General features: G+C 72.3%; 195 protein-coding genes, 1 tRNA gene, 6 pseudogenes and 1 riboswitch (2 of these 203 cut by a window edge). Of the genes and pseudogenes, 125 read left to right on the forward strand and 77 right to left on the reverse strand.

Features of this window, described 5'->3' with window-relative positions; translation table 11 throughout:
• Positions 1-614, forward strand: the 3' portion of a protein-coding gene (gene dnaE / locus ACFZBB_RS20750; RefSeq protein WP_391124290.1) for a DNA polymerase III subunit alpha. Its footprint begins 2,941 nt before the window's first position; only the last 614 of its 3,555 coding nucleotides appear in the window; its start codon lies beyond the left edge, outside the window; the stop codon is at positions 612-614.
• Positions 615-730: 116 nt separating this feature from the next.
• On the opposite strand, the gene ACFZBB_RS20755 is transcribed toward dnaE, so the two are convergent.
• The gene (locus ACFZBB_RS20755; protein WP_391124292.1) at positions 731-907 is read right to left on the reverse strand and encodes a hypothetical protein; all 177 of its coding nucleotides are present in this window, start codon (positions 905-907) and stop codon (positions 731-733) included.
• 226 nt (positions 908-1,133) lie between these two features.
• Between ACFZBB_RS20755 and ACFZBB_RS20760 the strand changes: the two genes are divergently transcribed.
• From ACFZBB_RS20760 to ACFZBB_RS20775, 4 genes are all read left to right on the forward strand, one after another.
• Entirely contained in the window at positions 1,134-2,384 is a 1,251-nt protein-coding gene (locus ACFZBB_RS20760) for an NYN domain-containing protein (protein WP_391124294.1), read from the forward strand.
• A gap of 108 nt (positions 2,385-2,492) precedes the next feature.
• A complete protein-coding gene (locus ACFZBB_RS20765; RefSeq protein WP_391124297.1) occupies positions 2,493-3,575 on the forward strand; it encodes an ATP-binding cassette domain-containing protein in 1,083 nt (360 codons plus the stop codon).
• Positions 3,576-3,753: 178 nt separating this feature from the next.
• Positions 3,754-4,575: an ABC transporter permease gene (locus tag ACFZBB_RS20770; RefSeq protein WP_391124300.1), complete on the forward strand. Its 822-nt coding sequence runs from the start codon at positions 3,754-3,756 to the stop codon at positions 4,573-4,575.
• 34 nt (positions 4,576-4,609) lie between these two features.
• Positions 4,610-5,257, forward strand: coding sequence for a hypothetical protein (locus tag ACFZBB_RS20775; protein ID WP_391124303.1), 648 nt, complete (start codon positions 4,610-4,612; stop codon positions 5,255-5,257).
• Between the two features lie 36 nt (positions 5,258-5,293).
• On the opposite strand, the gene ybaK is transcribed toward ACFZBB_RS20775, so the two are convergent.
• The 3 genes from ybaK to ACFZBB_RS20790 all read right to left on the reverse strand — a co-directional run bounded on the left by ybaK (position 5,294) and on the right by ACFZBB_RS20790 (position 8,263).
• Positions 5,294-5,815, reverse strand: a complete 522-nt coding sequence (gene ybaK / locus ACFZBB_RS20780; protein ID WP_391124307.1) for a Cys-tRNA(Pro) deacylase — start codon at positions 5,813-5,815, stop codon at positions 5,294-5,296.
• A 20-nt stretch (positions 5,816-5,835) separates the two neighbouring features.
• Entirely contained in the window at positions 5,836-6,594 is a 759-nt protein-coding gene (locus ACFZBB_RS20785; RefSeq protein WP_355334061.1) for an LON peptidase substrate-binding domain-containing protein, read from the reverse strand.
• A gap of 163 nt (positions 6,595-6,757) precedes the next feature.
• Positions 6,758-8,263, reverse strand: coding sequence for an oxidoreductase (locus tag ACFZBB_RS20790; RefSeq protein WP_391124721.1), 1,506 nt, complete (start codon positions 8,261-8,263; stop codon positions 6,758-6,760).
• 186 nt (positions 8,264-8,449) lie between these two features.
• Here ACFZBB_RS20790 and hisD point away from each other — a divergent pair, with 186 nt between their 5' ends.
• From hisD to hisF, 8 genes are all read left to right on the forward strand, one after another.
• A complete protein-coding gene (gene hisD, locus ACFZBB_RS20795; protein WP_391043996.1) occupies positions 8,450-9,763 on the forward strand; it encodes a histidinol dehydrogenase in 1,314 nt (437 codons plus the stop codon).
• A complete protein-coding gene (locus tag ACFZBB_RS20800; protein WP_391124311.1) occupies positions 9,748-10,905 on the forward strand; it encodes a histidinol-phosphate transaminase in 1,158 nt (385 codons plus the stop codon). The genes hisD and ACFZBB_RS20800 overlap by 16 nt, the downstream gene beginning before the upstream one ends.
• The gene (hisB, locus tag ACFZBB_RS20805; protein WP_355334053.1) at positions 10,902-11,495 is read left to right on the forward strand and encodes an imidazoleglycerol-phosphate dehydratase HisB; all 594 of its coding nucleotides are present in this window, start codon (positions 10,902-10,904) and stop codon (positions 11,493-11,495) included. Before ACFZBB_RS20800 ends, hisB begins: the two co-directional genes overlap by 4 nt.
• Positions 11,492-11,644, forward strand: a complete 153-nt coding sequence (locus tag ACFZBB_RS20810) for a hypothetical protein (RefSeq protein WP_188280531.1) — start codon at positions 11,492-11,494, stop codon at positions 11,642-11,644. Before hisB ends, ACFZBB_RS20810 begins: the two co-directional genes overlap by 4 nt.
• Positions 11,645-11,658: 14 nt before the next feature.
• The gene (gene hisH / locus ACFZBB_RS20815) at positions 11,659-12,306 is read left to right on the forward strand and encodes an imidazole glycerol phosphate synthase subunit HisH (protein ID WP_391044002.1); all 648 of its coding nucleotides are present in this window, start codon (positions 11,659-11,661) and stop codon (positions 12,304-12,306) included.
• A gap of 110 nt (positions 12,307-12,416) precedes the next feature.
• Positions 12,417-13,142, forward strand: coding sequence for a bifunctional 1-(5-phosphoribosyl)-5-((5-phosphoribosylamino)methylideneamino)imidazole-4-carboxamide isomerase/phosphoribosylanthranilate isomerase PriA (gene priA / locus ACFZBB_RS20820; RefSeq protein ID WP_391044004.1), 726 nt, complete (start codon positions 12,417-12,419; stop codon positions 13,140-13,142).
• Complete coding sequence (locus ACFZBB_RS20825; protein WP_391124314.1) at positions 13,139-13,543, forward strand: Rid family hydrolase; 405 nt, start codon at positions 13,139-13,141, stop codon at positions 13,541-13,543. Before priA ends, ACFZBB_RS20825 begins: the two co-directional genes overlap by 4 nt.
• Positions 13,540-14,295, forward strand: a complete 756-nt coding sequence (gene hisF, locus ACFZBB_RS20830; protein ID WP_355334040.1) for an imidazole glycerol phosphate synthase subunit HisF — start codon at positions 13,540-13,542, stop codon at positions 14,293-14,295. The genes ACFZBB_RS20825 and hisF overlap by 4 nt, the downstream gene beginning before the upstream one ends.
• A gap of 59 nt (positions 14,296-14,354) precedes the next feature.
• Here the strand turns inward: hisF and ACFZBB_RS20835 are convergent, their stop codons facing one another.
• Positions 14,355-14,957, reverse strand: coding sequence for a class I SAM-dependent methyltransferase (locus ACFZBB_RS20835; RefSeq protein ID WP_391124317.1), 603 nt, complete (start codon positions 14,955-14,957; stop codon positions 14,355-14,357).
• Between the two features lie 109 nt (positions 14,958-15,066).
• Here ACFZBB_RS20835 and ACFZBB_RS20840 point away from each other — a divergent pair, with 109 nt between their 5' ends.
• From ACFZBB_RS20840 to ACFZBB_RS20850, 3 genes are all read left to right on the forward strand, one after another.
• Complete coding sequence (locus tag ACFZBB_RS20840; protein WP_391124320.1) at positions 15,067-15,675, forward strand: helix-turn-helix domain-containing protein; 609 nt, start codon at positions 15,067-15,069, stop codon at positions 15,673-15,675.
• A 61-nt stretch (positions 15,676-15,736) separates the two neighbouring features.
• The gene (locus ACFZBB_RS20845; protein WP_391124323.1) at positions 15,737-17,062 is read left to right on the forward strand and encodes an MFS transporter; all 1,326 of its coding nucleotides are present in this window, start codon (positions 15,737-15,739) and stop codon (positions 17,060-17,062) included.
• Between the two features lie 122 nt (positions 17,063-17,184).
• Positions 17,185-17,679 (forward strand): FBP domain-containing protein, encoded by a 495-nt coding sequence (locus ACFZBB_RS20850; RefSeq protein ID WP_391124326.1) that lies wholly within the window; start codon positions 17,185-17,187, stop codon positions 17,677-17,679.
• Between the two features lie 252 nt (positions 17,680-17,931).
• Here ACFZBB_RS20850 and ACFZBB_RS20855 read toward each other — a convergent pair whose 3' ends face one another.
• Positions 17,932-18,894 (reverse strand): zinc-binding dehydrogenase, encoded by a 963-nt coding sequence (locus ACFZBB_RS20855; protein ID WP_391124328.1) that lies wholly within the window; start codon positions 18,892-18,894, stop codon positions 17,932-17,934.
• 90 nt (positions 18,895-18,984) lie between these two features.
• Between ACFZBB_RS20855 and ACFZBB_RS20860 the strand changes: the two genes are divergently transcribed.
• Positions 18,985-19,467, forward strand: coding sequence for a MarR family transcriptional regulator (locus tag ACFZBB_RS20860; protein WP_391124331.1), 483 nt, complete (start codon positions 18,985-18,987; stop codon positions 19,465-19,467).
• A 70-nt stretch (positions 19,468-19,537) separates the two neighbouring features.
• Here the strand turns inward: ACFZBB_RS20860 and ACFZBB_RS20865 are convergent, their stop codons facing one another.
• Both ACFZBB_RS20865 and ACFZBB_RS20870 read right to left on the reverse strand, forming a co-directional pair.
• Positions 19,538-20,170, reverse strand: coding sequence for a TIGR03085 family metal-binding protein (locus ACFZBB_RS20865; RefSeq protein WP_355334023.1), 633 nt, complete (start codon positions 20,168-20,170; stop codon positions 19,538-19,540).
• A 65-nt stretch (positions 20,171-20,235) separates the two neighbouring features.
• The gene (locus ACFZBB_RS20870; RefSeq protein WP_355334020.1) at positions 20,236-21,180 is read right to left on the reverse strand and encodes a hypothetical protein; all 945 of its coding nucleotides are present in this window, start codon (positions 21,178-21,180) and stop codon (positions 20,236-20,238) included.
• 117 nt (positions 21,181-21,297) lie between these two features.
• Between ACFZBB_RS20870 and hisI the strand changes: the two genes are divergently transcribed.
• Entirely contained in the window at positions 21,298-21,711 is a 414-nt protein-coding gene (gene hisI / locus ACFZBB_RS20875; protein WP_391124335.1) for a phosphoribosyl-AMP cyclohydrolase, read from the forward strand.
• Between the two features lie 9 nt (positions 21,712-21,720).
• Positions 21,721-23,244, forward strand: coding sequence for an anthranilate synthase component I (locus ACFZBB_RS20880; RefSeq protein WP_355334017.1), 1,524 nt, complete (start codon positions 21,721-21,723; stop codon positions 23,242-23,244).
• Between the two features lie 113 nt (positions 23,245-23,357).
• Here the strand turns inward: ACFZBB_RS20880 and ACFZBB_RS20885 are convergent, their stop codons facing one another.
• Positions 23,358-24,584 (reverse strand): peptidase S8, encoded by a 1,227-nt coding sequence (locus tag ACFZBB_RS20885; RefSeq protein ID WP_391124724.1) that lies wholly within the window; start codon positions 24,582-24,584, stop codon positions 23,358-23,360.
• 541 nt (positions 24,585-25,125) lie between these two features.
• Here ACFZBB_RS20885 and ACFZBB_RS20890 point away from each other — a divergent pair.
• The 12 genes from ACFZBB_RS20890 (at position 25,126) to ACFZBB_RS20945 (ending at position 39,939) form a co-directional block, all read left to right on the forward strand.
• Positions 25,126-25,725, forward strand: a complete 600-nt coding sequence (locus ACFZBB_RS20890; protein WP_391124727.1) for a TIGR02234 family membrane protein — start codon at positions 25,126-25,128, stop codon at positions 25,723-25,725.
• 128 nt (positions 25,726-25,853) lie between these two features.
• On the forward strand, positions 25,854-26,153 hold the full coding sequence (locus ACFZBB_RS20895; protein WP_355334011.1) for an HGxxPAAW family protein: 300 nt from the start codon (positions 25,854-25,856) through the stop codon (positions 26,151-26,153).
• Between the two features lie 87 nt (positions 26,154-26,240).
• The gene (locus ACFZBB_RS20900) at positions 26,241-26,714 is read left to right on the forward strand and encodes a DUF2752 domain-containing protein (protein ID WP_391124338.1); all 474 of its coding nucleotides are present in this window, start codon (positions 26,241-26,243) and stop codon (positions 26,712-26,714) included.
• 160 nt (positions 26,715-26,874) lie between these two features.
• Positions 26,875-27,681, forward strand: a complete 807-nt coding sequence (gene trpC, locus ACFZBB_RS20905; RefSeq protein WP_355334006.1) for an indole-3-glycerol phosphate synthase TrpC — start codon at positions 26,875-26,877, stop codon at positions 27,679-27,681.
• Positions 27,682-28,210: 529 nt separating this feature from the next.
• Positions 28,211-28,354: a tryptophan biosynthesis modulator TrpM gene (gene trpM / locus ACFZBB_RS20910; protein WP_391044025.1), complete on the forward strand. Its 144-nt coding sequence runs from the start codon at positions 28,211-28,213 to the stop codon at positions 28,352-28,354.
• Positions 28,355-28,445: 91 nt separating this feature from the next.
• Positions 28,446-29,717 (forward strand): tryptophan synthase subunit beta, encoded by a 1,272-nt coding sequence (trpB, locus tag ACFZBB_RS20915; protein WP_355334003.1) that lies wholly within the window; start codon positions 28,446-28,448, stop codon positions 29,715-29,717.
• On the forward strand, positions 29,714-30,535 hold the full coding sequence (gene trpA, locus ACFZBB_RS20920) for a tryptophan synthase subunit alpha (RefSeq protein ID WP_391124341.1): 822 nt from the start codon (positions 29,714-29,716) through the stop codon (positions 30,533-30,535). Before trpB ends, trpA begins: the two co-directional genes overlap by 4 nt.
• Before the next feature lie 128 nt (positions 30,536-30,663).
• Positions 30,664-31,473 (forward strand): thioredoxin domain-containing protein, encoded by an 810-nt coding sequence (locus ACFZBB_RS20925; RefSeq protein WP_391124344.1) that lies wholly within the window; start codon positions 30,664-30,666, stop codon positions 31,471-31,473.
• Positions 31,474-31,628: 155 nt separating this feature from the next.
• Positions 31,629-32,588 carry a prolipoprotein diacylglyceryl transferase gene (gene lgt / locus ACFZBB_RS20930; protein ID WP_391124348.1) on the forward strand — a complete coding sequence of 320 codons (960 nt, stop codon included), beginning with the start codon at positions 31,629-31,631 and terminating at the stop codon, positions 32,586-32,588.
• Positions 32,589-32,765: 177 nt separating this feature from the next.
• On the forward strand, positions 32,766-33,497 hold the full coding sequence (locus ACFZBB_RS20935; protein WP_391124351.1) for a VIT1/CCC1 transporter family protein: 732 nt from the start codon (positions 32,766-32,768) through the stop codon (positions 33,495-33,497).
• Positions 33,498-33,917: 420 nt separating this feature from the next.
• On the forward strand, positions 33,918-38,483 hold the full coding sequence (gene gltB / locus ACFZBB_RS20940; RefSeq protein WP_391124353.1) for a glutamate synthase large subunit: 4,566 nt from the start codon (positions 33,918-33,920) through the stop codon (positions 38,481-38,483).
• Complete coding sequence (locus ACFZBB_RS20945) at positions 38,476-39,939, forward strand: glutamate synthase small subunit (RefSeq protein ID WP_391124355.1); 1,464 nt, start codon at positions 38,476-38,478, stop codon at positions 39,937-39,939. Before gltB ends, ACFZBB_RS20945 begins: the two co-directional genes overlap by 8 nt.
• 186 nt (positions 39,940-40,125) lie before the next feature.
• Here the strand turns inward: ACFZBB_RS20945 and ACFZBB_RS20950 are convergent, their stop codons facing one another.
• Positions 40,126-41,055, reverse strand: coding sequence for a hypothetical protein (locus ACFZBB_RS20950; RefSeq protein WP_391124358.1), 930 nt, complete (start codon positions 41,053-41,055; stop codon positions 40,126-40,128).
• 139 nt (positions 41,056-41,194) lie between these two features.
• On the opposite strand from ACFZBB_RS20950, the gene pepN reads away from it, so the two are divergent.
• From pepN to ACFZBB_RS20965, 3 genes and pseudogenes are all read left to right on the forward strand, one after another.
• The gene (pepN, locus tag ACFZBB_RS20955) at positions 41,195-43,711 is read left to right on the forward strand and encodes an aminopeptidase N (protein ID WP_391124360.1); all 2,517 of its coding nucleotides are present in this window, start codon (positions 41,195-41,197) and stop codon (positions 43,709-43,711) included.
• A 501-nt stretch (positions 43,712-44,212) separates the two neighbouring features.
• Positions 44,213-45,580, forward strand: a pseudogene (locus tag ACFZBB_RS20960) (pyridoxal phosphate-dependent decarboxylase family protein); the annotation flags it as partial.
• Positions 45,581-45,876: 296 nt separating this feature from the next.
• Entirely contained in the window at positions 45,877-47,421 is a 1,545-nt protein-coding gene (locus ACFZBB_RS20965) for a SidA/IucD/PvdA family monooxygenase (RefSeq protein ID WP_391124363.1), read from the forward strand.
• On the opposite strand, the gene ACFZBB_RS20970 is transcribed toward ACFZBB_RS20965, so the two are convergent.
• Positions 47,390-49,219, reverse strand: coding sequence for a 5'-nucleotidase C-terminal domain-containing protein (locus ACFZBB_RS20970; protein ID WP_391124366.1), 1,830 nt, complete (start codon positions 49,217-49,219; stop codon positions 47,390-47,392). The two genes, ACFZBB_RS20965 and ACFZBB_RS20970, sit on opposite strands and share 32 nt — an antisense overlap.
• A 307-nt stretch (positions 49,220-49,526) precedes the next feature.
• Here ACFZBB_RS20970 and pyk point away from each other — a divergent pair, with 307 nt between their 5' ends.
• The 6 genes from pyk to ACFZBB_RS21000 all read left to right on the forward strand — a co-directional run bounded on the left by pyk (position 49,527) and on the right by ACFZBB_RS21000 (position 57,285).
• Positions 49,527-50,963, forward strand: a complete 1,437-nt coding sequence (gene pyk / locus ACFZBB_RS20975; protein ID WP_391124369.1) for a pyruvate kinase — start codon at positions 49,527-49,529, stop codon at positions 50,961-50,963.
• Between the two features lie 522 nt (positions 50,964-51,485).
• Complete coding sequence (locus ACFZBB_RS20980; RefSeq protein WP_391124372.1) at positions 51,486-52,733, forward strand: ABC transporter substrate-binding protein; 1,248 nt, start codon at positions 51,486-51,488, stop codon at positions 52,731-52,733.
• A gap of 113 nt (positions 52,734-52,846) precedes the next feature.
• On the forward strand, positions 52,847-53,776 hold the full coding sequence (locus ACFZBB_RS20985; protein ID WP_355333968.1) for a branched-chain amino acid ABC transporter permease: 930 nt from the start codon (positions 52,847-52,849) through the stop codon (positions 53,774-53,776).
• A gap of 5 nt (positions 53,777-53,781) precedes the next feature.
• Positions 53,782-55,671 carry a branched-chain amino acid ABC transporter permease gene (locus ACFZBB_RS20990; protein ID WP_391124375.1) on the forward strand — a complete coding sequence of 630 codons (1,890 nt, stop codon included), beginning with the start codon at positions 53,782-53,784 and terminating at the stop codon, positions 55,669-55,671.
• A gap of 7 nt (positions 55,672-55,678) precedes the next feature.
• Positions 55,679-56,572 carry an ATP-binding cassette domain-containing protein gene (locus ACFZBB_RS20995; RefSeq protein ID WP_391124378.1) on the forward strand — a complete coding sequence of 298 codons (894 nt, stop codon included), beginning with the start codon at positions 55,679-55,681 and terminating at the stop codon, positions 56,570-56,572.
• Positions 56,569-57,285: an ABC transporter ATP-binding protein gene (locus tag ACFZBB_RS21000; RefSeq protein ID WP_188282943.1), complete on the forward strand. Its 717-nt coding sequence runs from the start codon at positions 56,569-56,571 to the stop codon at positions 57,283-57,285. The genes ACFZBB_RS20995 and ACFZBB_RS21000 overlap by 4 nt, the downstream gene beginning before the upstream one ends.
• Before the next feature lie 87 nt (positions 57,286-57,372).
• On the opposite strand, the gene ACFZBB_RS21005 is transcribed toward ACFZBB_RS21000, so the two are convergent.
• Entirely contained in the window at positions 57,373-58,014 is a 642-nt protein-coding gene (locus tag ACFZBB_RS21005; protein WP_188282942.1) for an ANTAR domain-containing response regulator, read from the reverse strand.
• A 91-nt stretch (positions 58,015-58,105) separates the two neighbouring features.
• On the opposite strand from ACFZBB_RS21005, the gene ACFZBB_RS21010 reads away from it, so the two are divergent.
• Positions 58,106-58,188, forward strand: a tRNA-Leu gene (locus ACFZBB_RS21010).
• Positions 58,189-58,212: 24 nt separating this feature from the next.
• On the opposite strand, the gene ACFZBB_RS21015 is transcribed toward ACFZBB_RS21010, so the two are convergent.
• On the reverse strand, positions 58,213-58,698 hold the full coding sequence (locus ACFZBB_RS21015; RefSeq protein WP_391124382.1) for a hotdog fold thioesterase: 486 nt from the start codon (positions 58,696-58,698) through the stop codon (positions 58,213-58,215).
• A 68-nt stretch (positions 58,699-58,766) separates the two neighbouring features.
• On the reverse strand, positions 58,767-61,088 hold the full coding sequence (locus tag ACFZBB_RS21020) for an FdhF/YdeP family oxidoreductase (protein WP_391124385.1): 2,322 nt from the start codon (positions 61,086-61,088) through the stop codon (positions 58,767-58,769).
• A 168-nt stretch (positions 61,089-61,256) separates the two neighbouring features.
• On the opposite strand from ACFZBB_RS21020, the gene polA reads away from it, so the two are divergent.
• From polA to ACFZBB_RS21040, 4 genes are all read left to right on the forward strand, one after another.
• Positions 61,257-63,974, forward strand: a complete 2,718-nt coding sequence (polA, locus tag ACFZBB_RS21025; protein WP_391124388.1) for a DNA polymerase I — start codon at positions 61,257-61,259, stop codon at positions 63,972-63,974.
• A gap of 229 nt (positions 63,975-64,203) precedes the next feature.
• Positions 64,204-65,466, forward strand: coding sequence for a lytic murein transglycosylase (locus ACFZBB_RS21030; RefSeq protein WP_391124391.1), 1,263 nt, complete (start codon positions 64,204-64,206; stop codon positions 65,464-65,466).
• Between the two features lie 211 nt (positions 65,467-65,677).
• Complete coding sequence (locus ACFZBB_RS21035) at positions 65,678-65,812, forward strand: SPW_0924 family protein (RefSeq protein WP_188282936.1); 135 nt, start codon at positions 65,678-65,680, stop codon at positions 65,810-65,812.
• A 31-nt stretch (positions 65,813-65,843) separates the two neighbouring features.
• Positions 65,844-66,869, forward strand: a complete 1,026-nt coding sequence (locus ACFZBB_RS21040; RefSeq protein WP_391124394.1) for a porin PorA family protein — start codon at positions 65,844-65,846, stop codon at positions 66,867-66,869.
• A 144-nt stretch (positions 66,870-67,013) separates the two neighbouring features.
• Here the strand turns inward: ACFZBB_RS21040 and hrpB are convergent, their stop codons facing one another.
• Positions 67,014-69,611, reverse strand: a complete 2,598-nt coding sequence (gene hrpB, locus ACFZBB_RS21045; protein WP_391124729.1) for an ATP-dependent helicase HrpB — start codon at positions 69,609-69,611, stop codon at positions 67,014-67,016.
• Positions 69,612-69,676: 65 nt separating this feature from the next.
• Positions 69,677-70,549, reverse strand: a complete 873-nt coding sequence (locus tag ACFZBB_RS21050) for a methyltransferase domain-containing protein (RefSeq protein WP_391124397.1) — start codon at positions 70,547-70,549, stop codon at positions 69,677-69,679.
• 283 nt (positions 70,550-70,832) lie between these two features.
• On the opposite strand from ACFZBB_RS21050, the gene rpsA reads away from it, so the two are divergent.
• Complete coding sequence (rpsA, locus tag ACFZBB_RS21055; RefSeq protein ID WP_188283396.1) at positions 70,833-72,338, forward strand: 30S ribosomal protein S1; 1,506 nt, start codon at positions 70,833-70,835, stop codon at positions 72,336-72,338.
• A 110-nt stretch (positions 72,339-72,448) separates the two neighbouring features.
• Here rpsA and ACFZBB_RS21060 read toward each other — a convergent pair whose 3' ends face one another.
• Positions 72,449-73,444: a right-handed parallel beta-helix repeat-containing protein gene (locus tag ACFZBB_RS21060; protein ID WP_391124400.1), complete on the reverse strand. Its 996-nt coding sequence runs from the start codon at positions 73,442-73,444 to the stop codon at positions 72,449-72,451.
• Positions 73,445-73,626: 182 nt separating this feature from the next.
• On the opposite strand from ACFZBB_RS21060, the gene ACFZBB_RS21065 reads away from it, so the two are divergent.
• The 4 genes from ACFZBB_RS21065 (at position 73,627) to ACFZBB_RS21080 (ending at position 77,054) form a co-directional block, all read left to right on the forward strand.
• Positions 73,627-74,556 carry a PAC2 family protein gene (locus ACFZBB_RS21065; protein WP_188283398.1) on the forward strand — a complete coding sequence of 310 codons (930 nt, stop codon included), beginning with the start codon at positions 73,627-73,629 and terminating at the stop codon, positions 74,554-74,556.
• 464 nt (positions 74,557-75,020) lie between these two features.
• Entirely contained in the window at positions 75,021-75,629 is a 609-nt protein-coding gene (gene coaE, locus ACFZBB_RS21070) for a dephospho-CoA kinase (RefSeq protein ID WP_391124404.1), read from the forward strand.
• 91 nt (positions 75,630-75,720) lie between these two features.
• A complete protein-coding gene (locus ACFZBB_RS21075; RefSeq protein ID WP_188283400.1) occupies positions 75,721-76,089 on the forward strand; it encodes a tetratricopeptide repeat protein in 369 nt (122 codons plus the stop codon).
• A 5-nt stretch (positions 76,090-76,094) separates the two neighbouring features.
• Positions 76,095-77,054: an SPFH domain-containing protein gene (locus ACFZBB_RS21080; RefSeq protein ID WP_391124407.1), complete on the forward strand. Its 960-nt coding sequence runs from the start codon at positions 76,095-76,097 to the stop codon at positions 77,052-77,054.
• Between the two features lie 91 nt (positions 77,055-77,145).
• On the opposite strand, the gene ACFZBB_RS21085 is transcribed toward ACFZBB_RS21080, so the two are convergent.
• Complete coding sequence (locus ACFZBB_RS21085) at positions 77,146-79,515, reverse strand: alpha-L-fucosidase (RefSeq protein ID WP_391124410.1); 2,370 nt, start codon at positions 79,513-79,515, stop codon at positions 77,146-77,148.
• 217 nt (positions 79,516-79,732) lie between these two features.
• Positions 79,733-80,236, reverse strand: coding sequence for a methylated-DNA--[protein]-cysteine S-methyltransferase (locus ACFZBB_RS21090; RefSeq protein ID WP_391124732.1), 504 nt, complete (start codon positions 80,234-80,236; stop codon positions 79,733-79,735).
• Positions 80,237-80,447: 211 nt separating this feature from the next.
• On the opposite strand from ACFZBB_RS21090, the gene uvrB reads away from it, so the two are divergent.
• The 6 genes from uvrB to ACFZBB_RS21120 all read left to right on the forward strand — a co-directional run bounded on the left by uvrB (position 80,448) and on the right by ACFZBB_RS21120 (position 88,392).
• Complete coding sequence (gene uvrB / locus ACFZBB_RS21095) at positions 80,448-82,544, forward strand: excinuclease ABC subunit UvrB (RefSeq protein ID WP_391124414.1); 2,097 nt, start codon at positions 80,448-80,450, stop codon at positions 82,542-82,544.
• A 121-nt stretch (positions 82,545-82,665) separates the two neighbouring features.
• Positions 82,666-83,244 (forward strand): TerD family protein, encoded by a 579-nt coding sequence (locus ACFZBB_RS21100; RefSeq protein WP_355333929.1) that lies wholly within the window; start codon positions 82,666-82,668, stop codon positions 83,242-83,244.
• An 81-nt stretch (positions 83,245-83,325) separates the two neighbouring features.
• Positions 83,326-85,248, forward strand: a complete 1,923-nt coding sequence (locus ACFZBB_RS21105; RefSeq protein WP_391124417.1) for a TerD family protein — start codon at positions 83,326-83,328, stop codon at positions 85,246-85,248.
• A gap of 202 nt (positions 85,249-85,450) precedes the next feature.
• Positions 85,451-86,449 carry a TerC/Alx family metal homeostasis membrane protein gene (locus ACFZBB_RS21110; protein ID WP_391124419.1) on the forward strand — a complete coding sequence of 333 codons (999 nt, stop codon included), beginning with the start codon at positions 85,451-85,453 and terminating at the stop codon, positions 86,447-86,449.
• 138 nt (positions 86,450-86,587) lie between these two features.
• Positions 86,588-87,610 (forward strand): cytochrome c oxidase assembly protein, encoded by a 1,023-nt coding sequence (locus ACFZBB_RS21115; RefSeq protein ID WP_391124735.1) that lies wholly within the window; start codon positions 86,588-86,590, stop codon positions 87,608-87,610.
• A gap of 101 nt (positions 87,611-87,711) precedes the next feature.
• Complete coding sequence (locus ACFZBB_RS21120; protein WP_391124421.1) at positions 87,712-88,392, forward strand: DUF3761 domain-containing protein; 681 nt, start codon at positions 87,712-87,714, stop codon at positions 88,390-88,392.
• Positions 88,393-88,503: 111 nt separating this feature from the next.
• Here ACFZBB_RS21120 and ACFZBB_RS21125 read toward each other — a convergent pair whose 3' ends face one another.
• Entirely contained in the window at positions 88,504-89,160 is a 657-nt protein-coding gene (locus ACFZBB_RS21125; protein ID WP_391044077.1) for an MBL fold metallo-hydrolase, read from the reverse strand.
• Positions 89,161-89,186: 26 nt separating this feature from the next.
• Positions 89,187-89,915, reverse strand: coding sequence for a maleylpyruvate isomerase family mycothiol-dependent enzyme (locus tag ACFZBB_RS21130; protein WP_391124424.1), 729 nt, complete (start codon positions 89,913-89,915; stop codon positions 89,187-89,189).
• A gap of 214 nt (positions 89,916-90,129) precedes the next feature.
• On the opposite strand from ACFZBB_RS21130, the gene uvrA reads away from it, so the two are divergent.
• From uvrA to ACFZBB_RS21185, 11 genes are all read left to right on the forward strand, one after another.
• Positions 90,130-93,120 (forward strand): excinuclease ABC subunit UvrA, encoded by a 2,991-nt coding sequence (uvrA, locus tag ACFZBB_RS21135; RefSeq protein WP_391124427.1) that lies wholly within the window; start codon positions 90,130-90,132, stop codon positions 93,118-93,120.
• A gap of 179 nt (positions 93,121-93,299) precedes the next feature.
• Entirely contained in the window at positions 93,300-93,722 is a 423-nt protein-coding gene (locus ACFZBB_RS21140) for a Rieske 2Fe-2S domain-containing protein (RefSeq protein WP_391124430.1), read from the forward strand.
• Between the two features lie 112 nt (positions 93,723-93,834).
• Positions 93,835-95,928, forward strand: a complete 2,094-nt coding sequence (gene uvrC, locus ACFZBB_RS21145; protein ID WP_391124433.1) for an excinuclease ABC subunit UvrC — start codon at positions 93,835-93,837, stop codon at positions 95,926-95,928.
• Entirely contained in the window at positions 95,925-96,851 is a 927-nt protein-coding gene (gene rapZ / locus ACFZBB_RS21150; protein ID WP_391124435.1) for an RNase adapter RapZ, read from the forward strand. The genes uvrC and rapZ overlap by 4 nt, the downstream gene beginning before the upstream one ends.
• A 2-nt stretch (positions 96,852-96,853) precedes the next feature.
• The gene (gene yvcK, locus ACFZBB_RS21155; protein WP_355333903.1) at positions 96,854-97,858 is read left to right on the forward strand and encodes a uridine diphosphate-N-acetylglucosamine-binding protein YvcK; all 1,005 of its coding nucleotides are present in this window, start codon (positions 96,854-96,856) and stop codon (positions 97,856-97,858) included.
• Positions 97,849-98,826 carry a DNA-binding protein WhiA gene (whiA, locus tag ACFZBB_RS21160; RefSeq protein ID WP_188284204.1) on the forward strand — a complete coding sequence of 326 codons (978 nt, stop codon included), beginning with the start codon at positions 97,849-97,851 and terminating at the stop codon, positions 98,824-98,826. The genes yvcK and whiA overlap by 10 nt, the downstream gene beginning before the upstream one ends.
• A 171-nt stretch (positions 98,827-98,997) precedes the next feature.
• Positions 98,998-100,002: a type I glyceraldehyde-3-phosphate dehydrogenase gene (gene gap / locus ACFZBB_RS21165; RefSeq protein WP_391124438.1), complete on the forward strand. Its 1,005-nt coding sequence runs from the start codon at positions 98,998-99,000 to the stop codon at positions 100,000-100,002.
• 143 nt (positions 100,003-100,145) lie between these two features.
• Positions 100,146-101,369, forward strand: coding sequence for a phosphoglycerate kinase (locus tag ACFZBB_RS21170; RefSeq protein WP_391124441.1), 1,224 nt, complete (start codon positions 100,146-100,148; stop codon positions 101,367-101,369).
• A gap of 4 nt (positions 101,370-101,373) precedes the next feature.
• Entirely contained in the window at positions 101,374-102,159 is a 786-nt protein-coding gene (tpiA, locus tag ACFZBB_RS21175; protein WP_391044090.1) for a triose-phosphate isomerase, read from the forward strand.
• A gap of 154 nt (positions 102,160-102,313) precedes the next feature.
• Positions 102,314-102,550: a preprotein translocase subunit SecG gene (gene secG, locus ACFZBB_RS21180; RefSeq protein WP_355333892.1), complete on the forward strand. Its 237-nt coding sequence runs from the start codon at positions 102,314-102,316 to the stop codon at positions 102,548-102,550.
• A gap of 170 nt (positions 102,551-102,720) precedes the next feature.
• Complete coding sequence (locus ACFZBB_RS21185; protein WP_073497103.1) at positions 102,721-103,056, forward strand: RNA polymerase-binding protein RbpA; 336 nt, start codon at positions 102,721-102,723, stop codon at positions 103,054-103,056.
• A gap of 108 nt (positions 103,057-103,164) precedes the next feature.
• On the opposite strand, the gene ACFZBB_RS21190 is transcribed toward ACFZBB_RS21185, so the two are convergent.
• Positions 103,165-104,031, reverse strand: coding sequence for a MurR/RpiR family transcriptional regulator (locus ACFZBB_RS21190; protein ID WP_188284199.1), 867 nt, complete (start codon positions 104,029-104,031; stop codon positions 103,165-103,167).
• A 70-nt stretch (positions 104,032-104,101) separates the two neighbouring features.
• Between ACFZBB_RS21190 and ACFZBB_RS21195 the strand changes: the two genes are divergently transcribed.
• The 5 genes from ACFZBB_RS21195 (at position 104,102) to pgi (ending at position 108,323) form a co-directional block, all read left to right on the forward strand.
• The gene (locus tag ACFZBB_RS21195) at positions 104,102-105,139 is read left to right on the forward strand and encodes a BadF/BadG/BcrA/BcrD ATPase family protein (RefSeq protein ID WP_391124444.1); all 1,038 of its coding nucleotides are present in this window, start codon (positions 104,102-104,104) and stop codon (positions 105,137-105,139) included.
• A 212-nt stretch (positions 105,140-105,351) separates the two neighbouring features.
• Entirely contained in the window at positions 105,352-106,116 is a 765-nt protein-coding gene (locus tag ACFZBB_RS21200) for a sugar isomerase domain-containing protein (protein ID WP_391124447.1), read from the forward strand.
• Between the two features lie 19 nt (positions 106,117-106,135).
• Positions 106,136-106,348 (forward strand): hypothetical protein, encoded by a 213-nt coding sequence (locus ACFZBB_RS21205; protein WP_391124450.1) that lies wholly within the window; start codon positions 106,136-106,138, stop codon positions 106,346-106,348.
• Entirely contained in the window at positions 106,348-106,494 is a 147-nt protein-coding gene (locus ACFZBB_RS21210; protein WP_391124453.1) for a hypothetical protein, read from the forward strand. Before ACFZBB_RS21205 ends, ACFZBB_RS21210 begins: the two co-directional genes overlap by 1 nt.
• Before the next feature lie 170 nt (positions 106,495-106,664).
• Positions 106,665-108,323 carry a glucose-6-phosphate isomerase gene (gene pgi, locus ACFZBB_RS21215; protein ID WP_355333880.1) on the forward strand — a complete coding sequence of 553 codons (1,659 nt, stop codon included), beginning with the start codon at positions 106,665-106,667 and terminating at the stop codon, positions 108,321-108,323.
• Positions 108,324-108,407: 84 nt separating this feature from the next.
• Here pgi and pgl read toward each other — a convergent pair whose 3' ends face one another.
• The 5 genes from pgl to tkt are packed head-to-tail and all read right to left on the reverse strand — an operon-like array spanning position 108,408 to position 115,013.
• Positions 108,408-109,187, reverse strand: a complete 780-nt coding sequence (gene pgl / locus ACFZBB_RS21220) for a 6-phosphogluconolactonase (RefSeq protein WP_391124456.1) — start codon at positions 109,185-109,187, stop codon at positions 108,408-108,410.
• A complete protein-coding gene (gene opcA, locus ACFZBB_RS21225) occupies positions 109,184-110,221 on the reverse strand; it encodes a glucose-6-phosphate dehydrogenase assembly protein OpcA (RefSeq protein ID WP_391124460.1) in 1,038 nt (345 codons plus the stop codon). The genes pgl and opcA overlap by 4 nt, the downstream gene beginning before the upstream one ends.
• Positions 110,218-111,747, reverse strand: coding sequence for a glucose-6-phosphate dehydrogenase (zwf, locus tag ACFZBB_RS21230; protein WP_355334683.1), 1,530 nt, complete (start codon positions 111,745-111,747; stop codon positions 110,218-110,220). The genes opcA and zwf overlap by 4 nt, the downstream gene beginning before the upstream one ends.
• 10 nt (positions 111,748-111,757) lie before the next feature.
• A complete protein-coding gene (gene tal / locus ACFZBB_RS21235; RefSeq protein ID WP_391124463.1) occupies positions 111,758-112,876 on the reverse strand; it encodes a transaldolase in 1,119 nt (372 codons plus the stop codon).
• Between the two features lie 34 nt (positions 112,877-112,910).
• Positions 112,911-115,013, reverse strand: coding sequence for a transketolase (gene tkt / locus ACFZBB_RS21240; protein ID WP_391124466.1), 2,103 nt, complete (start codon positions 115,011-115,013; stop codon positions 112,911-112,913).
• Between the two features lie 312 nt (positions 115,014-115,325).
• Here tkt and ACFZBB_RS21245 point away from each other — a divergent pair, with 312 nt between their 5' ends.
• The 3 genes from ACFZBB_RS21245 to ACFZBB_RS21255 all read left to right on the forward strand — a co-directional run bounded on the left by ACFZBB_RS21245 (position 115,326) and on the right by ACFZBB_RS21255 (position 117,878).
• On the forward strand, positions 115,326-116,273 hold the full coding sequence (locus tag ACFZBB_RS21245; RefSeq protein ID WP_391124738.1) for a heme o synthase: 948 nt from the start codon (positions 115,326-115,328) through the stop codon (positions 116,271-116,273).
• A gap of 52 nt (positions 116,274-116,325) precedes the next feature.
• Positions 116,326-116,664: a hypothetical protein gene (locus tag ACFZBB_RS21250; RefSeq protein WP_355333869.1), complete on the forward strand. Its 339-nt coding sequence runs from the start codon at positions 116,326-116,328 to the stop codon at positions 116,662-116,664.
• 86 nt (positions 116,665-116,750) lie between these two features.
• Positions 116,751-117,878 carry an amidohydrolase gene (locus ACFZBB_RS21255; RefSeq protein ID WP_391124469.1) on the forward strand — a complete coding sequence of 376 codons (1,128 nt, stop codon included), beginning with the start codon at positions 116,751-116,753 and terminating at the stop codon, positions 117,876-117,878.
• On the opposite strand, the gene ACFZBB_RS21260 is transcribed toward ACFZBB_RS21255, so the two are convergent.
• Positions 117,855-118,850, reverse strand: a complete 996-nt coding sequence (locus tag ACFZBB_RS21260) for a COX15/CtaA family protein (protein WP_391124472.1) — start codon at positions 118,848-118,850, stop codon at positions 117,855-117,857. The genes ACFZBB_RS21255 and ACFZBB_RS21260 overlap by 24 nt on opposite strands.
• 145 nt (positions 118,851-118,995) lie before the next feature.
• Here ACFZBB_RS21260 and ACFZBB_RS21265 point away from each other — a divergent pair, with 145 nt between their 5' ends.
• Positions 118,996-120,306, forward strand: a complete 1,311-nt coding sequence (locus ACFZBB_RS21265; protein WP_391124475.1) for a glycosyl hydrolase family 28-related protein — start codon at positions 118,996-118,998, stop codon at positions 120,304-120,306.
• 6 nt (positions 120,307-120,312) lie between these two features.
• Here the strand turns inward: ACFZBB_RS21265 and ACFZBB_RS21270 are convergent, their stop codons facing one another.
• Positions 120,313-121,104: an ABC transporter permease gene (locus ACFZBB_RS21270; protein ID WP_391124478.1), complete on the reverse strand. Its 792-nt coding sequence runs from the start codon at positions 121,102-121,104 to the stop codon at positions 120,313-120,315.
• A 31-nt stretch (positions 121,105-121,135) separates the two neighbouring features.
• Positions 121,136-122,062, reverse strand: a complete 927-nt coding sequence (locus ACFZBB_RS21275; RefSeq protein WP_355333858.1) for an ABC transporter ATP-binding protein — start codon at positions 122,060-122,062, stop codon at positions 121,136-121,138.
• 199 nt (positions 122,063-122,261) lie between these two features.
• Here ACFZBB_RS21275 and ACFZBB_RS21280 point away from each other — a divergent pair, with 199 nt between their 5' ends.
• The 10 genes from ACFZBB_RS21280 (at position 122,262) to dapD (ending at position 132,017) form a co-directional block, all read left to right on the forward strand.
• Complete coding sequence (locus ACFZBB_RS21280) at positions 122,262-123,086, forward strand: metalloregulator ArsR/SmtB family transcription factor (protein WP_355333855.1); 825 nt, start codon at positions 122,262-122,264, stop codon at positions 123,084-123,086.
• A complete protein-coding gene (gene sufB, locus ACFZBB_RS21285) occupies positions 123,083-124,504 on the forward strand; it encodes a Fe-S cluster assembly protein SufB (protein ID WP_355333852.1) in 1,422 nt (473 codons plus the stop codon). Before ACFZBB_RS21280 ends, sufB begins: the two co-directional genes overlap by 4 nt.
• Before the next feature lie 70 nt (positions 124,505-124,574).
• The gene (sufD, locus tag ACFZBB_RS21290; protein ID WP_355333849.1) at positions 124,575-125,741 is read left to right on the forward strand and encodes a Fe-S cluster assembly protein SufD; all 1,167 of its coding nucleotides are present in this window, start codon (positions 124,575-124,577) and stop codon (positions 125,739-125,741) included.
• Positions 125,741-126,079 carry a Rieske 2Fe-2S domain-containing protein gene (locus ACFZBB_RS21295; protein WP_391124481.1) on the forward strand — a complete coding sequence of 113 codons (339 nt, stop codon included), beginning with the start codon at positions 125,741-125,743 and terminating at the stop codon, positions 126,077-126,079. Before sufD ends, ACFZBB_RS21295 begins: the two co-directional genes overlap by 1 nt.
• A 7-nt stretch (positions 126,080-126,086) precedes the next feature.
• Complete coding sequence (gene sufC, locus ACFZBB_RS21300; RefSeq protein ID WP_355333844.1) at positions 126,087-126,881, forward strand: Fe-S cluster assembly ATPase SufC; 795 nt, start codon at positions 126,087-126,089, stop codon at positions 126,879-126,881.
• Between the two features lie 23 nt (positions 126,882-126,904).
• Complete coding sequence (locus ACFZBB_RS21305) at positions 126,905-128,155, forward strand: SufS family cysteine desulfurase (RefSeq protein ID WP_391124741.1); 1,251 nt, start codon at positions 126,905-126,907, stop codon at positions 128,153-128,155.
• A gap of 10 nt (positions 128,156-128,165) precedes the next feature.
• Entirely contained in the window at positions 128,166-128,648 is a 483-nt protein-coding gene (gene sufU / locus ACFZBB_RS21310) for a Fe-S cluster assembly sulfur transfer protein SufU (protein WP_391124485.1), read from the forward strand.
• A complete protein-coding gene (locus ACFZBB_RS21315) occupies positions 128,645-128,986 on the forward strand; it encodes an iron-sulfur cluster assembly protein (RefSeq protein WP_391124489.1) in 342 nt (113 codons plus the stop codon). The genes sufU and ACFZBB_RS21315 overlap by 4 nt, the downstream gene beginning before the upstream one ends.
• Before the next feature lie 163 nt (positions 128,987-129,149).
• Positions 129,150-130,928: a DUF2264 domain-containing protein gene (locus ACFZBB_RS21320; protein WP_391124492.1), complete on the forward strand. Its 1,779-nt coding sequence runs from the start codon at positions 129,150-129,152 to the stop codon at positions 130,926-130,928.
• Positions 130,929-131,036: 108 nt separating this feature from the next.
• Positions 131,037-132,017 (forward strand): 2,3,4,5-tetrahydropyridine-2,6-dicarboxylate N-succinyltransferase, encoded by a 981-nt coding sequence (gene dapD / locus ACFZBB_RS21325; protein WP_391124495.1) that lies wholly within the window; start codon positions 131,037-131,039, stop codon positions 132,015-132,017.
• A gap of 22 nt (positions 132,018-132,039) precedes the next feature.
• On the opposite strand, the gene ACFZBB_RS21330 is transcribed toward dapD, so the two are convergent.
• Both ACFZBB_RS21330 and ACFZBB_RS21335 read right to left on the reverse strand, forming a co-directional pair.
• On the reverse strand, positions 132,040-133,005 hold the full coding sequence (locus tag ACFZBB_RS21330) for an NAD-dependent epimerase/dehydratase family protein (protein ID WP_391124498.1): 966 nt from the start codon (positions 133,003-133,005) through the stop codon (positions 132,040-132,042).
• 223 nt (positions 133,006-133,228) lie between these two features.
• Positions 133,229-133,843, reverse strand: coding sequence for an MSMEG_1061 family FMN-dependent PPOX-type flavoprotein (locus ACFZBB_RS21335; RefSeq protein WP_391124501.1), 615 nt, complete (start codon positions 133,841-133,843; stop codon positions 133,229-133,231).
• Between the two features lie 207 nt (positions 133,844-134,050).
• Between ACFZBB_RS21335 and ACFZBB_RS21340 the strand changes: the two genes are divergently transcribed.
• Together ACFZBB_RS21340 and ACFZBB_RS21345 are read left to right on the forward strand one after the other, a co-directional pair.
• Positions 134,051-134,515 (forward strand): DoxX family protein, encoded by a 465-nt coding sequence (locus tag ACFZBB_RS21340; protein WP_391124504.1) that lies wholly within the window; start codon positions 134,051-134,053, stop codon positions 134,513-134,515.
• A 215-nt stretch (positions 134,516-134,730) separates the two neighbouring features.
• Positions 134,731-136,134: an aminotransferase class V-fold PLP-dependent enzyme gene (locus tag ACFZBB_RS21345; protein ID WP_391124507.1), complete on the forward strand. Its 1,404-nt coding sequence runs from the start codon at positions 134,731-134,733 to the stop codon at positions 136,132-136,134.
• On the opposite strand, the gene ACFZBB_RS21350 is transcribed toward ACFZBB_RS21345, so the two are convergent.
• Positions 136,112-137,785: an ATP-binding cassette domain-containing protein gene (locus ACFZBB_RS21350; RefSeq protein ID WP_391124510.1), complete on the reverse strand. Its 1,674-nt coding sequence runs from the start codon at positions 137,783-137,785 to the stop codon at positions 136,112-136,114. The genes ACFZBB_RS21345 and ACFZBB_RS21350 overlap by 23 nt on opposite strands.
• A 118-nt stretch (positions 137,786-137,903) precedes the next feature.
• Here ACFZBB_RS21350 and ACFZBB_RS21355 point away from each other — a divergent pair, with 118 nt between their 5' ends.
• The 3 genes and pseudogenes from ACFZBB_RS21355 to ACFZBB_RS21365 form a co-directional block, all read left to right on the forward strand.
• Positions 137,904-139,397 carry a carboxylesterase family protein gene (locus ACFZBB_RS21355; RefSeq protein WP_391124513.1) on the forward strand — a complete coding sequence of 498 codons (1,494 nt, stop codon included), beginning with the start codon at positions 137,904-137,906 and terminating at the stop codon, positions 139,395-139,397.
• Between the two features lie 304 nt (positions 139,398-139,701).
• A complete protein-coding gene (locus tag ACFZBB_RS21360; protein WP_391124516.1) occupies positions 139,702-141,240 on the forward strand; it encodes a hypothetical protein in 1,539 nt (512 codons plus the stop codon).
• A gap of 156 nt (positions 141,241-141,396) precedes the next feature.
• Positions 141,397-141,729 (forward strand): annotated as a pseudogene (locus tag ACFZBB_RS21365) (Tat pathway signal sequence domain protein); the annotation flags it as partial.
• 137 nt (positions 141,730-141,866) lie between these two features.
• Here ACFZBB_RS21365 and ACFZBB_RS21370 read toward each other — a convergent pair.
• Positions 141,867-142,511 carry a DUF1524 domain-containing protein gene (locus ACFZBB_RS21370; protein ID WP_391124519.1) on the reverse strand — a complete coding sequence of 215 codons (645 nt, stop codon included), beginning with the start codon at positions 142,509-142,511 and terminating at the stop codon, positions 141,867-141,869.
• 330 nt (positions 142,512-142,841) lie between these two features.
• On the opposite strand from ACFZBB_RS21370, the gene ACFZBB_RS21375 reads away from it, so the two are divergent.
• On the forward strand, positions 142,842-143,258 hold the full coding sequence (locus ACFZBB_RS21375) for a CBS domain-containing protein (protein ID WP_391124524.1): 417 nt from the start codon (positions 142,842-142,844) through the stop codon (positions 143,256-143,258).
• 177 nt (positions 143,259-143,435) lie between these two features.
• Here the strand turns inward: ACFZBB_RS21375 and ACFZBB_RS21380 are convergent, their stop codons facing one another.
• The gene (locus ACFZBB_RS21380) at positions 143,436-144,665 is read right to left on the reverse strand and encodes a TerD family protein (protein WP_391124527.1); all 1,230 of its coding nucleotides are present in this window, start codon (positions 144,663-144,665) and stop codon (positions 143,436-143,438) included.
• A 179-nt stretch (positions 144,666-144,844) separates the two neighbouring features.
• Positions 144,845-145,603 carry an alpha/beta fold hydrolase gene (locus tag ACFZBB_RS21385; protein ID WP_391124530.1) on the reverse strand — a complete coding sequence of 253 codons (759 nt, stop codon included), beginning with the start codon at positions 145,601-145,603 and terminating at the stop codon, positions 144,845-144,847.
• 367 nt (positions 145,604-145,970) lie between these two features.
• Between ACFZBB_RS21385 and ACFZBB_RS21390 the strand changes: the two genes are divergently transcribed.
• The 3 genes from ACFZBB_RS21390 (at position 145,971) to ACFZBB_RS21400 (ending at position 149,679) form a co-directional block, all read left to right on the forward strand.
• Positions 145,971-147,173, forward strand: a complete 1,203-nt coding sequence (locus tag ACFZBB_RS21390) for a SpoIIE family protein phosphatase (protein ID WP_391124744.1) — start codon at positions 145,971-145,973, stop codon at positions 147,171-147,173.
• Between the two features lie 284 nt (positions 147,174-147,457).
• The gene (locus tag ACFZBB_RS21395; RefSeq protein ID WP_391124533.1) at positions 147,458-149,242 is read left to right on the forward strand and encodes an ATP-binding protein; all 1,785 of its coding nucleotides are present in this window, start codon (positions 147,458-147,460) and stop codon (positions 149,240-149,242) included.
• Positions 149,239-149,679 (forward strand): response regulator, encoded by a 441-nt coding sequence (locus tag ACFZBB_RS21400; protein WP_391124536.1) that lies wholly within the window; start codon positions 149,239-149,241, stop codon positions 149,677-149,679. The genes ACFZBB_RS21395 and ACFZBB_RS21400 overlap by 4 nt, the downstream gene beginning before the upstream one ends.
• A 79-nt stretch (positions 149,680-149,758) precedes the next feature.
• Here ACFZBB_RS21400 and ACFZBB_RS21405 read toward each other — a convergent pair whose 3' ends face one another.
• Positions 149,759-150,589 carry an NAD-dependent epimerase/dehydratase family protein gene (locus ACFZBB_RS21405; protein WP_391124539.1) on the reverse strand — a complete coding sequence of 277 codons (831 nt, stop codon included), beginning with the start codon at positions 150,587-150,589 and terminating at the stop codon, positions 149,759-149,761.
• A 249-nt stretch (positions 150,590-150,838) separates the two neighbouring features.
• On the opposite strand from ACFZBB_RS21405, the gene ACFZBB_RS21410 reads away from it, so the two are divergent.
• A complete protein-coding gene (locus ACFZBB_RS21410) occupies positions 150,839-151,771 on the forward strand; it encodes a 5-dehydro-4-deoxyglucarate dehydratase (protein WP_391124542.1) in 933 nt (310 codons plus the stop codon).
• A 22-nt stretch (positions 151,772-151,793) separates the two neighbouring features.
• Positions 151,794-153,032 carry a hypothetical protein gene (locus ACFZBB_RS21415; protein ID WP_391124747.1) on the forward strand — a complete coding sequence of 413 codons (1,239 nt, stop codon included), beginning with the start codon at positions 151,794-151,796 and terminating at the stop codon, positions 153,030-153,032.
• A gap of 246 nt (positions 153,033-153,278) precedes the next feature.
• Here ACFZBB_RS21415 and ACFZBB_RS21420 read toward each other — a convergent pair whose 3' ends face one another.
• From ACFZBB_RS21420 to ACFZBB_RS21435, 4 genes and pseudogenes are all read right to left on the reverse strand, one after another.
• Positions 153,279-154,208: a hypothetical protein gene (locus tag ACFZBB_RS21420; protein WP_391124544.1), complete on the reverse strand. Its 930-nt coding sequence runs from the start codon at positions 154,206-154,208 to the stop codon at positions 153,279-153,281.
• A gap of 236 nt (positions 154,209-154,444) precedes the next feature.
• Positions 154,445-154,951 (reverse strand): annotated as a pseudogene (locus tag ACFZBB_RS21425) (SigE family RNA polymerase sigma factor); the annotation flags it as partial.
• Between the two features lie 140 nt (positions 154,952-155,091).
• The gene (locus tag ACFZBB_RS21430; protein ID WP_391124547.1) at positions 155,092-155,859 is read right to left on the reverse strand and encodes a methyltransferase domain-containing protein; all 768 of its coding nucleotides are present in this window, start codon (positions 155,857-155,859) and stop codon (positions 155,092-155,094) included.
• 33 nt (positions 155,860-155,892) lie between these two features.
• A complete protein-coding gene (locus ACFZBB_RS21435; protein ID WP_355333788.1) occupies positions 155,893-156,663 on the reverse strand; it encodes an IclR family transcriptional regulator in 771 nt (256 codons plus the stop codon).
• Between the two features lie 274 nt (positions 156,664-156,937).
• Between ACFZBB_RS21435 and ACFZBB_RS21440 the strand changes: the two genes are divergently transcribed.
• Entirely contained in the window at positions 156,938-158,470 is a 1,533-nt protein-coding gene (locus ACFZBB_RS21440) for an aldehyde dehydrogenase family protein (RefSeq protein WP_391124550.1), read from the forward strand.
• Positions 158,471-158,556: 86 nt separating this feature from the next.
• On the opposite strand, the gene ACFZBB_RS21445 is transcribed toward ACFZBB_RS21440, so the two are convergent.
• Together ACFZBB_RS21445 and ACFZBB_RS21450 are read right to left on the reverse strand one after the other, a co-directional pair.
• Complete coding sequence (locus ACFZBB_RS21445; protein WP_391124749.1) at positions 158,557-158,937, reverse strand: DUF488 family protein; 381 nt, start codon at positions 158,935-158,937, stop codon at positions 158,557-158,559.
• Between the two features lie 125 nt (positions 158,938-159,062).
• Entirely contained in the window at positions 159,063-160,553 is a 1,491-nt protein-coding gene (locus ACFZBB_RS21450) for an MFS transporter (RefSeq protein ID WP_391124553.1), read from the reverse strand.
• A 70-nt stretch (positions 160,554-160,623) separates the two neighbouring features.
• On the opposite strand from ACFZBB_RS21450, the gene ACFZBB_RS21455 reads away from it, so the two are divergent.
• The 4 genes from ACFZBB_RS21455 to ACFZBB_RS21470 all read left to right on the forward strand — a co-directional run bounded on the left by ACFZBB_RS21455 (position 160,624) and on the right by ACFZBB_RS21470 (position 167,719).
• On the forward strand, positions 160,624-161,595 hold the full coding sequence (locus ACFZBB_RS21455; RefSeq protein WP_391124555.1) for a DJ-1/PfpI family protein: 972 nt from the start codon (positions 160,624-160,626) through the stop codon (positions 161,593-161,595).
• A gap of 121 nt (positions 161,596-161,716) precedes the next feature.
• Positions 161,717-162,805, forward strand: a complete 1,089-nt coding sequence (locus ACFZBB_RS21460) for an amidohydrolase family protein (RefSeq protein WP_391124558.1) — start codon at positions 161,717-161,719, stop codon at positions 162,803-162,805.
• A gap of 474 nt (positions 162,806-163,279) precedes the next feature.
• Positions 163,280-164,455: an SCO1860 family LAETG-anchored protein gene (locus ACFZBB_RS21465; RefSeq protein WP_391124561.1), complete on the forward strand. Its 1,176-nt coding sequence runs from the start codon at positions 163,280-163,282 to the stop codon at positions 164,453-164,455.
• A 135-nt stretch (positions 164,456-164,590) separates the two neighbouring features.
• Positions 164,591-167,719, forward strand: coding sequence for an ABC transporter substrate-binding protein (locus ACFZBB_RS21470; protein ID WP_391124564.1), 3,129 nt, complete (start codon positions 164,591-164,593; stop codon positions 167,717-167,719).
• A gap of 29 nt (positions 167,720-167,748) precedes the next feature.
• On the opposite strand, the gene cobC is transcribed toward ACFZBB_RS21470, so the two are convergent.
• The 16 genes and pseudogenes from cobC to ACFZBB_RS21550 form a co-directional block, all read right to left on the reverse strand.
• Positions 167,749-168,894, reverse strand: a complete 1,146-nt coding sequence (gene cobC, locus ACFZBB_RS21475; RefSeq protein WP_391124567.1) for an Rv2231c family pyridoxal phosphate-dependent protein CobC — start codon at positions 168,892-168,894, stop codon at positions 167,749-167,751.
• Positions 168,878-169,774 (reverse strand): CbiX/SirB N-terminal domain-containing protein, encoded by an 897-nt coding sequence (locus ACFZBB_RS21480; RefSeq protein WP_391124570.1) that lies wholly within the window; start codon positions 169,772-169,774, stop codon positions 168,878-168,880. The genes cobC and ACFZBB_RS21480 overlap by 17 nt, the downstream gene beginning before the upstream one ends.
• Positions 169,771-170,406 carry a precorrin-8X methylmutase gene (locus ACFZBB_RS21485; protein ID WP_391124573.1) on the reverse strand — a complete coding sequence of 212 codons (636 nt, stop codon included), beginning with the start codon at positions 170,404-170,406 and terminating at the stop codon, positions 169,771-169,773. Before ACFZBB_RS21485 ends, ACFZBB_RS21480 begins: the two co-directional genes overlap by 4 nt.
• Before the next feature lie 64 nt (positions 170,407-170,470).
• Positions 170,471-171,664: pseudogene (gene cobJ / locus ACFZBB_RS21490) on the reverse strand (precorrin-3B C(17)-methyltransferase); the annotation flags it as partial.
• A 738-nt stretch (positions 171,665-172,402) separates the two neighbouring features.
• Positions 172,403-172,789, reverse strand: a pseudogene (locus ACFZBB_RS21495) (hypothetical protein); the annotation flags it as partial.
• The gene (cbiE, locus tag ACFZBB_RS21500) at positions 172,747-173,991 is read right to left on the reverse strand and encodes a precorrin-6y C5,15-methyltransferase (decarboxylating) subunit CbiE (protein ID WP_391124752.1); all 1,245 of its coding nucleotides are present in this window, start codon (positions 173,989-173,991) and stop codon (positions 172,747-172,749) included. The pseudogene ACFZBB_RS21495 and the gene cbiE, both read right to left, overlap by 43 nt.
• Before the next feature lie 4 nt (positions 173,992-173,995).
• On the reverse strand, positions 173,996-174,895 hold the full coding sequence (gene cobM, locus ACFZBB_RS21505; RefSeq protein WP_391124576.1) for a precorrin-4 C(11)-methyltransferase: 900 nt from the start codon (positions 174,893-174,895) through the stop codon (positions 173,996-173,998).
• Entirely contained in the window at positions 174,892-175,635 is a 744-nt protein-coding gene (cobI, locus tag ACFZBB_RS21510; protein ID WP_391124578.1) for a precorrin-2 C(20)-methyltransferase, read from the reverse strand. The genes cobM and cobI overlap by 4 nt, the downstream gene beginning before the upstream one ends.
• A complete protein-coding gene (locus tag ACFZBB_RS21515) occupies positions 175,632-177,200 on the reverse strand; it encodes a cobyrinate a,c-diamide synthase (RefSeq protein ID WP_391124581.1) in 1,569 nt (522 codons plus the stop codon). The genes cobI and ACFZBB_RS21515 overlap by 4 nt, the downstream gene beginning before the upstream one ends.
• A complete protein-coding gene (gene cobO, locus ACFZBB_RS21520; protein ID WP_355333755.1) occupies positions 177,194-177,790 on the reverse strand; it encodes a cob(I)yrinic acid a,c-diamide adenosyltransferase in 597 nt (198 codons plus the stop codon). The genes ACFZBB_RS21515 and cobO overlap by 7 nt, the downstream gene beginning before the upstream one ends.
• On the reverse strand, positions 177,790-179,901 hold the full coding sequence (locus tag ACFZBB_RS21525) for a putative cobaltochelatase (RefSeq protein WP_391124584.1): 2,112 nt from the start codon (positions 179,899-179,901) through the stop codon (positions 177,790-177,792). Before ACFZBB_RS21525 ends, cobO begins: the two co-directional genes overlap by 1 nt.
• Positions 179,902-180,358: 457 nt before the next feature.
• Positions 180,359-184,036: a cobaltochelatase subunit CobN gene (gene cobN, locus ACFZBB_RS21530; RefSeq protein ID WP_391124587.1), complete on the reverse strand. Its 3,678-nt coding sequence runs from the start codon at positions 184,034-184,036 to the stop codon at positions 180,359-180,361.
• A 134-nt stretch (positions 184,037-184,170) separates the two neighbouring features.
• Positions 184,171-185,715 carry a cobyric acid synthase gene (locus ACFZBB_RS21535; protein WP_391124590.1) on the reverse strand — a complete coding sequence of 515 codons (1,545 nt, stop codon included), beginning with the start codon at positions 185,713-185,715 and terminating at the stop codon, positions 184,171-184,173.
• Positions 185,712-186,797: a cobalamin biosynthesis protein gene (locus ACFZBB_RS21540; RefSeq protein ID WP_391124593.1), complete on the reverse strand. Its 1,086-nt coding sequence runs from the start codon at positions 186,795-186,797 to the stop codon at positions 185,712-185,714. The genes ACFZBB_RS21535 and ACFZBB_RS21540 overlap by 4 nt, the downstream gene beginning before the upstream one ends.
• A 159-nt stretch (positions 186,798-186,956) precedes the next feature.
• A riboswitch (cobalamin riboswitch) is annotated at positions 186,957-187,086 on the reverse strand.
• 115 nt (positions 187,087-187,201) lie between these two features.
• Positions 187,202-187,471: a hypothetical protein gene (locus tag ACFZBB_RS21545; protein WP_391124596.1), complete on the reverse strand. Its 270-nt coding sequence runs from the start codon at positions 187,469-187,471 to the stop codon at positions 187,202-187,204.
• A gap of 54 nt (positions 187,472-187,525) precedes the next feature.
• Entirely contained in the window at positions 187,526-188,776 is a 1,251-nt protein-coding gene (locus ACFZBB_RS21550) for an inorganic phosphate transporter (RefSeq protein ID WP_391124599.1), read from the reverse strand.
• A 196-nt stretch (positions 188,777-188,972) separates the two neighbouring features.
• Here ACFZBB_RS21550 and ACFZBB_RS21555 point away from each other — a divergent pair, with 196 nt between their 5' ends.
• The 3 genes from ACFZBB_RS21555 (at position 188,973) to ACFZBB_RS21565 (ending at position 192,512) form a co-directional block, all read left to right on the forward strand.
• Positions 188,973-189,635 carry a class II aldolase/adducin family protein gene (locus ACFZBB_RS21555; RefSeq protein WP_391124602.1) on the forward strand — a complete coding sequence of 221 codons (663 nt, stop codon included), beginning with the start codon at positions 188,973-188,975 and terminating at the stop codon, positions 189,633-189,635.
• 214 nt (positions 189,636-189,849) lie between these two features.
• Complete coding sequence (locus ACFZBB_RS21560) at positions 189,850-190,965, forward strand: prolyl oligopeptidase family serine peptidase (protein WP_391124604.1); 1,116 nt, start codon at positions 189,850-189,852, stop codon at positions 190,963-190,965.
• 167 nt (positions 190,966-191,132) lie between these two features.
• Positions 191,133-192,512, forward strand: a complete 1,380-nt coding sequence (locus tag ACFZBB_RS21565; protein WP_391124607.1) for a hypothetical protein — start codon at positions 191,133-191,135, stop codon at positions 192,510-192,512.
• 62 nt (positions 192,513-192,574) lie between these two features.
• On the opposite strand, the pseudogene ACFZBB_RS21570 reads toward ACFZBB_RS21565, so the two are convergent.
• Positions 192,575-193,467 (reverse strand): annotated as a pseudogene (locus tag ACFZBB_RS21570) (neutral zinc metallopeptidase).
• A 231-nt stretch (positions 193,468-193,698) separates the two neighbouring features.
• Here ACFZBB_RS21570 and ACFZBB_RS21575 point away from each other — a divergent pair.
• The 3 genes from ACFZBB_RS21575 to ACFZBB_RS21585 all read left to right on the forward strand — a co-directional run bounded on the left by ACFZBB_RS21575 (position 193,699) and on the right by ACFZBB_RS21585 (position 196,821).
• Complete coding sequence (locus ACFZBB_RS21575; protein ID WP_355333726.1) at positions 193,699-195,297, forward strand: ABC-F family ATP-binding cassette domain-containing protein; 1,599 nt, start codon at positions 193,699-193,701, stop codon at positions 195,295-195,297.
• Between the two features lie 419 nt (positions 195,298-195,716).
• Positions 195,717-195,938 carry a helix-turn-helix domain-containing protein gene (locus tag ACFZBB_RS21580; protein ID WP_188281871.1) on the forward strand — a complete coding sequence of 74 codons (222 nt, stop codon included), beginning with the start codon at positions 195,717-195,719 and terminating at the stop codon, positions 195,936-195,938.
• Between the two features lie 91 nt (positions 195,939-196,029).
• Complete coding sequence (locus tag ACFZBB_RS21585; RefSeq protein WP_355333722.1) at positions 196,030-196,821, forward strand: enoyl-CoA hydratase/isomerase family protein; 792 nt, start codon at positions 196,030-196,032, stop codon at positions 196,819-196,821.
• Positions 196,822-196,862: 41 nt separating this feature from the next.
• Here the strand turns inward: ACFZBB_RS21585 and ACFZBB_RS21590 are convergent, their stop codons facing one another.
• Positions 196,863-197,630 (reverse strand): nucleopolyhedrovirus P10 family protein, encoded by a 768-nt coding sequence (locus ACFZBB_RS21590; protein ID WP_391124755.1) that lies wholly within the window; start codon positions 197,628-197,630, stop codon positions 196,863-196,865.
• 140 nt (positions 197,631-197,770) lie between these two features.
• Here ACFZBB_RS21590 and ACFZBB_RS21595 point away from each other — a divergent pair, with 140 nt between their 5' ends.
• The 5 genes from ACFZBB_RS21595 (at position 197,771) to amaP (ending at position 200,565) form a co-directional block, all read left to right on the forward strand.
• On the forward strand, positions 197,771-198,268 hold the full coding sequence (locus ACFZBB_RS21595; protein ID WP_355333717.1) for an Asp23/Gls24 family envelope stress response protein: 498 nt from the start codon (positions 197,771-197,773) through the stop codon (positions 198,266-198,268).
• A 59-nt stretch (positions 198,269-198,327) separates the two neighbouring features.
• Positions 198,328-198,528, forward strand: a complete 201-nt coding sequence (locus ACFZBB_RS21600; RefSeq protein ID WP_188281874.1) for a hypothetical protein — start codon at positions 198,328-198,330, stop codon at positions 198,526-198,528.
• Positions 198,528-198,899, forward strand: coding sequence for an Asp23/Gls24 family envelope stress response protein (locus ACFZBB_RS21605; protein WP_391124611.1), 372 nt, complete (start codon positions 198,528-198,530; stop codon positions 198,897-198,899). Before ACFZBB_RS21600 ends, ACFZBB_RS21605 begins: the two co-directional genes overlap by 1 nt.
• A gap of 269 nt (positions 198,900-199,168) precedes the next feature.
• A complete protein-coding gene (locus tag ACFZBB_RS21610) occupies positions 199,169-199,960 on the forward strand; it encodes a DUF6286 domain-containing protein (protein ID WP_391124758.1) in 792 nt (263 codons plus the stop codon).
• A gap of 8 nt (positions 199,961-199,968) precedes the next feature.
• Positions 199,969-200,565, forward strand: a complete 597-nt coding sequence (gene amaP, locus ACFZBB_RS21615; RefSeq protein WP_391124614.1) for an alkaline shock response membrane anchor protein AmaP — start codon at positions 199,969-199,971, stop codon at positions 200,563-200,565.
• 66 nt (positions 200,566-200,631) lie between these two features.
• On the opposite strand, the gene ACFZBB_RS21620 is transcribed toward amaP, so the two are convergent.
• The 5 genes from ACFZBB_RS21620 to ACFZBB_RS21640 all read right to left on the reverse strand — a co-directional run bounded on the left by ACFZBB_RS21620 (position 200,632) and on the right by ACFZBB_RS21640 (position 205,607).
• Entirely contained in the window at positions 200,632-201,393 is a 762-nt protein-coding gene (locus tag ACFZBB_RS21620) for an SDR family oxidoreductase (protein ID WP_391124617.1), read from the reverse strand.
• A 2-nt stretch (positions 201,394-201,395) separates the two neighbouring features.
• Positions 201,396-203,186 (reverse strand): glycoside hydrolase family 15 protein, encoded by a 1,791-nt coding sequence (locus ACFZBB_RS21625; RefSeq protein ID WP_391124619.1) that lies wholly within the window; start codon positions 203,184-203,186, stop codon positions 201,396-201,398.
• 91 nt (positions 203,187-203,277) lie between these two features.
• Positions 203,278-204,126, reverse strand: a complete 849-nt coding sequence (locus tag ACFZBB_RS21630) for an SURF1 family cytochrome oxidase biogenesis protein (RefSeq protein WP_391124622.1) — start codon at positions 204,124-204,126, stop codon at positions 203,278-203,280.
• Between the two features lie 97 nt (positions 204,127-204,223).
• Complete coding sequence (locus ACFZBB_RS21635; RefSeq protein ID WP_188281880.1) at positions 204,224-204,469, reverse strand: hypothetical protein; 246 nt, start codon at positions 204,467-204,469, stop codon at positions 204,224-204,226.
• Between the two features lie 130 nt (positions 204,470-204,599).
• Entirely contained in the window at positions 204,600-205,607 is a 1,008-nt protein-coding gene (locus tag ACFZBB_RS21640) for a DEDDh family exonuclease (protein ID WP_391044202.1), read from the reverse strand.
• 107 nt (positions 205,608-205,714) lie between these two features.
• Here ACFZBB_RS21640 and ACFZBB_RS21645 point away from each other — a divergent pair, with 107 nt between their 5' ends.
• Both ACFZBB_RS21645 and ACFZBB_RS21650 read left to right on the forward strand, forming a co-directional pair.
• A complete protein-coding gene (locus tag ACFZBB_RS21645) occupies positions 205,715-206,608 on the forward strand; it encodes a sterol desaturase family protein (RefSeq protein ID WP_391124624.1) in 894 nt (297 codons plus the stop codon).
• A gap of 70 nt (positions 206,609-206,678) precedes the next feature.
• On the forward strand, positions 206,679-207,734 hold the full coding sequence (locus ACFZBB_RS21650; protein ID WP_391124627.1) for a zinc-binding dehydrogenase: 1,056 nt from the start codon (positions 206,679-206,681) through the stop codon (positions 207,732-207,734).
• Between the two features lie 51 nt (positions 207,735-207,785).
• Here ACFZBB_RS21650 and ACFZBB_RS21655 read toward each other — a convergent pair whose 3' ends face one another.
• Both ACFZBB_RS21655 and ACFZBB_RS21660 read right to left on the reverse strand, forming a co-directional pair.
• Positions 207,786-209,345, reverse strand: coding sequence for a S8 family serine peptidase (locus tag ACFZBB_RS21655; protein ID WP_391124630.1), 1,560 nt, complete (start codon positions 209,343-209,345; stop codon positions 207,786-207,788).
• A gap of 143 nt (positions 209,346-209,488) precedes the next feature.
• Complete coding sequence (locus ACFZBB_RS21660; protein WP_391124632.1) at positions 209,489-209,725, reverse strand: hypothetical protein; 237 nt, start codon at positions 209,723-209,725, stop codon at positions 209,489-209,491.
• 401 nt (positions 209,726-210,126) lie between these two features.
• Between ACFZBB_RS21660 and moaA the strand changes: the two genes are divergently transcribed.
• Entirely contained in the window at positions 210,127-211,116 is a 990-nt protein-coding gene (moaA, locus tag ACFZBB_RS21665) for a GTP 3',8-cyclase MoaA (protein ID WP_391124635.1), read from the forward strand.
• Between the two features lie 68 nt (positions 211,117-211,184).
• Here moaA and ACFZBB_RS21670 read toward each other — a convergent pair whose 3' ends face one another.
• Together ACFZBB_RS21670 and ACFZBB_RS21675 are read right to left on the reverse strand one after the other, a co-directional pair.
• Positions 211,185-211,430, reverse strand: coding sequence for a hypothetical protein (locus tag ACFZBB_RS21670; protein ID WP_391044209.1), 246 nt, complete (start codon positions 211,428-211,430; stop codon positions 211,185-211,187).
• 146 nt (positions 211,431-211,576) lie between these two features.
• Positions 211,577-211,957 carry a DUF3099 domain-containing protein gene (locus ACFZBB_RS21675; RefSeq protein WP_391124638.1) on the reverse strand — a complete coding sequence of 127 codons (381 nt, stop codon included), beginning with the start codon at positions 211,955-211,957 and terminating at the stop codon, positions 211,577-211,579.
• 239 nt (positions 211,958-212,196) lie between these two features.
• On the opposite strand from ACFZBB_RS21675, the gene ACFZBB_RS21680 reads away from it, so the two are divergent.
• Positions 212,197-212,481 (forward strand): GlsB/YeaQ/YmgE family stress response membrane protein, encoded by a 285-nt coding sequence (locus tag ACFZBB_RS21680; RefSeq protein ID WP_355333683.1) that lies wholly within the window; start codon positions 212,197-212,199, stop codon positions 212,479-212,481.
• Positions 212,482-212,501: 20 nt separating this feature from the next.
• Here ACFZBB_RS21680 and ACFZBB_RS21685 read toward each other — a convergent pair whose 3' ends face one another.
• Genes ACFZBB_RS21685 through ACFZBB_RS21695 form a run of 3 tightly spaced genes read right to left on the reverse strand, consistent with a single transcriptional unit; the run spans position 212,502 to position 215,985 of the window.
• A complete protein-coding gene (locus ACFZBB_RS21685; protein ID WP_391124641.1) occupies positions 212,502-213,059 on the reverse strand; it encodes an RNA 2'-phosphotransferase in 558 nt (185 codons plus the stop codon).
• Between the two features lie 5 nt (positions 213,060-213,064).
• On the reverse strand, positions 213,065-214,459 hold the full coding sequence (locus ACFZBB_RS21690; protein WP_391124644.1) for a metallopeptidase TldD-related protein: 1,395 nt from the start codon (positions 214,457-214,459) through the stop codon (positions 213,065-213,067).
• Positions 214,456-215,985 carry a TldD/PmbA family protein gene (locus ACFZBB_RS21695; RefSeq protein WP_355333678.1) on the reverse strand — a complete coding sequence of 510 codons (1,530 nt, stop codon included), beginning with the start codon at positions 215,983-215,985 and terminating at the stop codon, positions 214,456-214,458. Before ACFZBB_RS21695 ends, ACFZBB_RS21690 begins: the two co-directional genes overlap by 4 nt.
• A gap of 235 nt (positions 215,986-216,220) precedes the next feature.
• Here ACFZBB_RS21695 and ACFZBB_RS21700 point away from each other — a divergent pair, with 235 nt between their 5' ends.
• From ACFZBB_RS21700 to fabI, 3 genes are all read left to right on the forward strand, one after another.
• Positions 216,221-217,132: a lytic polysaccharide monooxygenase gene (locus tag ACFZBB_RS21700; protein WP_391124647.1), complete on the forward strand. Its 912-nt coding sequence runs from the start codon at positions 216,221-216,223 to the stop codon at positions 217,130-217,132.
• A 121-nt stretch (positions 217,133-217,253) separates the two neighbouring features.
• Positions 217,254-217,973: a 3-oxoacyl-[acyl-carrier-protein] reductase gene (gene fabG / locus ACFZBB_RS21705; RefSeq protein WP_188281889.1), complete on the forward strand. Its 720-nt coding sequence runs from the start codon at positions 217,254-217,256 to the stop codon at positions 217,971-217,973.
• 4 nt (positions 217,974-217,977) lie between these two features.
• The gene (fabI, locus tag ACFZBB_RS21710; protein WP_391124650.1) at positions 217,978-218,769 is read left to right on the forward strand and encodes an enoyl-ACP reductase FabI; all 792 of its coding nucleotides are present in this window, start codon (positions 217,978-217,980) and stop codon (positions 218,767-218,769) included.
• Positions 218,770-218,924: 155 nt separating this feature from the next.
• On the opposite strand, the gene ACFZBB_RS21715 is transcribed toward fabI, so the two are convergent.
• Positions 218,925-219,608 carry an FCD domain-containing protein gene (locus ACFZBB_RS21715; RefSeq protein ID WP_391124653.1) on the reverse strand — a complete coding sequence of 228 codons (684 nt, stop codon included), beginning with the start codon at positions 219,606-219,608 and terminating at the stop codon, positions 218,925-218,927.
• A gap of 22 nt (positions 219,609-219,630) precedes the next feature.
• On the opposite strand from ACFZBB_RS21715, the gene ACFZBB_RS21720 reads away from it, so the two are divergent.
• The 4 genes from ACFZBB_RS21720 (at position 219,631) to ACFZBB_RS21735 (ending at position 222,418) form a co-directional block, all read left to right on the forward strand.
• On the forward strand, positions 219,631-221,091 hold the full coding sequence (locus ACFZBB_RS21720) for a CynX/NimT family MFS transporter (protein WP_391124656.1): 1,461 nt from the start codon (positions 219,631-219,633) through the stop codon (positions 221,089-221,091).
• Positions 221,092-221,133: 42 nt separating this feature from the next.
• Complete coding sequence (locus tag ACFZBB_RS21725; RefSeq protein ID WP_262928365.1) at positions 221,134-221,256, forward strand: SGM_5486 family transporter-associated protein; 123 nt, start codon at positions 221,134-221,136, stop codon at positions 221,254-221,256.
• A gap of 191 nt (positions 221,257-221,447) precedes the next feature.
• Positions 221,448-221,762, forward strand: coding sequence for a hypothetical protein (locus ACFZBB_RS21730; RefSeq protein ID WP_391124659.1), 315 nt, complete (start codon positions 221,448-221,450; stop codon positions 221,760-221,762).
• Positions 221,763-221,902: 140 nt separating this feature from the next.
• The gene (locus ACFZBB_RS21735; RefSeq protein ID WP_391124661.1) at positions 221,903-222,418 is read left to right on the forward strand and encodes a histidine phosphatase family protein; all 516 of its coding nucleotides are present in this window, start codon (positions 221,903-221,905) and stop codon (positions 222,416-222,418) included.
• Between the two features lie 117 nt (positions 222,419-222,535).
• Here the strand turns inward: ACFZBB_RS21735 and serB are convergent, their stop codons facing one another.
• Together serB and ACFZBB_RS21745 are read right to left on the reverse strand one after the other, a co-directional pair.
• The gene (serB, locus tag ACFZBB_RS21740; protein ID WP_355333662.1) at positions 222,536-223,780 is read right to left on the reverse strand and encodes a phosphoserine phosphatase SerB; all 1,245 of its coding nucleotides are present in this window, start codon (positions 223,778-223,780) and stop codon (positions 222,536-222,538) included.
• Between the two features lie 539 nt (positions 223,781-224,319).
• Positions 224,320-226,173, reverse strand: coding sequence for a streptophobe family protein (locus tag ACFZBB_RS21745; protein WP_391124664.1), 1,854 nt, complete (start codon positions 226,171-226,173; stop codon positions 224,320-224,322).
• A 199-nt stretch (positions 226,174-226,372) separates the two neighbouring features.
• Between ACFZBB_RS21745 and ACFZBB_RS21750 the strand changes: the two genes are divergently transcribed.
• Positions 226,373-229,057 (forward strand): FHA domain-containing protein, encoded by a 2,685-nt coding sequence (locus tag ACFZBB_RS21750; protein ID WP_391124667.1) that lies wholly within the window; start codon positions 226,373-226,375, stop codon positions 229,055-229,057.
• 99 nt (positions 229,058-229,156) lie between these two features.
• Here ACFZBB_RS21750 and ACFZBB_RS21755 read toward each other — a convergent pair whose 3' ends face one another.
• Positions 229,157-229,433: the end of a lytic transglycosylase gene (locus tag ACFZBB_RS21755; protein WP_391124670.1), read on the reverse strand. 560 nt of this gene lie beyond the right edge of the window; only the last 277 of its 837 coding nucleotides appear in the window; its start codon lies beyond the right edge, outside the window; it ends in the stop codon at positions 229,157-229,159.

Consider the following 229,433-nt stretch of genomic DNA (forward strand, 5'->3'; position numbering starts at 1 on the left):
TGCTCGGCCTCTACGTCTCCGACCATCCGCTCTTCGGCATCGAGCACATCCTCAACGACAAGACGGACGCCGCGATCGCCGCGCTGGCCGGTGACTACTCCGACGGGGCGATCGTCACCATCGGCGGCATCATCTCCGGGCTCCAGCGGAAGATGACCAAGCAGGGCAACGCGTGGGCGATCGCCACCGTCGAGGACCTGGCGGGCTCGGTCGACTGCATGTTCTTCCCCGCCACCTACCAACTGGTCTCGACCCAACTCGTCGAGGACGCCGTGGTCTTCGTCAAGGGGCGGCTCGACAAGCGGGAGGACATCCCGCGGCTGGTGGCGATGGAGCTGATGGTCCCCGACCTGTCGGACGTGGGCACCAACGCGCCGGTGATGATCTCCATCCCGACGGTCAAGGTGACCCCGCCGCTGGTGGCCAGGCTCGGCGAAGTGCTCTCCAGTCACAAGGGCAACACCGAGGTACGGGTGAAGCTCCAGGGCGCGCGCACGACCACGGTGCTGCGGCTCGACCGGCACCGGGTGACCGCGGACCCCTCGCTCTTCGGCGACCTCAAGGCCCTGTTGGGCCCCGCGTGCCTGGGCGCCGCGCAGCAGCAGGCGGGCTGATCACCGAAGCGGGGGCGCGTTGACCGCCGGAGCGCGGCCCGCACGAGCCCGGCGCGCGTGATGTGAGTGCGGGGGCACCCCTGGTGGAGGGGTGCCCCCGCGACCACGCGGTGGGACTAGTTGTGGCCGAACTTCTGCTTGTTCTGCTTGTGCGAGAAGTCCTGCGCGGGCGCCATCTCCTGCTGGTCCTCGTCCATCGGGCGCTGCGTGCGCTCCCGCTCCTCGGTGGCGGCGGCGCCGCGCTGCTGGTTCTGGTTCTCGCGCTGACGGTTCTGGTTCTTGTTCTTAGCCACGATCGTCTCTCCTAGTGGGGGATGTCGGCCGTTGGCCTGGTGGCCCATCGGCCGCCATCAGATTTGCACGGGAGTACGAAGCGCGCATTTCGGGCAGTTGACGGAGTGGGGCGATCGGAAAAGTGACCGCCGCCACGCCGATGATCGGGTTCGAGGTCATAACCCCCGAGCATTCGGGCAGACTCGGGGGAAATCCGTGCCGGGGGGCGACCGGAAGAGGTGCAACATGGACCGCTGCGTCGTCCTGGTGGACGCAGGCTACCTACTGGGCGCTGCGGCGAGTCTGTTGGCGGGTGAACCCTCCCGGTCCCGGATCACCGTTGATCATGCCGCCGTCGTCGCTGGCCTGCGCGAACGTGCCGAGTTGGAGACCGGTCAGCCACTGCTGCGGATCTACTGGTTCGATGGCGCACCCGACCGGGTTCCGCAACCGGAACACCGTCGGCTGCGGGTGATGCCCCGAGTGACCGTACGACTGGGCGCGCTCACCCGGACGGACGGCCGGTGGGCGCAGAAGGGCGTGGACGCCGCCATGCACGCCGAGCTGTCGGAGCTGGCCCGTAACCGCGCGTGCTCCGACGTCGTCCTGGTGACCGGTGACGGCGATCTGCTGCCCGGCATGATGTCCGCCAAGGAGCACGGCGTCGCGGTCCACCTGTGGGCCGTCCAGGCCGCCGACGGGGACTACAACCAGTCGGAAGACCTCGTCGCGGAGGCCGACGAGCGGCGCGTGCTGGACCGCCAGTGGATCACCGCGGCGATCAGGGCCCGCGAGATCCCCGGCGTCTGTCCGCCGCCCGGCCCGCGCCCGGAGATCGCCGCGATCCTCTCCGCGCCGCTGCCCGAGTCGGCCTCGGGTGGCGAGCGGCTGGCGCCCCCGGAGGAGCGGCCGGGCAAGAACGGCACCGCGCCGGAACCGGCGGCGGCCGAGGGCACACCGCCGGGCAAGGTTGCCCCTCCGGAGCCCGCCGGTCCCACCGTGCCCACCCCGAAGGATCTCGCCGGTCTCGGCCGCAGCCACGCCGCCCCCGCGCCGCCGCCGGCTCAGCCCGCCCCCAGCGCCACCCTGCGCTGGTCGTCGGACAAGGGCTGGACCGACCGCGGCGCGGGCGCCGACCTGCCCGACACCAGCGGCCTGCCCACCCTCGCCCAGCTCACCTCCGCCGAACAGCGCTGGGCGGACCGCGAGGCCGACATCACGGCGGTCAGCGGCGACCCTTTCGAGGTCGGCCAGGTCTTCGCCCGCCGCTGGATCGCCCGCCTCACCGACGCCTCCCAGCTCCAGCAGCTCTCCACCCACTACCCCCGCGTCCCGCACCGCATAGACGGTGAGCTGCTGCGATACGCCGCCCGCTTCGGCCTGCTCGCCCACAAGGACGACCAGATCGACGAGCACGACCGGTACGCGATCAGGGCCGGATTCTGGCGCGAGGTCGACGCCCACGCGGTCGCCGAGCACGCACCCGCGGGGGAGTGAGCGGCCGGGCCCGCGCCCTCCCGCGCCTCGGGCGGGTCCGAGGGGAAAGCGGGTGAACCGGGCCCCCCTTGCGCCGGATGCCCCGTGCGGCGCGTACTCTCGATCCTCGTGAGTACGGGCACGGAGGAGACGGCGCCCCCAGCGGTCGCCACAGCCCGCGACACGGTGTGCACCGTGCGCGGTCTGGTCAGAACGTACCCGGCCGGTTCCGCGGCCAGGGGTCGAGGGCTGCGCCGCCGCCGTACCGCCGCCGACCAGGCACCCCAGACCGCCGCCGCGCCCAGGCCCGGTGTCGTACGGGCCAACGACGGCATCGACCTCGACATCGGCCGCGGCGAACTCTTCGGCATCCTCGGCCCCAACGGCGCGGGCAAGACCACCCTGGTCCGCCAGCTCACCGGCCTGCTGCGGCCCGACGCCGGATCGATCGACCTGCTCGGCCACGACCTCGTACGCCACCCGGACCGGGCCTCCCGGCTGGTCGGCTACCTCGGCCAGGAGTCGTCCGCGCTGGACGAGCTGACCGTCGCGCTCGCCGCCGAGACCACCGGACGGCTGCGCGGCCTGGACGCGCGCGCCGCCCGCGCCGAACGCGACGCCGTCCTGGACGAACTCGAACTCGGCCCGATCGCGGGACGCCCCATCAAGCGCCTCTCCGGCGGCCAGCGGCGGCTGGCCTGCTTCGCCGCCGTCCTGGTCGGCCAGCGGCCCGTCTTGGTCCTCGACGAGCCCACCACCGGCATGGACCCGGTCGCCCGGCGCGCGGTGTGGGCCGCGGTCGGCCGCCGCAGGATCGAGCACGGCGCGACCGTGCTGCTGGTCACCCACAACGTCATCGAGGCGGAGAACGTCCTGGACCGGGTCGCCGTGCTCGACCACGGCAAGGTCATCGCCTGCGACACCCCCACGGGCCTGCGGTCGCTGGTCGCCGACGAGGTCAGGCTCGACCTCGTGTGGCGCGACGAGCCGCCGATGTCGCTGCCCGCCATCGCCGCCCTGCACCCGCTCGCCGACATCTCGGGCCGCCGCTGGACGCTGCGGCTGCCCCAGGAGCGAGCCCGCGCCGCCGTCGCCGAGGTCACCGGGGGACCGGCCTTCGCCGCCCTGGACGACTTCACCCTGGCGATGCCCAGCCTGGAGGACGTCTACCTCGCGCTCGGCGGCAGGGGAGAGGGCCTGGTGAAGTCATGAGACGGGTCCCGCCGCGGTCCGCGCCGCACCGACCGGCGGTCGCGCCGTACGCACCCGCCCTCGGGCCGTACGCACCCGCCCTCCGGTCGTACGCACCCGCCCTCCGGCCGTACGACCCCGTGCCTTCGCCGTACGACACGGCCCCGCCGTGTTCCGCACCGACGCGTGGAGCCTGCGTATGAGCGTGCTCACCCAAACCGTTCCCGCGCCCCGGGGCGTCGCCGCGCAGCAGTCCGGCGCCGCGCCGCTCGCGCCGCGGGCCCGGCTGTGGCCCGCCTTCGGCGCGGTCTACCGCGCGCAGCTCTCGCGGGCCCGGGTGGCCCGGATACCGCTGCTGTTCGTCGCCACCTTCCAGTCCGTCGGGATCATGGTGATGATGCGCGGAGTGGTCGACGGCGGGGACGGGGAGGCGGCGCGCTCGGTCGTCGCGGGCTCCAGCGTCCTGGTGGTCGCCTTCGTCGCCCTCAATCTGCTCGCGCAGTACTTCGGACAGCTCAGGGCGTCCGGCGGACTCGACCACTACGCGACGCTGCCGGTGCCGCCGGCCGCCGTTGTCCTCGGCGCGGCGGGCGCGTACGCGTCCTTCACCGTGCCCGGCACCCTCGTGACGGCCGTGACCGGCTGCGTCCTGTTCCATCTGCCGCTGGCCAATCTGTGGATCCTCGCCGTCGTGATCCCGCTGGCCGGGGCCGCGCTCTCCGGCCTCGGCGCGGCCCTCGGGCTGCTCGCGCCGCGGCAGGAGATCGCCACGCTCTTCGGCCAGTTGGGCATGTCGGCTGCGCTGCTGCTCGGCGTGCTGCCCGCCTCGCACATGCCCGCGCCGATCTCCTGGGCGCGCGATCTGCTGCCCTCCACGTACGGCGTCGAGGCGTTCGCCCGCACCTTCGGCGGGCATCCGCACTGGGCCGCGGTCGTCGGCGACCTGGCCGTGTGCGCGGCCGTCGGCGTCGGCTCGCTGGCCGTCGCCACCTGGGCCTACCGCAGGGCGGCCTGCCGATGAAGCGACGGACAGGCAGACCTGGCACGATGGGCGGGTGACCGCACCCCTGACGCCGCACGACCAGCCGCCGCCGTTCCCGCCGTACCCGGGCGCAGGCCCCGGTGGAGGCGACGGCAAGGGGGACCGGCCCTCACCGGTCGCCGAGTTGGGCCGCGCCGCGCTCGTCGCGGTCGCCGTCACGGTGTGCGGGGTGTTCCTCGGGCTGCTGTGGGCGTGGCTGTCACCGCGCGTCCCGCTGATCTCGGACGGCAAGTACATCTACCTCAAGGACACCGAGGGCGAAGAGGCGATCGGCGGCGACGGCACCTTCGTGCTGATCGCGCTGTGCCTGGGCGCGCTGACCGCCCTCGGCGTCTTCCTCTGGTACCGCCGGGGCGGCGTCGCCGTGGTCCTGGGCCTCGCGGTCGGCGGCGTCCTCGCCTCCATCGTCGGCTGGCGGCTGGGCATCGTCCTCGGACCGACCGTCCACATCAAGGCACACGCCAAGGAGGTCGGCCCGAACGTCGTCTTCGACGGGCCGCTGAAGCTGCGCGCCAAGAGCGCGCTGGTCGCCTGGTCGGCGGCGGCGATGCTGGTGCACGCGGGCCTGACCTCGCTCTTCGGGCCGCGCGACCCGCAGCCGGTGTACGTGGCGCCGCAGCCGTGGGGCGCGCCGCCGCCTCCGCCGCCCCCGGCGCAGTGACGCTCGCACGCTCCGGTTGAGGTCGAGACTTCCGGCTCAGATACGGGAGATCCGGGCCGTCACGGCTGAGGTGAGCGCCACCAGGTCGGCGGGGGACAGCTCCAGCTCCAGGCCGCGCTTGCCCGCGGAGACGAAGACCGTGGGGAAGCCGAGCGCCGAGGCGTCCAGGGCCGTGGGCAGGCGCTTGCGCTGGCCCAGCGGGGAGATCCCGCCGAGCACGTAACCGGTGCTGCGCTCTGCGTCGGCCGGCGCCGCCATCGTGGCGCGCTTGCCGCCCACCGCCGCGGCCAGCGCCTTGAGGTCGAGCGAGCCCGCGACCGGGACGACCGCCACGGTCAGAGCGCCGTCCACCTCCGCGACCAGCGTCTTGAAGACCCTGCCCCGGACCTCGTCGGGGGGAACCCCGAGCGCCGCGCCCAGCGCCGCCGCGGCCTCGGCGCCGTAGGAGAGTTCGGACGCCGGGTCGTGCGCGTAGGCGTGCACGGTGAACGGCAGGCCCGCCTTCTCCAGGGCGACCGTGGCCGGGGTGCCTCCGGCCGTACGCGCCTTCTTCGCCATTGCCGACCCCCTGATACGCGCTAGTTGGCGCTGATCGCCTGGTGGGTGAGTTCCACCGCGGGCAGTGACGGCAGCTTGTCGATCACCGCGCTCTCGCGGCGCAGCAGCCGCAGTTCGGCTGTCAGCCGGGCGGCCGTGTCCGCCGCCTCCAGCAGCTCCTGCTTCACCGAGGTCTCCACGACCACCGCCGCCGCGACGAGATACGACAGCACCGTGGCGTCGTCGGGGAACTCCTGCCCCGGCGCCAGCGTCCGCTCCCGCGCCCCGGCCAGCCGCTTCTGATACGTGCCGAACACCCGTGAGACCTCGGAGGCCAGCGCTCCCGCGCCCGCGCCGGGCTCGTCCGGCAGCTCCTCGTACTCGGCCGTCAGATAGGGCCCGCTCGCGTCCACCGACAGCAGCTTGAACCGGATCAGACCCGTGGCCACCAGTTCGTACCCGCCGTCGTCGCGCTCCGCGATGCCCGCCGCGTCCGCGATGCACCCGTAGCCGTACAGCGCCGCCTCCGGGTCCTCGCCGAGACCGGCGGCCGGACCCGTGTCCCCGCCGTCCTGGCCCGTCGGAGCGACCTCCTGGCCGTTCTTGATCGCCACCACGCCGAAACGCCGCGGCGCGTTCTCGGGCAGCGCCAGCAGATCACCCACGAGCGCGCGGTACCGCTCCTCGAAGACGTTCAGCGGCAGCACCAGGCCGGGAAAGAGCGCCGTACTGAGCGGGAAGAGCGGAAGACGATCGGTCACAGTGAGCAAGGGTACGGGCAGTACGCCCGCCTTAGGCATCCGCTGCACCCCTCGGGGCCGCGGCGGGCCCCGAAACGCCGCCGATCGGTTGAGCGGGGGTGACGCACCTCATGGCTGCCGCCCGGCTCTCCCGCACACGGCGCCCGCCCGGCCCTGACGGCTGTCGTCCGGCTCGACCGCGGCTGAGGGCAGTCGCCCGCGCTCAACCGCGGCTGAGCATGCGGGAGGCGCCCGCGGCGACCGTGGTGGCGAGGGTCCAGCCGAGCAGGGTGAGCAGGGAGGCCACCCACTGGCTGACGCCGACCTCCCGCCACGCGTTGTCCTGGCCGAGATCGATCACCGGCAGGAGCAGGTCAAGGGCGTAGAGCGCGGGGCTCCAATGCGGCCGGTAGTCGTTCCCCGCCGGGGGCGGCGTCTTGTGGAGGGCGAAGTACAGCGCGCCCAGCGCCCACAGCACCGCCATCCACACCGCCGCCCGGCCGGGCCGGTAGCCGTATCCGACCGTCACGTCCTGGAGCCACCCCCACACCCGCCCGGCCGGCGGCAGCGACTCGCGGCGGCGCCGCTGCTTGGCCAGCAGCACCTCGCGGGCGTGCGCGTCCTCGCCGCCCGCCCGCAGCGCGGCGGCCAGCCGCTCGTACGGGCCGGGACTGTATTCCGGCGTCGCCGCGTTCAGCCACGCGACGCGCTCGCGCAGCGGGAAGGCGGTGCGCGGGGTCAGCGCCTCGTACGAGAAGTCCGTCAGATCGACCTGTCCCGGCCCCGGCCAGCTCTGCGGCGCGTCGGTCAGCCGTCCCACCCGCGCGCCGGCCAACGACACCGTCCCGCTGGGCGGCGTCCCCAAGGTGATCCGCAACTCGGGCGTCTGCAAGCGCCGTAGCGAGAGCTGCTGCCCTTCCCCCAGCCGGAACCGCGCCCGGTCGATCACCACGGCGTTGCCCACCCGGGCGTCGTCCAGCCGCACCCCGCCCTCCGCGCTGAACTCCCTGCGGGCCGTGCCGGACGGCTCGCCGCCGCCCGCGGGGTCCGTCCCGCCGGGAGCCGCGCTCGTGTCGGGCGAGCGGTTCGCGGGCCAACTGGTGGTGAGGTAGACGGTGTGCTCGACCGTGGTCCGGGCGGCGTTGAGCGCGTCGCGGCCGTACGGATTGCGCAGGGTGGCGCCGCGCAGGTTGAGACGGCCGCCGACGCGGGCGCTGCGGAGGCTGAACTCGCCGCGCAGGTCCAGGAGTTCGGCGTCCAGGTCCTGGCCGACGGTGAGACCGTCGGCGGCGATGGCGCGGCCGTGGCGGTCGCGGCGGACGGTGAGCTGGTTGAGCAGGAGGTCGGTGCCGATCCGGGCGTCGGTCAGGCGGATGCCGCCGGTCACGACGCACTGCGGCAGATGCAGGTCACCGGTGATCTGGAGCCGGGCGGCCTCCAGCCGCGGGAGGTGGCAGCGCACCAGCCGGACACTGCCCGCCCGGCACTCCGGCAGCAGCACCTGGTCCTCGAAGCGGCAGTCGTCGAACTGCACGTAGGGGGCGACGGTGCCGCCCGCCAGCGACAGACGGCCGGTGATCCGCAGGCCCGCCAGCTTGAGCGCCGCCACCCGCCCCGGCTCCGGCGGCGGCCCGTCCAGCAGCAGCTGCGCGACGGCGTCGGCCCGTACCGAGGGCGTCCCCTCGGCCCCCGCCCCGAAGGTCGCACCGAGCCGGAAGGCCCGCCACATCCCCTGCTCCACAGCCGTCCAGTCGCCCGGCGGCCCCTCACCACGACGCTCGCTCACCCTTCCCCCTCCCACGACCCGCCGCCACGCTAGGGCATGCCCGCGACAGCGGCGGGCCCGCCCCGGGCGGCGTATCACGGAGTGGAACCGCGGAACGTCCCCCATGCCCGGGTCTCTACACTTGGCAGGGTGATCTCCCGAATCGATCTGCGCGGTGCCGCCTTCCCCGAGGGCGGGATCGACCGCGACCTGCTGCCCCGAGCCGAGTTCGACGTGGAGGCGGCGCTGAACACCGTGCGGCCGATCTGCGAGGACGTGCGCCATCGCGGCACGGCGGCGGTCATCGAGTACGGAGAGCGGTTCGACGGCGTCAGGGTCGACCGGCTGCGGGTGCCCGAGCGGGCGCTGAGCGACGCGCTGGCCGCGCTCGACCCGGCCGTGCGCGCCGCGCTGGAGGAGTCGATCCGCCGCGCCCGCCTGGTCCACCGCGAGCAGCGCCGCCAAGACGTCACCACACGGGTCGTACCCGGCGGGACCGTCACCGAGAAGTGGCTGCCCGTCCAGCGCGTGGGCCTCTACGTGCCCGGCGGCCTCGCCGTCTACCCGTCGTCCGTCGTGATGAACGTCGTGCCCGCGCAGGAGGCCGGGGTCGAGGGCATCGCGGTGGCCTCTCCGCCGCAGAAGGACTTCGGCGGCTCCCCGCACCCCACCATCCTCGCCGCCTGCGCCCTGCTCGGCGTGACCGAGGTGTACGCCACCGGCGGCGCTCAGGCCGTCGCGATGTTCGCGTACGGCACCGACGAGTGCCGCCCGGTCAACCTCGTCACCGGCCCCGGCAACATCTACGTGGCCGCCGCCAAGCGCCTGCTCAAGGGCCGGATCGGCATCGACGCCGAGGCCGGCCCCACCGAGATCGCGATCCTCGCCGACGCCGCCGCCGACCCCGGCTACGTCGCCGCCGACCTGATCAGCCAGGCCGAGCACGACCCGCTCGCCGCCGCCGTCCTGGTCACCACCTCGCCCGAGTTGGCCGACGCGGTCGACAAGGAGCTGGAGGCCCAGGTCGAGGCCACCCGGCACACCCAGCGGATCACCGCCTCGCTCACCGGCCGCCAGTCGGCGACCGTGCTGGTCGACACCCTCGACCAGGGCCTGGAGGTGGTGGACGCCTACGCCGCCGAGCACCTGGAGATCCAGACCGAGGACGCCGCCGCCGTCGCGGCCCGCGTGCGCAACGCGGGCGCGATCTTCGTCGGCCCGCACGCCCCGGTCTCGCTCGGCGACTACTGCGCGGGCTCCAACCACGTCCTGCCCACCGGCGGCTGCGCCTGCCACTCCTCGGGCCTGTCCGTGCAGTCCTTCCTGCGCGGCATCCACGTCGTGGACTACACGCGCGACGCGCTCGCCGAGGTCGCCCACCACGTGGTGACGCTCGCCGAGGCCGAGGACCTGCCCGCACACGGCGCCGCGGTCAAGGCCCGCTTCGGATGGGACCTCCCGTGACCGGCATCGACGACCTGCCCATCCGCGACGAACTGCGCGGCCAGTCCCCGTACGGCGCGCCCCAGCTCGACGTGCCGGTGCGGCTGAACACCAACGAGAACCCGTATCCGCTGCCCGACGCGCTGGTCGCCCGGATCGCCGAGCGCGTCACCGAGGCCGCCCGGCAGCTCAACCGCTACCCGGACCGGGACGCCGTCGAGCTGCGCACCGAGCTGGCCGCGTATCTGTCCAGGACCGCGGGCCACCGCGTGAGCAGCGACCAGGTGTGGGCGGCCAACGGCTCCAACGAGGTCATCCAGCAGCTCCTTCAGACCTTCGGCGGCCCCGGCAGGACCGCGATCGGCTTCGAGCCGTCGTACTCGATGCACGCGCTGATCTCGCGCGGCACCGGCACCGGCTGGATCTCCGGGCCGCGCGACGCGGATTTCCGGATCGACGTGGACGCGGCGGTCCGCGAGATCCACCGCCGCCGCCCCGACGTGGTGTTCGTCTGCTCGCCCAACAATCCGACCGGTACGGCCGTGGACGCCGCGACCGTACTGGCGCTGTACGAGGCCGCGCAGGCCGCCAAGCCGTCGATGGTGGTGGTGGACGAGGCGTACGGCGAGTTCTCGCACCGCCCGTCGCTGCTGCCGCTGATCGAGGGCCGCCCGCACCTGGTGCTGACCCGCACCATGTCCAAGGCGTTCGGCGCCGCCGGGCTGCGGCTCGGCTATCTGGCGGCCGACCCCGCCGTGGTGGACGCGGTGCAGCTCGTCCGGCTGCCGTACCACCTGTCCTCGGTCACCCAGGCGACCGCGCTGGCCGCCCTGGAGCACACCGACACACTGCTCGGCTACGTCCAGCAGCTCAAGGACGAACGGGACCGGCTCGTCGCCGAGTTGACGGCGATCGGCTGCGCGGTCACCGAGTCCGACGCCAACTTCGTGCAGTTCGGCCGCTTCGCCGACAGCCACGCCGCCTGGCGGGCGATCCTCGACCACGGGGTCCTCGTCCGGGACAACGGCGTCCCCGGCTGGCTGCGGGTCTCCGCGGGCACCCCGGCGGAGAACGACGCGTTCCTCGACGCCGTCAGGACCGTGGTCAAGGAACACAGCGACCAGCAGCACATCAGGCACCACCGTACGGAGGAGTCCGCATGACCCGCGTGGGCCGCGTGGAGCGCAGCACCAAGGAGACGTCCGTCGTCGTCGAGATCGACCTGGACGGTACGGGACAGGTGGCCGTCTCCACCGGTGTGGGCTTCTACGACCACATGCTCGACCAGCTCGGCAGGCACGGCCTGTTCGACCTGTCGGTGAAGACCGAGGGCGACCTGCACATCGACACGCACCACACGATCGAGGACACCGCGCTCGCGCTCGGTGCCGCGTTCAAGCAGGCGCTCGGCGACAAGGTCGGCATCTACCGCTTCGGCAACTGCACGGTCCCGCTGGACGAATCCCTCGCCCAGGTGACCGTCGACCTGTCAGGGCGCCCCTACCTGGTGCACACCGAGCCGGAGAACATGGCGCCGATGATCGGCTCCTACGACACCACGATGACCCGGCACATCCTGGAGTCCTTCGTCGCCCAGGCGCAGATCGCGCTGCACGTCCACGTGCCGTACGGGCGCAACGCGCACCACATCGTGGAGTGCCAGTTCAAGGCGCTCGCCCGGGCGCTGCGCTACGCCAGCGAGCGCGACCCGCGCGCCGCCGGAATCCTGCCGTCGACCAAGGGCGCGCTATGAACACGTACTCGACCCTCTTCATCCTGCTCGGGCTCTTCCTCGCCGGAGGCGTCTACTCCTTCTGGCAGCAGAAGCAGTCCAAGAGCATGATCGCGGTCCTGGCCATCGGCTCCGTGATGGCGCTGGCGGCCGGGCTGCTCCAGCTCTAGCGGGAGGAGCCGACATGACTGGACTGAGGCACAAGAGCGTGGTCGTCCTCGACTACGGCTTCGGCAACGTCCGTTCGGCCGAGCGGGCGCTCGCGCGCGCCGGGGCCGAGGTGGAGATCACCGCCGACTTCGACCGGGCGATGAACGCCGACGGGCTGCTGGTGCCCGGCGTCGGCGCCTTCGCCGCCTGCATGGCGGGGCTGAAGGGCGTACGCGGCGACTGGATCGTCGGCCGCAGGCTGGCCGGCGGACGGCCGGTCATGGGCATCTGCGTCGGCATGCAGATCCTCTTCGCCCGCGGCATCGAGCACGGCGTGGAGACCGAAGGGCTCGACGAGTGGCCCGGCACGGTCGAGCCGCTGAAGGCGCCCGTCGTCCCGCACATGGGCTGGAACACCGTACGGCCGCCCGCCGACTCACGGCAGTTCGCGGGCCTGGACACCGACGCCCGCTTCTACTTCGTGCACTCCTACGCGGTGCGCGAGTGGGAATTCGACACGCACAACGCGGCGATCCGCGCGCCGAAGGTCACCTGGGCCACACACGGCGAGCCGTTCGTGGCCGCGGTGGAGAACGGCGCGCTGTGGGCCACCCAGTTCCACCCGGAGAAATCCGGCGACGCGGGCGCCCAGTTGCTCACCAACTGGCTGGACACCCTCTAACGCGGTCTCACGCGTCGACCGCTCGACCCGCTGGACCCTCTCACACGCCGCCCGGCCCCCTTCCACCGTCCGCTTCCACCTCCTCCCTTCTACGACGTAGGACGCACCCGATGAACAGGCTCGAACTCCTCCCCGCCGTCGACGTCCGGGACGGCCAGGCCGTACGCCTCGTGCACGGCGAGTCCGGATCCGAGACGTCCTACGGCGACCCGCACGCCGCCGCGCTGGCCTGGCAGGCGGCGGGCGCGGAGTGGCTGCACCTGGTGGACCTCGACGCGGCCTTCGGCACCGGCGACAACCGGGCGCAGATCGCCGAGGTGGCCCGTTCGATGGACATCAAGGTCGAGCTGTCCGGCGGCATCCGCGACGACGACACGCTCGCCGCCGCGCTGGCCACCGGCTGCACCCGCGTCAACCTCGGCACGGCCGCGCTGGAGACCCCGGAGTGGGTCGCCAAGGTCATCGCCGAGCACGGCGACCGGATCGCGGTCGGCCTCGACGTACGCGGCACCACGCTGCGCGGCCGGGGCTGGACCCGCGACGGCGGCGACCTCTACGAGACGCTGGCCCGGCTGGACTCCGAGGGCTGCGCGCGGTACGTCGTCACCGACATCGCCAAGGACGGTACGCTCCAGGGCCCCAACCTGGAACTGCTCGCCGGGGTCTGCGCGGCCACCGACCGGCCGGTCGTCGCGTCCGGCGGCGTCTCGTCCCTCGACGACCTGCGCGCCATCGCGACTCTCGTGCCGCGGGGTGTCGAAGGCGCGATTGTCGGAAAGGCGCTCTACGCCAAGGCGTTCACCTTGGAAGAAGCCCTGGAGGCGGTATCACGATGACGGAGACCCCCGCAGTACGGCGCGACCAGTCCGAAAGCCCGCTGGAGGAGACCATCGGTTTCGCCCGCGCCGTCGCGGCGGGGGACATGGTCCTGGTGTCCGGCACGATGCCCCTCGTCGACGGCGAGGTGCGCGGCGAGGGCAGCCCGTACGAACAGGCCCTGCTCGCCTTCGGGAACGCGCTGGCGGCGATCGAGCCCTTCGGCCTCGGGCCCGACAGCGTGATCCGCACCCGCATGTACATGAGCCACGCCAGGGACGCCGACGACGTCGGGCGCGCCCACCGGGAGCTGTTCGGGGCCGTGCGGCCCGCCGCCACCATGGTCGTGGTGGCCGGTTTCATGGACTCCCGTGTCCTGGTCGAGGTGGAGATCGAAGCCTACCGAGGAGCCGGCAGATGACCCTCGCGGTCCGTGTCATCCCCTGCCTCGACGTGGACAACGGCCGCGTCGTGAAGGGCGTCAACTTCCGGAATCTGCGGGACGCGGGCGACCCGGTGGAGATGGCCAAGCTCTACGACGCCGAGGGCGCCGACGAGTTGACCTTCCTGGACATCACCGCGTCCTCCGGCGACCGGGAGACCACGTACGACGTCGTCCGCCGTACGGCCGAGCAGGTCTTCATCCCGCTCACGGTGGGCGGCGGTGTGCGGACGGTCACGGACGTGGACCTGCTGCTGCGCGCGGGCGCCGACAAGGTGGGCGTCAACACGGCGGCCATCGCCAGGCCCGAGCTGATCCGGGAGATCGCCGAGCGGTTCGGCCGGCAGGTGCTGGTGCTGTCGGTGGACGCGCGGCGCACCCCCTCGGGTTCCTTCGAGGTCACCACGCACGGCGGGCGGCGCGGCACCGGCATCGACGCGGTGGAGTGGGCGCAGCGCGCGGCCGAGCTGGGCGCGGGCGAGATCCTGCTCAACTCGATGGACGCGGACGGCACCAAGGACGGCTACGACACGGAGATGATCGCGGCCGTCCGCAAGCTGGTGACGGTCCCGGTGATCGCCTCCGGCGGCGCGGGCCGCCTCGCCGACTTCGCGCCCGCGGTGGCGGCGGGCGCCGACGCCGTACTGGCCGCGTCCGTCTTCCACTTCGGAGACCTGCGGATCGGCGAGGTCAAGACGGCGCTGCGGGAGGCCGGGCACCCGGTGCGCTGAGCGGCGGGGTTTCCGTCGGCCGGCGCTCTCCATGTGCGGCGGCTGCGCTTTTTGACGGCTCAGTCCTGGCGGCGGGTGCAGACCAGCGCCGCGAGGTCCGGCGCGAGCGGTATCTCCACCGAGCGCAGCGCCGGGTGCTCCAGCCAGTGCAGCCTGGCCAGATCCGGGCTGCCCTCGTGCAGCGGCGGCCACCGCGCGGCGGGCGTGAAGTCGTCCACGACGAGGACGCCGCCGGGCCGCAGCAGCTCCACGGGATCGGCCGCCTCGTCCCCCTTCCCCTGGCCGCCGCCGTCGAGGACCAGCAGGTCGAAGGGGCCGTGCGCGGCGATGTCCTTCCAGTCGCCGCATTCGACGGTGACCTGCGGCGCGAGTTCCGAGAACAACCAGGCGGCCGTTTCGGCGCGCCCCGGATCGCGCTCGACGCTCACCGCGGTGGCGTCGTCCCGCATGCCCGTGACCAGCCAACCGAGCCCTACTCCAAGTCCCGTACCGGTCTCGCCGATACGGGTGGCGCCCGCGGCGAGCGCGCGCAGCAGGCGGCCCTGCTCGGGGCGGCAGGAGTAGGGGAAGCCGAGGTGCTGTGCGGTGCGGGCGGCGCGTTCGACCAGCGGGGGCAGGTCGCCGGGGCCGCGGAGGTGCGCGCGGGTGCCGTCGAGTGACATGCCCGACATCCTGCCGGGGGCGCCCGGTCCACTGCCGGTGAACAGATGAGAAAGAGAAGTTGCGCAAATTAAATTGCGCAACTTCTCTTTCCTAACTAGGCTGGTGGTCGTGCCAGAAAATGACGACGCCCCCCGGCCCCAGGCCCAGCGCATCACCGACCTCGACGCGCTGAAGGTCTTCACCCACCCGCTGCGCATCCAGCTCTACCGCCACCTGGTCACCTCGGGTGCCGCCACCGCCTCCCACCTGGCCGACCAGGTGGACGAGGCGGTGTCCCTGGTCAGCTACCACCTGCGCAAGCTCGCCGCCCACGGCTTCATCGTCGAGGCCCCCGAGAAGAGCACCGACGGCCGCGAGCGCTGGTGGAAGGTCTCCGCCGAACGCGGCTTCTCCTTCCGCAGTGGGGACTTCACGGACCGGCCCGAGGGCGTCGCCGTCGTCAACGAGGTCACCAGGCAGCTCCTGGCCAGCCGTTACGAGCGGTACGAGCGCTACCTGGCCCAGCAGGCCGCCTGGGCGGGCAAGTGGACCGACGCCTCCTTCAGCTCCGAGTACATGCCACGGCTCAGCGCCGCCGAACTCCACGAGATGGACGAGGAGATCACCGCGCTCATGCGCCGCTGGATCGACCGCGGCAAGGCGGCGGTCGAGGCGGGCGACACCGAGGGGCGGGAACTCGTGGCCGTGCAGATGTACGGATTCCCGTTCCGGGAGTGACCGCGGAAGGCCCCTGAGACCGCGCCCGACCCTACGTCGAGACCAGAGGAGGGCCGCCACCATGACGGCGACCGCGATATCCGCAACACCGCACGGCAGGCCCGCGCACAAGGACGGGAACGCCCTGCGCTGGCTGATCGCGTACACCGCGTCCATGCTCGGCGACTCCGTCTACTTCCTCGCCCTCGGCTTCGCCGCCGCCAAGGTGGCGCCGCCGACGCAGGTGGGCCTGGTGATGGCGGTCGGCGCGGTGCCGCGCGCGGTGCTGATGCTCGGCGGGGGAGTGATCGCCGACCGGTTCGGGCCGCGCAAGGTGGTGATCGGCGGCGACGCGGTGCGCTGCGCGCTGATCCTCGGCGCCGCGGCGACGCTGGCGCTCTCCTCGCCCGGCCTGTGGCTGCTGGTCGTGGTCTCGCTGCTCTTCGGCGTCGTGGACGCGCTGTTCATGCCGGCCGTGGGCGCGCTGCCGCCGCGGATCGTCGCCGCCGACCAGCTCACCCGGTTGCAGGGCATGCGGTCCCTCACCATCCGCTTCGGCACCATCGTCGGACCGCCGGTCGGCGGCCTCGCGATGGGGCTCGGCGGCGCACCGGCCGCCTTCGCCCTGGCGGGCGCGCTCTTCGCGGTCTCCGTACCGCTGCTGATCGCCACCCGCATGAGCCCGCTGCCCGAGGCGCCCGCCGGGAGCGACGGGCCCGAGGAGGGCGCGAGCGCCTGGCGGGATCTGCTCGACGGACTGCGGTACGTCCGCCGCCACCGGCTCGTCGGCCCGCTGGTCCTGTCCGCCGCCATCTGCGAACTGGGCCTGGTCGGCCCGTTGAACGTCGGCATGATCCTGCTCGCCCAGCACCGCGGCTGGGGCTCGTCCGGCTACGGCTGGATCATCGCGGGCTTCGGCGCGGGCGCCGGGTGCAGCGCGCTGCTGCTGACCGTACGGGGCCGCCTGCCGCGGGCCGGGGCCGTCCAGATCGGCGCCCTCTTCGCGGGCGCCGCGGGCGTCGGCCTGATCGGCGTGGCGCCCTCGCTGGCCCTCGCGGTCGCCGTCGCCGCGCTGAGCGGCCTGTTCTGCGGCATCTGCGGCAGCCTCGCGTACGCCCTCACCCAGTCGGCAGCCGACCCCGGCTACCTCGGCCGCGTGACCTCGGTGATGAGCCTCAGCAGCTTCGGCCTCGCCCCCTTGGCCTACCCGCTCTTCGGCGCCGCCGTCGCCGCCTGGGGCCCGGCCCCCGTCTTCCTCACCAGCGCCGTCCTCACCATGACCGGAGGCGTTGTCGGCCTCGCCACCCCCGCGATCCGCACCGCGGAACTTCCCCGCAGGAAGCCGGCCCCGCGCCCGGCGGCGGACGTGACGGCTGCCGCCGAGCCGGTGGCCGCGGGTCGGGACTGACGCCCGCTGAGCCGGTGGCCGCGGGTCGGGACTGACGCCCGCTGAGCCGGTGGCCGCGGGCCGGGACTGACGCCGAGAAAATGCTGTGACGTGCCCGGGGGCCTCCTGTTAGCTTCGCGCTCATGGACCCGCTCGGTGATGCGCAGATTCGCGGCTCGTTCGTCAATTGCTCCAAGGGGGAGGCGAAGCGGATCAGCCTGCCCAGGGATCTGGGCGACCTGCTGTGGAGCGACCTGGACTTCCTGGGCTGGCGCGACCCCGGCGCCCGCGACCGCGCCTATCTGGTGCGGCCCGGCGACGAGCCCGTGGGCATCGTCCTGCGGATCGCACCCGGCGCCCGGCGCAATCTGATGCGCAGCAGCCTCTGCTCCCTCTGCCTCACCGGCCACTCCGGCGGCGGCGTCGACCTCCTGGCCGCCCCCCTCGCCGGCGCCGCCGGCCGCCAGGGCAACACCGTCGCCCTCTACATGTGCGCCGACCTCGCCTGTTCCCTCTACGTCCGAGGCAAAAAGAGCTCCGCCCTGGTCAAACGGCTCGAGGAGACCCTCACCCTCGACGAACAGATCGCCCGCACCCTCCGCAACCTCGACGCCTTCCTCGCCAAGGTCGTCGCCTAGCCGAACGAACGGCGGTGCGCCGATCTTTTGCTTTGAGGGGCACGCCCCCTGTGCCCTCCCCTTGCGCGGGAGGTTGCCTACCAGGGGTGTTGGGGGTGCCTCTCGGCCGAAGGCTGGGGGAGGAACTGCGCGCTCAGGCACGGCGGTGGTGCGGCTTTGAGAACCCGCCCCATCGGGGCAGATGCTGTTGTTATCGGGCTGAAAGCCCGGTGGTGGCTGAGCGCGCGTCCTCCCCGGCCTGAAGAAGCCGGGTCACGCGGTCGGCGCGAGGACGAGCCGGCGGCCCGGCTCGACGGGAGCCGTCCAGGCGCGCTCGACCTCGGAGAGGGAAACGGCGTCGGCCGCGACGGAGAAGACCCCGGCCGTGAGCTGAGCGACCAGCGAAGGAAGTTCGGCGACGATGCCCGCGGCGGTGAGGGAGCCCTGGCCACTGCCCATGACGCGGAGATTGGCGGCGCGCAGGACGAAGGACGGCAGGGTGATGTCGGGTCCGGCCGTGGAGCCGATCTGGATCCAGTCGAGGGCGGCGGCGCGGTCGGTGCGGCGGGTGAGCAGCGCGGGGAGGGCCCGCTCGGTCGGCGAGCCCCAGGTGTAGTCGATCACGACGTCCACGTCCGCCGCGGCCTCGCCGAGCCGGTCGGCGGCCTCCTCGGGGTCGCCCGCGAGGGAGACCACGTCCGTGGCGCCGAGGCCGCCGAGCAGGGCGAGCCGGTCGGCGTCCCGCCCGGCGGCCACGACTCGCTCGGCGCCGAGGTGCCGGGCGATCTGTACGGCCATCTGTCCGGCGTTCCCCGTCGCGCCGAGCACCAGCACGCTCTGGCCCGCCCGGAAGGAGATCCGGCGGCGCAGCGCGACCCACGAGGACATGGCGGGGTTCATCGCCGCCGCGACGATCACCGGGTCGGCGTCCGCGGGCAGCGGTACGGCGCGCCGCAGGTCGACCAGCGCCCGCTCGGCCATGGTGCCGGGCACGTCGTCGTCGGCCACGAAGTACACCGAGCTGCCGTCGGGCAGCCGCCCGACACCGTCCACGCCGGGGATCAGCGGCAGCCGCCCGTCACTGGTGTAGTGCGTGCCGTTGGCGCCGGAGCGGACCCGCGGGTGCAGTCCGGCGGCGAGCACGTCCACCAGGACGTGCCCCTCGTCGGCCTTCGGGGTCTCGAACTCCTCGTAGCGCGGCGGCTGGTCGAACGAGCGGACGACGGCGGCGTGCATGACGGCTCCTCGGAGGCGGGTACGCAGGATTAGTACGTGACACCAACCAAATTAATTGGTGCCACGTACTAAATCAAGTACGATGAGGCCATGCCACACGACGCCGCCCCCGCCGCACCGTCCGCCCGAGCGCACGACGAACCGCCCGCGCACGCGGCTGACCTGGGAATCGTCGACGCTCTGGCGCAGCTCTCGTTCCTCGTGCAGAACGCGCTGGGGAAGGTCGCGGCCGAGCTGGGCCTGTCGGTCATCCAGCTGCGCCTGCTGGGCGTGCTCAGGGACCGGGAGCCGGGCATGCGGGAACTCGCCCGCCATCTGGAGCTGGACAAATCCAGCATCACCGGCCTGGTCGACCGGGCCGAGCGCCGCGGTCTGGTCCGCCGCACCCCCGCGCCGCACGACGGCCGCGCCGTACAGGTGTCACTGACCGACGAAGGGCGGGCGGCGGCCCGGGCGCTGGAGGCCGACGCCGATCGGCGGATCCGGGCGCTCGCGGCCGACCTCACCGACGAGCAGTGCGCCGCCCTGTCCCTGCTGGCGAGCGCTGTGGTGTCCGGCAACAGCGCCCTGTGAGAAGCCCAGGGTCGACGGGGCCGAGGCTCTATCGCCCGCCCAAGCGGCGGACGCGCTGCCGCCTACCGCGTCACAGCCCGAGCTTCGCCGCGTACAGCCGCGCCACCGCGTCCTTGTCGCCGTCCACCTCGACCTCGGCGGCGTCCTGGCGGCCGAAGACGAAGATCGTCAGCTCGGACGGCTCACCAGTCACGGTCACCACGGGAGAGCCCTTGCGGGCGACGGCGGTCTGGCCGTTCGGACGGCGCAGCACCAGGCCGACCGGGGAGCGGCGGCCCGCGAGCCGGGCGGCACGCTCCAGCCGCGCCCACAGCGTGTCGGCGAAGACGGGGTCGATGGCACGCGGCGTCCAGTCGGGCGTGGCACGCCTGACGTCCTCGGCGTGGACGTAGAACTCGACGGTGTTGGAGGCCTCGTCCACCTGCTTGATGGTGAAGGGCGACATCCGCGGCGGGCCGGTCCTGATGAGCTGGATCAGCTCTTCGTACGGCTTTCGCGCGTACTCCTTGCGGACCCGTTCCGCGCGGTCCTTGAGCTGCGGGATGACAAGCCCCGCCGCCGCGTCACCGCGCCGTTCGCGTACCACGACGTGCGCGGCCAGGTCGCGGGTGGACCAGCCCTCGCACAGCGTCGGGCCGTCGGGTCCTGACTGCTCCAGCAGATCGGCGAGGAGCAGACGTTCGCGCTGGGCATGTGTCGACATGACCCCAGATTAACGGCCTCTTGGCCGATACGTCCGCTCCCCGCCCCTGCCGCCCCCGTGAGGCGTCAGCCCAGCGGAGCGTAGAGCTTCTTGCTGTTGGTGCCGTTGTTGAGCGTGAGCGAGCAGGTCACCGTCTTGCGGCCCTGGAGCTCGTAGGTGGTCAGCTTCGGGAAGAGCGCGTACGGGTAGTACAGCCGCCCGTCCGCGGGGAGGTGCTTCTTGGCGTCGGCCGTGCACAGCTCCAGCGCCTTCGACTGGATCTCCGAGTCGGTGCTGAAGGTGCCGGACAGCGTCTCGTTGGCGACGACCTGGCCGTCGTGCGCGGAGCTGCACGACTTGGTGGTCACCGTGTCGACGGTCGGCGTGAGGGTCGGCGCGTCGAAGCACTTGCCCGGCGAGAGCACCACGTACGGCACGACCTTCTCGGTCGGGGTGATGCTCGGGAAATCGGTGAACGGGTCGTCGGTCGGGGTGTCGAAGGTCGGGGTGTCCGACGGCAGCGTGAAGCTGGGCGTCGGCTCCGTGAAGGACGGCATGGACGGCAGTCCTGACGGCAGACCGCTGATCGACGGCGTCGGCTTCGCGTCGTTCTTGCTGTCACTGCCGCCGGAGACGGCGACCGCGGTGCCGATACCGCCGATCACCACGACCGCGGCTATCGCGATCAGCACATTGCGCTTGGTGTTGTTCGGCGGCGGCGGGGGCGGCGGGTAGCCGCCGGGGCCCTGCGGGTAGCCGTAGCCACCGGGCGGAGCCGGCGGTCCGGGCGGCCCCGGCTGGCCGTAGCCGCCCTGCTGACCGTAGCCCTGCTGGCCGTATGGACCTGGCGCGGCCTGCGTCGGCTCCTGCGGATAACCGTAGTTCTGACCGCCGCCTTGTTGCGGATAGCCATAGCCACCGTCAGCGGGCGGCGGGGGAGGAGGGGGGCCGAAGCCCTGCGGTGGCCCGAAACCGCCTCCTTGATCCGGAGGCGGCGGCGGTCCTTCTTGCGGCGGTGGTGGAAAACCCATGCAGGCAGGATGCCCCATACGGGTGACATGAGCGAGCGACAACCGGATGGTGGTCAACTCACTTGCCCTCTTTGCCGGTTATTGACACTTTTCGAGTTCTTGATATTCGGCGGCAGAATGGTCACCATGCCCGCCACCGCACTCGACCCAGCAGTCGCCGCCCGCCTCAAGCGCACGGCCGACGGACTCGTACCCGCCATCGCCCAGCAATACGACACCGGTGAAGTGCTGATGCTGGGGTGGATGGACGACGAGGCCCTGCACCGCACCCTCACCACCGGCCGCTGCACCTACTGGAGCCGCAGCCGCCAGGAGTACTGGGTCAAGGGCGACACCTCGGGCCACGTCCAGCACGTCAAGTCCGTCGCGCTGGACTGCGACGGCGACACCCTGCTGGTGAAGGTCGACCAGGTCGGCGCCGCCTGCCACACCGGCGACCGCACGTGTTTCGACGCCGACGTGCTGCCGCTCGGCCAGCCGGTCCGCGCTGCGCCGTACCGGCCGCTCCCGGCGCCCGGCCGTGACCACTAATCTCGGCTCATGGACCTTGAGACCTTCCGCAAGCTGGCGGTCGACCGCCGGGTGATTCCCGTGACGCGCAGGCTGCTCGCCGACGGCGACACTCCGGTCGGGCTGTACCGCAAGCTCGCGGGGGAGCGGACGGGAACGTTCCTGCTGGAGTCGGCGGACGGAGGCACCTCCCAGGCCGAAGGCTCCGGGGGAGACCGGACGTGGTCGCGCTACTCCTTCGTCGGCGTACGGTCGGCCGCCACGCTCACCGCGCGCGACGGCCAGGCGCACTGGCTCGGCACGCCGCCGGTCGGCGTCCCGGTCGACGGCGACCCGCTGGAGGCGCTGCGCGTCACCGTCGACGCCCTGCACACCCCGCGCGACCTGGCGGCGGGGATGCCGCCCTTCACCGGCGGCATGGTCGGCTACCTCGGCTACGACATCGTGCGCCGCCTGGAGCGGATCGGCGAGCGGACCCGCGACGACCTGCGGCTGCCGGAACTGACCATGCTGCTCACCTCCGACCTCGCCGTCCTCGACCACTGGGACGGCACGGTCCTGCTGATCGCCAACGCGATCAACCACAACGACCGCGACACCGGGGTGGACGAGGCCCACGCGGACGCCGTCGCCCGCCTCGACGCCATGCAGGCCGACCTGGCCAAGCCGGTCGAATACGTCCCCGTCGAGCTGCCGCCGTCGGAACTGCCGGAGTACACCGCCCTGTGGGGCGGCGCCGCCTATCAGCGCGCGGTCGACGACATCAAGGAACGTATCCGCGCGGGTGAGGCCTTCCAGGTCGTCCCCTCGCAGCGCTTCGAGACCCCGTGCACGGCCAGCGCGCTCGACGTCTACCGCGTCCTGCGGGCCACCAACCCCAGCCCGTACATGTACCTCTTCCGCTTCCCCGGCGGCGAGGGCGGCGATTTCGACGTCGTCGGCTCCAGCCCCGAGGCCCTGGTCAAGGTCGAGGACGGCCGCGCCATGGTCCACCCGATCGCGGGCACCCGCCCGCGCGGCGCCACCCCGCGACAGGACACCGCGCTGGCCGAGGAACTGCTGGCCGACCCCAAGGAACGCGCCGAGCACCTGATGCTGGTCGACCTCGGCCGCAACGACCTGGGCCGCGTCTGCGAACCCGGCAGCGTCGAGGTCGTCGACTTCATGTCCGTCGAGCGCTACTCCCACGTCATGCACATCGTCTCGACCGTCACCGGCCAGGTCGCCGAGGGCCGTACCGCCTTCGACGTGCTCACCGCCTGCTTCCCCGCGGGCACCCTCTCCGGCGCCCCCAAGCCGCGCGCCATGCAGATCATCGAGGAGCTGGAGCCGTCCCGGCGCGGTCTGTACGGCGGCTGCGTCGGTTACCTCGACTTCGCCGGTGACTCCGACACCGCCATCGCCATCCGTACGGCGCTGCTCCGCGACGGCACCGCCTACGTCCAGGCCGGGGCCGGTGTCGTCGCCGACAGCGATCCGGTGGCCGAGGACACCGAGTGCCGCAACAAGGCCGCCGCCGTCCTGCGCGCGGTGGCCACGGCCAACCGCCTGTGACGGTCGGCTTCCGAAGGCGGTCGGCCGGTCTTCGAGGGGCGTGAGCGACGAGCCACGACGTGCGCGCACGTCGTGGCTCGTCGCGCGGTTCCTCGCGCGCTTAGGGGGCGCAGTCAGCCCGCGAAGGCCGCCGTGCCGTTCGGCGTGCCGAGGCCCGTCGGGCCGTCGAAGCCGCTCACGCCGGTGCACAGGTACGAGCCGCCGCACGAGCCGTTCGAGCCGCTGGCCACGTCGTTGAGCGCGTCGGAGTGCGCGTAGGGGAACGAGGCGGGGTAGGACCCGGCCGAGGGCGCCCCGGCGAGGGCGTAGACGGCCGCGATCAGCGGCGACGAGGCGCTGGTGCCGCCGAAGACCTCCCAGCCGGTGTCCGAGCTGTACGTGTCGTAGACGGCGACGCCCGTCGCGGGGTCGGCGACCGCCGAGACGTCGGCGATGGTGCGCTTGCCGCAGTCGGCGTCGGTCTGCCAGGACGGTTTGGCGTCGTAGGAGGAGCAGCCGGAGCCGGTGCCCGTCCAGACGGACTCGGTCCAGCCACGGCTGGAGGAGTCGCTGGTGAGCGAGGTGCCGCCGACGGCGGTGACGTACTGGGAGGCGGCCGGGTACTCGGCGCCGTAGCCGCTGTCACCGGCGCTGACGGTGATGGCGACACCGGGGTGGTCGAAGTACGAGCTGTCGTACGACGGGTCCGAGGAGGACTCGCCGCCGCCGTAGCTGTTGGAGACGTATTTCGCGCCCAGCGACACCGCGGTGTTGACGGACTCGCCCAGGTTGGTCATCGAGGAGTCGTCGGCCTCGACCAGGAGGATGTGGCAGTCGGGGCAGGCGGCGCTGACCATGTCGAGGTCGAGCGATATCTCCTCGGCCCAGCCCGCGTCGGCGCTCGGCAGCGAAGAGGCGCTGCCGGACTGGCCGACCTTCGAGAAGCAGCCGTTGTCGGTGGTGCAGGCGGGCAGGCCGTACGTGGAGCGGTAAGTGGCCAGATCCGCTTCGGCGTTGGGGTCGTCGTACGCGTCGACGATCGCCACGGTCGCGCCGGACCCGCCGGAGGAGGGCAGGGCGTACGCGCTCTGGAGATCGGCCGGGCCGAAGCCGGAGGGGGCCGCGGCCGGGTTCACCGAACCGGTGGACTTCTTGAGCGTGTTGACGCCCTGGGTGACCTTGAGCGCCTTGCACGCCATCACGTCCGGATGGGTGCTGACGGCGCAGGAGCGCGCGGTGCTGACGCCGTGCGCGGCGGGGGAGGCACCGGCGTACGGCGCCAGGGCCAGCCCTGACAGGGCCAGTCCGGCGGCGGCGGTGACCGCGAGCGCGGTGCGGCGGGCAGTGGGTGTGAGGGTGATCGAACGCAACTATTGCCTCCTGTGGGGGTGAACCGGGGGCTTGTGGGATGCGTGACAGGTGGTGCCATTGGTGCGAGTTGACATCAGTGGGACGGCCGAGAACGTATGGTGACGAGCGCACGCCAACAAGGAGGGGGCTGGAAGCTATACCTCCGCTTTACTTGTGACGTAAGGGAGTTGGGCAAGGCATTGCCTGGTGCTGACCTCCCGACAGGTGTGAAATTGAGTCGTCCCGGTGTGGTGTGCGATGGCCGTTCCGTACCGCTTCGGGGCCATTCGGGACCGATCGCCACGGCGTGTTTTCAGCCGCGCGCCGCGACCCCCGATCCGGCCGCCCGGTGCCCCCGCCGGACGGGCCGCCGCGCCGACAGGCGATAGTGGTGGGGTGAGTGCCGTCCCTCAGCCCCGCGCTGACCAAGCCGTCGAGACCGAAGCCGCGACCGACCGCGAGACCGAGGTCGAGCCCGACCGGGCGACCGAAGCCGGGCCTGAGCGCGGTACCGGCCCCGGTGCCGCGCCCTCGGCCGCGCGGCGCACCGCCATGCGCGTCCTCGCCGTCGCGCTCGCGTGCGGCGTGATCGGCGCCAGCGTCGTGCTGCTCGCGGCGGGCAAGACCTGGGCGCGCGGCACCGTCGCCTTCGGCCAGGGCACCCTCCCGGTGCACGCCACCGGCAGCCAGGCCACCGCGCTGCCCGGCGCGCTGGCCCTGGTCGGCCTGGCCGCGCTCGTCGCCGTCTTCGCCGTACGCCGGATCGGCCGCTACGTCGTCTCCGGGCTGCTCACGCTCTCCGGCCTCGGCGTGGTCGTCGTCGTGCTCGCCCGCCGCGCGGCCACCGGCGCCCTCAACGAACGGGCCGCCGCCGCGTCCGGCCTCACCCGCGCCACCGCGGGCCACACGAGCACCACCGGCTGGCCGCTGGTCGCCGTCGCCGGCGGCGTCCTGCTGCTCCTCGCGGGCCTGCTCGCACTGCGCTACGGCCACGCCTGGCCCGCGATGTCCAGCCGCTACGACCGGCCGGGCAGCCGCCCCTCGCTGCGCGGCAGGGCCGCCGCCGCGCCCGCGCCGATCGACCCCGACCGGGCCGAGGACCTGTGGAAGGCGCTGGACCGGGGCGAGGACCCCACGCAGGCCCCCGGCTGACCGGTCCCGCGCGTACCGTGCCCGCCCGTTCCACCCCCGTGCACGGCAACCCCGGAACACGCGCAACAATGGAAGACGAAGTCGGCGGCGAAAGGACGCCGCCGACCGAGAGGATTCAGGGAGCACTCATGGCGGTCCATCACGACCACGGCCACACCCCCGCCGCGTGGACCGGCTCGATCATCTCGTTCATCGGCTTCTGTGCCGGAGGCGTGTTCATGGTCGCCGCCCAGCCGGTCCCCTTCTGGGCGAGCATGGGCGTCATCCTGCTCGGCCCCGTCGTCGGCGGTGCGATGAAGCTCATGGGCCTGGGCAGCAAGGAGTCACCCGAGGTACGGGTCGCCCGCGCCCACGCCGCGCAGGAGGTCCGCACCCCGGAGGGGACGACGCACACGGAGTCGCCCGCTGAGGCGCCCGCCAGCGCCTGACCCCACCGGTCCCGCCCGCCGGGCGCAGCCGCCGACCTCCGGGTCCGCGCGCTGCGCCTTCGTGCGTCCGGGGGCAGAATCGGCGATGTGATTCACGACACAGCAGGTCGGGCCGCAGGCCGGACCCCCGCGGCGGCGCGCGGTACGGCTCCCGGAGCGGCCCTCGGCGCCGCCTCGCGCGCCGCCGTACCGCTCGCCCTCCTCGGCGTGGTGGCGGGCGCCTTCGCGTACGTCGGCGCCGTCGACCCCAACACGCCCGGCCACTACCCGGCCTGCCCGCTGCTGCACTACACCGGGATCTACTGCCCCGGCTGCGGCGGCCTGCGCAGCGCCTACGCCGTCGCCCACGGCCACCTCGGCACGGCGCTGGGCTGCAACGCGCTCGCGGTGGCCGGATACGTCGTCTTCGCCGTCGTGTGGGCCGTCTGGTTCACCCGCAGGCTGCGCGGCAGACCGTTCGAACCCGTGCTGCGCCCGGCGTACGGGAAGGCGCTCCTCGCCCTGGCGCTGGTCTTCACCGTTGTCCGGAACCTGCCGTTCGGCGCGGCGCTGATCCCGTGACCCGCCCGCCTTCCGGGGCATGTTTGTCCAGGTGGTGGGACCGCGAATCCCCGGATGCGGGCACTGCGCCCGGCGCCCGATACCATCGGAGTGTCGGTGGTTCCCACCATTGGCTTGATCATTTCGCTGTACGAACCCGGTCCGGAAGGGGAGCTCTCGCGTGAGTGTGCTCGACGAGATCATCGACGGAGTCCGCGCTGACCTCGCCGAGCGGCAGGCCCGCGTCACCCTCGACGAACTCAAGGAGCGGGCCACCAAGGCGCGTGACGCCAAGGACGGGGTGGCCGCTCTGCGCGGCGACAGCGTCAAGGTGATCTGCGAGGTCAAGCGGTCCAGCCCCTCCAAGGGCGCGCTGGCCGCCATCGCCGACCCCGCGGGGCTCGCCGCCGACTACGAGGCGGGCGGCGCCGCCGTCATCAGCGTCCTCACCGAGGAGCGGAAGTTCGGCGGCTCTCTCGCCGACCTCGAAGCGGTCCGCGCCAAGGTCGACATCCCGGTCCTGCGCAAGGACTTCATCGTCACCGCGTACCAGCTCTGGGAGGCCCGCGCCTACGGTGCCGACCTCGCCCTGCTGATCGTCTCCGCGCTCGACCAGGACGCCCTCGTCTCGCTCGTCGAGCGCGCCCAGTCGATCGGCCTCACCCCGATCGTCGAGGTGCACGACGAGGAGGAGGTCGAGCGGGCGGTGGACGCCGGGGCGAAGATCATCGGGGTCAACGCGCGTAATCTCAAGACCCTTGAGGTCGACCGCGGGAACTTCGCCCGTGTCGCGCCCGAGATTCCCGACCACATCGTGAAGATCGCCGAGTCCGGGGTCCGTGGTCCCCACGACCTGATCGCCTACGCCAATGACGGCGCCGACGCCGTGCTCGTCGGCGAGTCGCTCGTCACCGGCAAGGATCCGCGTGCCGCGGTCGCCGATCTCGTGGCTGCCGGCGCCCACCCCGCCCTCCGCTTCGGCCGCTAACCCCCTCCGGGGGAGGGTCCCTTAGGCACGACGGTGCCCCGTCAGGGCGCGCGGCCCGCGCTTTGCGGGGCGGTTCTTTGCGAGGGACGTGCCCCGTTAGGGGGCGCGGGGGACTGCGCGCTCAGCCGCGATGCTTCCGTAGGTCACCGCCCGCCCCGGCGGGGTAGTTCGGTGGTGTCCGGACCCCCGGCCGGTGGTGGGTTGCTCGCGCAGTTCCTCGCGCCCCTGACGGGGCGACCGTCTTTCGTCCGGGCGGTGAGCCGATCTTTGAGGGGCGCGGGGGACTGCGCGCTCAGCCGCGATGCTTCCGTAGGTCACCGCCCGCCCCGGTGGGGTAGTTCGGTGGTGTCCGGACCCCCGGCCGGTGGTGGGTTGCTCGCGCAGTTCCTCGCGCCCCGGAAAAAACAAGGCCCCGCGCGAAGGCGCCGCGCGGGACCGCGCCCTCAAAGCAAGGCCCTGTGTTGGCCGAACGCACCCGGGGGCCGGGCACTGGGAGGGGGGACCTGCCCGGAGGGCTAGACTCGGGCGCATGTCCCTTGCCGCGCGTCTCGCCCCCGGTTGCCGCCCACGCGGCTGCCGCGCGCCGGCGCGCAAGGTGCTGGGGCGCCGGGTGCGGTATGTGATCGGGTGCGAGCCCGGCCAGGTGAACGGCAGGCGATGGCGCCGCGGCTGAGCCGCGAGCAGAGCCACGTACGCACGACGCGGACACGCGTACGCGTCCCCCCTTTCACCCGCGCCTGACGGCGCACAGCCAGGGATACCCCATGTCAGAAACGCACGACTTCTTCCATCCGGATCCGGACGGATCCGTCCCCACCCCCGCGGGCTACTTCGGCGCGTTCGGCGGCAAGTTCATCCCGGAGGCGCTGGTCGCCGCCGTGGACGAGGTGGCCGTCGAGTACGAGAAGGCGAAGACCGACCCCGCCTTCGCGGCCGAGCTGAACGACCTGATGGCCAACTACGCGGGCCGCCCGAGCGCCCTCACGGAGGTCCCCCGGTTCGCCGAGCAGGCGGGCGGGGCGCGGGTCTTCCTCAAGCGGGAGGACCTGAACCACACCGGCTCGCACAAGATCAACAACGTGCTGGGCCAGACGCTGCTGACCAAGCGGATGGGCAAGACCCGCGTGATCGCGGAGACCGGCGCGGGCCAGCACGGCGTCGCCACCGCGACCGCCTGCGCGCTGTTCGGCCTCGACTGCACGATCTACATGGGCGAGATCGACACCCAGCGCCAGGCGCTCAACGTCGCGCGGATGCGGATGCTCGGCGCCGAGGTGGTCTCGGTGACCTCCGGCAGCCGGACGCTGAAGGACGCCATCAACGAGGCGTTCCGCGACTGGGTCGCCAACGTGGACCGCACGCACTACCTGTTCGGCACGGTCGCGGGACCGCACCCCTTCCCCGCGCTGGTCCGCGACTTCCACCGGGTGATCGGCGTCGAGGCGCGCCGCCAGCTCCTGGAGCGCACCGGCCGGCTGCCGGACGCGGCCGTCGCCTGCGTCGGCGGCGGCTCCAACGCCATGGGCCTCTTCCACGCCTTCCTGCCCGACACCGGGGTCCGGCTGGTCGGCTGCGAGCCCGCGGGCCACGGCGTGGCCACCGGGGAGCACGCGGCCACCCTCACCGAGGGCGAGCCGGGCATCCTGCACGGCTCGCGCTCCTACGTCCTCCAGGACGACGAGGGCCAGATCACCGAGCCGTACTCGATCTCGGCGGGCCTGGACTACCCCGGCGTCGGCCCCGAGCACTCGTACCTCAAGGACATCGGCCGCGCCGAATACCGCGCGGTCACCGACGACGAGGCGATGCAGGCCCTGCGGCTGCTGTCCCGTACCGAGGGCATCATCCCCGCCATCGAGAGCGCGCACGCCCTGGCCGGGGCCCTGGAGATCGGCCGCGAGCTGGGCCCCGAGGGCCTGGTGCTGGTGAACCTCTCCGGCCGCGGCGACAAGGACATGGACACGGCGGCCCGCTACTTCGGGCTGTACGACGCGACCGCCGAGGTCGACGAGGACAACGAGGTGGCGGTCAAGTGAGCGGGAACGTAGAGCTGTTGGACCGGGCACTGGCCGACGCCAAGGCCGAGGGGCGGGCGGCGCTCGTGGCGTATCTGCCCGCCGGTTTCCCGACCGTGGACGGCGGGATCGAGGCCGTGAAGGCGGCCTTCGAGGGCGGCGCGGACATCGTCGAGGTCGGGCTGCCGCACAGCGACCCGGTGCTGGACGGGCCGGTCATCCAGACCGCCGACGACATCGCGCTCAACAAGAACCACGTGCGGATCGCCGACGTGCTGCGCACCGTACGCGAGGCGCACCAGGCCACCGGCAAGCCGGTGCTGGTCATGACGTACTGGAACCCGGTGGACCGCTACGGCGCCGAGCGGTTCGCGACCGAGCTGGCCGAGGCGGGCGGCGCGGGCTGCATCCTGCCCGACCTGCCGGTCGAGGAGTCCGAGGGATGGCGGAAGGCGGCCGAGCAGCAGGGCCTGGCCACCGTCTTCGTCGTCGCCCCTTCCAGCCGTGACGAGCGGCTGGCGAAGATCACCGCGGCGGGCAGCGGCTTCGTCTACGCGGCCTCCCTGATGGGTGTCACCGGCACGCGGGAGAGCGTCGGCGAGCAGGCGTCCGACCTCGTCCGCCGCACCCGCGCCACCACGAACCTGCCGGTCTGCGTGGGCCTGGGCGTGTCGAACGCGGTGCAGGCCGCCGAGGTCGCGGCCTTCGCCGACGGTGTGATCGTCGGATCGGCCTTCGTCAAGCGCATCCTCGACGCGGACGGCGACCTGCCCGCGGCCCTCACTGCCGTACGGGAACTGGCGGCGGAACTGGCCGCGGGCGTCCGCAAGCGCGGCTGACGGCACCGGCCGCGACCGTACGAAAGGAACCGGCCGCGCCCCGTACGACCGGCCCCGGCGTAACACGATGGGGCGAATCGCGGTGCGGGAAGGCGCTGAAGTGCCCTCCCGCACCGTTGGTCAGGGATGTGAGCCAGAAGAACCGAGACGGAAAGCGCAGCGCCCGCGAGGCCCTGTACGAACAGCGTGAAAAAGAGAAGGCCAGCGCCCGACGCAGGCGCACCATGGTGGTCGCGGGCGCGGTGGTCGCCGTGCTGGCCATCGCCGCCGTGATCGGGGTGGTGGTCGCCGACCACAAGGACAGCGGCGGCGGCTCCACCCCGGCCGCCGCGCCCAAGGGCGCCATCGGCAAGGACAATCTCGTCATCCCCGTCGGCGCCGCCGACGCGCCCTCGGTGCTGACGATCTACGAGGACTTCCGCTGCCCGGCGTGCGACGCCTTCGAGAAGTCGTTCACCCCGACCATCCACAGCCTTGAGGACAGCGGGCAGATCCGCACCGAATACCACCTGGTGACGCTCATCGACGGCAATCTCGGCGGCTCCGGCTCGCTGAACGCCGCCAATGCCGCCGCCTGCGCCCAGGACGCGGGCAAATTCCGCGCCTACCACGATGTGCTGTACGACAATCAGCCGGAGGAGCAGAGCGACACCTTCTCCGACAAGAACCACCTGCTCGACCTGGCGGGCAAGGTCAGCGGTCTGAAGACGCCGACCTTCACCGCGTGCGTCAACGGCGGCACCCACAACAGCTGGGTGAAGGCGTCCAACAGCGCCTTCGGGAAGTCCGGCTACAACTCCACGCCGACGATCCTGCTCAACGGCAAGAGCGTCTACGGGAGCGGCAGCAATCTCACGCCCGACTCGCTGAAGCAGATGGTCACGGACGCCAACAAGGGCAAAAAGGCGGGTGCGGTGACCACCGCTCCGGCCTCCTGAGAGGCCCGCTGAGGGGCCTGCCGAGGCTTGATTCCGGGACTTTCGGCGTCCGCGGGGATTCCCCCGGAGGGGCCGGAGGAGTCCCGGCCGTTATCCATACGTAGCCGGGCGGGTTGCCGCACTTCCCGCCCGGCAAGGTAGCGTCGGTCATTGCCATGGAACTCGCATTCATCCCCAGCCCGTCGCACGGAGTCGTCCACCTCGGACCCATTCCGCTGCGCGGCTACGCGTTCTGCATCATCATCGGTGTCTTCGTAGCCGTATGGCTCGGCGGCAAGCGCTGGATCGCCCGCGGCGGCCGGGCGGGCACGGTCGCGGACATCGCCGTGTGGGCGGTGCCCTTCGGCCTGGTCGGCGGCCGGCTGTACCACGTGATCACCGATTACGAGCTGTACTTCACCAGCGGCAAGGACTGGGTCGACGCCTTCAAGATCTGGCAGGGCGGCCTGGGGATCTGGGGTGCCATCGCCTTCGGCGCGCTCGGCGCCTGGATCGCCTGCCGCCGCCGGGGGATCGCGCTGCCGGTCTACGCCGACGCCATCGCGCCGGGCATCGCCTTCGCACAGGCGATCGGCCGTTGGGGCAACTGGTTCAACCAGGAGCTGTACGGCGGCCCGACCACGCTGCCCTGGGGCCTGAAGATCGACCCCGCGCACCGGCCGGAGAGCACGCCGGACATCGCCACGTACCACCCGACGTTCCTGTACGAGTCCCTGTGGTGCGTCGGCGTCGCCCTGCTGGTCATCTGGGCCGACCGCCGCTTCAAGCTCGGCCACGGGCGGGCCTTCGCCCTCTACGTCGCCGCGTACACGGTGGGCCGCGCCTGGGTCGAGCACATGCGCGTGGACTACGCCCACCACATCCTCGGCATGCGGCTCAACGACTGGACCGCGATCGTCGTCTTCATCGGCGCCGTCGTGTACCTCGTCGTCGTCGGCCGCAAGCGGCCCGGCCGCGAGGAGAACATCGAGCCTCTCGCCCCCGGTGAGGGCCCCGACGACGCCTCGCCGTCGTCGTCCGACCCGGACGCGGACGACGCGATCGACTCCTCCTCCGCCGAGGACGAGGCTTCCGTCGGTTCCGTCGACCCGAAGCGAGCCTCCGAGGCGCTCTGACCTCGCGCCCCTGAGAAGCGCGTCACGCGTAGTGGCGGCGTACCCTCTTCGGGAGGAGAAAGGGCAGGTCAGGGCAGGCTTTCCTTGCTGGCGGCGAGTTGCATTCGAGCGTACGGTCGAATGCGACTGGTGGTCGTGCGGCCTCGCGGGAGGCTGCCTGGGGAGGGGTGGGGACGGATGTCAACGGCTGTCGAGGAGACGACGGCGGCGCCGTATCACGTACCGCACCACTCGCACCGTGATGTGAGCGGTGGCTGGCTGCGCCCGGCGGTGTTCGGGGCGATGGACGGCCTGGTGTCGAACCTGGCGCTGATGACGGGAGTGGCGGGCGGCGACGTCTCGTCGCGGACCATCGTGGTGACCGGGCTCGCGGGCCTGGCGGCGGGCGCCTTCTCGATGGCGGCGGGGGAGTACACGTCGGTGGCCTCCCAGCGGGAGCTGGTCGAGGCCGAGCTGGAGATCGAGCGGATCGAGCTGCGCCGCCACCCGGAGGCGGAGCTGCGGGAACTGGCCGAGCTGTACGTGTCGCGCGGTGTGGAGCCGAAGCTCGCCCGCGAGGTGGCCAGGCAGCTCTCCGTCGACCCGGAGCGGGCGCTGGAGATTCACGCCCGCGAGGAACTGGGCGTGGACCCGACCGACCTGCCGTCGCCGCTGGTCGCGGCGGCCTCCTCCTTCGTCGCCTTCGCGCTGGGCGCCCTGCTGCCCGTACTGCCGTATCTGCTGGGCGGCCACTCGCTGTGGCCCGCGGCCGTCCTCGCGCTGGCCGGGCTCTTCGGCTGTGGTGCGGCCGTGGCCCGGGTGACCGCGCGTTCCTGGTGGTACAGCGGGGTTCGGCAGCTGCTGTTGGGCGCGGCGGCCGGCGGGGTTACCTTCGTATTGGGCGCGCTCATCGGCACAGCGGTCGGCTGACCACTCCGAACGGTCTGAACGGCCGACCGGTGCGGTCGGCCCACTGGTCCGATCGGGTGATCGGCGATGTGCCGTGCGCCCGCTCCACCGGACTCGGGAAACCCACAGGAAACCAGCGGCCACAAGCCTCATGTTTCCCCGTCGTTTCAGTAGCCGTCGCACGGGGCATTACCCGGTGGCGCACCGGCAGAAAGCGGCCCGGTAGCGCGCTGGACCCGGCCGGAAAACCTCCGACACGGCGCTGGCCTGATCTGTTCGTTCCACCACCCATCATGTCCACATGCTGGAACTGAGTATCCGCTTCTCGAACACTCGTCCATCATGTAACCTGCACGAAATCGCAGAGGGCCAACGTCGTCCCTGTTGCGCATGCCTGGGAACAGGCAATGCATACAAGCCAAAGACGACGACGGGAGAGCCATGCGTTCGCGTTCCGCGTTCATGGACGGGCGCCCCGCCCCGCAGGGGATGTACGACCCCCGCAACGAGCACGACGCCTGTGGCGTCGGTTTCGTGGCCACCCTCACCGGCGAGGCGAGCCATGGGCTCGTGGAGCAGGCGCTGACCGTTCTGCGCAATCTGGAGCACCGTGGTGCCACCGGCGCCGAGCCCGACTCGGGTGACGGCGCGGGCATCCTCCTCCAGATCCCGGACGCCTTCCTGCGCGAGGCCGCCGGCTTCGCGCTGCCCGACCAGGGCCACTACGCGGTCGGCCTCGCCTTCCTCCCGGTCGAGACCGAGGACCGCGCCAAGGCCGTCGACGCCATCGAGCGGATCGCCGCAGAAGAGGGCCTGACCGTACTCGGTTGGCGCGAGGTCCCGGTCGCCCCCGAGCTGCTGGGCACCACCTCCCGCTCGACCATGCCGTACTTCTCGCAGCTCTTCGTCGCCGACAGCACCGGTGCCGCCTCCGGCATCGACCTCGACCGGCCCGCCTTCGTCCTGCGCAAGCGCGCCGAGCGCGAGGCCGACGTGTACTTCCCGTCGCTGTCCGCACGGACGATCGTGTACAAGGGCATGCTGACCACGGGGCAGCTCGAACCGTTCTTCCCCGACCTGTCCGACCCGCGGTTCGCCACCGCCATCGCGCTGGTCCACTCGCGCTTCTCCACCAACACCTTCCCGAGCTGGCCGCTCGCCCACCCGTACCGCTTCGTCGCGCACAACGGTGAGATCAACACCGTCAAGGGCAACAGGAACTGGATGCGGGCCCGCGAGTCGCAGCTCGCCAGCGACCTCTTCGGCCCGGCGGGCGGCGGCCAGGGCGGCGACCTGGAGCGGATCTTCCCGATCTGTACGCCCGGCGCCTCCGACACCGCGTCCTTCGACGAGGTGCTGGAACTGCTGCACCTCGGCGGCCGGTCGCTGCCGCACAGCGTGCTGATGATGATCCCCGAGGCGTGGGAGAACCACGAGTCGATGGACCCGGCGCGGCACGCCTTCTACCAGTACCACTCCACGCTGATGGAGCCCTGGGACGGCCCGGCCTGCGTCACCTTCACCGACGGCTCCGTCGTCGGCGCGGTCCTGGACCGCAACGGACTGCGCCCCGGCCGCTACTGGGTCACCGACGACGGCCTGGTCGTGCTCGCCTCCGAGTCCGGCGTCCTGGACATCGCCCCGGAGAAGGTGATCCGCAAGGGCCGCCTCCAGCCCGGCCGGATGTTCCTGGTCGACACCGTCCAGCACCGGATCGTCGAGGACGACGAGATCAAGGCGGGCATCGCCGCGGAGAACCCGTACGCCGACTGGCTGGAAGCCGGGCTGATCAACCTCTCCGACCTGCCCGAGCGCGAGCACATCGTGCACACCCACGCCTCGGTCACCCGCCGCCAGCAGACCTTCGGCTACACCGAGGAAGAGCTGCGGATCATCCTCGCGCCGATGGCCAGGACCGGCGGCGAACCGCTCGGCTCGATGGGCACCGACTCGCCGATCGCGGCGCTCTCCGAGCGCCCCCGGCTGCTCTTCGACTACTTCACCCAGCTCTTCGCGCAGGTCACCAACCCGCCGCTGGACGCCATCCGCGAGGAACTGGTCACCTCGCTGATCTCCACCATCGGCCCGTCGGGCAACCTGCTGGAGCCCAGCCCGGCCTCCTGTCGCAACATCACCCTGCCGTTCCCGGTGATCGACAACGACGAGCTGGCCAAGCTCATCCACGTCAACGCCGACGGCGACCTGCCCGGGCTCAAGGGCGCCACCCTGTCCGGCCTCTACCGGGTCACCGGCGGCGGCCAGGCGCTGGCCTCCCGGCTCGCCGAGATCTGCGCCGAGGCCGACGCCGCCATAGAGGACGGCGCCCGCCTGATCGTGCTCTCCGACCGGCACTCCGACGCCGAGCACGCGCCGATCCCGTCGCTGCTGCTCACCTCCGCCGTGCACCACCACCTGATCCGCACCAAGCAGCGCACCCAAGTCGGCCTCCTCGTCGAGGCGGGCGACGTGCGCGAGGTGCACCACGTGGCGCTGCTCATCGGCTACGGCGCCGCGGCCGTCAACCCCTACCTGGCCATGGAGTCCGTGGAGGACCTGGTCAGGGCGGGCACCTTCCTGCCCGGTGTCGAGGTCGAGACCGCGCTGAAGAACCTGATCAAGGCGCTCGGCAAGGGCGTGCTGAAGGTCATGTCCAAGATGGGCATCTCCACCGTCGCCTCCTACCGCGGCGCGCAGGTCTTCGAGGCGGTCGGCCTGGAGTCCGACTTCGTCGACAGCTACTTCCACGGCACCGACACCAAGATCGGCGGCGCGGGCATCGACGTCGTCGCGCAGGAGGTCGCCGCCCGGCACGCCAAGGCGTACCCGCTGTCCGGCATCGCCGCCGCGCACCGCAGGCTCGACATCGGCGGCGAGTACCAGTGGCGCCGCGAGGGCGAACCGCACCTGTTCGACCCCGACACCGTCTTCCGGCTCCAGCACGCCACCCGCACCCGGCGCTACGACATCTTCAAGCAGTACACGCAGCGGGTGAACGAGCAGTCCGAGCGGCTGATGACGCTGCGCGGCCTGTTCGGGCTGAAGAACGACCGCGGCCCGGTCCCGATCGACGAGGTCGAGCCGGTCTCCGAGATCGTCAAGCGCTTCTCCACCGGCGCCATGTCGTACGGCTCGATCTCGCGCGAGGCGCACGAGACGCTGGCCATCGCCATGAACCAGCTCGGCGGCAAGTCCAACACCGGTGAGGGCGGCGAGGACGCCGACCGGCTGTACGACCCGGCCCGGCGCAGCGCCATCAAGCAGGTCGCCTCCGGCCGCTTCGGCGTGACGTCGGAGTACCTGGTCAACGCCGACGACATCCAGATCAAGATGGCCCAGGGCGCCAAGCCCGGCGAGGGCGGTCAGCTCCCCGGCCACAAGGTCTACCCGTGGATCGCCGGCACCCGGCACTCCACCGCGGGCGTCGGCCTGATCTCCCCGCCGCCGCACCACGACATCTACTCCATCGAGGACCTCGCCCAGCTCATCCACGACCTGAAGAACGCCAATCCCAAGGCGCGCGTTCACGTCAAGCTGGTCTCCGAGGTCGGCGTCGGCACCGTCGCGGCCGGTGTGTCCAAGGCCCACGCGGACGTCGTCCTGATCTCGGGACACGACGGCGGTACGGGCGCCTCGCCGCTCACCTCGCTCAAGCACGCGGGCGGCCCCTGGGAGCTGGGCCTGGCCGAGACCCAGCAGACGCTGCTGCTCAACGGCTTGCGGGACCGCATCGTCGTGCAGACCGACGGCCAGCTCAAGACCGGCCGGGACGTCGTCATCGCCGCGCTGCTCGGGGCCGAGGAGTTCGGCTTCGCGACCGCGCCGCTGGTGGTCTCCGGCTGCGTCATGATGCGCGTCTGCCACCTCGACACCTGTCCGGTCGGCGTCGCCACCCAGAACCCGGTGCTGCGCGACCGCTTCACCGGCAAGCCCGAATTCGTCGTGAACTTCTTCGAGTTCATCGCGGAGGAGGTCCGCGAGATCCTCGCCGAGCTGGGCTTCCGCTCCATCGAGGAAGCCGTCGGCCACGCCGAGCTGATCGACGCCGACCACGCCGTGGAGCACTGGAAGGCGCAGGGCCTCGACCTCGCCCCGCTGCTGTACGTGCCGGAGCTGCCCGAGGGCGCGGTGCTGCACCGTACCGTCGAGCAGGACCACGGCCTGGACCGCGCCCTGGACAACGAGCTGATCCGGCTCGCCGCCGAGGCGCTGGAGTCCGGCGCCCCGGTCCGCGCGCAGGTGCCGATCCGCAACGTCAACCGCACGGTCGGCACCATGCTCGGCCACGAGGTGACCAAGAAGTACGGCGGCGCGGGCCTGCCCGACGACACCATCGACGTCACCTTCACCGGCTCCGCCGGCCAGTCCTTCGGCGCGTTCCTGCCCCGGGGCGTCACCCTGCGGCTCGAAGGCGACGCCAACGACTACGTCGGCAAGGGCCTGTCCGGCGGCCGGGTCATCGTCCGCCCCGACCGCGGCGCCGACCACCTCGCCGAGTACTCCACCATCGCGGGCAACACCATCGCGTACGGCGCGACCAGCGGCGAGCTGTTCCTGCGCGGCCGTACCGGCGAGCGGTTCTGCGTCCGCAACTCCGGCGCGACCGTCGTCTCCGAAGGCGTCGGCGACCACGGCTGCGAGTACATGACCGGCGGCCGGGCCGTCGTCCTCGGCGCCACCGGGCGCAACTTCGCGGCCGGTATGTCCGGCGGCATCGCCTACGTCCTCGACCTCGACCCCGGCGCCGTCAACTTCGGGATGGTCGGCGTCGAGTCGCTGGACGCGGGCGACATCACGTGGCTGCACGATGTCGTGCGCCGCCACTTCGAGGAGACCGGCTCCACCGTCGCCGAGCGGCTGCTCGCCGACTGGGGCGGCGCCCTCACCCGCTTCGGCAAGGTCATGCCGAGGGACTACAAGGCAGTGCTCGCCGCCAAGAACGCCGCCGAGCAGGCCGGACTCTCCGAGTCCGAGACCACCGCGAAGATGATGGAGGCGGCAAATGGCTGACCCCAAGGGCTTCCTCACCACCCCGCGTGAGACCGCTCCGACCCGCCCGGTCGAGGAGCGCAGGCAGGACTGGAAAGAGGTCTACGTCCCCGGCGGCCTGCTGCCGATCATCAGCAAGCAGGCCGGACGCTGCATGGACTGCGGCATCCCGTTCTGTCACAACGGCTGTCCGCTGGGGAATCTGATCCCCGAGTGGAACGACTACGCCTACCGCGAGGACTGGACCGAGGCCAGCGAGCGGCTGCACGCCACCAACAACTTCCCGGAGTTCACCGGGCGGCTGTGCCCCGCGCCGTGCGAGTCGGCCTGCGTGCTGGGCATCAACCAGCCCGCCGTCACCATCAAGAACGTCGAAGTCACCATCATCGACAAGGCGTGGGACAACGGCGACGTCACCCCGCAGCCGCCGGACCGGCTGTCCGGCAAGACCGTCGCGGTGATCGGCTCGGGCCCCGCGGGCCTGGCCGCCGCCCAGCAGCTCACCCGCGCCGGGCACACCGTCGCGGTCTACGAGCGCGCCGACCGGATCGGCGGACTGCTGCGCTACGGCATCCCCGAGTTCAAGATGGAGAAGCGGCACATCAACCGGCGCATCGAGCAGATGCGCGCCGAGGGCACCAAATTCCGCACCGGAGTGCAGATCGGCGTCGACCTCGACGCGGCCAAGCTCGCCAAGCGGTACGACGCGGTGGTCATCGCGGCCGGCGCCACCGTCTCCCGCGACCTGCCCGCACCCGGCCGTGAGCTGGGCGGCATCCACTTCGCGATGGAGTACCTGCCGCTGGCCAACAAGGTGCAGGAGGGCGACTTCGTCTCCCCGCCGATCACCGCGCAGGGCAAGCACGTCGTCGTCATCGGCGGCGGCGACACCGGCGCGGACTGCGTCGGCACCGCCCACCGGCAGGGCGCGGCCTCGGTCACGCAGCTCGAGATCATGCCGCGGCCGTCCGACGACCGGCCCGCAGGCCAGCCGTGGCCGACGATGCCCGCCGTCTACAAGGTGACCTCGGCGCACGAGGAGGGCGGCGAGCGGGTCTACGCCGTCAACACCATGAAGTTCGAGGGCGACGAGAACGGCAACGTCAAGGCGCTGCACCTGGTCGAGGTGGCCTTCGAGGACGGGAAGTTCGTCCCGCAGGAGGGCACCGAGCGGGTCATCCCCGCCGAGCTGGTCACCCTCGCGATGGGCTTCACCGGCACCGACCAGTCCAACGGCCTGGTCGACCAGCTCGGTCTCGCGCTGGACGCCCGCGGCAACATCGCCCGCGACGCCTCGTACGCGACCAACGTCGACGGTGTCTTCGTCGCCGGTGACGCCGGGCGCGGCCAGTCGCTCATCGTCTGGGCCATCGCCGAGGGCCGCTCCGCCGCGAAGGCCGTCGACTCCTACCTCACCGGTCTGGCCTCGGCCCTGCACGCCCCCATCCGCCCGACCGACCGGCCCCTCATGGTCTGACGTCGCGTCCGGACGGTCCCGACTGTCCCACCCCGCTCCGCACAATGGCGTGCGGAGCGCGCAACACCGCAGCGCCCGCCACTCCCCGACCAAGGAGGCGGGCGTTGTGCTTTTCCCCTCGCGGGGGGCGGTGCCGCGTTCTTTGGGCCACGAACCCGCCGTGCGAACAGCGCGCCCCCGGCAGGGTCACGTGTCGACGTCCAGCTCCGTCTTGCACAGGGCGCACCGGGCGCGCAGGCGCCCCCGGCAGGGGACGCGGATGCGCTGGAAGCAGGTGGGGCACGGGAAGGAGACCCGTACCGTGCCGGAGGGCGCGGCCTCGAACGTGTAGTCCGGGCCGGACGCCAGCGCGCGGCGGTCCTTGGCGTACCGGCGGCGGGCCGCCCAGCCCGACGCGGCCAGGGGAGCGCGGCGCCCGTCCTGCTGGGCGCGGGCCAGCCCCGCGCGGTACGCGTCGCGGGCCTGGGCGCTGCGGAACCACGGCTCGATGTCGTCGCCGAAGGCCGCCGCGCGCATGGCCAGCACGTAGCCGAACTCCTCCGGCGTGAGATAGCCGAGCTTGTACGCCGACATCATCAGCCGCTCGCCGCGGATGGCGGCCTCCTCGCGGTACGCGTCCAGCAGCAGCCAGCCCGCGCCCAGATACGCGGTGGCGGTGTCGGTCAGAATCTCGTTGTCCCGGGTGCCGGGGAACTCCAGACCGAGCCGGTGCAGGTAGACGTGCATGACCTCGTGGGCGAGCGCCGCCCCGACATCGCGCCGGTCGGTCCTGAACCGCGAGTGCAGCTCGATGAAGTACTCGGGCCCCGCGGCCAGCTCCACATTGCCCGCGTGCACCATGTCGCGGAAGCTCACGACCATCCGGGCGTCCGGCAGCCGGAAGTGCTGCACCATGACGCGGGCCACCCGCTGCGCGCCCAGATACAGCTCCTCGTCCGCGGGGAAGTCCACCAGTTCGGGATGGACGCTGGTGGCGAATCTGGCCACCCCGTCGCCCGACAGCCGCCGGTAGAGCGCGGTGAGCGCGGACCGCACCGTGTCGATGTGCGGGAAACCGTGCACGATGGCCCCGCCACCGGCCGTCGACGACGCGCCGGGTCCAGCCTGCTCGGCCATGAACACCTCCCCGTACCCACCGAGCCTACGCGTCGGCCCGCGCCGTTGTCGCCGCCATCGGCGGCCTCGGCGTCCCGCGACGGCGGCCTCGCGGGGGTACCAGGTGACGGAGCCGCCGACGTGCGGCAGCATGTGCGACATGCCTGCTCTGACCCGCGCCGAGGCCGAGACCCGCGCCAGCGATCTGACCGTCCGCCACTACGCGATCGACCTCGATCTCACCCGAGGGGAGGACGTCTTCGGCTCGACCTCGGTGATCACCTTCACCGCCGACCGCGCATGCGACACCTTCGCGGAACTCAAGCCCGCCGCATTGCGCCGCGTCGTGCTCGACGGCACGGAACTCGACCCGGCCACGCTGGACGACAACCGCCTCCCGCTGCCCGGCCTCGCCGCCGGGGACCACGAACTGCGGGTCGAGGCCGACATGCGGTACTCGCACACCGGCGAGGGCATGCACCGCTTCACCGACCCCGCCGACGGGGAGACGTACGTCTACACCCAGCTCTTCATGGAGGACGTGCAGCGCGTCGCCGCCGCCTTCGACCAGCCGGACCTCAAGGCCGTGTTCGAGGTCACGGTGACCGCGCCGCCGCAGTGGACGGTCCTCGGCAACGCGCTCTCCACCCGTACCGGCGAGACGCCCGCGGGCGACGGGCGCTGGACGATGGCCGCGACCCCGCCGATCTCGACGTATCTGCTCGCCGTCGCCGCCGGACCCTGGCACTCGGTACGCACCGAGCACGCCGGGCTGCCCTTCGGTCTGCACTGCCGCCGCTCGCTCGCCCCGCACCTGGACCGGGACGCCGACGAACTGTTCGACATCACCCGCCGCTGCTTCGACCGCTACCACGAGCTGTTCGCGGAGCCGTACCCCTTCGACTCCTACGACCAGGCGTTCGTCCCCGAGTTCAACGCGGGCGCGATGGAGAACCCCGGACTGGTCACCTTCCGGGACGAGTTCGTCTTCCGCTCGGCCTTCACGCCCACCGAGGCGCAGTTCCGGGCCGTCGTCATCGCGCACGAGATGGCGCACATGTGGTTCGGCGACCTGGTGACGCTGCGCTGGTGGGACGACATCTGGCTGAACGAGTCCTTCGCCGAGTACATGGGCTTCCAAGTCCTGTCGGAGGCCACCGACTTCACCGGCACCTGGACCGACTTCGCGGTCGCCCGCAAGGCGTGGGGCACCGACGCCGACCAGCGGCCCTCCACCCACCCCGTGGCCCCCGACCCCGAGGCCGTCCCCGACACCGCCTCCGCGCTCAACAACTTCGACGGCATCTCGTACGCCAAGGGCGCCTCCGCGCTGCGCCAACTCGTCGCCTGGCTCGGCCAGGAGGACTTCCTCGCCGGGATCAACGAGCACTTCGCCCGGCACCGCTTCGGCAACGCCAACCTCGCCGACTTCATCGACTCGCTGGCCGGCGCCACCGAACGCGACGTGCCCGGCTGGGCCGCCGCCTGGCTGCGCACCAGCGGCGTCGACACGCTCACGCCCGCCACCGTGGCCACCTCCGACAGCGGCTGGCGGCTGGAGATCAGCCACAGCGGAGACCGGCCGCACCGGATCGCCGTCGGACTGTACGACCGGGCCGCCGACGACCCCGCGCGGCTCGTACCGCGCGACCGGCTCACCGTCGACATCGACGCGACCGCCGCGGTCAGCGCGCACGAACTGCCCGGCACCAGGCCCGATGTGGTGCTGCTCAACGACGGCGACCTCTCCTTCGCCAAGGTCCGCTTCGACGAACACACCTGGGAGACGCTGGAGGAGACGCTCAGCGGGCTGCCCGAACCGCTCAGCCGGGCCGTCACCTGGTGCGCGGCCCGCGATCTCGTACGCGACGCGAAGATCGCCCCGCGCGACTATCTGGCCCTGGTCGCACGGCAGTTGCCCGCCGAGACCGACCCGGCGCTGGTCGAGGCCGTCCTCACCTTCGCGCGTACGCAGGTCGCCGACCGCTACCTCGACCCGGCGCTGCGCCCCGACGCCCTCGGCAAGCTCGCCGCCACCAGCCGGGCGCTGCTCGCCGACGGCGGCCCCGGGGTCCGGCTCACCGCCACCCGCACCCTCATCGACAGCGCCGTCACCGCGGGCGAGGCGGCCGTACTGCGAGAGTGGTACGACGACGGCAAGATTCCCGGCGCGGCGGATCTCGACGCCGAGCTGCGCTGGAAGGCGCTGCTGCGGCTCGCCGTCCTCGGGCACGCCACCGCCGCCGACATCGACGCCGAGCTGGCGCGCGACCCCAGCGGCACCGGCCGTGAGGGCGCCGCCCGCTGCCGGGCCGCCCTGCCGGACGAGGCGGCCAAGGAGGCCGCCTGGGCGTCGATGTTCCATGACGACACCCTGTCCAACTACCTCTTCGCGGCCACCGCCCAGGGCTTCTGGCACCCCGAACAGGACGCCCTGCTCAGCCCGTTCGTCCCGCGCTTCTACCCCGACGCCATCGCCGTCACCGGCCGTCGCGGCGCGGCCATCGCCGAGGCCATCAGCCGCTACGGCTTCCCCTCGGAGGTCGTCACCGAATCCGCCCTCGAACTCGGCCGCACCGCCCTCTGCGACCCCACCCTCATCCCCGCCCTCCGCCGCGCCCTCACCGACCGCCTCGACGACCTCTCCCGCGCCGCGCGCATCAGGTCCACCTGGTAGGCCCAGCCCCCTGAGACGGTTCCTTTACCGGCTCCGGTGGGCCGGTCTTCTCAGGGGCGCGGGGAACTGCGCGGCCTCGCGCGCCTGGGTGGTTGCTTTGCCGTGGCCGGTGGGCCGGTCTTTTCAGGGGCGCGGGGAAGTGCGCGGCCTCGCGCGCCTGGGCGGTTGCTTTGCCGGGTGCGGTGGGCCGGTCTTTTCAGGGGCGCGGGGAACTGCGCGCTCAGCCCGCGCGGTGGCGCGGGTGAAGGACCGGCCCCAGTGGGGCAGTTGCTGTGTGTTTTCGGGCTCACAGCCCGGTGGGGGCTGGTCGCGCCCACGCGGCGGCAGCCGCAGATCAAGCACAGCCCCGCGCCCCTAAAAGCAGGCCCTGCGCAAGGTGGACGCGGGGGGCGCCCCTGAGAGCAACGCCCTGCGCAGGGCGAGCGTACGGGGGCGATACCCGTTGGCGTCCGGCGTCGTTGAGTACGGAGAGGTACCGGCGACGACAGGCGGCAACGACTCATGGCGAAGCCACAACTGGCCGGGGGCCGCCAAGGACCCGCAGAACTCGGGCCGTTGCTCGAAACGGCCCGCGCGGCCCTCGCGGAAGGCGCGGCGAACCGCGGCGGCCCCCTGCCCAGCGGCGGCCCTGCCGCGGTGGCGGCGCGGCTGGCTCAGACGGGCCCGCCGCTGCCCCGCACCGGCACCGGAGCGGAAGAAGCCCTGCGCACGCTGGTGCGCGCCGTCGCGGAGGGCGCCGCCGACCCGGCGGAACCGGGCTGCGTCGCGCATCTGCACTGCCCGCCCCTGGCCATGGCCGCGGCGGCGGACTTCGCCGCGTCCGTACTGAACCCGTCCATGGACTCCTGGGACCAGGCCCCCGCCGCCACGGCGTTGGAGGCCCGCGTCACGGCGGCACTCGCGGCCCTGGTGTACCCCGGCCACGACGCTCCCGACGCGCTGGTCACGACCGGCGGCACGGAGTCGAACCAACTCGCGCTGCTGCTGGCCAGGGAGCGGGCGGCACGTGCGGGCCGCCGGCCGGTGCAGGTGGTGTGCGGGTCGAACGCGCACCACAGCGTGGCCCGCGCGACCTGGCTGCTCGGCCTGCCCCGCCCGGTGGTGCTCGCCACACCCGGCGGCGTACTGGACCCGGCGGCCGTGGAATCCGTACTGCGCGGACTGGCGCCGCATGTGCTGCTGGTCGCGACCGCGGGCACCACGGACACCGGTGCGATCGACGCGCTGCCCGCGCTGGCAGCCGCCGCCGCCCGGCACGACGCCGAGATGCACGTGGACGCCGCGTACGGCGGCCCGTTGCTGTTCAGCGACCGCGAAGCGGCCAAGCTCGCGGGCCTCGACCGGGCCGTCTCGGTCACCGTCGACCTGCACAAGCTCGGCTGGCAGCCGGTCGCCGCGGGCCTGCTGGTCGTACCCGACGCCGCCGCGCTGCGCCCGCTCGACCACCGCGCCGACTATCTGAACGCGGCCGACGACACCGAGGCCGGACTGCCCGACCTGCTGGGCCGTTCGCTGCGCACCAGCCGCCGCCCCGACGTCCTGAAGATCGCTGTCACCCTGCGGGCGCTCGGCCGCGAGGGGATGGGGCACCTGGTCGACGCCGTCTGCGCGTCGGCCCGTGAGCTGGCGGAGCGGATCGAACGCCATCCGGAGCTGACGCTGTACGCGCACCCCGCCATCAGCACCGTGCTGTTCCGGCCGCGCGGCGCCACCGACGAGGCGATCGCCGCGCTGCGCCGCCGCCTGCTGTACGACGGCCGGGCCGTGCTGGGCCGCGCCCACGTCGGCGGGCGGCTGTGGCTCAAGGCGACGCTGCTCAACCCGTACCTCACCGCGGCCGACCTCGACGCGCTCGTCGCCCTGGCCGCCGAGCCCACGGAGCCCTCTGAGCCCACGGAGCCTGCTGAGCCCACGGCGCCCGCTGAGCCCACGGAGCCTGCTGAGCCCACGGAGCCTGCTGAGCCCACGGAGCCTGCTGAGCCCACGGAGCCTGCTGAGCCCACGGAGCCTGCTGAGCCCACAGCGCCTGCTGAGCCCACGGAGCCTGCTGAGCCCACGGAGCCTGCTGAGCCCGCTGAGCCCACGGAGTCCGCCGAGCCCACGGCACCCGAGGCCCGCTTGCCGCACCCGACACCTCCCCTGACCACGGAAGGCACCACCCCCCGATGACGCCCTCGCACGACGACGCCTCGCACGAGGCCCGAGGAACGGCGCGACCAGCCGACGCCACGGCGCCCGCGCCGGTCCCCCACCCGACGACGGTTCCCGCACAGGCACAAGGACCCGACCGCGCCCCGGCCCCCGCCGCGCCCCCCGCCGAATCGCAGCCGCCCCCCTTCGACCTGCTCGGCATCGGCATCGGCCCGTTCAACCTCTCGCTCGCCGCCCTCGCCGACAGCGTGCCCGACCTCACCGCCGCCTTCTACGACCAGCGGTCCTCCTTCCAGTGGCACCCCGGTCTGCTGATCGACGGCGCCACCCTCCAAGTCCCCTTCCTGGCCGACCTGGTGACCCTCGCGGACCCCGCGAGCCGCTGGTCCTTCCTGAGCTGGCTCAAGACCCGCGAGCGGCTGTTCCCCTTCTACTTCGCCGAGCGCTTCCATGTGCACCGCGCCGAATACGACGCCTACTGCCGGTGGGCCGCCGAGGGGCTGCCCAGTACGCACTTCGGGCAGCAGGTCGACGCCGTGCGCTGGAACGCGGAGCGCGGCCACTTCGAGGTCGACCACACGCACCTGGACGAGCACGGCGAGGCCGAGGCGCTGGGCCGCACGTACGCCCGGCACCTGGTGGTGGGGATCGGCACGGCCCCTTACGTGCCGGAGCCGCTGCGCCCGCTCGCGCAGGCGCCGACCGTACCCGTCGTGCACTCCGCGGACTACGTCAAGCAGCGCGAACGGCTGCTGGGCGCCGAGCACATCACCGTCGTCGGCTCCGGACAGTCCGGCGCCGAGATCTTCCTCGACCTGCTGCGGGCGCGTCCCGCCGGCCGGGAGCGGCTGACGTGGCTGGCGCGTACGCCCGCCTTCGCGCCGATGGAGTACAGCAAGCTGGGCCTCGAACACTTCACCCCGGACTACACGCGGTACTTCCACGGTCTGCCCGAGCCGGTGCGCGACCGACTGGTGCCGCGGCAGTGGCAGTTGCACAAGGGCATCGACGACGCCACGATCACCGCGATCCACGACGAGCTGTACCGCCGTACGCTCGACGGCGGCTGGCCGGACGCGGTGCTGACGCCCGGCGTCACCGTGCGGACCGCGGGCCGGATCGGCACCCAGAGCATCGAACTGCACCTGGAACACGTCGAACAGGGCACCCGTACCCGGCTGATGACCGACGCGGTGGTGCTGGCGACCGGCTACCGGGAGCGCCCGCTCGACCAGTTGCTCGCGCCGCTCGACCCGTACCTGAAGCGGGACTCCGCGAACCGCCCGCGGATCGACGCGCGGCACCGCCTGGAGCTGGACCGGGCGGTCACGGGCCGGATCTACGTGCAGAACGCGGAGCGGCACAGCCACGGGATCGGCGCGCCCGACCTGGGCCTGGCGGCCTGGCGCTCCGCGGTCATCCTCAACGACCTGACCGGCCTCCTGACCGGCGCGGAGCACTACCCGCTGCCGGCCAGGACGGCCTTCACCACCTTCGGCCTCGACGGCGCCGCCGCCAGCGACGTTCCTACGCGAACAGCGGCACTCCGGCGCGGGTGAGGCGCCACTCGTCGCCGCCGAACGTCGTCGGGTCGATCGTGCCGTGCGCCTGCACCCAGGCGATGATCGTGTTGCGGATCTCGTCCGAGTTGGACCACACCGACTGGGCGGTGGCCACGTGCGGGTAGTTGCTGCCGCCGCCGGAGCGGTAGTTGTTGACCGCGAGCACGAACCGCGCGGCCGGGTCGACCGGCGCGCCGCCGTGCGTGAGGTTGACGATCCGGGAGCCGACCGGCTGCGCGATGTCGATGTCGTACGACACGCCGCTGAGGATGTCGTAGCTGTAGTCGGGGGTGTTGTTGGCGTTGGTGAGCTTGGTGACGTCGACCGGGGCGTCGGGGGCGGTCTGCACGTAGTACGCCGCCGACCACTCCAGGTAGTCCTTGACCTGGGCGCCGGTGAGCAGCTTGGCGTCCAGGGTGTTCTCGTAGACGTACAGCCCCGCCACGTCGCGCAGCGAGACCTGCCCCGCCGGGATCGCGGCGGTGCGGGAGAACGGCGACGCCTCGGAGAGCACCGGCAGGTCGGCGTACGCGGTACCGGCGAGCGCCGCCTTCACCGTGTCGGCCTGCACCAGGTTGAGGAAGTCGATGATCGGCGTGTCCTTGTACGTGGACTCGGCCGCGGACATCGTCGCGGTGCAGGTGCCGATGATCTGGTTGACGTACGCGACGACCTTGTTGTGCTCGTCGCGCACCAGCTTGGCGACGACCGGGTCCTCGGCGACGGTGTTGGCGTTGCGCACCTCGGCCTTGACGGAGGCGACCTCCCACCGGCCGCGGCTGAACTCCAGGTCGATGTCGAAGACGCTCAGCCGCATGCCCCACATCAGGGGCTCGGACAGCACGACGGTCTTGCCGGTCTTCTCGTTGACGACCAGCGTCTGCGGGCGCTCGACGTGGGTGTGGCCGACCAGGATCGCGTCGATGCCGGGCACCTGCTGGGCCACCAGCGAGGAGGCGTTCTCCGGGTACGGGATCGCGTCGCCGTACGAGGTGCTGCCGTCCAGGCCGGAGTGGTCGGTGCAGATCACCACGTCGCAGCCGAGGGCGCGGAGCTTGGGCACGTAGATCTTCGCCTGCTCGACCAGGCCGGGGAAGGCCATCTTGCCCTGCACGTTGGCCTTGTCCCAGATGGCGATGCCGGGGTTGGTCAGGCCGAGGATGCCGACCTTGACCGGGGGGCCGCCCTGGACGCGGATCTCCTTGACCAGGTAGGGCGGGAAGGCGGGCTTGAGGGTCTTGGCGTCCACCGCGTTGGCGGCGAGCAGCGGGAAGTCGCACTGGTCCTGGAAGGCGCGCAGCAGCGGGATGCCGTAGTTGAACTCGTGGTTGCCGAGCGCCGCAGCGTCGTACTTCATGTGGTTCATGGCCAGCGCCATCGGGTGCTTGGGACCGCGGCGGGCGCCGGTGATCGGCTCGACCCGCGCGTAGTAGTACGAGAGCTGCGTGCCCTGGATGATGTCGCCCGCGTCGATCAGCAGCGTGCGGTCGTGGCCCTTCTCGGCGCGGGCGTGCGCGACGAGGGTGGAGACCTTGGCGAGGCCGATGTCGTTGTGGGTCGCGTCGTCGTACTCGGCGTTCGTGAAGTAGTCCCAGTTCAGGGCGTGTCCGTGCAGGTCGGTGGTGCCCAGCACCCGCAGGCTGAACGTCTTGGGCTTCCCGTGGCCGTGCCCGTGGCGCCGGTCGGCGGCCTCCGCGGGGCTCGCCCCCACGACCGCCCCGGCGGTGCCCGCGAGCGCCACGCCCGCCCCCGTGGCGGCCGAGCGGTTGATGAAGTCCCTGCGGTTGAGCGCCATCTGTCGTCTCCTCGTTCCCGTCTGCTCCCGGTGCGGGAACAACGCGCGTAGATTCTGCACCGCCCGCCCCACCCGGCGACACCCCCCACACGTAACCGGAAGATGTCCCGCGAGTGACACGCACGGTGTGCCCGACGCGCGATTCCGGGCGCGTAAGACGTGCTCAGCGGGTGCGGGGGTGACAGGAGTGCTCATCGGAGCGGGGGACCGCACACTTCGACACTTGTCAACAAGCGTTAATCCAGACGTCGTTGGGCAGTTGCCGTGAGCGTGTTCCCTACCAATGAGTAGGTCATACTCTCGACACATGCGCCGAGCCAAAATTGTCTGCACACTGGGCCCCGCCACCGACTCCTACGACCAGATCAAAGCACTGATCGAGGCCGGAATGGACGTGGCACGACTGAATCTGAGCCATGGAGCGTACGCGGAGCACGAGGACCGCTACCGACGAGTTCGCAAAGCCGCGGACGAGACCGGTCGCAGCGTGGGCATCATGGTTGACCTTCAGGGCCCGAAGATCAGGCTCGGACGTTTCGCCGAAGGACCTGTACTACTCGAACGCGGCGACGAGTTCACGATCACCGTGGACGACATCGAGGGCGACCAGCAGATCTGCGGGACGACGTACAAGGGACTGTCCGCGGACGTCGCCCGCGGCGAGCGCATCCTGGTGGACGACGGGCGCGTCACCCTGGAGGTCACCGACGTCGAGGGACCGCGGGTGCACACCATGGTCATCGAGGGCGGGATGGTCTCCGACAACAAGGGGCTGAATCTCCCCGGTGTCGCCGTGTCGGTGCCCGCGCTGTCCGACAAGGACATCAGGGACCTGCGCTGGGGCCTGCGGATCGGCGCCGACATCATCGCGCTGTCCTTCGTCCGCACCGGCCGGGACGTCGAGGACGTGCTGCGGATCATGGCCGAGGAGGGCCGCCGGGTTCCGGTGATCGCCAAGGTCGAGAAGCCGCAGGCGGTCGACGCCCTCGAAGGGATCGTCGACGCGTTCGACGGGATCATGGTCGCGCGCGGCGACCTCGGCGTCGAGATGCCGCTCGAAGCCGTCCCGATGGTGCAGAAGCGCGCGATCAAGCTCGCCAAGCGCAACGCGAAGCCGGTCATCGTCGCCACCCAGATGCTCGACTCGATGATCGACAACTCCCGCCCCACCCGCGCCGAGGCCAGCGACGTCGCCAACGCCGTGATGGACGGCACCGACGCGGTGATGCTCTCCGGTGAGACCAGCGTCGGCAAGTATCCGATCGAGACCGTCAAGACGATGTCGCGGATCGTGTCCGCGGCCGAGGACGCGGTGCTCGCCACCGGGCTGCCGCCGCTCACCGACCTGAACAAGCCCCGTACCCAGGGCGGCGCCGTGGCCCGCGCCGCCGCCGAGATGGGCGACTTCCTCGGCGCCCGCTTCCTGGTCGCCTTCACCCAGTCCGGCGACACCGTCCGCCGGCTGTCCCGCTACCGCTCGCCGATCCCCCTGCTCGCCTTCACCCCTGAGCCGGCGACCCGCTCGCAGCTGAATCTGACCTGGGGAGTGGAGACCTTCCTCGGCCCGATGGTGCAGACCACCGACGAGATGGTCCAACAGGTGGACGAGCAGCTGCTGCGGATCGGCCGCTGCAAGAAGGGCGACATCGTGGTGATCACGGCCGGTTCGCCCCCCGGCATGCCGGGCACCACCAACATGGTCCGGGTCCACCGCATCGGCGAGGACGATTCGCCGAAATCCTGACCCGTACGGCACGGATTCACCCGCCGCGCACATCACGCCCCGTTCGGCATTCGCCGGGCGGGGCGTCGTCGTCGGCCGTCTTTGCCGCCGATTTCGGCAGCGGCAATGGCGGGACCTTTGGCCGGCGAATCGAAAAACTTAACGCTATGTAACGCGAACGCAATACGGAATCAGGGCAGTACTCCGACAGGTGCTTAGCCTCTGAATCTCCTGACATTCCTGCCGCGGCCACCTCGCCTCCCGACCGCCCCCAAGTCCCCTACCCTTGGCCGGAAGTGCGCGTTCTCATCATGCGGACGTCGGAGCAAAGCACCCAAATCCCTCCGCCAACCTCAGCAGAACCTCAAGAGTTTCCTTCCGGCATAACAAGACAGTCACACTCTTCCCTTCACCTCTGCCTGACTCAGCTCCACGCGCCTAGAGTCACGGCCAGTCACCGCGCCTCCGGATTTGTCAGTTCGGGTTCCAGCGCGCGACTCGGCGTCTCATCAGAGACGGCCGCGCCAGGGGAAAGGACTGATCGTGCGACACCGTTCCTTGCTTGTACTGACCGCCGTACTCACCACTGGAGCCCTCACACTCACCGCCTGCGGATCGCGGAGCGACGACAAGAAGGGCGGCGGGGACAGCAACGGCGCCGCCAAGACGACCGTTGTCATCGGTGTCGACGCTCCGCTTACCGGGCAGAACTCGGCCACCGGCCTCGGCATCCAGTACGGCGTGCAGATCGCTGTCGACGACGCCAACAAGAACAACCTCGTCCCCGGGGTGACCTTCAAGATCAAGGCCCTGGACGACAAGGCGCTGCCCGCCACCGGCCAGCAGAACGCCACGGCCCTGGTCGCGGACAGCAGCGTGATCGCCGCCGTCGGCCCGCTGAACTCCGGGGTCGCCCAGTCCATGCAGCAGGTGTTCACCACCGCGAACATGGTCGAGATCTCGCCGTCCAACACCAACCCCACCCTGACCCAGGGCAAGGACTGGAACACCGGCACCAAGGTCCGGCCGTTCAAGACCTACTTCCGTACCGCCACCACCGACGCCCTCCAGGGCGGCTTCGCGGCGGACTACGCCTACAACACGCTGAAGAAGACCAACGCCTTCGTGGTGGACGACAAGCAGACCTACGGCGCGGGTCTCGCGGGCATCTTCAAGGACAAGTTCGGGTCCCTCGGCGGCAAGATCGCCGGCACCGACCACGTCAACACCGGTGACAACGACTTCTCCACGCTCGTCACCAAGATCAAGAACGCCAAGGCCGACATGGTCTACTACGGCGGCCAGTACGACGAGTCGGAGCAGCTCACCAAGCAGCTCAAGGCGGCCGGCGTGAAGATCCCGCTCATGGGCGGCGACGGCATGTTCTCCGACACCTACATCAAGACCGCGGGTGCGGCCTCGGAGGGCGACCTCGCCACCTCCGTCGGCGTCCCGGTCACCACGCTCCCGGCGGCCAAGGACTTCATCGCCACGTACAAGGCGAAGAACTACCCCGGTGACTACGGCACCTACGGCGGCTACTCGTACGACGCCGCCACCGCGATCATCAAGGGCGTCAAGGCCGTCATGGACGCCAACGGCGGCAAGCTCCCCGCCATGGCCGACGCCCGCTCCAAGCTCGTCGACGCCGTCCAGAAGAGCGACTTCGACGGCATCGCCGGTCACGTCTCCTTCGACCAGTACGGCGACACCACCAACAAGCAGCTCACCGTCTACCAGGTCAAGAGTGGCAAGTGGGAGGCCGTGAAGAGCGGCACCTACAACGGCTGACCGACTCCGTAGCACCCAGGGCCGCGCGGCTGGTCACCACCGACCGCGCGGCCCCCCGCTTACCCCCCCGGCGTACCTTCCCCCTGCTCCCTCAGTGACATGGAGGCCATGCGGTGCACACCCTGCCGCAACAGCTGGCCAACGGGCTGTTCATCGGCTCGATGTACGGGCTCATCGCCATCGGCTACACGATGGTGTACGGCATCGTCCAGCTCATCAACTTCGCCCACGGCGAGATCTACATGACCGGAGCCTTCGGCGCGCTCGCGGTCTGGACGAATCTCCCCGACAGCACGTCCATTTGGCTCGCACTGCCCCTGATGCTGCTCGGCGGCGCCATCGTGTCCGTGCTCATCGCCGTGGCCGCGGAGCGATTCGCGTACCGGCCACTGCGCGGCGCACCACGGCTGGCACCGCTGATCACCGCCATCGGCCTCTCCCTCGCACTTCAGCAGGCGATCTTCCTCTGGTACCCGGGCGCCGACAACGCCAAGAGTTTCCCGCAACTGCCCGGCGGCCCCTTCCACGTGGGATCGATCAACATCCAGAGCGGTGACATCTTCCTGGTCTCCGCCGCCGTGATCTGCATGGTCGGCCTCGCCGCCTTCGTCCGCACCAGCCGCACCGGTCGCGCCATGCAGGCCACCGCGCAGGACTCGGACACCGCCCAGCTCATGGGCATCGACACCAACCGCATCATCGTCATCGCCTTCGCCATCGGCGGCTTCTTCGCCGCCGTCGCCGGACTCGCCTCCGGCCTCAAGTACGGCCAGGTCAAGTACGACATCGGCTTCCAGGCCGGACTCAAGGCGTTCACCGCGGCCGTCCTCGGCGGCATCGGCAACATCTACGGCGCCATGCTCGGTGGCCTCGTCCTCGGCATCGCCGAGTCCTGCGCCTCCGCCTACATCTCCAACATCCCCGGCATGCAGCAGCTCGGCGGCGGAAGCTGGGCGAACGTCTGGGCCTTCGTGCTCCTCATCGTCGTCCTGCTCGTCCGGCCGCAAGGTCTGCTCGGCGAGCGCGTCGCGGACAGGGCGTGACACCGATGACCGACATCCCCGTAAGCGCCGCGGAGTCCATCGCCGTCGACACCGCGAAACCGGCCGGACGCAGGGTCGCCCCCTTCGTACCGCTGCCGCGGACCGCCGCCCAGGCGGTCACCCTCGTCGGTGCCGTGGCGACCATCGCCTCCACCTTCATGTCCTGGACGTACACCACCGAGTTCCCCGGCGACCTCACCGTCTCCGGCTACCCCGGCGGTCTCCAGGTCCTCACCCTGGTCGGCGCCATCGTCACCGGCCTGTTCGCGCTCGGCGCCTTCGGCCTCAAGGGCCTGCGCTGGCTCACCCCCAACCGCTCCAACAACCCGGTGCTGCTGCTCGCCATCGGCACCCTGGGCACCACCTGGTACACGGTGATCGCCATCGCCGAGAAGCTCGGCGGCCTGGCCAACCTCGACCCCGGCGGCTTCGTCGCCGCGATCGGCAGCCTGGTCCTGGTGATCGGCGCCCTCGCACTGCCGATCCACCGGCACCCGCGGGAGACCCACGACACCGAGTACTTCGAACTCGGCCGCTTCTCCACGGTCGGCGCGGTCGTCGGCACGTACAAGTGGCTGCGCGAACTGCGCCCCAACCACAGCGATCTCCCGGTCGCCGACCCGACGAAGCTGCCCGGCTGGGTCCAGCGGCTGATCATCACCGTGGCCGCCGCGATCGGCCTCGAGGTCTTCACCTACGGCCTCGCCACCGGCTACACCGAGATCTTCCTCGGCTTCCTGATCGTCGTGGTCTTCACCATCTGGGCGCTGAGCGCGGCCGGTCTGCTCCGGCAGTTCTCCGGACTCACCGCCGCCCACCGCTCGTTCGCCAACACGATGGGCTTCCTGGCCGCGCTGGCCTACCCCTTCGCGCAGAACGACGAGCACTACGCCAACCTCGGCGTCAACATCCTGATCTTCGGCACCGTCGCCCTCGGCCTCAACATCGTCGTCGGCCTCACCGGCCTGCTCGACCTCGGTTACGTCGCCTTCCTCGGCGTCGGCGCATACGCCGCCGCCCTGGTCTCCGGCTCGCCGTTCTCGATCTGGTCCGGCGTCCAGTTCCCGTTCTGGGCCGCCGCCCTCACCGGCATGGCCGCCTCACTGGTCTTCGGCGTCCTCATCGGCGCCCCCACCCTGCGGCTGCGCGGCGACTACCTGGCCATCGTCACGCTCGGCTTCGGTGAGATCTTCCGCATCGTCGTCAACAGCCTCGACGGCGTATCGGGCCCGAAGGTCACCAACGGCCCCAACGGCATCTCGCAGATCCCCGACCTGTCGATCTTCGGGTACAACCTCGGCGTCTCGCACGACATCGGCTCCGTCACCCTCGGCCGGTTCGCCAACTACTACCTGCTGATGCTGCTGATCACGGTCATCGTGGTGCTGATCTTCACCCGCGCCGCCGACTCCCGGATCGGCCGTGCCTGGGTCGCCATCCGCGAGGACGAGACCGCGGCCACCGCCATGGGCATCAACGGCTTCCGGGTCAAGCTGATCGCCTTCGCACTCGGCGCCTCGCTCGCCGGACTCGCGGGCACCGTCAGCGCCCACGTCACGTACAACGTGGTGCCCAACCCGTACCAGTTCGCGGGCGCCGCCCCGCCCAACTCGGCCTTCCTGCTCGCCGCCGTCGTCCTCGGCGGCATGGGTACGGTCAGCGGCCCGATCCTCGGCGCGGCGCTGCTCTACCTGCTCCCCGAGAAGCTCGGCTTCCTGGAGCGGTACGAACTCTTCGCGTTCGGCCTCGCCCTGATCCTGATCATGCGCTTCCGGCCCGAGGGCATCATCCCCAACCGGCGCCGCCAGCTCGAATTCCACCAGGACGAAGTGCTCATCCCCGAGCAACGCCCGCTCGGCGACGACACCGTCCCGGCCAGCCCGGCAGGGGCGTGAGAGACATATGACCATCATCAGCCAAGAGCAGCCGACCCCGGCAGCGGCCTCCGACGGCGGCCCGCTGCTCCAGGCCAGCGGCGTCGTCATGCGGTTCGGCGGCCTCACCGCCGTCCGCAACGTCGACCTCACCGTCAACAGCGGTGAGATCGTCGGACTGATCGGCCCCAACGGCGCCGGGAAGACCACCTTCTTCAACTGCCTCACCGGCCTGTACGTCCCCACCGAGGGCAAGGTCAGCTACCGAGGAGAGGTGCTGCCGCCCAAGCCGCACCTGGTCACCCAGGCCGGACTCGCCCGCACCTTCCAGAACATCCGGCTCTTCTCCAACATGACCGTGCTGGAGAACGTGCTGGTCGGCAGGCACACCAGGACCCGCGAGGGACTGCTGTCCGCCCTCATCCGCGGCCCCGGCTACCACAAGGCCGAAGCCCGGTCGCGGGCGCGGGCCATGGAGATCCTGGAGTTCATCGGCCTGGCCGACAAGGCCGACCACCTCTCGCGCAACCTCCCCTACGGCGAGCAGCGCAAGCTGGAGATCGCCCGCGCGCTGGCCAGCGAGCCCGGCCTGCTGCTGCTGGACGAGCCCACGGCCGGTATGAACCCGCAGGAGACCAGGGCCACCGAGGAGTTGGTCTTCGCCATCCGCGACCAGGGAATCGCCGTCCTGGTCATCGAGCACGACATGCGGTTCATCTTCAACCTGTGCGACCGCGTCGCCGTCCTCGTCCAGGGCGAGAAACTGGTCGAGGGCACCTCCGACGTGGTCCAGCAGGACGAACGGGTCATCGCGGCCTACCTCGGTGAACCCTTCGAAGGCGCGCCCACCGGTGAGGGCGACGCCGCAGTGGAAGCGGCCGCGGCCGAAGCCGGGGCCGAGGAGCAGGAGAACGACCGATGACCGCACTGCTCGAAGTCGAGGACCTCCGGGTCGCCTACGGCAAGATCGAGGCCGTCAAGGGCATCTCGTTCACCGTCGAGGCGGGCCAGATCGTCACCCTGATCGGCACCAACGGCGCGGGCAAGACCACCACGCTGCGCACCCTCAGCGGTCTGCTCAAGCCGATCGGCGGCCGGGTCAGCTTCGACGGCAAGGTGCTCACCCGCGTCCCGGCGCACCGGATCGTCGCCCTGGGCCTGGCGCACTCCCCGGAGGGCCGGCACATCTTCCCCCGGCTCACCATCGAGCAGAATCTCCAGCTCGGCGCCTTCCTCCGCAAGGACACGGCGGCCATCGCCAAGGACATCCAGCGCGCCTACGACCTCTTCCCGATCCTCGGGGAGCGCCGCAGGCAGGCCGCGGGCACGCTGTCCGGCGGCGAGCAGCAGATGCTCGCCATGGGCCGCGCGCTGATGTCGCAGCCCAAGCTGCTCATGCTCGACGAGCCCTCGATGGGTCTGTCGCCGATCATGATGCAGAAGATCATGACGACCATCGTGGAGCTGAAGGCCCAGGGCACCACGATCCTGCTGGTCGAGCAGAACGCGCAGGCCGCGCTCTCGCTCGCCGACCAGGCCCATGTGATGGAGATCGGCACGATCAAGCTCTCCGGCACCGGCCAGGACCTGCTGCACGACGACGGCGTCCGCAAGACGTACCTCGGCGAGGACTGAGGCTCGCCCGACCGAGCCCGGACCACGGCGCAGGGCCCGCACCCCGACCGGGGTGCGGGCCCTGCGCCATGTCTCGTCCGCGGGTGCCTACTTCTCGGAGACCTCTTCGATCACGGCCTGCGCGACCGCCTGCATCGACATCCGGCGGTCCATCGACGTCTTCTGGATCCAGCGGAAGGCGGCGGGCTCGGTCAGTCCGTACTTGGTCTGGAGGACGCTCTTGGCCCGGTCGACCAGCTTGCGGGTCTCCAGCCGCAGCGACAGGTCGGCGATCTCCGCCTCCAGCGCCTTCAGCTCCTGGAACCGGCTCACCGCCATCTCGATCGCGGGCACCAGATCGCTCTTGCTGAACGGCTTCACCAGATACGCCATCGCGCCCGCGTCCCTGGCCCGCTCCACCAGCTCGCGCTGCGAGAACGCGGTCAGCATCAGCACCGGCGCGATCTTCTCCGCGGCGATCCGCTCGGCCGCCGAGATCCCGTCGAGCACCGGCATCTTCACGTCCAGGATCACCAGATCGGGACGCTGCTCCTCGGCGAGCTTCACCGCGGTCTCGCCGTCCCCGGCCTCCCCGACGACGGAGTAGCCCTCCTCCTCCAGCATCTCCTTGAGGTCGAGGCGGATCAGCGCCTCGTCCTCGGCGATGACGACGCGGGTCGTCAGGGGAGGGACGTGGGACTTCGACTGCTCGTCGTCGAGCGGGGCGGCGGACTCGTCGGGCGCGCTCACGGTGCTCCTCGTATCAGGCGGGGTACTGCACACCTGAGCCTACCTAGCTGCGACGGCGCGCACCTACACGGTACGCTGTGCACGCGACCTGGCCGGGTTGGCGGAATGGCATACGCGGATGTCTCAAACACATCTGTCCGAAAGGGCGTGCGGGTTCGAATCCCGCACCCGGCACCTCTGAAATCCCCCCGTATCCCCTCAGTTCGCCGGGGGAGCGGTCGTGCCCGTGGGAGTCGCCGGGCGCAGCATGCAGGTCAGCCGGGCCGTACAGACCCGCTTGTCCGCCTCGTCCGTGATGACGATCTCATAGGTCGCCGAGGAGCGGCCCCGGTGGACCGGGGTCGCGGTGCCGGTGACGAGACCGGAGCGCAGACCGCGGTGGTGGGTGGCGTTGAGGTCCACGCCCACGGCCATCTTGCCGGGACCGCCGTGCAGCATCGCGCCGACCGAGCCGAGGGTCTCGGCGAGCACCGCGGACGCGCCGCCGTGCAGCAGCCCCATCGGCTGGGTGTTGCCCTCGACGGGCATCGTGCCGACCACCTTCTCCGGCGCCGCCTCCAGGATCTGGATGCCCATCCGCTCACCCAGGTGACCGCCGGAGAACAGACCCCTCAGATCGACGCCGAGCCCGGCGTACTGCTCCAGGATCTCCGGCGGGAAGTAGGTGGTGGTCCGCTCGCCCATGGGGTGGTGCTCCGATCGTCCTCGTCCGGCCTGATCCGGTGTGCCCGTACGCGTTTTCCGTGTACTGATCAGTTTTCTACCGGACGGCCCGCGTCGGCCGTGCGGCGGGGGGCGTCCGCCGCGGTCCGCTCCAGCCGGATGACCACCGACTTCGAGGCGGGGGTGTTGCTGGTGTCTGCGGTGTGGTCGAGGGGGACGAGCACATTGGTCTCCGGGTAGTACGCCGCCGCGCACCCGCGCGGGGTCGGGTAGTGCACGACCCGGAAGCCCTCCGCGCGCCGCTCCGTGCCGTCCTTCCACTCGCCGACCAGGTCGGTGTAGTCGCCGTCGGCCAGACCGTTGGCCGCGGCGTCCTCGGGGTGCAGCAGGACGACGCGACGGCCGTTCTTGATGCCGCGGTAGCGGTCGTCCAGACCGTAGATGGTGGTGTTGTACTGGTCGTGCGAGCGCAGCGTCTGGAGCAGCAGCCGCCCCTCGGGCACCGCCGGGTACTCGACGGCCGCCGCCGTGAAGTTGGCCTTGCCCGTCGCCGTGGGGAAGGTGCGGCTGTCGCGCGGGGCGTGCGGCAGGGTGAAGCCGCCCGGGCGCCGCACCTTGGCGTTGAAGTCCGCGAAGCCGGGGACGACCCGCGAGATACGGTCGCGGATCGCGTCGTAGTCCCGCTCGAAGTCCGCCCACGGCACCACGCTGCGGTCGCCGAAGACGGCGCGGGCCAGCCGGGTCACGATCGCGGGCTCCGACAGCAGATGCGGCGAGGCCGGGTCCAGGCCGCCGCGCGAGGCGTGCACCATGCCCATCGAGTCCTCGACGGTGACGAACTGCGGGCCGCCCGCCTGCCGGTCCTCCTCGGTACGGCCCAGCGTCGGCAGGATCAGCGCGCGGGCGCCGGTGACGGCGTGCGAACGGTTCAGCTTGGTCGACACATGGACGGTCAGCCGCGCCTTGCGCATCGCGGCCTCCGTGACGTCGGTGTCGGGGGACGCGGCGACGAAGTTGCCGCCCATCGCGAAGAACACCTTCGCCGTGCCGTCGCGCAGCGCCCGGATCGCGCGCACCACGTCGAAGCCGTGCTCGCGCGGCGGCGCGAAGCCGAACTCCTTCTCCAGCGCGTCCAGGAACGCCGCCGGGGGCCGTTCGAAGATGCCCATCGTCCGGTCGCCCTGCACATTGCTGTGCCCGCGCACCGGGCAGACCCCGGCGCCGGGGCGGCCGATGTTGCCGCCCAGCAGCAGGAAGTTGACCACCTCGCGGATGGTCGGCACCGCGTGCTTGTGCTGGGTCAGGCCCATCGCCCAGCACACCACGACGCTCTTGGCGTCCAGCACCAGGGCGAGCAGCTTGTCGATCTCGGCCCGCGCCAGACCGGTGGCGCGCTCCACCTCGTCCCAGTCCGTGGCGAGCGCGGCGGCCTCGTACGCCGCGAAGCCGTGGGTGTGCTCCGCGATGAAGTCCCGGTCCAGCGCGCCGGCCTCGATCAGCAGCCGGCCCAGCGCGCGGAACAGCGCCTGGTCGCCGCCGAGCCTGATCTGGAGGAACAGATCGGTCAGTACGGTGCCGGAACCGGCGAGCCCCGAGGCGTTCTGCGGATTCCTGAACCGCTCGAGACCAGCCTCCGGAAGCGGGTTGACCGACACGATCGTCGCCCCGCCCTGCTTGGCCTTCTCCAGCGCGGACAGCATCCGAGGGTGGTTGGTGCCCGGATTCTGCCCGGCGACGATGATCAGGTCCGACCGGTACAGATCCTCCAGCAGCACACTGCCCTTGCCGACGCCCAGCGTCTCGGTCAGCGCGGAACCCGACGACTCGTGGCACATGTTGGAGCAGTCCGGCAGATTGTTGGTGCCCAGCTCGCGGGCGAAGAGCTGGAAGAGGAACGCCGCCTCGTTGCTGGTGCGGCCCGAGGTGTAGAAGACGGCCTCGTCCGGGGTGTCCAGGGCGGTCAGTTCGTCCGCGACGATCGAGAAGGCCCGCTCCCACGGCACCGCCTCGTAGTGGTCGGCGCCCTCCGCCAGATACATCGGCTGCGTGATCCGACCCTGCTGGCCCAGCCAGTAGCCGCTGCGCCGCGCGAGGTCGGAGACCGGGTGCGCGGCGAAGAAGTCCGGGGTCACCCGGCGCAGCGTCGCCTCCTCGGCGACCGCCTTCGCGCCGTTCTCGCAGAATTCGGCGACATGCCGGTGGTCCGGCTCGGGCCAGGCGCAGCCCGGACAGTCGAAGCCGTCCTTCTGGTTGACCTTCAGCAGCGTCAACGTGGCCCGCCGCACCCCCATCTGCTGCCCGGCCATCTTGACCGTGTGCCCGATGGCGGGCAGCCCCGCCGCACTGTGCTTGGGCGCGGAGACCTGCGGAGCGTCCTGGACGGGGTCACCTGAAGGGGGCTTCTTTGCCATACGTCCTTTGTACCGCCTTTGCGCGGCGGGGGAGCCGGGGGGCGGCGCCCGCGTTGATCGGCCCGCCAAGCTGTCCGCCCCCGTTGCCCACCCCGCCGCCCCCCCGCACGGCGTGCCCCCGGCGGGAGGCGTCCTTCGTTGTCGTACCCGCGTGGGAGGATCGGAGACGTGGCAGACAACGCATCCGCATCGAAGACGACCGACCGCCCCCGCCTGCTGCTGCTGGACGGGCACTCGCTGGCGTACCGGGCGTTCTACGCGCTGCCCGTGGAGAACTTCAACACCGCCACGGGCCAGCCGACGAACGCGATCTACGGCTTCACGTCCATGCTGGCGAACACGCTGCGTGACGAGCGGCCGACGCACCTGGCCGTCGCCTTCGACGTCTCCCGCAAGACCTGGCGGTTCGACGAGTTCCCCGAGTACAAGGCGAACCGCTCGAAGACGCCGGACGAGTTCCGCAGCCAGGTCGAGCTGATCGGCGAGCTGCTGGACGCGATGGGCGTCAGCCGCTTCGCGGTCGAGGGCTTCGAGGCGGACGACGTGATCGCCACGCTCGCCACCCAGGCGGAAGCGCTCGGTTACGAGGTGCTGATCGTCACCGGCGACCGGGACTCGTTCCAGTTGGTCACCGAGAACGTGACGGTGCTCTACCCCACCAAGGGCGTCTCCGAGCTGACCCGCTACACCCCGGAGAAGGTCGAGGAGAAGTACGGCCTGACGCCCCAGCAGTACCCGGACTTCGCGGCGCTGCGCGGCGACCCGTCGGACAATCTGCCCGGCATCCCCGGCGTCGGCGAGAAGACGGCGGCCAAGTGGATCACGCAGTTCGGGTCCTTCGCCGACCTGGTCGAGCGGGCCGACGAGGTCAAGGGCAAGGCCGGTGAGAATCTGCGGGCGCACCTGGACGCGGTGAAGCTCAACCGGCGGCTGACCGAGATGGTGCGCGACGTGAGCCTGCCGTCGGGCCCCGAGGGCCTGGCCAGGGAGCCGTACGACAGGACGGCCCTGGTCGGCGTGCTGGACGTGCTGGAATTCCGCAACTCCAACTTCCGGGAGCGGCTGTTCGCCGTCGATCCCGGCGCCGAGCAGGAAGAGGCGACGATCGCCGAGGGCGTCGCCGTGGAGGGCACCGTGCTCGCCGCGGGCGACCTGCCCGGCTGGCTCGACGAGCACGGCGGCGGGCCGCTCGGCCTGGCCAGCGTCGACACCTGGGCGCTGGGCAGCGGCAGCGTCACGCAAATCGCGCTCGCCTCACCGGAGGTGGCCGCCTGGTTCGACCCCGCAGAGCTGGACGAGGCGGACGAGAAGGCCTTCGCCGCCTGGATCGCCGACCCCGCCCGCCCCAAGGTGCTGCACAACGCGAAGAACGTCGAACGGGTCTTCGCCGAGCACGGCTGGAGCGTCGCCGGGGTGACGATGTGCACGGCCCTGGCCGCGTATCTCATCAAGCCCGGCCGCCGCTCCTTCGCGCTCGACGTGCTGTCGGTGGAGTACCTGGGCCGCGAGCTGGCCCCGGCCGACGCCGCGGGCGGACAGCTCGCCTTCGGCGAGGAGGGCGAGGACGAGGGCGCCGCCGCGGCCGACGCGCTGATGGTGCAGGCCCGTACCGTCCTCGACCTCGCCGAGGTCTTCGGTGAGCGACTGCCCGAGGTCGGCGCCACCGAGCTGCTGCACGAGGTCGAACTGCCCACCTCGGCGCTGCTGGCCCGGATGGAACGCTCCGGGATCGCCGCCGACCGGGCCCATCTCGAAGGCCTGGAACAGCAGTTCGCCGCGGCCGTGCAGCACGCGGTCGGCGAGGCGCACGCCTCGGTCGGCCACGAGTTCAACCTCGGCTCGCCCAAGCAGCTCCAGGAAGTCCTCTTCGGCGAGCTGGGCCTGCCCAAGACCAAGAAGACCAAGACCGGTTACACCACGGACGCCGACGCGCTGGCCTGGCTGGCCGCGCAGACCGAGCACGAACTGCCGGTCATCATGCTGCGCCACCGGGAGCAGGCCAAGCTCCGGGTCACCGTCGAGGGCCTGGTCAAGACGATCGCCCCGGACGGACGCATCCACACCACCTTCAGCCAGACCGTCGCGGCCACCGGACGCCTGTCGTCCACCGACCCCAACTTGCAGAATGTGCCGGTCCGCACCGACGAGGGCCGGGCCATCCGCCGCGGCTTCGTCGTCGGCGAGGGCTACGAATCCCTGCTGACCGCCGACTACAGCCAGATCGAACTGCGCGTGATGGCCCACCTGTCGGAGGACGAGGGACTGATCGCCGCCTTCGCCTCCGGCGAGGATCTGCACACCACCGTCGGCTCCCAGGTCTTCGGCGTCGCACGGGACGCGGTGGACGCCGAGATGCGCCGCAAGATCAAGGCGATGTCGTACGGGCTGGCGTACGGCCTGTCCGCCTTCGGCCTGTCCCAGCAGCTCAACATCGAGGCCGCGGAGGCGCGCGGGCTGATGGAGACGTACTTCGAGCGGTTCGGCGGCGTGCGGGACTATCTGCACCGGGTGGTCGAGGAGGCCAGGAACACCGGCTACACCGAGACGCTGCTCGGCCGCCGCCGCTACCTGCCCGACCTCAACAGCGACAACCGGCAGCGCCGTGAGATGGCCGAGCGGATGGCGCTCAACGCGCCGATCCAGGGCTCGGCTGCCGACATCGTGAAGATCGCGATGCTCAAGGTCGACCAGGCGCTCACCGACGAGAAGCTGGAGTCGCGGATACTGCTCCAGGTGCACGACGAAATCGTGCTGGAGGTCGCGCCCGGCGAGCGGAAGAAGGTCGAGACGCTGGTGCGCCGCGAGATGGCGGGGGCGTATCCGCTGCGCGCCGCGCTGGACGTGTCGGTCGGCGACGGCCCCGACTGGGAGTCGGCCGCGCACTGACCCCACCCCGCCGCCCGGGCGGCCGCGCGAGTCTGTGACCGGGCTGTGTGAACGAGTCGCGACCCCTCGGTGAAAGGTCCGCCGAGGGGCCGGAAACCTCGGCGGATTGCCGGGATTTGCCCCGGATCGCGTTCTCTCCGACTGTGGTCGGGGGGCTGAAGTTGCCGTAGGGTCAATCGAGTTGTGGCGCGGCCACGCGCCCATCTCGCACCTGGGGAGGACCGCGGACATGTCAGCGCGGCGGTACGGCCGAAGGCTACGCAGGGGAGCGGCGGGTACGGCGGTCGCCGCCGCCGCGATGGCGGCGTTGGGCGCCTCGCAGGCGCCGGGACTCATCCCGGTGGCGCACGCCGCGGCGCGGCAGACGACCACCGTGGCCCCGCCGCCCGGCCCCGCGATCGACGGCGGTTCGCCGTACATCACCGATGTGCCGCCGCTGAACACCCCGACGGACCTCACGAATCCGACCGCCACGCCCTCGGGCGGCCCGGTCGTCACCCCGCTGCCGTCCGGCGGCTCGCTCCCCGCGACCGTCCTGGACGCCTACCGGCGCGCCGAGGCGAGCGTCGCCGCGAGCAACCCCGGCTGCCACCTGCCGTGGCAACTGCTCGCCGCCATCGGCCAGGTGGAGTCCGGCCAGGCCCGCGGCGGCGCCGTGGACGCCAAGGGGACGACGTACACCCCGATCCTCGGCCCGGTGCTCGACGGCAACGGCTTCGCGAACATCAGCGACACCGACGGCGGACGCTACGACGGCGACCCGGTCCACGACCGCGCGGTCGGCCCGATGCAGTTCATCCCCTCGACGTGGGCGAACTGGGGCGCGGACGGCAACGGCGACGGGGTCGCCGACCCCAACAACGTGTACGACGCCGCGCTGGCCGCCGCCCACTACCTGTGCGCCGACGGCCGCGACCTGGCCGTACCGCAGGACATGGACCGCGCGATCCTCGGCTACAACCACTCGCAGGCCTACCTCGACCTGGTGAAGTCCTGGTACGAGCACTTCCGGCAGGGCGACGCGGTCTCCGTGCCCGACCGCCCGGGCACACCGGGCGCGGGCGCGCCGCCGTTCGCCAACACCCCGCAGCCGTCGACCAGTCCGTCCGCGTCGGCCCCCGGCGGCACACCGTCGCCCTCGCCGTCCGGCACCCACCCGAGCGGCGGCATGGTCCCGCCGACCGCAGGCACCCCGTCGACCGGCCCCAGCAAGACCCCGCCGCCGTCGTCGCCGACCGGCACCCCCACGGGAACACCGACCGGCACGCCGACGGACACCCCGACGACCCCCGGCTGCCCGACGCAGTCCCCTTCGCCCTCGCCGACCGACGGCGCGAGCTCCAGCCCGACCGCGACGCCGACTCCCACGGACACCCCCGGCACGCCCGACCCCTGCGCCACCGACACCCCGACGCCGACGGACACCCCCACCCCCAGTGGTGAGGCGACCGCCAGCGCGGCCACCGGCGCCGCCGTCACCGCGAAGCCGTAACCCGCGAAGCCGTAACCCGCGACGCGGTTTTCCCCGACGCGGCACCCCCGGCGCCCCGCGCGCCGGCAACACTCCCACGCACCGGGGACGTTCAGGCGAAAGCCTCACGAACGTCCCCGGTGAAACGTGTTCTCATCTCACCTCCCGGTTGCTACGGTGCCCCGGCCCCGGCCGACGACCGCGTCGGCCCGTGCCCGAGGGAGGTCAGGCCATGCGCGCTCTCGCCGCAGCGGCGATCGGACTCGCCGCCGCCCTCGCCCTGGTCTTCACCGTCACCGCGATCGGCGCGCCCGCGGGTCACACCTCGCCGAAACCCCTGCTGACCACGGTCCCCAGCCACCCCTGAGCCGGTCACCCCTGAGCCGTCTGGAGCCGCGATGCGCCGCAAGTCCAGCCTGGTGCTGCTCGCCCTCGCCGTCTTCTTCGCGACCCTGGCGCCCATGCTGCGCTGGTACGCCTACCCGCGGCTGGCCAAAGTGCCGCCGAGCGAGTACCAGGTCGCCGTCCTTGAGGCGAAGAACGCCACCCTCGTCGACTACTCCAGCCTCACCGCCAAGAAGGTCTCCAAGGTCAGCATCGTGCAGACCCTCAAGGGCAATGTGACGGCGGCCCGGCAGGTCAAGGCCGAGACCGGCAAGGACGTCGTGGTCTGGGACGCGCTCTCCTACGTCGCGGGCCCGGACGGCAAGATGGTCTCGGAGATCCCCGAGCGGTACGTCTTCGACGCGCACACCCAGGAACCGGTGCACACCGCGAGCGAGTCGGTCGACGGCGACCCGGTCACCCGGCAGGGCATCGAGTTCAAGTTCCCCTTCCTGACCCAGAAGCGCGACTACTACTACTTCGACGCGCAGAGCCGCACCTCCGCGCCGATCCACTACGCGGGCACCCAGCGCTTCCACGGCCTGAAGGTCTACTACTTCGAGCAGACCGTGCCCTGGCAGCGGGTCCCGCTGCCCAAGAAACTGCCCGAGATCGCGCCCGGCGCTCCCGCGCTCACCCCCGAGACGGTCAAGGCCACCGGCATCCAGCGCTGGTACACCACCAAGCGGATGTTCTGGGTCGACCCGACGACCGGCGCGCCCGTCAACGGCGAGGAGGTCCACACCGAGGAGCTGCGCTTCCCCGCCTCGACCGGCAAAGCACCGGTCACCGCCTTCGCGGGCGACGTGAGGATGCGGCCCGACTACATCGACTCCATCGTCCATCTGGTCAAGACCCAACGGCAGTTGGTGCTGCTGCTCACCAGCTACCTGCCGTGGGGCTTCGGCGGTCTCGCCGCCGCGCTGCTGGCGCTGTCCCTGCTGCTCGAAGCGCGCGGACGGCGGCCCGCCGACCCGGTGGGCGGCCGGGAGTCCGACCCCGACCGCGCCCCCGACCACCCGGACCCCGTACCGGTCTGACCGACGGCCCGGGCCCCGTACGGTCCGGGCGGTGCCGGGACCTCGCACCGGCCGGCCTGTCCCGGGCCCCGTACGGTCCGGGCGGTGCCCGGGACCTCGCACCGGCCGGCCTGTCCCGGGCCTCGTACGGTCCGGGCGGTCGGCCTACGCGCGGCGGCTGTTGTTCGTCCGCTTGGTCGGCTCGGCCGTCGCCGGGTCCTCGGGCCAGGGGTGGCGCGGGTAGCGGCCCCGTAGCTCGGCGCGCACCGCGCGGTAGCCGTCACGCCAGAACGACGCGAGGTCCGCGGTCACCGCCGCGGGCCGCCCCGCGGGCGACAGCAGATGCACCAGCAGCGGCACCCCGGCGATCTCGGGCGTCGCCCGCAGCCCGAACAACTCCTGGAGCTTCACGGCCAGTACGGGCTGGTCGCCGCCGTAGTCGATCCGGATCCGCGAACCGCTCGGCACCTCGAACCGCTCCGGGGCCAGCTCGCCGAACCGGGCGGCCTCGCCCGTGGCCCACGGCAGCAGCCGGGGCAGCGCGCCGCCCGCCGAGATCCGCTCCAGATCCGCCCGCCGCCCGGCCCGCGCCAGCTCGGGTCCCAGCCACTCCTCGGCCCGCTCCACCAGCGCCCGCTCCGAGACGTCCGGCCAGTTCCCGCCCAACTCCCGGTGCAGGAAGGCCAGCCGCTGCCGTACCTCACGGGCCTCCCGCGACCAGTGCAGCAAACCGGTGCCCTCGCGCCGCAGCCCGTCGAGCAGCGCGTCCCGCACCGCGTCCCGGTCCGGCCGGCGCAGCGGCGCCGCCGACAGCTCCAGCGCGCCCAGCCGCTCCACCCGGCGCGCCACCACGTCCCCGCCGCGCCAGGCCACCTCCTCGTACGACTCCAGCAGCCCGGCCGCCGCCGCCCGCGCGGTGCCCTCGTCGATCACCGCGGCCACCCGCACCCGCGCGTCCGTCCGCCCGACGCCCCGGTCCGCCACGGCCACCGCCACCCACTCCGCCCCGCCCACGCCCCCGCCGACCTCCGCTCCGGTCCCGGACGCCATCACGTATCCGTCCCCGCCCCGCCGCCGTGCGACCCGCTCGGGAAACGCCAGGGCGACGACGAGCCCGGCCGCCGCGTCGTCCGACAGGCCCCCGCCCGCGGCGCGGCTCGCGGGGGACGGGCGCGCCGAGGAGCGCGGGACGGAGGCGTCCGTCGCGCCGCCCTCCGTGGCACGCGCAGGCGGGCTCCCTTCCGTCACCGTGCCGCGCAGCCGGTCGGCCTCCGCGCGCCAGCGCGCCGCGTACGGGTCGCCGCCCCGGCGGGCGGTGTGCCAGGCGGCGGTGAGGTCGGAGCCGTAGGAGTGGGGGAGTTCTTCGCTGAGGAGCGCGGTGACCTCGGCGGCGCGGCGGGCGCCGAGCACGGGCGCGGAGTCGAGGAGGGCGCGTGCGAGCCGGGGGTGCAGCCCGAGCCGGGCCAGCCGGCGGCCCCGGTCCAGGGCGCGGCCCGAGGCGTCGACGGCGCCGAGGCCGCGCAGCGTGTCGCGGGCCGCGGCCATCGCGCCCTGCGGCGGGGCGTCCAGCAGGGCGAGCCCTGAGGCGTCCGGATCGCCCCAGCAGGCGGCCTGCAGCGCGAAGGCCGTGAGGTCGGCGAGCGCGATCTCGGGGGAGGGGTGCCGGGGCCTGCGGGCGTCCTCGGCCAGCGGCCAGCAGCGGTAGACGGTGCCGGGACCCTCGCGCCCGGCGCGCCCGGCGCGCTGGTCGGAGGCGGCCCGCGACACCCGTACGGTGACCAGCGCGCCGAGCCCCCGCGCGTGGTCCATCCGCGGCTCGCGGGCCAGCCCGCTGTCCACCACGACCCGCACGCCCGGCACGGTCAGACTGGACTCGGCCACGGAGGTCGCGAGCAGCACGCGCCGCCGCTCACCGGGCGCGAGCGCCGCGTCCTGGACGGCGGCCGGGGCGCGGCCGTGCACCTGGAGCACCTCGACGCCGCCGCCCGCGCCGCCGGAATCCGTGAGGTCCCCGAGCAGACCCGCGACCCGCGCGATCTCCCCGACGCCCGGCAGGAAGCACAGCACGTCCCCGTCGCGCTCCCGCAGCGCCCGCCGCACCACCGTCGCCACATGGTCGAGCAGCGCCCGGTCCACCCGGCCCCCGGCGTGCGTCGCCCGTACGGGACCGGGCGGCGGCGCCCACTCCACGGCCACCGGGTGCAGCACCCCGCCCGCCTCGACCACGGGCGCGGGCGGCCCGTCGGCCCCGCCCAGCAGCGCCGCCCACGCGGCCGTGTCCGTCGTCGCGGACGCCGCGACCAGCCGCAACTCCGGCCGCAGCAGGGCCCGTACGTCCAGGAGGAACGCCATGGACGTGTCGGCGTCCAGATGCCGCTCGTGGCACTCGTCGAGCATCACCGTGCTCACGCCCGGCAGTTCCTGGTCGCGCTGGAGCCGTTGCAGCAGCACACCGGTGGTGACCACCTCGACCGCCGTGCGGGCCGAGACCCGCCGCTCGCCGCGGACCGTGAAACCGACGGTCTCGCCGACCCGCTCCCCGAGCAGCCAGGCCATCCGCCGGGCCGCCGCCCGCGCCGCCATCCGCCGCGGCTCCGCGACCAGCACCCGCCCGCCGAACGCGTCGGCGATCAGCAGCGGGACCAGCGTGGTCTTGCCGGTGCCGGGCGGCGCGGCCAGGACGGCGCAGCCCGGCGACCGCAGCGCGGCCAGCAGCTCCGGTACGACGGAGGCCACCGGCAGCGCGCGCCCCTCGGCCCGGATCGCGTACGCGCCCGCGCTCCCGCCGACTTCCCCGCCGGCCGCCCGACCGTCCTGTCCGCCGGCCTTCACTCCGCCGCGCACACGAAGATCGCCGTGCCCGGCAGCAGCCGGCCGCGCAGCGGGGACCAGCCGCCCCACTCCTGGTCGTTCCACTCCGGCCACTCGGGCTCGACGAGGTCGACCAGCCGCAGGCCCGCCGCCGCGATCTCGCGGACGCGGTCGCCCAGGGTGCGGTGGTGCTCGACGTACACGGCGATGCCCTGGTCGTCCTCCTCCACGTACGGCGTGCGGTCGAAATAGGAGGCGACGGCTGTCAGGCCCTCGGGCCCCGGCTCGTCGGGGAAGGCCCAGCGCACCGGGTGGGTGACCGAGAAGACCCAGCGCCCGCCCGGCCGCAGCACCCGCCGCACCTCCCGTTGGACGCGCGCGGTGTCGGCGATGAAGGGGAGCGCGCCGTACGCGGAGACCGCCAGGTCGAACGAGCCGTCGGCGAAGGGCAGGGCGCCCGCGTCGGCCTGGACCAGGGGCACCGGCGGCGCGCCGCCGGCCGAGGACTCGTCGTCGATCCGCCGCGCGTGCTGGAGCTGCCGGAAGGAGAGGTCGAGGGCGACCGGCCGGGCGCCCTGGGCGGCCAGCCAGCGCGAGCACTGGGCGGCGCCCGCGCCGATCTCCAGCACGTCCTTGTCCTTCAGGGCCGCCGTCGGGCCGAGCAGCCCCGCGTCCGCCTCGTCCAGACCCTCCGGGCCCCAGACGAAGCGGGCGTCGCCCAGGAAGTCGCCGTGCTCCACCTGGTAGTCGTCCGCGTTGCGGTCCCACCACCGGCGGTTGGCCCAGCCGCTCTCCGTGCCCGCCGCGCTACGGCGGGTGGCCTCCGGTTCCTCGTGTGCCTCTCGGGGCGCTTCCCGGCGTACGTCCCGGGGATCGGGTCCTTGGATCATCGCGGCAGTCGTCGTACTCTCTGAGAAGACCTGGCACTGGGTGACTTGTGCCGGTTCGGTCCGTTACGCGCCCGGTGGGCTCTTCGTGCGTTGACCGTGCCCGGCTGCCCCCGTATGCTACAAGTTGCGCTGCGAGCCTGCGCGCCTCAGACAGAGCAGGCTGCGCTCGGAATCTGTTGCATACCCCTCGGCCCCACGGCTGTCCGGAATTCGGCAGGAGCGAAAAGGGCTTACGGCGTAGCAGTACCTACGACTTACTGTCCGTACCGGAGTCCTTTCCCTAATGACGAGCAGCACCGAGGCCCCTCGCACCACCCCGCAGGTGGCGGTCAACGACATCGGCAACGAGGAAGCCTTCCTCGCCGCGATCGACGAGACGATCAAGTACTTCAACGACGGCGACATCGTCGACGGCGTCATCGTGAAGGTCGACCGGGACGAGGTCCTGCTCGACATCGGTTACAAGACCGAAGGTGTCATCCCCTCCCGCGAACTCTCCATCAAGCACGACGTCGACCCCAACGAGGTCGTCGCCGTGGGCGATGAGATCGAGGCCCTTGTTCTCCAGAAGGAGGACAAGGAAGGCCGCCTGATCCTCTCGAAGAAGCGCGCTCAGTACGAGCGTGCCTGGGGCACCATCGAGAAGATCAAGGAAGAGGACGGCATCGTCACCGGCACCGTCATCGAGGTCGTCAAGGGTGGTCTCATCCTCGACATCGGCCTCCGTGGCTTCCTGCCGGCGTCGCTCGTCGAGATGCGCCGCGTGCGCGACCTCCAGCCCTACGTGGGCAAGGAGCTCGAAGCCAAGATCATCGAGCTGGACAAGAACCGCAACAACGTGGTCCTGTCCCGCCGTGCCTGGCTGGAGCAGACGCAGAGCGAGGTCCGCCAGACCTTCCTCACCACCCTTCAGAAGGGTCAGGTGCGGTCCGGCGTCGTCTCCTCGATCGTCAACTTCGGTGCGTTCGTGGACCTCGGCGGCGTCGATGGTCTCGTGCACGTCTCCGAGCTGTCCTGGAAGCACATCGACCACCCGTCCGAGGTCGTCGAGGTCGGTCAGGAAGTCACCGTCGAGGTTCTCGACGTGGACATGGACCGCGAGCGTGTCTCCCTGTCGCTGAAGGCGACGCAGGAAGACCCGTGGCAGCAGTTCGCCCGGACCCACCAGATCGGGCAGGTCGTCCCCGGCAAGGTCACCAAGCTCGTCCCGTTCGGCGCGTTCGTCCGCGTCGACGAGGGCATCGAGGGCCTGGTGCACATCTCCGAGCTGGCCGAGCGCCACGTGGAGATCCCGGAGCAGGTCGTCCAGGTCAACGACGAGATCTTCGTCAAGGTCATCGACATCGACCTCGAGCGTCGCCGCATCTCGCTGTCGCTCAAGCAGGCCAACGAGTCCTTCGGCGCCGACCCGGCCTCGGTCGAGTTCGACCCGACGCTCTACGGCATGGCCGCGTCGTACGACGACCAGGGCAACTACATCTACCCCGAGGGCTTCGACCCCGAGACCAACGACTGGCTCGAGGGGTACGACAAGCAGCGCGAGGAGTGGGAGGGCCAGTACGCCACGGCCCAGACCCGCTTCGAGCAGCACCAGGCGCAGGTCATCAAGTCCCGCGAGGCCGACGAGCAGGCCGCGGCCGAGGCCGGTTCCGCCGCCCCCGCCGCGACCGGTGGCCCGGGCGTCTCCGGTGGCTCGTACTCCTCGGAGTCCGACGACACCTCCGGTGCCCTCGCCTCCGACGAGGCCCTCGCCGCCCTCCGCGAGAAGCTCGCGGGCGGCCAGAGCTGATCGCTCGCCGCTAGGCCCAGTCACAGCACCGCGGTCCCGCACCCCTCAGGGGGTGCGGGACCGCGGTGTTTTCACGGTGACCCGTGAGGGCCCCGGGCGGCGCGGGGGGACTACGGGGTCACGGGGATGTTGGTCAGGGCCTTGCCGCCGGTGAGTTTGTTGGTGGCGTAGACGGTGGTGGGGCAGTCGGCGGAGTAGTTGGTGACGTAGATCGCCGTCTGCGTGGCGCCGGTGGCGCCGGTGAGGTCGGAGGTGTTGTCGCGGAAGACGGTGCCGCAGCCCCAGCCGGGCTGCTGGGTGTGGGTCTGGTAGCCGTCGTTGAGGGTGTGGGTGCCGGTGTTGCCGGTGATGGTGTAGCCGTTGCCTTTGACGTCGACCCAGGAGTCGTCGTAGTTGGTCATGCTGAGGCCGCTGCCGTCGAAGGTGTTGCCGGAGACCAGACCGCCGGTGGTGCCTTCCTTGAGGTCGATGTTCTCGGCGCCGACGTTGGGGCCGATGACGTTGTTGAGGATCTGCACCCGGTCGCTCTTGTCGGTCAGGGTGTTGGCGGTGCCGACGTAGACGCCCTCGCCGTATCCCGGCCGCTGGAGCCCGGTGTCGTAGATCCGCGAGTTCTTGATCACGCCGTCCGTGCTGGAGGTACGGAAGTGCACGCCCTCCATCTGGAGCCCGTGCACAGTCACCGAGTCGATGACGACATGTGCGGCGGCGTCGGTGACGATGCCCTTCTGGCCGCCGGTGACGCTGACCCCCTTGACGGTCCAGTAGCTCGCGCCGTTCAGATAGAGGCCGTAGCCGCCGGAGGAGGTGAGCACGGCGTTCGAGGAGCCGGTGAGCGTGATCCGGTCGGCGGCCGTGCCGGACACGGTGACCTTGAAGTTGCCGGTGTACGTGCCGTCGGCGAGATGGATCGTCTGGCCGGGGGCGGCTGCGGTCAGCGCCGCCTTCAGCTCCTTGGCCGTGGTCACCTCGACGGTGGCTGCCGCGGCGGCCGTCGACGTACCGGCCGTTGTCGCCCCGGCCGGCGTCGCGTACGAGAGCAGCCCGGCGAGCAGTGCCGCGACGGGCAGGGCCACCGGCAGGGTCAGAAGCGTGTGGGGTCGCATCCGCGTCCTTCCATCGTTCCAAGTATGTGAATCTTGGTCGCCCATGTGAACACATGGATGTAACGAGAGAAGGTAGGGCCCACCCGACGGACCGTCAAGACGTCCGGGTTCCGGGCGGACGCGTGGGAATGGCCGGGCGGGTACGTTCGTTGAGGGGGGAGAGAGCGAGGAGGACGATCATCGTGCTGGATCCGCAAGGGCTGTACGAATACGTGCCGGGCGGGGCCGAGGCCGTCGACGCAGCGGTCGGAGACGCAGGTCCCGTACTGCTGTACCACTTCGAGGGGTACATGGACGCCGGGGACACCGGCGAGCAGATCAGCGAGCAGTTGCTGGACCGCCTGGACAACCAGCTCGTGGCGCGCTTCGACGCCGACCGGCTGGTCGACTACCGCGCCCGCCGTCCGCTGATGACCTTCGAGCGCGACCACTGGACCTCCTACGAGGCACCGGAGATCGACCTCTATCTGGTGCGGGACACCACCGGCACCCCCTTCCTGCTGCTCACCGGCTCCGAGCCGGACGTGGAGTGGGAACGGTTCGCGACCGCCGTGCTCCAGGTCATCGAACGCCTGGGCGTACGCCTCGCCATCAACTTCCACGGCATCCCGATGGGCGTGCCGCACACCCGGCCCGTCGGTCTCACGCCGCACGGCAACCGGGTCGACCTCATGCCCGGCCACCGCGCCTGGTTCGAGGAGGCCCAGGTCCCCGGCAGCGCCGCCTCCCTCATCGAGCTGCGGCTCGCCGAGGCCGGCCGTGACGTGCTCGGCGTCGCCGCGCACGTCCCGCACTACCTCGCGCGTTCGCCCTACCCGGACGCCGCCCTCGCCGTCCTGGAGACGATCACCGCCGCCACCGGCCTGGTCCTCCCCGAGATCGCCCACGCCTTGCGCAACGAGGCGCACACCGTCCGCGTCGAGATCGACCGCCAGGTCGCCGAAGGCGACGGCGAACTCGTCTCCGTCGTCCGCGGCCTCGAGTCCCAGTACGACGCCGTCGCCGGTTCCCAGTCCCGCGAGAGTCTCATCGCCGAGGCCGTCGAGCTTCCTTCCGCCGACGATCTCGCCGCCGAGTTCGAACGCTTCCTCGCCGACCGCGAGGACGACTAGCGCCTGCGGCGCGCTCACGAAAGAGGGTTCGCGTCCCCGGGGCGCGGGCCCTCTTCCGCTTCCCCTCCGGAAGGGCCCGCACCCCCTGCCCGCGCTTGCACAGGGCTTGCGCCCCGCAGGGGCGCGGGGAAGGTGCGCCGCGCTCGTGCAGGGCCTGTTTTTTTACGGGCGCGGCCCCTGGACGGCTTTTTTACGGGCGCGGCCCCTGGACGGTTCCTTGCGCAGGGCCTGCTTTTTAGGCGCGCGGGGAACTGCGCGGCCAGCCCCCACCGGGCTGTCAGCCCGAAAACAACAGCATCTGCCCCGCTGGGGCCGGTTTTTCCGCCGCGCCGCCGCGACGGCTGGTCGCGCAGTTCCCCGCGCCCCTGGGAGGCACCCCTTTGTGCAGGGTGAGCGGAACGGGGGCCGCGCCCCCGAAGAGGGCGGGTCTGGGCGGAGGGGCGGGGGGTCCGTAAGCTGGCGGCATGCTGAACGTCGGGCTGACCGGTGGAATCGGGTCAGGAAAGAGCTCCGTGGCGAAACTGCTGGTGGCACACGGCGCGATCCTGGTGGACGCGGACCGCATCGCCCGCGAGGTGGTGGAACCCGGCACGGAGGGCCTCGCGGCGGTGGCGGCCGAGTTCGGCCCGGAGGTGCTGGCGGCGGACGGGACACTGGACCGCCCGAAACTCGGCGCGATCGTCTTCGCGGACGAGGCCCGGCGCCAGGCGCTGAACGCGATCGTGCACCCGCTGGTCGGCCGCAGGTCGGAGGAGCTGCGGGCGGCGGCGGCCCCGGACGACATCGTCGTCAACGACGTACCGCTGCTGGCGGAGAACGACCTGGCCCCGTTCTACGACTTCGTGATCGTCGTGGACGCGGCCCCGGCCACGCAGATCGAGCGCCTGGTACGGACACGCGGGATGACCGAGGACGAGGCGCGCGCGCGGATGGCCGCGCAGGCCGGCCGCGAGGAGCGCACCGCCGTCGCGGATCTGGTGATCGACAACGACGGACTGCTGGAGGAGTTGGAGCCGCAGGTCCGCGCGGCGTGGCAGCGGCTGCGGGAGCTGGCGGCGGCCGGGACGGCGTAGTCGCCCGGGGAATGCGGTTGCCGACGACGACGTTGGGTATGTCAGACCAGACGATCAGTCGTCACCCGTGCCCGAATTCAGGGAGGCGGCCTTGCACGAGCGGACCCCAGAGACGCACGTCATCGACTTCCGCGCCGCGGAGCAACTGCTGGAGGCGCGTGACCCGCGCGGCGCCGTACAACTCCTCGACCCGGTGATCTCGGCCCACCCGGAGAACACCGCGGCCCGCCTGCTGCGCGCCCGCGCGTTCTTCGCCGCGGCCCAACTGCGCCCGGCGGAGCTGGAGTTCCAGATAGTGCTGGAGCGCGAGCCGGACAACGCCTTCGCGCACTTCGCGCTGGCCCGTACGCTGCAACGCGCGAACCGCGCCGACGAGGCCCAGCGCCATTTCCGGCTCGCCGCCGCACTCGACCCCCGGCCGGACTATCTGGCCGCCGCCCGTTTCGACGACGCCGGCTGACGGCCGTGGAAGTCGTCGTGGTGCTGCTGATCATCATCGCGGTGGTCGCCCTGATCGGCGTGTCCAGCAGTCTGAGGGTGGTCAAGCAGTACGAGCGCGGGGTGATCTACCGCTTCGGCCGGGTCAACCGGCTCCCCAAGGAGCCGGGCCCGCGCATGCTGGTGCCGTTCGTGGACAAGATGACCAAGGTCAACATGCAGGTCGTCACCATGCCGGTGCCGTCCCAGGACGGCATCACCCGCGACAACGTGTCGGTACGGGTCGACGCGGTGCTCTACTTCCGGGTCATCGACCCGATCCGGGCCACCGTGGACGTGCAGAACTACCAGTTCGCGATGTTGCAGGTGGCGCAGACCTCGCTGCGCTCCATCATCGGCAAGAGCGAACTCGACGATCTGCTGTCCGGCCGCGAGCGCCTGCACGAGGGGCTGGAGTTGATGCTGTCCACGCCCGCCACCGGCTGGGGCGTCCACATCGACCGCGTCGAGATCAAGGACGTGGCGCTGCCGGAGTCCATGAAGCGGTCGATGGCCCGGCAGGCGGAGGCGGACCGGGAGCGGCGGGCCCGGATCATCACCGCCGACGGTGAGTTGCAGGCGTCCCAGAAGCTCTCCGAGGCGGCCAGGACCATGGACGCCAACCCGTCCGCCCTCCAACTGCGCCTCCTCCAGACGGTGGTGGAGGTCGCGGCGGAGAAGAACTCGACCCTGGTGATGCCCTTCCCCGTCGAGATGCTGCGCTTCTTCGACCGGGCCGCGAACACCGGCGCGAATTCCGGTGCGAACACCGGCGGCGGCCAGGACGCTAAGCCGGTCGAGAAGACGGCGGCGCCCGCGGCGACGGACGAACTGACGGCCGCGGAACCGCGGTCCGCCGTCGAGGCCGCGGCCGAGGAGCCGCCCGCGATCGACCGGAAGCCGCCGGGCCCGATCCAGATCCCGGACCCGCGCACGTCCGAGGAGTAAGCGGCGAAGCCCTAGCAGCAGACCAGAGCAGAGCGGGAGCGGGACGGGAGCGGGCGGGTCACTCCGCCCGCTCCCGCGCGTCAGCCCCGCGTCAGCGCGCCCAGTCGATCTTGAACACCCACGCGTACCGCCCCTTCGCCCGCGCCGCCGCGGGCACCCGTACGGTCAGCGTGCCACCGTCGAACTCCCAGTCCAGCGGCCGGTCGTGGCCGAGCATCGTCACCCGGTCGCCCTTGCGGATCGGCACCGGAGCGGCCACCACCAGCGTGCTGCCCGGTTCGACGAGCGAGGAGACGTAGAACGCCTTGCCCTGCTTGACGCTGAACCGCAGGTCGCCGAGGTGCGCCATCGGCGCCCAGTACGTCGTGCCGTACACCGACTCGCCGTTGACCTTCAGCCAGGCGCCGGTCTCGCGCAGCCGCCGCTCCATGATCGCCGGGATCGTGCCGTCGGCCTTGGGTCCGATGTCCAGCAGGAAGTTGCCGTTCTTGCTGACGATGTCCACCAGGCTCCGCACCACCTCCTCCGCCGTCATGTAACGGTCGTCGGGGGTGGCGCTGTTGTAGCCGTAGCTGTGCGGGTCGAGGCCGCGGCTGGCCTCCCACTTGGCCACCACCGTGGAGTTGTACGTGGTGTACTCCGGCGTCGTGAAGTCGTGCGGGGCGATGCCCGAGCGGTCGTTGACCGTGACGTCCTTGGGACGGCCGCGGTTCTTGGCGTTGTTGAAGTACTCGGCCAGTACGTGCTCGCTGTCGTTGTCCCCGCCGATGTCGCACCAGATGACGTCCGGGTCGTAGCCGTGGATCAACTCCCGCATCTGCGGCGCCTGGTAGTCCTTCACGAAGTCCTTGCCCGCGGTGTAGCCGGTGTACGGCACGGGCTCCAGCGTGTACGGATTGCGCGGCGCGTGCCCCATCCACGGGTTGTCGGGGTTGAACCACTCCGGCATCGAGAAGTACAGCCCGTTGTGGAGCTCCGGCGTGTACCGGCGGGAGGCCGCGAAGAGGTCGCCGACCAGGTCGCGGTGCGGGCCCATCCGTACCGCGTTGCGGTCGGAGACCTTGGTGTCCCACAGCGCGAAGCCCTCGTGGTGCTTGGAGGTCAGCACGTAGTACTCGGCGCCCGCGTCGCGGAACAGCTCCACCCAGGACCTCGGGTCGAAGCGGCTCGCGGTGAACATCGGGATGAAGTCGTCGTACGCGAAATCCTCGCCGTAGGTCTGCGCGTGGTGGGCGTGGACGGGGTCGTTGACGCCTTGCAGCGAATTCCAGTACCACTCGGCGTACGAGCCGCCGACCGGTGACCAGGCGGGCACCGAGTAGACGCCCCAGTGGATGAAGATGCCGAATTTGGCGTCGTTGAACCAGTACGGCGCCTGGTGGGTGGTGAGCGAGGCGTCGGTGGGCTGGTAGTCGGGGGTGCCGAGGACGAGCGGGGTGCTGCGGGCGGAGGCGGTGCCACCGCGGCCCGAGACGCGGACGGTCCCGGTGGCGGCCGTGCCCGGCGCGGTGCCCGCGGTGTTGCGGATGCCGATCCGCAGCCGGGCCTGCTCGCCGGGGCCCAGCAGCGGTATCGCGGCCGGGGCCACCGTACGGGCGCCCGGCGCGGTGACGTCCACGGTCACCGCGTCGGAGGCGGCGATCCACGCGGTGCCCGCGTTGAGTACGGTCGCCTCGACGCTCTGGGTGCCGCGCGGCCCGGTCAGCGAGTTGGTGGAGGCGGCCGAGCGCAGCAGCAACGCCCGCCCGGTGGCGACCGGTTGGAGCGACAGCGCGAAGACGTGCAGCGCCGACGTGCCCTCCCGCGCGGGGCCCGTGGTGGGCAGGGTGACGGCGACGGCCTCGCGGGCCGGGTCGGTCCACAGGTCGCTGATGCCCATGGCGACCGGGTGCCGGTCGGTGCCGCCGGGGGAGTAGCGGAAGGACGTCGTCAACTCCCCGCCGCCCGCGTACCAGTCGGAGCCGCCGAGCGAGGCGCTGGACGTACTGCCGTCGGCGTAGTGCACGGTCGCGGTGCCCGAGGTGGCGCCGTAGCTGCACGAGACGAGGAAGGCGGCGGACAGGTAGCGACCCGTCGGCAAGTCGACGCGCTGCCCGTTGGCGACGATGTTGTTCTTCGCCCCGGCGGCGGAGGACGGGAAGAGGAAGTCCACTCCTCCGATGACTACCGGTCCTGCGGGAAGTTCCTCGCCGGGGAAGGAGTAGCCGGACCCGTCGAAGTCCCCGCCGCGCGCGGCTGCGGTGTCGATGCCGTCATTGTCGTACCAGGCGTCGAGGGGGACCGGTACGACATCGGGGACGGGGCTCCACGCGTCCGGGGCGTGGGCCGAAGTATGCGTGGGATTGCTGGTGTCGGCGGTGTCGGCCGCCGCGCTTCCGGTGAAGATCGCAGTGCTGCCCACGGCGGCCCCGGCTGCCATCCCGAGCACCCGGCGTCGTGGGAACCCCTGCATTGGGGACATGCGCCCTCCTTGTGTCCTGTGTGGAGCGGCTCATTCCGGATGAGAAATACATCCGATGAGTGATCCTGGAGAGGCAAGGCGCCGCTGTCAATGGATGTGACAGGAAAGGGCTTTGGGGCGCACGGGACCGCCGCGCGGGACGGCACGCGGTGCGGAGTCGGTCGTACGGGACCGCCGCGCGGCGCGGGGTCGGACGGACGGAGCCCTGCTCAGATCATCAGAACAGCGGTGCGGGCAGCACGCCCTCCAGCGCCAGCAGCGTCCGCTTGATCTCCAGGCCGCCGCCGAAGCCGCCTATGCCGCCGTCGCTCTCCACCACCCGGTGGCACGGCACCACCAGCGGTATCGGATTGGCGCCCATCGCCGTCCCGACCGCGCGGGCCGCCCCCCGCTCGCCCACCCGGTCGGCCAGGTCCTGGTACCCGACGACCGTGCCGTACGGCACTCCGGCCGCCAGCTCGCGCAGCACCCGGCGGTTGAAGCCGGTGATCAGCGACCAGTCCAGAGCGAGCGAGAACTCCTTGAGCGAGCCCGCGAAGTACGCCTCCATCTGCTCGGTGACCGGCGCCAGCCGGGCCGCGTCCTCGACCGGCTCGCCGCCCAGCCGCCGCCCCATCGACGCCACCGCGCGCCGTACCGTCGCCTCGTCCGCCCGGAAACCGACATTGACCAGCCCCTCGTCGGTCGCCGCCAGCAGCAGCGGCCCGATCGGGGTCTCCATGACCGTCCAGGCAGTGTCGTTCGTCACGCGGCCAGCCTAGATCGGGGGTCCGACAACGCCCCGCCGCCGCGATCCGCCCGGGAGGCACGGCCGGCGGACGGGCCGTCACCGGAAGTGACCGGACAGTCACACGAGGGGAAGTGGCCGCCCCGGAGGCGGCCCGCCCGTCCGGGCCCGGACGATTGTCGGTGGTGGGTCGTACGGTGGTGACATGCGGCCCGTATCAGACATCGAACGCAGTGTGGCGCCCTTCGAGGTCGTCAGCCCCTACCAGCCCAGCGGCGACCAGCCCACCGCCATCGACGACCTCGAGAAGCGGATCCGCGGTGACGAGCAGGACGTCGTGCTGCTCGGCGCGACCGGTACGGGCAAGTCCGCCACCACCGCGTGGATGATCGAGCGGCTCCAGCGCCCCACCCTGGTCATGGCGCCGAACAAGACGCTCGCCGCCCAGCTCGCCAACGAATTCCGCGAGCTGCTGCCGAACAACGCGGTCGAGTACTTCGTCTCGTACTACGACTACTACCAGCCGGAGGCGTACGTCCCGCAGACGGACACGTACATCGAGAAGGACTCCTCGATCAACGAGGAGGTGGAGCGGCTGCGGCACTCCACCACCAATTCGCTGCTGACCCGGCGCGATGTCGTCGTGGTCGCCTCCGTGTCCTGCATCTACGGCCTCGGCACCCCGCAGGAGTACATCGACCGCATGGTGCGGCTCAATGTCGGCGACGTCATCGACCGCGACCAGCTCCTGCGGAAATTCGTCGACATCCAGTACGCGCGCAACGACGTGGCCTTCGCCCGCGGCACCTTCCGGGTGCGCGGCGACACCATCGAGATCTTCCCGGTCTACGAGGAACTGGCCGTCCGCATCGAGATGTTCGGCGACGAGATCGAGGCGCTCTACACACTGCACCCGCTCACCGGCGAGGTAATCACCGAGGACCGGCAGATCTACGTCTTCCCCGCCACCCACTACGTCGCGGGCCCCGAGCGGATGGAACGCGCCATCGCGGGCATCGAGAAGGAGCTGGAGGGCCAGCTCGCCCTGATGGAGAAGCAGGGCAAGCTGCTGGAGGCCCAGCGGCTGCGGATGCGCACCACGTACGACATCGAGATGATGCGGCAGATCGGCACCTGCTCCGGCATCGAGAACTACTCACGGCACATCGACGGCCGCGAGCAGGGCTCCGCGCCCGACACCCTCATCGACTACTTCCCCGAGGACTTCCTGCTGGTCATCGACGAGTCGCACGTCACCGTGCCGCAGATCGGCGCGATGTACGAGGGCGACGCGTCCCGCAAGCGCACTCTGGTCGACCACGGCTTCCGGCTGCCGTCCGCGCTCGACAACCGGCCGCTGAAGTGGGAGGAGTTCCTGACCCGCGTCGGCCAGACCGTCTACCTGTCCGCGACACCCGGCAAGTACGAGCTGTCCCGCGGCGACGGCGTGGTCGAGCAGATCATCCGCCCGACCGGCCTGGTCGACCCCGAGGTCATCGTCAAGCCCACCGAGGGCCAGATCGACGACCTGGTGCACGAGATCCGGCTGCGCACGGAGAAGGACGAGCGCGTCCTGGTCACCACCCTCACCAAGAAGATGTCCGAGGACCTCACCGACTACCTGCTCGAACTGGGCATCCAGGTGCGGTATCTGCACAGCGACATCGACACCCTGCGCCGCGTCGAGCTGCTGCGCGAACTGCGGGCCGGTGAGTACGACGTCCTGGTCGGCATCAACCTGCTGCGTGAGGGTCTCGACCTGCCCGAGGTGTCGCTGGTCGCGATCCTCGACGCCGACAAGGAGGGCTTCCTGCGCTCGGGCACCTCGCTGATCCAGACCATCGGCCGCGCCGCCCGTAACGTGTCGGGCCAGGTCCACATGTACGCGGACCGGATCACCCCGGCGATGGAGAAGGCCATCGAGGAGACCAACCGCCGCCGCGAGAAGCAGATCGCGTACAACAAGGAACGCGGCGTCGACCCGCAGCCGCTGCGGAAGAAGATCGCCGGAATCCTGGACTCCTTCGCCCGCGAGGACGCCGACACCGAGGAGCTGCTGGGCTCCGGGCGGCAGCGCTCGCGGGGCAAGGCGCCGGTGCCAGGACTGTCCGCCCGCGCGGGCGAGAAGCGCGGTGCGAAGTCGCTGCCCGCCGAGGAGCTGGCCGACCTGATCGCTCAGCTCACCGACCAGATGCACGCGGCGGCCGACGAGCTGCAATTCGAGGTGGCCGCCCGGCTCAGGGACGAACTGGGCGAGCTGAAGAAGGAGTTGCGCCAGATGAGAGAAGCGGGAATGGCGTGACGCGGGACCGGCGACCGGCCGGTGTTCGCCAGGAATCGCCACGCGGCGAACCGGGATACCGTTGCGCGGCGTCTTGTTAGGGTGCGGGACAACCGCACATACGGGTGAGAGGGGACAGCGCGTGACGGTCAACATGACCAAGGGCCAGAAGATCAGCCTGAGCAAGTCCGACGGAGGGACGCTGACGGCGATCCGGATGGGGCTGGGCTGGCAGGCCGCGCCGCGCCGCGGACTCTTCGGGTCCCGCACCCGGGAGATCGACCTGGACGCCTCGGCCGTGCTCTTCGCGGACAAGCAGCCGGTCGACGTGGTGTTCTTCCAGCACCTGACCAGCGACGACGGCTCGGTCCGGCACACCGGTGACAATCTGGTCGGCGGCGCGGGCCAGGGCGGCGACGACGAGTCGATCATCGTCGACCTCCAGCGCGTACCGGTCCATGTCGACCAGATCGTCTTCACGGTGAACTCCTTCACCGGCCAGACCTTCGCCGAGGTGCAGAACGCGTTCTGCCGCCTGGTCGACGAGACCAACGGGCAGGAGCTGGCCCGCTACACGCTGACCGGCGGCGGCCAGTACACGGCGCAGATCATGGCCAAGGTGCAGCGCGGCGCGACCGGCTGGTCGATGACGGCCATCGGCACGGCGGCCAACGGCCGGACGTTCCAGGACCTCATCCCGGCCATTCTGCCGGCGCTCTGAGGCCGCACGGCCGCTGACGCGGCCCCCGGCCCGCGGGCCGGAACACGTACACACGCATAACGGGAACGGGGGGCGGCGGACATGACGGCCGAACTGGTCCGGGGACAGAACCATCCGCTGCCGGGCACCCGGATGGAGATCCGGGTGTCGGCGGGCACCCCGGTGGTGGCCGCGGTCACCCTCGGGGACGAGCGGGGGCGAGTCGTCGGCGACTCCTCGGAGTGGCTGGCGCACCCCGGCGCGCCGCAGCTCCCCGGCGTCGAGGTGCCCCGGCAGGCCGCCGCCGAGCACCGGCTCGCGGTGGACCTCGGCGCGATGCCGCCGCAGGTGCACCGGGTGCACGTACTGCTCGCCCTGCCGGGCGCCGCGGGCCGCCCCGGCGCGCCCGCCGCCTTCGGCGCCGCCCCCGCCCCGCATCTCGCCGTCACCACCACCGAGGGCGAGGCCATCGCCGGATTCACCATGACCGGCCTCGGCCCCGAGACGGCCCTGCTGGCCATCGAGCTGTACCGGCGGCAGGGCGCCTGGAAGGTGCGCGCCGTCGGCCAGGGGTACGAGGGCGGTCTGCCCGCGCTGCTGCTCGACCAGGGTGTCCCGGAGCCCGCCGGGGTGGCCGCGGGCATCGACGAGGCGGTGGGGCGCGAGCTGTCCCGCTCGATCGACCTGCCCGCCGCGCCGCGTACGGTCCCGCCGCCCCGGCCGGAAACCGCGGCCCCGGCCGCCGCTCCGGGCGACGGCCAGACAACCGCGTCCTCAGGACCGGTCGACTACCGGCACCCGCGGCGCAAGGCCGCCGCCACCGCGCCGCCCCCGCCCGCTCAGGGACCGGCCCAGGGTCGGCCGGGCTCGCCGTACGACGCTCCGCCCGCCGCGCCGCGGCCGTCCTCCGACGGGCAGCCCGGCACCCCGCCCGTCCCCGTCGCGGGCGACGCCTCCGGCTGGACGATGGAGGAGCGGCTGCACAATCAGGTGTGGGGCATGTTCGAGGACCTGGCCCGCACCATCGCCGCCTACCGCAGCGCGGTGGACTTCGCCGAGTCCCGCTTCGAGCAGGAGCTCGACCGGCTGCTCGCCGACCCCGCGACCCGCGGCGGACAGGCCGCGGACGCCGCCCGCGACCAGGCGCAGGCCCGGCAGTTCGCGCTGGTCGACCAGGCCCGCGCCGTACTCGACCGGGACATCGCGCAGCTCGTCGCCGAGGCCGAGGTCGTCGAGCCCGCGCTGCCCGCCGCCTTCGCCGGCTGGGAGAATCCGGTGTGGCACGCCTACCGGGTGCCCGACCAGCCGCCGCTCGCCGTACGGCTCGGCGGCCTCTACCTGCCCGAAGCGCCCGAACTGCGCATCCCGCTGCTGGCCCGGCTGCCGCTGGACCGCGGTCTGTGGATCGACAGCGAGGAGGACCGCAGGGCCGCCATGGACACCGCCGTGGCGATCGCCGCCCGGCTGCTCGCCTCGTACCCGGTGGGCGGTTTCGTGGTGCACGCCCTCGACCCCGCGGGCTCGGGCTCCGCCGCGCTCGCCCCGCTCACCGGCAGCGGCGCCGTGCTGATGCCGTCGGCCGGGGGCGCGGCCGGGGTCGGCGAGGTGCTGAACCGGCTGACCGAACGCGTCGATCTGCTCCAGATGGCGCTGCGCGGCGGCGCCGCCGACTCGCTGCCGCCCGGCTTCGACACCGCCGAGCAGCTTCTGATCGTCAACGAGTTCCCGTACGGCTTCGACGACCGGGCGGTCACCCAACTGCGCTATCTCGCCGACGAGGGACCGCGCGCCGGGGTGCACCTGCTGCTGGTCGCCGACCGCGAGGACGCGTCCGCGTACGGACCGGTGCTCGATCCGCTGTGGCGCTCGCTGCTGCGGCTCACCCCGCTGCCCAGCGACCACCTGGCCGACCCGTGGGTGGGGCACGCCTGGACGTTCGAGCCGTCGCTGGTGCCGCCGGGCAGCCAGGTGCTCACGCAGGTGCTCAGGGAGATCGCGGCGGCCCGCCCGGCCTACGGCCCCTGACCAGGTCGTGCCGGGTCCTGCGCCGGTGCGTTACCGGCTTTGCGGCTCTGACCTGCACGCTTGTGCGATTCTTTACTAACTCTTGGGTAATTCGTGTACTGTTCTTGGTGCGGAGTGAAACCTCCCCTGAACGGGCTCAACTGGTGGGGACCTCCGGCACCGACGACGCTGACAGTTGCCGTATCGAATTGCCGGAGGACCTGTGGATGTCTCCCTCGCCCTCTGGGCGCTCACCCTCGCCGGACTGATCGCCCTGATCGCCGTTGACTTCGTCATCGGCCGCACCCCGCACGACGTCTCCGTCAAGGAGGCAGGGGCCTGGACGATCGTCTGGGTCGTACTCGCCGGGCTCTTCGGACTCGGCCTGCTCGTCTTCTCCGGCGGTCAGCCCGCGGGCGAGTTCTTCGCCGGTTACATCACCGAGAAGTCGCTGAGTGTCGACAACCTCTTCGTCTTCGTCCTGATCATGTCCAAATTCGCGGTGCCGTCCCAGTACCAGCAGCGCGTACTGCTGGTAGGCGTGCTGATAGCGCTGGTGCTCCGCGCGGTGTTCATCGCGGGCGGCGCGGCGATCATCGCCAGCTTCTCGTGGGTCTTCTACATCTTCGGCGCCTTCCTCATCTGGACCGCCTGGAAGCTCATCCAGGACGCCCGTTCGGACGACGAGGACGAGGAATTCGAGGAGAACCGGCTGCTCAAGGCGGTCGAGAAGCGCGTACCGTCCACCGACAAGTACCACGGCACCCGGCTGTTCATCATGGAGAACGGCAAGCGGCTGATGACGCCGATGCTCGTCGTGATGCTCGCCATCGGCACCACCGACGTGCTCTTCGCGCTCGACTCGATCCCCGCGATCTTCGGCCTCACCCAGGACCCGTACATCGTCTTCACCGCCAACGCCTTCGCCCTGATGGGCCTGCGTCAGCTCTACTTCCTGATCGGCGGCCTGCTCAAGAAGCTGGTCCACCTGTCGTACGGGCTGTCGGTGATCCTCGGCTTCATCGGCGTCAAACTGGTGCTGCACGCGTTGCACGAGTCCGGTGTGCACGTGCCGGAGATCTCCATCCCCGTCTCGCTCGGTGTCATCGTCCTCGTCCTCGCGGTCACCACCGCCACCAGCCTGGTCGCCTCCAAGCGGCAGGCGGAGGCCGAGGCCGCCGTCTCCGAGGACGAGGAGCGCCCCGCGACGCCGGTCCGCTGACCGGTCCCTCCGCACCCCCTCCGCACTCCCTTCGTACCGACCCTTCGCGCAGACCGCTCCGTCACGAGGGCTACCGTGGCCCTCATAACGGAGCGGTTGTGCGTGGCATGTGGGAAGGCGCGGATGGTGGCGAGCGGCATGGTGGTCCTTCCCGAGCTGACCGGCGCGCGGTTCTTCGACGCCTGGCGGCTGGACGCCGTCGCGCTCACTGCCGTCGTCCTGCTCGGCGTCGCGTACGCGCTGGGCGTACGGCGCAAGCGGCGCGCGGGGGAGCGGTGGCCGCTGTGGCGCACCGCCGCGTTCTACGTCCTCGGCCTCGGCACCCTCGTCGTCGCGACGATGTCCTCGCTCGCCGTCTACGATCGGGTGCTGTTCTGGCCCGCCGCCGTGCAGAACATCCTGCTCGACCTCTTCGCCCCGCTCGGCCTGGCGCTCGGCGACCCGCTCGCGCTCGCCGCCCCCGACAGCCGACTGCGCCGCGCCTTCACCGGCCGTACGGTACGACTGCTGATGTATCCGCTGGTCAGCTCGGTGCTGGTGCTCGCCTCCGAGCTGACGATCTACTTCACGCCGTACTTCTCCACCGCCCTCGGCAACGGGCTCGTGCTCCAGCTCATGCACCTCCAACTGCTGCTCACCGGCTGCCTGTTCGTGCTGCCGATGCTCAGCCGTCAGGACCTCCTGCCGTCCTGGTGCGGCCACCCGGTCAGGGCCGCGCTGGTCTTCTTCGACGGGCTCTTCGACTCCGTGCCCGGCATCGTCGTCATGACCAGCGGCACGCTGGTGGCCGGGCACTGGTACACCGCGCACCCGCGCTCCTGGGGGCCGAGCGTCCAGCACGACCAGATGCTCGGCGGCGGCCTGATGCTCACCCTCGCCGAACTCGTCGCGCTGCCCTTCCTGATCCTGGTCTTCTTCGAGTGGTGGCGGGCCGAGCGGGAGAAGACGGCGGAACTCGACGCACGGCTGGACCGCGAGGCCGTCGTCGCGATGTCCGGTGCCAGTGCTGGTGCCGCCGCTGGTGCCGGTGCCGCGTCCGCCTCGACGAAGGCCCCCGCCTCCGCCGCCGCGCCTGCCTCCGGCCCCGTTCCGGAGATGACCCGCCCCTGGTGGGAGACCGATCAGGGCGAGGTCGGCGAGCGCATGCGGCGCGGTCGCTGAGCGGTCCGCGGCGGCTCGGGGTCACAACTGCGTTACGGGCACCACGTCACGAGTCGGCGCGTGTCACGCTCTCCCCCTCATACCTGTCCTGGGGGGACAAATTGCGTCAACGTGCCATCACCGCTGCCTGTTTACTGGCCGTCGCGGGGCTCGCGCTCGCGGGATGCGACGGCGACGGGGGGACCGACGACATATCGGGCGCCGCCGCCTCGGTCTCGGCCACACCCACGGCCGCGCCCACCACCACGGAGGCCGCGCTCACCGGCCAACTGCCCAACCTGACCGGGATGCCGCTGCTCGCCGCGCGCACCATGGCCAACGACGCCGGGTTCACCCAGATCGCCGCGCACGACGCGACGGGGGCCGAGCGCACCCAGGTCTCGGACGGCGACTGGAAGGTGTGCTTCCAGCAGCCCGGCCAGGGGCCCGCGGCTCTGTCCGACCCGGTCGACCTCGCCGTCGTCAAGATCGCCGAGATCTGCCCGCCCGCGGACGGCACCCCGGCGCCGTCACCCACACCCACGGTCACCCGCACCCCGGCGCCGTCGCCGACCGCCACGCACAAGGCGACGCCCAAGCCCCGCCCCACCACCGTCACCCACAAGCCGACCCCGAAGCCCAAGCCGAAACCCAAGCCGAAGCCGACCGTCGGGTACACCGAGCCCCCGGTCAACGACCACGACGGCGCCACCGCCCTCTGCAACGACGGCACCCTGTCCTACTCGCAGCACCACCGGGGCACGTGCTCGCACCACCACGGCGTGGCCGTCTGGTACAAGTAGCCCGCCCGGCCGTACGGCGACCGTACGGACACCCGGCGGAGCGCGCGGCGGGGGCGAGCCGACGGCAATCCGCTGCTCGCCCCCGCCGGTCCGGGGTGTGCGCGCCGACTGCTACCAGCCGCGCTCGCGCCATTCCTTGAGGTGGGGGCGCTCGGCGCCGAGGGTCGTGTCGTTGCCGTGGCCGGGGTAGACCCAGGTCTCGTCCGGGAGCACGTCGAAGAGCTTGGCCGTGACGTCGTCGAGGAGCGAGGTGAAGGCGGCCGGGTCGTCGTGCGTGTTGCCGACGCCGCCCGGGAAGAGGCAGTCGCCGGTGAAGACGTGCGGGGCGCCGTGCGGGTCGTCGTAGACGAAGGCGATGCTGCCCGGGGTGTGGCCGACCAGGTGCCGCGCGGTGAGGCTGACGCGGCCGAAGGTCACGGTGTCGCCGTCGTCCAGCGCCACATCGGTGGGGACCGGGATGCCCACCGTGTCCTCGCGGCCCGCGTAGGTACGCGCGCCGGTCGCGTCGATCACCGCGCGCAGTGCCTGCCAGTGGTCGCCGTGCTGGTGGGTGGTCGCGACGGCGCCGAGCCCGGCGTCGCCGACGACCTCCAGCAGCGTCTGCGCGTCGTTGGCCGCGTCGATCAGAAGCTGCTCGTCGGTGGCCCGGCAGCGCAACACGTACGCGTTGTTGTTCATCGGCCCGACCGCGACCTTGGTGATGATCAGGTCTTCCAGTTCATGCACGTCGGGGGTCCCGCCCACCGTCACTTCTCCGCTGTACGCCATGCCGCCAGCCTAGAGGCTCGGGGTGTCTAGAGCGGAGGCAGTACGGGGAGCGGGCCGTCGGGGGTCACGGTCAGGCCCTCGTACGGGCCGCGGCCGGAGACCCAGGCCAGCAGGGGGCGGGTGGCAGCGCTGACGGTGAGGTCGGGTTCCGCGGCGGCGCCGATGGTCCAGGACGCGCCGGACTCGGTGTCCTCAAGGCGGACCGCGGCGATGCCCTCGTGCCCGGTGAGGCCGTCGGCGAGGGAGGCCAGCTCACGGGTGGCGAAGTCGGCGGGCAGGTCGGCGGTGGTGGTGCCGATGCCGAGGTCGACCAGGTGCAGCCACACCTCGCCCAGTCGCCGCCAGGGGACCTCGGCGGCGGCGATCACCCGGCCGGAGCGCAGCGTGACCTGCGTCGCCCAGCCGGACGGCGGCACCTGCGCGGCGGCCCGCTCGAACCGCTCCGCCGAGGCCCGCAGATCGGCGAGGTGGTCGTCGAGGGGACGGCCCGCGCCCTCCTCGATGGCCCGGTCGCGGGATGTCGCGTCCGCGTACATCGGAGTCTCCACGCCGGTCCCCGCCCAGATCAGCAGATTGGCCAGGGCGTCGGCATTGCGGGCGACATGGGTCAGCAGATGCCCGCGGCTCCAGCCGGGCAGCAGCGAGGGTTCGGCGACGCCGTCGGCGGGGAGCGCGGACACCGCGGCGACGAATCGCTCGGTGGCTTCCCGGACGGCAACCGCATCGAGTACGGGATCCGGTCGTTGTTCGGTCACGTACCGACGCTAGCGCGTCACCCCGCGCTCGCGCAGGACACACGATCGGGTGAAGTGGGCAGAGCGCGCCCGTAAATCGAATGCACGTGCTATATGGTCGGTGTGTCGCAACTTCTGAGAACGCGGCGAACCGGAAGAAAACCCGAGCGCACCCCGTTTAGGCTGACTGGGGGTGCCGACTCTCCCCCCGTCTCTATGAAAGGTGCGCACTGGCGTGGCCGATCGACTCACCGTCCGTGGCGCTCGCGAGCACAATCTGAAGAACGTGTCGCTCGACCTGCCGCGGGACTCCCTCATCGTGTTCACAGGGCTGTCCGGATCGGGCAAGTCCTCCCTCGCCTTCGACACGATCTTCGCCGAGGGGCAGCGCCGGTACGTCGAGTCGCTCTCCTCCTACGCCCGCCAGTTCCTCGGCCAGATGGACAAGCCCGATGTGGACTTCATCGAGGGCCTGTCCCCGGCGGTCTCCATCGACCAGAAGTCCACCTCGCGCAACCCGCGCTCGACGGTGGGCACCATCACCGAGGTCTACGACTACCTCCGGCTGCTCTTCGCCAGGATCGGCAAGCCGCACTGCCCCGAGTGCGCCCGCCCGATCTCCCGGCAGTCGCCGCAGGCCATCGTCGACCGGGTGCTGGAGCTGGAGGAGGGCAGCCGCTTCCAGGTGCTCTCCCCGCTGGTCCGTGAGCGCAAGGGCGAATTCGTCGACCTCTTCGGCGACCTCCAGACCAAGGGCTACAGCCGTGCCCGGGTCGACGGGGCCACGATCCAGCTCACCGACCCGCCCAAGCTGAAGAAGCAGGAGAAGCACACCATCGAGGTGGTCATCGACCGCCTCACGGTGAAGGACAGCGCCAAGCGCCGCCTCACGGACTCCGTCGAGACCGCGCTCGGCCTGTCCGGCGGCATGGTCATCCTGGACTTCGTCGACCTGCCCGAGGACGACCCGCAGCGCGAGCGGATGTTCTCCGAGCACCTGTACTGCCCGTACGACGACCTGTCCTTCGAGGAGCTGGAGCCGCGCTCCTTCTCCTTCAACTCGCCCTTCGGCGCCTGTCCCGACTGCACCGGCATCGGCTCCCGCATGGAGGTCGACCCGGAGCTGATCGTCCCCGACGAGGAGAAGTCCCTGGCCGAGGGCGCCATCGCGCCCTGGACCGGCGGCATGTCCAAGGGCTACTTCGAGCGGCTGGTCGAAGGTCTCGCGGGGGAGCTGGGCTTCAGGACCGACATCCCCTGGGCCGGGCTGCCCGCCCGCGCGAAGAAGGCGCTGCTCTACGGCCACAAGGCCGAGGTCAGGGTCGCGTACAAGAACAGGTACGGCCGCGAGCGCGCGTACAACGCGCATTTCGAGGGCGCCATCCCGTTCGTGAAGCGGCGGCACCAGGACTCCGAGAGCGACTCCAGCCGGGAGCGCTTCGAGGGGTACATGCGCGAGGTGCCCTGTCCCACCTGCCACGGCAGCAGGCTCAAGCCGATCGTGCTGGCCGTCACCGTCCAGGACCGCTCCATCGCGGACGTCTCCGCCATGTCGATCAGCGACTGCGCCGAGTTCCTCGGCGGGATGAAACTGGACGCCCGCGACAAGAAGATCGCCGAGCGGGTGCTCAAGGAGGTCAACGAGCGGCTGAAGTTCCTGGTCGACGTCGGCCTGGACTACCTCTCGCTCAACCGCGCCGCGGGCACCCTGTCCGGCGGCGAGGCCCAGCGCATCCGGCTCGCCACCCAGATCGGCTCGGGCCTGGTCGGCGTGCTGTACGTGCTGGACGAGCCGTCGATCGGCCTGCACCAGCGCGACAACCACCGGCTGATCGAGACCCTGGTACGGCTGCGGGACCTGGGCAACACGCTGATCGTCGTCGAGCACGACGAGGACACCATCAAGACCGCCGACTGGGTGGTCGACATCGGCCCCGGCGCCGGTGAGCACGGCGGCAAGGTGGTGCACTCCGGCTCGCTGAAGGAGCTGCTGGTCAACGAGGAGTCGCTGACCGGGCAGTACCTCTCGGGCAAGCGCGTCATCGTCACCCCCGACGTACGCCGCCCGATCGACCGCAAGCGGCGGCTGACCGTGCACGGTGCCCGCGAGCACAATCTCCAGGACATCGACGTGTCCTTCCCGCTCGGTGTGCTCACCGCCGTCACCGGCGTCTCCGGCTCCGGCAAGTCGACGCTGGTCAACGACATCCTCTACACCCACCTGGCCCGCGAGCTGAACGGGGCGCGCAGCGTCCCCGGCCGGCACACCCGGGTGGACGGCGACGACCTGGTGGACAAGGTCGTGCACGTCGACCAGTCGCCGATCGGCCGCACCCCGCGCTCCAACCCGGCCACGTACACCGGTGTCTTCGACCATGTGCGGCGGCTCTTCGCGGAGACGATGGAGGCGAAGGTCCGCGGCTATCTGCCCGGCCGCTTCTCCTTCAACGTCAAGGGCGGTCGCTGCGAGAACTGCTCGGGTGACGGCACGATCAAGATCGAGATGAACTTCCTGCCGGACGTCTATGTCCCGTGCGAGGTCTGCCACGGCGCCCGCTACAACCGCGAGACGCTGGAAGTGCACTACAAGGGCAAGTCCATCGCCGAGGTGCTGGAGATGCCGATCGAGGAGGCGCTGGACTTCTTCGAGGCGGTGCCCGCCATCGCCCGGCACCTGCGCACGCTCTACGAGGTCGGCCTGGGATACGTACGCCTGGGGCAGTCCGCGCCGACGCTGTCCGGCGGCGAGGCGCAGCGCGTGAAGCTCGCCTCCGAGCTTCAGAAGCGCTCCACCGGCCGTACGGTCTACGTCCTGGACGAGCCGACCACCGGTCTGCACTTCGAGGACATCAGCAAGCTGATCAAGGTGCTCCAGGGCCTGGTCGACAAGGGCAACACCGTGATCGTCATCGAGCACAATCTCGATGTCATCAAGACCGCCGACTGGGTGGTCGACATGGGCCCCGAGGGCGGCAACGGCGGCGGACTGGTCGTCGCCGAGGGCACCCCCGAGCAGATCGCGGCCGTCCCGGCCAGCCACACCGGCAAGTTCCTGCGGGACGTCCTGGGTGCGGAGCGGATCAGCGACGCGTCGGTGCCCGCGCCCAAGAAGCGGGTACCCGCCCCCAAGAAGGCCACGGGGACGGCCGCCGCGGCCAAGAAGGGCACGACGGCCGCCGCGAAGAAGACCCCGGCGCCGCGCAAGCGGACGGCGGGCAAGGCGTAGCACCGCGGAGGGTCAAGGGACGGGTCGGCGCGGGCACGGCGGCACGCCGTCAAGGCGCGGTCGTCAGGCAGTGGCCGTCCGGGAGTGGCCGTCCGGGAGTGGCACAGAGGAAGCGGACAGGTGGGGGACGTAGGGTTACGGGTCGCGAGACCTCCCCACCTCCCCGATCTGGAGCGCCCATGACCACCGAACTGCCCGCCTGCCGCCGTACCGTCCTGCGAGGCGCGGCCCTGGCCGGAGCCGCCGGGCTCGGCCTCACCGCGTGCGGCGGCTCCGGTGGCGGTTCGTCCGACGGACCCACCAAAGCCGTGGAGTTGGGCGCCGCCACCGAGGTACCGGTCGGCGGCGCCAAGCTCTACCGGAACGACAAGGTGGTCGTGGCACAGCCGAAGGAGGGCACCTTCAAGGCGTTCAGCGCGGTCTGCACGCACGCGGGCTGCGTCGTCACCTCGGTGGACGGCACCACGATCACCTGCGCCTGCCACGGCAGCCAGTTCGACGCGGACACCGGCGCCGTGCTCCAGGGCCCGGCGACCAAGCCGCTGCCCGCCGTGCAGGTCACCGCCTCCGGCGGCAAGCTCACCGCCGGCCCGGCGAGCTGACCACCGGCAGCCCGGCCCCGCGAACCGGCGGTCCCGGCCGCCGGCATCCGCACCGGTCGGCACTGCCCGGCCTGGCCCGGGAATGTCGCATCCCGCCAGTAGGGTGGGAGACATGGCGGACCCCAGCAGCTACCGACCGAAGCCGGGCCAGATCCCCGACTCCCCGGGGGTCTACAAGTTCCGGGACGAGCACGGCCGGGTGATCTACGTCGGCAAGGCGAAGAGCCTGCGCCAGCGGCTTTCCTCGTACTTCCAGGACATCACCAACCTCCACCAGCGGACCGCCACGATGGTGACCACCGCGGCGGCCGTCGAGTGGACGGTGGTCTCCACCGAGGTGGAGGCCCTCCAGCTCGAATACTCCTGGATCAAGGAGTTCGACCCGCGGTTCAACGTCAAGTACCGCGACGACAAGAGCTATCCGTCCCTCGCGGTGACGATGAACGAGGAGTTCCCGCGCGTGCAGGTCATGCGCGGCCCCAAGCGCAAGGGCGTGCGCTACTTCGGTCCGTACGCGCACGCCTGGGCGATCCGCGAGACCGTCGACCTGCTGCTGCGGGTCTTCCCGGTCCGCACCTGCTCCGCCGGGGTCTTCAAGCGCTCCGCGCAGATCGGCCGCCCCTGTCTGCTCGGCTACATCGGCAAGTGCTCCGCGCCCTGCGTCGGCCGGATCAGCGCCGACGACCACCGCGAACTGGCCGAGGAATTCTGCGACTTCATGGCCGGACACACCGGCACCTACCTGCGCCGCCTGGAACAGCGCATGAAGGACGCGGCGAGCGAGATGGAGTACGAGCAGGCCGCCCGGCTGCGGGACGACCTGGAGGCGCTGCGCCGCGCCATGGAGAAGAACGCGGTGGTGCTCGCCGACGCCACCGACGCCGACCTGATCGCCGTCGCCGAGGACGAACTGGAAGCCGCCGTGCAGATCTTCCACGTACGCGGCGGCCGGGTCCGCGGGCAGCGCGGCTGGGTCACCGACAAGGTCGAGGCGGTCGACACCGCGGGCCTGGTCGAGCACGCCCTCCAGCAGCTCTACGGCGACGAGCGCGGCGACGCCGAGCGCTCCGGCGGCAGCGGCGGTGTGCCCAAGGAGGTGCTGGTCCCGGCGCTGCCCGCACCGTCGGAGCCGGTCGCGCAGTGGCTCAGCGACCGCCGCGGCTCGCACGTCAGCCTGCGCGTACCGCAGCGCGGCGACAAGAAGGACCTGATGGCCACCGTGCAGCGCAACGCGCAGCAGGCCCTCGCGCTGCACAAGACCAAGCGCGCCTCCGACCTCACCACCCGCTCCCGCGCGCTGGAGGAGATCGCCGCCGCGCTCGACCTCGACACCGCGCCGCTGCGGATCGAGTGCTACGACATCAGCCACCTCCAGGGCGACGACGTGGTCGCGTCCATGGTGGTCTTCGAGGACGGGCTGGCCCGCAAGAGCGAGTACCGCCGCTTCCAGATCAAGTCCTTCGCCGGGCAGGACGACGTCCGGTCGATGCACGAGGTGATCTCCCGCCGCTTCCGCCGCTACCTGCTGGAGAAGCAGAAGACCGGCGAGTGGGAGGGCGAGTCCGGCGAGGTCCCCGCGAACCACGGCGATGTTCCCGTGGACCACGAGGAACAGGCGTCCGGCCCCATCGACCCCGACACCGGACGGCCGCGCAAATTCGCGTACCCGCCGCAGCTCGTCGTGGTCGACGGCGGACAGCCGCAGGTGGCCGCCGCCCGGCGCGCGCTGGAGGAGCTGGGCATAGACGACGTCGCCGTGTGCGGCCTCGCCAAGCGCCTGGAAGAGGTCTGGCTGCCCGGCGACGACGACCCGGTGATCCTGCCGCGCTCCAGCGAGGGCCTGTACCTGCTCCAGCGGGTCCGCGACGAGGCGCACCGCTTCGCGATCTCGTACCAGCGCAGCAAGCGCTCCAAGTCGATGAAGGCCGGCGCCCTGGACTCCGTGCCGGGGCTCGGCGAGACCCGCAGGCAGGCGCTGCTGAAGCACTTCGGCTCGCTGAAACGGCTCCGGGCGGCGACGATCGAGGAGATCTGCGAGGTCCCGGGGATCGGTCGCCGTACGGCGGAGACGGTCGCGGCGACCCTGGCAGCCGCGGCTCCGGCCGCACCACCCGCGGTGAACACCGCGACAGGAGAGATCATCGAAGAGGCCGACGGGGCCCCGCCCGGGGCGGACCCGTCCCACCATCGGGGGATCAGCACATGAGTGAGCAGGACGAACAGGACGGAACGCACGTGACAACCGGCGGAGTGGGGGAGGCCGTGGAGGCCATCCCCGAACTGGTGATCATCTCCGGCATGTCCGGAGCGGGCCGCAGCACCGCGGCCAAGTGTCTGGAGGACCTCGGCTGGTTCGTGGTGGACAATCTGCCGCCCGCGCTGATCCCCACCATGGTGGATCTCGGCGCGCGCTCGCAGGGCAACGTCGCCCGGATCGCCGTGGTCGTGGACGTCCGCGGACGCCGCTTCTTCGACAATCTGCGCGAGTCCCTCGCCGACCTGGCGACCCGCAGCGTCAAGCGCCGGATCATCTATCTGGAAGCCTCCGACGAGGCCCTGGTCCGCCGCTTCGAGTCGGTCCGCCGGCCGCACCCGCTCCAGGGCTCGGGCCGGATCGTGGACGGCATCGCGGCCGAGCGCGACCTGCTGCGCGAGCTGCGCGGCGACGCCGACCTGGTGATCGACACCTCCAGCCTCAACGTGCACGAGTTGCGCGCCAAACTGGACGCCCAGTTCGCGGGCGAGGAGGAGCCGGAACTCCGCGCCACGGTCATGTCGTTCGGATTCAAGTACGGCCTGCCCGTCGACGCCGACCTGGTGGTGGACTGCCGCTTCCTGCCCAACCCGCACTGGGTGCCGGAGCTGCGGCCCTTCACCGGGCTCAACGACGAGGTGGCGCAGTATGTGTTCAACCAGCCGGGCGCGAAGGAATTCCTCGACCGCTACGCCGAGTTGCTGCACATCATCGCCGCCGGATACCGGCGCGAGGGCAAGCGGTACGTGACGATCGCGGTCGGCTGCACGGGCGGCAAGCACCGCAGCGTGGCGATGTCGGAACGGCTGGCCGCACGGCTGGCCGCGGATGGGGTGGAGACCGTGACAGTGCACAGGGACATGGGGCGCGAGTGATCATGACGGGTCGGCGGCGGCGCCGGGGTACGGGCCGCCGCGCCGGGGTGCCGCCCAAGGTGGTCGCCCTCGGCGGGGGGCACGGCCTGGCCGCCTCCCTCGCCGCACTGCGCCGGATCACCGGCGATCTGACCGCGGTGGTCACCGTCGCGGACGACGGCGGCTCCAGCGGCAGACTCCGCCAGGAGATGGGCGTACTGCCGCCGGGAGACCTCCGCAAGGCGCTCGCCGCGCTCTGCGGGGACGACGAATGGGGGCGCACATGGGCCCGAGTGGTCCAGCACCGCTTCACCAGCGAGGGTGATCTGCACGGGCACGCGGTCGGCAATCTGCTGATCGTCGCGCTGTGGGAACAGCTCAACGACGAGGTCGCCGCGCTGGAGTGGGTCGGGCGTCTGCTGGGCGCCCACGGCAGGGTGCTGCCGATGTCCGCGGTCCCGCTCGACCTGCACGCCATCGTCCGCGGCCACGACCCCGACAGGCCCGACGAGATCAGCACCGTCCGCGGCCAGGCCACGGTCGCCCTCACCCCCGGTGAGGTGCAGGAAGTGCAGGTCGTCCCGGCCGATCCGCCCGCCGTTCCCGAGGCCGTGCAGGCGGTCCTCGACGCGGACTGGGTGGTGCTCGGCCCCGGCTCCTGGTTCTCCTCGGTGATCCCGCATCTGCTGGTCCCCGAGCTCGTCGACGCCCTCATGACGACCAGGGCGCGCCGGGTCCTCACGCTGAACCTCGCGCCGCAACCAGGTGAGACCGACGGATTTTCTCCGCAGCGTCACTTGGAGGTTTTGGCCCGACACGCCCCTAAACTCACCATCGACGTGGTTCTCGCCGACGAGGCCGCCGTACCCGACCGTGACAGCCTCTCCGAGGCCGCACAGCGGTTGGGCGGCACGGTCGAGCTGGCACCGGTCGCCGCCCCCGACGGGCCGCGGCACGACCCGGAGCTGTTGGCCGCCGCGTATGACAGGATTTTTCGTATGCGTGGAAGGATCGGCCCATGGCGATGACGGCAGCGGTGAAGGACGAGATCTCCCGGCTTCCCGTCACCCGGACCTGCTGCCGGAAGGCGGAGGTCTCGTCGATCCTGCGGTTCGCCGGCGGCCTCCACCTGGTGAGCGGCCGGATCGTGATCGAGGCGGAGCTGGACACCGGGATCGCGGCCAGGCGGCTGCGCAAGGACATCCTGGAGATCTTCGGGCACTCCTCCGACCTGGTGGTGATGGCGCCCGGCGGGCTGCGCAGGGGCAGCAGGTACGTGGTGCGCGTGGTGGCGGGCGGCGACCAGCTCGCCCGGCAGACCGGCCTGGTGGACGGCCGCGGCCGACCGATCCGCGGCCTGCCCCCGCAGGTCGTCTCCGGCGCCACCTGCGACGCGGAGGCCGCCTGGCGCGGTGCCTTCCTCGCGCACGGCTCGCTCACCGAGCCCGGCCGCTCCTCGTCGCTGGAGGTCACCTGCCCGGGTCCCGAGGCCGCCCTGGCCCTGGTCGGCGCCGCCCGCCGCCTCCAGATCCCCGCCAAGGCCCGCGAGGTCCGCAATGTGGACCGCGTGGTGGTACGGGACGGCGACGCGATCGGCGCGCTGCTGACCCGGCTCGGCGCCCACGACTCCGTGCTCGCCTGGGAAGAGCGCCGCATGCGCCGCGAGGTCCGGGCCACCGCCAACCGGCTCGCCAACTTCGACGACGCCAACCTGCGCAGGTCGGCCCGCGCCGCCGTCGCCGCCGGAGCCCGTGTGCAGCGCGCGCTGGAGATCCTCGGCGACGACGTACCGGAGCACCTCGCCGCGGCCGGACGCCTGCGCATGGACCACAAGCAGGCCTCCCTGGAGGAGCTTGGCTCCCTCGCCGAGCCGCCGCTGACCAAGGACGCGGTCGCCGGCCGGATCCGCCGCCTGCTGGCCATGGCCGACAAGCGCGCCTCGGACCTCGGCCTGCCCGGCACCGACGCCAACCTCACCGACGAGATGGTCGGCTAGGCCTGTCCGCCGGACAGGCCCCAGCCGTCACGCGCGCGGCGGGCGGAGGTGAAGGGGCCTCGGCCCGATGTCACCTCCGCGCCCCTGGCCGGGTAGGCTCGTCCCTGGTCGGGGACATCCCATATTTCGCAGCCGGAGAGGGCTCCGGCGAATGAGCGAGGAGATCGGTTCGTGACGATCCGGGTAGGCATCAACGGCTTTGGCCGCATCGGTCGTAACTTCTTCCGCGCCGCCTTGGAGCAGGGTGCGGACATCGAGATCGTGGCTGTCAACGACCTGGGTGACACCGCGACGACGGCGCACCTGCTGAAGTACGACACCATCCTCGGCCGCCTCAAGGCCGAGGTCACCCACACCGCGGACTCCATCACCGTCGACGGCAAGACCATCAAGGTGCTCGCCGAGCGCGACCCCGCCGCCATCGCGTGGGGCGAGCTGGGCGTCGACGTCGTCATCGAGTCGACCGGCATCTTCACCAAGGCCGCCGACGCGGGCAAGCACATCGCGGGCGGTGCCAAGAAGGTCATCATCTCGGCGCCCGCCACCGGCGAGGACATCACGATCGTGATGGGCGTCAACCAGGACAAGTACGAGCCCGCGAACCACCACATCATCTCCAACGCCTCGTGCACCACGAACTGTGTGGCGCCGATGGCGAAGGTGCTGCTGGAGAACTTCGGCATCGTCAAGGGCCTGATGACGACGGTCCACGCGTACACCAACGACCAGCGCATCCTGGACTTCCCGCACAAGGACCTGCGCCGCGCCCGCGCCGCCGCGGAGAACATCATCCCGACCACCACGGGTGCCGCGAAGGCCACCGCGCTGGTCATCCCCGAGCTGGCGGGCAAGCTGGACGGCATCGCGATGCGCGTCCCGGTCCCCACCGGCTCGGTCACCGACCTGGTCGTCGACCTCGAGCGCGAGGTCACCAAGGACGAGGTCAACGCCGCCTTCCAGAAGGCGGCCGAGGGTCAGCTCAAGGGCCTGCTGGAGTACACCGAGGACCCGATCGTCTCCTCGGACATCGTCAACTGGCCGGCCTCCTGCACCTTCGACTCCTCCCTGACCATGGTCCAGGGCAAGACGGTCAAGGTCATCGGCTGGTACGACAACGAGTGGGGCTACTCCAACCGCCTCGTGGACCTCACGGTCTTCGTCGGCGGCCAGCTCTGACGCCGTAGCGGCCGACGCACAGCGATGTGAGCGACAGGGTCCGGACGGGTGCGACGAAGCGCCGGTCCGGGCCCTGTCCCTTGCCCACTCCGCAGTCCCGTACCCGTCAGTACCCGCAGCCGTACCCGTAGGAGACCGTACAGATGAAGACGATCGACGACCTGATCAGCGAGGGGCGGATCGCCGGCAAGCGGGTATTCGTCCGCGCCGACCTCAACGTCCCGCTCGACGGGGAGCGCATCACCGACGACGGCCGCATCCGGGCCGCCGTCCCCACCATCACCAAGCTCGCCGACGCGGGCGCCAAGGTGATCGTGGCCTCGCACCTCGGCCGCCCCAAGGGCGAGCCCGACCCGAAGTTCTCGCTGGCGCCGGTCGCCGCGCGCCTGGGCGAACTGCTCGGCGACGGCGGTCATGAGGTGGTGTTCGCCGCCGACACCGTCGGCGAGAGCGCCGCGGCCACCGTGGCGGGTCTGGCCGACGGCCAGGTCGCGCTGCTGGAGAACCTGCGCTTCAACGCGGGCGAGACCAGCAAGGACGACGCCGAGCGCGGCGCCTTCGCCGACCGGCTCGCGGAGCTGGCCGACACCTATGTCGGCGACGGCTTCGGAGCGGTGCACCGCAAGCACGCCTCGGTGTACGACCTCCCGGCCCGCCTCCCGCACGCCGCGGGCGGTCTGATCGCCACCGAGGTCGGCGTCCTGAAGAAGCTCACCGAGGACGTCTCCCGCCCCTACGCGGTGGTGCTCGGCGGCTCCAAGGTCTCCGACAAGCTCGGCGTCATCGACCACCTGCTGGACAAGGCCGACCGCATCCTGGTCGGCGGCGGCATGGTCTTCACCTTCCTCAAGGCCCAGGGCCACGAGGTCGGCAAGAGCCTGCTCCAGGAGGACCAGATCCCCGTGGTCAAGGAGTACCTGGAGCGCGCCAAGGCCAAGGGCGTGGAATTCGTCCTGCCGGTCGACGTCGTCGGCGCCACCGAGTTCCCCGACCTGAAGACCAAGGCGCCGTCCTCGCCGGTCAACGCACCGGTGGACGCGATCCCCGCGGACGTGATCGGCCTGGACATCGGCCCCGAGTCCCGCAAGCTCTTCGCCGCCAAGCTCGCCGACGCCGCCACCATCTTCTGGAACGGCCCGATGGGCGTCTTCGAGCACCCGGACTACGCCGACGGCACCCGCGCGGTCGCCCAGGCGCTGATCGACTCCGACGCGTTCACCGTGGTCGGCGGCGGCGACTCGGCCGCGGCCGTCCGCATCCTCGGCTTCGACGAGAACGCTTTCGGCCATATTTCCACCGGCGGCGGCGCGAGCCTGGAATACCTTGAGGGCAAGACGCTCCCCGGCCTTGCCGCACTGGAGAAGTGAGCAGATGACCGAGCAGAGCACCCGCACCCCGCTGATGGCGGGCAACTGGAAGATGAACCTCAACCACCTCGAGGCCATCGCGCACGTCCAGAAGCTCGCCTTCGCGCTCACCGACAAGGACTACGACGCGGTCGAGGTCGCCGTCCTGGTGCCGTACACCGACCTGCGCTCCGTACAGACGCTGGTCGACGGCGACAAGCTGAAGATCAAGTACGGCGCCCAGGACCTGTCCGCGCACGACTCCGGCGCGTACACCGGCGAGATCTCCGGATCGATGCTGGCCAAGCTGAAGTGCGCGTACGTGGCGATCGGGCACTCCGAGCGCCGCCAGTACCACGGCGAGGACGAGGCCGTCGTCAACGCCAAGGTGAAGGCCGCCTACAGGAACGGCCTCACCCCGATCCTGTGCGTCGGCGAGGGCCTGGACGTCCGCAAGGCCGGACAGCAGGTCCCGCACACCCTCGCGCAGCTCGACGGCGCCCTGAAGGACATCCCCGCCGAGCAGGCCGCCACGATCGTGGTCGCGTACGAGCCGGTCTGGGCGATCGGCACCGGCGAGGTGGCCACCCCCGAGGACGCGCAGGAGGTCTGCGGGGCGATCCGCGGGCGGCTGGCCGAGCTGTACGACCAGGAGCTGGCGGACGCCGTGCGCATCCAGTACGGCGGCTCCGTGAAGTCCGGCAACGTCGCCGCGATCATGGCGCAGCCGGACGTGGACGGCGCCCTGGTGGGCGGCGCGGCACTGGACGCCGAGGAGTTCGTCAAGATCGTCCGGTTCCGCGACCAGTGACGGAAACCGGGGCCCGCGGCCACGAACAGTGAGCCGGGGCACCGGGCAGTGGGCTGACACGCCCCTCAGGAAGTACCCTGTCGGGGCCGGACCGGCGTGACCGCGCCGTCCGGCCCCGCGCCGTTGTCATGTAGTCGAGAGAGTTGGTCCAGCCGTGGTCATCGGGTTCTCCATCGCCCTCATCATTTTCAGCCTGCTGCTTCTGCTGCTCGTGCTGATGCACAAGGGGAAGGGCGGCGGCCTCTCGGACATGTTCGGCGGCGGCATGCAGTCCTCCGTCGGCGGCTCCTCGGTGGCCGAGCGCAACCTCGACCGGATCACCGTCGTGGTCGGTCTGCTGTGGTTCGCCTGCATTGTCACCCTTGGCCTGGTGATGAAGTTCCAGAAGTAGGGCCGACGTTCGACTCCCGCGCATCCAGGGAGAACTGACGCCTCGTCGCCACCCCGGCTTACTATGGGGAGACGTCCTCGGGGGACAGGTCGAGCGCCTGCCACTGGACGGCACGTAAGGTCTCCGTAAACTGGCGACCTCGCAGCACCATCACGCAGGGAGTTACGACCGTGGCAAGTGGCAACGCGATCCGTGGAAGTCGGGTCGGAGCGGGGCCGATGGGAGAGGCCGAGCGCGGCGAGTCCGCGCCGCGCCTCCGCATCTCCTTCTGGTGCTCGAACGGGCACGAGACCCAGCCGAGTTTCGCCAGCGACGCGCAGATCCCGGAGACCTGGGACTGCCCACGCTGCGGCTTCCCGGCGGGGCAGGACGAGGAGAATCCGCCGGCGCCGCCGCGTACCGAGCCGTACAAGACCCACCTCGCCTACGTGCGGGAGCGGCGCAGCGCCGCCGACGGCGAGGCGATCCTCGCCGAGGCGCTGGCGAAGCTCCGCGGCGAGATCTAGCGAGATCAGGGAAGTCCCGGACCTCGGTTGCCGGGCGGGCTCAGACCTCTGAGCCCGCCCGGCGACCGAGGGCTTTCTGTTTTCACGGCACGCTCTCCGGCGGGCGCCTCAGCGGCGGCGCGGCCGGGCCGCGTGCGCGTCCGCGATATGGCCCGTCAACGCGATGGAGGCCGTAGCCCGTTCGTAGGTGAGTTGCGCGACGCGGGCGTACAGGCAGTCCACGATGAGCAGTACGGAGTGGCGGGTGCCGAAGTTGCCGCGCCTGAAGCTGGTTTCGCCCGAGGTGGACGTGAGGCGTACGTCGGCGGCCTGGGCGATCGGCGAGCGCGGGTCGCCGGTGACGGCCACGGTGACGGCGCCGCGCTCCGCGGCCAGCCGCAGCGGCTCCAGCACCTCCCGGGTGGCGCCCGAGTGCGAGATGGCCACCACCGCGTCGGAGGGCGTCAGCAGGGCCGCGGAGGTCTCCGCCGCGTGCACCTCGGTCCAGGCGTGGGCCGCGCAGCCGATGCCGTACAGCCGCGCCTCGGTCTCCCTGGCCACGATCCCCGAGCCGCCGACGCCGTAGACGTCGATCCTGCGGGCCTTCGCGAGTGTCTGCGCGGCTCGTTCCAGTGCCTCGCGGTCCAGCCGATCGGCGGTCTGCCGCAGCGCCCGCAGATCGGCCTCCGCGACCACCCCGATCACCTGCTCCAGGTCGTCCTCGGGCCCGATCTGCGGCCCGAGCGCCGCCGTACGGGGCTCCGCCTCGCTGCGGCCCTGCTCCTGCGCCAGCTCGATCAGGAGCTGCTGGTACGAGTCGAGGCCGAGCGCCCGGCAGAAGCGGGTGACGGTGGCCTGCGAGGTGCCCGTACGCCGCCCCAGCTCGGCCGCGGAGCCGTGTGTCGCCGCGACCGGGTCGGCCAGCACCAGCTCGCCGACCTTGCGCAGGGAACCGGACATCCGGGGCAGTTCGGAGCGGATCAACGCGGTGATCATGGTGACTCGTCTCGGCTGGACGGCTTGAGGACTTGCCTGCGGGTGAATCTATCAACCACCATTCGTGGCGATGAGTGAAATCTACAGCCGACCGCTGGTGATCGGCATCGACGCGGGCGGTACCAGCAGCCGCGCGTATCTGGCGGAGGCGGCGCCGGAGACGGCCGGGGACCCGGCGGAGGTCGTCGTGCTCGGCCGCGGCACCGGGGGGCCGGGCAACGCGCTGAGCGTCGGCCGCGCCGAACTGACCCGGCACCTGACGGACGCCGTCGCCCAGGCGGTCCCGGCCGACCTGCGGGGGCGCGTCGCCGCGGTCTACGGCGGCTTCGCGGGCGCCGCGGAAGGGCTCGGCGCCGAGCGAGGCCACGGCCTCGCGCTGTCCTGTCTGGCCGACGCGCTGGCCGCCAACGGCATCACGGGCGCCGCGATCGGCGTCGGCGGCGACACCGAGGTCGCGCTGGCCTCCGCGCCCGGCGCGCCCGGTGACGGGCTGGTGCTGATCGCGGGCACCGGCGCCATCGCCACCCGGCTCACCGGCAGACGCCGCTCCGCGGTCGTGGACGGCCACGGCTGGCTGCTCGGCGACGAGGGCAGCGGCTTCTGGCTCGGCGGCCGGGCGGTGCGGGCGGCGCTGGAGGCGCTGGACGGCCGCGGCCCCTGGACCTCGCTGGTCGCCAGGGTCGCCGCGCACTATCTGCCGCCGGGCACGTACGAGCGGCTGGGCGGCACCGGGCGCCTGGACGGCGCGGAACGGCCACTGCCCGACGGCGAGGCGCGCGCCGATCTCAGCGAGGCCATCGTGACCAGCGCGTACGAGCAGACGCCCGCCCGGCTCGCGCAGCTCAGCAGGCAGGCGGTGGAGGCGGCGGACGAGGGCGACGCGGTGGCGCTGCGGCTGCTGGACGGCGCGGCCGATTTGCTGGTGGCGACCGTGCGGGCGCTGGAGCCGCGGCCGGGGGAGCCGCTGGTGCTCACCGGCGGACTGCTCGGTCCCGGCGGCCCGCTGCTCGACCGGGTCGTCGCCCGGCTCGACGGGCTCGCGCTGCGGGTCTTCCCGGTGGCGAACGGGGGAGTGGGGGCGGCGGCGCTGGCACGGCTGTTGCTGTGAGGGCGGGGCCCCGCTGGTGTGAGGGCGGGGTCCTCTGGGGCGAGGGGTCTCCTGTGGTGAGGCCGGGTTCCTCGCGGGGTCACGGCGGTGCCGGGGCGTCTTGACGGCGGCGCGACGGGTGGTTCATTGTTTCATCGGACCACCTCAAAGATGGTTGATCGAGCCGAACCGGCCACCGATCTCACCACCCGACCCACCAAGGGGGCTCGGCCATGGCCGACGCACAGCTCAGCGCCGCCCGGTTCGCCGACGAGGGGCGCGCCGCCGTCGAGCGCGCCATCGCGGCCAACAAGGACTCCGTCGCCGCCGCGGGACGGCTCTTCGCCGACTGCGTGGCCGCCGACGGTGTGATCCACGGCTTCGGCACCGGCCACTCCCAGGCCACCGTCCTGGAGATCGTCGGCCGCGCGGGCGGCCTGATCCCCACCAACCGGATCGGCCTCGCCGACCTCGTGCTGCGCGGCGGCGAGGACCGCTCGGTGCTCGACGACCCGCTGCTGGAACGTTCTCCCGGCCTGGCCAGGCGGCTGTACGACCTGTCGACGCCGCACCCGCAGGACCTGTTCGTGATCGTCTCCAACTCCGGTGTGAACAACTCCGTGGTGGACATGGCCCTCCAGGTCAAGGAGGCGGGGCACCCGCTGGTCGCCCTCACCTCGCTGACCCACACCCGCGCCGTGCCCGCCCTGCACCCCAGCGGCAAGCGGCTCGCGGACATCGCCGACGCCGTCCTCGACAACTGCGCGCCCGCCGGTGACGCCCTGCTCCCGCTGCCCGACGGCGGCGCGCTGTGCGGTGTCTCCACCATCACCTCGGCGCTGCTGGTCCAGATGGTCGTCGCCGAGTGCGTGGGCCTGCTCACCGCCGAGGGGCACGAGGCGCCGGTCTACATCTCCGCGAATCTGCCGGGCGGCTTCGAGCGCAACGCCGTCCTGGAGGAGCGCTACGCGGGCCGCCTGCACCGCGGCGGTTTCTGATCCGCCGCCGTTTCTCCTCATGCGGGCGTCTCTCCAGGTCAACGCGATTGTCAGTGGCGGCGGTTACGGTTTCGGCAGTGATCAACCCGCTGCCGGGACGGTCGCCGCGCACGTCCCGCCGCTCAATCCGGGCCGGGGGGCCATGTCCGTCACCGCCACCGAGCCGCCCGCGTTCGCCGAGCCCGCCGCGCTGACCTGGCGCGGCGGCTTCGGCCGGCCGCGGTCACCGTGATGGCCGTATTCGGCGCCCTCGGCATGGTGGGGAACGCCAGCGAGGTGACGCTCCTCCAGGAACACACCCCGGTGGGCCTGCTCGGCCGGGTCGGCGCCGCCAACCGCACCCTGTCGGTGGCCGGTGATCCGCCGGACAGGCCCTAGGCGCCCTGTCCGGCGGGGCCGCCGCGAGCGCCTGGGGGCTCAACACACCGCCGCTGGTCGCCGCCGCGCTGTTCTGCCGCGGGCGGCCTTCCTGATACCCGCCCTCGTCTCGTTCCGGCGTGTCATCAATTAGCGTGGGGCGTGCAGCGAGGACGAGGAGAAGTGGACTGATGTCCGAAACGAACGCGCAGGGCCCGAAGGCTCTCGACCAGCGTGCCGAGTGGCACGCGCTCGGCAAGCACCGCGAGGAACTGGCGGACGCGCACCTGCGGGATCTGTTCGCGGCCGACCCCGAGCGGGGCAGCCGTTACACCCTCCAAGTGGGTGACCTCCACCTGGACTACTCCAAGCAGCTCGTGACGGACGAGACGCTCCGGCTGCTGCGCGAACTGGCCGCCGCGACCGGGGTGTTCGAGCTTCGTGACGCGATGTTCCGCGGCGAGCGGATCAATGTCACCGAGGACCGGGCGGTCCTGCACACCGCTCTGCGCGCCCCGCGCTCCGCGGTGATCGAGCTGGACGGCCAGGACGTCGTGCCCGCCGTGCACTCCGTGCTCAACAAGATGCAGGTCTTCTGCGACCGGGTGCGCTCGGGGGAGTGGACCGGCCACACGGGCAAGCGGATCAGGAATGTCGTCAACATCGGCATCGGCGGCTCCGACCTCGGCCCCGCGATGGCCTACGAGGTGCTGCGCGCCTACACCGACCGCGGTCTGACGGTCCGTTTCGTGTCCAACGTGGACGGCGCCGACCTGCACGAGGCGGTCCGCGACCTGGACGCGGCCGAGACGCTGTTCATCATCGCGTCCAAGACCTTCACCACCATCGAGACCATCACCAACGCCACCTCCGCCCGCGACTGGCTGCTCACCGAGCTGCGCGCCGACGAGTCGGCGGTCGCCAAGCACTTCGTGGCGCTGTCCACCAACGCGGAGAAGGTCGCCGACTTCGGCATCGACACCCAGAACATGTTCGAGTTCTGGGACTGGGTCGGCGGCCGGTACTCCTACGACTCGGCCATCGGGCTCTCCTTGATGCTGGCCATCGGCCCCGACCGCTTCCGCGAGATGCTGGCCGGATTCCACCTGGTCGACGAGCACTTCAGGACCGCGCCGCCGGAGGAGAACGTCCCGCTGCTGCTCGGCCTGCTCGGCGTCTGGTACGGCGGTTTCCACGACGCGCAGTCGCACGCGGTGCTGCCGTACAGCCACTACCTGAGCAAGTTCACCGCCTACCTCCAGCAGCTCGACATGGAGTCCAACGGCAAGTCCGTGGACCGGCAGGGCAACCCGGTGACCTGGCAGACGGGTCCGGTCGTCTGGGGCACGCCGGGCACCAACGGGCAGCACGCGTACTACCAGTTGCTGCACCAGGGCACCAAGCTCGTCCCCGCGGACTTCATCGGCTTCGCGCGGCCGGTCGACGAACTCGGGCCGCTCGCCTCCCAGCACGACCTGCTGATGGCGAACTTCTTCGCGCAGACCCAGGCGCTGGCCTTCGGCAAGACGCCGGACGAGGTCAGGGCCGAGGGCGTGCCCGAGGAGCTGGTCCCGCACAAGACCTTCCGCGGGAACCACCCCACGACCACCATTCTGGCCACCGAGCTGACGCCGTCCGTCCTCGGCCAGCTCATCGCCCTCTACGAGCACAAGGTGTTCGTCCAGGGCGCGGTCTGGAACATCGACTCCTTCGACCAGTGGGGCGTCGAGCTGGGCAAGGTCCTCGCCAAGCGCGTCGAGCCCGCCCTCGCCGAGGGCACCGCCGTCCCCGGCCTGGACGCCTCCACCACGGCCCTGGTCGCCAAGTACCGCGAGCTGCGCGGTCGCTGAGGCACAACGCACCGCGGCGGTTCACCGGATCTCCGGTGAACCGCCGCGGTGGCGAGCGACCAAGCCGAGGGCCGCTCGGACGGCCTACGACGAGGCCGGCGGATACAACTGCGGCGGGAGCTTGGCCGCCGCGGTCCGGTCCAGCAGCCACAGGGTCCTGGACCGCCCGTAGGCGCCCGAGGCGGGCGCCTGCAACTCACCCGGGGACGACAGCGCCAGGGCCACCGCCGGAGCCTTGTCCTCGCCCGCCGCGAGCAGCCACACCTCGCGGGCGGCGCGGATCGCGGGCAGTGTCAGCGAGATCCGGGTCGGCGGCGGCTTCGGAGCGCCGTGCACACCGACGACCGTCCGCTCGCTCTCCCGCACCGCGGGGTGCTCGGGGAAGAGCGACGCCACATGCGTGTCGGGCCCCACCCCCAGCATCAGCACGTCGAAGGCCGGCACCCGCAGCCGGTCCTCGGGACCCGCCGCCGCGGCCAGCTCCGCCGCGTACGCCTCGGCCGCCTCGTCGGCGTCGGCGTACGGCCCGTCCGAGGCGGGCATGGCGTGCACCCGCGACGGATCGACCGGGACCGCGTCCAGCAGCTCCGCGCGGGCCTGCGTGACATTGCGCTCCGGGTCGCCGTCCGGCTCGAACCGCTCGTCGCCCCACCACAGGTCCAGGTGCGCCCAGTCCACCGCGTCACGCGCGGGGGACGCGGCGAGGGCGGCGAGCAGCGCGTTGCCGTTGCGCCCGCCCGTGAGTACCACGGAAGCGGTGCCACGGGCGGCCTGGGCGTCCACGACCTTGGTGATCAGCCGGGCCGCCGCGGCCTGCGCCATCAGCTCCTTGTCCCGGTGGACGACCACCTGTGGCGTGCTCACTTCGCGTTCTCCGCCTTCTTGGCCACGGCGGCCCGCTTGGCGGCGCTGGGCGTCTTGTCCTTCGCCGTGACGGTGCCGTCCGGGCTCACCGTCTCCGCGCCGCCGGGGTTGTTGACCAGGTGCTTGACCCCGAACTGCACGGTGGAGCGGTATATGTCGTCCGGATCCAGACGGCGCAGCTCCTCCGCGATCAGCTCGGAGGTCTCGCGCCGCTTGAGCGCCACATGCCGGTCCGGCTGACCCGGCATCGCCAGCTCCGCCAGCGCGCCGTCCGCCCGGTCGAGGCAGATGTCGCCGTCGGCCGTCGCCAGGCGCACCGCGGTGATGCCGGGGCCGTCGGAGACCCTGCGCTCCACCGGCACACCCAGCCGGTCCGCGAGCCACAGCGCGAGCAGTTCCGTACTCGGGTTGTACGCCTCGCCGTCGACGATCGCGTCGGTGATCTTCGAGTGCTTCTGGTCCAGGGCCGCCGCGAGCATCGAACGCCACGGGGTGATCCGGGTCCAGGCCAGGTCGGTGTCGCCGGGCGAGTAACTGGCCGCGCGGACGCCGAGCGACGCCACCGGGTCCTCGGCCGCCGCGGCGTCCGTGATCCGGCGCTGTGCGAGGCGCCCCAGCGGGTCCTCCGCCGCGTTGTCCGGCGCGTTGTCCGGCCACCAGACGACCACGGGGGCGTCGGGCAGCAGCAGCGGCAGCACCACCGACTCGGCGTGGTTGGCCAGCTCGCCGTGCAGCCGCAGCATCACGGTCTCGCCGGTGCCCGCCTCTGAGCCGACCAGCACCTCCGCGTCGAGCCGGGCGCTCGCCCGGTCCCGCGGCGAACGACCCGGCCGCTTGACGACGACCAGGATCCGCGACGGGTGCTCCTTGGACGCCTCGGTGGCGGCCTTGAGCGAGTCGTAGGCACTGCCCTCGTCGGTGACGATGACCAGGGTCAGCACCATCCCGACCGCGGGAGTGCCGATCGCCCGCCGGGCCTGGATCAGACCCGAGTTGATTTTCGCGGACGTGGTGTCCGTCAGATCGATCTTCATGGCCGACGCCAGCTCCTGCCGTCTCGTGCGAGCATCTCGTCCGCCTCGACCGGTCCCCAGGTGCCGGACGCGTACTGGGCGGGCTTGCCGTGCTTGTCCCAGTACTCCTCGATCGGGTCGAGGATCGTCCAGGAGATCTCGACCTCCTGGTGGCGCGGGAAGAGGTTGGCGTCACCGAGCAGCACATCGAGGATGAGCCGCTCGTACGCCTCCGGGCTGGACTCGGTGAAGGACTCGCCGTACGCGAAGTCCATCGTCACGTCCCTGACCTCGGTCGAGGTGCCGGGCACCTTCGAACCGAACCGCACCGTCACGCCCTCGTCCGGCTGCACCCGGATGACCAGGGCGTTCTGCCCCAGCTCCTCGGTGGCCCCGGACTCGAACGGCAGATACGGCGCCCGCTTGAAGACCACCGCGATCTCGGTGACGCGGCGGCCCAGCCGCTTGCCGGTCCGCAGGTAGAACGGCACACCCGCCCAGCGCCGGTTGTTGATCTCCAGCTTCACGGCCGCGTAGGTGTCGGTCTTGGACTTGGGGTCGATGCCGTCCTCCTCCAGGTACCCGAGCACCTCCTCGCCGCCCTGCCAGGCGTGCGCGTACTGGCCGCGCACGGTGTTCTTGCCGAGGTCGTCGGGGAGGACGACCGCGCTGAGCACCTTCAGCTTCTCCGCGGTGAGCGCCTTCGGGTGGAAGGAGCCGGGCTCCTCCATCGCGGTCAGCGCCAGCAGTTGCAGCAGGTGGTTCTGGATCACGTCGCGCGCGGCGCCGATGCCGTCGTAGTACCCGGCCCGGCCGCCGATGCCGATGTCCTCGGCCATGGTGATCTGGACGTGGTCGACGTACGACCGGTTCCAGATCGGCTCGTACATCGTGTTGGCGAAGCGCAGCGCCAGGATGTTCTGGACGGTCTCCTTGCCCAGGTAGTGGTCGATCCTGAAGACCTCGTTGGGCGGGAAGACCTCGTGCACCACCTGGTTGAGGTCCATCGCGCTCGCCAGGTCGTGGCCGAACGGCTTCTCGATGACCGCGCGCCGCCAGGAGTCCCCGGTGCCGTCCGACAGCCCGTGCTTCTTGAGCTGCTGCACCACGTTGGGGAAGAACTTCGGCGGTACGGACAGGTAGAAGGCGAAGTTGCCGCCCGTGCCCCGCGCCTTGTCCAGTTCCTCGATGGTCGCCTTCAGCGTCTCGAAGGCGGTGTCGTCGTCGAAGTCGCCCTGCACGAAGCGGCAGCCCTCGGCGAGCTGCTGCCACACCTCCTCACGGAAGGGCGTGCGCGCGTGCTCCTTGACCGCGTCGTGGACCTCCTGTGCGAAGTCCTCGTTCTCCCACTGGCGGCGGGCGAAGCCGACCAGCGCGAAGCCCGGCGGCAGCAGACCGCGGTTGGCCAGGTCGTACACGGCCGGCATCAGCTTCTTGCGCGACAGGTCGCCCGTCACGCCGAAGATGACCAGGCCGGACGGGCCCGCGATCCGCGGCAGCCGCCGGTCCAGCGGATCCCGCAGCGGGTTGCCTTCCGAAGATGTCAGCGTGGACAACTCAGGCCTCCGAAGGAGCGAGCCGATCGAGTTCCGCCTGGGTGGAGGCCAGCAGCTCGTTCCAGGCCGTCGCGAACTTCTCGACGCCCTCGTCCTCCAGGAGCTGCACGACGTCGTCGTAGGAGATGCCGAGCGCCGCCACGGCGGCCAGCTCGGCCTTCGCCTGCGCGTACGTGCCGGTCACGGTGTCGCCGGTGATCTCGCCGTGGTCGGCGGTGGCGTCCAGCGTGGCCTCCGGCATGGTGTTCACCGTGTTCGGCGCGACCAGCTCGGTGACGTACAGCGTGTCGGAGTAGGCCGGGTCCTTGACGCCGGTCGAGGCCCACAGCGGGCGCTGCTTGTTGGCGCCGGACTTCTCCAGGGCCAGCCAGCGGTCGGAGGAGAAGACCTCCTCGTACGCCTCGTAGGCCAGCCGCGCGTTGGCGACGGCCGCCTTGCCCTTGAGCGCCTTCGCCTCGTCGGTGCCCAGCTTCTCCAGCCGCTTGTCGATCTCGGTGTCCACGCGGGACACGAAGAACGAGGCGACCGAGTGGATCAGCGACAGGTCGAGCCCGGCGGACTTGGCCTTCTCCAGACCGGAGAGGTACGCGTCCATCACACCGCGGTAGCGCTCCAGCGAGAAGATCAGCGTGACGTTGACGCTGATGCCCTTGCCGATCACCTCGGTGATCGCGGGCAGGCCCGCGGGCGTCGCCGGGATCTTGATCAGCGTGTTCGGCCGGTCGACCAGCCACGCGAGCTGCTTGGCCTCCGCGACGGTGGCCTTCGTGTTGTTCGCCAGCCGCGGGTCGACCTCGATCGAGACCCGGCCGTCCTGGCCGTCGGTCCGGTCGAAGACCGGCCGCAGGATGTCGGCCGCGTCCCGTACGTCCGCGGTGGTGATCATGCGGATCGCCTCGTCGACCGTCAGCCGGCGGGCCGCGAGGTCGGCGAGCTGCTGGTCGTAGCCGTCGCCCTGGGAGATCGCCTTCTGGAAGATCGACGGGTTGGTGGTGACACCCACCACATGCTGCTCGTCGATGAGTTCGGCCAGGTTGCCGGACGTGATGCGCTTGCGCGACAGGTCGTCCAGCCAGATCGCGACGCCTTCGTCGGAGAGGCGCTTGAGTGCGTCTGTCATGGGATTTGCATCTCCTACTTGTCGTTTACCTGCGTCAGCGATCAACGGCGTCGAGTGATTCCCGGGCCGCGGCGGCCACCGCGTCCGCGGTGAACCCGAACTCACGGAAGAGCACCTTGCCGTCGGCCGAGGCACCGAAGTGCTCAAGGCTGACGATGCGTCCCGCGTCACCCACGAAGCGGTGCCAGGTCAGACCGATACCGGCCTCGACCGCCACCCGCGCCTTCACGTCCTTGGGCAGCACGCTGTCGCGGTACTCCTGGTCCTGCTCGTCGAACCACTCCACGCACGGCATCGACACCACCCGGGTCGGCACCCCGGCCGCCTGGAGCTGCTCACGCGCGCCCACCGCGAGCTGCACCTCGGAACCGGTGCCGATGATGACGACCTGCGGCGCGGTCGCCGCGCCGTCGGCGTCCGTCGCGTCGAACATCACATACCCGCCGCGCGCCGCGTCCTCGTTGCGCTCGTACGTCGGCACGCCCTGCCGGGTCAGCGCCAGGCCGTGCGGGGCGCCCTTGCCGAACACCTTCGTCCAGCGCTTGAACACCTCGCGCCACACGACGGCCGTCTCGTTGGCGTCGGCGGGCCGCACCACGTTGAGACCGGGGATCGCGCGCAGCGACGCCAGGTGCTCCACCGGCTGGTGCGTCGGACCGTCCTCGCCGACACCGACCGAGTCGTGCGTCCACACGTACGTCACCGGCAGGTGCATCAGCGCGGACAGCCGGACCGCGTTGCGCATGTAGTCCGAGAAGACGAGGAAGGTGCCGCCGTAGACCCGGGTGTTGCCGTGCAGCGTGATGCCGTTCATCTCGGCGGCCATCGAGTGCTCACGGATACCGAAGTGCACGGTACGGCCGTACGGGTCGGCGCCCGGCAGCGGGTTGCCCGTCGGCAGGAACGACGAGTTCTTGTCGATCGTCGTGTTGTTCGACCCGGCGAGGTCGGCGGAGCCGCCCCACAGCTCGGGGATGACCGGGCCCAGCGCCTCCAGGACCTTGCCGGACGCGGCGCGGGTGGCGAGCGAGGACCCGGTCTCGAAGGCGGGGATGTGCTGCTCCCAGCCCTCGGGCAGTTCGGCGGCCTCGATCCGGTCGTACGTCGCCGCGTGCTCGGGGTTGGCCGTGCGCCAGGCGGCGAAGGACTTCTCCCACTCCGCCTTGGCCTCACGGCCGCGGTCGCCGACCGCACGCGTGTGCGTGATGACGTCCTCGGCCACGTCGAAGTGCTTGTCCGGGTCGAAGCCCAGGATCTCCTTGGTGGCGCGCACCTCGTCCTCGCCGAGCGCCGAGCCGTGCGCGGCGCCGGTGTTCTGCTTGTTCGGCGCGGGCCAGCCGATGATCGAGCGGACCGCGATGAACGACGGGCGCTCGGTCTCGGCCTTCGCGGCGAGCATCGCGGCGTGCAGGGCGTGCACGTCGAGGTCGCCGTTCTCCAGCGGAGTGACGCGCTGGACGTGCCAGCCGTACGCCTCGTACCGCTTGACGGTGTCCTCGGAGACGGCGGTCTCGGTGTCGCCCTCGATGGAGATGTGATTGTCGTCCCAGAGCAGGACGAGATTGCCGAGCTTCTGGTGACCGGCCATCGAGGACGCCTCGGCGGAGATGCCCTCCTGGAGGCAGCCGTCACCGGCGACGGCCCAGATGGTGTGGTCGAACGGCGAGGTGCCCGCCGCCGCGTCCGGGTCGAACAGGCCGCGCTCGTAACGGGACGCCATCGCCATGCCGACCGCGTTCGCGACGCCCTGGCCGAGCGGCCCCGTCGTCGTCTCGACGCCCCTGGTGTGGCCGTACTCCGGGTGGCCGGGGGTCTGCGAGCCCCAGGTCCGCAGCGCCTCCAGATCGGCCAGCTCCAGGCCGTAACCGGCGAAGTAGAGCTGCGTGTAGAGGGTCATGCTGGAGTGCCCCGCGGAGAGCACGAAGCGGTCCCGGCCGACCCAGTCGGCGTCCGCCGGGTCGTGCCGCATGACCTTCTGGAACAGCAGATAGGCCGCCGGGGCCAGGCTCATCGCCGTGCCGGGATGGCCGTTGCCGACCTTCTGCACGGAATCCATGGCCAGGACGCGGGCGGTGTCAACGGCCCGCCGGTCCAGATCGGTCCACTCGAGGTCTGTGGTGGTCGGCTGCTTGCTCACCCTGGGTCAGGGCTCCTCTCCACATGCTTGTCCACATGTTGAAAACGCCGGTGACGTGGTGCCTACCCGGCGTTGTCGAGCCTACCGCCGTACAGGCGCTCACCTTTTCGATCCTGCCCCGGTACTCCGGTCTTCGCCTCCTGAACGCGGTGAACGCCTGGTGAACCGGGTCGAGCGACACTCTCCACCCCCCAAAAGCGGACGGAGTATTCCCTGCGTCTAGAGTGGCGTGGTACGCGCAAGTCTCACCGGGTCCCGCGCCTCCGCAGGTGACCGGACTTGCTGGACTTCATCTCTTCTCTTGGGGTGTTCGTGACGGCCGTCGAATCCCGACCCGCTGGGGTCATCGGGACGGGCTCCTCCGGTCACCGCCCGTTCGGAGCCCGTGTGATGGGCTTCGTGGCGCTGACCAAGCCGCGGATCATCGAACTTCTGCTCATCACGACGGTTCCGGTGATGTTCCTCGCGGCCGGCGGGGTGCCCGATCTGTGGCTCGTGGTCGCCACGGTGGTCGGCGGCTATCTGTCGGCCGGCGGTGCGAACGCGCTGAACATGTACATCGACCGCGACATCGACGCGCTGATGCACCGTACGGAGCAGCGTCCGCTGGTGACCGGTCTGGTGTCGCCGCGCGAAGGACTCGTCTTCGGCATCACGCTCTCCGTCGTCTCGACGGTCTGGTTCTGGGCGCTGGTCAATCCGCTGTCCGCCGGGCTGTCGCTGACGGCCATCCTCTATTACGTCTTCGTCTACACCCTCGGTCTCAAACGGCGTACCGCGCAGAACATCGTCTGGGGCGGGGTCGCGGGCTGTCTCCAGGTCTTCATCGGCTGGTCCGCCGTGCGCGACGAGCTGGCCTGGGCGCCCTTCGTCCTCTTCCTCGTCCTCTTCTTCTGGACGCCGCCGCACTACTGGCCGCTGTCGATGAAGGTCAAGGACGACTACGAGCGGGTCGGCGTCCCGATGCTGCCGGTCGTCGCGGGCAACCAGGTCGTGGCCCGGCAGATCGTCCTCTACAGCTGGGTGATGGTGATCACCTCCCTGGCACTGTGGTGGCCGCTGGGCGAGACCTCCTGGTTCTACCCGGTGGTCGCGGCCGTACTCGGCGCGTTCTGGCTCAAGGAGGCGCACGGCCTGCACGCCCGCGCCAAGGCGGGCGTCACCGGCGCGAAGCTCAAGGAGATGCGGCTCTTCCACTGGTCCATCACCTACGCGACCCTGCTGTTCGTCGCGGTGGCGGTCGACCCCTTCCTGCACTGAGCCGCCTTCGGCGGGGTGCCCTCGGCGGTTACCGGGAAGTAGCATCAACGGTATGGCTGATGACACGGTTCAGGAGAACCCGCGCGAGGCGCGACGCACCGCCCGGCTCGTCCGGCAGATCGACGCCTTCGGCAAGAAGCACGGCGGCGCCGCCGAGGCGAACATCGCGTACATCGGTGAGCGCGGCGCGCGCATCGTGCTCGTCGCGCCGGACGGCGCCTGGGGCGACCTCGTCGCACCGACGTACGCCATGGCGCGGGCGGCCGTCGCCGACGCGGGCGTCACCGTCCACGAGGACTTCGACGGGGAGTTCGCGGGCAGGGTCCGCACCGGCCCGTACGAGTGGACCCGGATGGCCGGGATGCAGATCGGCGGCCCGGCCAACACCTGACCGCCGCCGCGCCAACACCTGACGGCGCCCTCGTCCGTTAAGCCAGGAGGCCGGGAGACCGGGAACGACGGCGAGGGAGCGGGCGGATGACCGGGGACCTGACACACCTCGTGGACGCGTACTGCCACGGCGTGCTCCCCGGCGACCTCGGCCTCGGCGCGTTCGAGGCGCGGCTGCCCGGCGTCGCCGCGCCGCACACCACCCTCTTCGACAGCCCCACCGGCTTCGCGGTGCGCCGCTGGTGTGCGCCGCTGCTCGGCCTCGAACCGCACTGCTCCCCGGCCCGCTACCTGGCCCGCCGCCGCGAGCTGGGCGCGTACGAGGCGACCCGGCTGCTGCTGCGCGCCACCGGCATCGAGGCGTATCTCGTCGACACCGGGGAGCCCGGCGACCTCACACCGCCCAAGGAACTGGGCGCGGCGGGCGGCGCGACGGCCCACGAGATCGTCCGCCTCGAACCGCTGGCCCAGCAGGTCGCCGACACCTCGGGCACGGTCGACGGCTTCCTGGCCAACCTCGCCGAGGCCGTGCACACCGCCGCGCTCGACACGGTCGGCTTCTCCTGCGCCGACCACCCGCACGGCGGCCCCTTCCGCGCCGGCGCCGACCAGGCGCTGGGCACCGGACCGCCGGACACCGCGCACGTGCGGTACGCCGCCGCCGACTGGCTCGCCCGGCGGCCGGTCGGCGAGCGCCCCGCCGACCCCGTACTCCTGCGCCATCTGCTGTGGAACGCGGTGGCGACCGGCGTGCCGCTGACGCTGCGGCACGGCGCGGGCGGGGCGGGACCCTCGGCGGCCGGGGGATTCCTGCGGGCCACCGCGGGCCTGGGCACCGAGGTGGTGCTGCTGCCGGGGCCCGGGCACGAGGGCGCGGCGGCCGACCTGGCGGCCGTACTCCCGCATGTGCATGTCGCGCTCGGCACCGGACCGGCCGCGGTGCTCGACCGGGTGCCCTTCGCGAAGGTGCTGTACGCCAGCGGCGCCGTGGCGCTGCCCGAGCTGTACGTGACCGGGGTGCGGACCTTCGGCGCGGCGCTCGGCCGGTTCGTCGGCGAGCGGGTGGCCGACGGCGACTGGTCGGCCGCGGACGGCCGCAGGGTCAGCGCGCTGGTCGGCGGCGGGAACGCCCGCCGGGTCTTCCGCCCCGACCCGGCCGCCGACGCCGACCGGCGGACGGGTCCTGAGGGGTCAGACGCCGACGCTCAGCGTTGACCCGGCCTGCGCGGGCCCCGGCACGGTGGCGTCGGGCACGTCGACGGCCCGCTCGCGCATCGACAGCAGCACCCGCAGCACCGCGATCCACACGATGGCCGCGCCGAACATGTGCAGGCCGACGACGGCCTCCGGCAGATCGGTGAAGTACTGGACGTAGCCGATCACTCCCTGGGACATCAGCACCAGGAAGAGGTCGCGGGCGCTGTTGCGCGGCCCGACCGGCGCGTCCACCGCGCGCAGCACGAACCACAGCGCGACGGTCAGCGCGACCACCACCCACGCGAGGTCCGCGTGCAGTTGCGCCACCGACTTCCAGTCCACCGGGATGCGGTGCACATCGCTGGAGTCGCCCGCGTGCGGCCCCGCGCCGGTCACGACGGTGCCCACCGCGACCAGCAGCCCGGTCGCGCAGGTCAGGATCCAGCCGAGCTGCTGCACCGGCTTGCCGACCAGCGGACTCGGCGCGCTGTCGCCCTCCGCGGTCCGCCGCCACATCACCACGGCGATGGTGATCAGCACGAACGCCAGCAGGAAGTGCACGCACACGGTGTACGGGTTGAGCCCGGTGAGCACGGTGAAGGCGCCCAGCACCGCGTTCGCCACGACCATCCAGAACTGCGCCCAGCCGAGCCGGGTCAGACTGCGCCGGTACGGCTTCTGCGACCGCACCGCGATGATGGCCCAGCCGACGGCGGCGCAGAGAACGTACGTCAGCATGCGGTTGGTGAACTCGATCGCCCCGTGTACACCCATCGCCGAGGTGGGCACCCAACTGTCGCCCACGCAGCGGGGCGCGGTCGGGCAGCCGAGGCCGGAACCGGTCAGCCGTACCGCACCGCCGGTGACCACGATGACGACCGACATGACCAGCGCGGACAGGGTCGCCCTGCGGACCGTGGCGGGGGACGGGGTCCACCGCTCTGCGATGGCGGCGAGGGGGTTTCGCACGAGTTCGAGAAGCTTCGGCACGCGCCCATGGTAGGCGGCACGCTTGTGCACGCTTTCACGAGGGGTGTGTACGCGCCGGATCCGATCGCCGCGAAACCACCCGAACCCGGTGGTACGGCCCTACCATCGGGGCTCACGCACGGGGACCGACGACGGGAGGCGCCGTATGACCGGCGAACACCGTGAGACCGTCAACCGCAGGCACCTGCTCTACGGAGGCGCGGCAGCGGCGCTCGCGGGGACGGGCATCGCCGCCTACGCGGGCGGCGCCTGGGACTCCTCGGCGGCCGACACCGCGGACCCCGCGCACCCGGGGCCCGCGAACCACCCCGGATACGTCGACGTCGTGGCCGACTTCGGCGCCAAGGGCGACGGACACACCGACGACAGCGCCGCCTTCGCCGCCGCGTACGCCTACGCCGAGTCGCGCGCGGACGGCGGCACCGGCCGTACCGTCATCGACGTGCCGCCCGGTGTGTTCCGGATCACCAAGCCGTACGCCTTCATCGACGCCAACAAGCCCACCCGGCAGGTCAACGGGCTGCGGTTCCGGGGGGCGGGGCTGCGGATCAGCGACATCGTCTTCGACCCGCCGAACGCGTCGGACGCCTATCTGTGCCGCAACATCGACACCTGGCAGAACATCGCCTTCGAGGGTCTGCGCTTCACCTCCGCCACGCCCGGCGCGTCCTTCTTCTACTCGTACTCGACCGGCGGCGCCGCGAACTACCGCTTCTCGGACTGCGAGTGGATGGGGGAGTGGGAGTACGGGCTCGCGCTCGACGGCAGCAACACCAACTCCGAGATGCGCTGGGAGGCGTGCCGGGTCGGCGGCGCCTACCGCAAGGCGTTCCTCTACTCGGGGCTGTCGCTGAACTCCAAGAACCTGGAGCAGCAGGACCAGTTCCTCAACTACTGGTTCACCGACATGAACGTCACCTACGAGTGGGGCAACTTCCTGGAGTTCCCCTACGGCGGGTCCGTCACCTGCCGCGCGGGCAGCTACATCATCACCGGGCGCCGCCCCACCCCGCACCCCGACTACGGCTTCGAGAGCGCCTTCTTCCGCTTCCCGCGCGCCTCGCACTTCGACGGCGCCCAGCGCTTCCACGCCGAGGACATCCGCTTCGAACTGCGCGACCCCTCGGTCGTCGTCATCGACTGCGCGTGGAACCGCGGCACCGTCCACTTCAACGACTGCGACGACACCGCGCACGCCTTCAAGGACTTCTCCGACGACCTGCGCGCCCACCGCTACACGATCGGCGCCAACGGCCCGCTGGTCCGCTACGACTCCTGCCAGCTCGTCGGCGCGCACCAGTTCCGTACGACGGCGAACGCCAAGCCGCCGGTGTGCGTGCGCTACGACATGTGCCGCTTCGGCTCGCACCCCCCGGCCGCGTTCCTGGCGCTGGACGAGGGGCAGGGCCGGGACTTCGTACGGTTCACCGACTGCATCCCGGCCGCGGGCGGGTGAGGGCGGCTACTCCCAGCGGAAGAAGCGGGCCGCCAGGGCCAGCCCGACGACCGCCCAGACGGCGAGGATGCCCAGGTCGCCCCAGGGCATCGAGGCGCCGTGCTGGAGCACGTCCCGCAGCCCGTCGGACAGCGCCGAGATCGGCAGCAGCCTCAGGACCGACTGGACGCCGCCGGAGAACTTGCTCAGCGGCACGATCACGCCGCCCGCGACCAGCAGCAGGATGAAGACCAGATTCGCGGCGGCCAGCGTCGCCTCGGCCTTCAGCGTGCCCGCCATCAGCAGCCCGAGCCCGGAGAAGGCGGCGGTGCCGAGCAGGAGCAGCAGCACGACGGCGAAGGGGTTGCCGTGCGGCGACCAGCCCAGCGCGAAGGCGATCAGCACCAGCAGCGCGATCTGCAACACCTCGGTGACCAGCACCGAGCAGGTCTTCGCCGTCATCAGCGCCCAGCGCGGCAGCGGCGAGGCGCCGAGCCGCTTGAGCACGCCGTAACGCCGCTCGAAGCCGGTGGCGATGGCCTGGCCGGTGAACGCGGTCGACAGCACCGCGAGCGCGAGGATGCCGGGGGCCAGGAAGTCCACCGACTTGCCCGCCCCGGTGTCCACGATGTCGACGGCGCTGAACAGCACCAGCAGCAGCGCCGGGATGATCACGGTGAGCAGCAACTGCTCGCCGTTGCGCAGCAGCATCCTGGTCTCCAGCGCCGCCTGGGCCCGGATCATCCGGGGGAGCGGCGCGGCTCCGGGGGCGGGGGCGAAGACGCCGGTCGGGGTCGGGGCGCTCACTTCGGCGCTCATCCGCGCAGCTCCTTCATGCCCGCGAGGTTCCTCATCCGCGCAGCTCCTTGCCGGTCAGCTCCAGGAAGACGTCCTCCAGGGTGCGGCGCTCGACCGAGAGGCGGTCGGGGAGGACGCCGTGCTGGGCGCACCAGGAGGTGACGGTGGCCAGCAGTTGGGGGTCGACCTTGCCCTCGATGCGGTAGTTGCCCGGGGTCAGTTCCGCGGCGGCGGTGTCGGCGGGCAGCGCGTTGAGCAGCGAGACCAGGTCGAGCCCCGGGCGTCCCGAGAAGCGCAGCGTGTTCTCCGCGCCGCCGCGGCACAGTTCGTCCGGGGTGCCGCGGGCGATGGCCCGGCCGCCGTCGATGATCACCACCTGGTCGGCCAACTGCTCGGCCTCGTCCATGAAATGGGTGGTGAGCACGATCGTGACGCCGTCCGCGCGCAGTTCCCGTACGAGATCCCAGGTCGCGTGCCTGGCCTGCGGGTCGAGACCGGCGGTGGGCTCGTCGAGGAAGACCAGTTCGGGGCGGCCGACGACGGCCATGGCGAGCGCGAGGCGCTGCTGCTGGCCGCCGGACAGCCGGCGGTAGGTCGTGCGACCGCAGGACTCCAGGCCGAGCCGTTCGATCAGCAGCGCCGGGTCGACGGGATCGGCGTGCAGGGTCGCGGTGTGCCGCAGCATCTCCTCGGCGCGCGCGCCGGGGTACACACCGCCGGACTGGAGCATCACGCCGATCCGGGGCCGCAGTTGCGCGCCGCGCGCGGCCGGGTCGAGACCGAGAACCCGTACGGTGCCGCCGTCCGGCCGCCGGTAGCCCTCGCAGACCTCGACGGTGGTGGTCTTGCCCGCGCCGTTGGGGCCGAGCACCGCTGTGACGCCGCCGCGCGCCACGGTCAGGTCGAGGCCGTCCACCGCGGTCCTTGTCCCGTACCGTTTGACCAGACCGGTCACCTCGACCGCGGGCTCGTTTCGCATGCTGTGAGTCTAGGGACGGTGGAGGACCGGCCGTGCCCGGGTCCTGGGAAGCGCTCCCCGTTCCCCTCCGCGGCGGCCTCGTACCGCCCGTACGCGGCCTCGCACCGTCCTTGGTTAGGTAACCCTAAGTGATGCAGCCCACCGTGATCGCGACCGGCGCGGCTTGCCTGCTCCTGAGGAATTACGCAACAATGGTGTTGTGGAATACGGGACCAGTGCTGCCCGGAGGGCGGCGGAGGAGCAGACGACCGGGGAGCGGCGCACCCGCAACCGGGTCGCCCGGTCCATCCTGGACCACGGACCTTCCACCGCGGCCGACCTGGCGGAGCGGCTCGGCCTCACGCAGGCCGCCGTCCGCCGCCATCTGGACGCACTGCACGCGGACAATGTCGTGGAGCCGCGTGACCAGCGGGTCTACGGGCACCGTGGCCGCGGCAGGCCCGCCAAGGTCTTCGCGCTCACCGACTGTGGTCGTGACGCGTTCGACCAGGCGTACGACCAGCTCGCCGCCGACGCCCTGCACTGGATCGCCAGGTCCGCGGGCGGCGGCGAGAGCGGCGAGGCCGCGGTGTCGGCCTTCGCCCGCGCCCGGGTGGCCGACCAGGCCGAGCGGTACCGCCCCATCGTGGAGGCGGCGGCGCCCGAGGACCGCGCACGCGCGCTGGCCCAGGCGCTGTCCGCGGACGGGTACGCTGCTACGGCTCGAAGCGCCCCCGGCCCCGCCGGGGAGCAGCTTTGCCAGCACCACTGCCCGGTGGCCCACACCGCCGAGCAGTTCCCGCAGCTCTGCGAGGCGGAGGCCGAGGTCTTCTCCCGCCTGCTCGGGACGCATGTCCAGCGGCTGGCCACCATCGCCCACGGCGACGGGGTGTGCACCACGTTCATCCCGCAGGTCAACCACGCGAGCACCATCCCGTCGGGAGCCCCACCTGACACACCACCGGGGACCCCGTCGGACCCACCCCAGAACTCACCCGAAGATCCCACAGCATCTGCCAGCACGTCCGGGAGGAACCCCGCATGACTGCTCCCACGGAGACCACTCACCCGGAGCTCGAGGGCATCGGTACGTACGAGTACGGCTGGGCCGACTCGGACGTGGCCGGCGCCGCGGCCAAGCGCGGCCTGTCCGAGGCCGTCGTCCGTGACATCTCGCAGAAGAAGTCCGAGCCCGAGTGGATGCTGAAGATGCGGCTGAAGGGCCTCAAGCTCTTCGGCAAGAAGCCCATGCCTACCTGGGGCTCGGATCTGTCGGGCATCGACTTCGACAACATCAAGTACTTCGTGCGGTCCACGGAGAAGCAGGCGGAGTCCTGGGAGGACCTGCCCGAGGACATCAAGAACACCTACGACAAGCTCGGCATCCCCGAGGCCGAGAAGCAGCGGCTGGTCGCCGGTGTCGCCGCGCAGTACGAGTCCGAGGTCGTCTACCACCAGATCCGTGAGGACCTGGAGGAGCAGGGCGTCATCTTCCTCGACACCGACACCGCGCTCAAGCAGCACCCGGAGCTGTTCCAGGAGTACTACGGCACGGTCATCCCGGCGGGCGACAACAAGTTCGCCTCGCTGAACACCGCGGTGTGGTCCGGCGGCTCCTTCATCTACGTGCCGAAGGGCGTGCACGTCGACATCCCGCTCCAGGCCTACTTCCGGATCAACACCGAGAACATGGGCCAGTTCGAGCGGACGCTGATCATCGTCGACGAGGACGCGTACGTCCACTACGTCGAGGGCTGCACCGCGCCGATCTACAAGTCGGACTCGCTGCACTCCGCGGTCGTCGAGATCATCGTGAAGAAGGGTGGCCGCTGCCGTTACACGACCATCCAGAACTGGTCGAACAACGTGTACAACCTGGTCACCAAGCGCGCGGTCGCCTACGAGGGCGCCACGATGGAGTGGGTCGACGGCAACATCGGCTCCAAGGTGACCATGAAGTACCCGGCCGTCTACCTGATGGGCGAGCACGCCAAGGGCGAGACGCTGTCCATCGCCTTCGCGGGCGAGGGCCAGCACCAGGACGCGGGCGCGAAGATGGTGCACATGGCGCCGAACACGTCGTCCAACATCGTCTCCAAGTCGGTGGCCCGCGGCGGCGGCCGGACGTCCTACCGCGGTCTGATCGAGATCGGCGAGGGCTCGTCGGGCGCCAAGTCCAACGTGCTGTGCGACGCGCTGCTGATCGACACCATCTCGCGCTCGGACACGTACCCCTACGTCGACGTCCGCGAGGACGACGTGTCGATGGGTCACGAGGCGACCGTCTCCAAGGTCTCCGACGACCAGCTCTTCTACCTGATGAGCCGCGGCATGACCGAGTTCGAGGCCATGGCGATGATCGTGCGCGGCTTCGTCGAGCCGATCGCCAAGGAACTCCCCATGGAGTACGCCCTGGAGCTGAACCGGCTGATCGAGCTCCAGATGGAAGGCTCGGTCGGCTGACCGCGGCGGCTTCTTCGTCCACACCCCCCGGCCGGACCCAATAAGGCAGAAAGCGAGCACCAGCACAGCCATGGCTGACAACACCCCTGCGGGCAGCACCACGGACGGTGCCATCACGGTGGGCCATCCCGCCGACGCCCGGGTCAGCGCGGCCCCGTCGTACGACGTGGCCGACTTCCCGGTGCCGCACGGCCGCGAGGAGGAGTGGCGCTTCACTCCGCTGGAGCGGCTGCGCGGCCTGCACGACGGCACCGCCGAGGCCACCGGTGCCCTCCGGGTCGAGGTGACCGCGCCCGAGGGCGTCACCGTGGAGACCGTGGACCGCACCGACGCCCGCGTCGGCAAGGCGGGCAAGCCCGCCGACCGCGTCACCGCCCAGGCGTTCAGCGCCTTCGAGAAGGCCTCGGTCGTCTCGATCCCCAAGGACACCGTCCTCACCGAGCCGGTCCGGATCGCCGTCCACGGCGAGGGCGGCACGGTCTACGGCCACCAGGTGATCGAGGTCGGCGCCTTCGCCGAGGCCGTGGTCGTCATCGACCACACCGGTGACGGCACCTTCGCCGCCAACGTGGAGGTCCTGGTCGGCGACGGCGCGAAGGTCACCGTCGTCTCGATCCAGGACTGGGACGACACCGCCGTGCACGTCGCCCAGCACACCGCGCTGGTCGGCCGCGACGCCACCTTCAAGTCCGTGGTCGTCACCTTCGGCGGCGACCTGGTCCGGCTGCACCCGCGGGTGATCTACGGCGCCCCCGGCGGCGAGGCCGAGCTGTTCGGCCTGTACTTCACCGACGAGGGCCAGCACCAGGAGCACCGGCTCTTCATCGACCACGACACCCCGCACTGCCGCAGCAACGTCACGTACAAGGGCGCGCTCCAGGGGCAGGACGCGCACGCGGTGTGGATCGGCGACGTGCTCATCAGGGCGGAGGCCGAGGGCACCGACACCTACGAGCTCAACCGCAACCTGGTGCTCACCGACGGCGCGCGGGTCGACTCGGTCCCCAATCTGGAGATCGAGACCGGCGAGATCGTCGGCGCCGGCCACGCCTCGGCGACCGGCCGCTTCGACGACGAGCAGCTCTTCTACCTCCAGTCCCGCGGCATCCGCTCCGACGAGGCCCGCCGCCTGGTCGTCCGCGGCTTCTTCGGCGAACTGGTCCAGCAGATCGGACTCGCCGACCTCGAAGAGCGGCTGATGACCAAGATCGACGCCGAGCTGGAGGCGTCCGTCTGATGAGCGTCGACAACGGCACGGTCGGATTCGTCCGCGCCTGCGCCGCCAGCGAGCTGGAGGAGGACACCCCCCGCCGGGTCGAGCTGGACGGCGTCCCGGTGTCCGTGGTCCGCACAGCGGGCGAGGTGTTCGCCATCAACGACATCTGCTCGCACGCGAACGTCTCGCTCTCCGAGGGCGAGGTCGAGGACTGCCAGATCGAGTGCTGGCTGCACGGTTCCAGTTTCGACCTGCGCACCGGCAAGCCGTCCGGGCTGCCGGCCACGCGGCCGGTCCCCGTATACCCCGTAAAGATCGTTGGGGACGACGTGCTCGTCTCCGTCACCCAGGAGTCCTGAGGCACCCATGGCAACGCTTGAAATCACCGACCTGCACGTCACCGTCGAAGCCGAGAACGGCCCCCGCGAGATCCTGCGCGGCGTCGACCTGACCGTGAAGCAGGGTGAGACCCACGCCATCATGGGCCCCAACGGCTCCGGCAAGTCCACCCTGGCGTACTCGCTCGCGGGCCACCCCAAGTACACGATCACCGGCGGCACCGTCACCCTCGACGGTGAGGACGTGCTGGCGATGACCGTGGACGAGCGGGCCCGCGCCGGTCTCTTCCTCGCCATGCAGTACCCGGTCGAGGTCCCCGGCGTCTCCGTCTCCAACTTCCTGCGGACCTCGGCCACCGCGATCCGCGGCGAGGCGCCCAAGCTGCGCACCTGGGTGAAGGAGGTCCGCGAGACGATGGAACGCCTCCAGATGGACCCCGCCTTCGCCGAGCGCAATGTCAACGAGGGCTTCTCCGGCGGCGAGAAGAAGCGCCACGAGATCCTTCAGCTCGAACTGCTCAAGCCGAAGATCGCGATCCTCGACGAGACCGACTCCGGCCTCGACGTCGACGCGCTGCGGGTCGTCTCCGAGGGCGTCAACCGGGTCCGCGAGAGCGGCGAGGTCGGCACCCTGCTGATCACCCACTACACGCGCATCCTGCGCTACATCAAGCCCGACTTCGTGCATGTCTTCGCGCAGGGCCGGATCGCCGAGTCCGGCGGCGCCGAGCTGGCGGACAAGCTGGAGGAAGAGGGCTACGAGTCCTACGTGAAGGGCGGCCCCGTGAGCAGCGGAGCGAACTCCGAGGGGGACGCCGCGTGACAGTCCCCTCGTCCGTCGGCCGGGTGCTGCCGGGCCTCCTGGACACCGAAGCGATCCGGAAGGACTTCCCCGTCCTGGACCGCCTGGTCCACGACGGCAAGAAGCTCGTGTACCTGGACAACGCGGCGACCTCGCAGAAGCCGCGCCAGGTGCTCGACGCGCTGAACCAGTACTACGAGCGGCACAACGCCAATGTGCACCGCGGCGTCCACGTGCTCGCCGAGGAGGCCACCGCGCTGTACGAGGGCGCGCGCGACAAGATCGCCGCCTTCATCAACGCGCCCAGCCGTGACGAGGTGATCTTCACCAAGAACGCCTCCGAGTCGCTGAACCTCGTGGCCAACATGCTCGGCTGGGCCGACGAGCCGTACCGCGTCGACAGCGACACCGAGATCGTCATCACGGAGATGGAGCACCACTCCAACATCGTGCCGTGGCAGCTGCTCTCGCAGCGCACCGGCGCGAAGCTGAAGTGGTTCGGGCTGACCGACGACGGCAGGCTCGACCTGTCGGACATCGAGCAGATCATCACCGAGAAGACGAAGATCGTCTCCTTCGTGCTGGTCTCCAACATCCTGGGCACCGTCAACCCGGTCGAGGCCATCGTGCGCCGCGCCCAGGACGTCGGCGCCCTGGTGCTGATCGACGCCTCGCAGGCCGCGCCGCACATGGTGCTCGACGTGCAGGCGCTCGGCGCGGACTTCGTGGCCTTCACCGGCCACAAGATGCTCGGCCCGACCGGCATCGGCGTCCTGTGGGGCCGCCAGGAGCTGCTGGAGGACCTGCCGCCGTTCCTCGGCGGCGGCGAGATGATCGAGACCGTCTCCATGCACTCCTCGACGTACGCGCCCGCGCCGCACAAGTTCGAGGCCGGTACGCCCCCGATCGCCCAGGCCGTGGGCCTCGGCGCGGCCGTGGACTACCTGACCGCGATCGGCATGGACAAGATCGCCGCGCATGAGCACGCGCTGACCGACTACGCGGTGGGCCGTCTGCTGGAGGTTCCCGACCTGCGGATCATCGGCCCCACCACGGCCGAGGACCGCGGCGCCGCGATCTCCTTCACGCTCGGCGACATCCACCCGCACGACGTCGGCCAGGTGCTCGACGAACAGGGCATCGCCGTACGCGTCGGCCACCACTGCGCGCGGCCGGTCTGCCTGCGGTACGGAATTCCTGCGACCACGCGGGCGTCGTTCTATCTGTACTCCACCCCGGCCGAGGTCGACACCCTGGTCGAGGGGCTGGAGCAGGTACGGAACTTCTTCGGGTGATGGTGGTGTTGTGAAGCTCGACTCGATGTACCAGGAAGTGATCCTGGACCACTACAAGCACCCCCACGGGCGCGGCCTGCGGGACGGCCAGGCGGAGGTGCACCACGTCAATCCCACCTGCGGGGACGAGATCACCCTGCGGGTGCGGATGGACGGCGCCGTCATCGGCGACATCTCGTACGAGGGCCAGGGCTGCTCGATCAGCCAGGCCAGCGCTTCGGTGCTGAACGAGTTGCTGGTCGGCAAGGACGTGGCCCAGGCGCGGAAGATCCAGGAGACCTTCCTGGAGCTGATGCAGTCCAAGGGCCAGGTCGAGCCGGACGACGCGATGGAGGAAGTGCTGGAGGACGCGGTCGCGTTCGCCGGTGTCTCGAAGTACCCGGCGCGTGTGAAGTGCGCGCTGCTGAGCTGGATGGCGTGGAAGGACGCGACGGCGCAAGCGCTGGCCGACGGTCCCGAAGCCTCGGAATCTTCCGAAGGGAAGACCTCATGAGCCCCGTACCGAACGGCCTGAGCACCACTCCGGCCTCAGAAGAAGAGATCCGCGAGGCCCTCTACGACGTCGTCGACCCCGAACTCGGCATCGACGTCGTCAACCTCGGCCTCATCTACGGCATCCACGTCGACGACTCCAACGTCGTCACCCTCGACATGACCCTCACCTCCGCGGCCTGCCCCCTCACCGACGTCATCGAGGAACAGGCCGTCTCCGCCACCGAGGGCATCGTCAACGACCTCAAGATCAACTGGGTCTGGATGCCCCCGTGGGGCCCCGACAAGATCACCGACGACGGCCGCGACCAGCTCCGCGCCCTGGGCTTCAACGTCTGATCTTTCTCCGGGCTCTCCGCCTCGGCATCGCAGGGCTCTCCGCCACGGCATCGGGCGGTCACCGCGTCTCACGCGGTGGCCGCCCGATGCCGTGTCCGGGCCGTTGACGGTCTCTTGAGGGTGTTGCGAAAATTATCGCAACATCATGAGGGAGGCGGTTGGGATGGCGAGCGGCAGTGGCGCGCGTGGGGAGATGCAGGCGTATGTGCGGGAGTTGGTCGATCCGCTGGTGCGGTATGCGAGCGAGGGGGGCGCTCGGATACGGCTGGGGGTGAACGCGGCGCACCATGACGACACCGCGGCCGACCTGGAGGGGTACGCGCGGCCGTTGTGGGGGCTGGCGCCGTTGGCGGCGGGCGGCGGGGAGTTCGGGCACTGGGAGCTGTGGGCGCGGGGGCTGGCGGCGGGGACGGACCCGGGGCATCCCGAGTACTGGGGGACGGCCACCGGCATCGACCAGCGGACCGTCGAGACGGCGGCCATCGGATTCGCGCTGGCGCTGGCGCCGGAGAAGCTGTGGGACCCGCTCAGCGGCAAGGAACGGGACCAGGCGGGTGCCTGGCTGGCGAGCTTCCTGGGGGCCGACACGCCCGAGAACAACTGGAACTTCTTCCCGGTGCTGGTCAGCCTCGGTCTGGACCGGGTGGGGTACGCGCACGACCGGGACGCGCGGCACGCGCGGCTGGACCGGTTGGAGACGTACGCGCGCCAGGACGGTTGGTACGCCGACGGGAACACCGCGCAGCGCGACTACTACATCCCGTGGGCCATGCACTTCTACGGCCTGATCTACGCGGCGCTCGCGGGCGAGGGCGACCCGGCGCGGGCGGCGCGCTTCCGGCAGCGGGCGGCCGACTTCGCGCCGGGCTTCCGGCACTGGTTCGCGGCCGACGGGGCCGCCGTGCCGTTCGGCCGCAGTCTCACGTACCGGTTCGCGCAGGGCTCGTTCTGGGGGGCGCTGCCGTACGCGGGGGTGGACGCCGTGCCGCCGGGGGAGGCCAAGGGGCTGCTGGCGCGGCACCTGCGCTGGTGGCGGGAGCGGTCGGCGCTGACGTCGCCAGACGGGGTGCTGACCATCGGGTACGGCTATCCGCAGCCGGCGGTCGCGGAGCAGTACAACGGGCCGGGCTCGCCGTACTGGGCGATGAAGGCGTTCCTGCCGCTGGCGCTCCCCGCGGACCACGCCTTCTGGACGGCGGACGAGGAGCCCGCGGCCGAGCTGCCGGAGACCTTGGCGCAGCCGGACGCCGGGGCGGTGCTGATGCGTTCGGGCGGGGACGCGACGCTGCTCAGCGGGTCGCAGCACAATCTCTGGGCGCGGGGCGGCGCCGCGAAGTACGCCAAATTCGCGTACTCCTCCCGCTTCGGCTTCAGCGCGCCGGTCGACGGTCTCGGCCCGGAGCCGGGGGCGTACGACTCGGTGCTCGCGGTCAGCGAGGAGGCCGACATTGAGGACGGGACGGCGCCGCGGCACTTCCGGGTGCGCGAGGAGCAGCACGATCCGGCGGTCGAGGACGGCGACACCGTACGCAGCACCTGGCGGCCGTGGCCCGACGTGGAGATCACCACCTGGCTCACCGCCGCCGCGCCCTGGCACCTGCGCACCCACCGCGTCCGTACGGGCCGCGCGCTGTACACGGCGGAGGGCGGCTTCGCGGTCGACCGGGACGCGGGGCTCACCCGGCGCGAGGAGAACGAGGGCAGCGCGGTGACGGTCACCGCGGCCGGGGACCTCAGCGGGCTGCGCGATCTGGACGGCGGCCGAAGCGGCCGGGTCATCGATCCGCTGCCGGGCACCAATGTGCTGGCGCGGCGCACGTCACTGCCCGTGCTGGTGGGTCAACTCCCGCCTGGCGAGCACTGGTTGCGCTGCGCGGTGCTCGGCGCCGGGGCCGCGGGGGCGGCGGCGTGGGAGGAGGCACCGCCGAGGGCCCGGCGCTGAGGCCGCCGCGGCGCGCCGGGGGCGCGCCCGTAGAGGATCGGGGAGCCGTATGGGGGCGGGGGGCGGGGCGGGTGGCTGGGCGGGGGGAGGACGGGTTAGCGTCTGGGTATGAATGAGCATCGTGCCCCCGGCGCCCTCGGCGTCGGCCTTGCCACCGTCGCCGACGACGGCACCGTCCTGGACACCTGGTACCCCGCACCGGAACTCGCCGCGGAGGCGGGCCCCGCGGGCACCGAGCGGCTGAGCGCCGAGCGCGCGGCGGAGCTGCTGGGAGCGGCGGCGCCCAAGGCGCTCGGGAAGGACCCGAGGCGCGGGGTGGAGGTTGTGGCGGTGCGGACCGTCATCGCCTCGACGGACGACAAGCCGCTGGACGCGCACGACGCGTATCTGCGGCTGCACCTGCTGAGCCACCGCCTGATCCGCCCCAACGAGCCCAATCTGGAAGGGCTGTTCGGCCTGCTGGCGAACGTCGCGTGGACGTCGATCGGCCCGGTGCCGGTGGCGGCGGTCGAAGGGGCGCGGCTGGCGGCCCGCGCGGAGGGCCTGCACCTGGCGGTGTACGGCGTGGACAAGTTCCCGCGGATGACGGACTACGTCGCCCCGTCCGGCGTGCGGATCGCCGACGCCGACCGCGTACGCCTCGGCGCGCACCTGGCGTCCGGCACGACCGTCATGCACGAGGGCTTCTGCAACTTCAACGCGGGCACGCTGGGCGCCTCCATGGTCGAGGGCCGCATCTCGCAGGGCGTCGTCATCGGCGACGGCTCGGACATCGGCGGCGGCGCGTCCATCATGGGCACACTGTCCGGCGGCGGCACCCAGGTCGTCTCGGTCGGCGAACGCTGCCTGCTCGGCGCCGAGTCGGGCCTGGGCATCGCCCTCGGTGACGACTGCGTCGTGGAGGCGGGCCTTTACGTCACCGCGGGCACCCGCGTCACGCTCCCGGACGGCAAGATCGTCAAGGCGCTGGAGCTCTCCGGCGCCAACAACATCCTCTTCCGCCGCAACTCGACCACCGGCAAGGTCGAGGTCCTTCAGCGCACGGGTTCGTGGGGTGGCCTCAACGACGCGCTGCACAGCCACAACTGACGACGCGTCACGCGTGACCGGATCACGCCGTACGAGCCGCCGCCGCGAGCACCGCCCGCTCCTCCTCGGGGGACCAGCCGGCCTCCAGCGGCGGCTCGCCGCGTTCCCGGTCCCAGGCCAGGACGTCGGCGGCGGTGACCGCCAGCGGGGTCGCGGGCATCCCGGCGGCCCTGGCGCGCGCGGCGCTGCGCTGCTGTGTGGCGGTGTCCTCGCGGACCAGCGGGAACATCGGCGGTACGACGTCCGGCGTGACCCGTACGATCTCCACCTCGGTGCCCGCGGCCCGCGCGCACGTCTCGATCAACTCGCCGAGCGTGACCGGCTGTTCGGGGCCCACGGCGTGGAAGGCGCCGGGCCGGTCGTCCTCCAGCAGCCGGATCACCAGCCGGGCCAGGTCGCGGGAGTCGATGATCTGCACCGGCTGGGCGGGGTCGGCGGGCAGGGCGACCCGGCCGCCGCGCGCGGCGGCGCGCACCCAGTAGGTGAACATGTCGGAGGGGTCGTGCGGACCGGCGACCTTGCCCGCCCGCACGATCGTGGCGCGCTGCCCGTGGCGCGCGGTCACGTCGTCCTCGCAGGCGACCTTGCACGGCCCGTACGTGGCCTCGCTCAGCACCTCGGTGTCGCGGACCGGCGGGCGGCGCGGGGTGTCCTCGTCGGAGCCGGGCGCCACACCCTCGCGCTGGTACACCGCGTGGCTGGAGATGAACAGATACCGGCCGACCCGGTCACCCAGCGCGTCCATGGCCTGCGCGACGTGCCGCGGGACGTAGCCGCTGACGTCCACGACGGCGTCCCACCGGGTGTCGCCCGCGAGCGCCGCGTAGTCACCGGTGTCGCGGTCGCCGGTCAGCCGGGGGAGGCCCGGGAAGAGGCCGGCGCCGGTCCTGCCGCGGCCGAAGAGGGTGACGTCGTGCCCGCGGTGGAGTGCGTCCTCCACGATGGCGCGGCCGACGAAGGCGGTACCGCCCAGAACGAGAATGCGCATAAGGGGCGACCCTACTGTCGGTACCGGCGGCCGTCACCCGGATATTCCGGTCGTGAGGCGGGCCAGGGCCTGTGGTGTGGATCTCCGCGGCGTCCCGGCGCCCGGCACGCACATCTGCCGCGTTGTCGTCGGTCGACGACGCTCCGCGTCGCCTCCCTCCTCCGCCTTGCATCCGCACGCACCGGACACCGCTCTTCCCCCACCGAGATCCACACGACAGGACCTAGTGGTAGATCTTCTCCGCGTACGCGGGCCCGTAGTACGTCTCCAGCTCCGCCAGCGAGTCCTCGGTCCGCTCCAGCGTCTTGGAGATCCGCGCCCGCGAGGCCAGCGCGTCGGGCTGCCACGTCTCCGGCTTCCACAGCGCGCTGCGCAGGAACGCCTTGGAGCAGTGGAAGAAGACTTCCTCGATGTCGACCAGGACCGCGACCTTCGGGCGGTGGCCCTTGACGACCATGCGGTCGAAGAAGTCGGCGTCGCGCAGCAGCCGCGCCCTGCCGTTGATCCTGAGGGTGTCGCCGCGCCCGGGAATGAAGTAGAGCAGGCCGATGTGCGGGTTGGACAGGATGTTGCGGAAGCCGTCCGCGCGGCGGTTGCCCGGCCGCTCGGGGACCGCGATGGTCCGGTCGTCCAGGACGACGGTGAAACCGGCGGGGTCGCCCTTGGGCGACACGTCGCAGGTGCCGTCGGCCGCCGAGGTGGCCATCAGGCAGAAGGGCGCCGCCTTCAGCCAGGCCACGTCCAGTTCGTGCAGCCGGTCGCGCGCCTTGTCGCGGACGACCGGGGTGGGCTCGCCGAGCAGTTCCCCCAGTTCGGCCTCGTCGGTGATCTCCTGCATGTGCCGTACACCCCCGGTAAGTGAGTACCTTCTGGGAACTCACACTGTACAGGGTGGCTTTTCCGGGCTTTCCTCGCGCCTTTCCCATGGCCTTCCCATGTCTTTCCCGCGCCTGCGATGAGTTCCGCGGCGGTCCCCGGTCTACCTCTTCGACAGCGCCACGGCGCATACGACAGCACCGAACCGACCCGACCAGAGGAGCCCACCGTGTCCGTCGTCTCCACTCCCACCAGCGCCGCCCCGACCGGTACCGCGGCAGCCGTCACCGCCCGCCGCGCCCGTAGCCGGGCGCACACCGCGCTGCTCGCCCTCCAGATCGTGCTGGCCCTCTTCTACGGCGTGGCCAGCGCCGCCCCCAAGCTCCTCGGCATCGACGCCGCGGCCGACTCCTTCGACCGCATCGGCTTCGGCGACTGGTTCATGTACCTCACCGGCGCGCTCGAACTCGCGGGCGCCGTCGCCCTGTTGATCCCGGTGCTCTACCAGGTCGCCGCGGTCGCGATGATCGGCCTGATGATCGGCGCCACCATCACCCAGATCACCGTCTTCGACGGCGACAACGCGGCGACGCCGATCATCCTCATCCTGCCGCTGGCCCTGATCGCCTGGGCCCGCAGGGACAGTACGAAGACACTGCTGGCCCTGGTCCGCGGCGCGGTCGCCCGGACCTGACCACGCTCCGGTCGGCCGCGGACGGCGACCGCCCCGCAACAGCGCACAGCGGACGGCTCGCGGTGCGATCCTGAGTACGGACGTCGTACGGATGTCGCGCGGGCGTCGTACGGCCGGCGCGACGACTGGCGCGACGGCGGTCGTACGGGCGGCCGTTCGGGGCCACGCGGGGTCGCGTCGCGGAGGACCGGAGACCGGAAGACCGGGGGTCACTCATGGACAGCCTTGGCGCGCTGCGCGCGGTCGAGTACGGGTATCTCGACGAGCGACGGCAGGTCTACCTCGACCACACCGGCGCGGGACTTCCCGCCCGCGCCCAAGTGCGGGCGCACGCCGACCGGATCGCGGCGGGCTGCTACGGCAATCCGCACTCGGTCAGCCCGGCCTCCGAGGCGTCGGGCGAACTGGTGGAGCGGGCCCGCGCACGGGTGCTCGCGCACTTCAGGGCCGATCCGGCCGAGTACGCCGTGGTGTTCACGGCCAACGCCACCGGGGCGTGCCGACTGGTCGGCGAGGCCTACCCGTTCGGGCCGGACAACCGGCTGGTGCTCACCCTCGACAACCACAACTCCGTCAACGGCCTGCGGGAGTACGCCCGGGGCCGGGGCGCGGGGACGGTGTACGTACCGCTGGAGGCGCCGGGCCTCGGCATCGACGCGACGGCGATGGACGCCGTCCTGACGGGCGCGCGGCCGCAGGCGGGCACGGAGACCGGGGCCCGGGGACCCGGACTGCTCGCGTACCCCGCGCAGAGCAACTTCAGCGGGGTCCAGCACTCGCTGGACTGGGTGACCAGGGCGCGGGCGGCGGGTTGGGACGTCCTGCTGGACGCGGCGGCCTACGTGCCCACGAACGTGCTCGACCTCGGCCGGTTCAGCCCCGACTTCGTGGCCGTGAGCTGGTACAAGGTCTTCGGCTACCCGACCGGCATCGGCTGTCTGCTGGCCCGCAGGGAGGCGCTGACGCGGCTGCGGCGGCCGTGGTTCTCCGGCGGCACCATCCACGTGGTGAGCGCCCAGGGCCTGTGGCACCACATGGCCGACGGCGAGGCGGCCTTCGAGGACGGCACGGTCAACTACCTGAGCATTCCCGACATCGAGTTCGGCCTCGACTGGATCACCGGCATCGGCGTGCAGTCGATACACCGTCATGTCACGTCGCTCACCGCCGAGTTACTGGCCGGGCTGCGCGGTCTGCGGCACGGCGACGGCAGCCCGCTGGTACGGATCTACGGTCCGCCGGACACCACCGGCCGCGGCGGCACGGTCGCGCTGAATCTGCTCGGCGCCGACGGACGGGTGATCGACGAGCGGATCGTCGGCCGCGACAGCGCCGCGCGCGGCATATCGCTGCGCACCGGCTGCTTCTGCAACCCCGGCACGGGCGAGGTCGCCTTCGCCATCGACCGCGACGTACTCGGCGGCGCCGTCCGCACCGCCACCGGCACCATCGACGACTACCTCGGCCGCCTCGGCCTCCCCTCCGGCGGCGCCGTCCGCGTCTCGCTCGGCCTGTCCTCCAACGCGGCCGACGTGTCCGCCTTCCTCGCCTTCGCCGCGCAGACCTACCGCGACCGCTCGCCCGACCCGGCGGGGCTCAGCCCGCGGCTGGTCTGCTGACCGTGCGGCACTTGCGCGCCAGCACCGCCCACGCGGCGGCCAGGAACAGCGCCGTGAAACCGGCCAGCAGCAGCCAGCCCGCCCACACCGCCCGGTCGAACGAGCCGCCGTACGAGGCCAGCAGCGGCGGCCCCAGTGGCGACGCGCCGTGCGCCCACAGTTCCCGCAGGCCGATCCCGCCGCCCAGCGCCTCGAACGCCCACCGGTTGGTCATCGCAGCGCTCAACACCCGTCCCGCCCAAGCCATTTGGGGCACCGGCACAAAGGCCCCGGAGAACAGCACCTGCGGGAAGCAGAGCATCGGCAGCATCAGCGTGGCCTGCCCCGGATCGCCCACCGCCGCCGACGCCAGCAGCCCCAGCGCGAGCGCGGCGGCCGACGCGAGCAGCACGGTCAGGAACAGCGAGCCGTACGTGGCCCACCCGGCGGCGGGCAGCCGGTTCAGACCGCGCAGCACCGCGAGCAACGCCGCGTCCGCCAGGGCCAGTACGGGCAGCAGCAGCGCCGCCTTCGACAGCAGATACGGCCCGAGCCGCAGCACGGTCAGCCGCTCCCTGCGCACCACCGCCATCTCCGCGCAGATCTGCAACAGGCCGTAGGTCAGCCCGAAGAAGAAGCCGCCGAAGGCGATCCAGAACAGGATCATCGCCGCGGAACCCGGACTCGGCGCCGCCGGATCGAAGGCCCCCGGCCGGAACAGCAGCGCGAACATCGCCACGATCACCAGCGGCGACCCCACGACGACCGCCGCCGTCAGCCGATTGCGCGCCATCAACTCCCCGGCCCGCCGGGTGAGCAGCCACCACTGCCCGACCGCACCGAGCGGCGCCGGGCGCGTGGCGGCGGCGCAGTCGGCCACGGGCGCCGCCTCGGGCGCGGGGCCGGCCTCCTCCGCGTCGGCCTCGTCCGCCGCCCGCGCCCCGCGGGCCACCGCCCCGTACACCTCCTCCAGCGTCGGGACGCCGTACGCCGCCGTGAGGGTGGCCGCCGTGCCCAGGTGGGCCGGGCGTCCTTCAGGAGTGAGGAACAGGACGCGGTCGCAGCGGGTCAGATCGGCGGGCGCGTGCGTGGTGAGGACGACGGTGACGCCGTCGGCGGTCAAGTCCCGCAGGGTGCGCAGGAGTTCGGCGCCGGTCGCCGGGTCGAGCCCGGTCGTCGGCTCGTCCAGGAACAGCACGCGGGGGCGGGTGAGGAGTTCGACCGCGATGCAGGCGCGGCGGCGCTCGCCCTCGCTGAGGGTGCGTACGGGCTGGCGGGCGCGGTCGGCCAGGCCGACAGCGGCGAGCGCGTCGCGTACGGCCGCGTCCAGGAGAGCGGCGGCGGTCCGGGCGGGCATCCGCAGGCGGGCCGCGTAGCCGAGGGCCCGGTCCAGCGGCAGGTCGTCGTGCATCACGTTGCCGTGCGGCAGATACCCCAACGCCGGTCGCAGGACGGCCGGTTCCGTACCGTCGTGCAGGACGCGACCGGCCGAGGGGGTACGGATTCCGGCCAGGATCTCCAGCAGCGTCGTCTTGCCCGACCCGCTGCCGCCCGCCACGGCCAGCAGCTCGCCGGGCGCGATCCGTACGCTCACCCCGCGCAGCGTCTCCCGCCCCGAGGCGACCCGCTCCCCCACGCCGTACGCCGCGACGCGGAGACCGCCGTCGCTCATCGTGCCCCCTGACCGACCGCTTGGTACGTTGAAGGTGTCGCGGCCCCTCCCGCTGGGGCGGGCCGCCGGTAGCGTACGCGAGCCCCGGGAGCGGGCACAGGACGAAGGAGTCTGACGCATGGACGAACCGGTCTGCACCACCCGGCAGGGCGACGTACGCGGAGCGGCCGGCCAGGACGGCGTCGCCGTCTTCCGCGCAATCCCTTACGCCGCACCGCCGTTCGGACCGCACCGGTTCATGGCGCCGCAACCGCCCGCCGCGTGGGAGGGCATACGCGACGCGACCGCGTTCGGCCCGACCGTGCCCAAGGGCCCTTACGTCAAGCCGTTCGACGTGCTGCTGCCCGACCCGGACATCGCGGGCGAGGACTGCCTCAACCTCAATGTGTGGACACCCGACACCGCGGGCGGCGCACCGGTCATGGTGTGGCTGCACGGCGGCGCCTTCATGAACGGCTCGGGCTCGCTGCCGATCTACGACGGCGCCGCGTTCGCCCGCGACGGCGTCGTCTGCGTGACCGTCAACTACCGCCTGGGGACGGACGGTTACCTGTCCCTCGACGGCGCCCCCGACAACCGCGGAGTGCTCGACCAGATCGCCGCCCTCGAATGGGTCCGCGACAACATCGCCGCTTTCGGCGGCGACCCCGACCGCGTCACCGTCTTCGGCGAATCGGCCGGCGCGATGAGCATCGGGGTGCTGCTCACCGCCCCCGGCGCCCGAGGACTCTTCCATCGGGCGATCCTCCAGAGCGGCGCCGCGCACCACACGATCGGCCGGGACACCGCCCGCAAGGTCGCCGCGCACTTCGCCGCGAAACTCGGCGTCGAACCCACCGCCGCCGCCTTCGCCGCACTCCCGCTGGATGTCCTGCTGCCCGCGCAGACCGCCCTGCGCAACGAGGTCACCGCCAACCCCGACCCCGCGCTGTGGGGCGAGGTCGCGCTGAACGCCATGCCCTTCGAGCCGATCGCGGACACCGCGAGCACCGCCGCCCGCGTCGACCCGGTGCCGGGACCCGGCGCCGACTGCGCCGTCGACCTGCTGATCGGCACCACAGCCGAGGAGTACCGGCTCTTCACCGTCCCCAGCGGCGTCATCGACTACATCGACGACAAGCACCTGCGGGCCGCGATCGCCCGGCACGGCCTCGACCCCGACACCGCGCTGCCGCTCTACGCGGCCAACCGCCCCGGCGCCACCACCGGCGACCTGTTCTCCGCCGTCCTCACCGACTGGTTCTTCCGGATGCCCGCGGTCCGCCTGGCCGAGTCGGTGCCGCGCGCCCACGTCTACGAATTCGGCCGCCGCTCCACCGCCTTCGACCGCCGCCTCGGCGCCTGCCACGCCTCCGAGATCGCCTTCGCCTTCGACAACCTGGCCGCACCCGGCGAGACCATGCTGCTCGGCGAGGCCCCGCCGCAGCCGCTCGCCGACACCATGCACGCCGCCTGGGTCTCCTTCGCCGCCACCGGCGATCCCGGCTGGCCCGCGTACGACACCCGGGACCGTACGACGATGGTCTTCGGCACGGCGGACGACCCCGCGCACTGCGGTCCGGTACGCGACCCGCGCCCGGACGAGCGCGCCCTGTGGGACGGGGTGCGCTGAGCCCTTCGCTTCGGCGCCTCCCGCGCGCCGAACTCCCGTACGCCTGAAGGATGCGTGGCCGGTACGCACCCGGTGGCGGGCGGCGGTGGCCGGAACGTGTCGCTACGGGCGGGTGAACCGGTGGGGTGACGGGTGCGGCGGGGCCGGGAGGCCGACGGGCGGGGGGTCGCAGGGCCTACGCTGAGTGCGCGCGTCCGGCGCGCGTACCGGTTCGCGTGTGCCGGTCCGATTCACCCGCCAGGGGTGAGCCGGACCGGCCCACCCCTCACGCCGTACAGCCGTAGAGCCCTCTAGGAGTCACCCCATGTCCGAAGGTCCCCTCGTCCTGCCGCCCGTACGGCTGCTCCCCGCGGACGACCTCGCGCGGCTGGCACTGGCCGTGCCGCTGCTGGACCGAGCGCTGCGGCTGACCCGGTGGGCGACACCGGAACGGCCGGTCGACGCGATGGGCGAGCTGCTGGACGACGACCTGGTGGCCGCCGCCGCGGAACTCGGCCTCCCGGTGGACGAGGACGAGGAAGGGCTCGCCGAGACCGCCCAGGCATGGGGCGTCGCCGTCGACACCGGCCTGCTGGTCCTGGAGATCGACGAGGAGGCCGAGGAGTCCACGCCGGCCGGCGAGGTCGCCGGTCGCGCGCTGCCCGGCGAGGCGTACGAGCGGATCACCGCGGGCCTCCCGCAGGACGTGCTCGACATCTGGCTGGCCGCCGCCGAGTCGGCCCTCGCCGACGCCGCCGCACCGGACTTCGAGAGCCTGCGCGAGGTCATGGACGACGGCGACCAGGTGCTCCTGGACGAGCTGGACTGGGACCCGGAGAAGGAGGCCGAATTCCTCGACAGCGCGCTGGTCAACCTCTACGCGCTGATGGCCGTCGAGGACTCGGCGGTCGCCGAGGACGGGCCCGACGCCGTACCGCTGCCGGTGCTCGCCGCGTCCCTCGTCGTGCCCGACGAGATGGACCAGCCCAGCGACGCCGTCCTCGAAGAGGTCACCGAGGTGATGATGCGGCTGGACGACCACTTCCGGCTGCTCGCCACCACCGGACTGCTGGACTACCAGCCGGTCGACGAGGCGCTGATCGAGGAGGCGGAGGGCGACGGGGAAGCCGGCTCCTTCCCCGAATTCCCCGAGGGAAGCGGCGGGGCCGTCGGGGACGACCTCGACCCCGAGGAGGTCTCCCGCTACGGCATGGTCCTGCTCACCCCGCTCGGTGTGCACGGCATGCGCGAACGGCTCGTGGACGCGGGCGCGCAGGCCCCCGCCATCGGCGACCTCGCGGGCGGGTCGGGCGTCGACCTCCTCGAAGCGCTGACCGGCTACCCCGACCAGGCGGCGCGCGTCGAGGCCGAGCTGTGGCTGGAGGACCGCAAGCCGGCCGACGCCGCACGCGAACTGCTCGCCGCCGCGCGCGGCGACGACGCCGGTGCGCCGGGCCGTCGTCTCATCTGCCAGCAGACGCTCACCCTGCTCGGCGCCGAGGCCGAGCCCGCGCTGCGCGAAGTCCTCGACGACCGCGTGCTCGGCGGCCTCGCCCGCGTCTGGCTCACCGAGAGCGGCGCCGCCGACATCCCCGCGCCCGACGCGGACATGGTCTTCTGGCTCACCATCGACACCCTCGCCGCGCAGCTCGCCGCCGACGACGCCCCCGAGATCCTGGCCGACCTCGTCCGTGACCTCGTCGCCCGGCACGACGGCTTCTTCGACGCCGCCTGGCGCGTCGACCACCCCGCCACCGCCGACGTCCTCGAAGCCATGGGGCGTCTCCACCCGGACCGCAAATCCGCCAAGGACGCCCGCAAGGCGGCCTTCAAGGCCCGCTCCCGCCAGGGCCTTTCGGGCTGACGCACGGCGGGCCACCGCTCGGGGCGCGCCCCCGCGCCGGGGCAACCGGGTGGCCGCCTCGCGGAAGGACGCCGTTCATCCGGGGTTGGCCGCGGGGCGGCACCGTGGGTGGTCAGCGCGACGTGAGGAGCCCCGGTGCCGCTCAGCCGTACGCGGGAGGCCGTGGTGGTCGACCCGAAGCGAGGTCACGCGTATCTGACCGCGGGAACGTCGTTGTGCCGACGGACGCCGCCATCGGCACAGAGCGGTGGCGTGCTCCAGGCGTTCCGGTGCATCGACTCCGGGGGCCGCTACGTGGACGACCTGTCACGGGCGACCGGGCCCGGCACCGTATACGGCGTGGACTGGGTGGAGACGCCGTTCGCGGCTGGCGAGGTCACGCGGGCGCAGGGGCTGACGGGCCTGTGGTGGGCGGACGACGGGGTGTACGTCGTGCGCGAGGGGGTCGTCTGGTTCTACGCGCCCGGCCGGCGCACGCTGACCCTGAAGACGCCGGGCTGACGGGCTGACGGGCTTCCGGGCTGATGTGCAGCCGGGCTGTGGTGCGGCCGGGTTGAGGGGCGGACCGCCGCCCGGCCGCGCTCGTCACCGCCGTGACCAGCGAGGCCGGGTGCGGCCGGAACGTTTCAGCAGCCGCTGAGGATCGACGTGAGCTTCGACTTCTCCGCACTGTCCACGGTCAGACCGTAGTAGTGCTTCACCTGCACCCACGCGCGGGCGTACGTGCACTGGTACGACGCCTGCGGCAGCCACTCGGCCGGGTCGCCGTCGCCCTTGGAGCGGTTGGAGTGCGCGGAGACGGCCACGAGCTGCGGGCGGGTCACGTCGTTGGCCAGCGCCTGGCGCTGCGCGGTGGTCCAGGCCCAGGCGCCCGAGGCCCACGCCTCGGCGAGCGGCACCAGGTGGTCGATGTCGAAGGTCGAGGGGTCGGTGGTGGTCACGCCGTCGTACGGGCTGGTCCAGTTCCCCGAGGTCGCCTTGCACGAGCTGTCGGTCACCACGCTCGTGCCGTCGCGCTTGATCACGTACTCGCGGGTGTCGCAGGTGCCCGAGATGGTGATCCAGGTCGGGAACAGATTCCGGTCGTACGTCGAGGCGTGCGTCTCCGCGGTGGCCGTCATGCCGGACAGGTAACTGCGGGCGGTGGAGGCGGCGATGGGGGTCGGCAGAGCGGCCTGTGCGGGGCCGCCGCTGACGAACAGGACGGTCAGCGCGAGCAGTGCCGCGCTGACGGCGGCACAGATTCCGTGCACGAGACGGTTTTTGGGCATGACTGAGCGCTCCCGTGGCTAGGGGGTCGAGCGGTACGGGTGGTTCCCGACCAGGGTCCCGGCCACGGGTCTATGCGGGTAGACCGTCAGCGGTAAATTTTATGTGACCATGACATGTTGATGTGCGAACATCCGGTGGCGGTCCCCCCCGTACGAGGCCCGCGCGGCGCACGAGCCGGTGCGTACGGGGGCCGGACGGCCTCCGAGCGCCGTGCGCACGGCGCCCCCGCGCCCTCCCGCTCCCGGCCCGGGCCCCGGCTCCCGCCGCCGTGCGGGGCGGCGCGCGGGACTTTATGGTCGGCGCGGGGGCCCGGGACGAATGGAGCTGCTGTGACCACTGCGCGCGACATCATGCATCAGGGCGTCGAGACGATCTCCGCCCACGAGACCCTGGACGTGGCCGCCAAGCGGATGCGGGACGCGGACGTCGGGGCCCTGGCGGTCACCGGTGACGACGGCGGGCTCCAAGGGGTGCTCACCGACCGGGACATCGTGCTGCGCTGTGTGGCGACCGGCCACGACCCGGGCGCGGTCCGGGCCGCCGACCTCATGGACGGCAGCCCGGTGACGGCCGCGGCCGACGACGACGCGGGCAGCGTCGTCGCGACCATGTCCTCCCGGCGCATCCGCCGGGTGCCGGTGGTCGAGGGCAGCCGCCTGGTCGGCATCATCAGTGAGGCCGACATCGCCCGGCACCTCGGCCCGGCCGAGGCGGGCGCCCTGGCGACGGCGATCCGCGCGGTCTGAGACCGGCGCGCGGTCCGAGCCCGGCCCGCGCCGCCTGAGGCCGGTCGCGCGCCGCCTGGGACCGGTCGCGCGCTGCCTGAGGCCGGTCGCGCGGGCCGCCGCCGGTCCGCGTGGACTCATGCCGGGCCGCGCGGACCGGGCGGCGGCCCACGGGGCACACGTCCGGTCCGCGGTGCCTCAGAGCGCCGCGGAGGCGGGCCGCACCATCCCCTTGGCGGTACGCGAGTCGATGAAGTCGCCCATGGCGGTCATCTCCCACTCGCCGGAGAACTGCTTGATCAGCTTGGCCATCAGCACACCCGTGCGGGGCTCGCTGCCGGTCAGGTCGAAGCGGACCAGCTCCTCGCCGGTGCCCGCGTCGAGCAGCCGGCAGTACGCCTTGGCGACCTTGTTGAACTTCTGCCCCGAGTACGAGTTCACCGTGAAGACCAGACCGGTGACCTCCGGCGGCAGCCCGCCCAGGTGCACGGTGATCGTCTCGTCGTCGCCCGAGCCCGCGCCGGTCAGATTGTCACCGGAGTGCTGGACCGCGCCGTTGAGGATGGACAGCTTGCCGAAGTAGCAGGTCGCGATGTGGTTGCGCTGCGGACCGTAGGCGATCACCGACGCATCCAGGTCGATGTCCCGGCCGCCGAAGGCGGGCTCCCAGCCCAGGCCCATCCGCACCGAGGACAGGAACGGCTTGCCCGCCTTGACCAGCGACACCGTCTCGTTCTTGCGGAGATTGACCCGGCCCTTGTCCAGATTGACCTTGCCCGCGCCCGGTGCGGGAGCGGGCGGCGCGGCCGGGGGAGCGGAGGGCGGCGGCGGCAGATACGCGGCGGGCGCGCCGGAGGGCGGCGGCGCGCTGGGCAGTCCCGGCGCGGGCGGCGGGGCGAACGCGGCTGCGGGGGCGGGGGCCGCAGGGGCCGCGGGCTCCTCGACATTCACCCCGAAGTCGCTGGCGATGCCGCCCAGCCCGTTGGCGTACCCCTGGCCGACCGCGCGGACCTTCCAGGCGCCGCCGCGCCGGTACACCTCGACCACGACGAGCGCGGTCTCCGGGCCGAGCCCGGTGGGCGTGAAGGTGGCGATCACCGAGCCGTCGTCCGCGCTGCGGACCGTGGCCGTCGGCGTCGTACCCGCGAAGGGACCGCCGCCGTCCAGGCTCGCGGTCACCACGACCTTCTCGATCCCGGCCGGGACGGCCGCGGTGTCCACGGTGATCGAGTCGGGCCCGGAACCGCCCCCGGAGCGGTGGCTGACGCCGGGCCCCTGGGGCTGGTTGTAGAAGACGAAGTCGTCGTCGGAGCGCACCTTCCCGTCACCGGTCAGGAGCAGGCCCGAGACATCGAGCCGTGCGGAGGAGGCGGCGACGTCCACGGCCACTCGGGGCACGGAGAGCGGCACATTCGAGCCAGGCGTCATAGCGGTCATGCCCCCGTAACGACCGACTGTTGTTTGCGGTTCCATGACCCGGAGATCAGCTTCCGGCCCGCTATGGGCACCCGGTCCCGGCGCCCTTTCCGGTGCCCGCGCCGGCTCGTACCGGCAGCGTCGCGCCCGTGGTTCCGTACGGTCGGACCCGTATCGGCAGCCCCGTACCTTCACACCCGCACGCCCCGCCCGTCACTGGCGGTCGCGGGCACGTCGAGGCCGTCGGGGGAGCCGGGCGGCAGGGCGAAGGCGGAGGCGATCTCGGGCGGGAGCGCGGACAGGCCGAGCAGGCCGCAGACGGCCCGGGTGGTGAGCGCGTGCCAGACGGCCGCCCGGCGCAGCATCGCGTGGTCGCCGCCCGGCAGCACGAAGCGGCACACCTCGGCGCCCTCGGCCCTGGCCCGCTCCGCCACCCGCAACGACTCCACGGGCGAGGTGATCCGGTCGGCCTCCGCGTGCAGGAACACCAGCCGGGCCGCCGAGAGCTGCTCCACCGGCTCCCCCGGCAGGCACCAGGGGGCCAGCGCCACCGTGCCGACCACCCCGTCCGTACCGGCCACCCGCAGCGCCGCCCTGCCGCCCATGGAGTGCCCGACCATCACGACCGGCGCCCCGCCGGTCCGCCGGGACAGCTCCGCCAGCGCGTCGGCCGCGTCCCGCGCGGCGTCCGCCCGCTCCCCGTTCCAGCCGCGGTGCCGGTAGCGGGCCTCGGCGAGCACCACCCGGCGGCCCTCCGTCGCGCGGGCCAGCGCCCGGACGAAGGGGCGCATCCGCAGCACCGGCGCGTTCAGCCGGGACGGCCGGCCCATACCGCGCTCCCGGCCGCCGTGCAGCACCAGCACCGCTGCCTCGGGGGCCGCCGCGGAACGCCGCATCACCAGGCCCCGATACCCCGCGCGTGCGCTGTCGCCGTCGCGGTCCTCTGCCACCCGTGCCTCCACCCGTGTCCGTTCCCTCCGCCGACGTGCCGTGACAGGTACGAACGGCCGTTCCGGAATCCCCGTTCCGACGTACCCCGTCAATCCTCCGTCATTCGTAGCGACGACGGTTCCGGACGGGTCGCGCGGGTGGTCCCGACGCACAGGTTGCCGGATCGAACAGGGGTCCGGAGGCTCCCGCATATACGCTCCTGCCCTGGGCAAGTACGCTCAGCGCAATCTCAATGGTCGGGCAGCCGAAGGCGGAGGAAGAAACGTGGTGCAGAGCGGCCCGGCCGGAGTTCCGGCCGGACTTCCGGTGGGCATCCCGCACACCCGCGACGGGCATGACAGCCGTGATGTCCGTGACATCCGCGACATTCAGAGTCCGCGCACGGCGCCGCCCGCCTCCTTCGGGCAGTCGGGCCCCGCGACGGTCCTGCTGGTCGAGGACGACGAGGGCGACGCGCTGCTCGTCGAGGAGTACCTCGCGCTGAGCAACGCCGCGACCCAGGTGGTCAGGGCGAGCAATCTCGCCGAGGCGCTGGAGCTGCTGGCCCGCCGCGCCGCGCCCGAGTGCGTCCTGCTCGACCTGCACCTGCCCGACGCCTTCGGCGTGGACGCGGTGTCCCGGCTGCTGAAGGACGCGCCCGGCGCGGCCGTCGTGGTGCTGACCGGTCTGTCGGAGGAGGACGCCGGGCTCGCCGCTGTCGCCTCCGGCGCCCAGGAGTACCTGTCCAAGAGCGCCCTCGAACCCCAGTCGCTCAGCCGCGCCATCCGCTACGCCGTCCAGCGCAAGCAGATCGAGCGCGCGCACGTGGCGCTGCGCGAGAGCTCCATGCGGGCCGAGGAGAACGCCCGGCTGGAGCGCGGGCTGCTGCCCACCCCGCTGCTGCGCGGCGACGACTGGCAGGTGACCACCCGCTACCGGCCGGGCCGCGACCACGCGCTGCTCGGCGGCGACTTCTACGACGTCGTGCAGACCGAGGACGGCACGGTGCACGTCGTCATCGGCGACGTGTCGGGGCACGGCGCGGCCGAGGCGGCCCTGGGCGTGTGCCTGCGGGTCGCCTGGCGGTCCTTCGTCCTCGCCGGCACCCGCGGCGCCGAACTGCCCGGCATGCTGGAGCAGATGCTGGTCGCCGAGCGCGCGGGCGAGCATGTCTTCGCCACCCTCAGCTCGCTGGAGTTCGCCCCCGACCGCACCACCGTCAAGATCGTCAGAGCCGGGCATCCGGGGGTGCTGCTGCGCCGCGGCGCCGACGTCCAGTGGTGGGAGCCGGCGTACGGGCCCGCGCTCGGGCTGCTGCCGGGACGGGGCGTCTGGCCGGTGACGACCGAGGCGCTGGACGGCGCGTCCGTGGTCCTTTTCACCGACGGCCTCTTCGAGTGGCGGTACGGCGACGGGCCGGAACGGCTCGGCGAGGAAGGGCTGCTGGAGCTGGCTCGGAAGAACGGCGCACTGCCCGCGGAGGCGTTCGTCGACGCCTTGATCAACGCGGCCGAGACGGCGACGGCGGGGCGCGGCGGTCTCGAGGACGACGCGGCCGTGATGCACACGGGATGGCGGGTGAGGTCATGACGGAACACCCGCCCGCGTCGGCGCCCCGTTCGGAGCAGACGGAACCCACGGGGCCCGCGCCGGAGCCGACGCCTCAAGCCGCTGCCGGGGCCGCGCCCGCTGCCGGGGCCGCGCCCGCTCCCGAGACCGCGCCCGTCGCCCAGTCCACGCCCGATCCCACGCCAGTTCCGGAGTCCGCGTCCGTGCCGCATCCCCCGACCGACCCGCCGCCCGTGTCCGAGCCCGAGCCCGAGCCCGTGTCCGAGCCTGAGGCCGTATCCGAGTCCGTATCCGAAGCCGGGCCCGTGTCCGAGAGCGCGCCCGTACCCGGGCCGCGGTCCGAGTCCGGTCCCGGTCCCGACGTCGAACCCGCGCCGGACGTCGATCCCGCACACGATCCCGATCCCGCGCCCGACGTCGTGCCCGCCCCCGTACCCGCTGGCGGGCAGAAGGCCCCCCGGACGAGGTCCGGCTTCCGGCCGCGCGAGAAGGGCCGGATCACGGTCCAGGGCGCGTTCAACCTCGTGCTCGGCGGGATGACGCTGCTCGTCCTCGTCTTCGCGGTGATCGGCGCGCAACTGCTCGCGCACACCACGTCCATCTCCGACCACCTGGCGAACCGGGTGCAGCCCGCGCGGGTGGAGGGGGTGCGGTTGCAGACCGCGCTGCTGGACCAGGAGACCGGCGTGCGCGGCTATGTGCTCACCCATTCGACGGAATTCCTCCAGCCCTACACCGAGGGCCTCGCGGACCAGAAGGCGATCACCGCCAGGCTGCGCCCGCTGATCAGCGGCAACAAGCGCGCCTCCGCCGACCTGCTGGCGCTGGAGGAGGCGGCCGACCGCTGGCGCACCACGTACGCGCTGCCGCTCATCGAGCACGCCCGCGAGGGCCTGCCCACCTCCGCCGACACCTCGCTGCTGGACAGCAGCAAGCGGGGCTTCGACACCGTACGCACCCAGTTCACGATCCAGGACACGCACCTGAAGGAGGACCGGCAGCACAGCCAGGATCAGTTGCGGAGCGTGCGCAACGAACGCGACGCGGTGTTCCTGGCGATGCTGGCCTGCTTCCTGGTCGCCATGGGCTTCCTGGCGCTGCTCCTGCGCCGGATCGTCGGCCTGCCGCTGGGGCGGCTGCGCGACGACGCGCTGCGGGTCGCGGGCGGCGACTTCGACACCGGGATCGAGCCCAGCGGCCCGGCCGATCTGCGGGTGCTGGCCGAGGCCGTGGAGGCGATGCGCAGCGGTATCGCGGGCGCGCTGGCCGAGGCGCACGGCCAGCGCGGACTGCTGGCCGCCCAGGCGGCGGAGCTGACCGAGCAGGCCGAGGAACTGCGCCGCTCCAACGCCGAGTTGGAGCAGTTCGCCTATGTCGCCTCGCACGACCTCCAGGAGCCGCTGCGCAAGGTCGCGTCTTTCTGCCAGCTCCTGGAGAAGCGCTACCGGCACGCGCTGGACGAACGCGGCGTGCAGTACATCGACTTCGCGGTCGACGGCGCCAAGCGCATGCAGATCCTCATCAACGACCTGCTGGCCTTCTCGCGGGTGGGCCGGGCGCAGGACGACCACCGGCCGGTCCAGTTGGAGAGCACGCTCGATCAGGCGCTGTACAACCTCGCGGACCGGCTGGAGGAGTCCGGGGCGCGCGTCGAGCGGCCCGCCGTGCTGCCGGACACCGTCGGCGACGCGACGCTGCTGGCCCTGGTCTGGCAGAACCTGATCGGGAACGCGATCAAGTTCCGTTCCCCCGACCGGCCGCCGGTGATCACGGTGGAGTCGGGAACCGCCCCCGACGGCACGCTCGTCTTCAGCGTCACCGACAACGGCATCGGCATCCAGGAGGAGTTCAGCGAGAAGGTCTTCGTGCTCTTCCAGCGGCTGCACAGCCGCAACACCTACGAGGGCACCGGCATCGGCCTCGCCATGTGCCGGAAGATCATCGAGCACCACGGCGGGCGCATTTCGGTGGACAACGAGTACACCGGCGGCACCCGCATCCGTTTCACGCTGTCCGCCGGGGCAGAAGAATCACCTGACCAGGCGGCGGCGCCTGGCATCGAGGGAGCAGAGGGAGCACCGCGCGTATGAGTCAACCCGTACAGCCGATCGAGGTCCTGCTGGTCGAGGACGACGCGGGCGACGAGCTGATGACCCGGGAGGCGTTCGCCGACAACAGGATCGGCAACACCCTGCACGTGGTCCGCGACGGCGAGGAGGCGCTGGACTTCCTCTATCGGCGCGGCGCCCACCAGGACGCGGTGCGGCCCGACTTGATCCTGCTCGACCTCAACCTGCCGAAGTACGACGGGCGTCAGGTGCTCGAGGTGATCAAGGGCGACCGGGACCTGGTTATGATCCCGGTGGTGGTGCTCACCACGTCCGCCACCGAGGAGGACATCCTCCGCAGCTACAAACTGCACGCGAACGCGTATGTCACCAAGCCCGTCGACGTGGAGCAGTTCATCAGCGCGGTGCGGCAGATCGACGACTTCTTCCTGTCGGTGGTACGGCTGCCCGGCCGCTGAGCGGGCGGCGTCCGCGTACGGTCCGTACGGCTCCGCGCGTGCCCCCGCACGTCCACCTGTCCGTCTCGCAGCGCGTCTGTCAGTACGGCCAGATCGGCGGGTCCGTGCAGAACGGGCCGCCGAGGTTGGCGTGCGCGGGATTGTCCGGGTCCAGCTCGCCCTGCTCCGCGATGAGCTTCGCGGCGAACGGCTCCGAGTCGTCCCGCGGTTCGTACCCGAGCGCGCGGGCACCCGAAAGGTCCCACCACAGGCGGGTGTTGGCAGAGCTTCCGTAGACGACGGTGTGCCCCGTGGTCCCGGCGCTGAGCGCGGCGTGGAAGAGCCGGGCGCCGTCGGCCGGGCTCATCCAGACCGACAGCATGCGCACCGACGTGGGTTCGGGGAAGCAGGAGCCGATGCGTACGGAGACGGTGTCGATGCCGTGCAGGTCCGCGTAGAGCTGCGCCAGGTCCTCGCCGAAGCACTTGGAGAGCCCGTAGTAGGTGTCGGGGCGGCGCGGGGTGGTGATCGGGATCAGCCCCTCGTCCGGCACCGGGGAGCCCTGCGGCCGCGGGGTGAAGCCGACGGCGTGGTTGCTGGAGGCGAAGACGATCCGGCGGACGTTCTCCTCGCGGGCGGCCTCGTAGAGGTGGTAGGTGCCCTCGATGTTGCCGCGCAGGATCTTGTCGAAGGAGGACTCCAGTGAGATCCCGGCGAGGTGCATGATCGCGTCGACGCCGCGCACCGCCTCGCGCAGCGCGTCCCGGTCGGACAGGTCCGCGGTGATCACCCGCGCGCCGTCGGGCGCTCCCTCGACCGGGCGGACGTCGAACAGCCGCAGGTCGTATCCGTACGACGGCAGCAGGCCGCGCATGAGGGTGCCGAGGCCGCCTGCGGCGCCGGTGAGCAGGACGGTGCGGGGAGCGGGCATACGGGGTCTCCGTGTCTGGCGGGGGCTTCGCTGACCTTAGGGGTCACTGTAGACGGCTGACGTCCGCCGTGGGTATGTCCATGGATGACGTTCAGGTATATGGACATTTCTTGGCGGTGGATGCGGGCGGCGCAGGGGCTCTCGGAGGTGCCCGTCGGCTTGACCCGCCCAGGTCGCCTCACCTAGCGTGGCAGCGTTCATGAATATAGACATGGATCAGATGAGCGCACAGACCTCAGGGGGAACCCGATGACCTCACCCGCCCTCGCCGAGCGCCTCGACGGCCTGCTGTTCTTCCCCGTGACGGCCTTCGGCCCGGACGGCGGTCTCGACCTCGACGCGTTCCGCGCGCATGTGCGCGCCGGGGTGGAGGCGGGCGCCGCCGCCGTCTTCGCGTGCTGCGGCACGGGCGAGTTCCACGCGCTGTCCCCCGAGGAGTTCCGCGCGTGCGTCGCGGCGGCGGTGGACGAGGTCGCGGGGCGGGTGCCGGTGGTGGCCGGGGCCGGATACGGGACCGCGCTCGCCGTCCAGTACGCCCGGCTCGCCGAGGAGGCGGGCGCCGACGGCCTGCTCGCCATGCCGCCCTACCTCGTCGTCCCCGGTCAGGAGGGCATGCTGCGGCATTACGCGGCGCTCGCGGCGGGCACCGGCCTCGATGTCATCGTGTACCAGCGCGACAACGCTGTCTTCACCCCCGAGACGGTCGTCGAACTCGCCAAGGTGCCCAACATCATCGGCCTCAAGGACGGCCTCGGCGACCTCGACCTGATGCAGCGGATCATCAGCGCGGTCCGCACCGAACTCCCCGGCCAGGACTTCCTCTACTTCAACGGCCTGCCCACCGCGGAACTCACCGGCCTCGCCTACCGCGGCATCGGCGTACTGCTCTACTCCTCCGCGGTCTTCGCCTTCTCGCCGGAGATCGCCCTCGCTTTCCACAAGGCGCTCACCACCGGCGACGACGCCACCGTCAACAAGCTGATCGACGGCTTCTACCGCCCGCTGGTCAACCTCCGCAACCAGGGCCGGGGTTACGCCGTCTCGCTGGTCAAGGCGGGGGTACGGATGCGCGGCCTGGACGTCGGCGAGGTCCGCCCGCCGCTGTCGGAGCCGTCCGCCGCGCACGTCAAGGAACTGGCCGACCTCATCGAGCAGGGCCTCGCGCTGCTCGGCGACCGCTGAACGGGCCCCGGACATGCCGACCATGAGGACCTCCGCCTTCGTCTACCCCTGGGACGTCGTCGGCGACCCCGAGGCGGCCGAACGGATCGCCGCCCTCGGCGTCCAGCAGGTCACCCTCGCCTCCGCCTACCACTCCACCCGCGCGCTGACCCCCCGTCACCCCCGGCACCGGATCGTCACCGCGGAACACTCCGCCGTGCTCTATCCGCCCGACGAACAGCGCTGGAAGGGAAGGGAGTTGCGGCCCTACCCGGCCGGGAGCTGGGCGAGGGGCGAGGCCGGGGACAGGGCCGGGGTCGGGGTCGGGGATTTCGACGCGGACGGCGGCGGGGACGCCTTCGGTACGGCGGCCCGCGCGCTGGCCGCCGCCGGGCTCGACGTCCACACCTGGGTCGTGCTCGCCCACAACTCCCGCCTCGGCGCCGAGCATCCGGCCACCTCGGTGGTCAACGCCTACGGCGACCGCTACCCGTGGGCGCCCTGCATCGCCCAACCCGCCGTCCGTACCTACCTGGTGGACCTCGCGGCGGAGGCCGCCGTACGCCCCGGCGCGGGCGGCACCGAACTGGAGTCCCTGGGCTGGTACGGCCTCGCCCACCTGCACGCCCACGACAAGATCGCCGGGGTGCCGCTCGGCGACGCCGCCCAGTACCTGATGTCGCTGTGCTTCTGCGCGCACTGCCGGGACGGCTACGCCGGGCTCGGCGCCGATCCCGCCGACGTGGCCGCCGCCGTCCGCGGCGCGCTGGCACCCGTCTTGGAGGGGGACGCCCCGGGCGACGACGCCGCCGGGCTCCCGGCGATCGAGAAGCTGCTCGGCGCGGAGTTGACGGCGCTCACCCTCACCTGGCGTACGGAGACGGCCGGTTCGCTCCAGGAGCGGGCCGTGGCCGCCGTACGAGCCGCCGCCGCGCCCGGGTTCCAGGTGCTGATGCACGCCGACCCGGCGCCGTACCGCTGCGGCGCCAACGCGGGCGTGGAACCGGCCCGCGTCCTGGCCCACACGGACGGGCTCGTCCTGCCCTGCGCCGGCGGTCCGGCCGCCCGCGAGGCGATGCTGACCCCGCTCGCGCCGCACCGCCGCGAAGGCACCGTACTGGCGGCGAACCTCACCGTCGTCTCCGGCATGGGCGGCAGCCCCGGCACGCTCGCCGAGGACGCCGCGCACGCCGCCGCGCTCGGCGCCACCGAACTGCGCCTGTACCACGCGGGCCTGGCCTCGGCCGCCGACCTGAGGGCCGTACGGTCGGCGCTTGCCTGAGGCGCGGAGCCTTCGCGGGCGCGCTGACGGCACGCGCCGACGACGGGCCCGCGCGGCGCGCGCACGCCGTGGGCGGGCGGCAGCACGAGACGTGCCGGGGCGCGGCGATCATGGGGGTACCGCCGCGCCCCGGAGCGTCACCCTCAGGTGAGGCGGGAGGGCTGTGCGTACTCAAGTCGCCACCGGGGCACCGGAGGTTGCCGCGTATGACGCGAATATTTCCGGCGGGCTACGGGAGCCGTCCGGTCAGAATCCGCCGTCGACCGACGACGTGCCGTCGGGCCCGGTCCAGCGGGCGGTGTACGTGTCGCCGCCGGTGGCGCGGGCGCCCGCGGCGTGGTTGAACTGGCCCGAGAACGTGTACGTGCCGGGCGCCAGCGTGTTGTCCGCGTCGAGCGTCCAGCGGTAGACCAGCTCCGCGCCCTCCACGGTCACCGTGGGGTTCGTGCCGCCCGAGACGGAGGTCCACGAACCGGTGCTGCTGACGCCTTCGGTGCGGGCCACGCGCAGTTCGACGCTGAGCGACGTGAGCGGCTTGCCGGTGGTCAGCACCACATCGCTCTGCGTCCAGTAGTTGTTGCTCGCGCTGTCCACCGAACCCCGCGCGGTCAGCGTGCCGTTCCGCGCGGTCTCGACCGAGCCCGGCGCGCCGCCGTCGATGCCCGAGGTGGTGGCCGCCGACGACGGGGGAGCGCCGGTGGGGGAGGACGCGCCGCCGGACGGCGTGCCCGTGGGACGCGTACCGCCGGTACCGCCGTGGTGGCCGGTCGGGTGCGACGGCGCGGACGGTGAACGGGGCTGCGCGGCCGGGGAGTCGGTGCCGACCGGCCTGGAGGTCGCGGAGTGCGTGACGCCGGGCCCGCCGGAGGTCACCACGGACTGCGTCGGCTCGCCGTTGCCGGTCACGGCGCCGACCGCGAGCCCGCCGAGGCCGATCGCGCCCGCGACGGCCGCCGTCACCGCGGCGATCCGCATCCACGGCGCCCCGGTCCCGCCGCCGTGCCCGTCGGACCGCCCGCCGGTGCGCGGCGGCTCCGCCATGCCGGGCCCGGCCATGTCGCGTTCCGCCATGCCCTGTTCGACCCGCGCCAGCATCCGCTCCCGGTCCGGCCGGTGGGACCCGGCCGCGTCCCGCAGCCGTTCCGGCAGCTCGGCCCTGTCGGTCCTGTCGGCCATCACACTCCCCGTCCCGTACGAGTACGAGCCGCAGGACCCGCCGCACCCATGATGCGCGCCGCGCCGGGGCCGGCGACGACCGGGCCCGCGGCGCCGGGGACGGCGGGGCCGGGAACAGGGCCCGCACCGCCGGCGGCGCCCGCGCCCGGGACCGTAGCGGCACCCGGCGCCGCACCGGCACTTGGCACCGCCCGCACCCCGTCGCCCGCGGCCGGGTCGGGCTCGGCGCCGCCCGTCCGCGGCGCCAGCAGCCGCTCCAACTCCGCGACGCCGCGCGACGTCTGGCTCTTCACCGTACCCACCGAGATGCCGAGCACCGCCGCCGTGTCCCGCTCCGACAGGTCGAACGCGTGCCGCAGCACCACGCACGCCCGCTTGCGGAACGGCAGCCGCTGCAACGCCTCGCGCACGTCGAGCACCGCCGGTACGTCGGGACCGTCGGTCCGGTCCTGCGGCTGCGACCAGAACAGCGCGATCCGCCGCCGCTCCCGTACCGCGCTGCGAATGCGCGAGCGGGCCAGATTCGTCACCACACCGCGGGCGTACGCCACCGGGTGGTCGGCCGCCCGCACCCGGTCCCAGTGCCGCCACATGGCGACCAGGGCGTCGGCCGCGAGATCGTCGGCCGCGTCCGCCTCACCGGTCAACAGGTGTGCCAGACGCGCCAGTTCCGCGTAGTGCTGCTCGAAGAACGCGTGGAAATCAGCGGCGGCGTCGGCGTCGTCGCCGATGGCTGTGCCCACGGTCACCTCTTCCTGCCCGGACCTCCCCGCCACGGCGCGGCGTGAGCGTAGCAGCGGTGGAAGGCCATGGGCAGAGGTCGGGAAACAGCACTTCGGCGACGGGCGGCGAACCCCGGATCAGCAGGCCGCCTGACGGCTCGTCACGTCAGGGCGCAGCGCTGCACCCGGGTGACGATCTCCAGGTCGAAGGGGCCGCCGGAGGTCTCGGGACGGGACGTCAGGTAGTCCCTGATCCGCCCCACCAGCGCCTCGCGCTCGGCGGGTTCGAGCACCAGGACGTGGGAGTGGGTGGCGACGGTGGCCAGCAGCGAGTCGACCGTCTGCGGCTGCCGGTGCGGGAACTCGCCGTGTTCGACGGGTGTGAAGCCGGTGTGCCGGTCGATGCCCTTGCCCGGCCGCCAGTCGAGGTACGACACCCGGCTCGCCGTCACCTTGTTGAGCCCGGCGATCCACTCCACCCGGTCGTCGTCGGTGTTCCACAGCGCGCCCAGCGTGCCGCCGGGCCGCAGCACCCGCGCGATCTCCGGCATCGCCCGCTCCTGGTCGAACCAGTGGAACGCCTGCCCCACCACGACCGCGTCCACCGAGGCGTCCGCCAGCGGGATCTCCTCCGCGCCGCCCGCCAGCACCGTCACCGACGGCAGCAGCCGCTCCAACTCCGCGCGCATGGCGGGGTCCGGCTCCACGGCGGAGACCCGGTGGCGGAGCGCCACCAGCGACTGGCTCAGCTTGCCGGTGCCCGCGCCGAGGTCCAGCACGTCGAGCGTGCCGCGCTCGTCGTCGGTCGCGTGCAGCGCCCACCGCACGCCCGCCACCGGGTAGTCGGGCCGGTGCGCGGCATAGGCGGCGGCCTCGGTTCCGAAGGAGGAGGCCCGGCGGGCGAACATCTGGGTATCGGATTCGCGCATGCCACCGACCCTACGACGGCGGCCGTACGACCGTCAGAGGCGGCGCGTGGCGAGCAGCAGCCGGTCCCGCGCGTCGAAGAGCGTGTCCTTGATCATCTGCTCGTGCCCCGGCGTCAGCCGGGCCACCGGCACCGAGCAGCTCACCGCGTCCCGCGCGGGCGTGCGGTACGGGATCGCGATCCCGAAGCAGCGCAGCCCGAGGGTGTTCTCCTCGCGGTCGACGGAGTAGCCCTGTTCGCGGATCTGGGCCAGCTCCTCGATCAGCTTCTCGCGGTCGGTGTGGGTGTGCTCGGTCAGCGGCTCCAGCGTCTCCGGCAGCAGCTTGCGCACCTGCTCGTCGGTGTACGTGGCCAGCAGCGCCTTGCCGAGCGAGGTGGAGTGCGCGGGCAGCCGGCGCCCGACCCGGGTGAACGGCCGCAGGTAGTGCTGCGACTGCCGGGTGGCCAGGTAGACCACGTTGGTGCCGTCGAGGCGCGCGAGGTGGATGGTCTCGCTGGTGTCGTCGGACAGCCGGTCGAGCGTGGGCCGCGCGGCGGCCACCACCTCGTCACCGTCGATGTACGAGGTGCCGACCAGCAGCGCGCGCACGCCGATGCCGTATCGCGTACCGGTGGCGTCCGTCTCGATCCAGCCGAGGTCGACCAGGGTGCGCAGCAGCATGTACAGGCTGGACTTCGGGTACCCCACCGACTCCTGCACGGCGGCCAGGCTGTGCATGCCGGGGCGGCCCGCGAAGAACTCCAGCAGTTCCACCGTGCGGACCGCGGACTTGACCTGGGAACCGGCTCCCTCGGCAACAGCCATCGCGTACGACCCCTCTAAGACGTTCGTGGTGCTCGTTCAGTCGTGCTCGTGTGTGGTGCGTGTTCGTCGTGTCTGTCTGTCGTGCTTGGTTGTCGTGCTTGGTTGTCGTGATGGTGCGTCGTGCGTGTCCGTGCGCGCACCGTGCCCGGTGCCCGCCTTGTCCGGCCGGGCCCGTGGACGTAGGCTCCGGACGATTGGTGATTCATATCTGAAGACGTTGTTCAGTATAGAGAACGATGCCGTCGTGCAGTACGGAAATGTGGAGGTTCTTCCGGTGGCAGTACCAGTCTGGAGCGTCGACCCCCGAACCGGGAAGCAGCGGGAGCAGGTCGCGGTGGAGGCCACGGCCGACGAGGTCGACGCCGCCGTGCGCGCGGCGGCGGCCACCGTTCCCGCGCTCGCCGACCGCAGCGTACGCTCCCGCCTGCTGCGCGGCGCCGCCGGGCTGCTGGAGGACGAGGGCGCGGCGGTCATCGCGGCGGCCGACGCCGAGACCGCGCTCGGGCTGCCCCGCCTCACCGGTGAACTCGCCCGCACCGCCTATCAGTTGCGCGCGTTCGCGGATGTGGTCGACGAGGGCGGCTACCTGGACGTGATCATCGACCACGCCGACCCGGCGGCGCAGCCCGTCCCGCGCCCCGATCTGCGCCGCTACAAGATCCCGCTCGGCGTCGTCGCCGTCTACGCGGCCAGCAACTTCCCGCTCGCCTTCTCCGTACCCGGCGGCGACACCGCCAGCGCGCTCGCGGCCGGGTGCCCGGTCGTGGTCAAGGCGCACCCCGACCACCCCGCCACCTCCGCGCTGTGCGCCGACATCCTGCGCCGCGCCGCCGTCGCCGCGGGCCTGCCCGCCGACACCGTCGTCCTGCTGCACGGCTTCGAGGCCGGGGTCGAGCTGGTCAAGCACCCGCTGGTGGCCGCGGCCGGCTTCACCGGCTCGGTCCCCGGCGGACGCGCCCTCTACGACGCCGCCGCCGCACGGCCGCGCCCGATCCCCTTCCACGGCGAACTGGGCAGCCTCAACCCGGTCGTCGTCACCGAGGCCGCGGCGGCCGAGCGCGCCGAGCAGATCGGCACCGGGCTCGCCGGGTCCTTCACCCTGGGCGTCGGCCAGTTCTGCACCAAGCCGGGCCTCGTCCTGGCCCCCGGCGGCGAGCACGGCGACCGGCTGGTGGCCGCGCTCACCGGCGCCGCCTCGGACGCGGGCCCCGGTGTGCTCCTCGACGCCCGCATGCGCGACAACTTCCTCAAGGGCGTCGCCGCCCGCGCCGCCCTGCCCGGCGTCGAGGCCCCCGTCACCGCGGGCGACGGCGGCGAGCACGCGGTGCGGCCCGGCTTCGTCACCGTCGCCGCGGCCGACCTCACCGAGCAGGGCGCGTACGACCTGCTCCTCGAGGAGTGCTTCGGTCCGCTGACCGTCGTCGTACGGTACGGGTCCGCCGCCGAACTGGCCGCCGTGCTCGACCGGTTGCCGGGCAATCTCACGGCGACCGCGCACCTCGGCACGGAGGAGGCCGGGCAGCCCGGCGGCGAGGCTGCGGCGCTGCTGGCCCGGCTCACCGGCCTGGCCGGGCGCGTCCTGGTCAACGGCTGGCCGACCGGTGTCGCGGTGGCCCCCGCCCAGCACCACGGCGGCCCCTACCCGGCCACCACCTCGACCTCCACCTCCGTCGGCGGCACCGCCATCGAGCGCTGGCTGCGGCCGGTGGCGTACCAGGACACCCCGCCCGCGCTGCTGCCGCCCGAGCTGGCCGACGCCAACCCGCTGGGCGTCCCGCGCCGGGTCGACGGCGTCCTGGTCAGGTGATCCCCGGGGGCGGCCGTACGGTGCCCCAGGCCGGACTGACCCCGAGGTCCCGTCCGGTGCGGCCGGACGGGACCTCGCGACCCGCTCTAGGACGCGTCCGTGAGATGGGCCAGGAGCACGGGGACGTGGCTGTGCTCCGGGTCCTTCACCGCCGTCAGCAGGGTGACGTTCCCGGCGCGCGCCTGCTCGCGCAGCCGCTGGGTGGCGGGGACCTGCTCGGGACCCGCCAACTCGGCCCGGTAGCGCCGCGCGAAGTCCGCGTAGCGGTCCGGGTGGGCGTGGTACCAGGTGCGCAGCTCGGCCGACGGTGTGAGCACCTTGCACCAGTCGTCCACGGCCGCCCGCTCCTTGGACACCCCGCGCGGCCACAGCCGGTCGACCAGGACGCGCAGGCCGTCCCCGGCGTCCACGTCGTCGTAGATCCGCCGCACCCGGAAGCCCGTCGCCGCGCCCGCGTTCTTCGCCATCGCGTCCGCCTCTCCGCTCCGTCTCACCCCTTCCAGTCCACGCCTCCGGCCGCCGTTCCGCCACCGCGCCGGGACCTGGCCGCCTTGTCGGGACCTGGCCACCCGGTCGGTCCTGGGCCACCGGGTCAGGACTCGGCCGGGTGGCCGGGGCGCAGGGCCGCCGCCGTGGCGACGGCGGTGATGGTCAGCAGGGCGGCGGACAGCAGGAGGCAGACGCGCATGCCGGACAGGAAGCGGTCCCGGTCCGCGACCAGCGCGCCGAAGGCGGCCACACTGAGGGCGCCCGCGATCTGGCGGCCCGCGTTGAGCACCCCGGCCGCCAGCCCGGCGCGGTCGGCGGGGGTCGCGTCCAGCAGCGCGGCGGTCAGCGGCGGTACGGCGAGGGCGCCGCCGAGGCCGAGCGGCACCATGACGACCGCGAGCAGTGCGGCCGGGGTGCGGGCGGTGACCGGCAGCAGCACCAACAGCCCGGCGACCATGAGGAGTTGACCGGCGAGCATGGGCAGCCGGGCGCCGATGGGGGCACCTCCCGCCGAAGGCAGGGAGAGGGCGGACAGCCTGCCCGAGACGATGTTGACGGCGGGGATCAGCGCCGTCATGGGCAGGAACATCAGCCCGGCGCCGAGCGGCGACTGGTCGCGCACCTGCTGGAAGAAGAGGCTGAGCACGAAGATCATCCCGTAGAAGGCGAAGCTCAGCGCGGCGCCCACCGCCACACAGACCGCGACCGTACGGTCCCTGAACAGGCCGAGCGGCACCACCGGGTGCGCGCTGCGCGCCTCGATCAGGAAGAAACCGGCGAGGACGGCCACCGCGACGGCCGCCGCCACCAGCCCGAGCCCGCCGCCCTCGATGACCGCGAAGGTCAGCGCGGCCAGCCCCAGCACCGCCGTGAGCTGCCCCGGCACGTCCAGCGGCGCGGGCCTTCGCGGCGAGCGGGGCGTCCGCGCCAGCAGCACGGCGGCGAACAGACCGACCGGCAGGTTGATGAAGAAGATGGCGCGCCAGGACCACGCCGAGGTGAGGGCGCCGCCCGCGACGGGCCCGAGCGCCACGGCCGAGGCGCCGCCCGCCGCCCACAGGGCGATGGCGCGGGCCCTGCCGATGCCGCCGGACGCCGCGCCGGACGGATGCGGGGTGGTCCCGGCGTCCGGATACGCCTGCCGCACCAGGGCGAGCGAGGCGGGCAGCATCACCGAGGCGGCCGTGCCCTGCACCACGCGGGTGCCGATCAGTACGCCGAGGCCGGGCGCGAGACCGCACGCGGCCGACGCGGCGGTGAAGACCGCCATGCCCGCGCCGAAGGCGCGCCCGGCGCCGATCCGGTCCGACAGCGCCCCTGTGGAGAGCATGAAGGCGGCGAAGACCAGCGTGTAGCCGTCCACGACCCACTGGAGCGCGGCGAGGCCGCCGTGCAGATCGGCGCCGATGGACGGCAGGGCGACGGTCACGACCGAGGCGTCCAGGGTGATCACGAAGAAGCCGAGCAGGGCGGCGGCCAGGGTGCGGCCGGGCGAGCGTGCGGGCGCGGACGCGTGCGTGGGCGCGGGTGCGGCGACGGGTTTCCGGGCGGCGGGCGTGGCCGCACAGTCCGGACCGGAGAGACGCGGAGACATGCGATCAGCGTGGCGGCGGCCGTCGCCGTACAGTAGTGGCCTGAATGCCACGGTCCCGGAGGTTCTGGCCATGCCCTTCACGTGTCCCCGCCCGCACCGGGTCGCGGTGATCGCCGCGCGGCCGGTGTCGATGTTCAACCTGGCCGTGCCGGAGATGCTGTTCGGCAAGGTCCGGGTGGACGGCGGGCCCGGCTACGAGGTGGAGTTGTGCACGCCTGACCCCGGCAGCGTCGGGACCAGCGGCGGGGCCGAGCTGGTGATCGGGCAGGGGCTCGACGCGGTGGAGCGAGCCGACACGGTGGTCGTGGCCGGGACCGGGTCGCGGGAGGACCCGGACGCGCGTGTCGTGGCCGTCCTGCGGCAGGCCGCGCGGGCGGGCAAGCGCGTGGCCTCCATCTGCACGGGCGCCTTCCTGCTCGCCGAGGCCGGACTGCTCGACGGCCGCCAGGCCACCACGTACTGGGAGTACACCGGCCAACTCGCCGCGCGCTACCCGGCGGTGGTCATGGAGCCCGACGTGCTCTTCGTCCAGGACGGCCAGATGCTGACGTCCTCCGGGTACGCGGCGGGCATCGACCTGTGCCTGCACATCATCCGCACCGACTACGGCGCGGCCGTCGCCAACACGGTGGCCCGGCTCGCGCTGGTCGCGCCCGTACGGCACGGCGGGCAGGCGCAGTTCACGGACACACCGCTGCCCGCGGAGACCGGCACGTCGCTCGCCGCGACCCGCGCCTGGGCGATGACCCGGCTCGACGCGCCGCTCACCCTCACCGACCTCGCCCGGCACGCGGCCGTCAGCGTCCGCACCCTCAGCCGCCGCTTCCACGCCGAGACCGGACTCAGCCCGCTCCAGTGGCTGCTGCACCAACGCGTCGAGCGGGCCAAGGAGTTGCTGGAGACCACGACCCTGCCCGTCGACCAGGTCGCCCGCGCCAGCGGCCTCGGCACCGCCGACTCGCTGCGGCAGCACCTGCTGCGCAGGGCGGGGCTGACGCCGAGCGACTACCGCGCGACGTTCACCCGCCTGACGACGGCCTGACCTCTGGTCGGTGGGCGGCGGCGCGTCCGGCGGCGGCGGCCTTCGCCGGTCCGGGCCGTACGACCGGACGACCGGCGACCGTAGGACCCGCGACCGCCCGGTGCCTCGTACAGTGCCGTGCATGGGTGAACGCGACGTGCTGCACATCAAGGGACGGGTGCTGGTCGGGCCCGACGAGGTCAGGGACGAGCTGTGGGTGATCGGCGGGCGGATCAGCTACGACCGCCCGGCCGCGGCTCCGGCCGCGACCGTCACCGGCTGGACCCTGCCGGGACTGGTCGACGCGCACTGCCACGTGGGACTCGACGCGCACGGCGCCGTCGACCGCGACACCGCGGAGAAGCAGGCGCTCACCGACCGGGAGGCCGGCGCGCTGCTGCTGCGCGACGCGGGCTCGCCGAGCGACACCCGCTGGACCGACGACCGCGCCGACCTGCCGAAGATCATCAGGGCGGGCCGCCACATCGCCCGCACCCGCCGGTACATCCGCAACTACGCCCACGAGATCGAGCCCGGCGACCTGACCGCGTACGTACGCCGCGAGGCGCGCCGCGGCGACGGCTGGGTGAAACTGGTCGGCGACTGGATCGACCGGGAGGCGGGCGACCTCGCCGCGTGCTGGCCGAAGGACGCGCTCACCGAGGCCATCGCCGCCGCGCACGAGGAAGGCGCCCGCGTCACCGCGCACTGCTTCGCCGAGGACTCGCTCGCCGACCTCGTCGCCGCGGGCATCGACTGCGTCGAGCACGCCACCGGCCTCACCGAGGACACCATCCCGCTCTTCGCGGAACACGGCGTCGCCATCGTCCCCACCCTGGTCAACATCGCCACCTTCCCCGCCCTGGCCGCGGGTGGCGAGGCCAAATTCCCGCGCTGGGCCGACCACTTGCGACGGCTGCACGCCCGCCGCCACGACACCGTGCGCGCCGCGTACGACGCCGGTATCGCCGTCTACGCCGGTACGGACGCGGGCGGCAGCCTCGCCCACGGCCTGGTCGCCGACGAGGTCGCCGAGCTGGTCGCCGCCGGGCTGCCCGCCAACGCCGCTCTCTCCGCCGCCACGTGGGGTGCCCGCCAATGGCTGGGCCGCGAAGGGCTCACCGAGGGCGCGCCCGCCGACCTGGTGGTCTACGAGAGCGATCCGCGCGCGGACGTGCGGGTGCTGGCGGCGCCGCGGCGGATCGTGCTGCGCGGCACGGTCGTCGCCTGACGGCCCTTCAGGGTCCCTCGGGGTCTTTTCGCGGTCCAGCCGTCCCGCCGCCGCGCGCATACGGTCGCGCCACCACCTCCACCCCCATGCCCCGCCCGTGTGGCCCCGCCGCCGCGCGCATACGGTCGCGCCGCGCCGCTCGCCGCCTCCCGTGTACGCCACGGCCGTTCGACGTGCGAGGACGCGTGTTGACCCACCGTGACGTACGGGAGCCGGGACGCGTTAGGCATCTTCGCGCACGCCCGGCGCGTCAACCGAGGTGAGGGGTGTCATCCCGTGGTCCGGGTGACGCGGGGGAACGGTCGTGCGGCGAGATTCGAAGAAGCTCACGGAAACCACCCTTATGGGTGAACTGACGCCGTGTGCCCGCCAGTTCACCCTCAGTGCGTAAACATTGCCGGGTCGAGGTCCCCGGCGGCTGTCCCCAACGGTCGTGCGCCGGGGACTCCATGCCACTTGTGGGGGTTTTCCACCGTGTATCGCACCATCAACGTCAGCCTGCCCGCACGCCGTTCGGCCGCCGCCATCGGCGCCGCCGTCGCCCTCGCCGCGGGCACCCTCGCCGTAGCGCCGGGCGCGCAGGCGACCCCCGCGCCCTCGGGCGGCGGCACGTCCACCGCGACCGTGCTGCGAGCGGGCCTCGACGTATCGCTGCTGAACAAGACCGTGGACGTCCCGGTGAATGTCTCGCTCAACGATGTGAAGGCGCCCGCCGACGCGAAGGAGACCGCGCTGACCGTGAAGGTCGGCAGCGGTGTCGAGCAGGGTCGCGAGATCAACATCCTGCGGGCCGACGTCGCGACGGCGAACGCGACCGCCGACCGTTACAAGGCGGAGGGCTACGCCAACGTGGCCAAGGCGGAGGTCCATGTCCCCGGACTACCGCTGCTCTCGCTGATCAAGCTGGACGCCGTCACGTCCAAGGCGACCTGCCAGGTGGGCCGCAAGCCCACCGCCAGTTCGAAGCTGGTCGGGGTGACGATCCTCGGCAGGACCATCTCGCTCAACGCGGTCGGCACCACCGACGTCCACGTCGGCGGGGTCGGTGAGGTCAGCCTCCAGCTCACCAACACCGTGACCACCTCCCGTACTGCCGCCGCCACCGCCCTCCAACTGAAGGTCCACATCAACCCGTTGAACCTCGGAGTCGCCGAGGTCACCGGTGACGTCACGCTGGCGCAGGCCACCTGCCGTACGCCCCGGGCAGGCGGCTCGACCGGGGGGTCGACGTCGGGCGGCAACTCCGGCGGTTCCACGAACGGCGGCTCGACGAACGGCGGCTCGACGAACGGCGGTTCGGCGAACGGGGGGTCCACCAACGGCGGCTCGACCAGCGGTTCCACGGGCGGCCACTCCACCGGCGGCTCCACCTCCGGCTCGTCCAACGGCGGTTCCGGCAACGGCGGTTCCAGCGGTACGTCCGGCTCCGCGGGCACCTCGGGCGGCTCCACCTCCGGCTCCGGCGGCAGCGACACCCACCCGCAGACCGGCACCGACACCTCGGTGAACACCGGCAACCTGGCCGAGACCGGCGCCAGTTCCTCCACGCCGTACATGGCGTACGGCGCCATCGGCCTGATCGCGGTGGGCGGCGGCGCCTTCCTGCTCACCAACCGCCGCCGCAAGGCCGCCGCTTCGCGCGGCGAGTAGTCGGGCCCACCGGGGGGATCGGGGGAATACAGGGGAGGGCGGCTCCACTCCGGGAGCCGCCCTCTACTCTGTTCCCTACGAACGGCGGCTCGACTACCGTTCGACTTGGGGATGGGCGAACGGGGCGAACGAGTAATGGTCGACGGGCTTTTCGCGGGTCGTTACGAACTGGCGGAGCTGCTCGGCTCCGGCGGAATGGCCCGGGTGCACCGCGCCCGCGACACCCGCATGGGCCGCGCCGTCGCGGTCAAGACGCTCCTGCCCGAACTGGCCAGCGACCCTGACGCGCGCCGCCGGTTCGCCCGCGAGGCGCAGGCCGCGGGAGCGCTCAACCACCCTGGCATCGTCACCGTCCACGACCAGGACGAGGTCCGCACCGACGACGACACCGTGGTGCCGTACCTGGTCATGGAGTACGTGCGGGGCAGCACGCTCGCCCAACTCGTCCGCGAGCAGGTCTGGTTCGCGCCCGAGCGCGCGGCGCGCATCGCCGCCGACGTGCTGGACGCGCTCGCCCACGCGCACAGCCACGGCACCGTCCACCGCGACGTGAAACCCGCCAACGTGATGATCACCACCGAAGGCGCCGTCAAGGTCGCCGACTTCGGCATCGCGCACGTCCTGCACAGCGACGCCCGGCTGACCGCCACCGGCTCGGCGATCGGCACGCCCAGCTACATGTCGCCCGAGCAGATCAACGGCATCGACGTCGACGCCCGCAGCGACGTCTACGCGGTCGGCTGCGTCCTGACCGAACTGCTCACCGGCAGACCGCCGTTCACCGACGGCAACCCGATCAATCTCATGTACTGGCACGTCCACACCCCGCCCCCGGCCCCGTCCGCCCGCAATCCGCGGGTGCCCGAGGAACTGGACGCGCTGGTGCTGGCCGCGCTCGCCAAGGACCCGGCCGAGCGGCCCGAGGGCGCCGCCGCCTTCCGCGACCAACTGCGCGGCTGGCTGGCGGCCACCGGCTCCTCCGCGCTGACCGGACCCGCCGCGGAACCCGCCGACGGCGGCTCGGGCAAGCGCTCGTCGGCGGCCGACCCCCGGGCGACCTTCGGAGTGCCGGGCGCCGGGCTGCCCGCGCTGCCGCCCAAGGCGGACCCGGCCGGAGCCGGCACGCCGCCGCGGGCACCGCGGACCCCCGCCGGGTCGCCGGGCACGCCTTCCCCGTCCGGCGGCACGCCCTCGCCCTCGTCCGGCACCCCCGTACCGTCTTCCGGCACCCCCGCACCGTCCTCGGCCACTCCTTCCCCGTCCGCGGGCCGGGGCTCGTCCGTACCGCCCGCCGCCGCGGGCGACGCGACCCCGCCGCCGCGCGCGGCCGGCTACCTCCAGCCGGAGCACCCCGCGTACCGCGCCCCGCAGCCCCCGGTGCCGCCGCAGTATCTGCCGAGCACCCCGCCGCCGCTCAATGTGGGCAGGCCCGCCGATCCGCCGCGGGGCGGGGCCGGGCGCCGCCGGTGGATGGCGGGCGCGGCCGGGCTCGCGGTCACCGCGGTCGCCGTGACCGTGACGCTCACCTTCGCGCCGTTCGGCGGCAAGAAGCACGGCGACGACAAGCCCACCGACAAGCCGACCGTGCAGAACGCGGCGCTCCGACTCCACGGCGGGAAAGAGGGTTCCGGCTACAGCGGTGGGCTGAACGGGGTGGTCAGACCCTCGACGGCCACCGGCGGCACGCTGAAGCTCATCTCCTCCTACTCCTCGGAGAATCTCCTCGACCCGGCAGCCACCTACGACCAGCCGTCGTGGAATCTCCAGCGCCTGTACCTGCGCAAGCTCGTGGACTACGCGCCCGCGCCCGGCGGCGCGGGCCGCAAGGTCGTCCCCGACCTCGCCACCGACACCGGCCAGGTCAGCTCCGACGGCCGCACCTGGACCTTCCGCCTCAAGGACGGCGTCACCTTCGACAACGGAGCGCCGATCACCTCCAAGGACATCAAGTACGGCATCGAGCGGACCTTCGCCCGCGACGAGTTCCCCGGCGGCCCGACCCACCTCGTGGACCTCCTCGACCAGGGGCAGAACTACCGGGGCCCGTACACCGACAGCGACCCCGGCAGGCTCGGCCTGCGCTCGGTGGCCACACCGGACGACCGCACGATCGTCTTCCGGCTCGCCAAGCCCTACGCGGACTTCCGCTACGTCCTCGCGCTGTCGATCGGCGCGCCCGTCCCGCAGTCCGCCGACACCGGCGGCGGCAAGGACTTCGGGAAGCACCCCGTCGGCAGCGGCCCCTACCGCGTCGCGAGCTATACCTCGGGCACCTCGCTGCACCTGGTCCGCAACACCCACTGGGACCCCAGGACCGACACCGTGCACTCCGCGCTGCCCGACGCGATCGACCTGAAGATCGTCAGCAGTCAGGACGAGGTTGAGACCGATCTGCTCAACGGCAGCGCCGACCTCGACCTGGCCGGCCAGACGGTCAGCGACCAGACCGAGACCAAGATCCTCAACGACCCGGCGCTGAAGGCCAATACGGACCTCGTCTTCAACGGCACCACCCGCTTCCTGAGCCTCCAGACCACGGTGGCGCCCTTCGACCGGTACGAGTGCCGTCGAGCGGTGCAGTACGCGGTGGACAAGTCGGCGGTCCGGGCCGTGCTGGGAGGCCAGTACGACGGCGGTGAGATCGCCAGCACGATGCTGCCGCCGATCACGGACGGCTACAGCACCTCGGCCACGCCTTACGGGACGCAGGGGCCGTACCTGAGCGAGGCCCACCAGCAGCTCAGCCAGTGCGGCAAACCGAACGGCTTCACCGTCACCATGGCGGGAGTCAAGGCGGCGGGGCGGGTCGAGGACGCCATGCAGTCCATCCGCAGTTCCCTCGCCGAAGTCGGCATCACCGTCAAGATCGTCACGCAGGACGCCAGTACCTTCTACGACACGCTGCTGACGCCCAGCAAGCTCAAGAACGCCAAGTGGGGCATCGTGATGACCGGCTGGGCCGCCGACTGGCCCACCGGCGGGGGTTTCCTGCGCTCGCTGATCCAGCCGGGCGGTGTCAACAACTACTCGGGTCTCGACGACAGCGACATCAACAGCCTGGTCGACCAGGCCGACGCCGAACTCGATCCGGCCAAGGCCGCCGCGCTCTGGCAGCAGATCGACGCCAAGCTGATGGGCGAGGGCACCATGGTCCCGCTGATCTACACCCAGCACCTCGTCTACCGCGCCCCCCGCCTCACCAACGTCTACGAGCAGCCGGTCCTCGGCGGCGTCGACCTCACCGCCCTCGGCGTCAAGCAGTAGGCAGGACCGGCCGGTTGAGCGCCCTGGTCTCAGGCCATGGCCGTGGCCAGGGCGTTCGCGAAGCCGTCCGTCGTACGGCGGTCACGTACGGCGATCCGCAGCCAGTCGGGTCCGAGGCCGGGGAAGGTGTCGGCGCGCCGGACCGCGTAGCCCATCTCTCGCAGCCGGAGCCGGACGTCGGCCGCGCCGGGCAGGCGCAGCAGGACGAAGGGTCCGGCGGGCGCGTCGCCCGCGACCTCGACTCCGGGGAGTGCGGCCAGCCGGTCCAGCAGGTAGGCGCGGTCGCCGACCACGGTACGGGCCGCCTCCGCCGCCTCCGCGAGCGCGTCCGGCTCCACGCAGGCAACGGCCGCCGCCAGCGCGGGAGTCGACACCGCCCACAGCGGCTGTGCGCTCTCCAGCGCGGCGACCGTGTCCGCGTCGCCGAGCACGTAACCGATCCGCAGTCCGGCCAGGCCCCAGGTCTTGGTCAGGCTGCGCAGGACGAGGAGCCCGGGCACGTCCCGGCACCCGGCCAGCGACTCGCTCTCGCCCGGCACCGCGTCCATGAACGCCTCGTCCACCACCAGCGTGCGCCCAGGACGGGCCAACTCCCGTATCAACGCGGCCGGATGGAGGACGGACGTCGGGTTGGTCGGATTGCCGACCACCACCAGATCCGCCTCCGGCGGAACCGCCGCCGGGTCGAGCCGGAAGCCGTCGGACGCGGACAGCAGGACCCGCCGCACCTCGTGCCCGGCCGCCCGCAGCGCCGCCTCGGGTTCGGTGAACTGCGGGTGTACCACGACCGTGTGACGTGGTGTCAGCGCCCGCGCGAGCAGCACGAACGCCTCCGCCGCTCCGGCCGTCAACAGCACCTCGGCGTCCGGCCGCCCGTGGCGTACGGCCACCGCGTGCCGCGCCGACCGGCCGTCCGGATATCCGGCGAGGCCGGTCAGCGACCGCGCGACGCGCTCGCGCAGCCAGGGCGGGGGAGTGTTCGCGCGGACGTTGACCGCGAGGTCGATCAGGCCCTCGCCGACCTCGGCGTCACCGTGATGCCGCAAGTCGTAGCCGTCGACGGCGACTTCGGCGCGGCGGGCGGCATGGCCGTCGGGGGTGTCGCGGCCGTACGGGTCCGGGCCGCCGCCCGCCGCCGGGTCCGGCACGCGGTCGCGGTCAGTGGGTGTGCGCATGGTGACCGCTTCCGTGGCTGTGCGACGGGTCGTCGGGGTGGTGGTGCGGTTGCTGCGGCAGCCCGACGCGGTCCTCGAAGCCGGGGAGCTTGACCCGGTACACGCACGAGTCGCAGTTCATCCGCAGGTCGCCCTGTACCGTCTCCCGGTAGCGCTCCATCACCAGTTCCGCCAACTCCGGCTCGGGGCCGATCACTTCCGCGCAGCGCAGCTCCACGTCCGGCGCTTCCCCCGCCCACTCGCGGGCCTGGTCCCGTACCCGGTCCGGCAGCACACCGGTGAACAGGAAGTACGGCAGTACGACGACGCGGCGCGCGCCCAGCTTGCGACAGCGGTCGAGACCGGCCCGCACCGACGGCTCGGCCAGCGACACGAAGGCCGTCTCCACCCCCGCGTAACCACGGCCCTCCCACAGCAGCCGCGCCACCTTGAACACCTCGGCGTTGGCGTCCGGATCCGTCGAACCCCGGCCCACCAGCAGCACCGTGGTCTCCGCGCGGTCGGCGCCCGCGAGCGCCTCGTCCACGCGCCGCTCCAGCACCGTCAGCAGATTCGGATGCGGCCCGAGCGGGCGCCCGTACGCGAACGACGTCCCCGGATGGCGCCGCTCCTCACGGGCCAGCGCCGCCGGTATGTCGCCCTTGGCGTGCCCGGCCGACACCAGCACCAGCGGGACCGCGGCGAAGTCGCGTACGCCCGCGCCGACCAGCTCCGCCACCGAGTCCGCCAGCGGCGGCGGCGACAGCTCGATGAAGCCGCCGCCGACCGCCAACTCCGGGCTGGCCGCGCCCAGTTGCGCCACGAACGAGCGGAAGGCAGCCGCACCGGCCGCGTCACGCGTGCCGTGGCCGACGAGCAGAAGGGCAGGGGGGTGGGTCACTGGTCGTTCTCCTTGAAGGGATGGTCGGTGAGGGGATGTTCCGCGAGAGGCTGTTCCGCGAGGGGATATTCCGTGTACAACAGGGCGTTGAGTGCCGCGGCGGCCACCGCGGAGCCGCCCTTCTCCGAGACGTTGCTGACCGCGGGCAGCCCCGACGCCCGCAGCCGTGCCTTGCTCTCCGCCGCGCCGACGAAGCCGACCGGCAGCCCGATCACCAACGCGGGCGCCGCGTCCAGGTTCAGCAACTCCTCCAGCGCCGTGGGCGCGCATCCGACCACCCACACCGCGCCCGGCCCGACCTCCGCGTACGCCAGCCGTATCGCGTGCGCGCTGCGCGTCAGTCCCGGCCCGGACGCCGCGTCCGTGAGCCGGCACACCGAGGACCGTGCCGTGATCCCGGACGCGACCATCTCCACGTCCGCCACGATCGGCGCGCCCGCGTGCAACGCGGCGTGCGCGTAACGGAGTTCCGACTCCTCGCACACCAGGTCCTCCGCGTACCCGAGGTCCGCGCTCGAATGGATCACGCGCTCCACGACGGCCCGGCGCAGCGGCGTCATCCCTGAGGTGTCGAGCCGGGACCGCAGGATGCGGAAGGACTCCTGCTCAATGGGGTGGACCGTACGGTTCACGCGGTTTCTCCTCCGGAGTGGGTGGGGGCGGGCGGGGCTTGTGGGAACGGGTGACGGGGCGCCGTCATGTCTGCCAGCGGTAGCCCCGGGGGGTCACCATGCGGCCGGAGACGATACGGCTGGCGGTGTTGCCGACGGTCACGACCGTCACCATGTCGACCGTGCCGACGTCGAGGTCGGCGAGCGTCGTGACCTCGACCCGCTGGTCCGGGCGGGACGCCGCGTGGACGACGCCGACCGGGGTCAGCGGGGTGCGGTGCTCGGCCAGGACGGACAGCGCCTTGGGCAACTGCCAGGCGCGCCCGCGGCTGCGGGGGTTGTAGAAGGTCACGACCAGGTCGGACTCGGCGGCGGCCCGCACGCGCCGTTCGATCACGTCCCAGGGTGTGTGCAGGTCGGACAGGCTGATCGAGACGTGGTCGTGGCCGAGTGGCGCGCCCAGCAGCGCGGCTGCCGCCAGGGCGGCGGTCACGCCCGGGACGCCGATCACGTCGATGTCGTCGGCCGCCTCCGCCAGCGCGGGGGAGGCCATCGCGTAGACCCCGGCGTCACCGCTCCCGATCAGCGCGACGGCGTGCCCGGCGCGGGCCTCGGCGACGGCGGTGCGGGCCCGTTCCTCCTCCGCGCCAAGCCCCGACTCCAGCAGGCGGGTGCCGGGCAGCAGCAGGTCGCGGATCTGGTCGACGTACTGGTCGAGGCCGACGATCACGGACGCGCGGCGCAGTTCCGCCACGGCACGCGGTGTCACCAGGTCGCGGGCGCCGGGGCCCAGGCCCACCACGGCCAGCCGTCCGCGCGGTCGGCGCCGCGCGACGGCGGTTGTGGCCATCGCCGACTTCCGCTTCTCCACGATCAGTCGGCCGCCGACCCCGGCGGCCAGGATCGCCGCCGCCTCCGCCACGGACGGTGTCCCGACCGCCGCGAGCGGCGCCGCCGACGGGTTCGGCACGGCCGTCCTCGCCAGTTCCGCGGCCGCGTACGTCAGCAACGGCACCCCGAACTCCGCCGCCGCGGCCACGATCCCCTCCTCCCCGGCCTTCGCGTCCACCGTCGCCAGGGCGCTCACGCTCTTCTCCGCCAGCCCCGCCTCAGCCAGGGTGCTCCGCACCAGCCCGACCACTTCCTCCTGCCCGACCCCCCGGCTTCCCCCCACCCCCACCACCAACGACGGTGGCCTCACAAACACCGCGACGCCTCCCTCATCTCCCCCCACCACCCGATCCGTCACCCACACCGCATACCCACCCGCGCCCGCCGGGCGTACACGGGAGGCGGCTTCAGCCACGGGTCGGGGGTCTTCGGGGGATGACGGTTCCCCTGATCCCGCCGCGTCCGGCGGACGCGGGACGGCGGGGTTCGGCGGTGCCGAGGTCAGCTCGTGCTGGGCCGGGGGTTCGGCGTGGAGCGTGGACGGCTGGTCCTGCCCGGCCGAGGTCCGGGGGTCTTCGGGGGAAGAGGGTTCCCCTGATCCCGCCGCGTCCGGCGGACGCGGGATGGCGGTGTTCGGCGGTGCCGTGCGCCGCCCGGCCAAGGTCCGGGGGTCTTCGGGGGAAGAGGGTTCCCCTGATCCGGCCGCGTCCGGCGGACGCGGGACGGCGGGGTTCGGCGGTGCCGAGGTCAGCTCGTGCTGGGCCGGGGGTTCGGCGTGGAGCGTGGACGGCTGGTCCTGCCCGGCCGAGGTCCGGGGGCTTTCGGGGGAAGAGGGTTCCCCTGAATCCGCCGCGTCCGGCGGACGCGGGACGGCGGGGTTCGGCGGTGCCGTGCGCCGCCCGGCCGAGGTCCGGGGGCTTTCGGGGGACGACGGTTCCCCCGAATCCGCTGGGGCCCACTCTGCCGAGACCACCGTCAGGGGAAAGGCGGGGAGGGGCCAGGTCTGGTCGGTGTGGAGGCGGACGGGGGCACCGTCGAGGAGGGCGCGGGTGAGGGGGGCCACAGGCCCGTCCGTGGGGTAGGGGAGGGCGTCGAGCGCGGGGGTGCCGACGGAGTCGGTCGCGGTGGTGATGACGGGAGCGGACCCGAGGACGGAGGAGACGGCGGAGGCCAGAGCGTTGGCGCCGCCGCCGTGCCCGCCGAGGAGGGCGACGGCGTGGCGATGGGCCTCGTCGACGGTGACGACACCGGGATCCTCGGCCTTGCCGCGCAGCAGCGGGGCGAGGAGCCGCACGGCGGCGCCGGTCGCGAGGAAGAGGACGAGCTGGTCGCACTCGGCGAAGGCCGTCGCCACGACGGACCGCAGCGGACGGTCCGCGCCGTCCCCGTACAGCACCGTCCTGCCGGGCCACGCGGCGGCGAGCCGCTCGCATCCGGTGCGCCCCGCCGCGGTGGCGTGGATGAGGCCGATCACGAGAGCTCTCCTTCTTGGGGTGCGGGGCGCCGGGCCCACAGCACGAACACGGGATTCGTCGCGGCCAGCCGCGCCACCTCCCCGGGCAGCGGCGCGAGCCGCGACGACTGGAGCAGGACACCGTCGGGCACCAGCCCGGCGGCCCGCAGGGCACCGCGGACCTCCGCCACACGGTCTACGGCGGCGAGCGTCACCACGACGGTCCGCCGTGCCCGCCGTGCGCACGCCGCGACGATCGCGGCCAGCTCCCGCCCGCCGCCGCCGACGAAGACGGCGTCGGGATCGGGCAGTCCGTCGAGCGCGGTGGGCGCGTCCCCGTGCACGACCTGCACGTCCACGCCGTGCGCGACGGCGTTCGCCCGTATCCGCTCGACGCCGTCGGCCGTCTTCTCCACGGCGACCACGGCGGCGCCGAACCGCGCGCACTCCACGGCCACGGACCCGGACCCGGACCCGACGTCCCACACCAGGTCCCCGGTGCGCGGCCCGAGCCGGGCCAGGGCCAGGGCCCGTACCTCGAACTTGGTGACCATGGAGTCGCGGTGTGCGAACTCCTCCTCGGGCAGCGCCCATTGGGCGGGTGCGGGCGGCGGCCCCGCGACCGTACGGGAGACGTCGGCCCGTTCGTCGCAGGAGTCCGCTGCCAGGCACAGCACCACCGCGACCCCGGCCCCCGACCAGTCCCGTTCGGCGGCCCGCGCGGGCGAGACCCGCTCGACGCGCTCGGCGTCCGTACCGAGCGCGGAGGCGACAACGAGGGTACGGTCCAGGCCGGTACGGGCCAGCGCCGCGCCCAACTCGGCCGGTCCCGCGCCGGGCCCGGTCAGTACGGCCGCCTTGGGGTGCGCCCGGCACACATGGACGGCGGTCCGCAGATCGCGTCCGTGCGCGCTGACCACCACCGCGTCGTCCCAGCGCAGCCCGAGCCGGGCGAAGGCGACGGCGACGGACGGGGACGACGGCCGTACGTCGAGCGCCGCCGCGCCGAACCGCGCGCCCAACGCCCGTACGATCCCGAAGAATCCGGGGTCGCCCGAGGCGAGCACGACCACGCGGGCACCGGGCGCGGCCACGTACTCCGCGATCGTGTCGAGCGCGGGTGCGAGCGGCCCGAGCACCACGCGCCGTGCCCCGGCGGGCAGTTGGACCGCGTCGAGGTGCCGGGCGCCGCCGACGACCAGATCGGCGGCGCCGACGTCGGGCATCGGGCCGCCCGTACCCACGCCGAGGACGGTGATCACGCCGTCACCCATGGGACTCACGCGATTCCCCCGAAGCGCGGGTCTCCTCCGGTGTACGGGACTCTCCGGGAGCACGGGACTCCCGCAGGGCGCGCCGCGCCACCGGATCGGCCCGCCGGAAACCGTGGAAGTGCCCGGGGTGATAGAGGTGCGAGCGCGTCCCGGAGGCGGCGAGCGCGGGCCCGACCAGGAAGAGCGTGTGCTTCCAGAGCTTGTGCTCCTTCACGGTGGCCTCCATCGTGCCGACCGTGCAGCGCAGCAACAGCTCCTCGGGCCAGGTGACCTGATGGGCGATCAGCACCGGGGTGCCGGTGACGTAGCCGCCCTCCAGCAGCTCGGCGGCGAGCTGCCCGGACCGCGCGGCGGACAGGAACACCGCCATCGTCGTACCGTGCCGGGCGAATTCCCTGACCTCCTCGCCCGGCGGCATCGGCGTCTTGCCGCCGCCCAGCCGGGTCAGGATCACCGACTGCGCGACCTCGGGAATCGTCAACTCCCGCCCGGCCAGGGCCGCGACGGCCGAGAACGACGACACCCCCGGCACGATCTCCACCTCGATGCCGAGCCCCGCGCAGCGGTCCACCTGCTCCTGCGTGCCGCCCCACAGCGCCGGATCGCCCGAGTGGATCCGCGCCACCCGCAGCCCCTCGCGCAGCGCCCGCTCGTACACCGCGACCACGTCCTCCAGCGACATCGCCGCCGAGTCCAGGATCTCCGCTCCGTCGCGGGCGTGCCGCAGCACCTCGGCCTGCACCAGGCTCGCCGCCCAGATGACGACGTCCGCCTCCGCGATGGCCCGCGCCGCCCGGAAGGTCAGCAGATCCGCCGCGCCGGGGCCCGCGCCGACGATCGTCACCTTCGCGCCCTTTTCAGCGCTCGTCCTCGGTTCCGTCGCGCCGCTCACAGCTTTCCTCCCCGGCCGCCGTCGCGCCGCGCGGGCGCGATCAGCGTCGACAGGTACGGCAGTGCGCCATCCCGCAGCTCCTCCGCCAACTCCTTGGCGGGCCTGATCGATTCACCGGGCAGCCCCAGCGAACTGCCCCACACCGCGCCCTCGGTCCTGCCGGTCTCCCGCAGCGCCGCCGCCACTTCCCCGGCCAGCCGCCCGAATTTGTACGCCACCACCGTGCCGGGCCCCTCCAGCGCCGCCCGCAGCACCGCGGCCCCCGCCGTCACCGGCACCAGCGTCAACGGCTCGGTCCCCTCGGTCAGTACGGCCCCGCTGCGCGCCGCCAGATCCTGCATCGCGGTGATGCCGGGCACCGTCTCGATCCGCACCCCGGCCACCGACTCCGTGACCGTCTGCGCCAGATACGTGAACGTCGAGTACACATTCGGGTCGCCGATCGTCGCGAAGGCCACCGCCCCGTGCTCCCGCAGCAGTTCGGCCACCCGCGCGCCCGCCGCGTCCCACGCCGCCTCCCGCCGCGCCCGGTCGGTCCGCTCGTTCAGCGCGAACACCACCCGGACGATCCGCGCCGCGTCCACGTAGTGCAGTACGGTCGCCTCCGCCCGCCCCCGCTCGCCTGTGTCGAGTACCGGTACGACGACCACGGCCGCCGCCCGCAGCGCGTTCACTCCCTTGACGGTCACCAGCTCCGGGTCGCCGGGACCCACCCCGACTCCGGTCAGCAGCGCGGTCATTCGGCGCACCTCTCTACGAAGCGCCGCGCCAGTGACGGCTCGGCGGCCCAGTGCACATGCAGATACGAGGCATGCACGTTCTTCTCCACGAAGCCGTCGACCCTGCGGGCGGCTTCTCCGGTGAAACCCCAGGCCGGGGCGGCGCCCGCACCCGGCTCCACGCGGGTCCTGTGGAACTCGTGACCCCGCAGGCGGGTGCCTGCCGCCGCCAGCACGCTGTCGCTCAGCGCGACGGCCTCGCGGTAGCCCAGCGTCAGGCGGTCGGTCATCGTGGCCGTGGCGTCCAGCACCCCGCACATCGGGGCGCCGTCCAACTCCCTTGTCAAATAGAGGAGTCCGGCGCACTCCGCCGCGATCGGGCCTTCGAAGGCGGCGACCGCCTCGCGCAGCCGCTCGTTCGCCGACAGTTCGGCGGCGTGCATCTCGGGGAAGCCGCCGCCGAGGATCACGCCGCGCGTACCCTCCGGCAACTCCTCGTCCCGCAGCGGGTCGAACCCCACCACCTCCGCCCCCGCCGCCCGCAGCAGCTCCGCCTGCTCCTCGTACCCGAACGTGAACGCCGCCCCACCCGCGACAGCCACCACCACGCCCCTCCCCGAATCCGAGCGCAACCCCCCGCCCCCCCTGTCCTCAATCGCCGGACGGGCTGATTGCGGTTTCGGCGGCCCTGCGGCGGCAGCCGGGTCCTCGATCGCCGGACGTGAAGGAACAATCAGCCCCTCCGGCGTTTGAGGAGTGGGGGTACCCCCAGCGGTAGCTGGGGGAGGGTCCGGGGCGGAGCCACGGTTTCGGGGAGGGGCGGGGCGGGGGAAAGAGGCGCCGCAGGCCGCCAGCTCGGACAGCGGGTCCCAGGCGGAGCCTGGCAGGTCCGGGGCGCTGCGCGCCAGGGAGAGGAGCGCGGGCAGATCGCAGGCGCCGCGCACGAGCGCGGCGAGCTCACGGACCCACCCCACGGCGTCGCCCCGCCGCTCGGCGACAGGAATGAGCCCGAGGTGCCGGGACGGCACATGAAGCAGCGGCGCGCGCCGCAGCACACCGAGCACGGGCACCCCGGACTCGTCGAGCGCGGCCCGCAAAAGGGCCTCGTGCCGATCGGAAGCGACGTGATTGAGAACGACCCCGCCGATCCGCACCTCGGGATCCCAGGAGGCGAAGCCATGGACGAGCGCGGCGACGGACCGCGACTGCGCGCCGGCGTCCACGACGAGAACCACCGGCGCCCGGAGAATCTTGGCGACCTGCGCGGTGGAGCCCAGCTCACCGCGCCCCGCGGCACCGTCGAAAAGCCCCATGACGCCCTCGACGACGGCGAGTTCGCACCCGGCGGCGCCGTGCGCGAAGAGCGGGACGACACGGTCGGGCCCGCACAGAAAGGGATCGAGGTTGCGGCCGGGCCGCCCGGCCGCGAGCGAGTGGTAGCCGGGATCGATGTAGTCCGGCCCGACCTTGTGCGGGGACACGGCGAGCCCGGCCTCGGCGAAGGCGGCCAACAGCCCGGTGGCGACCGTGGTCTTGCCGCTGCCGGAGGCGGGCGCGGCCACCACGAGGCGGGGGACGTTCACCACTCGATGCCCCTCTGCCCCTTCTGCCCGGCGTCCATGGGGTGCTTGACCTTGGACATGTCGGTGACGAGGTCGGCGGCGTCGACCAGCGCGGGCGGCGCGTTGCGGCCGGTGATGACGACGTGCTGGGCGCCGGGCCGGTCGCGGAGCACGGCGACGACCTCGTCGGTGTCGACCCACCCCCAGTGCATGGGGTACGCGAACTCGTCCAGCACGTAGAGCCGGTACGTCTCGGCGGCCAGGTCCCGCTTGACCTGCTCCCACCCCTCGCGGGCCGCGTCCTCGCTGGACTCCAGGGACCGCTGCACCCAGGACCAGCCCTCGCCCATCTTGTGCCAGGCGACGGTCCCGCCCTCGCCGGAGTCGCCGAGCACGCGCAGCGCCCGCTCCTCGCCGACCTTCCACTTGGCGGACTTGACGAATTGGAACACCCCGACCGGCCAGCCCTGGTTCCAGGCGCGCAGCGCGAGACCGAAGGCGGCGGTCGACTTCCCCTTGCCGACCCCGGTGTGAACGATCGTCAGCGGCCGGTTCCTGCGCTGACGGGTCGTCAAACCGTCGTCCGGTACGGCACTCGGCTGCCCCTGCGGCATTACGCGGCCCTCCGTACGTCGTTCACGAGCGCGGACACCGTGTCGGCGCGCAGTTCCTCCAGCGTCACCGCGACGCCGCCCAACTCCTGTGCCAGCGCGCCCGCGAGGCCGAGTCTGACCGGGCCCGACTCGCAGTCGACGACCACCGAGGCGGTGCCTTCCGCGGCCAGCAGCCGGGCCGCCCGCGCGGCGAGCGCCATCGGTTCCAGACCGCTCTTGACCGTGCTGCCCGCCGCCGCCCGGCTGCCGGTCGCCCGGCCGTCCGTCACCACGATCAGCAGCGGGCGCCGCGTGGCGTCCCGCAACCGCTCCACGCGCAGCACCTCACGCGCCTTGAGCAGCCCGGCGGCCAGCGGCGTACGCCCACCGGTCGGCAGCTTCTCCAGCCGGGCCGCGCCCGCCTCTACCGACGACGTCGGCGGCAGCACGAGGTCGGCGTCCGCGCCCCGGAAGGTGACCAGACCGACCTTGTCGCGCCGCTGGTACGCGTCCAGCAGCAGCGACAGCACCGCACCCTTGACCGCGGTCATCCGCTCCCGCGCCGCCATCGAGCCCGACGCGTCCACCACGAACAGCACGAGATTGCCCTCGCGGCCCTCCCTGACGGCCTGCCGCAGATCGTCCCGGCGGATCACGAGCCCCGCGCCCGACCGGCCGCGCGCCCGCTGGTACGGGGCCGCCGCCTGCACGGTGGCCGCCAGATGCAGCTTGGTCAGCGAGCCGCGCGGGCGCCTGGCGGAGGTCGTCCTGCCGTGCGCCGTACGGGCCCTGGACCTGCGCCCGGCCGCGCCCTCGCCGATGCCCGGCACGTCGAAGTGCCGCGTCTTGTACGGGTCCCCGGCGGCGACCGCCGGCCACTCGCCCGTGGGCCCCGCGCCGTCGCCCGCGCTGTCGCCCGCCCCCGCGCTCGCGGCGGGGGAGTCCTGGCCCGCGGGCGCGTCCTGCTCGCTGCCGGGCTGTTCCCGCGAGCCGCCCTGCGGGCCGCCCTCCGGCTCCCGAGGCCCGGACGGGCCGCCGCCGGGGCCGTCCGGGTCGGTGTCCGGGTCGTCGTCCCCCTCGCCGTCCCGCCCCTCGCCCCGCTCTCCCTCTCCCTCGCCGGCCCCGCGCTCCCGCTCCAGCGTCTCGTCCAGCTTGTCCTCGTCGAGACCGGGCGCGTCAAAGGGGTTGCGACGCCGCCGGTGGGGCAGCGCCAACAGCGCGGCCTGCCGTACGTCCTCGGCGAGTACGACCGTGCGGCCCGCCCACGCGGCCAGCGCCGTCGCCGTACGCGCCATGACGATGTCCGCGCGCATCCCGTCCACCTCGAACGCCGCGCACGTCGCCGCGATCTGCCGCAGCGCGCCGTCGCCCAGACGCACCGACGGCAGCAACCGCCGCGCTGCGGCTATCCGTTCACGCACCGCCTGCTCGTCTGCCGCCCAACGCGCCCCGAAACCGGCCGGATCCGCGTCGTACGCCAGCCGCCGCCTGACCACCTCGACGCGCTCGTCGGTCTCCCGCGAGGCCGCGACCTCGACCGTCAGGCCGAACCGGTCGAGCAACTGCGGGCGCAGCTCGCCCTCTTCCGGGTTCATCGTGCCGACCAGCAGGAAGCGGGCCGCGTGCCGGACGGAGACGCCTTCGCGCTCCACATAGCTCGCGCCCATCGCCGCCGCGTCCAGCAGCAGGTCCACCAAGTGGTCGTGGAGCAGATTCACCTCGTCCACGTAGAGCACGCCGCGGTGCGCCGCCGCCAACAGGCCCGGCTCGTACGCCTTCACGCCCTCCGACAGGGCGCGCTCGATGTCCAGCGCTCCCACCAGGCGGTCCTCGCTCGCGCCGACCGGCAGCTCAACCACCCGCGCCGCGCGGGTCGTTCCCCCGCCCGCCTCATGCGGGCCGTCCGGGCACTGCGCGTCCGGGGCCGCCGGGTCGCAGGAGAACCTGCACCCCTGCACCACCGGCACATCCGGCAGCAGCGTCGACAGCGCCCGCACCGCCGTGCTCTTCGCGGTGCCCTTCTCCCCCCTGACCAGCACCCCGCCCACCGCCGGGCTCACGGCGTTCAACAGCAGCGCCAACCGCAGGTCTTCCTGGCCCACCAGGGCCGTGAACGGATACGGCGTACTCACGATGCCTCCTCGTACATGCACAAGCGGTTCGCTGACATCTCTCCCCCCACCCCGCCCGTCCCCGAAGCCCTCAACCCCCGGGCGGGCTGGAGAGTCGGGGTGGGGTGCGCGCGGGCGGCTTCCGCCTCCGGCGGGTGGGCGGCGGAAAGGGGAGTTGGGGCTGGGTGCGCGCGGGCGGGTTCCGCCTCCGGCAGCCGGGCGGTCGGTGCTGCGCACGCCTCGGCGGGTTCCGCCTCCGGCAGCCGGGCGGGCGGCGCTGAACACGCGTCGCCGAGTTGTGGAATCGGCCCCCGGGCGGGCTGAGTTTTGCTGAGCGGGGTCCGGCGCGACGAGCCTGTCCGGCGACTGAGGACAGGAGGGACGGGGGCTCGCCGCCGGATTCGGGGAGGGGCGGGGTGGGGGACAAGGCCCGCCGCAGGCGTGGCGGTGGCGGTGGCGGTGGCGGTGGCGGTGGGGGTCACGCGTCGCCCTCCAGATCGCCCTCGAGGTCGAGATAGGTGGAGCGCAGGCGCTCCAGGGTCTCGGGGTCGGGGGCGGACCACAGCCCCCGCTCGGCCGCTTCGAGCAGCCGCTCCGAAATCCCCCGCAGAGCCCAGGGATTGGACTTCCGCATGAATTCCTGGTTCTCCGCGTCGAAGACATACTCGGTGGCGAGCTTCTCGTACATCCAGTCGTCCACGACCCCCGCCGTGGCGTCGTACCCGAAGAGATAATCGACGGTCGCCGCCATCTCGAAAGCCCCCTTGTACCCGTGCCGCCGCATCGCGGCCATCCAGCGGGGATTGACGACCCGCGCCCGGAACACCCGGTGCGTCTCCTCACCGAGGGTCCGCGTGCGGACCTGGTCCGTGAGGGCGGAGTCGCCGACGTAGGCATGCGGGGAGTCGCCGGTCAGATGCCGGACCATGGCGACCATGCCCCCGTGGTACTGGAAGTAGTCGTCGGCGTCGACAAGGTCGTGCTCACGGGTGTCGACGTTCTTGGCGGCGACCTGGATACGGCGGAAGGCGGCCTCCATGTCGCCGCGGGCGGCCCGCCCGTCGAGACCGCGGCCGTAGGCGTAACCGCCCCAGACGGCGTAGACCTCGGCGAGGTCGGCGTCGGAGCGCCAGTTGCGGGCGTCGATCAGCGGCAGCAGCCCGGCCCCGTAGGCACCGGGCTTGGAGCCGAAGATGCGGGCGGTGGCGCGCCGCCGGTCCCCGTGCTCGGCGAAGTCCTCGTCGGCGTGGGCGCGTACGTAGTTGACGTCGGCGGGCTCGTCCAACTCCGCGACGGCCCGCACCGCGTCGTCCACGAGGGCGACGACGTGCGGAAAGGCGTCGCGGAAGAAGCCGGAGATGCGGACGGTGACGTCGATCCGGGGCCGCCCCAACTCCTCGGCGCCGACGACCTCGAAGCCGGTGACCCGCCGGGACGCGTCGTCCCACAGCGGACGGCAGCCGAGCAGCGCCAGGATCTCGGCGATGTCGTCGCCCTGGGTGCGCATGCACGACGTGCCCCACACGGTGAGTCCCACGGACTGCGGGTACGCGCCGGTGTCGGCGAGGTGCCGGGCCAGCAGCGAGTCGGCGAGCGCCGTGCCGACGTCCCAAGCGAGCCTGGACGGGATGGCCTTGGGGTCGACGGAGTAGAAATTGCGGCCGGTCGGCAGGACGTTGACCAGGCCGCGGGTCGGCGACCCGGAGGGCCCGGCCGGTACGTAACCGCCGCGCAGCGCCCGCAGGATGTGGTCGATCTCGTCGGTCGTACGGGCCAGGCGCGGCACGACCTCGCGGGCGGCGAAGTCCAACACCCGTACCGCGTCCGGTACGTCGTGGTCGCCCAGCACCTGCGCGACCACCCCGGCGGCGGCGTCACGGTGCCAGTCGGCGGCCTCCATCGCCTCCGCGAGTCGCCGTGCGAGCTGCTCCAGCAGGTCGACGGCGTCGGAGGCGGTCCGCGCGGGGCCGGACGCGAGCGCGGTGAGCGCGGGCGGCAGCTCCACGCGGGCGCCGGGCTCGGCGAGCAGCGTCTTCTCGACCAGGCCGAAGGAGAGCGCGAGCGCGGCCCGCAGCCCCGGCAGCGCGCCGCCCACCCCGCCCCACACCTGCGCGGAGCGCAGCACGGCGAGGACCAGATTGGTCCTGGCCTCGCCGACCGGGCCGCCGCCCAGGATGTGCAGACCATCCCTGATCTGCACATCCTTGATCTCGCAGAGCCAGCCGTCGACATGCAGCACGAAGTCGTTGAAGTCGTCCTCCTCCGGCTGCTCGTCCACGTGCAGGTCGTGGTGGAGTTCGGCGGCGCGCACCAGGGTCCAGATCTGGCTGCGGACCGCCGGGGATTTGGCCGGGTCGAGATCGTTCACCAGGGCGTACTCGTCGAGGAGTTGCTCCAGCTTCGCGAGGTCGCCGTACGTGTCGGCGCGGGCCATCGGCGGCACGAGGTGGTCCACGACGGTGGCGTGGCCGCGCCGCTTGGCCTGAGTGCCCTCGCCGGGGTCGTTGACGATGAAGGGGTAGACCAGGGGGAGTTCGCCGAGGACGGCGTCCGGCGCGCAGCCCGCCGACAGCCCGAGGCCCTTGCCGGGCAGCCACTCCATCGTGCCGTGCTTGCCCAGGTGCACGATCGCGTCGGCGCCGAAACCGCCCTCGGCGGGCGCCGTCTCCAGCCAGCGGTACGCGGCCATGTAGTGGTGCGACGGCGGCATGTCGGGGTCGTGGTAGATCGCGATCGGGTTCTCGCCGAAGCCGCGTGGCGGCTGGATCATGATGACGACATTGCCGAACCGCAGGGACGCCAGCACGATGTCGTCACCGTCGAGGTAGAGGGAGCCCGGCGGCTCGCCCCAGTGCTCCAGCATCCCGGCCCGCAGGTCGGCGTCGAGCGTCGCGAACCACTTCTCGTAGTCGGCCAGCGGTACGCGCGCGGGCGCCGCCGAGAGCTGATCCTCCGTCAGCCATTCCACGTCGTGACCGCCCGCCGCGATCAGCCGGTGGATCAACTCGTCGCCGCCGGAGGGGTATTCACCGGTCACGTATCCCGCGTCGCGCAGCGCGTCCAGCAACCGTACGGCGGAGGCGGGGGTGTCGAGACCGACCGCGTTGCCGACCCGGGAGTGCTTGGTCGGGTAGGCGGTGAAGACCAGCGCGAGCCGCTTGTCGGCGTTCGCCTTGTACTTCAGCGCCGCGTGCCGGACCGCGATGCCGGCGACCCGCGCCGCCCGCTCCGGATCGGCCGCGTAGACCGGCACATCGCCCTCGCCGGTCTCCTTGAACGAGAACGGCACGGTGATCAGCCGCCCGTCGAATTCGGGGATCGCCACCTGCATCGCCGCGTCCATCGGCGTCAGCGCCGCGTCCGATCCCAGCCACGCCTCGCGCGACGAGGTCAGGCACAGGCCCTGGAGCACCGGCACGTCCAGGTCCGCCAACGCGCCGATGTCCCACGCCTCGTCGTCCCCGCCCGCCGTCGCCTCGGACGCGACGGTGCCTCCCGCCGCCAGCACGGTCGCCACGATCGCGTCGGCCCGCCCGAGCAGCGCGTACAGCCCCTCGTCGGCGCTGCGCAGCGAACCGCAGTACACCGGAAGGGCGTTGGCGCCCTTCGCCTCGACCGCCTCGCACAGCGTGTCCACGAACGCGGTGTTCCCCGACAGTTCGTGCGCCCGGTAGAAGAGGACGGCGACGGTCGGCAGGGTCTCGTCGTACGCGTACGCGCCGTGCACGCCGTACTCGGGCATGCGGCGCGGCGCCTCGAAGCCCTCGCCGCTCATCAGCACCGTGTCGGACAGGAAGCGGGCCAGCTCCGTCAGATTCTCCGGGCCGCCCTCGACCAGATAGCGCAGCGCCTCCGCGACGACACCCGCGGGGACCGACGACAGCGCCATCAGCTCCGCGTCCGGCACCGACTCACCGCCCAGCAGCACCGTCGGCACCCCGGAGGCCGCGAGCGCCGCGAGCCCCTCCTCCCAGACCCGTCGGCCGCCGAGCAGCCGGACCACCGCGATGTCCACGCCGTCCAGCAGCGCGGGCAGTTCGGCCGCCGGATCGACGCGGGAGGGGTTGCCGATCCGGTAGGAGACGGCGGACGAGTCGGCGGCGCGGGCCGCCAACAGGTCGGTGTCGGCGGTGGACAGCAGCAGAACGGTGCTCACGTGTGCCCCATCGTCATCGTCACGTCCCGTTCCCCGGCGGGGGAACGGGTGGGTCTGCGGCCGACCGGCCGCCCCGGAGAAGTCCTTACGGGTGCCGCCCCGGCCGTCGTTCCTGCCGTCGTCCCGGTTGCCGTTCACGGCGCGCCCGGCGGCACGAACGGCAGGTCGGGCGGCGGCCCCTGCTCGATCAGCCGCAGCAGCGCGCCGGTGTCCGCGTGCTCCTCGATCAGATCGCCCAGCCGGTCCAACTGCGCCTCGCGCAGCGCCCCGAAGGACGTGTCGGGCGCCGGTACGAAGCGCCGCCCGGCAGCGGCGGCCACCCGGCGTAGGAACGCCCGGCGGAAACCGTCGCTCTCCAACGAGCCGTGCCAGTGCGTGCCCCACACCGCGCCGACCCGGCAGCCGTCGAGGAACTCCTCGTCACCGCCCAGGACGTCGGCCACCCCGTGGTGGATCTCATAGCCCTCGACGCGCTCCCCGTACGCCGTCCCGACCGGCCTGGCCAGCGTCTTCGCGGCGGCGAAGCGCACCCGGACCGGCAGCAGGCCAAGACCGGGGACGGAGCCCGCCCGCGACTCGACGTCGTCCTCGATGCGGTCGGCCAGCATCTGGAAGCCGCCGCAGACACCCAGCACCGGACGCCCCTCGGCGGCCCTCCGTACGACGGCGTCCGCCAGGCCGCGCTCACGCAGCCACTCCAGCGCCCGCACGGTGCCGCGCGTGCCCGGCAGCACCACGAGGTCGGCGTCCGCCAACTCCTCGGCCCGGTCCACGAACCGCACCACCACCCCCGGCTCCGCCGCGAGCGCGTCCACGTCCGTGAAGTTCGACATCAGCGGTACGGCGACCACCGCGACCCGCAGCAACTCCGCGCCGTGCGACGGCGCGACCACCGACTCGCGCGCGGCGCCGCGCGGCGACACGCTCCCCCGAACTCCGTCCGGGGGTACCCCCAGCCCGTCCTCCTCGTCGATGCCCAGGCCGTGGGCGAACGGCAGCACGCCGAGCGTCGGCCGGCCGGTCAGCTTGTGCAGCATGTCCAGACCCGGCCGGAGCAGTGAGACGTCGCCGCGGAATTTGTTGACCAGATAGCCCGCGACCAGCGCCTGGTCCTCGGGCGCGAGCAGCGCCGTCGTACCGAAGAAGGACGCGAAGACACCGCCGCGGTCGATGTCGCCGACCACGACCACCGGCAGTCCGGCCGCGCGGGCCACACCCATGTTCACGATGTCGGTCCTGCGCAGATTGATCTCGGCCGGGCTGCCCGCGCCCTCGCAGATCACCGCGTCGTACCGGCCGCGCAGCTCTTCGAGGCAGCCGGTGACCGTGCCCAGCAGATCGGCCTGCCGTCCGCCGTGGTAGCCGCGCGCGCTCAGTTCGCCCACGGCCTTGCCCAGCACCACGACCTGGCTGCTGCGGTCGCTGCCCGGCTTGAGCAGCACCGGATTCATCAGCGCCGACGGCTCCACCCGGGCGGCCTGCGCCTGCATCGCCTGTGCCCGGCCGATCTCGGCGCCCTCCCGCGTGACGAACGAGTTCAGCGACATGTTCTGCCCCTTGAAGGGGGCCACGCGTATGCCCTGCCGCACCAGCCACCGGCAGATCCCCGCCGTCACCACGGACTTGCCCGCGTCCGAGGTCGTCCCGGCGACCAACAGGCCGCCCCCGAGGGCTGTCACGAGGTCCCCCCGGCGCCGGAAAGGGACCGCGCCTGGCGCGACACCGTCGGACTCCACTTTCGTGCGTCCCGCCTCGGCGGCGAGAGTATCCCTACGCCGACGGCACGTCCCCCCGAGGGCCGTTCCCCCGAGCGGCCGTGGCCCGGCGCGGAGCCGCCCCGTATCGCCGCCGTCAGGACGGAGAGCGCCGCCGCGGCTGCCGAGACCCGCCGTGACAGTCGGACGGCCCGCGCGATGTCGGCCGGGGTCGGGGCCGGGTGTTCGGCGCCCAGGACGGCGCGGTGTTCGGTGCGGCCCGCGTAGGAGAGGGTGCCGCCGAGACGCAGGCGCAGGGCGCCGGCGAAGGCGGCTTCCACGGGACCGGCGTTGGGGCTGGGGTGCGCGGCGGCGTCCCGGCGCCAGACGCGCAGGGCGGTACGCGGCGAGGGCCCGGCGAGGACGGCGAGCGCGGCGGTGAGGCGGGCGCCGGGGTAGCCGACGACGTCGTCCAGCCGCGCGGCGGCCCAGCCGAACCGCAGGTGGCGCGGCGAGCGGTGACCGACCATCGCGTCGAGCGTGTTGACGGCGCGGAAGCCGACGAGTCCCGGCACCCCGCCCCACGCGCCCCACACCAAGGCCCCGACGACCGCGTCCGAGGTGTTCTCCGCGACCGACTCGACCACGGCGCGCGCGATCCCCGCCGCGTCCAGGGAATGCGGGTCGCGTCCGCACAGGTGTGGCAGCCGGGCGCGCGCCGCCTCGATGTCCCCGGCGTCGAGCGCGGAGGCGACGGCCCGCGCCTCGCGGGCCAGTGACGTCCCGCCCAGCACCGACCAGGTGGCGGCGGCGGTCAGCGCGACGCGGAGCGCGACGGAGGACCGTACGGCCCGGTCGGCCAGCGCGGCGGCACCCACCGCGCCCCCGGCGCACAGCGCGGCGTACACCGCCCCACTGCCCCGGTCGTCACGCCACATCCGGCGCTCCAACGCCCCCGCCGCGCGCCCGAACACCGCGACCGGATGGCCGCGACGCGGGTCGCCCGCGACGAGATCGCCGAGAAAGCCGAGTGCGGCGCCGTACGCGAACACGCGATCGGCACGCACCGGTTCAGCCCGCGTCCACGCCGTCCAGGTGAAGTGCCGGACAGGGTGGCGTACTTGTGCGCACCTGCGTGCGGTGGTCCGTGACGAGTCGAGCGCAGCCGGGCATGGCAGAGGTCCTCACTCAGGGTCCGCGCCCTGGTTCGACGTGACCGGCGGTGAGAGTCTCCTGGCTCCCGGATCTACGCACTCCCGGCCTTCCAACCGGATTTCCGGCCGTGACGTACGGGTTGGGAGTGCACTCCCCGGTGACAGTGGCGGGACCGCGCCGGATTCGCACCGGACTTCCTCTCCTGCCGCCGCATGGCCTCCGCAGTCCACCACGTGCGCGCAGGCAGGTCAACTCACCGTTGACCTGGGAAGACGGAGTGTGGCGAGGTCCACATCCGCCGCCGAAACCCGTGAGTTCAGGCCACGATCAGATAGATGCCGTACGAGACCGCCGCGGCGCACACGGCGAAGCAGGCGTAGCCGCCGGTCCGGGCGAGCAGGGCGCCCCCGTGGGAAACGGAGCCGGCCCCGGATGCGGCAGGGGAACCGGAGCCGGAGTCGGACGCCGGAGCGGAGCCGTGCTTGGTGAGGCCGACGATGCCGAGGGTGAACAGGCCGACCAGGCCCACGGTCGCCACGAGGGTGACGCCGAAGACCGTGCCGAGCGCGTGCCAGTCGATGCTCATGAGGGGGTCCCTGGGTCCTTGAGGTAGAGCGGGGAGGCGCGGGGGAGGGGCAGGTCAGGCCGTGGCGGGAGCGCCCGGAACGGTGTCGGAGGGGGCGCCGGGTACGACGGTCCCCGCGGGCGGCGGGATGACGGCCGCGATGGCCGCGGTGACCGCGCCCTGCGGCTCGACCGCCGCGTCAGGACCGGAGGCCGGGTCGCCGTCCAGGTCGTTGACGTTGGCGTGCGTGACCGGCTTGCGGCGCGACGCCGTACGGATGACCGCGCACACCGCCAGGCCGAGGACCGCCACCGCGGTGACGCCCCAGGTGCCCTCGTCGGCCAGCAGCGCGGCACCGGCCGCGACCAGTCCGGCGGCGGGCAGCGTGAGCCCCCACGCGGCGACCATGCGGCCCGCGGTGCTCCAGCGGACCACCGCGCCCTTGCGGCCGAGGCCCGCGCCCATCACCGAGCCGGAGCAGACCTGCGTGGTGGACAGCGCGAAGCCGAGGTGCGAGGAGGCGAGGATGGTGGCCGCGGCGCCGGTCTGGGCGGCGAAGCCCTGCTGCGGCTGGATGTCGGTGATGCCCTTGCCCATCGTGCGGATGATCCGCCAGCCGCCGATGTACGTACCGAGCGCGATGGCGCTGCCCGCCGAGACGATGACCCACAGCGGCGGGTCGGCGTGCGGGGCGACGACGCCGCCGGTGATCAGCGCCAGCGTGATGACGCCCATCGTCTTCTGCGCGTCGTTCGTGCCGTGCGCGAGCGAGACCAGGCCCGCGGAGGCGATCTGGCCCGCCCGGTAGCCCTTGGAGGTGGCCTCGGGGTCGGCGTGGCGGCCGATCCGGTAGGTGAGCCGGGTGGCGAGCGTGGCGGCGAGACCGGCCACGATCGGCGCGGCGACGGCCGGGATGAGCACCTTCATGACCACCGCCTCGCCGTGCACACCGTGGGTGCCGACCGAGACGAGGGTGGCGCCGATGAGGCCGCCGAACAGGGCGTGCGAGGAACTGGACGGGAGTCCGGCCAGCCAGGTGAGCAGATTCCAGACGATCGCGCCGACGAGCCCGGCGAAGATCACCTCTGGTCTGATGCCGGAGGACTCGTCGATGATGCCGCCGGAGATGGTCTTGGCGACCTCCACCGAGAGGAAGGCGCCGACGAGGTTGAGCACGGCGGACATGGCCACCGCCGTCTTTGGCTTGAGTGCGCCGGTCGAGATGGTGGTGGCCATCGCGTTGGCGGTGTCGTGGAAACCGTTCGTGAAGTCGAACACGAGTGCGGTGACGATCACGATTCCGATCAGGAGCGTGATGTGTTCCATGTACCCAGGCATTCGTTTGATCGGACAGTGGCGAGGCGACCGTACGGAGAGCGGATGAACGGAAGATGAACTGACGGCGGCTTTGTGGTGCCGGAGCGGTCGGGCGGCCTCAGTCAGTATCAAGCCGATCCGGCCGATCGGACCCCTCGGGGAGGCGATCCGCGCCCGTCGGGGGCCGGGCGGTGATAATGCCCGTGTGCAGGACTCCTTGGAGAAGGCTTGGTCGGACGTGGTGGACACCGCCCGGCGCACGGTCGCCGACGGGCTGGTGGTCGGCACCTCGGGCAATGTCTCGGCCCGCGTCGGCGATCTCGTGCTGGTCACCCCGACCGGCGTCCCCTACGACCGGCTCGGCCCGGCGGACGCCGTAGTGGTGGATCTCACGGGCCGCCGGCTCATGGGGGAGCTGCGGCCGACCAGCGAACTGCCCATGCACCTGGCCGTCTACCGCGCCACGGACGCCCGCGCGATCGTGCACACCCACGCCGCGCACGCCACCGCCGTCTCCACCCTCGTCGACAAGCTGCCCGTCATCCACTACATGGCGGCGGCCCTCGGCGGCCAGGTCAGGGTCGCGGACTACGCCACCTACGGCAGCCAGAGGCTGGCCGCCGCCGTCCTCAAGGCGCTCCGCGACCGCACCGGCTGCCTGATGCGCAACCACGGCACCCTCGTGTACGCCGACACCCTCGACAAGGCGTACGACAACACCGCCCAGCTGGAGTGGATGTGCCGCGTCTGGCTGCTGGCCGGATCGGCCAACGGCCACGAGCCCCGTACGCTCCCTGGCCGCGAGCTGGCCAAAGTCGCGGAAAAGCTGCGCGGCTACGGGCAGGGCGCACCGGAGCCCACCGACTAGACGCCTCGGGCCGCCGCGTCTCCACCGTCTCCACACACGCTTCTCCACGCGCCCGCCGCGCCCGGCCGCCCCGCACACGCCGTCCGCCCCCGTACGTCACTCGCCCGTACGTCACCCGGCCCCGTACGTCACCCGGTCGCCGTCACTCGCCGTACGTCACCCGGCCGCCGCCGTCGCCTGGCCGCTTTCGGCCGACGCGCTCACACTGGAAGAGATGCGTACCCGAACCGCGGTGGCCATGGCAGCCACCACCGTGCTGGGTGCCGGTACGGCCGCGCTGGCGGCCGGCCGGTACGGATCCCGCTTCGCCCTGAGGCCGTCGCTGAGAGGCCCGGTGCCCGAGGGCGATGTGACGCTGCACAGCGTGACCGCGGACCAGGTGGTGCTCACCCGAACCTTGTCCTCGGCCCGCCCCGGCGTCTGGGGCCTGACCGGCGACGATCTGCACGCCGCCGTCGGCGACGTGCTCGACCTGACCCCGTACTCGGTGACCCGGCGGCTGCTGAGCGTCCAGCGCGGCGCCCTCACCCCCGGCGCCCGGGTCCGGCTGACCCCGCAGGCGTGTGCGGGCGACCCCGGCAGCGCCCTCGGCCTGGACCACACCGAGGTCCTGCTGCGCGGCGAACTCGGCCCGCTGCCCGCCTGGTTCGTGCCCGGCGCTCGCGACACCTGGGTGATCGCGGTGCACGGCCTCGGCGCCACCCGCGAGCACCCGTTGAACGTGGCGACCGCCCTGCACGCCCACGGCCTCCCGCAGCTCCTGCTCGCCTACCGCAACGACCCCGGAGCCCCCGCGTCCCCCGACGGCATCGGCCACCTCGGCGCCACCGAATGGCGCGACCTCGACGCGGCGATGCGGTACGCGGTCGAGTACGGCGCCCAGCGGCTGGTGCTCTTCGGCTGGTCCACCGGCGCCACCATGGCCCTGCACGCGCTGGCCGGGTCCCCGGTACGCGACCGGGTCAGCGGCCTGGTGCTGGACTCGCCGGTGCTCGACTGGGAGGCCACCGTCCGCGCCGCCGCCGAGTCCAACGGCGTCCCCGACGCGCTGATGCCGCTCGCAGTCCGCGCCGCCGAGGGCCGTACCGGCCTGCTCCCCGAGCCGGTCGCCGCCGCGGCGGACCCGACACGGCTGACCGTCCCCACCCTGCTCGTGCACGGACCGGGCGACACCCTCGCCCCGTGGGCCGCCTCCCGCGAACTCGCGGCCCTCCGAGCCGACTTGGTGACCCTCCACACCGTGCCCGACGCGCCGCACGCGGCGATGTGGAACGTCAACCCGGCGGACTACGAGGAGACGTTGCGACGATTCCTCACACCCCTGATGTGACCGGTGTCAAGACCGCCCCATCGGGGTGAGAGCCGTCCCGGAAACCCCGCTGAGCTGCGACGACGCGCGCCCGAAGGGGCCCGGAAGAGCGCCCCCGGGGCACCCTTGTAGATCATCGGGCCGGGTTCCGTTTGGGATTATGGGCGCTCACCGGAGAGACTTCTCCAGTGACGTCCCGTAGCCCGCGAGACACTCCGCTCCGCCTTGTCCCCCGACGGCCGCTCACCGCCGCCCGCCGGACCGCAACGACGCGCCGGTCCAGACCCCCGCGGCCGCCCGAGGGCACGCCGCCGCTGTCGCAGCTCGCCCGGCTGGCCCGCGCCGAACTGGCCGACGCCGCACGGCTCTCGCGCTGGGCCGGCACCGGCCCCGGCACCGCGGGACCGACCGGCATACTGCCCGACGACGCCGCCGCGCAGGCCGCAGCGGCGCTCGACCTGACCCGGCCGCAGATCCGTACCGCATGGGACCGGGCGCGGCTGTCGGGGCTGATCGAACTGCACGGCGGCACCGCACGGCCCGGCTGGCGGCTGCGGGCCTGGGACACCGACGACACCGCCGTGCTGCGCGGCTGGGTCGCGCTCTTCGACGCCTGGTCGCTGGCCCACCCCTTCCTGCCGGGCCCGCAGGCCGGTCCCGACCCGGCGCTGGTCGCCGAAGTCATCGAGGCCGCACCGCAGTTGCTGTCCTTCCTGCACCTGTCCAACGAACCGGTGCCGATCGACACCCTGCTCGACCTGCTGCGGCAGCGCGTCGCGGAACTGCGCGCCGAGCGGCACGAACCGCCCGCAGACGGAGTCGGCGACGCCCCCGACCCGCTGCCCGCGCTGCTCGACTGGACCCTGGACGCCGTCGCCCGGGTCGGCGCGCTGCGCCCCCGCGACCCCAAGCGCCCCGACGAGGTGACTCTCACCGCGATCGGGTCCTGGGCGGTGTGGGTCAAGCTGGAGCAGATCTGCGTGGCCGCGCAGGGCCCCGCGGGGCACATGGAGCAGTCCGCCGAGACCATGCTGCGGGCCAGCGCCCGGCTCTCGCCGGGTCCGGCCCGCGCCGAGTACCGCGCCTGGCTGGCCGCCCGCCCGGTCGCGCTGGCCGTCGGCGAGTTGCTGGACACCGCGCGCGGTGACGACGCCCTGCTGCGCGGCCTCGCCTTCGAGGCGCTGCGCGTGGTCGGCGACCCCGCCGAGCCGGCCGTCCGCGGCGTGGTCGAGGAGCCGACGCTGCGCCCCTACGCGGTGCTGTGGCTGGCCGAGTTGGACGGCGGCGACCCGGACACCGCGACCGGCCTGCTGACCCGCGAGGAGGCCACCTGGCTGTGGATCGACACGGCCGCGGCCGTCGCCGACCACGGCGAGGACCACCTGCTCGTCAGCCACCTGGAGACCGCCGTCCAGGGCTCGGTGCCCGGGCTGCTCGAAGAGGTCCGCAACGTCGGCCACCCCAGGACCGTCCAGGTGCTCGTGGCGCTCGCCGCCGCGCACCCGGACCCCGCCCTGGCCAAAGCGATGCGCAGGGCCGCCTTCCAGGTCCACACCGGCGAGGCCTGACCCGCCGCGAGCGGTACGCGACCCCCGCGCCGTACGGCGCGCGGGGACCCGCCCGCCGGTCCTCAGCCGAAGGTGTCGCAGGCCGCCGGGTCCCCGGCCCTCAGCCCGGTGGTGAACCACCGCTGACGCTGCGCCGCCGACCCGTGCGTCCAGGCGTCCGGCGTCACCCGCCCCTGCGCCCGCGACTGGATCGTGTCGTCGCCGACGGCCGCCGCCGCGTCGAGGCCGCGCGCGATGTCGTCGGCCGTGACCGCCGTGATCAATGAGGTGCCGGTGGCCGGATCGAGCGTCCTGGTGGCGTTCTTCGCCCACAGCCCGGCATAGCAGTCGGCCTGCAACTCCACGCGTACGGAGGCGCTGTCGGCCCCGCTGCGGCCGTCCTGGGCCGCGCTCAGAACACCCGTCAGATTCTGCACATGGTGGCCGTATTCGTGCGCGACGACATAACCCTCGGCGAACGGCCCGCCTTTGGCGCCGAATTGGGTCTGCAGGGTCTGGAAGAAACTCAGGTCGATATAGACCTTGCGGTCCGCCGGGCAGTAGAACGGCCCGGTCCGCGGGTCGGCCAGGCCGCAGCCGGTGCTCACCGGAGCGTCGAAGAACACCGTCGGCGCGGTCCGGTACGCGGCGCCGCGGCGGCTGAACTCGGCGGTCCAGTACGCCTGCACGCTGTTGACCACGGCCACGATCCGGCACTGCTCCTGCGCGTTGGCGTCCCGACCGGTCGAACAGCTCCGCGCCAGATCGGCGCCGGCCGCGCGCGTGTCCGAGACGGTGTCGGAGCCGCCGCTGAGGCCGAGTTGGTCGGGGCTGACGCCCAGCACCAGGCCGATCACGACCGCGAGAGCCCGGCGATTCCGCCGCCCACCATCTTCCCGCTGGGGCCGCCGCCCGAACCGCCCCGCCGGTCCTGGACCTGCGAGGTGTCGAGCGGGGTGTCGTCGGCGAACTGCATGTGCCGATTGTGTGTGGTGTGCCCCACTTCGGCGCACCGGTGACCGGGCACCGCCGCGCCCCTGACCGGGGGCGGGAGCACTCGGCCCCGCGACGCCCCGCCCCGCCGGAGCGGTAAACCGTTTGCCGGCCGCCAGTAGACTGAGCCCCATGGCAGTTCTATTCCTCGATTAGCCACGGCGTACGACCTCGCGCCCGTTTCCGTCGTCCGTCCTGTCCTGGAGCTTTTCCCGTGATCACTGCCACCGGCCTTGAGCTGCGCGCCGGCGCCCGCATCCTCATCGAGTCCGCCTCCTTCCGCGTCGCCAAGGGCGACCGCATCGGCCTCGTCGGCCGCAACGGAGCGGGCAAGACCACCCTGACCAAGGTGCTCGCGGGGGAGGGCCAGCCCGCCGCCGGCACCGTCACCCGCAGCGGCGAGGTCGGCTATCTGCCGCAGGACCCGCGCACCGGGGACCTCGACACCCTCGCCAGCGACCGCATCCTGTCCGCCCGCGACCTCGACACCGTCCTGCGCAAGATGCGGGAGAACGAGGAGCGGATGGCCAACGGAAAGGGCGCCACCCGCGAGAACGCGATGAAGAAGTACTCGCGTCTGGAGACGGAATTCCTCACCAAGGGCGGATACGCCGCCGAGGCCGAGGCCGCCACCATCGCCGCCGCGCTCGGACTGCCCGACCGCATCCTCGGGCAGCAGCTCCACACCCTCTCCGGCGGTCAGCGCCGCCGCGTCGAACTGGCCAGGATCCTCTTCTCGGACGCCGACACCCTGCTCCTGGACGAGCCCACCAACCACCTCGACGCCGACTCCATCGCCTGGCTGCGCGACTACCTGAAGACGTACCGCGGTGGATTCATCGTGATCTCGCACGATGCCACCCTCATCGAGACCGTGGTGAACAAGGTCTTCTACCTGGACGCCAACCGGTCGCAAATCGATGTGTACAACATGGGCTGGAAGCTCTACCAGCAACAGCGCGAGGCCGACGAGAAGCGCCGTAAGCGCGAGCGGGCCAATGCGGAGAAGAAAGCCGCCGCCCTGAATTCACAGGCCGACAAGATGCGTGCCAAGGCCACCAAGACGGTCGCCGCGCAGAACATGGCGCGCCGCGCGGAGAAGCTGCTGTCCGGCCTGGAGGCGGTACGCGCCTCCGACAAGGTCGCCAAGCTGCGCTTCCCCGACCCCGCCCCGTGCGGCAAGACCCCGCTGATGGCCGAGGGCCTGTCCAAGTCGTACGGGTCGCTGGAGATCTTCACCGACGTCGACCTCGCGATCGACCGCGGCTCGCGGGTCGTCATCCTCGGTCTGAACGGCGCGGGCAAGACCACGCTGCTGCGCCTGCTCGCCGGGGTCGAGCAGGCCGACACCGGCCAGGTGACGCCCGGACACGGCCTCAAGCTCGGCTACTACGCGCAGGAGCACGAGACGCTCGACCCGGACCGCACCGTGCTGGAGAACATGCGGTCGGCCGCGCCCGACACCGATCTGGTGGAGATCCGCAAGATCCTCGGCTCGTTCCTCTTCTCCGGCGACGACGTCGACAAGCCCGCCGGGGTGCTCTCCGGCGGCGAGAAGACCCGGCTCGCGCTCGCCTCGCTCGTCGTCTCCAGCGCCAATGTGCTGCTGCTCGACGAGCCCACCAACAACCTCGACCCCGCCAGCCGCGAGGAGATCCTGGGCGCGCTGCACACCTTCACCGGCGCGGTCGTCCTGGTCACCCACGACGAGGGCGCCGTGGACGCGCTCCAGCCGGAGCGGATCATCCTGCTGCCGGACGGCGTGGAGGACCTGTGGGGCCAGGACTACAAGGACCTGGTCTCGCTGGCCTGAGCCCCGGCGGCGCCCGGCCGGGCGCCGCCCCGCGCGGGCGCGGGACGGCTCAGAGGCCCGCACCCGCACGAAGTGATCATGTCGATTCGATCATTCGGCCCACTGATCATCCTTCATCTGCGTGAGTCCGGCTCGTACCGCGCGCCCACGGGGCGCGGTACGGGCGACCGCCGCCGTGATCAGTGGTGTGACGTCGGAGAACTCCTTACCGACCACGGCTGACCTGCCCCTATTGCTCGCGCACCGTTCTCCGTACGGAATTGCCGCCCCGGAAAAGCCGCTCCCGGCCCCTTCGCAACGGCGTATCCAGGCATTCCTCCGGTGAATGTCCCGTGATGGACCTTGTCGAATGGGTGGCCAGGAACGCCCTTAGGGGTGATCATGAGAGTCCATAGCGCACTTCCCTGGAGGAGGCACGGGTGGCCGAGACTCTGAAGAAGGGCAGCCGGGTGACCGGCGCCGCGCGCGAGAAGCTCGCGGCAGACCTGAAGAAGAAGTACGACTCCGGTGCGAGCATCCGGGCGCTGGCCGAAGAGACCGGCCGCTCCTATGGATTCGTGCACCGGATGCTCAGCGAGTCCGGCGTGACCCTGCGCGGTCGCGGCGGTGCCACACGGGGCAAGAAGGCCGCCACGGCCTGAGGGCTCCGCGAGTATCAAGGGCCGGGGGCGGTCCGGCGGGTCCGGTTGGTTACTCTTCGGTAATCCAGTCCGGTCCGCTCGGAGGTGCCCAGTGCCCGACGCCAAGATCCTGCTCGAACGTGACGGAGTCCGGCTAGCCGTCGACGACTCCGTCGCGCACATCACCCTGTGCAATCCGGCCAAGCGCAACGCTCAGTCGCCCGCCCTGTGGCGTGCCCTGACCGAGGCGGGCCAGTTGCTGCCGGGACAGGTACGCGTTGTCGTGCTGCGCGGTGAGGGCGTGTCCTTCTCCGCCGGCCTCGACCGCCAGGCGTTCACGCCCGAGGGCTTCGACGGTGAGCCGTCGTTCCTCGACCTCGCGCGTGGCTCGGAGGCCGGACTCGACGCTGCCATCGCCACGTACCAGGACGCCTTCACCTGGTGGCGGCGGACCGACGTCATCACGGTCGCCGCGGTCCAGGGCCACGCCATCGGCGCGGGCTTCCAGCTCGCCCTCGCCTGCGATCTGCGGGTCTGCGCGGACGACGCGCAGTTCGCCATGCGCGAGACCGGTCTCGGCCTGGTCCCCGACCTCACCGGCACCAAGCCGCTGGTCGAACTGGTCGGATACGGCCGCGCCCTGGAGATCTGCGCCACCGGCCGCTTCGTGCACGCCGACGAGGCCGAGCGCACCGGCCTGGCCAACCTCGTCGTGCCCGCCGCCGAACTCGACGCCGCCGTCACCGACCTGGTCGGCGCCCTGCTCGCGCCGCCGCGCGACGCGGTCGTCGAGACCAAGGGCCTGCTGCGCGGCGCCGCCGCCCACACCGAGAAGGAGCAGTACGCGGCCGAACGCGCCGCCCAGGGCCGCCGCCTGCGCGACCTGGCGGGCGTCGGGGAGTAGCCGCCCGTCCGCGCCGGACGTTTCGCGGGGTCCGGGAGGAATCAGCCCGCGTCCGTCACCACGACGGCGGTACGCACCGGGCCGGGCGCGCCCTCGGCCGCCGCGACCGCGACGGCGGCGGCCACCGACCGGGCCACCTCCAGCGGCCGGTGGCCCGGCGACACCGCGATCTGCACCTGAACGCTGCGGCCCGGCGCCTCGTCGGAGCCCGCCGAATCCCCGGCCGAGCCCGCCGCCGTGTCCTGGATCCGCACACCGGAGCCGAGACCGACCGGCCGCCTGCTCAGCCGTACGACACCGGGCACGGTCAGCGCCGCCGTCGCGACGGCTTCCGCGAGGCCACTGGGGTCGAGCGGTACGGGAGCCTCGTCGCCGTCCGGCTCCGCGTCCTCGGCGCCCGCCAGCTCGCTCACGGGTGCGTCGTCACCGTCCAGCAGCCCGGTGACCTGGAGGTCCACCTCCGTCACGGCGATGCCGAGGCCGTCGCGCGCGGTCGTCCACAGCACGTCGCGCAGCCGGTCGGCGGCCTGCGGCAGCGGCTCGTCGGCGGTCGCCTCGAACGACGCCTCGATCCGTACCGGCAGGTGCGGCAGCGCACCCACCGGACCGGACTCCGGCGCCTCGCCCCCGCTTTCCGCCAGCGCCAGGGACACCCCGCCCAGCCGTACCCCGGACAGCCCCGCGGTCGTCCACCGCAGCGCGCGTACGGCCGCGCGCTCGGTCATCCAGGCGTTGTCGTCGGGGGTGCCGAGCGGGAGCAGGCGGCCCAGCGCGACCTGCTCCCGTACGGTCCGGGCCAGTCGGTCCATGGTCACCAGATATCGCCTTCCGCAGGCCGACCACTCTCTTGGGGGGTCGGAACAGCCCTCTCGCCGGTTCCCCGCAGCGCGCGGGGGCATGCGCACATAGTGTGGGGCACGGAGCAGCCCATACGAAGGGACGACTCGCGATGACGGACACCGCACAGTACGACCGGCCGGAGCCCGAGGGCTCGTCAGCGGCCGAGGGCAGGACCCTGGACAAGGGCAGCGCGGGCGGGCGCAAAGCGCTCGGCGACCCGGCCACGCGCGGCCGCACGACGATCGCCGACGGCGTGGTGGAGAAGATCGCCGGACTCGCCGCCCGCGACGTGGTCGGCGTGCACGCGATGGGCACCGGCCTGTCGCGCACCTTCGGCGCGGTCCGCGACCGCGTGCCCGGCGGCACCAAGTCGGTGTCGCGCGGAGTGAAGGCGGAGGTCGGCGAGGTGCAGACCGCGCTCGACCTGGACATCGTCGTCGAATACGGCGTGTCGATCGTCGAAGTGGCCCGCGCCGTCCGGGAGAACGTGGTCAACGCCGTGGAGCGGATGACCGGTCTCGAGGTCGTCGAGGTCAACGTCGCCGTGGGCGACGTGAAACTTCCCGACGAAGATGACGACGACGAGCGTGAGCAACGGGTCCAGTAAGGGTCCAAGACAGTGCAGACGGAGATGGTCAACACGACCAATGGGACGGAGTGCGGACGATGAGCATGGCGGTGATCGGCCTGGCCGTCGGAATGGCGCTCGGATTCGCCGGGTACTTCGGCGGATTCGGTGCTTTTCTGCTGGTGGCGGCGCTCGGTGCGGTCGGTTTCGTGGCGGGCAAATTCCTCGACGGCGACCTGGAACCGGGGGAGTTCTTCCGCTCGCGTGACCGTGGCCGCGACCGCGACCGGCGGCGCTGATGGGGACAGCCGTCCCCGCACCGCTGCCCGCGGCCGACCGCGGGGCACTGCGGATCGCGGACCGGGTGGTCGCGAAGATCGCCGCCCAGGCGGCCGGCGAGGTCCTGACGGACGCGCCGGGCGCCGCACTGGTGCCGAAGGACCACTCCCCGCACGCCTCGGTCTCGGTCCGCAAGGACAGCGCGCGGCTGCGGCTCACCCTCGAACTGGGCTACCCCACCGACATCGGCTCGGTGTGCGGCTCGGTGCGCAGCCATGTCACGACCCGTGTCGAGGCGTTGACCGGCATGTCGGTGCCCGAGGTCGCGGTCGAGGTGGAGCGGCTGCACTCGGCCGCCGACCGCCGCAAGGACGAGGGAAGGGTCCAGTGAGCGACAGCGAGAGTCCCTGGAAGAAGCCGGACGCCGGCGCTGAGCCAGGACAGGGGGCGGAGCGCCGCCCCGAGCCGGGTCCCGCCGACGACCGCTCCCGGCGGACTCCCGAGCACGGCTCGGAACACGCTCAGGACCAGGATTACGGGGCCTCCGAGTACGGCTCCGGGCAGGCTTCCGACGGGGACGACGGCGGCACCGAATACGGCTCGGAGCAGGCTTCCGGGCGGGACTACGGAGCCTCCGAGTACGGCGCGGAACCGGGCGAGGTGTCCGGGGCCGAGCCCGGATACGAGTCCGAGTACGGGCGCGAGTCCGGATACGGCTCCGAGTCCGGATACGGGTCCGGCGTCGCGGCCGAGCAGGGGCCGGCCGCGGGGTACGGCCCGGCGTCCGGTCCGGGATCGACCCCCGCGGGCGGGACCCCCGGCGTCCTCGCCGGAGGCGACACGCTCACGGACCCCGCCACCCGCACCCTTGAGCCGTACGCCCTGACCTCGGATCAGACCCCGGTCAAGGCGCGCCGGTTCTGGGCAGGACGCCGGGTGCCCGCGGCGATCACCGCCGCGGTGCTCCTCGGGATCGCCGGGCTCTTCCTGTACGACATCGCCGCCGTCCGCGCCGACCGGCGCGCGATGGCCTGGCGGACCCGGCTCGCCGACGAGCTGGCCACCCGCCACCTGGACAACGTCTGGGTGATCGTCGGCGCCGCCGTGGCCGCCGTGCTCGGCCTCTGGCTGATCCTGCTGGCCCTCACACCGGGCGAGCGCGGACTGCTGCCGATGACCCGGCGCGGCGAGAACGGCGTCCGTGCCGGACTCGACCGGCACGCGGCCGAACTGGTGCTGCGCGACCGGGCGATGGAGGTCGCGGGCATCCGCTGGGTACGGGTCAAGGTCGGCCGCCGCCGGATCAAGGCGCACGGCTCCTCGCACTTCCGCGAACTCGACGCGGTGCGCACGGACCTGACGACCGCGCTCGGCACCGCCGTACGCCAGCTCGGCCTCGCCAAACCGCCGCAGCTTCACGTCCATGTCCAGCGCGCAGAGAAGAAGGGGTGACCGGGCCGATGCGTACCGTACTGAACCGGGTCCTGCTCGCGCTGACCGGACTCGTCCTGCTGGTCGTGGGCCTGTCCGTGCTGCTCGGCGGCCTCGACCTGCAACGCCGGTGGAATTTCACGATGCCGCACTGGTGGCCCTTCACCGGCCCCAAGGACGTGCTGCTCACCGCGCACGACAGGACCCGCTACCGCTCCGACGGCTGGTGGTGGCCGGTGGTCATCGCCGTGCTCGGCGTGCTCGTGCTCGCCGCGCTGTGGTGGCTGCTCGCCCAGGCCCGCACCCGGCGGCTGCGGCAGCTCCGGGTCGACAGCGGCGACGGACAGGGCGCGCTGCTGCGCGGCCGGGCCGTGGAGAACGTGCTGACCTCGGAGACCGAGGCGTACGACGGCGTGGAGTGGGCCAGAGCGGCGCTGCGCGGCAAGCGGGGCGCACCGGTCGCCCGGATAGTGCTGGGCCTTGCGGCCGACGCCACCCCGGACGAGGTGGTCGCCGGTCTCGACAGCGCGGTGCTCCACCGCGCCTGTACGTCGGCCGGTCTGGACAAGCTGCCCGCCGAGGCGCGGCTGCGCGCGGTCAGGCACCGCGCGGCGCGGGTCAGCTGACCGGCCGCCCGCCCCGCCCTCGCGGAGCCCTCACCGAGCCGTCGGTGAGGGCTCTTCGCGTCCCCGTCACAGGGCGCGCTGGGCGCCGCCGTCCACCGGCAGCAGCACACCGGTCAGATACGACGCGGCGGGCGAGAGCAGGAAGGCCGCGGCCCGGCCGAACTCCTCGGGCGTGCCGTAGCGCCGCAGCGGGATCGTCGCGCTCGCCCGGGCCCTGGCCGCCGCCTCGTCGCCGCCGAGCGCGTCCAGCTCCCGTACCCGGTCGGTGTCGATCCGCGACGGCAGCAGGCCGACCACCCGGATGCCGCGCGGCCCCAGTTCGGCGGCGAGGGTCTTGGCGAAGCCCGCGAGGCCGGGCCGCAGACCGTTCGACATGGCGAGACCCGGGATCGGCTCGCGGATCGAACCGGAGAGCACGAAGCCGATGACACCGCCGTCCGACAGCTCGGCCGCGGCGGCGCGGGCCAGCCGCACCGCGCCCAGGAACACCGTCTCGAAGGACCGCAGCCACTGCTCGTCGGTGCTGTCGGCGGCGGCGCCGGCCGGCGGTCCGCCGACGCTGATCAGCACCCCGTCGACCCGGCCGAAGCGCTCGCGGGCCGCCGTCAGCAGCCGCTGCGCCGTGTCCGGGGCGGAGTTGTCGGCGGCGACGCCCAACGCCGTGTCCTGGCCGCCCAGTTGCCCGGCCGCGGCGGCCACCGCCTCGGCCGTGCGCCCGGAGACCACCACCTTCGCGCCGTCGGCGACCAGCTCGCGGGCCGCGGCGAAGCCCAGGCCGCGGCTGGCGCCGGTGAGGACGTACACCCGTCCGTCGAGTCCGAGATCCATGGTCAGCAGTCCCTTATGGCAGGCACGCCCGACAGGGCGAGCGCGGTGTTGACGAGTCCGACGTGGCTGAACGCCTGCGGGAAGTTGCCCAGCAGCCGCCCGGTGACCGGGTCCCACTCCTCGGCCAGCAGTCCGACGTCGTTGCGCAACGTCAGCAGCCGCTCGAACAGTTCGGTCGCCTCGTCCTGGCGGCCGATCGCGTACAGCGCGTCCGCGAGCCAGAACGAGCAGGCCAGGAAGGCCCCTTCGGAGCCGGGCAACCCGTCCACGCCGACCGCGTCCGGGGTATAGCGGCGGATGAAGCCGCCGAGGTCCAGTTCGCGGCGGACCGCCTCCACCGTGCCGATCACGCGGCGGTCGGTGGGCGGCAGGAATCCCACCTGCGGGATGAGCAGCGTCGCCGCGTCCAGTTCCTTGGAGCCGTAGGACTGCGTGAAGGTGTTGCGCCGCGCGTCGTAGCCCTTCTCGCAGACCTCCGCGTGCACCTGGGCGCGCATCGAACGCCACAGTCCCACATCGCCCTTGAGCCGGGGCAGCGCCTCCACGGTCCGCACCGCGCGGTCGGCGGCGACCCAGGCCATCACCTTGGAGTGCACGAAGTGGCGGCGCGGGCCGCGGACTTCCCAGATGCCCTCGTCCGGCTCGTGCCACTTGGTCTCCAGGAAGTCCATCAGGGCGCGTTGCAGATTCCAGGCGTGCGGCTCGTCGCGCATCCCGGCCGCCCGGGCCAGGAACAGCGAGTCCAACACCTCGCCGTACACGTCGAGTTGGAGCTGTCCCGCGGCGGCGTTGCCGATCCGGACCGGCGCCGAGCCCTCGTAGCCGCGCAGCCACGGCGCCTCGTACTCCGTCAGCCGCCGCTCGCCGCCGATGCCGTACATGATCTGGAGGTCGGCCGGGTCGCCCGCCACCGCGCGCAGCAGCCAGTCGCGCCAGGCGCCCGCCTCCTGGAGGTAGCCGCCCTCCACCAGGGCGTTGAGGGTCAGCGCCGCGTCGCGCAGCCAGCAGTAGCGGTAGTCCCAGTTGCGGACCCCGCCGATCTCCTCGGGCAGCGACGTGGTCGCGGCGGCGGCGATGCCACCGGTGGGCGCGTACGTCAGCGCCTTGAGCGTGATCAGCGACCGCACCACGGCCGACCGCCACGGCCCCTCGTAACGGCAGCGGGCCGACCACTCGTCCCAGTCGGCCAGGGTGTGGTCCAGCGCCTCGTACGGGTCGAACCGGCGCGGGCGCTTCTCGTGGGAGGGGTGCCAGGTCAGTATGAACGCGACCCGGTCGCCCTCGGCGACGGTGAAGTCGGAGTACGTGCGCATGTCCTTGCCGTACGCCCGGACCGGCGGGTCGCTGCGCAGCCAGACCGAGTCGGGGCCCGCGATGGCCACCCGGTGCCCGTCGGCGCGCCGCATCCACGGCACGACCGCGCCGTAGTCGAACCGCAGCGTCAGCTCGGCGCGCATGTCGACCTGGCCCGACACGCCCTCGACGATCCTGATCACATCGGGCGCCCGGTCGCGCTGCGGCATGAAGTCGGTGACCTTGACGGTCCCGGTCGGGGTCTCCCAGAAGGTGTCGAGCACCAGCGTGTCGCCCCGGTACGAGCGGTGCGAACACGTCCGCGCGCCCATCGGCGCCAGCAGCCAGCGGCCGTTGCCCTCGTCACCGAGCAGCGCGGCGAAGCAGGCGGCCGAGTCGAAGCGGGGCAGGCACAGCCAGTCGATGGAACCGTCCCTGCCCACCAGCGCGGCGGTCTGGAGATCGCCGATGAGCGCGTAGTCCTCGATACGTCCTGGCACGGTGCCGCCTCGCCGCCTTCCGGTGGTCCTCGCCTCGCCCGGACACGGTGTGCGCCGGGCTCTCGTCTCCGTAGCGTGCGGGGGCGGGGCGTCAGACCGCTACCGGAACGCTGCCCTCGGGTTCCTGCGGGCTCTCCGGATTGTCCTGCTTCTCGCGGGCCGCGAGCCGTTCGGCGCGCTCGCGGCGCATCAGCACCACCCAGCCGACCGGCACCATGCCCGTGAACAGCCACCACTGGATCGCGTACGCCATGTGCGGGCCGATGCTGCTGTGGTCGGGCTCGGGGATGAGCGCGGGCTGGTGCGGACCGGGCTTCGGTGTGATGGACACCAGCTCCATGTAGCCCGAAAGCAGCGTGTGCGGCATGTACTTCGCGTCCACGGTGCTGCTGATCAGCATGATCTGCCGGTCCGGCAGGCCCGAGCGGTTGCGGATGCCCGTCGACGACGTCGTCTCGTCGGGGCGCAGCCGCCCGGTGACCGTCACTTCGCCGGACGGCGGCGGCGTGATCTTCGGGAACGCGGTCGGGTCGTTGCCCGGCGAGATCCAGCCCCGGTTCACCAGCACCGCGCGGCCGTCGGCCAGCACCAGCGGGGTGATCACGTGGTAGCCGACCTCCTGGCCGCCGCCCGACGTGTCGTCCGAGCCGTCGTTGCCCGCCGTCCGGTGCCGGGCCACCACCTCGTGCGCCGTGTCGAAGTGCCCGGTCGCCGTCACCGACTTGTACAGATCGGTCTTCGGCAGCACGGCACCGGGATGTGTCACCGACTCGACCTCGACCGGGGCGGCCTTCAGGCTCGCCGCGATGATCTTGTTGTTCGCCACCCGGTGCTCGTGCCGATGGAGCTGCCAGAAGCCCAGTCTGACCATGGTGGGCATCATGACCAGACCGAGGAGGGTGAGGATCACCCATTGGCGGGACCAGAGGAAGCGGTACACCCCACGACGGTACAACTCGGTCGGGGCGCGGCGTCCGGAGGGGGGCCTCAGGCGGGGGCGGCCGTGGTCGGACGGGGTGCGGGGCGGTCGGCCGGGCTCAGGCGATCGAGCCGACCTTGTCCACGATCCCGGCCGCGCCCTCCGCCTTCGCGCAGTGCCCGCCGCAGTACCAGTGGCCGTCCACCTCCACGCCGTGGCCGACGATCCGCACCCGGCAGTGCTCGCAGATCGGCGCCATACGGTGGATGGCGCACTCGAAGCTGTCGAAGACGTGCACCGCGCCTTGGGCGTGCACCTCGAAGCTCATGACGTAGTCGTTTCCGCAAACCTCGCATCGGGCCATGTGCCCAGGCTGCTGCCGTGAGCGCGCCGGGGCAACGCGGGAGGCCCCGCGTCGCGCGAGAGTCACCTGGATGGAGGCCCGCCCGGCCTGCCCGACGCCCTAGCCGTGCACGCCCGGCCTGCCCGATGCCCTAGCCGTGCACGCCCGCCGCGGGGGTGACGGCCTTGAGGAGCTCGGTGAAGCGGGCCTCGTCGATGACCGGGGTGGCGAACTGGCGGGCCTTGACGGCCTTCGAGGTGGGGGAGTCCGGGTCGTTCGTGACCAGCAGGCTGGTGAGGCGGCTGACGCTGGAGGCGACATGGAGCCCGGCGTCGGTGGCGCGGTCCTCCAGCAGCTCGCGGTCGATGCCGGTGTCACCGGAGAAGGCGACCCGCATCCCCTGGACCAGGGGCCCGTCGGGAGCGAGGCGGCCGGGGTTGGGATACGGGCACGCGGGCCGTTTGCGGGCCGGGCGCCAGCCGGTGGCGCGGTACGAGCCGGGCCCGTAGGAGGCGCCGGGGCGCGGCGAGGGGACCGTGTCGGAGCCGTCGACCCACTCGGTCAGCGGGCGGCAGGTGTGCAGCGGCAGGGGGAGACCGGCTGCGGCGGCCAGGTGCAGGCTCGGGCGGAACGCCTCGGCCAGGACGCGCGCGTCGTCGAGGGCGTGGTGGGCGCGCCGCTGCTCGACCCCGTAGTGCGCGGCCAGCGACTCCAGCTTGTGGTTGGCCAGGGGCAGCCGCAGCTCCTTGGCCAGGACGATGGTGCACAGCCGCTGCTCGACGGGTGCGACGGACCGGGCGCGCGCGTACTCGCGGGCGAGCATCGACCAGTCGAAGACCGCGTTGTGCGCCACCAGGACGCGCCCCGCGAGGCGTTCGGCGAGCTGGTCGGCGATCTCGGGGAAGAGCGGGGCGTCGGCGAGCATCGCGCTGGTGAGTCCGTGGATCCACACCGGGCCGGGGTCGCGCAGCGGGTTGACGGGCGAATACCAGTGGTCCTGCACCTCGCCGCGGGCGTCCAGCCGGTACACCGCCGCGGACACTATCCGGTCGTCCCGGCCGAGCCCAGTGGTCTCGACGTCGACCACGGCGTAACCGTCCGGATAGGCGGGAGGCCACGGGGACGGCGGCGGTGTCTGGGCGGCCAGGTTGTCGAGCATGGTCACAGAGAATACGGCTCGCCACTGACAGCTACCGCCACCCGCTTTCCTTACTTGTCGGTAACAAGGTCTGGCGGGTGCCCTGTACGCGCCTTTATGGTGCGCTCATGCCCCAACTCCCCGATGTCGTGCTGTGGTCGATACCCGCCTTCGTACTGCTCACCGTCGTCGAGATGGTGAGTTACCGCTTTCACCCCGACGAGGACTCCGCCGGATACGGCGCCAAGGACACCGCCGCGAGCCTGTCGATGGGTCTCGGCAGTCTGGTCACCGACGCGCTGTGGAAGATCCCGATCGTCGCGATCTACTCCGGGCTCTACGCGTTGACCCCGCTGCGGGTGCCCGTCGAGTGGTGGACGCTGCCGCTGATACTGCTCGCGCAGGACTTCTTCTACTACTGGTCGCACCGCGGCCACCACGTGATCCGCGTCCTGTGGGCCTGCCACGTCGTGCACCACTCCAGCCGGAGGTTCAACCTTTCCACGGCGCTGCGGCAGCCCTGGACCAGCCTCACCTCCTGGCCGTTCTACCTCCCGCTGATCGCCCTCGGCGTGCACCCGGCCGCCCTCGCGTTCTGCGCCGCCGTCAATCTCGTCTATCAGTTCTGGATCCACACCGAACGCGTCGGCAAGCTGCCCGCCCCGCTGGAGTTCACCCTCAACACCCCCTCGCACCACCGCGTCCACCACGCCTCGCAGGGCGGCTACCTCGACCGCAACTTCGGCGGCATCCTCATCGTCTGGGACCGCCTCTTCCGCTCCTTCACCCCCGAGACCGCCGCCCCCGTCTACGGCCTCACCAAGAACATCGCCACCTACAACCCGCTGCGGGTCGCCACCCACGAGTACGCCGCCCTCGCCCGCGACCTCTCCGCCGCCCCCACGTGGCGCGCCCGCGCCGGCTACCTCTTCCGCGGCCCCGGCTGGCGCCCCGCGGACGCGGCCGGGCCGGCCCTGACGCCCGCCGCGCCCGACCTCGCGTCCAGCCCGTCCGGGGTGTGAGGACCCCGGGCCCACTGGCGTACCGTGGAGACGCCCCACCGACAACGAGCTGACCAGCGAGGACACCGCCATGCGCGCCACCGTGATCCAGGCACCCCACGACCTCAGGGTGGAGGAGGTGCCGGACGCGAGGATCCGGCGGCCCGGCGACGCGGTGGTCCGCGTGGTGCGCGCCTGCATCTGCGGAAGCGACCTGTGGGCGTACCGCGGCGAGTCGGCGCGCAAGCCCGGCCAGCGGATCGGCCACGAATTCCTCGGGGTGGTCGAGGAGACCGGCGCCGAGGTGGCGGGGCTGCGCCCCGGCGACCTGGTGGTGGCGCCCTTCGTGTGGTCGGACGGCGTGTGCGCGTACTGCGTCGAGGGCCTGACCACGTCGTGCGTGCACGGCGGCTTCTGGGGCTCGATCGGCGAGGAGGGGCAGTCCGACGGCGGCCAGGGCGAGGCGGTCCGGGTGCCGTACGCCGATGCCACGCTGGTGAAGCTGCCCGCGGCGGCGCTCTGCGACGAGCGGCTGCTGACCGCCCTGCTGTCGCTGTCCGACGTGCTGGGCACCGGCCACCACGCGGCGGTCGGCGCGGGCGTGCGGCCCGGCGCGACGGTGGCGGTGGTCGGGGACGGCGCGGTCGGCCTGTGCGGGGTCCTGGCCGCGAAGCGGCTGGGCGCCGAGCGGATCATCGCGCTCGGACGGCACGCGTCGCGCACCGACATCGCGCGGGACTTCGGCGCCACCGACGTGGTCGCCGAGCGCGGCGACGAGGCCGTGGCGGCGGTACGTCAACTGACCGGCGGCCAGGGCGCGCACGCGGTGATCGAGGCGGTCGGCACCGAGCAGTCGATGCGCACCGCCGTCGGCATCACCCGCGACGGCGGCGCGATCGGCTACGTCGGCGTCCCGCACGGCAGCGGCACCGGTCTCGACCTCGGCGAGATGTTCGACCGCAACATCACCCTGCGCGGCGGCGTCGCGCCCGTCCGCACGTACATCCCGGAACTGCTCCCCGACGTGCTGGACGGCACCGTCGACCCGTCCCCGGTCTTCGACCTGACGGTCGGTCTTGAGGACGTGCCGAAGGGCTACCGCGCGATGGACGAGCGCACCGCCCTCAAGGTGCTGGTGAAGCCCTGAGGGCGGTACGCGTCCGGTAACGGCCGTGCGTGCGGGGCGTCTTGGCGGGCGCTACCGGGTGACGGCGTTCAGCGCGTCCACGATGCCGTGACCGTAGAAGCTGTTGTACGCCTTCGGCCCGGTGCAGGTGGCGTCCTGCGCGGGCCCGGTCGGGCAGCCGGGGTTGTTCGCCTCGATCTTGAGCAGCGCCTGGAGCTGCGCGGGCGAGGCGTGCGGGTGACGGCTCTTGATCAGTGCCGCGACCGCCGCCACGTGCGGGCTGGCCATCGAAGTGCCCTGGAGGTAGCCGTACTTGCCGCCGGGCAGCGTCGACAGGATGCGGCCGTTGCCGGACGGGGTGTCGGGGATCTGCCTGCCGTCGCCGCCGGGCGCGGCCACGTCGATCACGGTCAGGCCGTAACTGGAGTAGTACGACTTGAGGTTCTGGGCGCCGGTCGCGGACACCGTGACGACGCCGGGCAGTTGGGTCGGGAGGTCGAGGCACACGTGCGGGTCGACGGTGCGGGTGACCGCGGTGGAGTCGTCCGGGCTCGATGTGTCGGTCAGGGCGTGGGAGTTGAGGTCGTCGTCGCTGTTGCCCGCGGCGGCGACGTTCAGAACGCCCTTGCGCTCGGAGTACGCGGCGGCGCGTTGCACGGCGTCCACGATGGCCCGCTGGTCGGGGTCGCTGGGGCAGTTGTAGAGCCACGGGTCGATGTAGTAGCTGTTGTTGGTGACCGCGATGCCGTGGTCGGCGGCGAAGACGAAGGCGCAGACCACGCTCTCCGGGTAGAACAGCGCGGTGCCCGGCTCGCTGACCTTGATCGCCGCGATCTTCACACCGGGCGCGACCCCGGCCACGCCGATCCCGTTGCGCGCGGCGGCGATCTCACCGGCCACGTGGGTGCCGTGGTAGTCGGCCGCCGGGTCCCAGGGGTGCCACGCGCCCGGTGAGGTGTCGGCGACGCCGCCCACGCAGCTCGCGGACTGCTTGGCGGAGAAGTTCGCCGCCAGGTCGGGGTGGGTGTCGTCCACGCCGGTGTCGATGATGCCGACGGTCACCTTGGAACTGCCCGGATTGACCCCGGCCGCCTGGTCGGCCCGGATCGCCCGCAGGTCCCACTGGTCGGCCTCAAGCGGCTCCTGGCCGGGCGCCCGGTGCGCCGAGGCGGCGGCCACCTCGGCCGCGGTCAGCGTCCGTACCCCGCCCGCCTGCGTCGTCGCGGACGGCTCGATGGCGGCGGTCCTGGTCGCGCCCGCGCTCCGTACGGCGTGGACGCGCCGCAGCGTCGCGCCGAAGTCCGGGTTGGCCGAGTGTACGACGATGACGCCTATCCGGTCGTACGCGATCACCACCTGGCCACCCGCCCGCTCTATCGCGCGCTCCACCGACCGCTGCGTGCCGCGCCCGCCGTCGATGTTGACGACGTACGACAGCAACGGGCCGTCCGTGCGCGGCGGTTGAGAGCTGTGCGCGGCGGAGGAGGCGCTGGAGGCGGAGGAAGCGGAGGAAGCGGAGGAAGCGGAGGCCGGGGCGGCTCCGGGGAGTACGGCGAGGGCGGCTGCCGTCACCAGACCGAGACCGGCCGCGAGCGCGCGGCGGCGCCGGGGGAGGCCGGGAAGCGGAACCATGGGATCTCCAATCGTCCATCAACCGTGGGACGGCAGGGTCTGCCGTCCGACGTGTGCATGACGAAGGAAACTAGTGCCCAACGGCCGGTCAAAGAAGCGCAATTCCATGGATCGGTCGGAATTTCCCCGTGGCCGACGGCGGTTCAGCCATACCGGCGGCCGGATCGCAGCGCGGCGATGCTCAGCGGCGGCAGTTGGACCCGCCGCGCGTACCAGCCGGTGGGCGCGGCGGCGCCGGTTCCCGGCCGGGCGGCGGCCGGTGCCGTGAACAGATCGGCGGGCAGGTCGGCGGGCAGCCGTACGCTCCCGTACGGCCTGCGGGCCGGGAGTTGCGGCCGGTGCGACGGGGGAGGAGGGGGCGGGGGCGGAGGTGGGGTCATCGCGGCGAGTCCTCGGCGGTCCTGGGCGGCGGTCCCCGGCCGGCGGAGCGGCGGGGGGACGGTGACGGCGTGGTGGGCGCCGCCGGGCTGTCCAACGAACCGGCCGCGCCGCGGTGTCGGTGTGCGGCGCCCGGTGACCTGGTCGGAGGACACGGGCGGCCCGGCTGACGTGCGGACGCCGGACCGGACAGCGAGCCGACGGCGACCGGACGCCGAGCAGGTGTTTCAACAAACTGTTGTAAATTGGCGCCCGTCGCGTACGCTGCACCGACAGGCCCCCACCGCCCGGCGGCCCCGCCGGGTTGTCCGTGCGACGTCATAGGGTGGAGGAACGGCGGCGCGCCGAGCGCCCGCCGCAGGAGCGACGGCGCGCACAAGCGTCCAGGAGGGAGGCGGAGCCCGTGCTGATCGACACCTACGGCCGAGTGGCGACCGACCTGCGCGTCTCCCTCACCGACCGCTGCAATCTGCGCTGCACCTACTGCATGCCGGAGGAGGGCCTCCAGTGGCTGGCCAAGCCCGACCTGCTCACGGACGACGAGTTCGTCCGGATGGTCGGGATCGCGGTCCACGAGCTGGGCGTCACCGACGTCCGCTTCACCGGCGGCGAGCCGCTGCTGCGGCCCGGCCTGGTCGGCATCGTCGAGCGCTGCGCCGCCCTGGAGCCGCGCCCCCGGCTGTCGCTGACCACCAACGGCATCGGCCTGCGCCGCACCGCCGACGCGCTGCGCGCCGCGGGTCTCGACCGGGTCAATGTCTCCCTCGACACCCTGCGCCCCGAGGTCTTCCGCACCCTCACCCGCCGCGACCGGCACCACGACGTCGTCGCGGGCATGGCGGCGGCGGCCGACGCGGGCCTGACCCCGGTGAAGGTCAACACGGTGCTGATGCGCGGTGTCAACGACGACGAGGCGCCGGACCTGCTGGCCTGGGCCGTCGAGCGGGGATACGAGCTGCGGTTCATCGAGCAGATGCCGCTCGACGCGCAGCACGGCTGGCAGCGCACCGACATGGTCACCGCCGACGAGATACTCGACCGCCTGCGGACCCGCTTCACCCTGACCCCCGAGGGCGAGACGGTCCGCGGCTCCGCGCCCGCCGAGCGCTGGCTGGTCGACGGCGGCCCGGCCACGGTCGGTGTCATCGGCTCGGTCACCCGGCCGTTCTGCCGCGCCTGCGACCGGACCCGGCTCACCGCCGACGGCCAGGTCCGCAACTGCCTGTTCGCCCGCGAGGAGTCCGACCTGCGCGGCCCGCTGCGCTCCGGCGCCGACGACGTGCGGATGGCGGAGCTGTGGCGGGCGGCGATGTGGGGCAAGAAGGCGGGCTCGGGCCTCGACGACCCGGCCTTCCTCCAGCCCGACCGCCCCATGTCGGCCATCGGCGGCTGAACCGCCGCGCCCTGAGGCCCCTCGGAGAACCGCCGCTCCCGGAGCCCCGCGGAGCCCCCGTCGCGCCGCTACCGCTCCCGCTCTCCCCGCTCCCACTCCGCCAGCGGCACGACGTCCTTCAGGAACCCGCGCATCCCCAGGAACTGCGACAGGTGCTCGCGGTGCTCGTCGCACGCCAGCCACGTCTTGCGCCGCTCCGGCGTGTGGATCTTGGGGTTGTTCCAGGCCAGCACCCACACGGCGGGGGTACGGCAGTCCTTGGCCGAGCAGATCGGCTTCTCGTTCTCGTTCACAGTGTTCCCGGCATCGCTCACGACGCCCAGTAAACAGAACCGGCGCTGGACATGGCGACGCCGGGCAGCCACGGGGGGAGCCGCCCGGCGTCGGTCCGTCGCTCCGACGGGGGATGCGGAGCGCGTACGAAGTATGTCACGCGCTCAACCGTCCGTGGAGTGGAACTTCACGATTGATCTGAGCTTTTCTTGAGGTTCGGCGGCGCGGGTACCGGCACCGGCTCGCCGTAGCCCTCAGGATCGGACGGATCGCCCCTTTCGAGCATCGGCCTGGCCTGCGGAAGGACGAACGACGACGGCAGCGAGGGCACGTTCTCCCGGCCCGCGTTCGCGAACACCACCGCCACGTACGGCAGCAGCAGCCCGACCACGAGCATCCCCCAGGCCAGTACCCGCTCCACGTCCCAGAGCACCACGGTCAGGATCACCGAGAGGGTACGGATCGACATCGAGATGATGTACCTGCGCTGCCGTCCGGCCACGTCCTCGGTCAGACCGGTACGCGCTCCCGTGATCTGGAAGACCTCAGGCCCGCCCTGCTTCCGCATCGCGCTCCACCACCCGCTCGCTCCGCCGGACTCTCCTGAGCACGGGTCGGCACCCGGCCCGGCCTCACCACGGTACGCCGCGTACCGCCCGCCTTCGATAGCGGGGGCACCATCCGTGCGGCGCCGCTGTCGGGCCGTACGGCGGACGGCCCACTCGACATGCGGCGTAGCCGGAGCGGGCACAGACTGGCCGGACGAGTTCCGGGCGTACGCCGTCCGGACGCGAGGAGGCGAGTGACATGGGTTGGTTGTGGGCGATCATCGTCGGTCTGGTGCTGGGTCTGATCGCCAAGGCGATCCTCCCCGGCAAGCAGTCCCTGCCGCTGTGGCTCACCGTGATCTGCGGTATGGGCGGCAGCATTCTCGGCAACGCCGTGTCGACCTGGATCGGCGTCAACGACACCAAGGGCATCGACTGGACCCGGCACGTCCTGCAACTCATCGGCGCCGTCGTCGTCGTGGCGATCGGCGACGCCCTGTGGTCGATGTTCAAGGGCACGCGCAAGACCGCCGCACCGCGGTGACGCCCGCACCGCGGTGACGCTCAGCCCGTGGGGTGCCGCCGCAGCCACCGCGGCGGCACCCGGTCGGTCAGCCACACGCCGTTGGCGCTGATCCGGAAGACATGGCCCTCGGCGGCCAGCCCCCTGGCGTCCACCGCGAGCACCACAGGACGGCCGTGCCGTGACCCCACGCGCACGGCCGTCTCCACGTCCGCCGACAGGTGCACGTCCTGGCGGGACATCGGCCTGAGCCCCTCGGCCAGGATCAGCGGCGCCGTGGCGGAGGCCGTGCCGTGGTAGAGCACGTCCGGCGGCTCCGCGGCCTCCAGCCCCAGCCGTACGGCCACCGAGTGCCCCTGGCTGGCCCGTATCCGGCGGCCGTCCTCGCAGTACGCGAACCTCTTCTTGTCGTTGGTCGCCACCACATGGTCCAGCTCGGCCCGCGAGAAGCGGCGGCCCCTGGCGGCGCACGCCGCGATCAGCTCGTCCACGTCCACCCACCCGGCCTCGTCGAGAGTGAGGCCGACGCTGTCGGGCCGGTGCCGCAGCACCATCGACAGGAACCTGGAGATCCTGACCGTCTTCTTCTCGTCGGGCACGGGCGTCAGACCCCCTGGCTGACCGAACTCATGTTGAAGTCCGGAATCCGCAGGGCCGGGGCGGCGGCCCTGGTGAAGTAGTCGCTCCACTCGCGCGGCAGCGTCCGCTCGGTGCGGCCCGCCTCTGCGGCGCGGCCGAGCAGGTCCACCGGGGACTCGTTGAAGCGGAAGTTGTTGACCTCGCCGGTCACCTCGCCGTTCTCCACCAGGTAGACGCCGTCGCGGGTGAGGCCGGTCAGCAGCAGCGTGGCCGGATCGACCTCGCGGATGTACCACAGGCAGGTCAGCAGCAGACCGCGCTCGGTGGCCGCGACCATCTCCTCCAGCGACCGCTCGCCGCCGCCGTCCAGCACCAGGTTGTCGGCGGCGGGCGCAACCGGCAGGCCGGTCAGCCCGGCGCTGTGCCGGGTGGTGGTGAGCCGGGCGAGCGAGCCCTCGTGGATCCAGTTCACCGGCTCCACCGGCAGCCCGTTGTCGAACACCGAGGTGTCGTCGCCCGAGGAGTGCGCGATCACGAACGGCGCCGCCTCCAGGCCGGGTTCCGCCGGGTCGCTGCGCAGGGTCAGCGGCAGCGGCGACAGCTTCTCGCCGACCCGGGTCCCGCCGCCGGGCTTGCTGAAGACCGTACGGCCCTCGGCGGCGTCCCGGGCCGCGGCCGACCAGAACTGGTAGATCATCAGGTCCGCGACGGCCGACGGCGGCAGCAGCGTCTCGTACCGGCCCGCGGGCAGGTCGATCCGGCGCTCGGCCCAGACCAGCCGGCGGGCCAGGTCGGCGTCCATCGCCAGCGGGTCCACGTCGGTGAAGTCGCGGGTGGCCGCGCCCGCCCACGCCGAGCGCTTGCGGTCGGGGGACTTCGCGTTCACCTCAAGGGTGCCGGTCGGCTGGTCGTGCCGCAGCCGCAACCCGGCCGAGGTGCCCAGATACGTCGACGTCACGGAGTGGAAGGCGAAACCGTACAGCTCACGGCCGCCCGCCCGCGCCGTCGCGAACGCCTCGCCGAGCGCGGGCGCGAAGGACGCGAAGACGTCGGAGTTGGTCTCGGCGGGCCCGTCGGTGAAGGCCGCCGAGTGCGGCACGCCCGTCACCAGCGGCTGCGCGTCCTCGGCGGGACCGGCCTCGCGGGCCGCCGCCTCGGCCGCCCGTACCAGCGGCTCCAGCTCGTCGGCGGTCACGGCCGAGCGGGACACCACACCGGACGCGGTGCCCTCGGCGCCGTCCACGGTGGCGATCACCGTGAGGGTACGGCCGCGCGTGACGCCGTTGGTGGTCAGGGAGTTGGCCGCCCAGCGCAGATTCGCGCTGGACTCCTCCTGGGCGATCACCACGCAGCCGTCCGCGTTCGACAGCTCAAGCGCCCGCTCGACGATCTCGTGCGGCTTGGTCGTCACGCTGCTCATCGTCCGGCCTCCTGGGTGGTGTTGAGAATGCTGACGCCCCGGAAGAGGGCGGCCGGGCAGCCGTGGCTGACGGCCGCGACCTGGCCCGGCTGGGCCTTGCCGCAGTTGAAGGCACCGCCGAGCACATACGTCTGCGGGCCGCCGACGGCGTCCATCGAGCCCCAGAAGTCGGTGGTGGTGGCCTGGTAGGCGACGTCCTTGAGCTGGCCCGCGAGCCGCCCGTTCTCGATCCGGAAGAACCGCTGCCCGGTGAACTGGAAGTTGTAGCGCTGCATGTCGATGGACCACGAGCGGTCGCCGACCACGTAGATGCCGCGTTCGACGCCGCCGATCAGCTCCTCGGTCGAAGGGCCGTCGGGCGCGGGCCGCAGCGAGACGTTCGCCATCCGCTGCACCGGGACATGGCCGGGGGAGTCGGCGTACGCACAGCCGTTGGACCGCTCGAAGCCGGTGAGCTTCGCGATCCGCCGGTCGAGCTGGTAGCCGACGAGCGTGCCGTCCTTGATCAGGTCCCAGGACTGTCCCGCCACGCCCTCGTCGTCGAAGCCGACGGTGGCCAGGCCGTGCTCCGCCGTACGGTCACCGGTCACATTCATCAGCGGCGAGCCGTACTTGAGCGTGCCGAGCTGGTCGAAGGTGGCGAAGGAGGTGCCCGCGTACGCCGCCTCGTACCCCAGCGCGCGGTCCAACTCCGTGGCGTGGCCGATCGATTCGTGGATCGTCAGCCACAGGTTGGACGGGTCGACCACCAGGTCGTACGCGCCCGCCTCGACCGAGGGCGCGCGCATCTTCTCGGCCAGCAGCTCCGGGATACGGGCCAGCTCCGCGTCCCAGTCCCAGCCGTGGTCCGCGCCGGTCAGATACTCCCAGCCGCGGCCGACCGGCGGCGCGAGCGTGCGCATCGAGTCGAAGTCGCCGCTGTCGCCGTCGACGGCGACAGCGGTGAGCTGCGAATGGAGGCGGACGCGCTGCTGCGTGGTCGTGGTGCCCGCGGTGTCCGCGTAGAACTTGTTCTCCTGCACGGTCATCAGCGAGGCGTCCGCGTGGTCGACCCCGTCGGCCGCCAGCAGCCGGGCGCTCCACTCCGCGAGCAGCGCCGTCTTCTCCGCGTCCGGCACGTCGAACGGGTTGATGTCGTACGCCGACACCCACACCCGGTCCGCGTGCACCGGCTCGTCGGCCAGCTCCACCCGCTCCCGCGACCCCGCCGCCGCGATCACCTTCGCGGACAGCTTGGCCATCGCGACCGCCTGCGAGGCGACCTTGGCCGCCGCGTCCATCGTCAGGTCGACCCCGGAGGCGAAGCCCCAGGCGCCGCCGTGCACCACCCGTACCGCGTACCCCAGGTCGGTGGTGTCGGAGGTGCCCGACGGGCGCGCGTCGCGCAGCCGCCAGGTCGCGCCGCGCACCCGCTCCAGCCGGAAATCGGCGTGGTCCGCGCCCAGCGCGCGGGCGCGGGCCAGTGCGGCGTCGGCGAGTGCCCGCAGGGGCAGCGCCAGGAATGACTGATCGACCTCATGAGGCACGACGAACTTCCCCTTCGACCGGTTCGACAGGTATCCGCAGTGAATCATGTCCCGCAGACCGCCAGCGCGTGCTTTTCCGCAGGACGCGGCGTGTGCCGCGGCAGGCGGCCGGCGAATCGTCAGATGCCAATCCGTGCCGACACCTTGAGGTTGGTCCAGACCAATCTCTATGCTCATGACGCCGCCCTCACTCCTGTCCGCTGCACCACACTCCGCACGACGAGGAGCCCCCCACATGTCAGTACGCCGTAATGCCGCCGCGGTCGGCGCGGTCGGCGCCGCCGCCTTGACGATCGCCGCGCTCACGCCGGTGACCGCCAGCGCCCACGGCGCGCTCAGCGCACCGGTCAGCCGGATCTCCGGCTGCTTCGCCGAAGGCCCCGAACACCCCCAGTCGCAGGTCTGCAAGGACCTGGTCGCCGACAGCGGCACCCAGCCGCTGTACGACTGGAACGAGGTGAACATCGCCAACGCCAACGGCCAGAGCCGCACGATCATCCCCGACGGCCACCTCTGCTCGGCCAACCGCGACAAGTACCGGGCGCTGGACTGGGCCCGCACCGACTGGCCCGCCACCGCGGTCTCGGCGGGCACCACCACCGTCAACTTCCGTGTCACCGCGCCGCACAAGGGCACGATGACGCTCTACATCACCAAGGCCGGATACGACCCGACCAAGCCGCTCAAGTGGTCCGACCTGGACGCCACCCCGATCGCCGTCTACAACACCGTCGCCTCCGCGACGAACGGCTACTACACCTTCAACGCCACCCTGCCCAGCCGCACCGGCAGGCAGCTCATCTACCAGGTGTGGCAGCGCAGTGACAGCCCCGAGGCCTTCTACGGCTGCTCCGATGTCGTCTTCGGCCAGGGGGTACAAGCGGCGGCGGTCGCCGCGCCCCAGGCGCCGACCGACCAGCAGATCGCGGCCGGCGCGTCCAAGTCCACCGTCAGCCACCACGGTCACGGCGGCGACGTCGCCGTGACATCCACCACGGCGAAGCTCGCGACCAGCGACGTGACCGACAACCGCGCGGCCACCGGCACCCTGGAGACCGCCCTGTCCGGCAGTGCCGTTCTGGCGTCGGGCGCCGTGGGACTGCTGCTCTGGAGCCGCCGCAGGGCCGCCGCCCGCGCGAACGGCTGACCCATGGTTCTGTAGGAAACCCACAGGGACCACGGGAGCAGCCTGTCGGGGCCGATTCCCCGGATCGGTGCGAGGACCGATAGCTTTTCACGGAGAAACTCACGACTGAGGGAGTGATCCGTTGAGCCGCTCGGTTCTCGTCACCGGAGGCAACCGGGGCATCGGCCTCGCCATCGCGCGTGCCTTCGCCGACGCGGGCGACAAGGTCGCCATCACCTACCGCTCGGGTGAGCCGCCCGCCGAACTGGTGGCGCTCGGCTGCCTGGCCGTCCGCTGCGACATCACCGACCCCGAGCAGGTGGAACAGGCTTACAAGGAGATCGAGGAGAAGCACGGGAACGTGGAGGTGCTGGTCGCCAACGCCGGCATCACCAAGGACCAGCTCCTCATGCGGATGTCGGAGGAGGACTTCACGTCCGTCCTCGACACCAACCTCACCGGAACCTTCCGGGTCGTGAAGCGCGCGAACCGCGGCATGCTGCGGGCCAAAAAGGGCCGCGTCGTCCTGATCTCCTCCGTGGTCGGGCTGCTGGGCTCCGCGGGACAGGCCAACTACGCGGCCTCCAAGGCGGGGCTGGTCGGCTTCGCCCGCTCGCTCGCCCGTGAACTGGGCTCGCGCAACATCACTTTCAACGTCGTGGCGCCCGGTTTCGTCGACACCGACATGACCCAGGCGCTCACCGACGAGCAGCGCGAGGGCATCGTGGCGCAGGTGCCCCTCGGCCGCTACGCGAAGCCCGAGGAGATCGCCGCGACGGTGCGGTTCCTCACCTCGGACGACGCCTCGTACATCACTGGAGCCGTCATCCCCGTTGACGGCGGATTGGGCATGGGTCACTGAGAACATGAGCGGAATCCTCGACGGTAAGCGCATCCTCATCACGGGTGTGCTGATGGAGTCCTCCATCGCCTTCCACGCCGCCAAGCTGGCCCAGGAGCAGGGTGCCGAGATCATCCTGACCGCCTTCCCCCGGCCCACCCTCACCGAGCGCGTCGCCAAGAAGCTGCCCAAGCCGGTCAAGGTCATCGAGCTGGACGTGACCAACACCGAGCACCTGGAGCGTCTTGAGAAGGTGGTCCGCGAGGAGCTGGGCGGCCTCGACGGTGTCGTGCACTCCATCGGGTTCGCCCCCCAGGACGCCATGGGCGGCAACTTCCTCAACACGTCGTTCGAGTCCGTCGCGACGGCCATGCACGTCTCCGCGTTCTCGCTGAAGTCGCTCACCATGGCGTGCATGCCGCTCATGCCCGCGTACGACAGCGCCACCGGCGTGGGCGGCGGCTCGGTCGTCGGCCTCACCTTCGACGCGCAGTACACCTGGACCGGTTACGACTGGATGGGCCCGGCCAAGGCGGCACTCGAGGCCACCTCCCGCTACCTCGCCCGTGACCTCGGCCCGCGCAATGTGCGCTGCAATCTGGTCTCGGCCGGGCCGATCGGCTCCATGGCCGCCAAGTCCATCCCGAGCTTCGGCGAGCTGTCGGACACCTGGAACCACCTCTCCCCGCTGGAGTGGAACACCGCCGACCCCGAGCCCGCCGGGCGCGGTGTCGTGGCGCTGCTCTCCGACTGGTTCCCGAAGACGACCGGCGAGATCATCCACGTGGACGGCGGCCTGCACGCCGTCGGCGGCTGACCTCCCCGAGGACTGTGGCAGGGCCCCCGTACCGACCGGTGCGGGGGCTCCGCCGTGTACGGCCCTGCCAGGTCAGGCGGGTCAGGCAGGTCAGGCGGGTCAGGCGGGTCAGGCGGGTGAGGCGGGTCAGGCAGGCGAAGGCGGATCAGGGCGGGTCAGGCCAGCGCCGTGCCGAAACGGCAGTGGAAGGCGTGGTCGCGGGCCTCGGTCGCGGCGCGCTCCGGGTCGGCCGCGCGGATCGCGTCGACCAGCCCCGCGTGGTCGAGATGGTCCTCGGGCCGCAGGTCGGTGCCGACGTCGGCCCGCAGGAAGTCCCGCAGCACCTCGCCGAGGTCGGCGTAGAGCGCGGTGAGCACGTCATTGTGCGAGGCGGCCACCACCGCCAGGTGCATGGTCGCGTCGGCCTCGACGAACGACTCCGCGTCGCCCGACTCCCAGGACCGTTCGCGCCGGTCGAGCGCCGCGTCGAGCTGCGCCAGGTCGGCGTCGGTACGGCGCTGCGCGGCCAGACCCGCGGCCGTCCCCTCCAGCGAGCTGCGCAACTCGGCCACGTGCAGCGGGTCGGAGTCGGCGAAGCGCGCCCGCATCACCCCGGCCAGTTCGCTGGTGGCCACCACATAGGTGCCGGAGCCCTGCCGGATGTCGAGCAGACCGTTGTGGGCGAGCGCCCGCACCGCCTCGCGGACGGTGTTGCGCGCCACCCCCAGCCGCTCCACCAGCTCCGGTTCGGTGGGGATACGGGAGCCGACCGGCCAGGCGCCCGAGGTGATCTGGGCGCGGAGGCTGCCGATCGTACGGTCGGCGAGCGTGGTGTGCCTGGGCACTGGACCGAGATTCATCCCATCATTCTATGATGGGGGAATGCGTGACGACGAATCCCTCGCCCTCGACCCCGCCCGGACGCCGCTGACAGCCCCGCCGACGGCACAAACGACGGCACAGACGACGGCCCCCGTGACGGCCGCCGAACCCGTACAGGACACGGGCTCCGGCCTGGCCCCGGCCGCCGGCCCGGCCGCCGCCCCGGCCCAGGACCGTATCGGCACCGCACCCGGCACCGCACCCGCCGCCGGTCTCGCCGGGAACCCCTGGCTGCGCCGCCTCGTCGTCGCCGGTCTCGTCCTGGCCGCGCTCAACCTCCGCCCCGGCATCACCAGCCTCGGCGCCCTGCTCAAGGAGGTCCGCGACGGCCTCGGCATGAGCGGCACCATGGCGGGCCTGCTCACCTCCGTGCCCTCCGCGTGCTTCGCGCTCTTCGGCTTCGCCGCGCCGAGGCTGGCCCGCCGCCACGGCCCCGGCGCCGTGATCTGCGTCGGCATGGCCGCCATCACCGCCGGGCTCGCGCTCCGCCCCCTGGCCGGGAACACCGCGGTCTTCCTGGCCCTCAGCGCCCTCGCCCTCGGCGGCATCGCCGTCTCCAACGTGCTGATGCCGGTGATCGTCAAGCGCTACTTCCCCGACCGGGTCGGCGCGATGACCGGCCTGTACTCCATGGCCCTCTCCCTCGGCACCGCCCTCGCCGCCGCCGTCACCGTCCCCATGACCCACGCCATGGGCCACGGTTGGCGGCTCGGCCTCGGCGTGTGGGCCGCGCTGGCCGCCGTCGCCGTGGTGCCCTGGCTCGCGCTGTTCCGCGACCGCACGGGTGCGCCGCCCGCCACCGGCTCCCGGAAGGACGCCGCGGCCGTCAACACCGACGCGGTCCGGAAGAGTGACGCGGCGCGCACCGCGGACGGCGGCCACGGCCGTATCACCGGCAGCCGTACCGCCTGGGCGCTCGCCTGCTTCTTCGGACTCCAGGCCACCGCCGCGTACATCACCATGGGCTGGATGCCGCAGATCTTCCGGGACGCCGGACTGTCCGCGGGCAAGGCGGGGCTGCTGCTCGCGGTCACCATGGTGATGGGCGTGCCGCTGTCCTTCGTGCTGCCGCCGCTCGCCGCCCGGATGCGGGCACAGGGCCCGCTGGTCGTCCTGCTCGGCGCCTTCGGACTGGTCGGTTACGCGGGCCTGTGGGCCGCCCCGGCCGCCGCGCCGTGGGTGTGGGCGCTGCTGCTCGGCATCGCCAACTGCGCCTTCCCGCTGGCCCTGACGATGATCGGGATGCGGTCGCGGACCGGCGCGGGAGTCGTCCGGCTGTCCGCCTTCGCGCAGAGCACCGGCTATCTGATCTCGATCCCCGGACCGATCCTCGTCGGCACCCTCAACCAGGCCAGCGGCGGCTGGGGGCTGCCGATCGCCTTCATGATCGCGCTGATGGTGCCGCAGATCGTCTGCGGGGTGCTCGCCGGGCGCAGGCGACACATCGAGGACGAACTGTGACCCCGGTTCGGCGGCACCGCGGCCCGGTGCGAGACTGAACGCATGCCCGTACTCGAACCGAATCCCCCGCAGAGCCAGCGGCGCCTGCTGATCGTCTTCGGCCTCATGCTCGGCGTGCCCGCGCTGGTCGCCATCGTCGCCACCTTCGCCGCCCGGATGGGCTGACCGCCCCCGCCCACCGGCCCGTTCGGGCCACGACCCCGAGTCCGGGGGTGGGGACAACCCCACCTTCCCTAGGGGGCCAGGGTCAGGGTCAAGTGGGTGGACGGCCGGATGGGACCGCACGGCGCCCGCCCGTAGCGTCGAAGTGCAAGCAGACAACGGCACTTCGACGGTTTTCCACGGAGGCGGTCACCGTGACCACGCAGTCCCCGCACCTCTACTCCCGGCAGTCCCGGCAGGCCCGGCCCACCGCCGAGTCCGCCACGGCCGCCGGGTCCGCCGGGGCCGAGAAGTCCGGACGCGGGAACGCGTCGTCCGGAAACGCGTCGTCCGGGAATGTGCAGACGAGCCTGCCGTGGTGGGCCGTCGCCCTGCCCGCGCTCGCCTTCGCCGCGCTGCTCGCCCTCCTCAGCGGCGGCACCGCGGACGCCTCGACCGCGGCCTCCTCCGGCGACCTGCTCGGCCACATCGCCTCCTCGCTGCCGGACCTCGTCCAGCGCTTGCTGTGAGCCTCACCCCTGACCTCCCGCCGTACCCGCCCCGCCCCGCCCCCCCGTACGGCCTCTGACCTGCGCCCCCGGCGGCCCCCGCGGCGGTGGAGATGCACCATCCCGCGCCTCACAGCGGGTTTTCTGGAAAGCTGAAGGACATGACCGTCGATTCGACCCGCACGATCGTCCTTCTCCGCCACGCCAAGGCCGACTGGCCGTCGGTCGCCGACCACGAGCGGCCACTGGCCGATCGCGGCCGGCTGGACGCCGCTGCGGCGGGCCTCCGTTTCGCCGACGACGGCATCACCCCCGACGTGGCGCTGTGCTCCACCTCGGTCCGCACCCGCGAGACCTGGAAGCTCGCCGCGCACGAAATGCCGCACCGCCCCAAGACCGTCTACGAGGAACGGCTCTACGAAGCCTCGCTCGGCGATCTGCTCGCGCTGCTCACCGAGACCTCGGACGAGGTCGGCTCGCTGCTGCTGATCGGCCACAACCCCGGCATGCACGCCCTCGCCGACGCGCTCGCGGGCACGGCGGAAGGCGACACCGCGACCCGGATGACCCGCGGCTTCCCCACCGCCGCCTTCGCCGTCGTCACCTTCTCGGGCTCCTGGAAGTCCGTCGAACACGGCGTCGGCCGCCTGACCGCCTTCTGGGCGCCGCACGACTGACCGGTACGAGGCCCGCGCGGCCGGTACGAGCGCCGTAGCCGCTACGGGACGGCGCGAACCGGTGCGCGTGCGTACGGATACGTATCGGTGCCCGGCCCGGCGCGGGAATTGCCGCGGTCAGAGCGTCGGTACGCCGTCCAGCGCGTCGGCGGCCTCGATCTCCTCGCGGGTGATGCCCAGCAGATACAGCACGGTGTCGAGGAAAGGTACGGTCACGGCGGTGTCGGCCGCCTGGCGTACGACGGGCTTGGCGTTGAAGGCGACGCCGAGCCCGGCCGCGTTCAGCATGTCCAGGTCGTTCGCGCCGTCGCCGATCGCGACGGTCTGGCTGAGCGGCACCCCGGCCTGCTCGGCGAAGCTGCGCAGCAGGCGCGCCTTGCCCGCCCGGTCCACGATCGGGCCGACGACCTTGCCGGTGAAGCGGCCGTCCACCACTTCGAGGGTGTTGGCCGCCGCGAAGTCCAGGCCGAGCCGCACCTTCAGGTCGTCGGTGACCTGGGTGAAGCCGCCGGAGACCACGCCGACCTGGTAGCCGAGCCGCTTGAGCGTACGGATCAGGGTGCGCGCGCCGGGTGTGAGCCGCACCTCGGAGCGGACCTTGTCGACCACGGACGCGTCGAGACCGGCCAGCAGCGCCACCCGCGCGTGCAGCGACTGTTCGAAGTCCAGCTCGCCGCGCATCGCGGCGGCCGTCACCGCGGCGACCTCGGCCTCGCAGCCCGCGTGCGCGGCGAAGAGCTCGATCACCTCGTCCTGGATGACGGTGGAGTCCACGTCCATCACGACCAGCCGCTGCGCCCTGCGCTGGAGACCGGCGGGGACCACGGCCACGTCGATGCCGAGCGCCGCGGCCTCGACCGAGAGCACCGAGCGCAGCACGCCGGGCTCGGCGCCGGAGACGGCGAACTCCACCGCCGTCACCGGGTACTTGGCCAGCCGGAAGATGCGGTCGATGTTGCCGCCCGCGTTGGTGATCAGGGCGGCGGTGGCCGCGGTCGACTCGGCGGTCAGCGGGCGGCCGAGCACGGTGACATGCGAACGGCCCTCGCCGCGCGGCCGGTTGTCGCCGGTGCCGGAGATGATCTCCGCCTCCATGCCGATGGACTCGGCCCAACTGTGCACGGTGGAGCGCAGTTCGCCTTCGAGGCCGGGGGAGGGCGCCGTCACCAGGGCGCACAGCACTATCCGGCCCCGCGTGACGACCTGCTCGATGTCCACCACGTCCACCCGGAAGGCGGCGAGCGTGTCGAAGAGCCCGGCGGTGATGCCGGGGCGGTCCTTGCCGAAGATCTTGACCAGAATGGTGGGCGCGTCCGCCGGCGGAACGGCGGCGACAGGCGCGGTCTGCGAGACGTCGTTCATGGTGCTCCCACCGTAGCCGCCCCGCCCGGCCCGATGATCGGCCGTCTCGGGTGGCGGACCGGCCCCAAGACCGCGGGGCCGTCTCGTGTGGCGGACCGGCCCCAAGACCGCGGGGCTCGCCTTCAGCAGCGGGGAAGTGGAGAAGTCGAGGAGCGGAGTGGCGGCGCGGTGCGGCTGCGCGGGCCCAGGTTTTTCATGGCGCGGGCCTCGCCTTCAGGAGCAGGGGGGCGCCGCGGTGCGGCTGCGCGGGCCCAGGTTTTTCATGGCGCGGGCCTCGCCTTCAGGAGCAGGGGGGCGCCGCGGTGCGGCTGCGCGGGCCCAGGTTTTTCATGGCGCGGGCCTCGCCTTCAGGCGCAGGGAGCGGCGCGGTGCGACTGCGCAGGACCAGGCTTTTCAGGGGCTCGGGGAACTGCGCGACCAGCGCTCGCGGTGGCGAGCTGTGAACACCGCCCTCATGGGGCGGACGATGTTCGCTTTCGGGCCGCGAGCCCGGGGGTGCGGGGCCCCGCAGATCCCCGCACCCCCCGGCGGACGCCGGCTCAGCGGGGCCCGCGCGGCGCGGCAGGCGGCGGGGGAGGCGGCGGCTCCGGCCACTTCTCCTCCGGCCGACCCGAAGCCCCGGCCCCGCCGGAGCCGCCTCGCGGCCGACGGAAACCGGGCGGCGGCGGCCCCGCGATGGTCGGCGCGGCGTCCACCCCGCCAGCCTGCGGAGTCTTGTACGGGTTCGGCTCGTCACCGGGCCGCGGCCCGGCGTAAGGATTGGGCTCGGCACCGCCCCCCGCGTAGGGGTTCGGCTCGGCACCGCCCCCCGCGTAGGGGTTCGGCTCCTCGCCGCCCCCGGCGTACGGGTTGGGCTCCTCCCCGTCCTCCGGACGGTAGACCGGGCTCGGCAGATACGGTCCCGCCCGATAGGCCAGCTCCGGATACGTACGGCCCGCGTCGTCGCCCCCGGCGGAGGCGGACACGTGCACGCCCTCCTCGGCGCCCGGCGCCGGACCGCCGCTGTCGTAGGCGCCGTCACCCGTATCGGGAAGCGCGCCCCGGCCCGGCCGGGCCAGCGCCGCGACCTGCTGTCCCGCCGCCCCGGTGGCCAGCGCGAGCAGCGCGCCCACCGCGCCCATGCCCGCGCCCCAGACGGCGCCGAGCAGCAGTCCCAGCGGGAGGCTGCCGTGCAGGTCGACCCCGGCGCCGACGGCGTCGAAGCCGAAGACCGACAGATTCGCGTTGACCTTCACCTTGCTCAGATGCGACAGCAGCGGCAGCGCCACGGCCGTGACCAGACCGAGCCGCACCGCGCACCGTCCGACGAAGCCGCCCTTGGTGGCACCGTCGAGCGGAGTGCGGGTGGCGGCGAGCGCGCCCGCGAGCAGCATCATCACCGCGATGGCGACCGGCAGCAGCCAGACCCGGCCGTCGAGTTCGGCCAGCGCGCCCGGTGTGATCGTCTTGCCGGAACCGCCCGCCAGCAGCTTGTCGACGGGATCGGGCAGGAACGAGGTCAGCGGCCCCGACGCCTGCCCCTTCCACGGCACGAACAGGCCGAGCGGTACCGCGAGCCATACGCCGTTGGGCGCGCCGATCAGCGCCGCGCCCATGATCCGGCCCGGTTCGTCGCCGGTCAGCGCCGCGTAACAGGCCGCCGCGTCACCCGCGAGCACCGCGACCACCATGACGACGGTCAGCGCGGACACGGCGGGCCGTACCGCGCGGTGCGCGCCCTCCCATCCGGCCGGGAGCGGTGTCCTGCGCGAGGCGAGCAGCGCGATCAGCAGCACGCCGAGCACCCACACCAGGCCGCCCGCCAGGGTCCGCCCGGTGGCGACCTGGAAGGTGATCGACGCCTTGGTCTGGATCAGCCCCTGCAACCCGTCGGTGAGGCCGCCGCTGATCTTGCCCACGCCGGGCAGCTTGCTCAGCAGGTCGTCCGTGGTGCCCTTGGACGGGCCGAGCGCGGCGCCGTCGATGGCCACCGTGTCCTGCCCCGCCCAGGCGAGACCGCCGAGGACCGCCAGGAACAGCACGGCGGTCGTCACGACCCGCGCCGCCAGTTCGCCGACACCGACCGTCGGACCCGCCCTGCGCAGCGAGCGCAGGAACACCCACGACAGCAGCAGCGCGCCGACCAGTGCCACACCCAGCGGCGCGATACCGATCGCACCCTGCGTCTGCGATCCGCTCAGTCCGAACGCGCCGACGTCACCGCCCGGCCGCACCTTGCCGCCCACCGCCATCGCGACCACGGCTGCCGTCATCGGCCCCAGTGATCCGGCGGTATCCGCGCCCAATAGATGTAAGGCGAGAGCGGCGGTGCCCGCCATCGCCAGGAACGCCCAACTCACCGACGCCACAGCGGCGAGCATGACGCTCGTCCAGGGCGTGGTCCGTGCACTCATCCCGACCCCCGAGGCCGTTCGTCCCCCCATGCACCCAATGCGCCCCACTCTCGGGCGCGGACGGGTGCCGCGTCAACGTCCGTTGCGGAACACGTACATCGGGCCTGTTTTCTGTTACGAGACAGGAGCCTGCAATAGTTCCTCCCGAACTTCGCTATCTCTAGACTCCCCCCATGGGGGACTACTCGGGGGACAACACATGGGGCTTGGGGTGCCTGAACTCGTACTCGAATTGAACGGACAGACCTGGACGCTGGACGCGTCCCGCTCGTACAGCCTGGGGCGCGATCCGTCGGGGGATCTGGTACTCGACGACGCCAGGGTGTCGTGGCGGCACGCCACCATCCGCCGTGCGGAACGCGGTTGGGTGATCGAGGACCTCGGCAGCACCAACGGCACCTATGTACAGGGGCAGCGGGTCCAGCAGACAGAGGTGGGGGCCGGTTCGACCGTTCACCTCGGCAACGCCACGGACGGACCCCGGCTGAATTTCACCGCGGGCGCGCAGGCCGGCGCCGATGTGTACAGCGCGGAGACCGCGCACGCGACACCGCAGCAGCGCTACCCGCAGGCCGCGGCCCCCGCGGCACCCGTCGGACAGGCCAGGGCCCCGCAGGCCCCGGCCCCGCAGCACGCCCAGCCGCACGCCCAGGCCCAGCCGCAGGCGCAGATGCACGCGCAGGCGCCCGCCGCCCCGCCGCGACAGCAGCAGCCCGGCGGCTGGGGACAGCCGCCCGCGCAGGTCCCGCCGCAGCAGTACGCGCGGCAGCCGCAGCCTCCCCAGCAGGGCCAGGCCGGCTGGGGTCAGCCGCCGGTCCAGCAGCCGCCCGCTCCGCGCGCGCAGCCGCAGCAGCCCGCCGGCGGACACCCGCAGGGCGTCCGCAGCCCCACCACCTTCCACCAGCTCGCCCTCGGCCGGGTCATGAAGATCGGCCGCGCGCTGGAGAACGAACTGGTCGTCTCCGACCTCCAGGTCTCCCGGTACCACGCGGAGTTCCGCGCGCACCCCGACGGCCGCTACGAGATCGTCGACCTCGGCAGCCACAACGGCACGTACGTCAACGGCCAGCCGATCCAGCGCCATCTGCTCGGCCCCAACGACATCGTCGGCGTCGGCCACTCCACCTTCCGGCTGGTCGGCGACCGCCTGGAGGAGTTCGTCGACACCGGCGAGGTCTCCTTCTCCGCCCGCCGCCTGACCGTCACCGTGCCGCACGGCAAGGTGACCAAGCAGATCCTCAAGGACGTCTCCTTCGGCGTACCGGAGAAGTCGCTGATCGGCGTCATCGGCCCGTCCGGCTCCGGCAAGTCCACGCTGCTGCGCGCGCTCACCGGCTACCGCCCCGCCGACCAGGGCGAGGTGCTGTACGACAACCGGAACCTGTACAAGCAGTTCGCCGAGCTGCGGCAGCGCATCGGCCTGGTCCCGCAGGACGACATCCTGCACAAGGAACTCCAGGTCAGGACGGCACTGCGGTACGCGGCCAAGCTCCGCTTCCCCGGTGACACCGCGTCCGCGGAGCGCGAGGCGCGGATCAACGAGGTACTGCGCGAGCTGAAGCTCGACATCCACGCCGACAAGCGCATCACCTCGCTCTCCGGCGGCCAGCGCAAGCGCGTCTCGGTCGCCCTCGAACTGCTCACCAAACCCTCGCTGATATTCCTGGACGAGCCGACCTCCGGCCTCGACCCGGGCATGGACCGCGACGTCATGAAGCTGCTGCGCGGCCTGGCCGACGACGGCCGTACGGTACTGGTCGTCACCCACTCCGTCGCCGAACTGGCGCTCTGCGACAAGCTGCTGGTGATGGCCCCCGGCGGCTCGGTCGCCTACTTCGGCCCGCCGGACGAGGCGCTGAACTTCTTCGGCTACGAAACCTGGGCCGATGTCTTCTCCGCCTTCGAGAACTACCGCGACTACGACTGGTCGGGCCGCTGGCACGGCTCGCAGCACTACCAGATGTACGCCGCGGACCTGGACCAGGCGGCCCCGCAGCAGGCGCCGGTCATCCCGCACCAGGTGGCCAGGCCGCCCAAGCCGCAGGCGTGGCTGCCGCAGCTCGTCACCCTGATCCGCCGCTACATGTCGGTGATCGCCTCCGACCGCGGCTTCATCGCCCTGATGTTCATCCTGCCCGCGGTGCTCGGTGTGGTCAGCGTCGTCATCCCGGCGGCCAGCGGCCTGGGCCCCGGACCGGTCAAGGCGCACGGCGTCAACAAGGACGCGGGCACGATCCTGCTGATCCTCGCGGTGGGCGCCTGCTTCTCCGGCGCCGCCAACTCCGTCCGCGAGCTGATCAAGGAACGGGTCATCTACGAACGGGAACGGGCCACCGGTCTGTCGCGTTCGGCGTATCTGATGTCCAAGGTCATCGTGCTCGGCCTGATCACCGCGGTGCAGGGCGCCGTCATCTGCGGCATCGGATTCGCGCCGCGCGCGATGCCCACCGAGGGCGTCATCATGAAGAGCCAGCCCGCGGTCGAGATGACCCTGGCCATCATCGGTCTCGGCTTCACCTCGATGATGTTCGGCCTGATCATCTCCTCGCTGGTGAAGACCGCGGAGAAGACGATGCCGCTGCTGGTCATGTTCGCCATCGTCCAGGTGGTGTTCACCGGCGTGCTCTTCCAGCTCTACGACTCGCCCGGCATCGAGCAGTTCGCCTGGCTGATGCCCGCCAGGTGGGCGGTGGCCGCGCTCGGCACGACGGCGAATCTCAACGTGGTCATGCCGTGGGACCCGGGCAACCCCGACGCGCTGTGGAAGCACACCGCGAGCCAGTGGACCATCGACATGGTCGTCCTGGTGCTGCTCGGCGTCGTGTGCGGCATCGTGGTCTCGCGGCTGCTGCGCCGCCACGAGCCGGAAGTCATGCGGAAGTAGTGAAACGGACGTAGCGAATCCGAATACGCGGAAAGGGCGGTGGGACCGAAAGGTCCCACCGCCCTTTTGTGCTGCGGCTGTTGGAGCGGAACGCGCGGATCAGTACGCGGAGTTCACGTTGTCCATCGAGCCGTAGTTCGCCGCGGCGTAGTTGCAGGCGGCGGTGATGTTCGCGACCGGGTCGTAGATGTCCCACGAGGTTCCGTCGACGTGGTACGCCTGGAAGGTCGGGTCGATGACCTGGAGCAGGCCCTTGGACGGAATGCCGGCGGCGGCGTTGGAGTCGTACAGGTTGATCGCCTGCGGGTTGCCGCTCGACTCGCGCATGATGTTGCGGTAGATGCCGTCGTAGCTGCCGGGGATGCCCTTCTGGGCC

Origin of the sequence: Streptomyces sp. NPDC008139 (genome assembly GCF_042957025.1) — a bacterium.
Classification (GTDB): Bacteria; Actinomycetota; Actinomycetes; order Streptomycetales; family Streptomycetaceae; genus Actinacidiphila.

Excerpts from the sequence above, each read along its gene's own strand:
- ACFZBB_RS20760 (WP_391124294.1), top strand. The coding sequence starts at position 1,134 with ATGGACCGCTGCGTCGTCCTGGTGGACGCAGGCTACCTACTGGGCGCT.
- ACFZBB_RS20770 (WP_391124300.1), top strand. The coding sequence starts at position 3,754 with ATGAGCGTGCTCACCCAAACCGTTCCCGCGCCCCGGGGCGTCGCCGCG.
- ybaK (WP_391124307.1), bottom strand. The coding sequence starts at position 5,815 with ATGGCGAAGAAGGCGCGTACGGCCGGAGGCACCCCGGCCACGGTCGCC.
- ACFZBB_RS20785 (WP_355334061.1), bottom strand. The coding sequence starts at position 6,594 with ATGCCTAAGGCGGGCGTACTGCCCGTACCCTTGCTCACTGTGACCGAT.
- ACFZBB_RS20790 (WP_391124721.1), bottom strand. The coding sequence starts at position 8,263 with ATGTGGCGGGCCTTCCGGCTCGGTGCGACCTTCGGGGCGGGGGCCGAG.
- ACFZBB_RS20800 (WP_391124311.1), top strand. The coding sequence starts at position 9,748 with ATGGGACCTCCCGTGACCGGCATCGACGACCTGCCCATCCGCGACGAA.
- hisB (WP_355334053.1), top strand. The coding sequence starts at position 10,902 with ATGACCCGCGTGGGCCGCGTGGAGCGCAGCACCAAGGAGACGTCCGTC.
- ACFZBB_RS20810 (WP_188280531.1), top strand. The coding sequence starts at position 11,492 with ATGAACACGTACTCGACCCTCTTCATCCTGCTCGGGCTCTTCCTCGCC.
- hisH (WP_391044002.1), top strand. The coding sequence starts at position 11,659 with ATGACTGGACTGAGGCACAAGAGCGTGGTCGTCCTCGACTACGGCTTC.
- priA (WP_391044004.1), top strand. The coding sequence starts at position 12,417 with ATGAACAGGCTCGAACTCCTCCCCGCCGTCGACGTCCGGGACGGCCAG.
- ACFZBB_RS20825 (WP_391124314.1), top strand. The coding sequence starts at position 13,139 with ATGACGGAGACCCCCGCAGTACGGCGCGACCAGTCCGAAAGCCCGCTG.
- hisF (WP_355334040.1), top strand. The coding sequence starts at position 13,540 with ATGACCCTCGCGGTCCGTGTCATCCCCTGCCTCGACGTGGACAACGGC.
- ACFZBB_RS20835 (WP_391124317.1), bottom strand. The coding sequence starts at position 14,957 with ATGTCACTCGACGGCACCCGCGCGCACCTCCGCGGCCCCGGCGACCTG.
- ACFZBB_RS20845 (WP_391124323.1), top strand. The coding sequence starts at position 15,737 with ATGACGGCGACCGCGATATCCGCAACACCGCACGGCAGGCCCGCGCAC.
- ACFZBB_RS20850 (WP_391124326.1), top strand. The coding sequence starts at position 17,185 with ATGGACCCGCTCGGTGATGCGCAGATTCGCGGCTCGTTCGTCAATTGC.
- ACFZBB_RS20855 (WP_391124328.1), bottom strand. The coding sequence starts at position 18,894 with ATGCACGCCGCCGTCGTCCGCTCGTTCGACCAGCCGCCGCGCTACGAG.
- ACFZBB_RS20860 (WP_391124331.1), top strand. The coding sequence starts at position 18,985 with ATGCCACACGACGCCGCCCCCGCCGCACCGTCCGCCCGAGCGCACGAC.
- ACFZBB_RS20865 (WP_355334023.1), bottom strand. The coding sequence starts at position 20,170 with ATGTCGACACATGCCCAGCGCGAACGTCTGCTCCTCGCCGATCTGCTG.
- ACFZBB_RS20870 (WP_355334020.1), bottom strand. The coding sequence starts at position 21,180 with ATGGGTTTTCCACCACCGCCGCAAGAAGGACCGCCGCCGCCTCCGGAT.
- hisI (WP_391124335.1), top strand. The coding sequence starts at position 21,298 with ATGGTCACCATGCCCGCCACCGCACTCGACCCAGCAGTCGCCGCCCGC.
- ACFZBB_RS20880 (WP_355334017.1), top strand. The coding sequence starts at position 21,721 with ATGGACCTTGAGACCTTCCGCAAGCTGGCGGTCGACCGCCGGGTGATT.
- ACFZBB_RS20890 (WP_391124727.1), top strand. The coding sequence starts at position 25,126 with ATGCGCGTCCTCGCCGTCGCGCTCGCGTGCGGCGTGATCGGCGCCAGC.
- ACFZBB_RS20895 (WP_355334011.1), top strand. The coding sequence starts at position 25,854 with ATGGCGGTCCATCACGACCACGGCCACACCCCCGCCGCGTGGACCGGC.
- trpM (WP_391044025.1), top strand. The coding sequence starts at position 28,211 with ATGTCCCTTGCCGCGCGTCTCGCCCCCGGTTGCCGCCCACGCGGCTGC.
- trpB (WP_355334003.1), top strand. The coding sequence starts at position 28,446 with ATGTCAGAAACGCACGACTTCTTCCATCCGGATCCGGACGGATCCGTC.
- lgt (WP_391124348.1), top strand. The coding sequence starts at position 31,629 with ATGGAACTCGCATTCATCCCCAGCCCGTCGCACGGAGTCGTCCACCTC.
- ACFZBB_RS20935 (WP_391124351.1), top strand. The coding sequence starts at position 32,766 with ATGTCAACGGCTGTCGAGGAGACGACGGCGGCGCCGTATCACGTACCG.
- gltB (WP_391124353.1), top strand. The coding sequence starts at position 33,918 with ATGCGTTCGCGTTCCGCGTTCATGGACGGGCGCCCCGCCCCGCAGGGG.
- ACFZBB_RS20945 (WP_391124355.1), top strand. The coding sequence starts at position 38,476 with ATGGCTGACCCCAAGGGCTTCCTCACCACCCCGCGTGAGACCGCTCCG.
- ACFZBB_RS20950 (WP_391124358.1), bottom strand. The coding sequence starts at position 41,055 with ATGGCCGAGCAGGCTGGACCCGGCGCGTCGTCGACGGCCGGTGGCGGG.
- pepN (WP_391124360.1), top strand. The coding sequence starts at position 41,195 with ATGCCTGCTCTGACCCGCGCCGAGGCCGAGACCCGCGCCAGCGATCTG.
- ACFZBB_RS20965 (WP_391124363.1), top strand. The coding sequence starts at position 45,877 with ATGACGCCCTCGCACGACGACGCCTCGCACGAGGCCCGAGGAACGGCG.
- ACFZBB_RS20970 (WP_391124366.1), bottom strand. The coding sequence starts at position 49,219 with ATGGCGCTCAACCGCAGGGACTTCATCAACCGCTCGGCCGCCACGGGG.
- pyk (WP_391124369.1), top strand. The coding sequence starts at position 49,527 with ATGCGCCGAGCCAAAATTGTCTGCACACTGGGCCCCGCCACCGACTCC.
- ACFZBB_RS20990 (WP_391124375.1), top strand. The coding sequence starts at position 53,782 with ATGACCGACATCCCCGTAAGCGCCGCGGAGTCCATCGCCGTCGACACC.
- ACFZBB_RS20995 (WP_391124378.1), top strand. The coding sequence starts at position 55,679 with ATGACCATCATCAGCCAAGAGCAGCCGACCCCGGCAGCGGCCTCCGAC.
- ACFZBB_RS21000 (WP_188282943.1), top strand. The coding sequence starts at position 56,569 with ATGACCGCACTGCTCGAAGTCGAGGACCTCCGGGTCGCCTACGGCAAG.
- ACFZBB_RS21015 (WP_391124382.1), bottom strand. The coding sequence starts at position 58,698 with ATGGGCGAGCGGACCACCACCTACTTCCCGCCGGAGATCCTGGAGCAG.
- ACFZBB_RS21020 (WP_391124385.1), bottom strand. The coding sequence starts at position 61,088 with ATGGCAAAGAAGCCCCCTTCAGGTGACCCCGTCCAGGACGCTCCGCAG.
- ACFZBB_RS21030 (WP_391124391.1), top strand. The coding sequence starts at position 64,204 with ATGTCAGCGCGGCGGTACGGCCGAAGGCTACGCAGGGGAGCGGCGGGT.
- ACFZBB_RS21035 (WP_188282936.1), top strand. The coding sequence starts at position 65,678 with ATGCGCGCTCTCGCCGCAGCGGCGATCGGACTCGCCGCCGCCCTCGCC.
- ACFZBB_RS21040 (WP_391124394.1), top strand. The coding sequence starts at position 65,844 with ATGCGCCGCAAGTCCAGCCTGGTGCTGCTCGCCCTCGCCGTCTTCTTC.
- ACFZBB_RS21050 (WP_391124397.1), bottom strand. The coding sequence starts at position 70,549 with ATGATCCAAGGACCCGATCCCCGGGACGTACGCCGGGAAGCGCCCCGA.
- rpsA (WP_188283396.1), top strand. The coding sequence starts at position 70,833 with ATGACGAGCAGCACCGAGGCCCCTCGCACCACCCCGCAGGTGGCGGTC.
- ACFZBB_RS21060 (WP_391124400.1), bottom strand. The coding sequence starts at position 73,444 with ATGCGACCCCACACGCTTCTGACCCTGCCGGTGGCCCTGCCCGTCGCG.
- coaE (WP_391124404.1), top strand. The coding sequence starts at position 75,021 with ATGCTGAACGTCGGGCTGACCGGTGGAATCGGGTCAGGAAAGAGCTCC.
- ACFZBB_RS21085 (WP_391124410.1), bottom strand. The coding sequence starts at position 79,515 with ATGTCCCCAATGCAGGGGTTCCCACGACGCCGGGTGCTCGGGATGGCA.
- ACFZBB_RS21090 (WP_391124732.1), bottom strand. The coding sequence starts at position 80,236 with ATGGAGACCCCGATCGGGCCGCTGCTGCTGGCGGCGACCGACGAGGGG.
- uvrB (WP_391124414.1), top strand. The coding sequence starts at position 80,448 with ATGCGGCCCGTATCAGACATCGAACGCAGTGTGGCGCCCTTCGAGGTC.
- ACFZBB_RS21105 (WP_391124417.1), top strand. The coding sequence starts at position 83,326 with ATGACGGCCGAACTGGTCCGGGGACAGAACCATCCGCTGCCGGGCACC.
- ACFZBB_RS21115 (WP_391124735.1), top strand. The coding sequence starts at position 86,588 with ATGGTGGTCCTTCCCGAGCTGACCGGCGCGCGGTTCTTCGACGCCTGG.
- ACFZBB_RS21125 (WP_391044077.1), bottom strand. The coding sequence starts at position 89,160 with ATGGCGTACAGCGGAGAAGTGACGGTGGGCGGGACCCCCGACGTGCAT.
- ACFZBB_RS21140 (WP_391124430.1), top strand. The coding sequence starts at position 93,300 with ATGACCACCGAACTGCCCGCCTGCCGCCGTACCGTCCTGCGAGGCGCG.
- uvrC (WP_391124433.1), top strand. The coding sequence starts at position 93,835 with ATGGCGGACCCCAGCAGCTACCGACCGAAGCCGGGCCAGATCCCCGAC.
- rapZ (WP_391124435.1), top strand. The coding sequence starts at position 95,925 with ATGAGTGAGCAGGACGAACAGGACGGAACGCACGTGACAACCGGCGGA.
- yvcK (WP_355333903.1), top strand. The coding sequence starts at position 96,854 with ATGACGGGTCGGCGGCGGCGCCGGGGTACGGGCCGCCGCGCCGGGGTG.
- whiA (WP_188284204.1), top strand. The coding sequence starts at position 97,849 with ATGGCGATGACGGCAGCGGTGAAGGACGAGATCTCCCGGCTTCCCGTC.
- ACFZBB_RS21170 (WP_391124441.1), top strand. The coding sequence starts at position 100,146 with ATGAAGACGATCGACGACCTGATCAGCGAGGGGCGGATCGCCGGCAAG.
- tpiA (WP_391044090.1), top strand. The coding sequence starts at position 101,374 with ATGACCGAGCAGAGCACCCGCACCCCGCTGATGGCGGGCAACTGGAAG.
- ACFZBB_RS21190 (WP_188284199.1), bottom strand. The coding sequence starts at position 104,031 with ATGATCACCGCGTTGATCCGCTCCGAACTGCCCCGGATGTCCGGTTCC.
- ACFZBB_RS21195 (WP_391124444.1), top strand. The coding sequence starts at position 104,102 with ATGAGTGAAATCTACAGCCGACCGCTGGTGATCGGCATCGACGCGGGC.
- ACFZBB_RS21200 (WP_391124447.1), top strand. The coding sequence starts at position 105,352 with ATGGCCGACGCACAGCTCAGCGCCGCCCGGTTCGCCGACGAGGGGCGC.
- ACFZBB_RS21205 (WP_391124450.1), top strand. The coding sequence starts at position 106,136 with ATGCGGGCGTCTCTCCAGGTCAACGCGATTGTCAGTGGCGGCGGTTAC.
- ACFZBB_RS21210 (WP_391124453.1), top strand. The coding sequence starts at position 106,348 with ATGGCCGTATTCGGCGCCCTCGGCATGGTGGGGAACGCCAGCGAGGTG.
- pgi (WP_355333880.1), top strand. The coding sequence starts at position 106,665 with ATGTCCGAAACGAACGCGCAGGGCCCGAAGGCTCTCGACCAGCGTGCC.
- opcA (WP_391124460.1), bottom strand. The coding sequence starts at position 110,221 with ATGAAGATCGATCTGACGGACACCACGTCCGCGAAAATCAACTCGGGT.
- tal (WP_391124463.1), bottom strand. The coding sequence starts at position 112,876 with ATGACAGACGCACTCAAGCGCCTCTCCGACGAAGGCGTCGCGATCTGG.
- ACFZBB_RS21250 (WP_355333869.1), top strand. The coding sequence starts at position 116,326 with ATGGCTGATGACACGGTTCAGGAGAACCCGCGCGAGGCGCGACGCACC.
- ACFZBB_RS21255 (WP_391124469.1), top strand. The coding sequence starts at position 116,751 with ATGACCGGGGACCTGACACACCTCGTGGACGCGTACTGCCACGGCGTG.
- ACFZBB_RS21265 (WP_391124475.1), top strand. The coding sequence starts at position 118,996 with ATGACCGGCGAACACCGTGAGACCGTCAACCGCAGGCACCTGCTCTAC.
- ACFZBB_RS21270 (WP_391124478.1), bottom strand. The coding sequence starts at position 121,104 with ATGAGCGCCGAAGTGAGCGCCCCGACCCCGACCGGCGTCTTCGCCCCC.
- ACFZBB_RS21275 (WP_355333858.1), bottom strand. The coding sequence starts at position 122,062 with ATGCGAAACGAGCCCGCGGTCGAGGTGACCGGTCTGGTCAAACGGTAC.
- sufB (WP_355333852.1), top strand. The coding sequence starts at position 123,083 with ATGACTGCTCCCACGGAGACCACTCACCCGGAGCTCGAGGGCATCGGT.
- sufD (WP_355333849.1), top strand. The coding sequence starts at position 124,575 with ATGGCTGACAACACCCCTGCGGGCAGCACCACGGACGGTGCCATCACG.
- ACFZBB_RS21295 (WP_391124481.1), top strand. The coding sequence starts at position 125,741 with ATGAGCGTCGACAACGGCACGGTCGGATTCGTCCGCGCCTGCGCCGCC.
- sufC (WP_355333844.1), top strand. The coding sequence starts at position 126,087 with ATGGCAACGCTTGAAATCACCGACCTGCACGTCACCGTCGAAGCCGAG.
- ACFZBB_RS21315 (WP_391124489.1), top strand. The coding sequence starts at position 128,645 with ATGAGCCCCGTACCGAACGGCCTGAGCACCACTCCGGCCTCAGAAGAA.
- ACFZBB_RS21320 (WP_391124492.1), top strand. The coding sequence starts at position 129,150 with ATGGCGAGCGGCAGTGGCGCGCGTGGGGAGATGCAGGCGTATGTGCGG.
- dapD (WP_391124495.1), top strand. The coding sequence starts at position 131,037 with ATGAATGAGCATCGTGCCCCCGGCGCCCTCGGCGTCGGCCTTGCCACC.
- ACFZBB_RS21330 (WP_391124498.1), bottom strand. The coding sequence starts at position 133,005 with ATGCGCATTCTCGTTCTGGGCGGTACCGCCTTCGTCGGCCGCGCCATC.
- ACFZBB_RS21335 (WP_391124501.1), bottom strand. The coding sequence starts at position 133,843 with ATGCAGGAGATCACCGACGAGGCCGAACTGGGGGAACTGCTCGGCGAG.
- ACFZBB_RS21345 (WP_391124507.1), top strand. The coding sequence starts at position 134,731 with ATGGACAGCCTTGGCGCGCTGCGCGCGGTCGAGTACGGGTATCTCGAC.
- ACFZBB_RS21350 (WP_391124510.1), bottom strand. The coding sequence starts at position 137,785 with ATGAGCGACGGCGGTCTCCGCGTCGCGGCGTACGGCGTGGGGGAGCGG.
- ACFZBB_RS21355 (WP_391124513.1), top strand. The coding sequence starts at position 137,904 with ATGGACGAACCGGTCTGCACCACCCGGCAGGGCGACGTACGCGGAGCG.
- ACFZBB_RS21360 (WP_391124516.1), top strand. The coding sequence starts at position 139,702 with ATGTCCGAAGGTCCCCTCGTCCTGCCGCCCGTACGGCTGCTCCCCGCG.
- ACFZBB_RS21370 (WP_391124519.1), bottom strand. The coding sequence starts at position 142,511 with ATGCCCAAAAACCGTCTCGTGCACGGAATCTGTGCCGCCGTCAGCGCG.
- ACFZBB_RS21380 (WP_391124527.1), bottom strand. The coding sequence starts at position 144,665 with ATGACGCCTGGCTCGAATGTGCCGCTCTCCGTGCCCCGAGTGGCCGTG.
- ACFZBB_RS21400 (WP_391124536.1), top strand. The coding sequence starts at position 149,239 with ATGAGTCAACCCGTACAGCCGATCGAGGTCCTGCTGGTCGAGGACGAC.
- ACFZBB_RS21405 (WP_391124539.1), bottom strand. The coding sequence starts at position 150,589 with ATGCCCGCTCCCCGCACCGTCCTGCTCACCGGCGCCGCAGGCGGCCTC.
- ACFZBB_RS21410 (WP_391124542.1), top strand. The coding sequence starts at position 150,839 with ATGACCTCACCCGCCCTCGCCGAGCGCCTCGACGGCCTGCTGTTCTTC.
- ACFZBB_RS21415 (WP_391124747.1), top strand. The coding sequence starts at position 151,794 with ATGAGGACCTCCGCCTTCGTCTACCCCTGGGACGTCGTCGGCGACCCC.
- ACFZBB_RS21420 (WP_391124544.1), bottom strand. The coding sequence starts at position 154,208 with ATGGCCGACAGGACCGACAGGGCCGAGCTGCCGGAACGGCTGCGGGAC.
- ACFZBB_RS21430 (WP_391124547.1), bottom strand. The coding sequence starts at position 155,859 with ATGCGCGAATCCGATACCCAGATGTTCGCCCGCCGGGCCTCCTCCTTC.
- ACFZBB_RS21435 (WP_355333788.1), bottom strand. The coding sequence starts at position 156,663 with ATGGCTGTTGCCGAGGGAGCCGGTTCCCAGGTCAAGTCCGCGGTCCGC.
- ACFZBB_RS21445 (WP_391124749.1), bottom strand. The coding sequence starts at position 158,937 with ATGGCGAAGAACGCGGGCGCGGCGACGGGCTTCCGGGTGCGGCGGATC.
- ACFZBB_RS21450 (WP_391124553.1), bottom strand. The coding sequence starts at position 160,553 with ATGTCTCCGCGTCTCTCCGGTCCGGACTGTGCGGCCACGCCCGCCGCC.
- ACFZBB_RS21455 (WP_391124555.1), top strand. The coding sequence starts at position 160,624 with ATGCCCTTCACGTGTCCCCGCCCGCACCGGGTCGCGGTGATCGCCGCG.
- ACFZBB_RS21460 (WP_391124558.1), top strand. The coding sequence starts at position 161,717 with ATGGGTGAACGCGACGTGCTGCACATCAAGGGACGGGTGCTGGTCGGG.
- ACFZBB_RS21470 (WP_391124564.1), top strand. The coding sequence starts at position 164,591 with ATGGTCGACGGGCTTTTCGCGGGTCGTTACGAACTGGCGGAGCTGCTC.
- cobC (WP_391124567.1), bottom strand. The coding sequence starts at position 168,894 with ATGCGCACACCCACTGACCGCGACCGCGTGCCGGACCCGGCGGCGGGC.
- cobI (WP_391124578.1), bottom strand. The coding sequence starts at position 175,635 with ATGACCGCGCTGCTGACCGGAGTCGGGGTGGGTCCCGGCGACCCGGAG.
- cobO (WP_355333755.1), bottom strand. The coding sequence starts at position 177,790 with ATGCCGCAGGGGCAGCCGAGTGCCGTACCGGACGACGGTTTGACGACC.
- ACFZBB_RS21545 (WP_391124596.1), bottom strand. The coding sequence starts at position 187,471 with ATGAGCATCGACTGGCACGCGCTCGGCACGGTCTTCGGCGTCACCCTC.
- ACFZBB_RS21550 (WP_391124599.1), bottom strand. The coding sequence starts at position 188,776 with ATGGAACACATCACGCTCCTGATCGGAATCGTGATCGTCACCGCACTC.
- ACFZBB_RS21560 (WP_391124604.1), top strand. The coding sequence starts at position 189,850 with ATGCGTACCCGAACCGCGGTGGCCATGGCAGCCACCACCGTGCTGGGT.
- ACFZBB_RS21590 (WP_391124755.1), bottom strand. The coding sequence starts at position 197,630 with ATGGACCGACTGGCCCGGACCGTACGGGAGCAGGTCGCGCTGGGCCGC.
- ACFZBB_RS21595 (WP_355333717.1), top strand. The coding sequence starts at position 197,771 with ATGACGGACACCGCACAGTACGACCGGCCGGAGCCCGAGGGCTCGTCA.
- ACFZBB_RS21600 (WP_188281874.1), top strand. The coding sequence starts at position 198,328 with ATGAGCATGGCGGTGATCGGCCTGGCCGTCGGAATGGCGCTCGGATTC.
- ACFZBB_RS21605 (WP_391124611.1), top strand. The coding sequence starts at position 198,528 with ATGGGGACAGCCGTCCCCGCACCGCTGCCCGCGGCCGACCGCGGGGCA.
- amaP (WP_391124614.1), top strand. The coding sequence starts at position 199,969 with ATGCGTACCGTACTGAACCGGGTCCTGCTCGCGCTGACCGGACTCGTC.
- ACFZBB_RS21620 (WP_391124617.1), bottom strand. The coding sequence starts at position 201,393 with ATGGATCTCGGACTCGACGGACGGGTGTACGTCCTCACCGGCGCCAGC.
- ACFZBB_RS21635 (WP_188281880.1), bottom strand. The coding sequence starts at position 204,469 with ATGGCCCGATGCGAGGTTTGCGGAAACGACTACGTCATGAGCTTCGAG.
- ACFZBB_RS21640 (WP_391044202.1), bottom strand. The coding sequence starts at position 205,607 with ATGCTCGACAACCTGGCCGCCCAGACACCGCCGCCGTCCCCGTGGCCT.
- ACFZBB_RS21645 (WP_391124624.1), top strand. The coding sequence starts at position 205,715 with ATGCCCCAACTCCCCGATGTCGTGCTGTGGTCGATACCCGCCTTCGTA.
- ACFZBB_RS21650 (WP_391124627.1), top strand. The coding sequence starts at position 206,679 with ATGCGCGCCACCGTGATCCAGGCACCCCACGACCTCAGGGTGGAGGAG.
- ACFZBB_RS21655 (WP_391124630.1), bottom strand. The coding sequence starts at position 209,345 with ATGGTTCCGCTTCCCGGCCTCCCCCGGCGCCGCCGCGCGCTCGCGGCC.
- ACFZBB_RS21660 (WP_391124632.1), bottom strand. The coding sequence starts at position 209,725 with ATGACCCCACCTCCGCCCCCGCCCCCTCCTCCCCCGTCGCACCGGCCG.
- ACFZBB_RS21675 (WP_391124638.1), bottom strand. The coding sequence starts at position 211,957 with ATGCGGAAGCAGGGCGGGCCTGAGGTCTTCCAGATCACGGGAGCGCGT.
- ACFZBB_RS21680 (WP_355333683.1), top strand. The coding sequence starts at position 212,197 with ATGGGTTGGTTGTGGGCGATCATCGTCGGTCTGGTGCTGGGTCTGATC.
- ACFZBB_RS21690 (WP_391124644.1), bottom strand. The coding sequence starts at position 214,459 with ATGAGCAGCGTGACGACCAAGCCGCACGAGATCGTCGAGCGGGCGCTT.
- ACFZBB_RS21700 (WP_391124647.1), top strand. The coding sequence starts at position 216,221 with ATGTCAGTACGCCGTAATGCCGCCGCGGTCGGCGCGGTCGGCGCCGCC.
- fabI (WP_391124650.1), top strand. The coding sequence starts at position 217,978 with ATGAGCGGAATCCTCGACGGTAAGCGCATCCTCATCACGGGTGTGCTG.
- ACFZBB_RS21715 (WP_391124653.1), bottom strand. The coding sequence starts at position 219,608 with ATGAATCTCGGTCCAGTGCCCAGGCACACCACGCTCGCCGACCGTACG.
- ACFZBB_RS21720 (WP_391124656.1), top strand. The coding sequence starts at position 219,631 with ATGCGTGACGACGAATCCCTCGCCCTCGACCCCGCCCGGACGCCGCTG.
- ACFZBB_RS21725 (WP_262928365.1), top strand. The coding sequence starts at position 221,134 with ATGCCCGTACTCGAACCGAATCCCCCGCAGAGCCAGCGGCGCCTGCTG.
- ACFZBB_RS21735 (WP_391124661.1), top strand. The coding sequence starts at position 221,903 with ATGACCGTCGATTCGACCCGCACGATCGTCCTTCTCCGCCACGCCAAG.
- serB (WP_355333662.1), bottom strand. The coding sequence starts at position 223,780 with ATGAACGACGTCTCGCAGACCGCGCCTGTCGCCGCCGTTCCGCCGGCG.
- ACFZBB_RS21745 (WP_391124664.1), bottom strand. The coding sequence starts at position 226,173 with ATGAGTGCACGGACCACGCCCTGGACGAGCGTCATGCTCGCCGCTGTG.
- ACFZBB_RS21750 (WP_391124667.1), top strand. The coding sequence starts at position 226,373 with ATGGGGCTTGGGGTGCCTGAACTCGTACTCGAATTGAACGGACAGACC.